This is a genomic window from Paenarthrobacter sp. 4246, from assembly GCF_040546855.1.
Taxonomy (GTDB): Bacteria; Actinomycetota; Actinomycetes; order Actinomycetales; family Micrococcaceae; genus Arthrobacter.
In genome coordinates this window covers 344,071-561,721 of sequence record NZ_JBEPOP010000002.1, presented here as the reverse complement: position 1 = coordinate 561,721, position 217,651 = coordinate 344,071, and the positions used below count along the sequence as shown (strand labels likewise).

Here is a 217,651-nt window from a genome sequence, read left to right as displayed (position 1 = left end):
CACAACACACTGCACGCGTCCACTATGTGGTTCCCGAACAACAACACCGTTCCAGGAACCAACACAACAAAATAACAACACCACAGTTGTAACCAAAAGATTTCCCACCCACCCCCACCAAAACAGGGGGCCGGGACGGGTAACAAAGTTACGGCGGTCATAGCGTGGGGGAAACGCCCGGTCCCATTCCGAACCCGGAAGCTAAGACCCACAGCGCCGATGGTACTGCACCCGGGAGGGTGTGGGAGAGTAGGACACCGCCGGACAACCATTAGGCAAGAGCCCCGACCACAGGTCGGGGCTCTTCCCCTTTAACCACCCCTATAAAACCCCGACCCACCGGTAGAGTTAATGGTCATGGAAAACCTCTTCAGCCACCCAGCCTCTGAACCCGAACCGTCCCAGCAGGCAGGCGATGCACTGCAGCCGCTCATCTTCACTGTTGTGGTGCCCACGAATGTTTCGCACGCTTTCCAGGGATTCACTGATCATCCGCACCTGTGGTGGCCGCTGGAGCAGGAAAGCGTGTTTGGTGCGGGGTCCCATGTTGAGTTCGAAGAGAACCTGATTCTTGAAACGGCCGAGGACGGCCGTACTTCGGTGTGGGGCACTATTGATGATTGGCAGCCCCCGCTGTCCTTCCACGCCAGCTGGTACCCCGCTGGAACGCCGTTGTGGTCCACCGAGATCCGGGTTGTTTTTGGCACCGTGGATGAGGGTACGGAGGTGCGCCTTATCCACGACGGGTGGGAAGGCGCCGAGGATCCCGCAGCGTCCAGGGCATCGTACGCCGAGGGCTGGCCTCGTGTGCTGGCATGCTACGTAAGGTTCATGGGTGGAGCCATTGCCTAGGGTCCGCCGGCTTCAACCCAGTGATTGGCGTTTGCTGCGTGAGGTCCGTCTGGAGATGCTCAAAGACACACCTATGGCTTACGTGGAGAGCCTGGAGGCAGCCCGCCGGCAAACCGAAACCCAGTGGCAGGAACGTGCGGCTTCCATGTCCGGGGACAGCAGCTTGACGTTGGTTGCCGATGCGGGCCAGGACGGCAGCTCATTCTGCGGATTGATGCGTGTGGTGGTCAAGGAACCCCAGAGCACAGAGAAGCCGCTGCAGGCCATGCTGCTCAGCGTCTACGTGGCACCCGGGCATCGGGGGCTGGGACTTGCCGACGAACTTCTCAACGAGGCGTGCAAAGCCGCCTCGGAAGAACTCGCTGCCGGGAGCATCCAGCTCGGGGTGCACCAGGACAACTCAAGGGCCCTGGCGTTCTACCGGCGTCACGGTTTCGAGACCACAGGTGCCAGTAGGCCTTATCCGCAGGACACCTCCAAGCTTGAGCTCACCATGGAACGTCGGCTGTCTTAACACGCAACTTGGGGAGCGCAGCAAGGGTCTGCTAGAACGTACCTGCTCTGGGCACTGCGGTACTGGAACGCACCACCAGTTGGGTGGGGTGTTCGGTATCGCCGGGTTCCAGGACGAGGCCCTTGGTGATGGCACCCAATAGTGTGCGGACGGCCAGCGCTCCTTGGCCTTTGGCGTCCTGGTCGATGGTGGTCAGGCCCAGGACATTGCCCAAGTCATGGCCGTCGATCCCCATGACGGAAAGGTCATCCGGAATGCGGAGCCCGAAATCCCGGGCCGCGAGGATGGTGCCGATGGCCATTTCATCGGAGGCGGCGAAGACGGCGGTTGGCCTGTCCGGTGCACTGGCCAGCAGCTGCCGTGCCGCAGCGTAAGCGCCTTCGATGGTGAAGTCCGCGGAAACGATCCATTCGGGCCTGACGGGACAGCCGGCGTCGTTCATTGCTTCTTCGAATCCGCTCCGTCGCGTTCCTGGAAGATGGAAGTCCTGGTCGTAGGCCTCATTGCCGGTGATGTGCGCGATCTTGGTATGCCCCAGGCCGAGCAAGTGGTTGGTGGCCTTTCGCGCGATCGCGGAGTCGTCGATCCTGATGGTTGATGCTCCGGGTAAAGGCCCGCCAATTCCGACGATCGGGCGGTGCATGGCGTGGAGCTGCTGGATTTCGGCTTCGCTCAGTTCCAGCGATACCGCGATCACCGCGTCCACCCGCTTGCGCAACAGGAAGTCGTTGAAGACGCTGCGCCGGTGCTCGGGGTTTTCCCCGATGTTGTACAGGGTGAGGTCGTACCCGGCTTCAAGCAGCGCGGCCGATGCGCCCTCGATCACCGCTGAGAAGAACCAGCGGTGGACCGAAGGCACCACCAGGCCAACGTTGTGCGTGCGCCCGGAGGCCAAACTGGAGGCGTGATAGGACAGCACGAAGCCCAGCTCTGACGCAGCGGCGCGGGCACGCTCCCGACTGGTAGGCGATACATTGCCCTTGCCGCTGAGCGCCCGTGACACGGTGGCAACGGACAGCCCTGCTCGCTCGGCCACGTCCTTGATGCCCGTCATGCCGCTCCTAGGTTAAAAATCAGCTGACTGTCAGCCAGATTGTCTCCCCTGAGCCTAGTTGATCAGTGCCGGGTTGATCTGCGCCCGATGCAGGGGCGCTGCGGAGGATGGTGCCTCCGGCCGGAATTGGCATGGGATCGGAGCCTACGTTCATGATGACCAGGGTGTTGCCATTCAGGTACGCCAGCGAGGACCCGGTGCAGTAGTCCTCGACCCAGGACAGGGAACCTTGCCCGAGCCGGAGCATGGCGCGTTCGGCGAGCATGGCCCGGTACAGGTTAAGGTGCGACGCCGGATCGGCCTCCTGCAGGTCCCTCGCCAGCGTGGGCCAAGAGTCGGGCTGCGGCAACCAGGGGTCCATGCCGCTACCGAACCCGGAGTGGGGTTCGGACGAACGCCAAGGGAGCGGCACGCGGCAACCGTCGCGGCCGATCCGGGCTCCGCCTGTGCGGGCGAAGGTGGGATCCTGGCGCATGCTGCCGGGAATGCTGGAGGAATCGGGCAGCCCCAGTTCTTCGCCTTGGTAGAGGTATGCGCCACCCGGGAGGCCGAGCATGAACATGGTAGCCGCGGCAGCCCGGCGTCGTCCGAGTTCTTCGTTGGGCTGCGCGTCGTCGGGGCCGATGCCGTCTCCGTCGCGGGGACCAGGCCCGTCGTACCCGAAGCGTGAAACGTGCCGGACAACATCATGGTTGGACAGTACCCACGTGCTGGGGGCGCCCACGGCGTCCAGGGACACCAACGAGTCGGTGATGATGTGGCGCAGGCGGTGTACGTCCAGGCCGGCGTGCAGGTACGGGAAGTTGAAGGCCTGGTGCATTTCATCGGGGCGGACCCATTGCGCCAGCCGGGGGAGCGGATCCACATTGGCTTCTGCGCAGAGGATGCGGTCCGGGCCGTACTCTTCCAGGATGCTACGCCAGCGGCGGTAGATGTCGTGGAGGGCAGGCTGGCCGAACATCGGAGCGTCCTGGCCGGGGAAACCATCGGAGCTGTTGCCATCGGCGCGGCCGCCCCAGTTGGGCAGGCCGGCTGCCTTGACCAGCGCGTGGGCTACGTCCACCCGGAAGCCGGAAATGCCGCGGTCCAGCCAGAATCGGAGGACGCGTTCGAATTCAGCGTGGACGGCCGGGTTGTCCCAGTTGAAGTCCGGCTGCGAGGAATCGAAGAGGTGCAGGAACCATTGACCGGGCTGACCGTTCGGCTCGGTGATACGCGTCCACGCAGGACCGCCGAAATGCGACTGCCAGTTGTTGGGCGGCTCGCTGCCGTCGTGTCCTTGGCCGTCGCGGAAGATGAACATGTCCCGCTCCACGCTGCCGGCACCGGCAGTAAGTGCTGCTTGGAAGGCGACGTGCTGGTCGGAGCAGTGGTTGGGGACGAGGTCCGCGATGACGCGCAGGTTGAGCCTGTTGGCTTCGGCGATGAGGGCGTCGAAATCTGCCAAGGTGCCGAACAGGGGATCGACGTTGCAGTAGTCGCTGACGTCATAACCCGCGTCCCGCTGGGGTGAGCGGTAGAACGGAGACAACCACACGGCGTCGACGCCCAACGACGCCAACTGCGGGAGCTCAGCGGAGATGCCCGCCAAGTCTCCTACGCCGTCGCCGTTGAGGTCCCGGAACGAGCGCGGATAGATCTGGTAAATCACAGCGGAACGCCACCAACCGTGGGCTGTGGAGGCATCGTGGATCGGGGTCAGCTGCGTAAAAGCTGCAGTGGGCTCATGGGTCGCAACCGAGAGCAATGAATCAACGGACATGAACACATCGTAGAAGAGAAATCTCAAAAGTGTAAACGTTTCCAGTCCTAAGGATGCTGTCTTTGCAACACCGAGGGGGGTTGGGCTTTTCAAATACGCATACAGCCCTGTAGTGTGTGGAAGCGCTTGCAGTTGTGAGCCATATCACCGGCGTTGTAGTGGGTTCACAGCCCTCGCCGTCGACGAAAAAAAGAACGAAAGGGACACCAATGAAGGTGCACAATACCCTCGCGGCTCAAACCACCCGGCGTGTTTTCGCCACCGGGGCGCTCTCCGTGGCCGCAGCTCTGGCACTGAGTGCCTGCGGTGGAAGCGCCTCCACAGCGCCGAGCGCAGAAGCTTCAAAACAGGATCTCAAGGCTGCGGGTGCGGGCGTCATCACCATGTGGGTGGATGCTGAGCGCTCCCCGGCACTGAAGGACATCACTGAGAAGTTCAAGTCCGATACCGGCGTGGAAGTGAAGCTGGTGGTCAAGGATTTCGCAGCCGTACGTGACGACTTCATCACCCAGGTACCCACCGGCCAGGGCCCGGACTTGATTGTTGGACCTCACGACTGGATTGGGAAGTTTGTCCAAAACGGTGTGATCGCACCCGTGGAGTTGGGTGACAAGGCCGGCCAGTTCCAGGACTCTTCCATCAAAGCGATGACGTACAACGGGGCCGTCTACGGCGTTCCGTACGCCATCGAGAACATCGCACTGCTGCGCAACACCAGCATCGTGGACAGCAAGGCGTCCACGCTGGACGAGGTAGTGGCCAACGGCAAGAAGGCCGTGGCAGAAGGCAAAGCCACTTTCCCGTTCCTGGCGGGCATGGACCCGAAACAGGGCGATCCATACCACCTGTACCCTCTGCAGTCCTCCATGGGCTCACAGGTCTTTGGCAAGAACGCCGACGGAGATTACGACGCCAAGCAGCTCCTCATTGGCGACGCTGCCGGCGTCGAATTCGCCAAGAAGCTGGCCGCCTGGGGCGATGCCGGTGAGAAGATCATCAACTCCAACATCACGGCAGACATTGCCAAGGAGAAGTTCCTGGCCGGTGAATCCCCTTACTTCCTGACAGGACCGTGGAACGTTCCGGATGTCCAGAAGAAGGGCATCAAGTTCGCCGTCGATGAGCTGCCCACCGCGGGCGGCGAGCCTGCCCAGCCGTTCATCGGCGTCAACGGCTTCTTCATCAGCGCCAAGAGCGCCAACGCGCTGGCCACCAATGAGTTCGTCACCAACTACCTCACGTCCGAGTCGGCCCAGGACTCCATGTACGCGGCAGGCGGACGTCCCCCGGCCCTCAAGGCGTCGTTCGACAAGGCCGCCAGCGATCCCGTTGTTGAGGCCTTCGGCAAGATCGGCTCCACCGGCATTCCCATGCCCGCCATTCCGGAAATGAGTGCGGTCTGGGCTGACTGGGGAGCTACTGAGCTCGCCATCATCAAGGGCCAAGGCGATCCCGCCGAGGCGTGGACCAAGATGGCCGCCAGCATCAAGTCCAAGATCGGCGGCTAACACCGCGACCGGCTGACTCCACCGGTCTGCCCCGGACCGGGCGGCACCCCACCGCCCGGTCCTGCCTGCCGCCTACCGCTTCACCCAAGGACCCACAATGCCAAAACCAGATGTCCGCGACCTGCCCGCTACCCAAGGCAAGCCGACCCCGGCTGGGTCTTCCAGCAACGGCACCCTCCCGAGCGGCACCCGTCCAGCCAATCCGGCGCGCCCAACAAAGCCCCTACGCCACCCGGACTCCGTCAAGGGCACCCTCCTGAAGGTGGTCCTGCTGGGACTTGTTGACGCCTTCGCGGTGTACGTCCTGATGATGCTTTTCCTCAGCCAGTCGTGGGCGGCGCTGGCAGTATCGGGGCTGGTGGTCCTGGCCATCAACTGGATCTATCTCCGCAAAGGAGGGCTCCCGGCCAAGTATCTGGCTCCCGGGGTGCTGTTCCTGCTGGTCTTCCAGGTTCTGGTGGTGGTGTTCAGCGGTTATATCGCCTTCACCAACTACGGCGACGGACACAACAGCACCAAAGAGGATGCCATTTCGGCCATCCAACTGACGGCCCAGCAGCGGGTCCCGGATTCCCCGGCGTACAAGGCGGCGGTCCTCACCAAGGACGACGGGTTCTCCTTGTTGTTCACCGATCCGGACGGGAAGGCCCAGGTGGGCAGCACCGGGCAGCCCCTCACCGAGGTTCCGGACGCCGGCAAAGACTCCACCGGCAAGGCCACCTCCCTGCCGGGCTACCAGACGCTGACGTTCCAGGAGATCGTGGCCAACCAGCAGGAGATTCTCAAGATCACTGTTCCAGTGTCCGATAACCCCGCAGATGGAACGCTCCGCACTGCGGACGGTAGTACGGCCTACCAATTCAAGCCGGCGCTCAACTATGACGCCTCCAAGGACACGTTCACGGACACGGAGACCGGCAAGGAATACCGCGACAACGGCAAGGGCGCCTTCGCCGACGCCAACGGCGAGACCCTGGCAACCGGCTGGAAGATCGATGTCGGCATGGACAACTTCGTCCGCGCCTTCACAGACCCCAGCCTCCGTGGACCGCTCCTGGGAGTGATTCTCTGGACCTTCACCTTCTCCATCGCCTCCGTCGCGTTGACGTTCGTGATGGGACTCTTCCTGGCCATAACCTTCAACCGGGAGGACCTTCGCGGCAAGAAGGCCTACCGGATCCTCATGATCCTGCCCTATGCGTTCCCGGCCTTCCTGTCCGGCCTGGTGTGGTCCGGCATCCTCAACCCCGAGTTCGGCTGGCTGAACCAAACACTGTTGGGCGGCGCCAACATCGGCTGGTTGACGGACCCCGTCCTGGCCAAGATCAGCGTGCTGGTGGTGAACGTATGGCTGGGATTCCCGTACATGTTCCTGGTCTGCACAGGTGCCCTGCAGTCATTGCCCTCTGAAATCGACGAGGCCGCACGCATGGATGGTGCCTCTGCCTGGCGGGTGTTCCGGTCCATCAAACTGCCGTTGCTACTGGTGTCCGTAGCGCCCCTGCTGATCTCGTCCTTCGCGTTCAACTTCAACAACTTCAACGTCATCTACATGCTGACAGGCGGTGGACCGCGATTCGCGGACACGGACCGGGACATCGGATCCACCGACATCCTGATCACCCTGGTCTACAAAGTGGCGTTCGGCCAAGGAACCGGACGGGACTACGGCCTTGCCAGCGCGCTCGCGATCATCATCTTCATCATCGTGGCCACCATCTCGGCCATCAGCTTCAAACAGACCAAAGCACTCGAGGACGTGAACTGATGAGCGTACGCACACTCGCCGCCAGCAAGGAAACAGCGTTCGACGGCGGCACCTCGCCGTTGACTCCCACACGCCGTCCGTTCGGGGTCTGGTTCAAAGACAAAGGCTGGCGGCATCTGGTGGGCGTCGTCACCACCGTCTTCGCCGTGTTCCCGCTCCTCTATGTGCTGTCCGCGGCCCTGGATTCCAACGGCACCCTGGTAGGTTCCAACGGGCTGTTCACCAGATTCGATACCGGTAACTTCGTGGCTCTCTTCAGCGACCCCACCAGGCCCTTCGGACGGTGGTTCGTGAACACCCTGGTTGTAGGAACCGTCACCTCCGCCGCTACCGTTTTCCTCGGTGCCATGGCCGCCTACGCGTTCTCCCGTATGCGTTTCAAGGGCCGCCGGATAGGGCTGTTGACCCTTCTCCTGCTGCAGATGTTCCCGCAACTGCTGGCCGTCGTCGCGATCTTCCTCCTCCTGAGCGGCATCTCCCAGGTGATCCCCGCGCTGGGGCTGGGCAGTCAGCTGGGCCTGATCATGGTGTACCTCGGCGGTGCGCTGGGTGTGAACACCTACCTGATGTATGGGTTCTTCAACACGGTCCCGCAGTCATTGGACGAAGCTGCCAAGATCGATGGCGCCAGCCATGTGCAAATCTTCTTCGGCATCATCCTGCGCCTGGTGACTCCCATCCTCGCGGTGGTGGGGCTGCTGGCGTTTATCGGGATCTCCAGCGAATTCGTGATCGCCAGCGTAGTGCTGACCGATCCCGACAGCCAAACACTCGCCGTCGGACTTTACTCCTACGTGGCGCAGCAGCGTTCCGAGAACTGGGGCGTCTTCGCCGCCGGCGCCGTGATCGCCGCGATCCCGGTCATGGCACTGTTCCTTTTCCTGCAGAAGTACATCGTCAGCGGCCTCACCGCCGGCTCAGTGAAAGGCTGACCATGCCGATCGCCCTTCCGCACCACGACAGCTCGGGTCTCTTCGTCACCAACACCGCACCTATGCCCGTTTCCCTTGGCGATACCGTCCGGCTCCGCGTCCGCGTCCCTCAGGGGTGGGGTCCGGCGTCGAAAGTGTGGGTCCGTTCCGTCCAGGACGGCGAGCCCCGCTACGACGCCGCCATCCGGTTGGGCTCAGCCGATGGTTGGGAGTGGTGGGAAGCGGCGATGCTGGCAGCCAACCCCGTGGCCAAGTACCGCTTCCTGCTGGAGGTCACTGAAACGCGCGACGAAGCCGCCGGCCCGGCTGCGGCCAGCAGCAGCACCGTGGGCCGTCGCTACTGGCACCTCAACGCCCAAGGCCTGTTCGGCCGGGATGTTTCCGACGCTGCCGACTTCAGGCTGACCACTTTTGCCCCCGCGCCGGAGTGGCTGCACAAGGGCACTATGTACCAAGTATTCCCGGACCGCTTTGCCCGCTCCGCCCAAGCGGACAACCACCCCACTCCAGACTGGGCCGTCGCCTGTGCCTGGGACGTGCCGGTGAAGGGAACGGGGGAGGAAGCGTCCACACAGTTATATGGGGGAGACCTGCCGGGGATCACATGCAAACTCGACCATCTCCAGGCATTGGGCGTTGACGTCCTTTACCTGACGCCGTTCTTCCCTGCACGGTCCAACCACCGCTACGACGCGTCCACCTTTGACTGCGTGGATCCGCTCCTGGGCGGAGACCAATCGTTGGTTGACCTGGTGGAGGCGGCGCATGCGCGTGGCATCCGCGTTATGGGGGACCTCACCGCAAACCACTCGGGCGACGCCCACGAGTGGTTCGTCAAGGCGCTCGCTGACCCCGGCTCGGAGGAGGCCGGGTACTACTACTTCAGCGACGACCACCTGAGCTACGAGTCCTGGTGGGGTGTGCCATCCCTGCCCAAATTCAACTGGGCCTCGGAAGAACTCCGCCGCCGCTTCGTGGCGGATGAGGATTCGGTGGTGGCCCGCTGGCTGAAGCCGCCGTTCAACCTGGACGGATGGAGGATCGACGTCGGAAACATGACGGGCCGCCTGGGATCTGTAGATCTCAACCATGAGGTTGCCCGGCTCATCGCGGAGCGGGTGCGGGAGGTCAACCCCGACGCTGCCCTGTTGGCCGAGTCCACGTCCGATGCCGCCCCGGATGTCACCGGGGAACACTGGCAGGGCGCCATGTCCTACTCCAACCTCACCCGTCCGCTATGGTCCTGGCTCGCGAAAGACGCTCCTAACGTGAACTTCTTCGGATCGCCACAGTCCGGCCCCCACAGGATCTCGGCCGAGGACTTCCTCGCGACGCATCAAGACCTCGCCTCGGGATTTAGCTGGGGTGTGCGACAAAACAATATGAACGCCCTCAACACACACGACACTGCCAGGGCAGCCACTGTCATGATCGACGGCGGCCCTGAAGTGGGCGCTGTGCTCACCTTTTGCCTGCCGGGAGTTCCGGTGATGTTTGCCGGCGACGAATTCGGCTTCGAAGGATACAACGGCGAGGACTCCCGGACGCCGATGCCATGGGATCAGAGTGACCGTGCGGGTAATCATCGCGTGGTCAAGGACCTGCGATCCGTTTACTCACGCCTGTCCCGGCTCCGCAAGGAACTGCCGGCATTGACGGAGGGTGGAGTGCGCTGGCTGCATGCCGAGGGTGACGCGATGGTGTTGGTTCGGGAAACGTCAGAGTCTTCAGTGCTGGTGTTCACCGCACGCGCCGCTGCGCAGGTGCACCTGGACCCTTCCGTTCTCAGCGGCGCCCAACTGAACGCGTTGCTTGCCGCGCCACTGCACCAATCCGGAACGGTGACATCGACACCTGCGGGGCAAACCGGCGTCGATGGTGTTAGCCTGCACGCCGAAGGTATCAGCGCTGGGATCTGGGCGATGCCGGGAACTGCGGTTCCCATCCTGTGAGCCGGATTCCAGCGGGCACCGGTTGACGCCGTTGCCTGCTGCCGTCACGGCGCCATGCCCCTCTGGCTAGACTATGAGCACTGAAAACGCTGCGAAGACTGCCGGTTTGGCGTGTCCGCGGCGCTCATGTGGAGGTATTGCTTTGTCGGACGAAACGGCTGTGACCGGTACATCAGCGGAACGCATCAAGGACCGCACGGTGGGGCAGGTGGAAGAAACCCGGCAGACAGACAGGCAACGGGCGTTCCTGCAGGAGTTGTCGGCCGGGCTCCAACCCAAGCAAATGGCCGGCGATGAAGAAACCCTCACCGTCTACTCCATTGACCAAGGGCCGATGCTGGAGAGGCACCTGCCGCTGGCCGTCGTTTGGGCCGGGTCCGTTGAAGACGTGCAACACATCGTCCGCACTTGCGCAGCGCATCACGTGCCGATCGTCGCCCGGGGTGCGGGCACCGGCGTTTCCGGCGGAGCCCATGCCACGGAAGGCTGCATCGTCCTGAGTCTTGAACGGATGACCCGCATCCTGGACCTCAACCCGGACGATGAGACCGCCGTCGTCGAGCCCGGCGTCATCAACGCCGATCTGAACGCCGCCGCCGCAGAGCACGGCCTCATGTATGCGCCTGACCCCGCAAGCTACAAGATGTCCACCATCGGCGGCAACGTGGCCACCAATGCCGGGGGACTGCGATGCGCTAAATACGGGGTGACACGGGATTCCGTGCTGGCCCTGGACGTTGTGATGGCTGATGGCTCGTTGATGCACACAGGACACCAGACCTTTAAAGGAGTTGCCGGCTACGACCTCACCGCGCTGCTGGTGGGCTCCGAAGGGACGCTGGGGATCGTGGTGGGCGTGACCGTCCGCCTGAAGTACCTGCCCCCGGAGGTCCACACCATTGCTGCGTTCTACCAGGACTTCCGCAGCGCGGCCGCCGGAGTCCTCGCCGTGGGCAAGTCCCGGGTCCAGCCGGCCATCATGGAACTGCTGGATAACGGAACCCTGGTGCAGTTGGATGAAATGCATGGAGGTGACCTCCAGACCCGTGGCAAGTCGCTGCTTCTGATCCAGACCGATGGTTTCGGCGCAGCTGCGGAAGCGGACGTGGTGCGGCAGGTGCTGGCCGCAGGCGGCGCAACGGTGACAACCGAAGCCAACGAGGAAGCCGAGATGCTGGTGGAACTGCGCCGCAACAGCCGGGGCGCGGAAGTGGATGACGAATTCAGGGTTGGCGAGGACATCGCCGTGCCACGATCGCGGTTGGTGGACTTCGTGGCCGAGCTCGAGGCCATGGCGGCCCGCTTCAGCGTGATGCTCAAGGTGGTGGCGCACGCAGGAGACGGCAATCTGCACCCGACGTTCTGGATGGAACGTGTGGACCCTGTTACTGATGCGGCTGCTTTGGAGCGGCTCAACGCAGCGTTGGATGAATCCATCCGGATAGGCCTTGAGATGGGTGGCACCATCACGGGCGAGCACGGCGTAGGCCAATACAAGTTGCGTTGGCTGGGCCTGGAGCAGCCCGAGCCGGTGCGTGAATTGCAGCGCAGGATCAAGATGCTGTTCGATCCCCAAGGAATCCTGAATCCGGGTAAGGCAATCTAACCTCTCTGGTATTCCAAAACTTTCACCCGACATGCCTGTCACAACTTATCTGCGAAATTTCCTGCATTTACTTCCCACCATTCTCCCCCTAGGCTTACTTGGTATACCAAAGTTGCTATGAGGAGAAGACGTGCGCGAGAAGCGGCAGGCCCGGGTTGGAGCAAGTCCGAGGTTGATGACGGGTTTGGTGCTGCTTGCGCTGGTCGTGGTGTCCATCAATCTCCGGCCCGCCATCACCACCATCGCCGGTGTGATGGACCAGATTCCGGGTGTCTTCGCCCTTGACCCCGCACTCCTGCCGCTCTTGGGCACCTTGCCGGTCCTGGCGTTCGGAATCTCCGGGCCGATGGGACCCTGGCTGGCTCGGCGATTGGGAACCGGTCCAGCGGTGGCCGTTGCGCTCACGGCCTTGGCCGCCGCGCTGATCCTCCGGGCCACAGTCCCGGCGCTCTTGCTGCCGGGCACTTTCGTTGCCGGCATGGCGATCATGACAGCCAGCGTGCTGGTTCCGCAGATCGTCAAGGCCAACCGGGGCACCGGCTGGTGGACAGGGCTCTGCACCATGGGCTTTGGACTGGGGGCAGCGCTGGGGGCGGGGCTGGTTCAACCTCTCCAGCAGTCCTTTGGGGGAAGCCTGGCAGGGGCGCTGGCTGTGTGGGCGGTCCCAGCACTTTTCGGAGCTGTCCTCATCCAGCGCACCGGAAGACGCCCGACGGCGGCACTGGCTGCCGCGGGCAAAGTCACCTCAGCGGTGGGGGACGCTTCGACGCCGCGGTGGGATCCGGCGTCGTCCGCTAGTGTCCCCACCGCGCCCGCAATGCCCCTGCGGAAGCAGCGCACAGCCTGGGCGGTGACGGCATTCTTCGGGCTCCAGGCCATGCTTTATTTCGCCATCACATCCTGGCTGGCCGTGTACCTGGTGTCCCGGGGGCTTGCGTCCGTGGACGCTGCGGCACTTTTGGCCTGGTTCAGTCTCGCGGGGCTCCCTGCCAGTCTGCTGGCCCCGGTCCTTGCCAGCCGGCCGGCCATTCTGCGGTGGATGGCTCCGGGACTTGGCGTGCTGGTGGCCGTAGCACTGCTTGGTGTTCTGGTGGCACCAGCGGAGCTTCAGTTCCTTGCTGTCGGAGTGCTGGGAATCGTCCAGAGCGCGGGATTCGGGTTGGCCATGGCCCTGGTGGTGATTCGTTCGGCCGGGCCGCAGTCCGCGGGACGATTGTCCGCCATGAGCCAGGGATTTGGGTTCGCTGCGGCGTCGCTCGGTCCACTCGGAGCCGGGCTTCTGCACTCCATGACAGGCGGGTGGGAAGCAACGTTCTGGGCGCTTGCGGCCGAGGCTGTGGTGCTGGCAGGCGCTGGCTTCTTTGCCATCCGGGGGCCGTTGGTGCGGGTGGATGAGGTTGGGCTGGTTGCGGAGCGTGACATGTCCACAACAGGCGTGGCAGGAACGAACCCCGCCGCGGGATAAACACTAGCAGCGCGTTCGGGGCTGGTGGCGCTGAACGATGGCTGGGAACAGAAGGGTCCCGCACTGGACCGGCGCTACCCCCGCACTCCTCCGGTAAGCCGTGGCCTGTTGAATGTCAGGTGCCCGGCGTATCGTCTGCGGTATGACGACTTCACCAGCCGGGACCAATCAACCAGGCACGCCCGCCTCGGAAATTCTAGACACCAACCAGTGCTGGGAACTCCTCCGCGGAGTCTCAGTAGGACGGCTTGCCGTCTGGGTGGACGACCACCCGGATATCTTCCCCGTGAATTACAAAGTGGACCACGGCACCATGGTGTTCCGTACCGGCGAAGGGACCAAGCTCCACGCGGCGCTCAGTGACGTTCCTGTGGCCATCGAGGCTGATGGCGTCAACGCGGACACCGGCGTGGCGTGGAGCGTAGTAGTCAAGGGCCAAGCCTCAGCCGTGGAGCTCACCCAGGACGTGCTGGACACCATCGGGCTGCTGCTGTTCCCCTGGGAAGCCGGACAGAAGGACCAATTCATCCGCATTACGCCGTCCGAAGTGTCCGGGCGCCGCTTCACTGTGACGCCCGCCGTGACGTGGTGGACACCGCTGGATAACGCTCCCACGGCCCGCGCCGAATAGCCCTCAGCGCCTCGGCCCAAACATCGAAGCCCGCCCGAGCACACCACCCCCGCCGCAGTGCGTGAGGAGTGTGGACACGAGCGGGCTTCGTGGGTGTTTTAGACCAGATTCAGCTGATCCGCCACTACTTTACCGGCGTGGATCACCGTACGGTCCTTGCCCCGGTCCATGACGGTGGAGGCTACCGTTTCACCGTCCGCCAAGAGCAACTCGGCAGGATCACCGACGTCGACGCCGGGGCGGTGGGCTATGTCCTTCAGCCGGGTCGCGTTGGGGTCAAGGATGCTGGCGCCGCCGATAGTGGCGATGGCCAGGCAGTGTTCGATCAGCTCGTCCTTGCGGAAACCGTGGGTGAAGGCCAGCTGCCAGGTGCGGTCCAGCATGTCGGTGTTGCCGTAGGGGGACCAGTAGTCGCGCTGGCCGTCCTCGCCCAAGCCCAAGCGGACACCGGCCTCGGTCAAAAGGGGGATGGGCAACTGCCCGGCCGCGGACGGAGCAACTGACGCCAGGGAGACATCCAGTTCCGCAAAGGCGTCAATCAAACGGCGGGTAGTGGCCTCGTTCACGCTGCCCAGTTGGTAGGCGTGGGACATAGTGACCTTGCCCTGCATACTCAGCGCGCGCGTGCGCTCAAGCACCAGGTCCGTGCTGAACACACCCAGTTCGCCCGGTTCGTGGAGGTGGATATCGATGGGAACCTGGTACTTCTCCGCCAAGCCGAAGACGATGTCCAGGTGCTTTGCCGGATCCCGGTCCAACGAGCAGGGATCGATGCCACCCATCACGTTGGCACCGGCCTTCAACGCCTCCTCCATCAGATCAACCGTGCCCTCCTCAAGCAGCAAGCCGGCCTGGGGGAAGGCGATGATGTCCACGGAGGCCTGACCTGCAAACTTCTCCCTGGCGGCGGCCACGGCGTCGAAACGCTCCAGTCGGCAGTCCACATCCACTTGCGCGTAAGAGCGGACGCGGGTGGTGCCCCTGGCGATCATCCGGCCCAGAGTGTCGTTCACCCGCTCCTGCAGCGGAACCTCGGCATTGCGCCAGTTCTGCCGGTCGTTCATCATCATGGTCCACACCCCCGGACCGCCGGTGTGCTCGCGGAAGGGCAAACCGATGCGGGTGGAATCGAGGTGGACGTGGACGTCTGAGAACGACGGGAGCAGCAAGCGCCCGCGCCCTTCTACTACGGTGACGCCGTCTGGAACGACACGGGCCGGATCGTGGGGTTCGACGGCGGTGATCTTGCCGTCAGTGATGCTCACGTCACTGAGAGCTTGCCCCCAAGGGCGGACGGCGTGGATCAGGGTGTTCAATGGTTTGCTCCTTTGGTAGTGAATCTATTTCACGCCTGCCAGGACCGTCGTGGCCACTCCGGTATGGTGGCAGGCCGGGGCGGCTGGGGTGGCTGGTGTGGGTATTTGGTCGATGCAGCGTTGGCGCTGCTCCTCGGGAAGGGTGCCGATGAGTGGGCAGCGTGTGCGGAAGACGCAGCCGCTGGGCGGATTGGCGGGAGAAGGCAGATCGCCGCGAAGCCGGATTTTCACTTGTTCCCTCGCGGCGCGGGGATCCGGCAGCGGCACAGCTGAGAGAAGCGCCTTGGTGTAAGGGTGCAGGGGATCGCGGAACAAGGCGTCGCGCGGTCCCTGTTCAACGATCTTGCCCAAGTACATCACCGCAACCTCGTGGGAAATGTGCCGGACCACGGAGAGATCGTGGGCAATGAAAATGTAGGAAACGCCGGTGTCACGCTGGATCTGCTGCAGCAAGTTCACCACCTGTGCCTGCACGGAGACGTCCAAGGCGGACACTGGCTCGTCGCACACGATCACTGACGGGTTCAGGGAGATGGCCCGGGCAATGCCCACGCGCTGCCGTTGGCCGCCGGAGAACTCATGCGGGAACCGGTTGTAGTGCTCCGGTTTGAGCCCCACCTGGTCCAGGAGTTCCTTGACCCGTTTCTTGAGCCCACCCGGCGGGTTGATCTTCTGCGCCACCATGGGAGCGGCAATGGCCGTGCCCACTGTTTGCCGGGGGTTCAAGGAGGCGAAGGGATCCTGGAAGATCATCTGCACCTTGCGCCGGAAGTTGTACAGGTCCTTGCCACGCAACTGGCTGATGTCCACGCCGTCGACCATAATCCGGCCGCCCGTTGGATCCATGAGGCGCGCCACCATGCGGCCGGTGGTCGACTTACCGCACCCGGATTCACCTACGAGCCCCAACGTCTGGCCGCGGGCAAGACTGAACGATACGCCGTCGACCGCTTTGACCGAACGCTTGGCGGCGCCCGGAAAAAGGCCGCCCTTCAGTGGGAAGTGCTTCTGCAGGTTCTCCACCTGGAGGATGGGTTGATGTTCCATGGCGGTCCTAACGCGAATTCCGGATGGTGATGATCTGCGGGCCGCTCAAGTGGCACCGCTTGCCGTGCCCGTCCTCGACCCGAAGCTCAGGCCGCTGGTTGGCGCAGATACCGTCGCCGGCGAGTTCGGAGTACTGGCACCGTGCGCTGAAGATGCAGCCCTTGGGCAGGTCAAGAAGCGACGGCGGCTGGCCAGGTATGGGGTTCAGCCGGCTTGAGGAGCTGTTGAGGGTGGGCATCGAGTTGAGCAGTCCCAAGGTGTAGGGGTGCTGGGTGTCGTAGAAAATTTCGTCCACGGGACCCGACTCGACACACTGGCCGCCGTACATGACCAGGACGTTGTCGCAGACCTCGGCTACCACTCCGAGATCGTGCGTGATAAGGATCAATGCTGAGTTGCTCTCCTCCTGGAGCTCGGACATCAGATCCAGGATCTGCGCTTGGACCGTCACGTCCAGCGCGGTGGTGGGCTCATCGGCGATCAGCAACTCCGGCTCGCAGATCAACGCCATGGCGATCATGGCACGCTGGCGCATGCCACCGGAGAAATGGTGGGGGTACTCGTCGTAGCGCTGCTCCGGGCTGGGGATACCCACCCTTCCCAGCATGTCGACGGCGGCCGCCCTCGCCTGCTTCTTGTTCGCCTTGTTGTGGACCAGGTACGCCTCGGCGATCTGGTGGCCCACGGTGTAGAACGGGTGCAACGCTGAAAGCGGGTCCTGGAAGATCATGCCGATGTTGCGGCCACGGAGCTGTCGCATGGCGGACTCGGGCAAGGTGACCAGGTCCTTGTCCTGGAACATCGCCTGACCGGTGACTTGCGCAGAGGTGCCTTTGAGCAAACCCATGAGAGCTTGGCTGGTGACGGATTTGCCGGAGCCGGATTCGCCCACGATTCCGAGGGTCTCGCCGCGTTCCAAGGCAAAGTCCATGCCGTTCACTGCGGAGACAACGCCGTCATCCGTAGGGAATTTTACGGTCAGGCCGGTGACCTCGAGGAAAGGGGCGGTGGCTGTCCCTCCGGTATTCGCGCTCGCGGTGGTGGTAGGCAGCTGGGTCATTGGAGCCTCACTCGGGGATCGATGGCGGCATAGGCGAGGTCAACCACAACATTGGCGACGATGACGAAGAACGCGGCCAGCATGGTGATGGCCATGGTGACAGGGAGGTCGCCGGAAATGGCGGCGTGCACTGCCGTGAAGCCCAGGCCGGGGACGGAGAAGATCTGTTCGGTGAGGACTGCGCCGCCCAGCAGGAGGCCGATATCCATCCCGAGCATGGTGACCACAGGGGAAATTCCTGCCCGAACACCGTGCTTGAACGTGACCGTCCGGGGTGCCAGGCCCTTGGCGCGGGCGGTACGGATGAAGTCCTCGCCGAACGTCTCAATCATGTTGGTTCGGGTGACGCGGATATAGGAGGCACTGAACAGGACGGCAAGGGCGATCCACGGCAACAGATAGTTGGCCACCCACGCTCCGGGTCCTTGCGGACCGAAGGGACTGTTGATCTCGTTGGTGGTGAAGGGCAGCAGGTGCAACTGGTTCACGAACAGGAGCAGCAGGAACAGGCCGGTCACCGGGATCGGCAACGAGACGCCCACGGAAGCGGCGCCAACAATGAACTTGTCCACGGGCGAACCCTTGCGCAGGGCGGCAAGGAGTCCCAGGCCGACGCCGGTGATGGTCCACAGCACCAGTGCGCCGATGGCCATGGAGAAGGTGTAGGGGAGCGAGCGGCCGATGATGTCCGCAACGTTCTCGTTGGTTTGGAAGGACTTGCCCAGGCACGGCCATTCACACAGTGTCTGGGCGCCGGGGGCTCCAATCATCCGCGAGGAGAAAAGCCCGCGGATGTAGTCGAAGTACTGGACAAGGAAAGGCTGGTCCATGCCCAGGGCAACGCGGGCCTCGGCGACGCGTTCGGGCGTGCATTCCTGCCCGCACGCAGCAGCCGCGGGATCGGAGGGACCCAACTGGAAGAGCGTGAAGGTGATGAAACTGACCGCGGCGAGAAGCAGGACCAGCGATCCGGCCCGGCGAAGAATGAAAGTCATCATGGTGGTGGTTGCGGGCCGCCGGCTGGTGCAGGCGGCCCGCTTCTCCTTCTGGAAGAATTCCGGTTAGTGCTCGACGCCGACGATCGAGAGGTCTATGCCGCCGAAGAAGTAGCCCACCTGGGCATTACGGACATTGGAACCCACCACGCTGTTGGTGTGGCTGCGGATGAGCGGAACGATCGGGTAGGTCTTCAACGCCGATCCGAAGGCCTCGGACCACTTCTTTCCCAGTTCCTCGGAGGTGCCGTCCGTGTTGCGAAGATCGAACATGGCCTTGGAAACAACGGGATCGAAGTAGCGGGACGTGTTGGAGAATCCGTAGCTGGTGCCCTCGTTGTTCGGGCCCAGCAAGGGATCAGCGGACGTGCGGATGGACGCCGGGTCAGCACCGCCACACCATCCGGAGCGGCCCATGTCCGGGAGTTGCTCGCTGGCGAGGACGGAGTAGTAGTTCGGTGCAGGAATCGCCACCAACTCAACGTCGATGCCCAGGGCCTTCAGGTTCTGCTGGACCACGGTGCCCGTGTTCTTGAAGGCGTCCCGGTTGTTGGCATAGCCGTATGTCAGTGTCTTGGGGTAGTCCTTGCCTTCCAGCAGCTTCCTGGCCTCTTCCAGCTTGGGTTTGCCGGTGGGGTCCAGTTCCAGTTCTGTTTCCACGTAGCCACGCATCTTGGGGTTCAGCGGGCTCTGGGTGATTTCTCCAAAACGTCGTCCGCCGTACTGGACCAGGATGGACTGGCGGTCCAGGGCAAGCGCGATGGCCTTGCGGACCTCTGGATCCTTGATCTTCTGCGTGTTCAGGCTCAGGACGTCGTTGCAGCCCAGGAGACCGGACGCGACGCGGTCTTTGACCTTGGCATCGGCCAGCTTCGCGGAGTCCGAGGTCTGCAGCGCACCGTTGGAATCCAAGGTGATGGCATTCGGATCGGAGTCGGCCAGGAGCTGCTGGCTGATGGTGGCCTGGGATGTGGAGAGCGAGAAGCTGAAGGTATCCGGCAGTGCCGAGCGGTTGGGGTCAGTGGCGGGGTCCCAATGCGGGTTCCGGACCAACTTGAGCGACTTGCCGCGATTGTACGACTCCACCATGTAGGGACCCGAGGACACGGGGTGGTTGGTGTAGTCGAGCTTGGTGTCCTTGGCTTTCGGGACAGGCGCCGTATTGGAGCGGGACGCCAGGGCCGGGAACTCAGCGAACGGCTTCTTGAGGTGGAAGACCACGGTGCGTTCATCAGGTGTTTCAACCGCCTTGAGCACAGCGGAAGGATCCTTGTACGGCCCCTTGTACCCACCGGCGTCGAGAGCTGCATTCAACTCCTGCGGTGCCTGGGTAAAGACATCCTGCGCAAAGGTGCGCTCCACGCCGTACTTGATGTCGGCCGAGGTGATAGGCGTGCCGTCCTCAAACTTCACGCCTTCCTTGAGGGTGAAGGTCCAGCTAAGGCCGTCATCGGACACCTTGCCGGTATCGGTCGCGAGGTCCGGGACAACGGTGGGCGGCTGCCCGGCTGTTTCTTTGGCCATGGTCAATGTGCGGTAGTACAACTGGCCGACGTTGGCCGTCTGTACGTAGTTGCTGTTGCCCGGATCCAGGGTCTGGAAGTCGGAAGACATGAGGACGTTGATGTTTCCGCCCTTGCCGTTGAAGCCGGATTTGACCACTTGTGGGGCCAACTCGGTGACCGACCCGGCGGGCTGGGAACTGCTGGGCTGGTTCTGGCCAGCGGCACAGCCGGTGGCGGCCATGGCAATCAGGACGGAAAGAGCCAGGGCTCTTGCAGGGGTTTTCATGATGCTCCTTGAGAGGGGTGGAGGGCGATGCGGGGGATTAGTGCGAAATTTGCTAGCGGGAAGACTTGGGGTCCAGGGCATCGCGGACAGCGTCGCCCAGGAGGTTGAAGGCCAGGACGGTGATGATGAGCATGACGCCGGGAACGGCGAGGAACCACGGATCACTGAGGTACCAGTTTCCGGACTGGGCGGCATTGAGCATTTGGCCCCACGACGGTGTGGGGTCCTTGACGCCGACGCCAAGGAAGGACAACGCAGCTTCTGCGGAGATATTGGTAGGGATCAGCATGGTGGCGTACACCAGGACGACCCCCATGACGTTGGGGATGATCTGCCGGAACAGGACGCTCATGTGGGAGGCGCCGAAGGACCGGGCCGCTTCCACGAATTCGCGCTCGCGGAGGCTCAGCACCTGGCCGCGGACGATTCTTGCGAGGTAGGCCCAGCCGAAGAAGCCCAGAATGATCACCAGCGAGGCCATGGGCAGGAAGCTTCCTTCACCCAGCGGTGTGTCCCTGAGCCGCGACTGCAGGATCGGTGTCAGCGACAGCACCAGGAGGAGGTGCGGGAAGGCGAGGAACAGGTCCATGATGCGGCTGATGATGGCATCTGTTTTGCCGCCGAAGTAGCCAGCCGCTGCGCCGAGTACGGTTCCCAGGACCACGGAAACAACGGTGGACAGGAGGGCGATGGTCAGTGAGACCTGTCCGCCGTAGGCAAGCCTGGCGAAAAGGTCGCGGCCCAGGCCGGGTTCCACGCCCAACCAGTGCTGGGCGGATGGATACATGTAGCCGGGGAGGGGAAGGCCCGGTGTCTGGAAATCATCCAGCACCTCCGGGCTGGTGTTGGAGGTGAAGGGATCGTTGCCGGACATGGCGCTCAGCAGGGGAGCCAGGATGGCGAACACCATGATCGCCACCACCACCCACAGGCTAAGGAGCGCGATCTTGCTGCGCCGGATCCTCATCCATGCAGTGGCGAGCAGTGAGCGTGCTTCGGCAGGGACTGCGACTTTGTTCTCCGGCGTCGTTGCTGGAGGAAGCGGTGGGCTGCCTGTAGTGGGTTCGACGGGCTGTATCTGGGTCAACGGTTCTGCTCGATTCATGATCCAAGGAGCTGGCTCCGGAGTTCTTGTATACCAAAATAGAGTAGAGCAGGAATCATGCGATGTAAATCACAAATAATGTACTGTTTGGAATACCAGAGAGTTTGCTTTTGGATCTGCATCCACCAGGAAGAGGAGTTTTCATGCCCACGAAGGTCACCGCCCGCTATGTGCTGGGCCACCATAACGGGCGCCATGTGCTGCTGGAGGATGCCTGCGTGGTCTACAGCGGAGCCACCATTGACTACGTTGGCCATGACTACTCCGAACCTGTGGACGAGGAGCGTCATCTTGGAGATGCCCTGCTGATGCCGGGCCTGATCGACCTCGATGCCCTCACCGACATCGACCACCTCATCCTGGACAGCTGGGCGGGTCCGGAACAGGCCAAAGGCCACCAGTGGTCCGAGGACTACTTCCGGAACCGGCGGGCCAACGTCTTCACGGCCGAAGAACGCCAGCAGGTCCGGGAGTACGCACTGATCCAACTGGTCCTGCACGGCATTACGACGTACATGCCCATCGCCTCTGAGGTGCATTCGGATTGGGCCGAGCCCTTCGAGGAACTTGTGGGGATGGCCGACACCAGCAGGCGCTTGGGCCTGCGCGCGTACCTTGGCCCCGCCTACCGCTCGGGCGTAAACGTTGTGTTGGAGAACGGGGACCGTTCCGTCATGTTCGACGCCGGCCGTGGCCGTGAGGGACTGGCGGACGCCTTGCGCTTCCTGGACCATGCGACGGAACTGGATGATCCGTTGGTGAACGGAGTCCTGCTCCCGTGCCGCATCGAAACCCTGGACATCGAGCTGCTCAAAGAGACGGCGGCGGCATCCAGCGAGCGGGACGTGCTGGTCCGCCTCCACTCGCTGCAGGGGCTGGTTGAACGGGAGCTCGTCCTTGACTGGCACGGTGTGACGCCCTTGGAGCTTCTGGACCAGGTGGGTTTGCTCAACGAACGGTTGTTGATCCCGCATGCGACGTATACGGACCGCAACCCTGCGGTATTCGGCGAGGACCGCGGCGACCTTGCCCGGTTGGCGGCCAGCGGTGCCAGCATCATCCATTGCCCCCTGACGTCCATGCGCTACGGCAGTGTCCTGGACTCGTTTGATGCCTACAAGAGTGCAGGCATCAACATTTCCCTGGGCACGGACTCGTTCCCGCCGGACCTCATCCGGGGCATCGACGCCGGCGTGCAACTGGCCAAGATCCTGGCGGGCAGTAACGACGCAGGGGACGTTGCCGGTTACTTCGACACCGCCACATTGGGCGGGGCGCAGGCCTTGCGCCGCCCGGACCTGGGTCGGCTGGAACCTGGCGCCACCGCCGATATGGTGGCCTTCTCCCTGGGGGATATCCGCGACGGCGTCCACGAAGATCCGCTGCGGACACTCCTTCTCAACGGCACAGCCCGCCAGGCTGTGCTCTCCGTGGTGGCCGGGCGCACCATCATGGCCGATGGTTTGATCGCCGGGGTGGACCTGGACTTCTGGCGCATGAGGGGCCAGGAACTGTTCGGGAAGATGCGTGCCGCATACCAGGTTCGTGACATGGGGCAGCGCCCCTCCGATCAGCTCTTTCCGCCCGTGTATGCTCGGTTGGAACGCTGACCGGCGCCGCCCGGCGATGGGAGCGGGCGCTGGCATGAAGGGAAGTTTGACAGTGGCTGAGGCGATGCCGGAAACCGGAGCTGTCCGCGATGACGAGGCTCGGGCAGAGAACGTCTACCAACTGGTGTTGGAAGGGATCGTCACGGGTACCTACGCGCAGGGCATGCGCTTGCGCGAACGCGAACTCTCCGAGCTCTACAACGTGTCTCGCATACCGGTCCGGGAAGCTATCCAGCGCCTGGAGCAGGACGGTTTTGTGGCGACGTTTCCGCGCCGTGGTGCCGTGGTACGTCAACTGACGCTAACGGATGTCAACGAGCTCTTCGATATCCGCCTGTGCCTGGAAACCTTCGCCGCACGGATGGCCGCCACCAGGGTTGCCGAGGGCAGCGACGGCGGACGTCTCCAGGAACTCATGGAAGCGTCCAAGACTGCCATCGACGAGGACCGGAGTGACGACGTTGCCGTCATCAGCGCCGAGTTGCACGCCGAAATCGTGCGCCTGTCCGGCAACCGGCTCCTGATCGAATCCGTGAAGCCCCTCTTTGGCCGGATGCGCTGGATCTTCGGGCTGGCCCACAACCGCAGCAACGAACTCCAGCGGGACGAGCACACGGAGCTGTGCAATGCGATCCTGAAGGGCCGGCCGGACCTGGCCTACTCGCTGGCGTACTCACACATCGAGTTGGGCCGGGAACCCGTTCTGGCCGGCCTCGCCGAAACCCTGGAACCGTGAGTTTTTGTACAGCTAACGCCCTTTAGAAGCCCTCTTAGGGGCATTAGCTGTACAAAAACTCGTTAGTCGTCGGCGTCCGGGTATTCGTCCTCGTCTTCGTCGTCGTACCGGCCGGATTCCTCCACCTCGACCTCAAGGATCTTCAGCAGCTCCGTATCCGGGTTCAGCATGATGGCGGCTTCGTCGCGACGGTGCTGCAGAACAGTGTCCAGGTAGGACTGAACCGTCTCCGCCAAGGGGACGTACCTGTCCTGCTTCTGGCTCATGTACCAGCGGTGCTCCAGGACCTCGTGCACCACTTCCGCGGGCTCCAGCTTCCCGGCCAGGTGCCGCGGAATGGAACGGACAATGGGTTCGAAAATCTGGCTGACCCAGATGTGGGCGCTGATCTCCTCGTCAAGGTCAGGATTGTTGTCCGCACGGAACTGGTCCATGTCGTTCAAGAGCCGGCGGGCCTGGTTCTCCTGGGCGTCCAACCCGGTCAGGCGCAGCAACCGACGCTGGTGGTGGCCGGCGTCGACCACTTTGGGCTGGAGCTGGATGGTGGAGCCGTCAGCCGTGGTCTTGATGGCGTACTCCTCCACGTCGAAGCCCAGCTCGTTGAGGCGCCGGATGCGGGCAGCCACGCGCCACCGTTCGCCGAGTTCGAAGGACTCCTTCTCCGTCAGCTCGGTCCAAAGACGCCGGTAGCTGTCCATGATCAGCTCACTGGTGGCTACGGGATCCACCTTTTCCTCGATCAGCCCGCCGTCCAGCAGGTCCATCAGCTCACCCGCGATGTTGACGCGGGCGATTTCGAGGTCGTATTCACGTTGGCCCATGGAGAGGTCCGGATAGAGTTCGCCCGTTTCGGCGTCCACCAAATAAGCGGCAAAGGCCCCGGCATCACGGCGGAACAACGTGTTGGACAGAGAAACGTCACCCCAGTAGAAGCCCACAAGGTGCAGGCGGACCAGCAGCAGGGCCTGCGCGTCAATAAGCCGGGTCAGGGTGTCCTTGCGGAGCATCTGCGAGAACAACGCCCGGTAAGGCATGGAGAACTTGAGGTGCCGGGTCACCAGCACAGGGTTCAGCGGCCGGCCATCCGCGGTGGTGCGTCCGGTGATCACAGCAACCGGCTCCACGCAGGGAACATCCAAGCGGGCCAGCTTCCGCAGCATGTGGTACTCGTGGCGGGCCACGTGCTCAGAGGTTTCCTTGATGGCGATGACCGAACCACCCAGGTGCGCGAAACGCACAATGTGCCGCGAAATGCCGCGGGGGAGCGCCGCAAGGTTCTCGGCCGGCCAATCCTCCAAGGCGATGTGCCACGGAAGGTCCAACAGCTCAGGGTCGGCGGAAGCCGCCGTGATGTTCAGGGAACCGATGACGCCCGCAGGCGGTGCCGTGTCCTGCGCACTCGCGGCTTCAGTGCGGGGGAGCTTGCCGATCTGCCCGTAGTCGGTAGGTTCGTCGTGCCACTGGGCTCCGTTTTGCTCGCTCATGCCTCAATTGTTCCGTACTCAGGAGTGGAGGACGTTCCGGCTTCCGGGAACGGCCACTTCGAGGTGGCTGACCACTCGACGTCGGGCGCGGCCTGGAAGGCGACGCCCTGGTGGGCGAGCCGCTCGCCCAAGGCGCCAAGCCGACGTCGGAAGTCACCTGCGTTGCGGACTTCCTGGCCGGACCACGCAACTTCCGCCAAGGAAACAGCCCGGGGGTAGAGGAGCCACTGCGCCTGCTCGTTGTTCCGTACAGTTTCTGTCCACAGGGGCCCTTCGACGCCGAGGATCTGGTGATCCTTGAGGCCACCCTGGGCAGGATCCCAGTTGTAGTACTCGGACCAGGTGAAGGGTCCGCCTTCCACCCATTCGAGCCCGATGGGGCTGTCAGAGGCGTATTTTTGGTCCAGGTATGTGTTGGCGGCGGGAGACATGATCACCTTTGCACCGCTTTCTTCGGCCTGCCGGATCACCGGGGCGAAGTCGCCGTGCCAGTACTGGATGACGGCACCTTCCGGGAGTTCGACGGCGGCGAACTCGTTCCAGCCCACCACCGTCTTGCCGGTTTCGGCACCGATCCTGACGAACTGCTGCACCATCTCGACGTATTCGTCGTGGCCCGTAACATGGGCTTCGTCGCCGCCGATGTGCAGATAGGGGCCGTCCGTGATGGCAGCGAGCTGACCGAGGACCTCGCGGACAAACTCGTACGTTGCGGGCAGCCCGGCTGAGAATGTTGACCAACCCACTTCGGCGGTGGTGCTCATGGGCTTGGCCAGGCCGTCAGGGTTGAGCTGTGGAATGGCGGCGAGGGCTGCATTGACGTGGCCCGGGAAATCGATCTCCGGGATCACCAGCACGTTCTTGGTGGCGGCGTAGGCCTGGATGTCCTGGAAATCCTGATGCGTGTAGAAACCCTCGCGCCCACGGGCAGGAACCGCGGTAGGGACCTCCACGGCGCCTTGTCCGCCCAAGGCAGTCAACTGGGCGTAAGGCAATCCTGACGGATTTTGTTCCGGTTCGTGGATCTCGATCCTCCACGACTGATCGTCCGTGAGGTGCAGGTGCAGGGCGTTCAGTTTGAACTGGGCCATGACGTCGATCTGCGCCTTGACCTCCTCCACCGTGAAAAAGCTGCGGGCAACGTCCAGCATCAGGCCGCGGTACGCGAACCGCGGCGCGTCGGCGATGTCGACGGCGGGAATCACCCATTCGGCGTTGCTTGCGTCCGCCTTCTCAATGGACGCAGGGAAAAGCTGCCGGAGCGTCTGGACTCCATTGAAAAGTCCGGCCTGAGTGGAGGCCGTGAGCCTGACGCCACCCTCGGTGACGCTGAGCGCGTACGCTTCCGGGCCGCCGTCGAACGCTTCGGCGAACTCAAGGGAGATGTCACCGGGGCGGGTGTTCTCAACAATGGGCAGTTCGAAGCCGGTGCCGGCGCGCAGCAGCGAGGCCAACTGTTCGGCGAGCTGCGTGGCTGCGGCTGTGGCGCTGATCCGCGCTGTGGGGGCAAGCGTGAAGGCGGGGCTGTCCTGGAGTGCGACGTGGGAGGGGCGGGGGATCAAGGTGTCCGTCGTGTTCATGCCATTCTTTCCGGGAGAAAGGTTAACGCGAGAGCGGCCCGACCTGGTGGGGTCGGGCCGCTTTCATGCGGAGTTATATGACTGCCGGTGGGACTAGTCGCCCAGGCGGAGGCCGGTCTTGGTGTCGAACAGGTGCACGTGGCCGGACTGCGGACGAACGAAGATGGATTCGCCCTTCATCGGGGGGCGACGACCGTCGACGCGTGCAACGATGTCGTGGCTCTTGCCATCGAGGATGGTGTGGCCGTAAACGTAAGCGTCTGCGCCGAGTTCTTCGACGACGTCAACCTCAACCTGGAGGCCTTCGCCGTTGCCGACGGTCTCGAGGTCTTCCGGACGCGAACCAACGGTGACGGTCTGGCCGTGAGCCTCTTCGAGGATGTTGCGCGGCACGGGGTAAACCGTTCCACCGAACTGGACACCGCCGTCGACTACCGGCAGTTCCAGCAGGTTCATGGCAGGGGAGCCGATGAAGCCTGCAACGAAGACGTTCTGCGGGCGGTCGTACAGGTTGCGCGGGGTGTCAACCTGCTGGAGCAGGCCGTCCTTCAGCACTGCGACGCGGTCACCCATGGTCATTGCCTCGACCTGGTCGTGCGTCACGTAAACGGTGGTGACACCAAGGCGGCGGGTCAGGGATGCAATCTGCGTACGTGTCTGGACGCGGAGCTTGGCATCAAGGTTGGACAGCGGCTCATCCATGAGGAAGACCTGCGGGTTACGGACGATTGCACGGCCCATGGCAACACGCTGGCGCTGACCACCGGAGAGTGCCTTCGGCTTGCGGTCCAGGTAAGCCTCAAGGTCAAGAAGCTTGGCGGCTTCGCGAACACGCTCGGCGCGCTCTTCCTTGGAGACGCCGGCGATCTTCAGCGCGAAGCCCATGTTGTCTGCAACCGTCATGTGCGGGTACAGGGCGTAGTTCTGGAAGACCATTGCGATGTCGCGGTCCTTCGGCGGAACATCCGTGACGTCGCGGTCACCGATCAGGATGCGGCCGGCGTTCACGTCCTCGAGACCTGCGAGCATGCGCAGGGAGGTGGACTTTCCGCAACCGGAGGGTCCAACGAGGACCAGGAATTCGCCATCGGCGATGTCGATGTTGAGTTTATCGACGGCGGGCTTATCTGTGCCCGGGTACAGACGCGTAGCGTTATCAAAAGTAACTGTAGCCACAGTTATCAATCCCTTCACCGGCAGGTACGTGCCGGACGATCCGTTGTGAATGGTTCATTTTCTTCAGTTGAACTCCCCGGCCAATGGCCGGGGAGGATCGTGTGACGTCGCACGGTACTGTGCGTCACATCACATCCAAGAGTATGTCAGACTTTTGGACTTACTACCTAAATGTTACGAAGGTCACATGTTGCCCTGGTCGCCCGCTAAGCCTGGGCGGTAACCCTCCGGCGTTCCCTCAGCAGGGCTTCCAGCAACTCCGCCACGTGCACCGGCGCCTCCACCCTGTATTGGGCCTGAGTGAAGTCCAAGCCCACCTTGATGCCCACATCATCGCCCAGGAGCCGACCCAACGCGTCCTCATCGGTGACGTCGTCACCTGCGAACAGGATGGCAGTTGCGCCGGTTGCCTGACGCAGGAATTCAACGGCCTCACCCTTCGAGGCGTGGACCACGGACGTCTCCAGCACGCGTTTGCCCGTTTTGAGGTAGACACCCGGGTGCTCTCGGAGCACCCGCATGGCAGCCTCGACGGCGTCTTCCGCGACGTCGTCGTCGGCCATCCTCGTGTGAAGGACGACGCCGGCGGGCTTGTCTTCGAGCAACGTCCCCGGAGCGATGTTCACGATTTCCGAGAGGACCTCACGGACCGCGGCCAGTTTGCTGCGCTGCTCATCGTCCAGTTCCAGGCCCAAGGATCCTTCACCGAGCCACACTTCGGCCCCATGGCTGCCGATCAGCAGCGTGTCTGCCGGAGGTGACGCGACCAGCCGCAGGCTGTCCAGGGCCCTGCCCGAGATGAGTGCCGTCGTCGTGCGTGGAAGTTCGGCGAGGCTTGCCAGGGCGGCAGCCGAGCGGGGCAGGGGGCGGGCATCCTCCGCCCGGTCCACGATGGGGGAGAGGGTGCCATCGAAATCGAGGGCCACCAGCAGATGTTCCGTGCCGGAAATGCGCCGGACTGCTTCAAGCAGTTCCGGCGACAGGGAAAGGCTCTCAGCTGTCATCGCGCACCACCTTCTCTTCCAGGGCGGCCAGGAACTCCGCCGACCAGTGGTCGACGTCGTGATCCAGAATTTGCTTGCGCATCAGCTTCATACGGCGGCGCGCTTCCTTGGCGGGCATGTTGATGGCCCGCAGGACGGTGGACTTGAGTCCGTCGATGTCGTGCGGGTTGATCAGCAGCGCCTGCTTGAGTTGGTCGGCAGCGCCGGCGAATTCACTCAGGACCAACGCGCCGTCATCCTCGGAACGGGCCGTGACGTACTCCTTGGCCACCAAATTCATGCCGTCGCGCAGCGCGGTGACCAGCATGACGTCCGCAGCGAGGTACAGCGCCACCATTTCTTCCACCGGGTAGCTGTGGTGCAGGTAGCGGACCGCAGTGTTCTGGATGGTGTCGTAGGTGCCGTTGATGTGGCCCACGGTGCCTTCGATCTCCTCGCGGAGCAGCCTGTACTGTTCAACCCGTTCCCGGCTGGGGCTGGCCACCTGGATCAGGGTGGCGTCCTCCACCTTGATGTGGCCGTCCGCCAGGAGTTCCTCGAAGGCCTTGAGCCGGTGCCGGATGCCCTTGGTGTAGTCCAGCCGGTCCACTCCAAGGAGGATGGTCTTCGGATTGCCGAGGTCCTTGCGGATCTGCTGCGCGCGCTCGATGATCTCAGGGTTGGACGCGAGCTCGCGGATCTGGGCAACGTCGATGGAGATCGGGAATGCCTGCGCCCTGGCGATGTGGGTGACCTCGCCGTCGGGGCCCTTGACGTGCACCTGCTGCTGCTTGACGCTGGCGCCCAGGAAGCGGCGGGCCGAACGCATGAAGTTGCCGGCGTCGCTGGGCCGCTGGAAGCCCAGGAGGTCCGCGCCCAGCAGGCCGTCAATGATCTCACGGCGCCACGGCAGTTGCGCGAAGATCTCCGGCGGCGGGAACGGGATGTGGTTGAAGAAACCAATCTTGAGGTCCGGCCGGGTTTCGCGCAGCAGGCGGGGAACCAACTGGAGCTGGTAATCCTGCACCCAGACGGTGGCACCGTCGGCGGCATGGCGGGTCACGGCGTCGGCGAACTTCCTGTTGACCTTGCGGTAGGAATCCCACCACGTACGGTGGAACTCCGGCGGCGCAATAACGTCGTGATACAGCGGCCAAATGGTCGCGTTGGAGAAGCCTTCGTAGAACAGCTCAACATCATCGCTGCTCAACTGGACCGGTATGAGGTCCATGCCTTCATGGCTGAACGGGCGCACCGTCTCGTCCGGGGCGCCATGCCAACCCACCCACGCGCCGTCGGACTTCGTCATCATTGGCGCGAGCGCCGTTACGAGACCGCCGGGCGAACGCCGCCAACCGTCGCTGCCGTGTCCGTTGTCATCGCTGATGCGGTCAACGGGCAGCCTGTTGGAGACCACCATGAAGTCGAACTTCGTTGCCGTGGGCTTCTTGACGGGAGAAGCCCGAACGCCTTCTTCGGTCTTGAGTTTCTCGCTTGCCAAATCCTGCATTAATGCTCCCTGGGGTTGCTGTGACTCAACTCCCAGCCTACTAGCGGAATCTTCCATGGCACTTGATCGTTCAACAACCGGGCAAGGGGTCTGCGCCGGATCTTCAAGTTTGCTCCCGTAAACTGACCCCGTTGCCCTAGCTATGCCCTTTGACGTCGAATACCCCGAGGAACTGATGAGCCCCGCAAACGAACAACGCCTGTCCAAGGCTGAACGCACCGCCCAGGCACGGGAAAAGGCGCGCGCAATCCGCGAAGAGCAGTTGAAGAAGGACAAGCGCAACAAGCTTCTGGTCGGCTGGGGCATTGTGGTTGCCGTTGTGGTCATCATCGCCTTGGTGGCGTTCGTGGTCATCGGCCAAGCGCAGAACAACGCACCTATCGCCGATCAGGGCCCGACGCCGGCCAACGGCAACGTCCACGGCGGCGTGACGCTGCTGGCCAACAGTGAAGTTGTTAAGTCGGAGCCGGCCAGCGTCAACGTTGCCGACGTCCCCAGCCCTGCAGCCACCCCGCCTGCCACCGTGACGGTTCCGGGCGGCGAAGCCGAAGCCGGCAAGCCCGTCAAGGTCATTGCCTACATCGACTTCATCTGCCCCGTGTGCAAGCGGTTCGAGACCACGTACGGAGAGTCGCTGACCAATCTCCGCAATGAGGGCAAGATCTCTCTCGAATACCGTCCCCTCGGATTCCTGGACCGCCAGTCCACCACCAACTACTCCTCCCGCGCGGCCAACGCTGCTGCGTGCGTAGTGAACTCATCCCCGGAAAAGTACGCGGACTTCTTCAACTTGCTCTTCGAGCGCCAGCCGGCCGAAGGCGGAGCGGGCATCTCCGACAACGACCTGAAGAAAATGGCCACCGAGGTTGGTGCAGCCAACATCGACACCTGCGTCGACAGCAAGCAGTTCCGTCCGTGGGTGAAGGTTGCCACGCAGGAGGCTGCTGCAGTCGGCATCACCGGCACGCCCACCGTGTTCATCGACGGCAAGCAGTGGGACGGCAGCACCGACCTGAACGCTGAAATCCAGACGGCAGTTGACGCCAAGGGCTAACAACCCTCGCGGAATGCACGACGGCGGCCGGTCACCCTTGTTCCTGGGTAGCCGGCCGCTGTTGTACCGCTTGGTTCCGGTTTGGTTCCGGTTTGGTCCTGGCGAATTTCGTTGACGGGGATGGTCTGGGCTAACCTTATCTAGCGCTCTTTCGCGCTGTGCTTCGGGTAACCGGAGCGTGCCTCCTTAGCTCAGTTGGCCAGAGCACCGCTCTTGTAAAGCGGGGGTCGTCGGTTCGAATCCGACAGGGGGCTCCACGAACCCCTCCATTCCGGCGATTTTGCCCGGAATGGAGGGGTTTTTCGTGTCTGGAATGCAGGATGCGACGCGTTGAAACTGGGCGCTGGTAGACAACCGGGAAGAGGCTGACTGCTGATCTCGATCCCGTCGACCCTGACGCAAACGCGCCCTGCCATTCTTGAACTCATTCCGCAGGTGTCATGACCTCTTCGAGCCACTCCCGCAGCCCGGGTCCCGTATCCTCACGTTCCAAGGCGACCGTCATGACGGCTTTGAGGTAGCTGAGTTTGTCGCCGGTGTCGAAGCGGCGGCCTCTGAAGACCACGCCGTACACGCCGGAGCCCTCACCGTCGGAGACTGCGAGGGTCTGCAGGGCATCCGTCAGTTGAATTTCCCCTCCACGCCCAGGCGGAGTTTGCTCGAGGACATCAAAGATGCGGGGGTGCAGGACATAGCGGCCGATGATGGCAAGATTCGAGGGGGCATGGATGGGTTGGGGTTTTTCAACGAGGCCACGGATCCTGAGAGACCCGTCAACTTCGCTGGAGGCAACATCGGCGCAACCATAGGCACTGATCTGCTCCGGATCGACCTCCATCAACGCCACCACTGAGCCTCCGGTCAGTTCCTGGACACGGGCCATTTCGTCAAGGACGCTGTCTTGTTCGTCGATGAGGTCATCCCCGAGGAGCACGGCGAAAGGCTCATTGCCGACGTGTGCCCGGGCCCGCAGAACCGCATGGCCCAGTCCTTTTGGATCGCCTTGGCGAAGGTAGTGGAGGTCGGCCAACGAGGATGACTCCTGGACTGCTGCAAGCTTGGTGTGGTCTCCCTTGGCTGCAAGCGTTTGCTCGAGGAACGGTTCACGATCGAAGTGGTCTTCCAAAGCCCGTTTGTTCCGACCGGTGATCATGACGACGTCGGTCAGGCCCGCCCGTACGGCTTCTTCGACGACGTATTGGATGGCGGGTTTGTCCACCACAGGGAGCATTTCCTTCGGCATCGCCTTGGTAGCGGGCAGGAATCGTGTACCGAGTCCTGCAGCGGGTATGACAGCTTTACGCATGAGGGTCCTTCGAATCGTGGTGATGGTTGTAGTCATTCCCGGCGACAAAGTCCGCGGGGCAGTTGTCGTTCATGGCCTCGACGCCGGCGGAGGTGTCCCATTGGTGGAAGATGGCGCAGGGGAAAGCGTCTGCGAGGACGGTGCGGGAGGGGTTATCCAAGGGCTCCGTGACAATGACGTCCCTGAACTGGGCGAACACGGCACCGGAGGAATCCCCGAGTCGCTGCGGCAAGGCAGAGGGGATGATCAGGAGGTCGGCTTCGGTTTCGCGAAGGTGCTGAAATAGACATGCAGGGGTTAGCGTTTCGTGATCGTTGAGAAGATCGACTGTTCCGCCTGCGGCAAGAACCGCCCATAGATCGATCATTGAACCAGGCTGCCCGATGTTCGTGAGTCCGAGCACTGTACGCGATGAGAGGCTGAACCTCTTTTCAGCCCCTTCCAGTACATCGCTGAAGCGATGTTCCTTTACGACGATCGCCCGGGCGCCACTGCCTTGGTGCAGCCACAGGGAAGCTGGGAGGGGTGGTTCGTTCCCGGCAGCGGCAGCTTTGATGTAGTCCCCTTCAGGGTGTATGAAGCCGGTGGCGCCCTCGAGGATCGCTTGCCCGGGCAGGGGTCCTTCAGCGGCTGTCTGGATTGGAAATCCAGCCGCTCCGAGAGCCCAGAGCGCGGCCATGGAGACAATCGTTTCCGGGCCCGGCGTGGCTTCGAAGGCTACGAGCTCACCGGCCCGGACGCCTTTGAGTTGCATGGCCAAGGCCCGGGTGTTGATCTGCCTGTCCACAGCCGCGTAAGGAAAGTCATTACATTTCCACCGAAGGGCGACCTTGCCCGGGTCGCGCTTGGCAACCTCATGAATGGCTGAAACGAGGGGATGCATTTCTTGCCCCTTCCTCTTCGAGGAGCGCGCTCCCGGCTGGTGTCGATGACCGGGCGATGGCGCGGGCGAGGAGCCGATTGGAGTTGATTCGGTCCTCCAGCCGGGGCACAGGCGTGCTGATCATCAGTTCTTCTACGCCGAGGTCCCCGGCCAGGGCGTCGAGCTGGTTGGCTACGTCGTCCGCAGCCCCGACGATCAGACGGGTTTCGTTGTTTTCGCTACGGCGGATTTCCTCAGAGGACCAGCTCGCAGGGTCGGTGCTGACCGGGAAAGGTTGGTCCAGCCCCAGGTCTTTCCGGGCCCTCCAGAGCCGCACCGGGTTGGCGAGTTCTTGTGCTTCCGCGTCGGTGCTGGCTGCGATGACGCGAATCGCGAGAATGGATTCGGGTTTGCGTCGCACCGGGCCGGGCTGAAAGTTTTCCCGGTAGTGGGCAAGTGCGGTGCTGCCGCTTGCGGTGTTGAGGAAATGGGCGTGGGCGTATCCGGCGCCGGTGGCGGCGGCCAGAGGCGCTGAGCCGGTGCCGGCCCCCAGCAGCCAAATGTCCAGGTCGTCCCGCCCTTCCGTTCCGTGAATCAGGCCGAGTCGGGCGTGTAGTTCAATGATCTTCTCGTTGAAGGTACCTGTGCCGCCGCTGCCGGCCCTTCCGACGCCGAGGTTGACCCGGCGTGGATGGAGGGCGGCAAGGATTTCGAAGCATTCAGCGACTTGCCAGGGTTCGTGCAGGCCCAGCAGGACGCCGCCGGAACCGACGCTGATCCCCTTGGTTGCCTCCAAAACGGCCATAGCCATCAAGGAAGGCGTGGTGCCGGCAAATCCGGGGGAGTCGTGGTGTTCGGCGAGCCAGAAGCGGTGGTAGCCGTCTTCTTCGGCCGCGCGTGCCAAGGAGATGGTTTCGCGAAGTGCCTCAGCTTTGCTTTTGCCCTCGGCGATGGGGGACTGGTCCAGGACTGAGAGTCTCATCGTGTCGAGGTGGTGGTGCCGGGCTTGGATGAGGGAACGATGGTGAAGTCGGCCAGGAAGACGAGGTTGTGGATCTCTGCCGAGGCAATGGCTCGAAGGATGGGCAACTCCTGCGCCGCCTGTTCGGGGGTAAAAACGTTCAACGGCCATTCCTTGACCGTTCCGCCCCTCAGGTGAGGGTGGTGGAAACCACGGCCGTAGTAGGCATGAATGGTGATCGGGGGGATGCCCGCAGCGCGCTGTTCGGCCCACCCGAGCGTCCAGGAGCAGATCAGGCCGGTGTCGGGTGAGCGGCCAACCCCGGAGGATTCCACTGTGCCCTGACCCAGCATCAGTACGTCGTTGACTTCGCCAAGGGCCTGGCGTGCGTAGGGGTCCAAGAGGTCAACTGCGGAACGGAACAGGGCTTCTTTATCCTGCCGGCTCACGGCTTCTCCGTGAGTTCCGTCGCGGAGGTCAGCAAAGTGCCGCAGCAACGCCTTGGTGTAGGCGGCGTCCGGGCTGGTTGTGGTGTTCATCTTGTTTCTCCATCAGTCGTAGTGGGTTGGCTGTTTGGAAGGCTTAGCCGGGTCTGGATCCAGCGGTGGACCGGATTCGCCGGCGAGCTGTCCAGAAATTGTCCATGACCGACAACAGGGCTCACCGCAAGGTCGACGGGCACCGATGCTTCTTTCAGCCGTACGGCGAACTGCTCGACGTCGTCCCTCACCGGGTCGGTGGTGCCGACGATGAGCGAAACCGGACAGAGCCCGGTGAGTTTGGCGGCGTGCAGCGGTGAAAGGTACAGCCGTTCCCGGAGGTCTTTGCCTGAGCCGGCATACTCTCCCCAAGCCTCGAGCAGCAGTAAACGGGGTGGGAAGGACCGCGATTCCCGGTAGGAGTCTGCGGTGCATTCGGGATCCAACGGCGGGTAGGCGAGGATTTGCCCGTCCAGAGGCAGTCCGCTGTCCCGGAACCAGAGGGCGACCCCAGCGGCCAAGGTTCCACCGGCGCTATCGCCGCCGATCAGGACAGGGTGAGAGTAGGTCTTCTGGGCCCAAAGGGTTGCTGCAGCAATATCCATGACAGCAGTCGGGTGCAGCCATTGCGGGGCGAGCCGGTAGCCGACACTGACAATCCTTGCCGTGCCAAGGCTGGCCAAAGCCGCGCATGCTTCATGCCAGCCGTCGATCGAACCGCGGGTCCAACTGCCGCCATGCGCCCACACCAATGTTACGGCGGGGCGGGCTACCGGTTCATATATCCGTAGCCGGATGTCTGCTCCGTCCGCCCCCTGCACGAACGTGTCCGTCCACGGTACATCGGGCCGTTTTTCCCGGAGGTACGCGGCCCCGGGGCGAGCAGAAGTATCTGAAGTCATACGTTCATCCTTCACGCCACAGCCGATCCGCGCCTGTCCCTGCTCTGCCTATCACTGACAGGGGGTGGATAACTGTGCCTGGCACTGCCAATACTTGCTCCAGTGGGACAGTGCCGTGGCCTCGAATTGGTTTCGCACCGTTCCACTTCTTTGTGCCGATCCGTAAGCGCGCTGAGATTGAATGATGAACCTGGGGGTAATTGTGGGAACTGTCCTAATGGAAGAACTGTCCTTCAGCAGCGAACTGGCTCACGCCGTCGTGCTGCGGGACGTGCAGCAGCATGAGGTTGCAGGACCGGTCGTCGTAGTGAACCTGGCTGGTAGCGACGCGTCCGTCGGTCACGGACAGTCATCGGCATTGCCCGGCTTCAGCTCCACGATCCTTCACGGCGGTTCCGTAACCGGGAGCTTGCTGGCGGTACTGTCCGTCGAGACGGTACAGGACACAGAAGAAATCGCCAGAGGACTGGGATGGGAGGACTTTTATGGTTCAGGACCTGGAATGCCGGTCCTTCTGCGTTCGGCGCAGCACACCATCGGCACCGTAGAACTGGATCCAGCCGTGGTACTCCGCCAGCCCGGCCTGGAACCGGGAGGAAAGACCTTTACGGTGAAGGCAAACCTGTGGTTCAGCCCTGCCGGTACCAATTGCGGGATACACAACCGGCATGACTTCATCGAGGTTCATACCCAGATTTCCGGGCTCGGACGCATGCAGAAGTTCATCACTCAGGAACATCCGTCCCTCTACGAGGACCAGCTGCTAAGCCCCGGCAATACCAACCCTGTGCCGTTCTGTCTGGAACGAGAGGGTACTTTCATCTACCCGTGGCACCAGTACCGGGCCGACACAGACTGTATCTGGCTCGCTCTGGAGTACCACCCCAGCTAGTGACACCGTTCCATGCGTGCCGGCGACAACCGGCAGATCCTCTACGCCCATTTTCAGGAGAGCAGCCATGAAAACCATTGGAATTATCTTCGGTACACGACCCGAAGCTGTGAAGTTCGCCCCCATCATCCACGCCCTGGCCCAAGACCCCCGTTTCCGTCCAGTCCTGATCTCTACCGGCCAGCACCGGGAAATGCTGGACAGCACGCTGGAAGAGTTCGGCATCACCCCTGATGTTGAGCTGCGCATCATGAAAGAACAGCAAACCCTCTCCCAAGTCACCCACCGGATTCTGGAAGGGCTCTGCTCGGGAGACCATATGGAGGGCCTGGATGCCGTCATGGTCCACGGCGACACCGCCACCACACTTGCCGGCGCCCTGGCAGCGCTGCACCGTTCCGTGCCCATCATCCACGTCGAAGCCGGGTTGCGTAGCGGGAACAACTATTCTCCGTTCCCGGAAGAGGTGAACCGGAAGCTCGTTGCGCAGATCGCTGCGCTGCACCTGGCACCAACGCCGGGTAACAGCGCCAATCTCATTCGTGAAGGCGTTCGGGAACACTCAATCGTGGTCACCGGTAACACGATCGTTGATGCCCTGCAGTGGGGAATGAACAACCTTCGTGGCTACGGAGAACCGTCATTGTCCGATCTCGATCACGATCCCCGGAAGGTGATCCTGTCCACCACGCACCGGCGTGAAAGCCACGGCCGCCCCATGAGAGAGATCGCCACGGCACTGGCAGACATCGCGCGGCGCCGTGAAGACGTCCGCATCGTTGTTCCACTGCACCTGAACCCAAAGGTACGCGAAGTCATGGTTCCGGTCCTGAACGGCATCCCCAACGTGGACATGGTTGACCCGCTTCCATACCTGAGTTTCTGCAGGCTCTTGCAGCGCAGTGACCTGATCCTCTCGGACAGCTCCGGTGCTGAAGAAGAAGGCCCGGCTTTGGGCAAGCCGACCTTGGTCCTGCGTGAAATCACCGAGCGCAGCGAATCGATCCTGACCGGAAGTTCGCGCCTGGTCAGTCGAAACCGGGGACAGATAGTCCACGAAGTCGAACGACTGCTGGATGATCCGAATGCCTACATGGAGATGGCAACAGCCATCAACCCCTACGGTGACGGCAAAGCCACCGAGCGAACCATTGCCGCCGTCGCCCATTACTTCCGGCTGGGCCCGGCCGCCATGCCGTTCGTTCCAGGCGCGGACTTCGTACCGACACCGACGCGAACAGCGGCATGACCAGGATGCCCTTGGGCCTGATCGCGCTCGCTGTAGGTGGGTTCGGGATCGGCCTCACAGAGTTTGTCATCCTGGGACTGTTGCCGGAAGTAGCGGCAGACTTCGCCGTCAGTATCCCGGTCGCCGGGCACCTGGTTTCCGGCTACGCCCTCAGCGTCGCCGTCGGAGGGGTGTTGGTGACTGCGGCGACAGCAGCCCTCCGCCCCAAGAGCGTTCTGTGTGCCTTGATGGTTCTCTTCATTCTGGGAAACCTGATGTCAGCGGTGGCCGGAGATTACGCCACCATGTTTGCAGGCCGGGTTGTTGCGGCGCTGTGTCACGGAGCCTTCTTCGGGATCGGCGCCGTGCTTGCTTCACAGCTGGTCACCCCTGATCGCAAGGCGCGGGCCATCTCCATCATGTTCGCCGGGCTGACCATCGCAAATGTCCTGGGCGTTCCGATGGGTACGTTCCTGGGCCAGCAGCTGGGATGGAGGTCCACTTTCTGGTCGATCACCATTGTGGGGGTTATCGCCCTGGCAGGGCTGATCGCCTACGTACCGGCGCAGGATGCCGTGGAACGGGGACCAGGGCAATTGCGTCGCGAGCTGGGGGCATTCACATCCGGACAAGTTTGGCTGTCCGTCCTGGTTACCGTTTTTGGATTTGGGGCCATGTTTGGCGCCTTTACTTACATCGCGCCGATGCTCACAGACTTGGCCGGGATGCCGGCAGGTGCGGTGCCATGGATGCTGGTCATTTTTGGCGCCGGGCTGTTCACCGGCAACATCATTGGGGGCAGGGCCGCTGACGGGAACCTGGATAAGTCATTGCTGGTTCTCTTGTCGACCCTGACCGTTGTTCTGCTGGTCTTCACCATCACCGTTCACAACCCCTGGGCAGCAGCGGTGACCTTGTTCCTCCTCGGGGCTGTCGGATTCGCCGCCGTCCCCGGCATGCAGACCCGCGTGCTGTCCTTCGCCCACGAGGCACCAACATTGGCCTCCGGGGTGAACATCTCCGCGTTCAACCTCGGAAACGCCATTGGCGCCTACCTTGGCGGGACAACTATTGCCGCCGGGCTTGGACTGTCATCGCCCATATGGGTCGGTGCAGGACTAGCCCTCATCGCGGTGGCACTCATGGCGGCAGCTTCCCTGATGCTGAGCCGAACGGACACCTCCCTTTCCGGCACTCCGGAGACCACATCATCACTCGAACCCACACGAAAGGTACTCTCATGACCTCACCCGCGGTCCCTAAGACCATTCCCAGCCTGGACGTCACCGAACCGGCCTTCGGGACTGAGACAGTGACGGACTTCCTGCGTGACGGCTACTGGCTGGAAGCTGCAGACATCGACGGCGACGGCAAACCCGACCTCGTCGGCTACGGCCTCAAAGTAGGTGAAATCTACTGGTACAAGAACCCCACCTGGGAAAAGAAGCTGGTGCTGGACAAGATCAAAGAACCTGTCGGGATGGACTTCGGTGACATCACCGGCGATGGCACTACCGACCTGGTTGTCTGCTACCAGCTTTACGGCCCCGGCGGGACGATCCATCACGCCGACCCTGAAGGCGGAAAGATCGATTGGCTGGAAAACCCCGGCAATCCGTCCGAAGCGACTGAAAACTGGAAACGGCACTACGTCGGGCGTGCCATCGGCATGCACCGCCTGCGCGTCGGCCACTTCACCCGTACCGACAAAATCCAAATCATCGGATTCCCCATCGTTGCCGTTGAAGACGTCCACGCCGTCCTGCCCGTGGTTCTGTTCACCCCCGGTGATGATCCGCGAGCCGAATGGAACAAGGAAATCATCAGCGACTCCGACTTCAGGATGATCCACGGCGTCGCCAGAAAGACGGGACTGATTCCGGGGTCACCGCTGGATTCAATCCTCATGGCCTCCGATGAGGGGGTCACCTGGCTCTACTACGACCAGGACAACAGCACGTGGGCCTGGGATCACATCGGCGATGGCGAGGAAAGCCAATTCGAGAAGACCACGTTTAAAGGCAGCGGAGACGTCGACGGCGGACGCATCGGCGATGACCCCCTTGCTTACGTAGCAGCCATCGAACCTTTCCACGGGAATACCGTCGCCGTGTACGTCCGCAGCGGGGGAGACGCCGAAGCCGCCGGCTGGACCCGGCACCTGCTGGACATTTATGGGGACCCGAACGAGAACGGTGAAGGCCCCGGCCACACCGTCATGTGCCGTGACTTCGACGGGGATGGCGACGACGAATTCTTGATCGGCCTGCGCGGTCCCGAACCTTGGCAGGGCGCTTATTACTACAAGGCCGTGGATCTGGCCAAAGGCTTGTTCCTGAAATGGAAGGTCTCCGGGGAATCCATTGCCCGGATCGTTGCGGGGGATTTCACCGGACGCGGCGTGGAAGATTTCGCCACCATCTCCTACTCGGTCCAGCACTACTTTGTTGCCCCCAAAGCCGAAATCACCCTGCACCCGAACAACACCGCCCAACGTGGAGGATCCATCTGATGACGACCACCGAAAAGCCCGGTATTGGGCGCCGGTTCTTCATGGCCGGTTCCGCCGGCACCATCGCCGCAGCCTCTCTGGCCGCCTTGGGGACAGCCAACGCCCCCCAAGCCCAGGCCCTCAACCACACCGCTACAGTGCCTGATGGTTCCGTCATCAAATCCGGGGACTCCCGCTACGCGGACCTCATGACGGGCAACAACCAGCGGTTCGTTTCACATCCCGACTATGTCCGGCTGATCACGAGCACCAAAGATGCCGAGGACGCCGTCCGCGAAGCGGTACGTACCGGCAAGAAGGTCTCGGTTCGAAGCGGCGGGCACTGCTTCGCTGATTTTGTCTGCAACCCCTCCATCCAGGTCATCCTCGACGTGTCCCCGATGAACGCGGTTTACTACGACAAAAAAATGGGCGCCTTCGCAGTGGAGCCCGGCGCACGGCTGATGAACGTCTACGAAACGCTGTACAAGAACTGGGGCGTCACCGTTCCCGGGGGCATCTGCTACAGCGTCGGTGCTGGCGGCCATATCGCCGGCGGCGGCTACGGCCTCCTCTCACGCTCCCACGGCCTGGTCGTGGACCACCTCTACGCTGTCGAGGTCGTTACCGTGGACGCCAACCGTAAAGTCCGCACCGTCACCGCAACCCGTGACGACAAAGGCGAACTCGGTGACCTGTGGTGGGCACACACCGGCGGCGGAGGCGGGAACTGGGGCATCGTCACCAAGTACTGGTTCCGGTCTCCGGGCACCCAGGGAAAGAACCCTTCCGGTCAACTCGTTAAGGCCCCTTCCACCGTGCTGGTGAGCGCCATCTCCCTGCCTTGGGACCAACTGGACGAAACAAAGTTCCGGCGCCTCATCACCAACTTCGGCACATGGCACGAAAAGTACCGCCAACCCGGCACCCCGGAGTCGCACTTGAGCAGCCTGTTCAACGTCAGCTCCAAGGCCCACGGCAGCTTGGGGATGTTCACTCAGATCGATGCCGCGGCCCCGGACGCCAAGGGCGTCATGGAGCGGTATGTGGCGGCAATCCTTGACGGGGTCGCCATCACCGCCGAACCCGTGGAGAAGCCGAACGGGGAAATCCCGGCCATGCCGGAGTTCTTCAAGACCCGGGAAATCCCATGGCTGCAAGCTACCCGGCTTGTCGGGACGGACAACCCGGTGATCACCAACCCCACCAGCCGCGGCGCCCATAAATCCGCCTATCTGAACCGCAAGTTCACCGATGACCAGATCGCTGTGCTCTACCGGCAGATGAGCCGGCCGGACTTTACCAATCCGAACACGATGCTGGTCCTGTTCTCGTTCGGCGGGCAAGTCAACGCCGTCGCCCCCGAGGCCACGGCAAACGTCCAGCGCCAATCAGCGTTCAAGTTCTGCCTGCAAACGTTCTGGCCGGATGCCGCCGATGACGACTTCTACCTTGGCTGGGAGCGGGAAACGTACGAAGGCATGTTCAAGACCACCGGTGGTGTACCCGTTCCCGGCGACCAGCTCGACGGCTGCTACATCAACTATCCCGATGTTGATGTAGCCAGCACGGACCACAACAGGTCGGGCGTTGGCTGGCAGACCCTTTACTTCAAGGGCAACTACCCCCGACTCCAGCGGGCCAAGGCCAGTTGGGACCCCACCAATTACTTCACCCACAGCCTCGGCATCGAACTCCCGGCAGGAAGTGCCTCATGACCGCCGCGGTCCCCGAAGCGACTACCGCGCGACCTCGGCTCAGTAAGTTGCCCTCCCTGACCGGGCTTCGGTTCTTCGCCGCGCTGCTGGTGTTTTTCTTCCACATCACCTTGTCCAACTCACCGATCCCGCCGAACGACCCCATTAATCCGTTCGCCGATACGGAGCTCGGGTCCACCTTGGAATGGCTGGTCAGCAAAGCAGGATATGTGGGCGTGTCGTTCTTCTTCGTCCTGAGCGGATTCCTGCTTGCTTGGGCATCCAAACCGGGCGAGCAGAAGCGACAATTCTGGCGCCGGCGGCTACTGAAGATCTTCCCCAACCACTTGGTCATGTGGGTGCTGTCGATGATCCTGTTCGCCGCCGCCATCAACCCGCCGCTGGGCTGGATCAGCAACCTCTTCCTGGTGAACTCGTTCATCCCTGACGCCTCCGTCTACGTTGCGGTGAACCCACCCTCATGGACGCTCAACAGCGAACTGCTTTTCTACATGCTGTTCCCGCTGCTGATGGTTCCGATCAGAAAGATCCCCGGCAATCGCCTCTGGGTTTGGGCATGGGTGACGGTGGCTGCGATGATCGCAGTTCAGCTCGTCACCACTTACCTGATCCCCGCGACCCCAGTCTCGGCCCTGACACCGATTTCCGAGGCACAGTTCTGGTTCGGCTACATCTTCCCGCCAGCCCGGCTGTTCGAATTCATTCTGGGTTCTATCCTGGCTCGGATCGTGCTTTCGGGGCGCTGGGTTCCCTTGAAGATGTGGCACACTCTCATCCTCTGCGTGGCAGGCTACGCAGCGGCCATGATTGTCCCGTTTGTGTACTCCTTTAACGTGGCCACCATCGTTCCGGTCGCAGCGATCATTTGCACCGTCGCAACCCGCGACATCGCTGGCCAGACAGGCTTCCTCGGTTCCAAACCCATGGTCTGGCTGGGAAACATCTCCTTCGGCTTCTACCTGTGCCAGGGAGTCGTGATCTTCTACGGCCGCATCCTGCTAGGCAACGAGGTGTACCCGACACCCGTCGCCTGGCTGGTGGTCGCCGGCTTCTTCGTGGCCACCTTGTTGGGTGGGTGGGCCTTGTACGCCCTCGTGGAAAAGCCCGTCATGGACCGCTGGGCCCGCCCCAGGCCAAAACCGGTTCAGCCGGAACCGGCTCAGGCCACCGTTACCGTGGGGTAGACAAGAAGTGAAGAAGGTCCGATCCTGATGGATCGGGCCTTCTTTACGCTGTCAGCGCTCGCTGCTTGATGGCTCCGTCAACGTGGAGCTCGTCGATCGAGGCGAAGATGTGGGACAGCGCGGCTGCCGCGCTATAGGCCTCATCCGGGGTTTCGCTGCCCCTCTCAAGCATCCGGTTACGAGCCGTCCTGACATATAGGGGACCACACAGACTGCCCGCCGTCCTATCCCATAGGACGGCGGGCAGTTTGGACCCGAACCCTGCATATGCGGGTTGTTTGAGTGCTGCCGCTACTTGGCGTGGACGTGTTGAGGTTCGCCGACCACTACCGTGTCACTGGACGTCAGCAACTGCAGTGCTTCGGCCGCTGGGGTCCCAGGGTCAGCGGTGTACATGAGGATCCGGTGGCCGGACTCATCGGGCGGAGTCAGGACTTCGAAGTTCAGCTCAAGATCGCCCACCTCCGGGTGGTGCATGTACTTCAGTCCAGACATGCAGTTTTCCACCGGATGCCGCGCCCACAAATTGGCGAACTCTTCGCTGTTCATGGTCAGCTCACCGACCAGCGAAGCGAGTTCCGGGTCATCAGTGGCGCGACCCGCGACCAACCTTAACGACGACACCGCACGTGTGGCCTCCTCAAGCCACCGCGTGTACAGCTCACGGGTGTGACGGTCCAAGAACAACAGCTTCGTCATGTTAGGCCGCACCGAAGGCGTTTCCGGTGAAGCGAAGTCAAGGTGACCGGCTACAAGTCGGTGCCCAATGCGGTTCCAGGCCAGTACTTCGCTGCGGCGCCCCAACACGACTGCCGGTGTGTTGGACATTGACTGGATCAATCGCAGGGTACCCGGCCTGACCTTGTCGGGCTTAGTCAGCGTGCGCCGTTTGGTCGTGCCGGGCCGGGCAAGGTTGAACAGGTGCGCGCGCTCGTCCGTGTTGAGGTTCAGGGCCCGGGCGATGGCATCGATGACCGCCTCTGAGGCATTGTTGCTGAGGCCCTGCTCCAGACGGGTGTAATAGGTGTTGCTAACGCCGGCGAGCATGGCGAGCTCTTCCCTGCGGAGGCCCGGTACACGGCGGATGCCGTAGTTGAGAAGGCCGACGTCCTCTGGCTGTAAGGCAGCTCTTCGGACGCGAAGGAACTCCCCAAGTTCACTTAGATTACTCATGCGCCCCATTCTGCCGGTCTTCTCCGGCGCTGTCCTGTCCCTGCCAGTGACAGCCTAAACGTCAGGACGCATTGGTACATGTGACAAGACAGCCGCATCGGAGCAGGGTATGGGTGCTTTCCCGCCTGTCACTGTCAGTGGTAGGCAAGAGGGGGTGTGGTTGATCCCCGGACATTCCGTGACTGTGGAGTTGTGAAGATGCCGCCATCGGGCGGCCACCCCTCCAGAGAAGGATCACCGTCATGACCACCCAACCGGATGTCACCACGGGACCCGGCGTCCCGCCCTCGATCGAATCGCAACCGGCAACTGCTCCCGCGGGACGCATGACAGGCCGGCAGCGGCTGGCACTCATCGTCCTGCTCGCAGCGAGTTTTACCCTCGCTGTTGACTTCTCCATCCTCAACGTAGCCCTCCCGGCCATCGGCACCGATGTTGGCTTCAGCTTGGAGAACCTTCAGTGGATTGCAACGTCATTCGCACTGTGCGCAGCGGGCCTGACGCTGCTGTTCGGACGTGTGGCCGATATAGCCGGGCGCCGCAAGATGTTTATCATCGGCATGGCCCTGCTCGGTGCTGCGTCGCTTGCCGGCGGATTGGCTGCCGACCCGGCCTTGTTGCTTATTGCTCGCGTGGGACAAGGAGTCGCGACGGCAATTGTCGTTCCCGCTGCCCTGTCCCTGCTGCTGGCATCTTTCCCGGAAGGCCCGTTGCGCGATAAGGCACTGGGCCTCAATGGTTCACTGATGGCCGCAGGCTTTACGACCGGCGCCATCCTCGGCGGACTCCTGACAGACCTGCTGAGCTGGCGGTGGGCGTTCTTCATCAACGTGCCTGTTGCCATCGCAGTACTGGTTATCGCTCCCATCGTCCTTGCCGAGAGCAAGCCCACCACGAAGTTGAAGCTGGACGTTCCGGGTGCCATCACCGTCACCCTCGGCCTTCTGGCACTTGTCTTCGGTTTGACGAACGCCGCCGAGCACTCCTGGACCAATCCGCTGACTCTGGGCTCCCTCGCGGCAGCCGTTGTGCTCTTTGTTGCCTTTGTGGCGGTCGAACGCCGGGCAAGCTCGCCGCTGGTGCCGCTGGAGATTTTGAAGCGCTCCACCGTCGCCTGGGGCAACATCGCCGGCATTCTGGCCTTCGTCACCGAAACGTCCCTGGTGTTCTTGCTGACGCTTTACCTGCAGCAAGTTCTCGGCTATACCCCGCTCGGTGCTGGCCTGGCCTTCGCAGTCCTTGGCCTTGGCACGGTACTCGGTGGCGTGCTCGGACCCAAGGTGATCGGAAAGATCGGCAACAAGAAAGCAATCGTCTATGGATTCATGGTTCAAGCCATTGCGACCGGCGCCCTCGTCCTGCTCAGCGCAGATCCCGCATCCATCGGCCTGCTGCTGGTCGCCACCTTCATTGGTGGCGTAGCCAACCTTGTCGTCATCGTCGGATTCATGGTCACCGCTACCTCCGGGCTGCCCGATGAAGAACAAGGCCTGGCCACAGGGCTGGCAACCATGAGCCAGCAGATCGGCATCACCATGGGCATCCCCATCATGAGTGCCATCTTCACAGCCCAAATCCTCAGCATCGGGAACAACGAGGTCCCGGCTGTCCTCAGCGGTGTCACAACCGCCATCTGGGTCAACGCGGGCCTTTGCCTGCTCACTGCACTGGTTGTGGGCCTGTTCCTGCGCAAGCCGGTGATGTCCGCCAACTAAGCCCCACAGGCAAGAGCCCTACACGAAGACTGCGGGGGAGGGTTCTTCTAAGGACCCTCCCCCAGTCGTGGAGCAGGAGCCATGAAACTCGGAACAGAACAACGAACAGTTCACCGATACTAAACGCTGTGACCGGAACCTGCTTTTGGTGAGTCCCATGGATGTCCTTGGAGAGCCTCGCCTCCGTTCCCGAAACAACAGCCACCGCAGGCGTCGAATTTCTCGATCTAACTGGCCTGACTGCAACGGATGACCACTGGATGTCGGCGATGCGCGAAGTACCAGGCGTAGTTGAAGCATCTGTGCTGCTGGATGAACCACAGCGGGGGAGCATCGTGTCCGCAAAGCAGCCGGCACAGTCTCGTCGTGTTCCACAGCGATCCGGAAAATCACGACGAAATTCGCAACACCATTCGAGCCACCAATCTGGAACTTACGTAAGGAACATCATGTAGATCCTGGTTCTAACCATCCAGACCATTGAGTACAAGTTCGTCAACAACTTCCTCATACCGGAATCTCCGCACCGTCAAGGCCATGAGGTCGTCCTCGGAGATGTGGACACCTTGAGCTACCTCGAAGGTGAAATCCATTGCAGGCAGGCGACATTCAATGGCGGCGCTGTCGGCGAACGTCACGTCCTCCTTGATCAGATGCGCTCCTGCGAAGAATTCGATCTCGTCTGGGTGCTCGACTACAGCCACCCCGACCGAGAAAAGGAATTCTTCCAGCTTCTGTGGCTGCTCGAGAAATTCGCTGTTCGGTTACTGCCGGACGCTGACCACCGGTGCGGTCTTCTGACGAAGTTGCATCAGGCCAGCGACAGTCAGGCCGGCAGTAAGCACCAGGGCAGCCACCCAGAGCGTGAGCCCTGCGAGGTCGTGGATGGCCATCTGGGGGAGCCGTCGATCCGGCACGGCGATGACGCCGATGAAGGCTCCGACGAGTCCGAAGTAGCTGCCGGTCATAAAGCGCTGATGCGCGCGGATGTTACCGCGGCGGACGGTCACAAGGCCCAAAGTCAGGGTGCAGAACGTCAGCACGGACAGGGCGTGGAGCCAGTTGAATCCGCCGTCGATGGTCCGGATACCGAAGGAGGTGAGGACCACGATGTACATGGCCACTGCCCAGATTCGGCCCAGGATCTTGTGCGCTGCGCTGCCTTTATTGCGGCGGAGCAGGTTCACGGCGCCGAAGATCAGGGCGTAGCCCGCTGCGATGGCATGCAGAGCGATGAGTAGGGTCCACGTAGAAGGCATACGGCCAGCCTAGCGAGTCGGACGGGGACGATGAGGCAAGTCACCGACCTACGGCCCCCGCGCCCATGGACATCTGACTCACGGGCAGTTCAGCGTCCCTGTCAAGGGTGCGCCCGCCCACGCGTTTGTGGAGTTGGGCACCTTGTAGTAACCGCGGATCTGGTAGGTCCAGGTGCCTGCGAGGTTGCCCGTGTTCTGGACTCCTGAGCTGTAGCTCTTTCCTGATGCCTTGCTGAGGTCGCCCGTGAACTGTACAACGCCGTCGGGGTCTATGACTTTGAGCTCGTGGTAGTTCGCGTAGGCGACGGCGGTGAAACTGCTGACGCTGATTTTGGCTTGGCCAAACCAGAGGAATGAATCGCAGGACTTCGTCACGGTTACCGTGTTGGCTGCCGGCGCCGGGATCTTTGCCGCGCTGACAGCCATCGCACCTGATGCGGTGTCGTTGAACTTGGCGTGCGCCGGTGAAACGTAGACGCCCATCAGCAGGAGCATGGCGGCCAGGATGGTGGCCGGTACTTGCCAGATGATGCCTTTGCCATGCATGTGCGTGATGCCGTTCCGGTAGTGCGAATGATGTGTTTCCAGTGTGGCGAACGGCCCTCAGGAAACGCCTCGGTGAACGCTCAAGGTCCGCTCAAGACCCGAAAAATCCCCGGTGCCGGGTCAGCGATGTATGCGCGGCCCGGATGAGGTCGGACCGTGAAGCAAGGCAGCGGTCTGCTGTCTGCCGCAGCGCGGGCAGCGCATCGGCTGCGTCGTCGAAGTGCTTTTCCCGGATCATTGTCTCGATGGCACGGCATTGATGCTCCGTCTCCATCGCTCCCACCATCGAAGAGCTGATCTTCAGGCTGAGAACAGCGGTGGTGGTCTCCGTGGCGTCATGCTCGTCCACCGCGTGGACGATTCGTTCGACGCGCTGCGGAAGCATCGCGAGGTATTTGGCAAGGAAACGCAGTGCCGGTTCCGGGCTTCCCAGTTCCTCGGCGAGTGATTGGAGCCTGCCCAAGTCCAGTTCACCGCCTGGATTACCCGATGGCTTCATCGCGGCCTCCGGCCGTTTCCTCGAGCGTGGTCTTGGCGGGGTCCTTGGTCCAGATGGAGGCAAGCATTCCGATGACCAGGATGGTGGGTGCGCCGTACATCAGGATGTTCATGACGATGGGTTGGCGCAGTGCACGGATGGCGTTGCCGACTCCCGGGATGGTGGCGACGTGCTTGTCCACGGTTTTGCCCTGCAGGGTGGCGATCCAGGGGTCGATGCCATTGTTGGCGTCGCCCTTGGTCTGGACTGCTACGCCGCCGTCGGCGGTGGTGCTGATCCCGGTGATCCGGTGGGTTTCGACCCGCTGGTCTTCGACCGGGATGTGGTAGGTGATGATGTCGCCGACCTTGACGTCGGTAATGGGGGTGGGGACAGTGACGACGACGTCGCCCGGGTTGATCAGCGGGGCCATGGATCCGGTGAGCATGGTGGAGGTCTGGTAGCCCAGGACGCGCGGGCCGATCGCCAGGAACAGGAACACCAACGCTGCGAGGACCAGCATGCCCATGCCGATAACCCTCACCACTTTGCCGGCAATCCGGCGGAAGGCGGCGGTTGTGCTCGCAATGGGGGTGGCCGCTGCGGGCTGCTTCACAGCGGCGGTCTCAAGGACGGAAGGAACGACGGCGGCGGGTTGGGTCCCGTTCCCTGCTGCGGCCGAACGCCGGCCGCGAACTGCTGGGGTGGTGATGGTGCTCAGTGCGCTCATGCCTGGCGTTCCTTTCGTGGTGTTCGACGTGCTTTCAGTCTGTCCTTCCCCGCTCAAGAGAGCGTGCGGGTAGGCCTCAAGACTTGATCAGGAAATGGTCAGGAACCGGCCGGAAGGGCATACCGGCCGGCCCCTGGGGTCTATCGGCTGGCCGTTCGGGGTCAGCGGGGGTGGGTGCTACTTGGTGGTTTCGGTGCGCTGGGTGCCGGTGAAGGAGAAGGCGATGGTGGAGGTGGCGCCTTGGAAGTCGTTGTTGGCGGTGGTGGGGAACGCGGTGGTGACTTTGAGGTTGTCGGTCTTGGCCGAGGTCAGGGAGGTGAGGTTGGTGAGGGCCTTGTTGGCGGTGATGACCGGGGCGGAGGCCAGGACGGTGCTCTTGGTTCCGGTGCAGCTGTAGGGGGCGGCGGTGCCGGTCCAGGCCACGGAGCAGTTTTCGATGGTCAGTTGCAGGCCGTTGGTAGCGTCCGTGGTGAGCAAGGACCCGGTGGCCCCGGCGGAGGTGGTGAGGGTGACGTTGTTCAGGTCCGAGTTGCCGGTGTTGGCCAGGGTGACGAGTTTTTCGACCTTGTCTCCGGGGAGCAGTCCTGCGATGGGGACGTTGAGGGTGTTGGCCGGGCCGGGGGCGCCCAGGGCGATGGTGACCGTGCCTGCGGTGACGGCCTGCGACGCGGAGGTCGAAGAGGTGAACGCGCCGTAGGTTCCCATGCCGGCGACGGCGGCTGCGGTGCCGACCAGTGCGACGGAGGCGAGGATTTTGCCGGAGGTGGTCTTGAGGCTGATGGCCATCTGAGTATGGTCCTTTCGGGAGGCCACCGCGGGTACGGCCGGCCGTTTCTTCCAGCCTCTCTGGCTGACAAGAACTACTGTGCCGGGCCCGGATCAAGAACCAACCCTGCAAAACCACAACACTGACTCAGGAAAACCTCAAGACTCCCGCACCGGCAAAATCCGAATGATGCAGGTTGGACGGGACCGACATTTGCGCGCCGCAGACGATTCAGGAGTGCTCGGTAGCTTTGGACCGTGCGGCCGTTATAGCGTCCTTGACTTTCGATAGGACGGCGTCGAGGTCGTAGCCAGGGTGCACTTGAATGAGGGCGCAACCGTATTCTTCGCAGAGCGAGGCCTTGATAAGGTCCCTGTCCTGCTGGCGTTCGAAAGCGTCCGCCCCGCCGAAGAACTCAACCGGCCTCGTGTGTTGGGCACCCTGATACTCGATCCCGATGTTGTAGGCGGAGAAGTAGATGTCCAGGCTTTGGGGCACTAACCAGCCAGGCCGGGCTTGATGCACGATACGTTCTCCCGGAAACGCTGCTTGGATCTCTCTCAGCAGCTTCATCTCAGAAACCAACCCTTCGCCGATCCTCGGGATCTTGACCTGGTCGCGGACGTCATTCTCCGCAGCCATGACGAGGGCCCTAAGCCGCCAGAAGACGAGGGCATTGTGATCCAAATGGCGGACCCACGGTCCTGGCCACACGATGGGTTCCTCATAACCAGACCAACCCTCGAAGGCTCCAGGTGTTTCAACTGGGCGATCTGCGTCGCGGGATTCGGCCAAGAGATAGCGCACGGTGTCTCCAGATAGGCGCTGAACGACCTCGTCCTCAATGTCGGCTGCCACTTCTTCGACCGTCTTATCCGCCGTGAGCCGGTACCAGAAGTCTTCCAGTAGGCTCATGCCGTGCTGGGCATGAAAATCGTCCAGACGTGTTTGAAGGGCCTCCATGATGGCACCGTAATGTCTGATGCCCTTCGTGGTGATGCTCGTGTCCAGGGGCAGATCCGCCCGAGGGTATTCACGGACCACTGATTCAAGGGTGAGTCTGGTATCGACGTGGTTACTCCGGCGCTCTTCAAGGAGTTCGTACAGGAAAACCTCAATGTAGCCGCGCTGTCCGTTGACATCTACGGGTTCACCGGCCAGCAGAGACGGTCGGCTGCTGATGGACATCATCGAAGACCAGAAACTCGCCGGCGCGCGCCGGTTCACCGGGTCGAAGCCCTTGGTTGGTTCGTCCAGGATGAGCAGCTCAGGGTTGTTCATGATGGTCACGCCCAGCTGGACTTTCTGTTTCTGGCCGCCGGAGAGCTTCTCCAAGTTCAGGTTGGCTTTATCCGCCAGTTGCACCCGTTCCAGGTATTCCATGGACCAGGATTTGGCGGCAGCCTTGCTCAGACCTTTGAGCCGGCCGAAGTAAACCATGACGTCCAAAGGCGGACAAAAGGCCAGTCCAGATCGACCTCCAATGGCCGCCGCCGCGGATGCGGACGAGAGCCTAAGCTCAACTTCGTCGTTGCTGGCCGCGACGGGGTCAGGGGACTTTGCGTCGGGCCTGGCGGAGGTGGCGAAGGGTGCGAATACCGGTTCCTCCCTTTCAGGGATGCTGGGCGCCGCAGGATCTGTCCAACCTGAACTTTCGACTTCGAACTCCAAGCATTCTGACTCCAGTAACCGCCGCCGAACGCGACCCGCCAAGCAAGGTGCTGAACCTGATAAAAGCGACGGGTAAAAGCGGTGTGCGCTGGAAAGCTCCAGCACGCCCGAGAAAAGCTGAGTAAAACTAAGACTTGCCGGGGGTGTCCCGCCGTCGCCCGGCCTTCGCCTCGCCATGAGCTTCCCTCGCGGCTCGTGACGCGCGGCGTTTTGCCGGGGGAGCGATCGTGGGTCATATCGTATGACCTTGAGGGGGGCTGGGCCATGCGCATCTTTGATCGACAACGGACACACCCCGGGCCTGAGACGTCGCGGAAGCGATTTCGGTGCCGAGGGGCGGTGCTTGGGCAGCCACAGCCACAGGGCGCCAAGTTGTGCGTCCCACCCATCTGGGGCGGGACGCACAACTGTTATTGCTGGAACCAGATTTCACCAACAATGAGTCCGGGCGGACTCGCGTGCTGAACAGCGTCGAATTCTGGGCTGGCGGCGAAGAGTGTCACTCTAAGAGGGGTTTCGCCTCGCGCGTTGAGGCCCTGCCCTGTCGAGAGCACCAGGCCTTCGGGAAGCCCCGCCAGAGCATTTCTCGCCTCCAGAAGGTCCGTCGCTGTCCAGGAGGCCCTGACCAGATATAGATAGCCCGGCTCGAAGTAGGAGCCCAGGAGTTCCTCCACTTCAGCAGGAACTTGGGTAGCGATGACCGTGACTTTCGAGCCAGGGGGCACGGTGAGCACGGAACGCGAAACGATTCGCCCGTCATTGAAGAGACCTTGGATGGTGGCCTCACAGGCTTCCTGCTCTGCGGTGTTCAGGGTCCGTGACGGCCCTCGATGGAGAGTTCCCAGATGCGTGGCGAGCCGTGCAGCATCGCCAACAATGGAGTCCGTGGCGGGAGGCCCTTCCGTCCATGACATGACTGCCAGGGCGCCTTGTTCCCAACGCGCATGCAATTCACCGTGCGTGATGGACTCATCCTGCGCGAATTGGAAGCTACCGAGAACTTCAACCCCTGTTGTTGCCCCTCCCGTTGACTGCGGCACCCGATGAGTGAACCAGGTGCGCCCGTCGGTATGGGTCAGCCAGCCTCGTGCCCGGATCACCGAGTTCGCGGGAATCAGGGCATCTACTAACCGCATAGCGGTGCCGGCTCACGTGTCGAATCAGCGTCGACCTGTGTTTCCGTGCGCTGCTCACTGGATTTCACCAAAGTGGTCGGAGCGAAGCATCCAAAGCCGTCATCGACAAAGGCATCCATCGACCATTTGGCGTCACCGGGTCCGCGGTAACACTGGAACCCTATCCAGTCGGGCTGCGACTGGAGCATTCTATTGCCTTGGCTCATGCATGTGGCTTCGCTGTAGAACCAGTTGTTGTAGTAACGCTCTTTGACCTCCAGGGCCTGCGCCGGAGCGGCGGTAGCGGCAAAAAATCCGCCAATGATGGCCGCAGCGGCCAGAACCTACGCAAGACGACGCCTGATGGTGCTTTTCACTTGAAGGTGTTCCCGGCGGTGTGCGCCTGTCTCGATCAGTACTCACAGAGATGGGACGATGGGGCCCCCGATGCAGATCAGCCGGCCAGCCACTCCGGCAGCGGGATGTTGAGCCGCACAAGAAGCCGGACAACGGTGTCCTCCACGAATGTGTCTTCGGGCTCTTCAACAGCTTCGACGGAACCAGTCAGGCAGCAGAGCGTGAACTCGCTGAAGAGACAGGCCTTGACCTGGGAAGGCTGCCGGTTCATATAGAGCAGCTGGCTACTTACACCAGTCCGGATAGGGATCCCCGAATGCGGGTTGTTTCCGTGGCCCATCTGGCGCTCCTGGCTTCCAACGGGACCTCACTGCCAAAGATTGCCGCCGGGTCCGATGCTGCCTCTGCTGGTTGGTATGCCGTCCATGACGTTCTCCGCAGCAAAGAGCTGGCCTTTGATCACGCCGCTATCCTGGGTGACGGGTTGGCGCGGCTGGCAGGGAAAATGGAATACACCACCGTCGCTGCCCGGCTTCTGCCGGAGGAGTTCACGTTGACCCAGCTTCGCACCGTCTATGACGCCGTGTGGGAAACAACTCTGGCAGCTGGTAACTTCACCCGCAAGATGATGCCTCAGTTGAATGACACCGGCCGGAAGACCCACGGAACAACCGGCGGTGCCCCGGCTGCGCTGTTCACCGCCACGGACCGGCACATCCATCCGCCGCTCAAACGCTTCCCCACGGTTCCCGTCCAACCGCGCCGAACGTGAGGTGTTTTCCGCGCCAAGCGCGGTCGGAGCATTAACTGGGAACGCCTACTTGGCGCTTTCCTTGCCCCGTCTTACCCTGCGGACAACGAGCCACGCAATGAAGGCGGCAAGCCCTGCGTATACGGCGTAGTTGAGAAATCGTGAGTACTGGTCAACCAAGTGGTACTGCTTGCCGAGCAACGCGCCCAAGCCGATGAGCAGCGCGTTCCATACTCCGGTGCCGGCGATGGTGAAGATGCTGAAGGTCATCAGGTTCATGCGTTCGGCGCCCGCCGGGAGGGAGATGAGGCTGCGCACCCCGGGCAAAAGCCTGCCGAAGAAGATCGCGGACTTACCGTGGCGTTCGAACCAATCGGCGGCTTTCTCGAAATCTTCCCGATCAACCAGTGGAAGTTTCGACAGCAGGTTGATGGACCGCTTAAGCCCTACTTTGTACCCCAGCCAGTACAACAGCAGCGCGCCCACATAGGCACCCAGGGTACTGGTAAGGAACACCAGCAGCAGATTGATGCTGCCTTGCTGGGTGAGGAAACCTGCCAGGGGCAGGATGACTTCGCTGGGAATCGGCGGGAATACCGTCTCAAGAAGCGTCAGCAGGCCCACACCCCATTCGCCGAGGGCCTCGATTACTTGAGCCGCGACACCGACGATCCCGGTCAGCTCGTCGGTGGAACCACCCGTTTCCAGAGAGCCGATCAAAGCGATGTCCTTCCCAAGAGCTGACAGGTTCACAAGGGAAGCCCAGTGATGGGGGACCACTGGGCTTCCACCCTCAACGCTATTCCCATGAGCGCCTGCGGGCAATGAGCAGTTGTTCGTGCAGGAATGCTAAGCAGATGAATGCACTGCTACGGAGGCTCGCTCAACCGGCGGGCAAGCGATCTTCACAGCTGACTCAAGGGGCGCAGCATCCAGGCCCAGGAGCATGCGTACGCCGGCTGCGCCCAGTTCGTAATGAGGCAGTGACACGGTGGAGAGCGGCGGGCGCAGGTGGGCGGCGATGACTTCCTGGTTGTCGAAACCCACCACGGCCATGTCCTCTGGGATGGACAGCCCGTTTTCCCTTAGGCCATCGTAAAGTCCCATGGCCATGCGGTCGTTGTAGCAGTACACGGCACTCACTCCAAGCGCGAGCAGGCTTTCCGTGGCGCCGTAGCCGCCTTCCTGATCAGGGTAGGCCTCCAGCACCAATGCCGGATCAAAGGGAATTCCGGCGGCATCGAGTGCGTCCTTATACCCTTGGAGCCGGCCATCCCTGGCGGGCGCAGGGGTGGTGGCGTTGATGAAGGCGATGCGACGGTGGCCGCCGCGGAGCAGGATCTCGGTTGCCGATTGTCCGCCCTGGGTCTCATCGGGGACCACGGCGCGGGCTGCTCCGGCTTTTGGTGAAAAACAGTTCACCAGGACGAAGTCCGATTCCCGCAGGGTTTCGGGGATGTCCGTAGGACGGTGGAACCAGGTGGAGTACAAGATGCCGCGTACTTTGTATTCGAGCATCATGGCGATCGCGTCTTTTTCGAGCTCTTGGTTGCCTTCGGTATTCGCGATCAGCAGGGCATAACCATGTTTCCAGGCTTCGTCTTGGGCGCCGTGGATGATTTGGCCGGCGAACGGCGTGGTGGCTACGCCGTCGGCAACCAGGCCAATGAATTTGGACGTTCCGCTCACCAACGTTTTGGCCATGGCGTTGGGACGGTAACCGAGTTGGGAGATCGCTTCGGTGACGCGTTGGCGGGTTTCGTCGGCGATCCGTGCGTTCTTCTTCTTGTTGATCACCAGGGAGACCGTGGCAGTGGATACTCCGGCCAGTTCAGCCACCTCGCGGAGGGTCACCGGATGGGCACGGCCTGTTCTGACAGGAACGGCGGGGGTGGCCGCGTTGCCTGACTCTCTCTCCTGCGAAATCATCTGTCCTCCTTCAGGAGTATAACCGGCGGCCATAGCGCTCATCCCTTGTTCGCTCCGCTCTCAAGGCCTTGGATCATGGCCTTGTTGAGGGCAAGGAATACCAGCAGCAGCGGGGTGATGGTCACGCAGACAGCGGCGAACGTGGCCGTCCAGTCGACCTTGCCCATGGCGCCGATATAGTTCTGCAAGCCCAGGGGGATGGTCTTGAGGTCCTCGGAGAGAACAAAGGTGTTGGCGAAGATGAAGTCGTTCCAGATGAAGATGCTGTTGACCAGCACCACGGTGACCACGGTGTTGAGGGAGAGCGGCAGCGTTATCAGCCCGAAGATCCGGTAGGGTCCGGCCCCATCCAGAGATGCTGCCTCGTAGGTTTCGCGCGGTATGTACTCGAAGAAGGACGAGAAAAGGTAGATGGACATCGGGAGTGCGAAGCCGGCCAGGGGGATGATCATCGACTGGTAGGTGTCCAGGAGGTTCACCGCGGAGTAGTCGATGAACAGGGGGACCAGCGCGATTTGGACGGGAACAATGATGCCGATCAGGAACAAGCCCCGGACGAACTTGCTGAGGCGGAAGCCAAGGACCTGAATGGCGTAGGCGGCCATCATGCCGAAAAGGACAATCAGAATGTTGGCGCCCATGGTGACGATGAAACTGTTCAGGATGTTCCGTCCCAGGTCGCCGGTTTCAAAGGCCCGGGCATAGTTTTCCCACGTCAACGAGCTGGGAAGTCCGAACGGATCACCGGTGGCAAAGTCGTGTTCGGTCCGCAGGCTGGTCACGAAGAGCCAGGCGAGCGGGTACACCTGGACGATCACGATGAGCATGATCAGGACCCTCGAGAATGTCCGGTACAAGCTGGGCTTCCGACGCCGGCGCTCGCGGACGGGAGAAGGAACCCTGGCGCGGGTCGGCTGAGCCGGGGCTGTCTGGGTGATCATGAATCTGCCTTCCGCTTGAGCATGAACAAGATAAGGCCGACGGCGACGAGGCACTCGATCACGATGAAGACGGCGATGGTACTTGCGTAGCCGAAATCCGTGCTGGTGAAGGCTGTCTTGTACATATAGGTGGTGAGGAGCTCGGAGGATTGTCCGGGGCCGCCGTTGGTCATGAGGTACGGGATATCAAAACCGCGCAGGCCGTAGGTGGTGGCCATGATGGTGGTGGTGATCCACACGGGCCGGATGTAGGGGAAACGGATCTTGGTGAAGAGCGTCCACTTCGATGCGCCGTCCAGGACCGCTGCTTCTTCGAGTTCCTTGGGTACGGCGATCAGGGCCGCGTAAATGATGAGCATGTACAGCCCGGTGAACCGCCACCCTTCAGGGGCGGAGACCGCGGCCAGTACTGTGTTGACGTCGGACAACCAGGCACGCTCCAAGGAACCCAGTCCAATCCAGTGCAGCAGCTGGTTCAGCAAGCCGACAGGATCAATGGAGTAGATGCGGACAAAAAGGAACGCAATGGCGACCGTGGAAATCACGGCGGGCAGCAAATAAAGGGTCTTGATCAATTCACGTCCCCTGCGCAGGGACGTGAGCAGGCTGGCGACAACCAGGGCGCCGCCCAGTTGCAGGACCAGGCAGATGGCCAGGTAGACCAGGGCATTGAAGAAGGAACGCCAGAAGATGTCATCAGCCGTGAGCATTCGGACGTAGTTGGCCAGCCCGACGAACTCCATGTCACTGATGCCGTTCCAGGAGAAGAAGCTCAGGAACAGGGACTGAAGTATGGGGAAGAGGACTGCTGCGCAGTAGAGCAGCAGGGGTGGGAGCAGGAAAACCAGGACTGAGGTCCTTGACCTGTTGGGAAGCATGGTGGGCCTTTCGGGCGGGGGCCTTACCGGCCCCCGCCGTTTCGGTTTACTTGAAGAATTTGGGCGCGTTCTGCTTGATGGCGTCGTCCATGGTCCTGGTGAATTGTTCGGGCGTGATGTTGCCCTGGACCAGGAGGACCAGCTCTTGCTGCAGGCGGCCGTTGGTGGTGGGGTCCAGCTGGGTGTCCCACGGCATGGCCTGCTTTTCCCCGAGGGTGTTGGCCGTTTCGAGGGCCTTTTTGTACAGCGGCGTGGCGTTCGCGGGGACGGTGGTTTCCACGGTGGTGGTGGGGGAAAGCGCCCCGGTGGCGGCGTACTCAGCCGGGTACTTCTGCAAGGCGAACTTCAGGAAGTCGCTGACCAGGGGATCGTACGTCTTCGAGTTCACGGCCATGCCGATGCCGGAGGGCGAAACGAATTCGTTGGCCGCCGTTACGGAACCCGTTGTTGTGGGAAGGGTGAAGAAGTCGATGTCGTCCCGGACGTCAGGGTTGAGTTTGTCGGTGGCGAGGCTGGGCAGTTCCCACGTGCCGATGTTGTACATCGCGGCTTGGCCGGAGGTGAACTGGTTCTGCGCGTCCGAGTAGCCCTGAGCGGAGAAGCCCTTCTGGAAGCATTCGGCCTTGCCAAGTGCGGCCATCCACTGGACGGTCTTCTGACCCGCGGGATCGCTGAACGCAGCTTCACCCTTCTTCAGTTTCTGCACGAAGTCGGGTCCGGCAGCCCGGAAGGGCTGGTAGGCGACATAGCGTTCCAGCGGCCACTGGTCCTGCCCGTCGATGGCGATCGGCGTGATTCCCGCGTTGCGCAGGGCAGTGCACATTGCCGGGATGTCGTCCAAGGACTGAGGGACAGCCACGCCCGCTTTTTGGAGCAGGGCCTTGTTGTACCAGATGAATTCCAGCTCGAACTGGAACGGGATCATGTAGAGGGATCCGTCATCGAAGCGCTGGTAGTCCAAGGCTCCGGGCCGGTAGTCGTCGTAGAGGTCCAGCGACTTCAGCAGCTTGTCGGCCTCCACCATTTTGCCCTGCTTGGCCAGCTGCTGAGCGAACGGGGTGGCGTCCGTGTCAAACAGCTCGGGAAGCTTGTTGGCCGCAGCCAGGGTTTCGAGCTTCTGGATGTAGGAGGGCCGGTCCGGGGTGGTGATGAGGTTCAATGCAAACCCCGGGTGGTCCTTGGCGTAGTCGTCGGCGAGCTTCTTCATGATGTTGATGACGGCGCCATCGGCAGGCCTGGAGAGGAGCCACGAGATTTCGCGGGGCTTGATCTCCCCGGTGGGGCTGACGTTGGAGGGGTCTGTAGCACCTCCTCCGCCGCCACAGGCTGTCAAGGCCAAAGCGGCGACGGCTGCGACGGCGGCAGCACGGAGTAGTTTCTTCATTGCGGCAATCTCCCTTGATTGGATCAGAGGTTGGGGTGGGGTATTCAGTTGTCGGTGCGTTGTCGTATCTCAAGTTCGGTGACCGTGACGGTTCCTTCGCCGGCAAAGACGCCTATCCTGCCGGTACTGAGGTCGTACATCCTGGCGCTGAGCGCCACTTGACGGTCGACGACGGCGACGCAAATGTCGCCGTCGACGATGACCTCAAGCGTGTGCACGCCGGGGGAGAGGTCACAGGGTCGCTCAAGTTCGACGTCGAACGGGACGTCACCTGAGACGTGCCACTGCGCATCGCCGGTGATGGCGCGCGGCCAGCGGTCGAAGACGAGCCGGCCACGCTTGGGTTCCAGACGGAGGACGTAGGAATGGTCGCCGTCGTTGCTTGAGCGGAGCAGCAACCCGCACTCGGTGGTGTTCGGAGCTATGTCCAGCACCACCTTGGCGTAAAACTGCTGCGGCAACTCCTCCTCGGACACCAAGGCCGTGTACCCGTCCGGCACATCGAGGCGGGTAGGCAACGCACTGGTCAGGGACAGCGGGACGTCATCCCAGAAGCTCTCTACCAGCTCGTCCGCGAAGGAGAATGCCAAGGTTCCGTCCGGGTTTTGGCGGGCTTCCAGCACGGACATAGTGCCGGCCCACTGCCATGGCCCATGATCGATGTTGCCTTCCTTGGTGGCGATCCAGCCAAAGAAGAACCGGCGACCGTCGCGTTCGGCGGACTTTGAGGCGTAGAAGGCGCGGCCATCGATGCTGTCCAGGTGCGGCACAGTCCACGGGCCGTCGGGGCTCTTGGCCATGCGGTAGCGGGTGGTGAAGGATTCCGAGAACTCGGAGTACACCATGTACCACCAGTCACCCCAGGCGAACACATCCGGGCATTCGTGAGTGATGTACCGGCGCGGGTCCCAGAACGGATCGGTGTGCTGCCAGGACATCAGGTCAGTGGACACGCACTGGGCTATCACGCCGCGGCGGCGTTGCGGGCCGGTGGAGTGCCGGGCTGCCAACAGCATCCTCCACTGCGACCTGCTGTCATCCCACAACACGAAGGGATCCCGCCAGTCACCGGACTCGTAACCGTCCGGAGCGCCAAAAGTCAGTTCCGGATGCTTTTTCCAGGTTCGCATGCCATCGGTGCTGGTGGCGTGCATGACCAACTGGAGGGGCGCGCCGTCGGCCCCGGCGTTCCGGGGGTTTTGGCCGGTGTAGAAGAGGTGGTGGACGCCGGACCCGTCCGCGACGATACTGCCGGTGTAGGCGTTGAAGTCGAGGTCGGCCTCGCTGCCATGGTGCAGGGAGACGCCATGGTTCTCAAATTGCGTGAGGTCCTTGGTGGTGACCAGGTTCCATGAAGTTCCGGGTTTTGGGTCTGAGCGGTCTTCGTGAAGGTAGAAGAGCCAGAACTCCCCGTCCTTCTCGTAGGGGATAAGGTCCCCAACCCATCCGTCGGCGGGTTGGAAGAAAACTGGGCGTTTCATCTGCGCTGATGTCCATTCTGCTAAAGCGTTTGATCACTTGTAAGCTAGCGTGAAACGTCACGCCGATCAAGCGTTTTAGCAATTTTAATTTTTCGCCATTATTGGGGTGCTAAAACGCTTGACCGCCGAGGCAGCCGCCGCTAATGTCCTGCGTAGCCGATGACTCACCGGGCCGCTCGATGCTGAGCCGTCCGAACCCGGCCATGAGTACCGATCCAGCTCTCCACCTGACGTGCAGTACCAGGCTCCCCGGGACCTTTCCGGACGACCCCGCACGTTCATCACCATGACGTTTGGCAGGTGGTCGCGCCCGCTAAACACTGAGAGGAAACACATCAATGACGTATGACATCTCTCGCCGCACTGCCCTGCAAGGTGCAGGAGTTGGTGCCTTGGCACTGTTCATGAGCAGCGCAATCCCCGTTGCCGCCCACGCCCAGACATCCCTCCGGGCGATCTACCACATGACTCCGCCGTCGGGCTGGCTGTGTGATCCGCAGCGTCCCGTTCATACCAACGGCGCCTACCAGCTCTACTACCTCCACTCAGGCCAGAACAACGGACCGGGCGGATGGGACCATGCGACCACCTCCGACGGGGTGTCGTACACCCACCATGGAGTGGTGATGCCACTGCAGCCGGACTTCCCCGTGTGGTCGGGATCGGCAGTAGTGGACACCGACAACACCGCCGGCTTCGGTGCCGGCGCAGTCATCGCGCTCGCCACCCAACCCACGGACGGCATCCGCAAATTCCAGGAACAGTATCTTTACTGGTCCACGGATGGCGGCTACACCTTTACCGCATTGCCCGACGCGGTCATTGTGAACACTGACGGACGGACGGCCACCACCCCCGCCGAGGTGGAGAACGCAGAATGGTTCCGCGACCCCAAGATTCACTGGGACGCGACGCGCAACGAGTGGGTCTGTGTCATCGGCAGGGCCCGCTACGCTGCCTTTTACACCTCTCCAAACCTGCGCGATTGGCAATGGAAGTCCAATTTCGACTTCCCCAACCACGCCCTCGGCGGCATAGAATGCCCGGATCTGTTCGAGATGACCGCCGGAGACGGCACCCGGCATTGGGTTTTCGGCGCGAGCATGGACGCCTACAGCATCGGCTTGCCCATGACCTTTGCCTACTGGACAGGTTCATGGAACGGCACAGCTTTCATCGCGGACAACCTCACACCGCAGTGGCTTGACTGGGGATGGGATTGGTACGCCGCCGTGACCTGGCCGGCCGTGGACGCACCCGAGACGAAGCGCCTTGCCACGGCGTGGATGAACAACTGGAAATACGCCGCCCGCGACGTTCCCACGGACGTGTCCGATGGTTACAACGGGCAGAATTCCATCACGCGCGAGCTCAGGCTCGAGCGCCAACCGGGCGGTTGGTACACCTTGCTCAGCACGCCCGTTCCGGCGCTTGCAAACTATGTCACTTCCAGCACCACCCTTCCGGACCGCACGGTCGACGGCAGTTTTGTGTTGCCGTGGAACGGGCGGGCGTATGAGCTGGAGCTCGATATCTCTTGGGACACTGCCGCGAACGTTGGAGTGTCGGTGGGCCGCTCGTCGGATGGCAGCCGCCATACGAACATCGGCAAATACGGCGCCGAGCTGTACGTCGATCGCGCACCCTCGGACCAAAGCGGCTATGCGCTGGCACCTTACACCCGCGCCGCCGCGCCCATCGACGCCAACGCCAGATCCGTCCACCTGCGCATTTTTGTCGACACCCAAAGTGTTGAGGTCTTTGTGAATTCCGGGCACTCGGTTGTCTCGCAGCAGGTGCATTTTGCGGTCGGGGACACGGGAATCTCCCTCTATGCTGACGGCGGTCCGGCAAACTTCACCGGAATCACCATCCGCGAGTTCGGGACACCTATCTAAGGCTGCACCCTAAGGCTGGAAAGAACGACGGCGACACTACAGCGGGCGGAAGCGTCGCCGTCGTTCTTCCGGTCCCCTTGGCGGTTCGCATCTTGACAACCCTCGCGCACCCACGACACTGAAGTCATGCATAGGAATTGCCGGGTCTCGGCCCAATTTTCGATGTCCCTGGACGGCTTCATAGCCCGCGACGATGACACCGTGGGCCCCTTGTTCGACTGGTACGAGGCCGGGGACGTCGAAACCTGGATGCCGGGTCATCCCGTTCCGTTCCACCTCAGTGAAGCCGATGCCGTCTACTGGAACTCGCTTCCACGTGAGGGGGCGTTCATCTCAGGCCGCAGGCTATTCGACATCACCAAGGGGTGGGGAGGACATCCGCCCAATGAATCGCCCACCGTGGTGTTGACGCACCGCGAACCCCCTCCGGATTGGCCGCCCACCAGAAGGGACGGCCAGCCCGTGCCTTTCGAGTTTGCCGGGGACCTGGAAACGGCACTGGAGCGCGCTGCCGTTCTCGCCGCCGGTGGAGAAATTGGAGTTGCCGGGGCAGACGTCGTGCAGCAGTGCCTCAGGCGCGGGGTGGTGGATGAGCTCCGCGTGGACCTGGTGCCGGTGCTGCTCGGAAGCGGTATCCCATGGTTTGGAGCACGTGATGGCGACCTCCTGTTTGATGATCCCGTGATTGTTCCGGGCACCCGGGTGACCCACCTTATCTACCGGGTAGGCCGCTAGGGAGCGGGCAGCAGGGCGTTTTCCACAGCGGGTGAAGCAGCGCACGACGTCGGGCCCCCGCCTCCGCTAGGCTGGTCATCTCGGCTGATGCAAGTGGCCGCAGGAACCTCTATGCGGAGCCACCCTACAAAATGTCTGTTGACCTTGCCCTGAGCGCCCTCGCGGCGTCCTCTTTTTCCCTTCCTGAACTGCGTGATGGCCAACTCGCAGGTATGAGCGCCCTTGCTGAGGGCCGTGATGTCCTGGCCGTCATGCCCACCGGGTACGGAAAATCCGCCACCTATCAAGTGGCGGCACAGTACCTTTACCAGCAGACGGGACGCCCCGCCGTCGTGGTGTCTCCTCTTATTGCCCTGCAGGAAGACCAGCTTGACGGGCTCACGGAGGATCTGGGCCACCTCGCCGCCGTCGCCATCAATTCCTCCCGCAGCGATTCCGAGGTGGAGGCCGCCTGGCAGGCAGCCGAATCAGGCAAGGCCACCTTCTTGTTTCTCGCTCCGGAGCAACTGGCCAAGCAGGCGACAGTGGAACGGATCGCCGCGCTGGACATCACCATGTTCGTGGTGGACGAGGCCCATTGTGTGTCCTCCTGGGGTCATGACTTCCGCCCCGATTACCTCGATTTGGGCACCGTCCGCGAACAGTTGGGCAACCCACCCGTGGTGGCGCTGACCGCCACCGCCTCCCCGCCGGTACGCGACGAAATCGTGGAGCGGCTGGGCATGAAAGACCCGCTCGTCCTGATCCGCGGCTTCGACCGGCCAAACATCAGCCTCACAGTGGTCCGGCACCAGGAAGACAAAGCCAAGCGAAAAGCCGTGCTGGACCACGTTGCCTCCCTGGCCGCGGCGAAAGGGATGGGGTTGCTGTACGTTGCCACCCGCAAGGACAGCGAAAAGTACGCAGCCAAACTGGCAGATGCCGGGCTCCGCGCGGAGGCGTATCACGCCGGCAGGTCGGACACTGACCGGGAGACCATCCACGAGTCGTTCATGGATGACCAAGTGGACGTAGTAGTGGCCACTACGGCGTTCGGCATGGGCATTGACAAGCCCAACGTGCGGTTTGTGGTGCATGCCGACATTCCGGCGTCACTGGACTCGTACTACCAGGAGATTGGCCGGGCCGGCCGCGACGGCGGTTCCGCCGAGGCGATCCTGCATTACCGGGCGGAGGACCTGGGGCTGCGTAAGTTCTTCAGCACCCATTCCCCGGACCCTGATGCGCTCACGGCGGTGCTGAAAGTCATCAAGAATGCCGGCGCTCCTGCCCCTAAGACCGCATTGGCGGAACTCACAGGGTTCCCCGCCCGGCGGATCACCGCACTGGTGAACCAGCTGGAGGAAGCAGGTGCCGTCAGCACGGGCAAGCGCGGAACGCGCCTTGAATCGAAGGCCAGGGTGTCCACCCTGGTGGGGCATGCCGTGGAACGAGCGGAGGCCCGGCAGCGCGTTGAACAGTCGCGGCTTACCATGATGCGCGCCTACGCGGAGACTGACAGCTGCCGACGCCAGTTCCTGCTCGGCTACTTCGGTGAGGACATGCCGGAGCCCTGCGGCAACTGCGACTCGTGCGCTGACAGGCTCGACGACGGCACGCTGGACCGGACGCCCGCCTCCGACGCGGGGGAGACATTTCCCTTGCAGTCCACGGTGGTGCATAAGGAATGGGGGCAGGGCCTGGTGATGCGCCACGAGGATGATGTCATCACTGTCCTGTTCGAACAGGAGGGCTACAAAACCCTGTCCCGTTCCGCCGTCGTCGAGCATGGGCTACTGAAGCCTGCCTAAGCGGCTGCGGCAGCCGCCGGCCGGCTGCTTCAGCGCTGGAGCTCAGGTGTTGAGCTCCAGCATGAGGGCCGGCAATTCGTCGGCCAGCTCCCGTGCCAGGAATCCCAACGGGCCGAGCTTGCTGGCCAGACGGTCCGCCGCCGCTGCGTGAAGGTGGGTTCCCCAACAGGCGGCCTGCGCATCGCTGGTTCCCCGCGCCCGCAACCCGGCTACGGCGCCGGCGAGAACGTCACCGCTGCCTGACGTCCCCAGTCCGCCATAGCCGGTGGTGATCTTCCATAACTTCCCATCTGCACCCGACGGCCCGGCAATAATGCCCTGGCAGCTCACCACTGCATCAAACCGATCGGCCACTGCGGCAACATCGTGTTCGAGGTCTTTCACGTCCCGGCCCAGTAAAATCCCGGTCTCCGTCGGGTTGGGCGTCAGGATCAGCCTTCCCCGCCACGGTTCGAGTTCCTCCTCGATCCTGCCCACCACTCCCAGGGCAAAAGCATCAAGCACGACGGCGGGACCTCCCTCGGTGCCGTCGTCGGCGGACTGTTCCTGCTCCAGCAACGCCCGCAGAAGTGCCTCAGCGAGGTCGAGGTCGTCCAGGCCGGGCCCAATGAGGAGGGCGTCCGCCTTCTCCAGGTCGCCGGCGATTCGGTCCAGGCCCTCGCCGGTCACTGAGCCGTTGGTGTTTTCGGGCATGCCAACAGATCCGCATTCAGGCAAGGCCACGCCAATCTGCACCGCAGCAGATTCGGCGACGGCCAGAGTGATCTTCCCGGCCCCGGCACGGAGCGCCGCAGTGCCGGCCAGCAGCGCTGCGCCGGGCGTAGTCCGGGCCCCTCCGATCACCAGCACTGCTCCCCGCGAGTACTTGTCCTCGCCCGGTGCCGGCAACGGCCAATCACGCAGCAGCGAGGGCGTCACCAGGATGGCGGCACTGGATTCACTGCGGGTGGACACTGGCGTCTCCTGCGTGTTCTGTCACTGCCACTCCCTGCTCGGCCAGATGGTCAGCCACATTGAAGCTCTCCAGTTCCCACGGGCCTGAGCCGGTAGGACGTACGTAACGGGTGATCGACGCATTCAGCACCGACGTGGTCGCGGCAAGGTCCAGGATTTCGTCCTCGGACATCCCTTCCAGGACGTAACGGATCAGCAGGATGACGGCATCGTGGCAGACCAGCATCACCCGGTGCCCTGTTCCCAGGGTGTTGAGCTCATCCAGGATGGAACGCAGGCGGAGTGCGACGTCAGCCCATGACTCCCCGCCGGGCGGGCGGTAGTACAGCTTGCCCAGCCAAAGCCGCCGCTCGGCTTCGTCCGGGTACCGCGTCTCGACGCCCAAGCGGGTCAGCCGATCCAAAATCCCAAGTTCCCGGTCCCTGAGGCGTTCATCGGTGAGTACCGTGACAGGCCAGCCGGCGGTCTCCACAGCGATTTCCGCTGTCTGTCTGGCACGGGCGTAGGGGGAGGACACCACAGCATCCGGCCGGAACTCCTCGGCCATCCGGGCGAGCGCCGTTCCCAGTGCTTTCGCCTGCTCCCGGCCCGTGCCGGATAAGTTCACGTCGGGATCCCTGGCAGGAACCTGGATAACCTCCGCTCCAGCCAAGCGTGCCTCCGTCGCGGCCACGTTTCCTTCGCTTTCACCGTGCCGGATCAGCAGCAACTCCACGGCACCGGCCTCCTGGACTGCGTCCGTCAGTCCGTCCTCGTTCACAAAGATCACTCCTCCGCGTGTGTTGCCGAATGCAGAACACTACCCAGTGCGTACCCACGGGTCCAGAGAATAAACGCACGACGGCGTCCGGGAACCTCTGTCGCCCGGACCTTCAGTGAAGTAAGTTGCTCGCATGGAGGACTCATATCAAGTCATCGTTGTGGGTGCCGGATTCGCGGGCGTAGCGGCAGCCAAGGAACTCGGGCGCAAGGGCGTCAAGGTCTTGCTGATCGACTCGAACAACTACCACCAGTTCCAGCCACTCCTTTATCAGGTAGCTACATCCCAGATCGGGGTCTCGGCAATTGCGCGGCCACTCCGGTCCGTGTTCCGACGCTTCAAGTCGGTTAAGGTCCTCACCGCGAAGGTCGAGTCCGTGGATGCAGCACAGCGGTCCGTCACCACGGAAGACGGACAGACCCTGCACGCGAAGATCCTCGTTATTGCAGTCGGCGCCGTTCCGAACTTTTTTAATACCCCCGGCGCAGAGGAGTTGGCGTTCCCGCTGTATTCCGTCACGGACGCCACCAGGCTTGGCACTGGCCTTACCCGGCTGCTGGACCAAGCCGACAGAAACCCTGACGGTTCCGTCGACGTAGTGGTGGTGGGAGGCGGGCCCACTGGCGTGGAGACCGCCGGAGCGATGGCGGAAAACGTCAAATATGTGGTGAGCAAGTATTTCTCGCCGGAGCTCGCAGCACGATGCCGGGTGCATTTGGTGGACATGGTTCCCAGTGTCCTGAACATGTTCTCCAAGAAATCCCAGAGCTATGCCACTGATCATTTGAAGAAGGTGGGCGTTCACCTTCATATGGGAGTGGGCGTCACCGAGGTCCGGCCGGACGGAGTGATCCTGGCAGACGGCAGCTCCGTGCCGGGACAGATCGTGGTGTGGGCCGGAGGCCTGAAAGCGGGCGATCTCATTGCCGGGTCCGGGCTGACGCAGGGGAGAGGGGGGCGCATTGACGTCAACACTGACCTGACGGCTCCGGATGTGGAGGGCGTCTACGTCATTGGGGACTGCGCCAACATCACCGACTCCACCGGTGCGAAGCTTCCGCAACTGGGGTCCGTGGCTCAACAGGCAGGAAAGTGGGCCGCGTCAAATATTCTTGCGGATCTCAATGGCGGGACCCGTACCCCATTCCGGTACGTCGACAAGGGCTACATGGCGATGGTCGGGCGGGGTGCTGCTGTGGCGGAACTTGGCCGTAAACGCATCCAGCTGCAGGGGATTTTCGCCTTCTTATCCTGGCTCCTCGTCCACCTCGCATTGCTGTCCGGGCTCCAGCAAAAGATCCGCGCCTTGTTCTCCTGGCTCAACGGCTACCTCCTTCACAGCCCTGCGCAGGTAGTAGTCAGCGGGCCGATTGAGAAGGAACCAACGGAACAGGATCCACCGGGCCCGGAGGTTTCCCAGGGGTCCTGACGAGGAACCGGCAGCTGTTTTGCGGGGTCCCTGGTTGAACAGCCGCGCTTTCTCTTCAGGCGGCAAGCAAGTTCTTGGCTGCAGCAATCAGCTCAGCATTGCCTTCAGCGCGCTCTCCATGGGGGAGTAAGAGCGTATCTTCGAGACCGATTCTGGTGTCCAATCCCCACCGGGCTGCCAGCTTCAGCGCAGCCCAGGTGGACCGTTCCTCGCCGTGGAGCAGGGTCGGCACCTGGACCGCTGGTTCCCGCAACAGTTCCAAGAGACATTTGGCCTCGCCTTCCACAGCCTCGGCCGGGATGTCCTGTAGCTCGATCAACACCCTCAGGCATTCAGCCCGGAATGGCGAGCAGGCCCATCGGCGGGCAGCGTCCGCATGCCAGATTCCCGCCTCGATGCCAATACCGCGGGCGTGAAGGGCGCCGGCCACTTCTTCGGCACCGTCCTCGTGCCAATTTACGGATGCGAAATCCGGTGCCTCACGCCATGACTCCACCATCTTCACGCGCGACGATGCGTCGGGGGAAGTCCAGGCACCCGTTGTCACGCCCACAGGCACGTCAGGACAGGCATGACGCACTGCGCGCAGCCATTGGGTGACGTAGTGCGGTTCCATGGTGTCCGCGCCATGAGGATTCTTAGGATGGACATGCAGGCTGTGGGCGCCTGCAGCCACGGCCGCCGCAGCTTCCTGGGCAATCATGGCGGGATCTGCCGCCAGCCGTTGGTGGAGCGAGACGTTCCGAGCCCCGTTGAGGCAAGCCTGTAGCATCACACTGCCCATGGTACGAGGTTGTCTCCGTGGGGCGGGATCTTATTGAGCGGCCAAACTGGGAAGATAGCAGAAGGAATCCCGAATCAAGGAGCAACATCATGACCCTCAAAGAACGCTTGAAAGCCGACGTGGTTGACCACATGAAGGCGGGCAACAAGGTTGCGCTGACCACAGTGCGCAACGTGCTGGGTGAGATTACTACCCGTGAGAAGTCCGGGAAGACGCCGGTCGAGTTGGACGACGCCCAGGTGACATCACTGCTCCAAAAGGAAGCCGCCAAGCGCCGGGACACTGCCCGCATCTACACGGAGGCCGGCGAATCCGAGCGCGCAGCCGCCGAAGTGGCGGAGGCTGAAATTATCGAGGCTTACCTGCCAAAGGCCCTGACCAGGGAAGAAGTGGAAGCAATCGTCGACGACGCCGTCCAGGCACTGAAGGCTGATGGCCAAGAGCTTTCCATGCGTTCCATCGGAGCCGTGATGAAGCCCGTGACCGCCAAGGTTGCAGGACGTTTTGACGGCAAGACTGTCAGCGAGATCGTGCGCGGACGCTTGGCGTAGCGAGGTCAGTTGACCCCCAGCAGCCACTGCAGAGTGTCCGCATTTCGCACGGCGTTACCACCGCCGTCGTTGTTGAAGTAGACGTAAACATCCTTGCCGGAGGCGGCCCATTCCCGAATGCGGTCCGCCCACCAGCGCAGATCCTCATCGGAGTACGAACCACCGTAGAGGTGCTCGTGGTCCGGGCCGTGAAGTCGAACGTAAACAAACGGCGCGGTGGCGCGCAGGATGCAGGGCAGGTTGGCGCCACTCATGATGCAGTATGCGGCCCCGTGGCGCTCCAGCAGTGAATAGATGTCGGGGTGGTCCCAGCTGTCGTGGCGGAACTCGACGGCAACTCGGATCCAGTGGGGCAGGGCGGCCAGGAAGTAGTCCAGCCGGGCGTCGTCGCGGGCAAAACCGGGTGGGAGCTGGACCAACAGGACGGCCCGTTTGTCGCCGAGCTCGTGCCAGCAGCGAATGATCCGTTCCACCCACACCTCCGGGCTGTACAGCTTCTTGGCGTGCGTGAGTCCCCGTGGCGCTTTGACGGACATGGCAAAGCCCGGAGGCAGGCGGTTTCGCCAACTGGCGAACGATGTGTCCCGGGGCCAACGGTAGAAGCTCGCGTTCAACTCCACGGTACTGAACTTGGCCGCGTAGAGGGCCAGGCGCTTGGACGCAGGCAGCCCCGGTGGATAGAGGACGTGCTCCCAATGGTCGTAGCTCCAACCTGACGTGCCAATGTGGATGCCCATGGTGTGAATGTACCCGCGCCGGGCCGTCCTTAACCCGGGTGTTACAGCTTGCCGCTCCGGGCCATCAACGCCTGGAGATCCTCGGCAACTTTGGCTACCTCGCGCTGGCGTGCGCCCCGGTTCGGAACGGACCCGTGCGTTGCCGGGCGGACCGGACGGCTGGTAGGGCGGGCTTGGCGACTGACTTGGGGATCGCGGACAGGTGCGTCAACGGTGACGGTGCCCTGCAGGGGATCGTGGAAGAGTGGGAGGTTCATGATCCCTGATCCTGACATACCTGGTTCGGCTCCGATATGGACAGATGCCTACCACCTCAGCGGACGGCTGTGCAGTTGTCCATGGGAGTGCAGCTTGAACCGCAGCCTAACCCCACAGAGCTTTCTTGAGCAGCGCCCTCAGTTGCACGTTCTCTTCCTCACTGAGCGCAGCGAGTTGGGTCTGCTCGCACACTTCCAGAGCTGCCCGTGCCTTGGTGTGGATCCGCCGGCCTTCAGTGGTGGAGACGATGATCTTGGCTCGTCGATCCTGCTTGCCTTGGGCGCGTTTGACCAGGCCGCGGTGTTCGAGGTCGTCCACGAGGCTGACCACTTGGCTGGGGTCCAGGCTGAGGAAATCGGCCAACTCGCGTTGCGTGGGCTCCAGTCCGCTGCAGGCGAGTGTCAGCACGGAAAAGGACCGTTCCCGGAGGCCGTAGTCGGCCAGTGCTTTGTTATTCAGGAGTGAACCTGTGGCATGCAGTTTGGCCAGCAACAGGCCCACATCGCTGCCGATTTTTGCTGCGGCCAGGCGCGGGGTTTCCACTTCGGTGCTTTGCGGGCCCATGACAACTCCAATAGTAATGAAAAACAATCGTTGACTTTTTCAATGATCCGTATTCTCATTGATCATGACAAGGATCTCACGATGCAGTGGGATCGGCCCCACCGGCTTCGGCCGGTTACTGCATGCGAAGGAGCACGCCATGAGCTTGAACGGCAAAGTTGCAATCGTCACCGGGAGCGGACAGGGTCTTGGACTGGCTTACGCGAGGGAACTGGCTCGCCACGGTGCCGCCGTCGTGATCAATGACGTGAACGCTGAGACCGCTGCAGAGGCCGTCGCGCTGATTGAGGCCGACGGCGGCCAGGCCGCCGCCGTGGTGGTTCCGGTGGGGGGTACTGATGCTGCGAAAGCCTTGGTGGCGGGTGCCGTGGAGGCGTTCGGCCGACTGGACATCTTGGTGACAAACGCGGGGATCCTGCGGGACAAGAGCCTGTTGAAGATGACTGATGAGGATTTTGACCTGGTCATCAACGTCCATCTGAAAGGCACGTTCACCTGCGTTCGTGAAGCGTTCGCGTACTTCAAGGAGAACAACGTCGCCGGCCGGATCATCACTATCGGTTCGCCGACCGGCCAGCGCGGCAACTTCGGGCAGACCAACTACGCCGCTGCCAAGGCCGGGATCGTGGGCATGGTCCGGACCTGGGCCCTGGAAATGAAAAAGGCCGGGGTGACGGTCAACTCCGTGATTCCCGTGGCCGCGACTGCCATGACCAAGACTGTTCCGTACTTCCAGAAGGCCGTTGAAGCTGAGGAACGCGGCGAGGCCATGCCGCCGTTCTTCCGTCATGACCTCGGTTTTGGAACGGCCGGCGACGTCGCTGGACTGATCGCGTTCCTCGCCTCCGATGCGGCTGCCGAAATTACCGGCCAAGCGATCGGCGCCGGCGGTGACCGGTTGCAGCTATGGACACACCCGACGGCGGCCACCACCGAGTACCGTGACGGCGGCTGGAGTTACGAGGCTTTGCAGGAAAATGCCGGCTCGTTGTTCGGTCCAGAGGCACTGCAAAGCTACGGTGAGGAATTCCTGCCGTTGCCCGCGGAGCTCCAGCCGGAACCCGTACAGGCGCGCTGATCATGGCCGACCGTTACGAACTGGGCCTCGACGCCTCGGCCCTTGATGCGATCGACATGCACGTCCACCTCGAAGTGGACAGTTGCGGGCACGCGTCCCTCCCGGACGCATTGACGGAAGCCTCGGCGAAGTACTTCAAGGCCGAGGACCGGACGCCGTCGCTGGACAGGATCGCCGAGGTGTACCGCGAACTGAACATGGCCGCCGTCGTCTTTACTGTCGACGCCCGTACGCAACTCAAGCATGAGCCCAACAGCATTCCTGAGCTGATTGCGGGGGCTGCACGGAACAACGATGTGCTGATCCCGTTCGGCAGCGTGGACCCGCGGACGGGGGAGGATGCGATCACCGGGGCGAAGCATCAGGCCATTGAGCTCGGTGCCCGCGGCTTCAAGTTCCATCCCTCGTTGCAGGGCTTCGATCCGTCCAACGAGACGTTCTACCCGCTCTGGGAAACCCTGCAGGAGTTGGGTCTGCCATGTATTTTCCACACGGGCCAGAACGGCATGGGAGCGGGTCTACCTGGCGGGTACGGAATCAAGCTGGCGTACTCAAACCCACTTTTGCTGGACGCGGTGGCTGCTGATTTCCCGGGCTTGCAGATCATTATGGCCCACCCTTCGGTGCCATGGCAGGACGAGGCAAACTCGATCGCGACGCACAAGTCCAACGTGTTCATCGATCTCTCCGGCTGGTCGCCGAAGTACTTCCCGGAGTCATTGGTTAAGGCCTCTAACTCAGTGCTGCAGGACAAGGTTCTGTTTGGCACGGACTTCCCGCTGATTACCCCGCAAAAGTGGTTGGGCGCGTTCGCGGACCTGCCGCTGAAGGACGAGGTCCGGCCGAAGATCCTCAAGGACAACGCCGTGCGGCTGCTTGGTTTGGGTGGTTGAGGTGACGGCGACTGCTACCACCAACACCAGTCAGGATCAGCGGCTGTATTCCGTGGCGGACTGGTACGACGCCGAGGCGCTGCTCACCACCGAGGAGCGTAAGGTTCTGGGCCGGCTGCGGAATTTTCTGGACGTTGAGGCAAAGCCCTTGCTGGCGGAGTACTGGGAGCGTGGCGATTTCCCGGAGCAGTTGGCGCAACCGTTGATCGATCTGGACATCATGGAACCGGCGAAGCTGACCGTCGAGACACCGGCGCGGGGGATTTACCACGGCTTCCGGATCTTCGAACTGGCCCGCACGGACGCGTCCTTGGCCACCTGGTACACAGCTCAAGCAGGTCTGTTCCGGACCGCCATTCGGGTGGGTGCCTCCGAAGAACAGCAGAAGGAGTGGATGCCCAACGTCATCGACTTTTCGCTCAAAGGTGTCTTCTCCTTAACTGAGCCCGAGCACGGCTCGGACATCGCAGGCGGTTTGTCCACCACCGCCCGCTATGAGGAAGATTCCGACGGCGGCACAGGCTCCGGTGCCTGGGTTCTGGACGGTGCCAAACGGTGGATCGGGGGTGCTTCCACAGCCGACGTGCTGTGCGTGTTCGCCCGCGACGTCGCCGATGGACAGGTCAAAGCGTTCCTCGTGGACCGCACTGCTCCCGGGGTGTCCTTGGAGAAGATCCAGGGCAAAGCCTCATTGCGGATGATGCAGAACGCCCACATCACGTTGAACAACGTCCGGGTTCCCGAAGCCATGCGCTTGCATAATGTGAACTCCTTCAAAGACGTCGCCGCCATGCTCCGGGCGATGCGCTCGGACGTAGCCTGGATCGCCACCGGCATTCAAGCAGGCGCGTTCGAAGCAGCACTGGATTACGTCAAGGAACGCCGGCAATTCGGGCGGTCGCTGGGCTCCTTCCAGCTGGTCCAGGAAAAGCTGGCCCGCATGCTCGGCAACGTCACAGCGTCGCTTTCACTGGTGGTTCGGCTCACTGAGCAGCAGGGTTGGGGCATCTACCGGGACCAAGACTCTGCCCTGGCCAAGATGCAGGCTTCCCTGATGATGCGCGAAACCGTTGCCCTCGCCCGCGAAATGGTGGGCGGTAACGGCATCACTCTTGCCGCCGACGTCGCGCGTTTCCATGCCGACGCCGAAGCCGTCTACTCCTACGAAGGCACCCACGAGATCAACGCCTTGATCGTAGGCCGCGCCCTCACCGGCGCCAGTGCTTTCACCAATTAGATCTCTTCAAACAACAAAACAGGAGGCAAAGATGCCCAATCTCGTCGTCGATTTCGACACCCTGCTCACCATGTCCGGCAAGGACCTCGGCACCACCGACTACCGCGAAATTACGCAGCAACAGATCAACCTGTTCGCCGATGCCACTGACGACCAACAGTGGATCCACGTGGATCCCGAACGCGCCAAAGACGGCCCCTTCGGTGCGCCGATCGCGCACGGCTTCCTCACGCTGTCCCTGATCATCCCGTTCTGGGGCGAACTGTTCGACGTCGAGGGTGTGACCACCAAAGTCAACTACGGCTTGGACAAGGTGCGCTTCACCTCCCCAGTCAAGGTCGGCTCCAAGGTCCGCATGAAGGGCTCCATCGCCGAGGTCACTGAGGTCAAAGGCGGCGCCCAGATCAAGGTCAACGCCACGATTGAAATCGAAGGCCAGGAACGCCCCGCCGTCGTGGCCGAATTCCTCGCCCGCTTCTACAAATAAAACCTCCAACAATTTCCCTCCTCTCCCAAGGAACAGCCATGTCAGGACACACTGCGCTCGCACAGTCGAGCACGGCCGCCAAGCGCAAAGAAGCGCGCACGGTCATCATGTCCAGCTATCTGGGCAGCACCATCGAGTTCTACGACTTCCTGCTGTACGCAACGGCCGCAGCGGTTGCCTTCCCCAAAGTGTTCTTCGCCGGTACTGACGAGTGGGTGGGCGTCGTAGCTGCGTACGCCACATTCGCCGCCGGATATGTTGCCCGTCCCTTGGGCGGCATCATTTTCGGCCACTTCGGCGACCGCATAGGCCGCAAGGGCATGCTCATCGTGTCCATGGCGATGATGGGTATTGCCTCCACGTTGATCGGCCTGATTCCGGGAGCCAACGTCATTGGCCCGTGGGGAGCCGTGATCCTGGTGGTCCTGCGTGTCTGCCAGGGAATCGCCGTCGGCGGTGAATGGGGCGGAGCGGCGCTCATGGCCTTGGAGCATTCGGATCCCAAGCGGCGCGGCTTTGCGGCGTCGTTCGTGAACGCGGGCGCACCTACCGGGGCTGTCTTGGGCACTGTGGTCATGGGCATCTTCTCAGCCCTCCCGCAGGACGCGTTCCTGGCATGGGGGTGGCGTGTGCCGTTCCTGTTGTCCTTCGTGCTGCTGATCGTGGGCATGTTCGTGAGGTTGCGGGTTTCCGAGAGCCCCATCTTCGCCGAGGCAGTGGCCAAGGAAAGCGCCCAAGGGACCAAGCGCAAGATCCCGCTCCTGGAAGTTCTGAAACGCCCCAAAGCGCTCATCATGATCATGTTTGCCGGTGCTGCGGGATTCGGTCTGCAGGTAGTGCTGCCCACGTTCTCCGTGACCTACGCCGTATCCAAGGGCGCACCACAGCAGGGCGTTCTCTATGCCTTCGCAGGAGCCTCTGCCATCTCCATCCTGTTCGTCCTGCTGGGTGGCAGGCTCTCCGACCGCTTCGGCCGCCGCCCCGTGATGGTCACCGGCCTGGCCCTGTTCATCCTTTACCTCTTCCCGATGTTCGGGATGCTCAGTTCCGGCAACATCGCCTTGGTTTTCCTGGCCTTCACGGTGGCGCTGGTTCTGCATTCGTCCCTCTACGGACCGCTTGCGGCGTTCGTTTCCGAGCAGTTCGGCACCACTAACCGCTATACCGGCGCTGCCGTTGGCTATCAGCTGGCAACCTTGATCGGCGCAGGCTTCACACCGGGAATCGTTGCCGGACTTTACAAGGACGCCGGCCAGAGCATCGTCCCCGTGGTGGTGTTCCTGTCAGCCATGTCGCTGGTATCGATTGTCTTCATCCTGCTGACGCGGGAGTCTAAGAACAACGACCTCTCTACGGTCAGTTAGGAGTAGCGCACCATGGACAACAACGGAGTTGGATCCTGGCTGCACCGGCGCCGGATCAAGTCCGGTACCAAAACGGCCGTCATTTCCGGTGAGCAAGCGCTGAGCTATGCAGACCTCGCAGACCGGGCCGACCGCTTGGCCAACGCCTTCAAGGACAGGGGGGTCTCCAAGGGGGACAGAGTGGCCTACCTCGGCGAGAATCACCCGTCTTTCGTGGAGACGTTCTTCGCTTGCGGACTGCTGGGCGCCATCTTCGTCCCGTTGAACACCCGCTTGGCGGCTCCGGAGCTGCAGTTTCAATTGCAGGACTCCGGCGCGCGGCTCCTGGTCAACGCCGATGCCCTGGACGTCGTGGCCTCCGCGTCCGTGACCGACACAGTGGTAACCCACCGTCTTGTAGTGGCGCCCGACGACGGCACTGACGGTTCCGCTCTCACGCTGCCATCCGGCGTCGAGCGCTATGGCGAGGTGCTTGAGGCTGCTACCGCGGTGCCGCTCGATGAGACCGTGACGCTGGACGACGCCGCCATGATCCTCTATACGTCCGGCACCACCGGCAAGCCCAAAGGCGCGCTGCTGACGCACGGCAACATCACCTGGAACTGCATCAACACGGTGGTGGATATGGACCTGAACCGCAACGATGTAGCGCTCATGATCTCGCCGCTGTTCCACGTCGCGTCCCTTGATATGGGTCTGCTTCCCATGCTCCTCAAAGGTGCAACGGTGGTGCTTGAAGCGAAGTTCGACGCCGGTCGGGTCCTGGAACTGGTGGGCAAGCACAAAGTCACCACACTCAACGGCGTGCCCACCACCTTCCAAATGCTCTGCGACCATCCCGGATGGTCGACGGCGGACCTCACGTCCCTGGACAAGCTCACCTGCGGCGGGTCGGCGGTACCGGGCAGGGTCCTGGAAGCATATGAGGCCCGCGGTATTGGATTCACCAGTTGTTATGGCATGACCGAGACCGCGCCTGGCGCAACGATGCTGCCGGTATCGCGGTCCAAGGAGAAGGCCGGATCTGCCGGGCTGCCGCACTTTTTCACGGACGTGCGGATCGCCGGTCCGATGGGCGGCGTTGCTCCCGCGGGCGAGGTAGGGGAAATCCAGATCTCCGGGCCCAACGTGATCAAGGAGTACTGGAACCGCCCGGAAGCCACCGCAGACAGCTACGCGGATTCCTCGTGGTTCCGCTCCGGCGACATGGGCCATCAGGACGGGGAGGGATTCCTGTTCGTGTCCGACCGGATCAAAGACATGATCATCTCCGGCGGCGAGAACATCTACCCGGCCGAAGTGGAGGCTGCCATTGCGGAGTTGCCCGCTGTAGGGAGTGTGGCGGTGATTGGCGTTGCCGACGACACTTGGGGTGAAGTGCCCCGCGCCATCGTCACCCTGCGGGCCGGAAGTTCCCTGACCGAGGAGCAACTGCGCTCGCATCTTGACGGCCGGCTGGCGCGGTACAAGATCCCCAAGTCAGTGGTGTTCGTCGCGGAAATGCCCCGCACTGCCAGCGGCAAGATCCGCAAGACGGACCTGCGGAAGCACTACGCCCTGTGACGACGTTCCCCGGGTTCGGTGGAAATCGACGTCTTTACCGTCGGGTAAGAAGGGATCTGGGGGCGTCTGCCTGCCGACATATTCCGTTATCAGGCTAAATTCGGGTTAATTTCATCCATCGAACTGCCTAATTGGCCTCAGGGGCATTACGATAGGCACGACTCATCACCTGAGTACGAACGCATCGTAACGACTCACACCTAACCCCGGGGGATATACCAATGAGCACTTACCCGCAACAACCGCAGCAGACCCAGCCCTACGCAGCACAGACCGGCGAACCGCCGCTGTGGGCACCGTACTACGGCGCTCCGATCGGTGCCGCCGTCAAGCGTTTCTTCAAGAAGTACACCGCGTTCAGCGGCCGCGCCAGCCGCAGTGAATACTGGTGGGTGGCACTGGTTCTGGGTGTCGTGGGCTTCGTCCTGCAGATCCTCACGCTGGTTCTCGGCAGCGCCGGAGCCACCGTTTCTGCAAGCGGAACCACCACTCCTGGCCCGGGCTCTGTTGTCGGCCTTATTCTGGCCTTCATTTTCTACCTGGCAATCCTCATCCCGTCCATCGCCCTGCTGGTTCGCCGTCTCCATGACGGCAACTTCAGTGGTTGGATTGCGCTGATTGGCCTGATTCCCGGCTTGGGCGGACTTGCTCTCTTCATCTTCGCACTGCTGCCGTCCAACCCGGCCGGCCAGCGTTTTGACCAGCCGACTGCATAGTCAGCCGCGCAGCAAGTAATTCGTTTCAAGGAAAAGGGCGGCACCTCGTGTGCCGCCCATTTTCGTGCCCTCTCTGTCCTCTTCACCGTTCCGCCACGGCGGTCATGACATGCTGTGACTGATGCGGACCGAGCCCCAATGACGAGGAGTGCCATGCCCTACCCTCCACGCAGGCAAACCATCAGGCGATGCGCCGTGGTGGGCGGTGGGATCATCGGTGTTGCGGTGGCCAGGGAGCTCGCCACCACACTCGACGGCGTCCAGGTCACCATTTACGAGAAGGAAAACCGGCTCGCGGCACACCAGACAGGCCACAACTCCGGCGTGGTCCATGCAGGCCTCTACTACGAGCCCGGCGGACTGAAGGCAAGGCTGTGCCGCAGGGGCGTGGAGTTGCTGCAGGAATTCTGTGCCACGAAGAACCTTCCCTATGAGGCCTGCGGCAAGTTGGTCATCGCCCAGACACCGGAGGAATCCACGCGTTTGGACACCATCTTCGCCCGGGCCACAGCCAACGGGGTCCCCGGAGTGCGGATGTTGGGCGGTGAGCAGATACACGAGGTGGAGCCGAACGCCGTCGGACTTTCTGCCTTGCACTCGCCGGAAACAGCGATCGTCGACTACACGGCCATCACCGAAGCGCTCGCTGGCGACGTTCGGGCCACGGGCGGGACCATCCGGCTGGGGCAGGAAGTTGTGGCGCTGGAGCAGCAGGCCAGTGGGGTAGTGGTGACCACCAAGGATGGCGGGGAACACTATGACCTGGTGGTGGTGTGCGCAGGGCTCCAGTCGGACCGACTGGCTGAGGCGACCGGCGAGTCTGCGACCCCAAAAATCGTCCCGTTCTTCGGCCAGTACTTCCTGGTGGGCCCCGAAGCCCGCCACCAAGTGAAGGGCTTGATCTATCCCGTGCCGGACCCCAAACACCCGTTCCTCGGCGTGCATCTGACTAAGCGGATTGACGGCGAGATGATGCTTGGTCCCAATGCGTTCATCTCGTTGGGGCGGGAGTCCTATGCCTGGAACAAAGTGACGTTGCGCGATGTCGCCAGCTACGCGCTCTTTCCGGGCTTCTGGAATTTTGCCCGGCAGAATGTGCCGTCGGCGGTCCGCGAATTCCAGACCGTGGTGAGCCGGAAGAAATTCATCCGGGAGGCGATGCGCTTTGTTCCGTCGTTGGAAGGCGCCAGCATACTGCCCGGCACCCGTGGCGTGCGCGCACAGGCCATGAACAGTGATGGCTCGCTGGTGGACGACTTTGTGATTGCACGACGCCGGGACACCGTTTTGGTGCGTAACGCACCATCGCCGGGGGCGACGTCGTCGATGGCCATCGCGGAGTACATCGTGGAGCAGGCGCTGCAGGACTGACAGTTAACACGCCCGTGACGCAGCAGAAACCGCCTCCACATCAGGGCTGGATACGGTTGCCGCATGATCGCTTCACTGGCCTCGCTGGCAACCCGCATTGGCACCACCCTGGGGGCCTGGATCGAGGCTGCGTACGTCCTGGATTGCTCTGAAGTGGAGTCCGGGGACGAGCACCGTCTGGCGTGGCTGCCCGCGCTGAGCGGCGTGACGGTGGCCAGCGCCCAGGCCATCCAATCGCACACTGTAAGGGTGCATCCAGAGCCGTAGAGAACGCGCGAAAGCTGCTGAATGTTGCGTTGGGCACACTATTCGTTGATCGCGGGTACTATGCCCTAAACTGCTTCACTGAGGTGCCGGAATAGGCACTATGCAGCAACGAAAGCGAACCCTCAATGGCTACTGATTACGACGCCCCGCGCAAGACCGAAGAAGACTCTCCGGCTGAATCTCTTGAGGCTCTTCAGGCATCCCGTGGCAACGCTGCACAGACTGCAGTGATTGACGTCGAAGAAAACGATACTGCCGAAGGAATCGACCTTCCCGGTGCTGATCTTTCCGGTGAAGAACTGACCGTCATTGTTGTCCCGGAGCAGTCGGACGAATTCACCTGTGGTTCCTGTTTCCTGGTCCGTCACCGGTCCCAGATTGCCCTCGAAAAGAACGGTCTCAAGTTCTGCAAGGACTGCGAAGGCTAGATAACGCCCGGGTCTCGTTATCTTCGATCACGAACATGGGTACGAAGGCTCTGGAAACTGCCCGCGTCGGCCGTAAAAGCGTTCTTTGACCGCCCTCCCGTGACCACCTTGTTGTCCCTTTAACGGTTATGCGCCGAAGCGGCAACAACCGGTCCCAGGTGGCTTTTGCCCTCCTACTGTTGAAGTATCAACTTCGCCTGAAGGGGGCACAAAAAATGAGGAAAATTGGAGCGGGCCTGGCAGCCGTCCTGGCCGTTGCCGGACTCGGTCTGGCTGCGCCGGGGCCAGCCTCGGCAGCATCTTACTGCGGAATTTCCTGGGGTTCGTTGGCCAAGGCCGACCCCGACATGAGTTCCGCCAACGTCACCAACGTCCGCACGGGCCAGCAGCCGTGTTTCGACCGCTTGGTGATCGATATGACGGGCAAAGTGGCCGGTTACTCCGTGCGATATGTCCCGGTAGTCACCCAGGACGCCACCGGCTACCCCATCCCCGTGCTGGGTGACGCAGACCTGCAAGTGGTGGTCACTGCGCCGTCTTATAACCAGTACAGCGAGCCTACCTACCTGCCCGCAGCCAAAGCGGAGCTCTCCAACGTCTCCGGCTACCAGACCTTCCGCCAGGTGGTTTATGCCGGCAGCTTCGAGGGCACCACGAGCATTGGGCTGGGTGTCCGTGCCCGGCTTCCGTTCAGGGTCTTTACCTTGGACGGGCCCGACGGCGGGTCCCGCCTGGTAGTGGACGTCGCCCACCGCTGGTAATTGAAGCCGCGGGATCGCCGGGAATGTACGAAAGCGGCCAGTTCGCCGGAACTTTCCGGGTGAACTGGCCGCTTTTCAGCGTTTTCGACGCTCGTTATTCAGGCACCACCAAAGCAGGGGTGTCCTTCCGGATGGTCTCGCCGCGGAAGAACCCGGGACGGACGCGGGACATGATCAGCATGACCACCGCACCCAAAGCCAGGATTCCGATGCCGAGGACGAATACCAGTCCCACGCCGAAGATCTCGGACCCACTGCCAAACTCCGGAGCCCAGCTGTCCACGGCGGTCTGCAGGAACACCACGAACAGGCCTACGCCACCGAACAGCGGGCATACGAGCCGCAGGAAGAAGTTCCGGGCACTGGCGAACACGCTGTTACGGAAGTACCACACACAGGCGATGGCCGTGAGCCCGTAGTAGAAGCAGATCATCAGGCCCAAAGCCAGGATGGTGTCGTTCAGGACGTTCTCGCTGATCACGTGCATCACCGCGTAGAAGCCCGCGGACAGGACGCCGGCCGCAACGGTGGCGAAGCCCGGCGTCGAGAACTTCTTGCTCATGTGGCTGAAGCGCTCCGGCAGGGCCCCGTAGTGCGCCATGGCCAGCAGGCTGCGAGACGGTGACGTGAAGGTGGACTGCAGGGACGCCGCGGAGCTGGAGAGCACGGCGAGGGACATGAGGATTGCGAACGGGCCCATCACCGGTGACGCGAGTGCGGTGAAGACGTTTGCGTGGTTTTCCTCGTTGTTCAGGCCGATTCCTGTGTCACCCACACCGGCAAACATCATGGTGGCGATGGTGACCAGCAGGTAGATGCCCAGGACTATGACGGCCGTGAGCGTGCCTGCGAGTCCGGCGGTCTTCTTGCCGTTGGCGGTCTCCTCGTTCACGGTCAGGCAGACATCCCAGCCCCAGTAGACGAAGATCGACAAAGAGATGCCGGCTGCGATCTGGCCGAAGGTTTCGATTTTGGTGACGTCGAACCAGTCCCAGCTGAAGGGAACAGCCGTCTCGGATGTGGACCAGTTGGCAAATGCCATGCCCACGAAAAGTCCCAGGACCAGCAGTTGGAAGCCCACCAAGCCGTACTGCACAATCTTGGTGGTGTGCAGGCCTCGGTAGCTGATCCAGACCGCCAAAGCTACGAATACGAAGCACGTGGCGACGTTCAGGAGCTTGTTGGAGGCGAGATCGGCGAGTTCTGGTGAGCCGGTGGCCTGCGCCAGGAACAGATAGAAGAAGTCCACGGCGACGCCCGCCAGGTTGGACAGGACAATGATGTTGGCCGCGAGCAGGCCCCAGCCACCCATCCAGCCCACCCACGGGCCGAACGCCTTGGTGACCCAAGTGAACGTGGTGCCGCTATCAGGGGAGTCTGCGTTGAGTTCCCTGTAGGCGAGCGAAACCAGGATCATCGGGATGAAGCCGATCAGGAAGATCACGGGCAGTTGCAGCCCCACTTCGTTGACAGTGGGGCCCAGGGCGCCCGTCAGCGTGTACGCCGGGGCGATGGTTGAAATGCCAAGAACGACGACGGCGAGGAGCCCCAGCTGCCCCGTCTTCAGTCCCTTGCCGCTGATGTCGTGCGACGTTGCAGCGTCGCTGCCGCTGCGGCGGATTGTCTGGCTCATAAGAGGCCCTTTCTAGATGGCCGAAGGCTGTTGCTGCGTGTTGCGGTGGATGCCGCCGCCCCGGGCGAAAAGTTCGCGCGTGTCAACACCGATCACGCGGCGTCCGGGGTAGGCGTCGGGAATGCGGAGTGCTTTCCCGTCCACGGGGTCGTTGAAACTGCAGGGAACTTGGAGGATGGCGGGGTACGTGTCCCGGGCTCGACGCGGGCCCGGGTATGGGGGCTTCGAGGCAGGTAGGTTTCAATCATGGCGGCATGTACTCCGGTGAGACGACAGTCACTAAATGAATAGCGTTCATTTAGTATGGCGTGAGTCACTCCCAAAGTGCAAGGCGCCGACCGGATGGCTTCCCTTCATGACTGGCATCCGGTACCGGGGGGCGCTTGCCGGGTTGGCCGAAGCCTCCAATAATGTCGGTGCCTCCTGGGAGAGTTGGGGCATGGAGCAGATCCGGGAAGGGCAGGCGAAGACGGCGGGGGTGTCTGCTGTGCCGCTTCTTGCTGTTTCCCGGGGCGTGGGCCGGTCTGGGAGTTCAGTTCAGTCCGGAAGTTCGGTTCGGCCTGGTTCAGTTCAGTCCGGCACTGTCAGCGGCGATTTGATTAGTCAGTTGCGGGTGTTGGAGGAGATGAAGTCGGCTATCTCCGGTTTGCAGGCGCAGATTGCTGTGGCGTTTGATTTGGCGCAGCGTGCCGAGCAGGCCGGGGCCGGGGTGCCCGCGGCGGAGCGTGGCAAGGGCGTGGGGGCGCAGGTGGCGTTGGCACGGCGGGAATCCCCCAATCGGGGAGCGAGGTTGTTGGGCTTGGCGAAGGCCTTGGTGATGGAGATGCCGCGCACCCTGGCGGCGCTGAGCAAGGGCCAGTTGAATGAGTGGCGGGCGACGCTGCTGGTGAAGGAAGCAGCGTGTTTGTCGGTGGAGGGCCGGGCTGCGGTGGATGCCGAACTGGCCCCTGATACCGGGACTTTCGAGGGTTTCGGTGACCGGGCCCTGGTCGCTGCGGTGAAAGCGGCCGCGTACCGTCGTGATCCACGGTCGGTGGCGCAACGGGCCAGCCACGCCGCCACGGAACGGTCGGTGAGTCTGCGCCCGGCGCCGGACACCATGACTTATCTGACCGCGCTCCTGCCGGTCGCCCAAGGGGTGGCCGCCTATGCGGCGTTGACCCGGGCCGCTGATGCGGCCCGTTCCAATGGGGATCCCCGGGGCCGCGGGCAGGTCATGGCCGACACCCTGGCCGAACGCCTCACCGGCACACCCGGCGGGGCCGCCGGGGTTGAACTCCAGCTCGTCATGACCGACCGGACCCTGTTCCAAGGCGACTCCGAACCGGCTAGGCTCCACGGCTACGGCATCGTCCCCGCGGAATGGGCCAGAACCCTGATCGGCGCAGAAGAACCCCACACCGGGGCCGGGACCAAAGCACGGGCCGACGAAGAGCAGGACTTCGCGGTCTGGGTCCGGCGGCTCTACACCGCACCCGGGAGCGGGGAACTGCTGGCCATGGACTCCAAAGCACGGCTCTTCCCGCACCGACACCGGCGATTCATCCAAGCCCGGGACCACACCTGTAGGACGCCGTACTGCGACGCGCCCATCCGGCACATCGACCACATCGTGCCCTGGCACTCCGGCGGAACCACCACCCTGGACAACGGCGCAGGGCTGTGCGAAGCGTGCAACCACACCAAAGAAAACCCCGGCTGGACCGCCACAGCCCTGCCCGCATCCACCCACACCCTGCACATCACCACACCCACCGGACACACCTACCACTCCAAAGCCCCACCACTCCCCGGACACCGACCCACCAGAACATGATGCAGGGAAGTTGGAATAGCTGCCCGGAGGGGACCCGATGGGCCTTTTCGCCCCCGTTGCCGGGCCGCTTTGCGCCTAGGGAGTCAGCGTCGGCAGAGTGAGGATTTCGGCTTCACCGTCGGTGATGGCGATGGTGTGCTCGCTGTGCGCTGTACGGCAGCCTGTCACGCTTCGGAGCGTCCAGCCGTCGGCGTCTGTAACCAATTGTGCGGTGTCTGCCATCACCCAGGGCTCCAAGGCGAGAAGCAAGCCCGGGCGGAGTTTGTATCCACGGCCGGGTCGTCCCATATTGGGAACGTGGGGATCCTGATGCATGGTTGACCCGATGCCGTGGCCGCCGAACTCGGTGTTGACGGGGTAGCCGGCGTCACTGAGGACCGACCCGATGGCATAAGAGATGTCTCCGATGCGGGCGCCTGGCCGGGCAGCCGCAATCCCGGCTCGCAGGGCGCGTTCGGTGGCGTCAATCATCGCAACGCTCTCGGATGGCTTGGATGTACCCACAATGAAGCTGATCGCCGAGTCGGCTGCGATTCCATCTTTCAAAACAGCCAGATCGAGGGTTAGCAGGTCACCTTCGGCCAGTGCGTAATTCCGGGGCAGGCCGTGCAGGACGGCATCGTTGACGCCTGTGCAGATGTAGTGGCCGAATGGTCCGCGGCCGAAGGAAGGAGCGTAGTCGACATAACAGGAGACGGCCCCGGCTTCGAGGATCATGGACTTGGCCCAACGGTTTATATCCAGGAGATTCGTGCCCACAGTTGCCCGGCTCTTCAGCGTCTGCAGGATGTTGGCAACCAGCGCGCCCGCCTCTCTTGCCCGGTCCAGTTCGGCGTGGCTCAGGATCTCAATCATTCGGCACCTTTCTCGTGTGTGACCAATAACTATCCCGGCCATATTATCCCGGTATTACAATTGGAGCCATGGTCAGGTTGCCGCTAACACCCGCAGAGGCCGAGCGTGGACAGCGTCTCGGTGCCCTGCTGCGCCGCGCCCGGGGTGACCGCTCGATGCTCGAAACCGCTCTCGACGCCCGGGTATCACCGGAAACGCTGCGGAAGATCGAGTCGGGCAGGGTGGCTACTCCGGCATTTCCAACGGTGGCCGCGATTGCTGACGTCCTTGGATTGTCCCTTGATGAGGTGTGGGCAGAGATTAACCGCCCTGCGCCCGATGCTGAGCCGGCGGCTTCGCGCCGGAACGCTCGGGAATGGCTTGCCTCCTAGTCCCACCGGGTGCCCTTCCTATCGCTTGGGTCGTGCCCGCACGTGAAGGCGTTCGCCTTGCTGGCCGAACAGGGTAAGGAGCTCGACGGGCTCTGACGTGGCACTGGCAAACCAGTGCGGGGTTCTGGTGTCGAATTCCGCCACCTCGCCCGGCTTGAGGACAAAGTCGTTCCCGCCCAACACCAGCCTGAGCTTGCCGTTGAGGACATACACCCAGTCGTAGCCCTCATGTGACTGCGGCGTCGGGGTCTCTTTACCCGTGCCACTCTTCAGGACCATCTTGAACGCCTGGATTCCGCCGGGGCGTCGAGTCAAAGGAACTGCGGTTCCCCACTCGTGAATGTGCGGCTTGAGGTGAATGCGGGGATCACCTGTTTGCGGGGCGTCAATCAATTCTTCGAGGGGGACTTGATGCAGCCTGGCTATGGGGAGAAGAAGTTCAAGTGTTGGCTTGCGTTGGCCCGATTCCAACCTGGACAGCGTGCTGACGGAAATGCCTGTCCCTTCCGAGGCTTCTGCGAGGGTCACGTTGCGCTGGGTCCGCAAGGCGCGCAGGCGAGGGCCGACGGCATCGAGCATGGTGCTGAAATCGGTAGTCATGCCCTCAGTTTGCCATATTGGCAAATTTCCTTGCTGATTTATTCGGCCGTGGCCAACCATGGAAGGAGCGGCGAAGGGCCGCTGGATACGCCTGGAGGCACAGTGAGCGAAGAAGTAACAGACCGTCAGATGGCCGGGGAGTATGACGTCGTTGTGGTGGGAGGTGGCGCAGCTGGGTTAAGTGCCGCCGTGACGCTGGGCAGGGCCTTGCGGTCCGTCCTCGTCATCGACGCCGGAGAGCCCCGGAACGCACCCGCCGCCGGGGTTCACGGATTCCTTTCCCGGGACGGAATCGACCCGCGGGAACTGCTGGAACTGGGGCGGACCGAAGCCCGGCACTACGGGGCGGACGTCGTGGAGGGCGTAGCCGTTGCTGCACGTTCGACGGCGGACCTCACCGCCGGGGCGGAACCAGCCTTCGAGGTGGAGTTGGCAGATGGCCGGACCATGGGTGCCCGCCGCTTGCTGGTCACCACGGGTTTGACGGACGTCCTCCCGGACATCGAGGGCATCCAGGAACGGTGGGGCCGCGATGTCCTGCATTGTCCCTACTGCCATGGCTGGGAGGTCCGGAACAAGGCGATTGGAATTCTGGGTTCAGGGCCGATGGCTTTGCATCAGACACTGCTGTTCCGTCAATGGAGCCCCAACGTCACGCTGTTCCTCAATGACGTTGTGGAGCCGACGGAAGAAGAATGGGAACAACTTGCTGCCCGTTCCATCACTGTGGTGGACGGCAAAGTCCAAGCACTGGAAGCCACTGACGACGCGTTGAGCGGTGTTGTCCTGGCTACGGGCAAAGTGATCCCCATGGAAGCTGTGGTGACAGGACCGCGTTTGGAGGCCCGGTCCACTGTGCTCGAGTCCTTGGGAGTTTCGTCGGTGGAACACCCCATGGGCATAGGAAGCCACGTGGAAGTGAGCCCCATAGGCGGCGCCACAACGGTGCCAGGTGTTTGGGCTGCGGGAAACGTCGCAGATCTCATGGGGCAGGTCATGGCTTCTGCAGCGTCAGGTGTCATGGCAGGCGCTGCCATCAATGCCGATCTCATCATGGAGGAGACCAAGTTGGCTGTGCGGGTAGTGCGCCAGGCGGCTCTATCCCACTAGGTCGGGTGCAGCCGCGCCGCACAGCGATCCAGTCGATTACAAAGCACAAAAGCATCGACGTGCATGCTCTGTCAGAGGACGATTGAAGGACAGCCGTTAAAGGAGGTTGGGTATGTGCTACGCGTACTACGACGACTTCGAGCGGCGCACGAAGTCGGACTCCGCGCGCAAGCCCGAGACGCACACGTCTGACGCAAAGAAGGAAGATGCTCCGGCGGAGAGCCGTCAACGGACGGAAGGAACGTTGTGGGCTTTCCTGGCCCGCCGTCGCAGGGAATCCGAGGCTTCCGAACCGACGATGAACCGCGTCCGCGAGAAAGTCTAGGCATTCACTGACGCAGTCAAGAAAGCCGGACCTGATCGGACAAAAAGGTGAAGGCGCTGCGATGGCAGCGCCTTCACCTTTGCCGGCGGACTGGTTGGCTGGCGAAAACCCTAGGACGCAGCGCCGAGGAACTCCCGGGCCGCCGTCACCAGGGCTTCGGTTCCTCGCGCCAGCGTTGGCTGGATAACTGGCGCAAAGTATGGCGAGTGATTCGACGGTATGTCCTCGGGAAGGCGACCTGTTGAGGCGAACTCCTTGAACAAGGCAGGCTCGGCGCCACCCAGGAACCAGAACACCAGCGGGGCACCGGCAGCCGTGGCCAAGACTCCCACGTCCTCGCTTCCGGACACAGGTCCGGGGTCGATAATCTGTGTTTCACCAAACTTTGCCTTGAATACTGCCGACACCCTCTTGGTGGCAGCTTCGTCGTTGACTGTCAGCGGGAACCGTTCTTCGAAGTGGATTTCCGGTTCCTTGGGAGCCCCTGAAGCTGTGGCTTCCCCCTTGGCAATGCGTTCAATTGAACCGAGGATCTTATCCCTGGTGGCATCACTGAAGGTACGGACGCTGAGGCCCAGGGTTGCCGTTTCCGGGATGATGTTGTTCTTGGTCCCTGAGTGAATCTGCCCAACGGTCACCACCGCGGAGTCACTGGCTGCGAGTTCACGCGAGACGATGCCCTGCAACCTGACAGTAGTTGCAGCGGCCATCAATGCCGGGTCAACAGTGGTCTCCGGACGCGATCCGTGGCCCCCTCGTCCGTGCAGAGTGATGTTCAGGGAATCGGCGGACGCCATGGTGACGCCGGGACGCATGCCGAACCAGCCGGCGGGGAATGGGGCCACATGTTGGCCCAGGACGACGTCGGGTTTCGGCACTACGTCATACAACCCATCGGCAACCATGGTTTCTGCCCCGCCGCCCCATTCTTCTGCCGGCTGGAAGAGGGCTATCAGGGTGCCTTGCCAGTCATCACGCTGCGCGGCCAGGACCTCCACCGCGCCAACCAGGCAGCTCACGTGCACGTCGTGGCCGCAAGCATGCATGACGGGCATGTCCTTGCCCTCATGATCAACACCTACGGCCGTGCTGGCGTAGTCCAAACCCGTTGCTTCCTTGACCGGCAACGCATCCATGTCTGCCCTGAGCATCACCACCGGTCCGGGCCCATTGTCCAGAACACCAACCACTCCGGTCTTTCCGATATTGCGGTGAACCGTGAAGCCGAGGTCTTCAAGATGGCCCGCGGCGATCCCCGCTGTACGGGTCTCCTGGAAGGATAATTCGGGATGGGCATGCAGGTCTTTGTAGAGCTCTTCGAGGTCAACGGTCATGAGTCTGCTCTTTTCGTTCGACGCCTAGGTCTGGCCAGTGTATCCAGCCCAAAGCTGCAAAGGCTGGGAAGCCCCGGCACACTGGATGGCATGAAAGATTCTGAATCAGTCACCACTCAGCAATCCACGGTGGAGGAGTGGACCAAGGCCTTGGCCGAGTCCACCGGTTCGCCGGGCGGAGGTGCCGGCACCGGGGTCATGCTCTCCATTGCGGCCTCGTTGACGTCCATGGTCGCCGGATACACCGAGGCGGAAGAGGCCCAGCGTGAACAGCTCGGTGACATCCACGCCCGGGCCCATGCACTCCGCCAAACCGCGCTTCAACTAGCCGACGACGACGCGTCAGCCTCCAACGCTTTCGGCGCCGCCTTCCGCCTGGACCCCGGACCCGAACGAGAGGATGCCATCCACCAGGCATCCGTCGATGCCGCGAAAGCATCCGCGGTCCTTGGCGAGAGGGCCATTGACGCTATTGAAGATCTCGGCTGGCTCGCTTCCCACGGCAACCCCGCGCTGATCGCCGACGTCGTAGTGGGCTTCGGAGCCCTCCGGGCAGCAATCGCCGGAGCCCGAACCAATGTGAGCTTCGACCTCGCATCCTTGACCTCCGCGGGCGCCACGATGGAGGAAGTCCGGGAACAACATCCGGAACTATGGAACACCGTCAGCCGGCTCAGCGACGCCCTCGAAAGAATCGACCAACTGACCGCCGGCGTCGACAAGAAAGCGGCGCCAACGGAAGACTTGTGAGGCCCGGTTTGCGTGGCAAATCCCCACGGGACCACGCAAAGCGGGCCTCACAACGGTAATACCGGGCCTATTACTGCGCCTTCGGCACACGCCGGAGCACGACGGCGGCGAGCACTGCCGCGCCGGCCATCAGGACCAGCCCGATCGCCGCAGTGATGTGGACGCCGGACTCGAAGGCTGACCGGGCGGCGACTGTCAACGCTTCCGACAACGGCGCCGGGAGTGCGGCTGCCGCATCAACAGCACCGGCGAGGGTTTCCCCTGACTTCCCGGCGGCCTGCGAGGAGACGCCGTCCGGAATGATGAGGTTGTGCTGGTAGGAAGCCGTAAGGATCGAGCCGAGCACAGCCGTTCCCAGAAGTGAACCCAGTTCATATCCGGTCTCGGAAATGGCCGAGGCCGCGCCGGACTTGTCTGCAGGTACCGAGGCCAGGATGAGGTCGTTGGAGATAGTCTCCGCGGCACCGACGCCCACGGCGAGAACGGTCAGTGCCGACAGCAGGAATACGGGTCCGCTGCCGTGATCGCCCACCACCACAATCAAGTAACCGACGGCGCTGAGCGTCAGGCCCGCGGCGACAACGAACCCGGGCCGGACACGCTTGACCAGCGGGACCACCAGCAGGCCTGCGATGACCGTTGCCAGGAGGGCGGGAATCATGGCGATACCAGCCTCCATGGGGGACTGGCCCTCAACGAGTTGCAGGTGCTGGGCGAAGAAGTAGATAAAGCCCGTCATGGAGAACAGGGACAAGACGTTCGCGATGATTGCCGTGCTGAACACCTTGTTCTTGAACAAGGAAACGTCCAGCATGGGGTTCGCAATCCGCTGCTGGCGGCGAACGAACAGGATGCCCATCACCAGGCCGAAGACCATGAAAGCTGCAGCCGATGCTCCGAAGCCGTGAACTGCGAATTCCTTGATGCCGTAGACAAACGGGGCCATGGTGACGACGGACAAGAGGATGCTGGGCACATCCACGCGCCCAGGATTTGAGTCCTTGGACTCGGGAATCAGGACCCGGCCGAAAGCCAGCAGCGGCAGGAGCAGGAAAGCGGCGACCAGGAAAACAGCACCCCACCAGAAGTGCTCCACCAGCCACCCACCAAAGATGGGGCCAAGGGCGGCGCCACCCGAGAAGCCTGCAGCCCAGACGGCGATGGCGAGCCGGCGCCGGTTGGGATCGGTGAAGATGTTCCGGATCAGGGACAGGGTTGAAGGCATCAGCATGGCACCGAAGACACCAAGGCCGGCGCGGCCGGCGATCAACCACTCGGCGGAGGGTGCGAAGGCTGTAGCAGCCGAAACCGCAGCGAAGCCCGTGCTGCCGATCAGCAGCAGCCGCCGTCGTCCGATCCTGTCGCCCAAGTTACCCATGGAGACGAGCAACGCGGCGAGGACCAGAGGATAGGCGTCAACAATCCAGAGCAGTTGGACGCCGCCCACGTCCAGGGACCGGGCGATCTCAGGCAGGGCGAAGGTGAGCGCGGTGTTGTCGACGGCCACCAGCAGCACCGGAAACATCAGGAGTGCCAGCGCCGTCCAGTCGCGCCACGGTGCTGCCAGGCCCATATCGGGACGAGCGGAACGGGGTGTTTGGGTTGAGGACGGCGAGAACATGTCCCTTACTATACCGTCCAGACGGTACAGTTACAAATAGAACCCACTAAGCCTTTAGGGAATGATGGACACATGCCACGAAAACCAGTTGCCCGGGACGCTGTCCTGGACGCCTTTGAAGCCCTCCTGATTGAAGTGGGGGAGCGGGCTGCCACCCTCGACGCTGTCGCCAAGAGGGCAGGGGTGTCCAAAGGTGGGCTGCTCTACCACTTCCCCAACAAAGAAGCGCTGATCACGGCACTCTTGGAGCGACTGGACCTGCTCGCAGATGAAGACACCGAGCTGATGAAGGCTGCCCCTGATGGCTCCGCCGCCTACTTCATCCGGTCCTCACTCTGGGCGGATACCCCCATGGACCGGGCGTTCGTCGCCGCCACCAGGCTGGCTGAGGTTGCCCACGAAGAAACCCGCCGCAGATTTGCTGCCATCCAACAGCGGTGGCTGGATGTGCTGGCAGAAGACGTTGGGCCGGAGGTTGCCAAGGCCGTCAGTTACATGGGAGACGGCCTCTACTTCAACGCAATCTTCGAAGGCGGCCAGGAAGGCGGCAACGCTGGGCGGGAGGCCGACGTCGAAATCCTCCTGGGAGTCCTGGAGCGGCTGCGGAAGTAGAGGTTCATCCATTTGCTGCAAAGCCCGGCGCATAGGACAATTAAGTCTTGTGACGTGCCCAACGTGGTGCGCACCTACAACTGAACATGCCTTTGATCTGCGGCGGGAGAGTCCTGCACGTAAGTGATGCAGGCGCCGTAGGAGCAAACCCTCCCCAGGAATCTCTCAGGCCCACGCACCGCCGCGGCGAGGCAACTCTGGAAAGCAGCAGGCACTCAGCCCACCTCGGGGTGAATGAGCGCTGTGCTCACCGACGGTGCAAGCGATGTTGTTCACGCAATGGCGCGGAAACTCTCAGGTCCAATACAGAGCGGGGAGGAACCCAGCCACTGCGGCGTACCCAAACGCCGCCCAAGCAATGGAGTTCCTTCGTGACGGTTAGTTCTGCCTCCACCACCTTCGTCGATCGGCATATCGGCGCCCGCCGCCAGGCCGACATTGAGACCATGCTCAAGTCCGTCGGCTACGACACCGTTGATTCGCTGGTGGACACCGCCGTCCCGAACGACATCCGCCAGGACGTTGCCCTCACCCTGCAGAACGCTTTGAGCGAAGTTGAGGTTCTGGCCGAGCTCCGCAAGCTCGCGTCCAAGAACAAGACCGCCGTCCAGATGATCGGCCAAGGTTACTACGACACCGTGACGCCGCCGGTGATCCGCCGTAACATCCTTGAGTCTCCGGCCTGGTACACCGCCTACACCCCGTACCAGCCGGAAATCTCCCAGGGCCGTCTCGAGGCTCTCCTGAACTTCCAGACCATGGTCCAGGACCTGGTTGGCCTGCCGATCGCCAACGCCTCCCTATTGGACGAAGCCACGGCCGTGGCGGAAGCCGTGCTCATGATGCGCCGCGCCAACAAGAACAAGGCTGTCCAGGACGGCAAGACGGTCCTCGACGCCGACTGCCTCCCTCAGACCATCGCCATTGTGAAGGGCCGCGCTGAGGCTCTCGGCTTTGAGGTCGAGGTTGCTGACCTCTCGCTCGGTCTCCCGGAAGGTGCCATCAACGGCGTCGTGCTCCAGCAGCCCGGTGTTTCCGGCCGCGTGTTCGACCACTCAATTGTGATCGCCGAGGCCAAGGAGCGTGGCGCACTTGTCACTGTTGCTGCCGACCTCCTGTCCCTCACTCTTATCACCCCTCCGGGGGAGCAGGGTGCGGACATCGCTGTTGGTTCCGCGCAGCGCCTGGGCGTTCCGCTGTTCTTCGGCGGCCCGCACGCCGCGTACATGGCCGTCCAGAAGGGCCTGGAGCGTTCCATGCCCGGCCGTCTGGTAGGCGTTTCCAAGGACGACGCCGGTGTCCCCGCCTACCGCTTGGCGCTACAGACCCGCGAGCAGCACATCCGCCGCGAGAAGGCCACGTCCAACATCTGTACCGCGCAGGCGCTGCTCGCCATCGTCGCTTCGATGTACGCCGTTTACCACGGCCCCGAGGGCCTGAAGGCGATCGCCGAGACCGCCCACAGCCACGCACGGACGCTCGCAGCGTCACTGAAGGCCGCCGGCGTCGAGGTCCTGCACGGTTCCTTCTTTGACACCATTACTGTGCGCGTCCCGGGCAAGGCCGCGGAGATCGTCGCCGCCGCCGAGGCCAAGGGCATCAACCTGCGCGGCGTCGACGCCGACACGGTTGGTATCTCGGTTGATGAGACCACGACGTCCGGGATTGTCGGCGACGTCGTAGCGGTCTTTGGTGCTTCGGTGGCCGAAGCTGCTGAAGGCTTGGCTCTTGAAGCTTCCGTGGAGCGCACCAGCGACTTCATGCAGCACCCGGTGTTCAACACCCACCGCTCCGAAACCCAGCTTCTCCGCTACATCCGCAAGCTCTCAGACCGCGACCTCGCGCTGGACCGCACCATGATCCCGCTTGGTTCCTGCACCATGAAGCTGAACGCCACGGCTGAGATGGAAGCCATCTCCTGGCCGGAGTTCGCCTCCATCCACCCGTTCGCTCCGGATTCGCAGACCGAGGGCTGGCGTGAACTCATCACCGACCTCGAGTCGCAGCTGACCGAGATCACCGGCTACGACCAAGTCTCCATCCAGCCGAACGCCGGTTCCCAGGGTGAACTGGCAGGCCTGCTGGCCATCCGCGGCTACCACCTGTCCCGCGGCGACGAGCAGCGCAACGTCTGCCTCATCCCCGCCTCGGCCCACGGCACCAACGCTGCCTCGGCAGTGCTGGCCGGCATGAAGGTAGTGGTTGTGGCCACGGCGCCTGACGGCACCATCGACCACGTTGACCTCAAGAACAAGATTGAGGCCCACCGGGACGCCCTATCGGCCATCATGATCACCTACCCCTCCACGCACGGCGTGTACGACGCTGACGTCCGCGAGGTCTGCGACGCCATCCACGAAGCCGGCGGCCAGGTGTACATCGACGGGGCCAACCTCAACGCACTCGTCGGGCTCGCGCAGCCGGGCAAGTTCGGCGGCGATGTGTCACACCTGAACCTGCACAAGACCTTCTGCATCCCGCACGGCGGTGGTGGTCCCGGTGTTGGCCCGGTTGCTGCCAAGGCACACCTCGCACCGTTCATGCCGGGCGATGCAGCCTCTTGGACCGAAGGCAACGACGTCCCGATCTCCGCATCCCGGTTCGGTTCCGCCGGTGTCCTGCCGATTTCCTGGGCCTACGTGAAGCTCATGGGCGGCCAGGGACTCACCGAAGCCACCAAGTCCGCGCTGCTCGCTGCGAACTACATCGCATCCCGCCTCAACGACCACTTCCCGGTGCTTTACACCGGCGAAGGCGGACTCGTGGCCCATGAGTGCATCCTGGACCTCCGCGAACTGACCGCCAAGACCGGAGTCACCGCTGAAGATGTGGCCAAGCGCCTCATCGACTTCGGCTTCCACGCTCCCACCCTGGCCTTCCCTGTTGCCGGAACCCTGATGGTGGAACCCACCGAATCCGAAGACCTCGTGGAGATCGACCGCTTCATCGAAGCCATGATCACCATCCGCAAGGAAATCGACCAGGTGGCCCATGGCGACTTCGCGGTGGAGAACTCGCCGCTGCGCAAGGCACCCCACACAGCTGCCGCCGTCGTAAGTTCTGATTGGGACCGCGCGTACCCGCGCGAGCAGGCCGCGTTCCCGGTCCATCACCTGAAGCAGGACAAGTACTTCCCGCCCGTTGGCCGCATCGACGGCGCAGCCGGTGACCGCAACCTTGTGTGCTCCTGCCCTCCGATCGAAGACTTCGAAAACTAAGGACCCGGATATGTCTGAGAACTACACCGCGCTCTACGAAGAGCACAAGAAGCTCGGCGCGTCCTTTACCGACTTCGGTGGCTGGCAAATGCCCCTCAAATACTCGTCCGAATTGGCTGAGCACCACGCCGTCCGCAAGACCGCCGGCCTGTTCGACCTCTCCCACATGGGCGAAGTTTGGGTCACCGGTCCCGAGGCAGCCGCGTTCCTCGATTACGCCCTGGTAGGCAAGATCTCCGCCATGGCCATCGGTAAGGCCAAGTACTCGCTGATCTGCCAGGAGGACGGCGGCATCATCGATGACCTCATCACCTACCGTCGTGGCGAGGATAACTTCCTGGTGGTCCCGAACGCGGGCAACGCCAAGGTTGTGGCTGACGCGCTGTTGGAGCGCGCCGCCGGTTTCAATGTGGTTGTTGAAGACGCTTCTGCCGAGACCTCGCTGATCGCCGTTCAGGGTCCGCTTGCTGAAGCGATCCTCCTCCGCCTGGTGCCAGCTGAACAGCACGCACTGGTCACTGAACTCAAGTACTACGCGGCGGTTGACGTCCCGTTCACGTTCGACGGCGGCACTCAAGACCTGCTGCTCGCCCGCACCGGGTACACCGGCGAAGACGGCTTCGAGATCTTCGTGGCCAACGAATCCGCAGCAGCCCTGTGGCAGGCTATTGCTGCCTCCGCGAATGAAGGTGAGCTGATTCCGGCCGGGCTGGCATCGCGAGATTCCCTGCGGCTCGAAGCCGGTATGCCCCTCTACGGCAACGAACTCTCCCGCGAAGGCAACCCCTTCGCTGCAGGGCTGGGACCCGTAGTGGCGCTCTCCAAAGAAGGCGACTTCGTGGGCAAGGACGCACTCGCTGCCCTGAAGGCCGACGGCGCCGGCTCCACCAGCGGACGCAAACTCGTTGGCCTCAAGGGCCTCGGCCGCCGTGCCGGACGCGGCCACTACCCGGTCCTCAAAGACGGCGCAGTGGTTGGCGAAGTCACGTCCGGTCAGCCCAGCCCCACGCTCGGCTACCCGGTAGCGTTGGCTTATGTCGCCGTCGAGCATTCAGAGCTTGGCACCGCGCTGGACATTGACCTGCGGGGCAAGAGCGAGCCGTTCGAAGTCGTCGCACTGCCGTTCTACAAGCGCCAAAAGTAAGACTTTTTTGTACAGCACCTGCCCTTAAAGCACCCGCTAAAGGGCATGTGCTGTACAAAAACTCCAACGATTTTCATTCCCTCGACGTAAAGGAAACAGAATGCCCAAAGTAGCGCCCGAACTTCAGTACTCCGACGAGCACGAGTGGGTTTCCCGCGGCGAGGGGAACTCGGTGTCCGTTGGTATCTCCGAGGTTGCCACCGACGCACTGGGTGACATTGTGTACGTTGACCTGCCCGAGGTTGGTTCCTCTGTGACTGCCGGCGAGACCTGTGGCGAAGTTGAGTCCACCAAGTCCGTCTCGGACCTGTACTCGCCCGTTACCGGTGAGGTCACCGAGATCAACGACGCTGTTGTCGGCGACCCCGCCCTGATCAACAACGACCCCTACGGCGCCGGCTGGCTCTTCAAGGTTGCTGCTGAGTCCGAGGGCCCGCTGCTCACGGCCGAGGAATACGCCTCCAAGAATGGCGGAGACCTGTCCTAGGGATCCCGCCACGCAAGCCCGGTGGGCGTAGCGTGGTTTGTAGTAACTGAATAATTTGCGACGCCGGGTTGCCGCCTTTGGGGGCCATCCGGCGTCGTGCTTCGGTCGCCTTCCGCCACAAGCGGGATCGGCCATCCGGCAGGACCATCTGCCGGGACATCTCAAGTTTTATGAAGGAATCACGGCTATGGCTGTTGGTGTTTTCGATCTGTTCACTGTTGGTATTGGCCCGTCGAGTTCCCATACCGTGGGGCCGATGCGGGCCGGGGCGGTGTTTGCCGGCGAGTTGCGGGACGCTGGTGTCCTGGATTCAGTGGCGTCGTTGCGGGTTGACCTGTATGGGTCGTTGGCTGCGACGGGTCGTGGGCATGGGACCATGACGGCGACGTTGCTCGGACTTGAGGGCTATGATCCCGCGGAAATCCTGCCTGATCAGGTGGAGGAGCGTTTGGCCTCGATTGCTGAGACGGGTGTGCTGAACCTGGCTGGTGCCTTCGGTGAGGGTGTGGAGGTGCCGTACGCGGTGGAGGACATGATTCTGCATCCGTTGACGGTGTTGCCGCGGCATACGAATGGGATGAAGTTCGCTGTTTCCGATGCTGGGGGGAATGTTCTGCGAGAGGCGACGTTCTTCTCGGTCGGCGGTGGGTTCATTGTCCGGGAGGGTGAGGAGAACGCGGCTCAGCAGGAGTTGGAGGAGTCGAAGAAGGAGTTGCCGTTGCCTTTTAGGACGGCGGCGGAGTTGATGGGGCGGTGTTCGTCGAAGGGTTTGGGGATCAGCGACATCATGTTCATCAATGAACGGGCGTCCCGGTCGGAGGAGGAGATCCGGGAGGGTTTGCTGCATATCTGGTCCGTGATGGAGGCCTGCGTTGAAACCAGTTTGAAGCGTGAGGGTGTGTTGCCGGGTGGGTTGCGGGTCCGTCGTCGTGCTCCTGATTGGTTGGAGCGGTTGTTGAAGGAGGACAAGGACCGGAACGATCCGAAGTATTGGCAGGAGTGGGTGAACCTGATCGCGCTGGCGGTCAATGAGGAGAACGCGTCCGGTGGGCGTGTGGTGACGGCGCCGACGAATGGTGCGGCGGGGATCATTCCGGCGGTGTTGTATTACGCGTTGAATTACGCCCCGGGCATGGACAAGGCTTCCCAGGCTGATAAGGACGATGTGGTGGTGAAGTTCTTGCTCGCTGCCGGTGCTGTGGGTGTGTTGTATAAGGAGCAGGCGTCCATTTCGGGTGCTGAGGTGGGGTGTCAGGGCGAGGTGGGGTCGGCGTCGTCGATGGCTGCTGCCGGGTTGGCTGAGGTGATGGGTGGTACTCCGGGTCAGGTGGAGAATGCTGCGGAGATCGCGATGGAGCATAACCTGGGGCTGACGTGTGATCCGATCGGTGGGTTGGTGCAGATTCCGTGTATTGAGCGGAACGCGATTGCTGCGGCGAAGGCGATCAACGCGGCGAAGATGGCGCTCTGGGGCGACGGAACACACCGGGTCTCGTTGGATGAGGTGATCGTGACCATGCGGGAAACGGGCAAGGACATGTCCCATAAGTACAAAGAAACAGCGATGGGCGGCCTCGCCGTCAACGTCGTCGAATGCTGAGTCTGTTTACTGTCAGTGCCTAGTGCCATGCTGTATCCATGAGCGGGGGATACGACAGGGATTTTTTGCGGGCACGCCTTGAGCTGCCCAGTCCGTCGGCAACGACGACTCTTTTGGACTACATCCACTTCTCCGTGCGCTTCCGGGCTGCCCGGAAGCTCGCGGCGATCGTGGGGGTTAACATCAGCGGCGCGGAGCTGAATCCCTTGGCCCGCGAGGGGACGTGGCATTTCGACGACAGGATCCCCAGGGAACAGCAGGCGGGCCCGGACGTCTACAAGAACAACGCGTTCGACCGCGGCCACCTGGTGAGACGTCTGGATCCCGTCTGGGGTGACGCGGCCACGGCCAAGAAAGCCAACCAGGACACGTTTGCCTTCACCAACGCTGCGCCGCAGGTGGATGACTTCAACCAAGGCAAAGAGCTGTGGGTAGGGCTCGAGGACCACGTGCTGAGCCACGCCGATGCCCACGACGCCAAGCTCAGCGTGTTCACGGGGCCCGTCTTCCTTGACGATGACCAGCCCTACCGCGGCGTCCAGATCCCGCGGAAGTTCTGGAAGATCGCCGCCTGGACCAACGATGCCAAGCTGGCCGCCGTCGGGTTCGTCCTTGACCAGTCGCCGCTGCTGGGCAAGGTCGAGCTGAGGAGGGCCATCGACCAGCGGCTCCTGGAAGGCGAACCACCTCCGCTGGGGCCGTTCCGGACCTTCCAGGTTCCTATTGGGCACATCGCCGACCTAACAGGACTCAGCCTCAGCCGGCTCACCAACGCGGACAGGCTCGTCAGCGGCCAGCGGGAACTGGGCAGGCAGCCGAAGGCGATCCAGCTGGAGAGCACGGACCAGATCCGTTTGTAGACACCTGCCAGGGCGCCTTTCTCCTGGTAGATGAGTCGATTTTTCTCAGCCCGATAGACTTGAGGCTGCATGTCCGCATGCGCACTACGCTTTTGAACACTGCACCAAAACCCTGAGATTGGACACGGCCACCTTGCGAGAATTTACCGCCCGCTTTGCCACCGCCGAGGAAATCGATAACTGGGACAAGCACGTCACGGCGAACCCCAACGGCGGCAACATGCTGCAGTCGGACGCCTACGCGGCAGTCAAGGACGGTAACGGCTGGTTGGTCCGCCGTCTGGTGGTGGAGACCTCCGATTACACCAGCTACAACCTCCTCCTGGAAAAGAAGTTCCCGGTCATGGGCCGGCTCTGGTACCTGATCAAGGGCCCGGACGCTGCCGCCGTGGAAGACATCAGCCCCATGCTCAATGCCATCTCCACCCTGGCCAAGGAGCAGAAGATGAACGTCTTCACCATCAAGATCGAGCCGGACGTCGTTGAATCGCCAGAGGCTGCAGCACAACTCAAGGCCGCCGGGTTGGTCAAGGCTCCCAACATCCAGTCCAACGACTCCACAGCGCTGCTGGACATCTCCGCACCGGCCAATGAGGTGCTCCGCAGCATCTCCTCACGCGCCCGGAACGCGGTCCGCAGGGCCGAACGCGAAGGGTGCGAGGTTGTGCAGGGAGAGCCCGGCGAGGACAGCTATCGCAAGCTTTACGCCCTCATGCGGAACACCATGGACGCTAAAGGTGCCATGCCGCTGCGGAGCTACGAGTACTACGCAAAGTTCTGGGAAGAGTTCTGCAGCCGGGGCCAGGGTCACTTCTTTTTCGTTCACGAGGACGGAACACCGAGCGTGGGCGCTTTCGTCATCAACTACGGCTCCAAGGCCACCTACAAGGACGGCGGATCCACCCAGAACCGCAAGCAGTACGGCGACTCACACCTGGTCCAGTGGGCAGCGATCCAGCGCATGCAGGAGCTCGGCTGCGTTGAGTACGACTTCTGCGGTACGCCGCCTGCCGCAAGGATCAAGGACAAGAGCCACCCGCTCTACGGCCTGGGATCGTTCAAGACAAGCTTCACCAAAACCGTCACGGACTTCGTGGGCTGCTACGACCTCGTCCTGGGACCTGTCCGCTACAAGTTGTGGCTCAAGGGTGCGGAACGCATCTTCCGCCGACTCGAGACCATGCGCACCGGCGGCCAGTTCTACTGACGGTCACCGCAGCCACCAAGCCAAGCAACTTCAGGCCCGCCCCGGCCGCCAACGGGTGCAAATCTACATCTAGGTGAGGAAATTTCTTTGACTCCGATTGAGGCTGGAACCGCCATGGAATTCGTGAATCTCAGTGACGCTGATTTCGAGACCTTTGCCAAGGGACACCCACAGGGAAGCTTCATCCAGTCCATGGACCTCACGCGATTCCAGCGTGCCCGTGGCCAGGAAGTGGAACTCTTCGGGGTCATGCAGGGCGGCAGCCTGATCGCTGCGGGAAAACTCGTCTACTCGTCCAACCGCCTGGGCTACAAGATCGCAGACTGCGCCAAGGGACCCCTGATGGACTACAGCGACCCCGCCGTGGTGCGCTTCGTCGTCGAACAGTTGAAAAAGCACGCAGCCTCGAAGAAGGCCGCTGAACTGCGGATCTCACCCAACATCCGGTACATAGCACGCGATGAAGAGGGCGCAGAGCACCCCGAGGTGGAGGACAACCGTCCCCTGTTGAAGGAATTCGAGGGGCTGGGCTTCAAGCACCAAGGCTTCGACATGAACTTCGCCAACATCAACTGGATGTTCATCAAACAGCTCGACGGCATTGCTGATTCCGAAGAGCTCATCATGGGCATGAACTACCGCACCCGCAAGGCCATCCGTAAAGCCGAGAAGAACGGCGTGTACCTGGAACAGGCCACGCTGGAAACGTTGGATGAGTTCTACAACGCGCTGAGTACCGCCGGAGATGAGAAGGGCTTCACGTACCGCGAACGCGAGTACTACGAGCAATTGCTCCGCAACACCTCGGACGAGTTCACCAAGCTCATGATGGCCAAGATCAACATTCCTGAGTACCGGGCGAACATCACGGAACGGCTGGAGGCTGAATCAAAGACCCTCGCAGACCTCAAACGTGAAGTCGAAGAGACTGGCAGCAAGAAGAAGGCCAACCGCGTCAAGGTAGTCCAGGACCTCGTGGAAAGCTATGAGCGCAGCCTCAAGGACATTGAACGTTTCCCGGACTCCGTAGGCGTGGCCACTGTGGCCGCCATCCACTTCGCATGCTCGGGCGACGAACTGGTGTGCGTCATTGGCGGCACCGTGCAGGACTATATCTACTTCAACGGCGCTACGTCCCTGTACTGGGGCATGATGCTGCACGCGCTCAACAACGGATACTCGCGCTACAACTTCTACGGCACCTTCGGCATTCAAGGCCAGGATGAGACCGGCCATGGCGGCTACGAATTCAAGAAGGGATTCGGGGGCGAGGTGGTCCAGTTGGTAGGGGACTTCGTTGCACCAGTGAACCCGCTGATCTTCCACGGCTACCACGCGGTAAGGAAGCTTGCAGGGGCCGCCCAGACAGTACTGGGACGATTGCCACTGGAGAAATTGCCGGTAGTAGGAAAATTTCGGAGGAACCTCTAATCACACAAGCCAAGGGAGGATCACCGCGTGACTGAACGCCCCGACGGGTCCGCCAGCAGGCCCCATACTGACGGGTTGCCCAAAACCCAGCCGCTCAGGCCATCCCAGGTCCGGCAAAACGTCAACGCCAAGCGTATGCTTATGCGTCTTGTCCAAGGTGACAGCCCGCCCACGGCGCCCATGAACATCGTGGACCGTTTGGCGGGAAGCCCCTATGCCAACCCCACCATCCAAGTAGTGGGAGTGGATGCTTCGGCCCGCAAGACCATCGACTTCGCCCTGCATCTGGCGGAGGTCATGTTCCGCTATGGAGCGGGCGCCCTTGAAGTTGAGACGAGCATGATCGCTGTGACGGCCGCCCTGGGCCTGAAGAACGTTGAAGTGGACATCACCAACCAGTCGGTGGCCATCAACTACGCTCCCAAGGACCAGACGCCCATCACGCTGCTGCGCGTTGTTCGATCCTGGACCAACAACTACGCCGGCTTGGCGCAGGTGCACCAGCTGGTGACTGACATAGTTGCCGGGGGAGTGGGCCGCGATGAAGCCGTGCGCCGCTTGAACGAAATCATCCGCAGTGCCAAGCCTTTCCCGCGCTGGATGGTCACCATTGCCTTCGGTATTTTCTCGGCGGTCTTCGTAGGCGTCCTGGGAGGTGGCCTGGGCGCATCCGCGGTGGCCTTCTGCTCCAATATCCTAATCAGCCTGCTCTCACGCCAGCTTGCACGGTGGCGGACAGCGGACTTCTTTAACACCATGGCGTGCGCGTTCCTGGTCACCTTTATCGCGCTGATGCTGCGGTGGGCGGGTGTGGACATTGCTCCGTCCATTGTGGTTGCCGGCGGAATCCTGCTGTTGCTGCCAACGGGTCGACTTGTCTCGTCTGTCCAAGATGCGATCAACGGCTTCCCGGTGACTGCAGCCGGCCGGTTCCTATCCACGGCGCTGACGTTCGGTGCCATCGTGGCAGGTATCGGCGTCGCCGTGGTGGTCGGAACACTGCTTGGCAGCGAGGTCCTGGACGTCACGGATACATTCCCCGATGCGTATCCCTTGTGGGGTCAGGCGATCCTGATCGCAATCGCGGTGGTGGCCATCGGTGTCACCGAACAAACGCAAATGCGTCTGTTGTTCCCGACGGCGGCAGTTGGCATAGTGGGCTTCTTCGTTCTGTGGGGAGCCGGGGCAGCCGGGCTCGGCGATCGCCTGTCACCCGCCGTCGCGGCGGTGGTCATTGGCCTGCTGGGACGTGTGGTGGCGCTCAAACTCGGAGCACCGCAGCTGGTGGTTGCAGTTCCGGCGGCGTTGATCCTGCTTCCCGGCCTCACTATATTCCGGTCAATGTATGTATTGACCGTTGAAGAGGGGGACATTCTGCTGGGTGCGGGCGGCATGCTGAACGCAGGCGCGATTGTCCTCGGCGTGGCTGCGGGCATCGTTCTGGGCGACAACCTCGCCCGGCCATTGACCAAGGGCCTGTCCAGCAACGAGCGGCGCAGGGTCCGCAGGCGATAAGTAAGAGACCACGAACGGCGCTGCCATGAGGCGGCGCCGTTCGTATTTTAAGAGCTGAAGATGTATCCGTGCCGAATCTAGATCTGTCCGACCGGAAGCTTCTTCTCGGCTTGGAACACTTCTTCCACACGGCCCTGTGCCCAGTAGCCGGACAATGACACCTGGGAACGTTCCAATCCACGCTGGACGAAGAAGATCTCACGGAGGCCCTTCATGTAACCCCGCTCGCCGTGGGCAAAAACGTCCACCCGACCGGGCAGCCATTCAGTGGTGCGCAGGGCTTCGAGCAGCAAGTCGCTGGAGCCCGCGGGTACTCCGTTGCGCTGCAACCAGTGCAGCCTCACGCCAGCGGGGGCGGAAATCGGCAGGATGTCGGCCTCATTGTCTACTTCCAGGAAGACCGTTCCGCGGGCATCGGGGGCAAGAGCCTCCACGCATGCTGCGATCGCCGGGATCGCGGCGTCGTCCCCGGCGAACAAGTACCAGTCGGCATCGGGGGCCGGGTTGTAGGCACCGCCGGGTCCTGTGAAGACCAACGAGTCGCCGGGTTCGGCTGCGGCCGCCCATGGGCCTGCCAGCCCTTCGTCGCCGTGCACCACAAAGTCGATGGCCAGCTCCTGGGCTTCAAGGTCCACCCAGCGGATGGTGTAGGTCCGGGTGTGCGGCCACAGCTCCCGCGGCATGGTCTCGCGGATGGCCCACAGGTCCAGTGGAAGCTCGTACTCGACCCCGGGCTGGGGGAAGACGATCTTGACGTAGCGGTCCACGTACTGGTTGTTCGCGTAGTCGCTGAACCCCGGTCCGCCAGCCACGATCCGCACCATGTGCGGCGAAAGGCGTTCATTCCGCAGGACCGTCAGGTTGACCTGCGGGCGGGTTGTGCGGGTGGCGGACGAAGTCACAGGGAGAGCAGACATGTAGGTAAGCCTAAGCTAATTTCCTGCACGTCCGCTGGGGATGAGTCAAAGGTTACAAGACAGGCAGTTCCCAGTTGATGGGTTCGGCGCCCTGTTCCGCAAGCAGCTCGTTACTGCGGCTGAAGGGCTTGGAGCCGAAGAATCCCCGGGAAGCCGAGAGGGGACTGGGATGGACCGACACAATTGACGGTGCTCCTTCCAGCAGCGGCAGAACGCCCTCGGCGTCCTTGCCCCAGAGGATGGCAACCAACGGGCTGCGCCGGCCCGCACCGTCCGTACGGCGTGCGACGGCGGTGACTGCCGCCGTCGTGATGGCCTCCCAACCTTTGCCGCGGTGCGAGCCGGCTTCTCCGGCAGTGACGCTGAGGACACGGTTCAGCAGGAGGACGCCTTGGCCCGTCCAGGCGCTGAGGTCGCCATGGACCCGGGGAGGTAGTCCGAGGTCGTCGTGCAGTTCCCGGTAGATATTGGTGAGGCTGCGCGGGATGGGTCGCGTCTGTGGCGAGACCGCAAAGGAAAGCCCGACGGCATGTCCCGGAGTGGGGTAAGGGTCTTGGCCCAGGATCAGTACTTTGACGTCTGCCAGCGGCTGCTGGAAGGCGCGCAGAAGGTGGCCGGCCGACGGAAGGACGTGGCTCCCGTTCTTGGCTTGGGTCGCGACGAAGCCCAGGGCGCTTCGCAGTTCCCCTTCCACGGGCCGCAGGGCATCGGCCCAGTCGGGGGCCATCAGTTCTTCCAGTGGGCGGTCAGGGAGCTCGGCAAAACCGGTCTGGTCCAGGTCGGCCGGCTCAAGGTCAAAGAGTGCATCCTCGCCATTCACCACGCCATTGTCTCCCGCGCAATCCCGGACCGGCGAATGACAGCGTTGTTATTCGCCCGTAACATAGGGGTAGGACATTTTCCCCCAACACGCGTCGAAGGAGTGTGCCGTGGCAGAACCAGCACCAGAACCGATGGCGCCGCAGTCAACAGGGTTTGCCCTTGCAGACCTTGCGGCAGGGATCCGCAGTGACTCTCCGCTCAGCGAACGGGACCAGCAGATGTTGGCACTGGAACGGCAGTGGTGGAAGTACTCAGGGGCCAAGGAACAAGCCATCCGTGAGCTGTTCGATCTCTCGGCAACACATTACTACCAGATCCTCAACGCGCTGATAGATACCGAAGACGCGTTGGCCCACGATCCCATGCTCGTCAAGAGATTGCGTAGACTACGTACGTCCCGCCAGCGTGCGCGGACGGCACGTCGCTTGGGGTCCGACGCGTAAATCGCCAGGCTGATCTGTCAGCAGCAACCAGCAAGGACAACGCTTCACCATGACCAAATATGCCAAGGACGAATTCGACCAGGTCCCGCAGAACACCTCCCGGCAGGGAGTTCACCGGGATGCCCAGGAAACCACGCGCCCCACGTTGTGGCCGGTCCTGACAGTTGGGGCTGTGGCCCTGGTTCTGGGGTTGGTGGCCTTCCTGGTCCTTCCGAACCTCGGCGTGGTGGCTCCCAATGCAGCGCCCAGCGTCTCGACGCCGGCGCCGCAGCAGACTGGTTCGTCGCCATCGGCGGCACCGAGCGAATCCAGCAGTGCACCGTCCGCATCCAGCGAGCCGACACCGTCAGAGAGCCCGTCTGCAACTCCGTCCTCCGCGCCAGTGGACAAGTCCATCCCGGTTGCCGTGTACAACGGTGCCGGCACCGCTGGGCTGGCTGGCCGCGTCGCCGGCCTGGTGGAAGCCGACGGCTGGACACTGAGCACCGTGGGCAACTGGGGCGGCCTGCCGCAGCAGACATCCGTGATCTTCTACAACGCGCCTGAGCAGAAGGTCAACGCCGAGGCATTGGGCACCTTGTTGGGCATCCAGACCATCCTTGAATCGCCCGAGGTGCAGCAGCAGTTGGTGGTTGTGGCAGGACCGGGCTACCAGTAAAGCTCCGGCCTTCCCGGTGGCCTTGAAGCCCCAACTCGGTTAAGCCTCAATAACAAAAGTGATGCCCCGGGCCTCCATGGGAGCGCCGGCATAGTGACTGTGGTTACAGTGGATTGATTCCGGTACGGAGATCCCGGCAACCGGTCTTGGCTACTGCGAAAGTGTGGGCATCATGGCATTGGGAACCGTGAAATGGTTCAACGCCGAAAAAGGCTACGGATTCATCACTGTGGATGAGTCGGGTGACGACGTCTTCGTACACTGGTCCGCCATCCAAATGGACGGCTTCCGCGCCCTTGAAGAGGGCCAGCGGGTTGAGTTCGAACTGGGTGAGGGGCAAAAGGGTCCGCAAGCCGAAGGTGTGCGCGTCGCATAGCTCCTTGTGGGGTTTCGCTTCATCTCCGTCAGCCCTCGGCTGAAAGCCCTTTGTTTATAGAGCAAAGTGGCATCTCTGCTTGCACTCTCCCCGGTCGAGTGCTAATTATTGATTTAGCACTCCTATGGTTCGACTGCTAAGTTCAGGCCGGGTTACCCCGGCGCTGTGCGGTGTTCGTTCCAGCGGAGGATCAAGAAACACCTTGGTGGGGTGAGGTCCGGAGCGCGGGGCATACAGAGGCCGCGAGCGAAGGACCGTCCGTCGCGGGCACCCCATCTGACAGGTACCTTCTTAACGACTGTCCCGAAAGGACTACCGCCGTTATGGCCAAGATCATTGCATTTGATGAAGAGGCACGCCGCGGCCTCGAGCGGGGCCTGAACATCCTCGCAGACGCCGTCAAGGTCACCCTCGGCCCGCGTGGACGCAACGTCGTCCTCGAAAAGAAGTGGGGCGCCCCCACGATCACCAACGATGGCGTTTCCATCGCCAAGGAGATCGAACTGGACGACCCCTACGAGAAGATCGGTGCAGAACTGGTCAAGGAAGTTGCCAAGAAGACGGATGACGTCGCTGGCGACGGTACTACCACTGCAACCGTCCTCGCCCAGGCACTGGTGAAGGAAGGCCTGCGCAACGTTGCCGCCGGCGCCGACCCGCTGTCCCTCAAGCGCGGCATCGAGAAGGCTGTTGAGGCAGTCATCAGCGAACTGCTGGCCTCCGCCAAGGAGATCGAAACCAAGGAAGAGATCGCAGCCACGGCTTCCATCTCCGCCGGTGACCCGGAAATCGGCAGCCTCATCGCCGAAGCCCTGGACAAGGTGGGCAAGGAAGGCGTCATCACGGTCGAGGAATCCAACACCTTCGGCCTGGAGCTCGAGCTCACCGAGGGCATGCGCTTCGACAAGGGCTACATCTCCGCTTACTTCGTCACCGACGCAGAGCGCCAGGAAACGGTCCTCGAAGACCCGTACATCCTGATCGTCAACTCCAAGATCTCCAACGTGAAGGAACTTGTCACGGTTCTGGAGAAGGTCATGCAGTCCAACAAGCCGCTGCTGATCATCGCCGAAGACATCGAGGGCGAGGCCCTGGCCACCCTGATCGTCAACAAGATCCGTGGCACCTTCAAGTCCGTCGCCGTCAAGGCTCCGGGCTTCGGTGACCGCCGCAAGGCGCAGCTGGCCGACATTGCCATCCTCACCGGTGGCCAGGTCATCTCCGAAGAAGTTGGCCTCAAGCTCGAAAACGCTGGTCTGGAACTCCTCGGCACCGCCCGCAAGGTCGTTGTCACCAAGGACGAGACCACCATCGTTGAAGGTGCCGGCGACGCCGAGCAGATCGCAGGCCGTGTGGCCCAGATCCGCGCCGAGATCGAGAACTCCGACTCCGACTACGACCGCGAGAAGCTGCAGGAACGCCTGGCCAAGCTGGCCGGCGGCGTTGCAGTTATCAAGGCCGGTGCCGCAACCGAAGTTGAGCTCAAGGAACGCAAGCACCGCATTGAGGACGCAGTCCGCAACGCCAAGGCTGCTGTTGAAGAAGGCATCGTTGCCGGTGGTGGCGTAGCCCTCATCCAGGCCGGCGCCAAGGCATTCGCCAACCTCACCCTCCAGGGTGACGAGGCAACGGGTGCCAACATCGTCAAGGTTGCCATCGACGCTCCGCTCAAGCAGATCGCCTTCAACGCCGGCCTCGAGCCCGGCGTTGTAGTGGACAAGGTTCGTGGCCTGCCTTCCGGCCACGGCCTGAACGCTGCCACGGGCGTCTACGAAGACCTTCTGGCTGCCGGTGTGAACGACCCCGTAAAGGTCACCCGCTCGGCTCTCCAGAACGCTGCTTCCATCGCTGGTCTGTTCCTGACCACCGAGGCTGTAGTTGCCGACAAGCCTGAGAAGAACGCTCCGGCTGCCGGCGGCGACGACATGGGCGGCATGGGCGGCTTCTAAGCCCCCACGCTGTAGCAATACAGCGCCCAAGCGTCACGCTTTAGAGCAAACGACGGCGGTCCCCACCTGGTGGGGACCGCCGTTTTGCTTTTTGGTCGGGGCCTATCACGGATTCAGTGTCGGTGGGGTCTGGCAGGATTAAGGTCATGACGATTATTGCTGCCGCCGATGGGTCCGCCCTCGGCAATCCTGGGCCGGCCGGTTGGGCCTGGTACGTTGATGACTCCTGTTGGCGCGCAGGAGGTTGGCCGCACGGCACCAACAACCAAGGTGAACTCATGGCCGTCCTGGACCTGTTCCGCTCCACGGCACATGTGCCGGAGGAAGAACTGCTGATCCTTTGCGACAGCCAGTACGTCATCAACTGCATCAGCAAGTGGATGCCGGGATGGAAGCGCAAAGGCTGGCGCAAAGCCGACGGCAAGCCTGTGCTGAACGTGGACCTTCTCAAGGACATTGACCAAGCGATTGTTGGCCGAAAGTACAAGTTCGAATGGGTCAAAGGGCACGCCGGACACGACCTCAACGAGGCTGCCGATGAGCGTGCACGCGCCGCAGCGACGGCCTACCAGCAGGGTGTCGCCCACCGCAGCGGCCCAGGGTTTCCTGGCGCGCGGGACCAGGCACAGCCGGATGCCAGGGCAAGCGAGCAAGGATCCGCTCAGGCGCAGCTGCAGACAGAGCCGCTGGAACAAACGCATCGCCGGGCTGCAGAGCCCGTTGGTGCAGGGGCACCGGCCGCAGGCGCAGCTGCTGCCTCCATGGGGTCGGCGAACGTTTCCAGAACATCAGTTGGTTCCGTCCCCGCGAAGGCCGAGCGCGCCTCCCGACCCCATTTTGAGCCGACGCTCTTTGGAGAGTCCGGGATCTTTGGCCAGCCTGATCTCTTCAGCGAACTCGAGGATCCTTCCGCCCAGGAGCTCTCCGCCGAGGAGACGGTGCTGGCCTTGGAACGGGAACTGCTTCGGCCGGATGTTCGTGCTGACATTGGCAGGATCGGAGTGCTGCTCCACCCCGACTTCGCCGAGATCGGCAGCTCGGGACGGTTCTGGACCCGGGACGCCATGATGATGGCCTTGGAAGAGGATCCCGGCGAACCCACTGACCTGGAGCTGCTCAGCGCCGACCGTCTCAGCGAGAACACCATCCTGCTGAACTATCGCAGCCTCGCCCACACGGGTTCAGCGCTGCGCAGCTCCGTTTGGGTGTTGGACCGTGGCCAATGGCGGCTCCGGTTCCACCAAGGGACCCTGGAAAGCTAAGGACGCTGGAGAGCCAGGGACTCTGGAAAGCTAAGGACGCTGGAGAGCCAGGGACTCTGGAAAGCTAGGGACGCTGGAGAGCCGTGGAAGCTTGAGGCAGGGGACTCCGGAGGGCCGGGGATTCTCATCCTCAGACTCATGACCTGCAGGGCCGGCATGCACAGGGGGAAGACAGCCGGCCCCGCAGGAGCTCATGGGTGGGAAGGTTAGTAGGCGAAGCGCTGGGTGTTTCCCTGCTCCACCTCGGAGTAACTCGCTGCGGCCGAGGACAACGCCAGGTTGATGGACGCGAGCGAGGCCTCCACTTTGCCCTGGGTAATGGACCATTCAAGGACCAAGGACTGGAAGTTGGTGGCGGCAGATCCGCGCCACGTGGCCTCGAGTTCGTCCAGGCCCCGTTTCATGGTCAGCACATCAGAACTGATGCGATCCACGGTTCCTTTGACATTGGCCGATTTGAGCTGAAGCAACTCGGTATCGACGGAGATGACGCTCATGGGTGGTGCCTTTCGACGAAGATGTTCCGCGGGTTGCGGTGGGATGCGTGGGCCACACCATCGACCCTAGGCACCCGCCTGCAGCCCCGAAACACAGCTTCGCCGTTATGTGGACAACTGCCGGACGACACAGTTATGTGGACAACCTTGCGCGACAGAGGACCGACCACGCAGAACAGCAGCGCTAGCTGGATACCAGCTCGGCCGGCTCCTCACGGAACGGAAGGCTGACCACCATAGTGGCTCCGCCGCCGTCGGTCTCCGTGACCCGGACGGTACCGCCATGGGAGCCCACGATAGCGGCGACAATCGCGAGACCCAGTCCACTGCCGCCCGTCTCCCGGGTGCGCGACGTATCCGCGCGGTAGAACCGTTCGAAGATCTTGTTGGTTTCCTCATCCGGAATACCGGGACCATGATCGCGGATCTCTATCACCGAGAACGATCCCTCAGGTGTAGTCCGAACGCCGACGGCAAGTTCGATGGGGCTTCCGTCTGGTGTGTACCTCAACGCGTTGCCCACCAGGTTCCCAATGACTTGGCGCAGTTTGGCTTCGTCGCCTTGGACAGGAGCAGCAGTGGGGGAGGCTCCGTCGAGTCCTGTGAGAGTGATGCTGCGGTCCCCGAAGGAGGCCTTGGTGTCCACCATGGCGTCGTGGGCGAGGAGTTGCAGGTCCACGGGCTTGAGTTGAAGCGGCCGCTGCTCGTCCAAGCGGGCCAGCATCAACAGGTCTTCCACCATGGAGCCCATGCGCTTGGCTTCGCTTTCGATTCTGCCCATGGCCATCGCGATGTCTTCCTGCGACGTCAGGGCGCCGTGGCGGTAGAGCTCCGAGAAGCCACGGATGGTCACCAAGGGCGTGCGCAGTTCATGGGAAGCATCCGCCGCGAAGCGGCGCATCCGCCCTTCGGAAGCCGCACGGGCCGCGAAGGAGGCCTCAATGTGCGCGAGCATGGCGTTCAGGGAACCGCCGAGCCTGCCGACTTCGGTGTGGGGATTGTCGATGTCCACACGCCGGGAGAGATCTCCCGCAGCGATGGCAGCAGCCGTCTTTTCCACCTTGGCCAAGGGGCGGAAGGACCGGGCCACAGTCCAGGTGGCGATGAAGAAGGCCAGTACAAGCGTCAGCAGACCTACGCCTACCACTACCAGGACGGCGTGCTCCATCACTTTGTCTACCGGGGTGAGTGGCAGTCCGATGATGACCACGCCGTTTTGCCCATTGGCCACCACGCCAACGGCAACTACACGCCAGTTGGTGCCTGCTGTGCCTCTGACCTGGAAGGGGGTATTGCCACGCTGTTTGGCCTCGGTCGAGGTGATGTTGGAGATTGCGGGACGGTCAGTCTGGCTTCCGCCGAACGGGTAGGGATCAAGCCCGGGTACGTACAGCGTCAGAGAGTAGTCCGTGGGCACGGCGGAGTCGTTGGGCGCGGTGGGGTTGGGCTGGGACAACTTGTCAAAAGACTGTTGGTCCTGCGCCAGCGCGACGGCGGCCTTGAGTTTGTCGTCCACCTGACCCTGGAGGTAGCTCTTGACGAGCGTCAACGTGCCCGCGCCCGTCGCCGCCAGGGCCAACAGGAGCAGGCCCATGATGATGGCGACGAGCTGCGACCTCAGGGACGCCGACTTCCAGCGTTGCAGCAAGGTCAGCGCTTCTCTGCCGTTCGCAGCACGTAGCCCACGCCGCGCTTGGTCTGGATGAGGGCGGCAGCATCGGGATCGATGTCCACTTTGCGGCGCAGGTAGGAAATGTAGGACTCAACGATCGAGGCGTCACCGTTGAAGTCGTATTCCCAGACGTGGTCCAGGATCTGGGCCTTGGAAAGTACCCGGTTGGGGTTCAGCATGAGGTAGCGCAGGAGCTTGAACTCGGTGGGGGACAGCTCGATGACGGTGCCGCCGCGGCGGACCTCGTGGGCGTCGTCGTCGAGTTCAAGATCGTCGACGCGGATCACGGCGTCGTCGTCTTCCAGCGGCTGCGTGCGGCGGAGGACGGCGCGGATGCGTGCCACCACTTCGTCGAGGCTGAACGGCTTGGTGACGTAGTCGTCCCCGCCCACGGTCAGGCCGGTGACCTTGTCCTCGGTGTCATCCTTCGCGGTCAGGAACAGGACGGGGAAGTGCTTGCCGGCGGCGCGGAGGCGACGCGTCACCGTAAACCCATCCATGTCCGGGAGCATGACGTCCAGGACAGCGAGGTCCGGAGAATGGAGATCGGCTGCCGCGAGGGCTTCGCGGCCATTGGACGCGGCAACGACCTCGAAACCTGCAAAGCGCAGGGACGTGGAGAGCAGCTCGCGGATGTTGGGTTCGTCATCGACGACAAGGAGCTTGGCTTCGGGGCCGTTCTTTTTCATGACATCCATGATGCTCCCAGAAACTGGGAGTTCTCTGGATGCTGCATGTGAGCGGACTGCGTGGCTGGTTACGCACCCAACGCCAAGCCCGCGCCCAGCGTCACCATGGTTACGGCGATACCGCCGTCCAGGAACCGCCACGACAGGGGGCGCGCAAAGAAGCCGCGGAGAAAGCGGGCACCGAAGCCCAGCGAGCAGAACCAGAGGATGCTGCCCAGCATGGCGCCGGCGCCGAACCACCACTGCTGGGGCGTGCCCTGCGCGCTTGCGATGGAACCCAAAAGGGCAATGTCCAGGTAGACGTGCGGGTTGAGCCAGGTCAGCGCCAGGACGGTGGTGACGGCTGCCGCGAGGCCGCGTTTCGCGCCGCCGTCGTGGGCTGGTCCGTCGCTGGCAGTCAGCGACTGCGGACGCAACGCCCGCTTGGCGGCCATCAGGCCGTACGTCACCAGGAATGCGGCCCCCACATAGCGGAGAACGACGACGGCGGCCGGAGCTGCCGTAATGAGGGCGCCGGTGCCAAGGACACCGGCAGCGATCAGTACGGCGTCGGACAACGCGCAGACAGCAACTATGGGGACGATGTGCTCGCCGCGGATTCCTTGCCGCAGCACGAAAGCGTTCTGGGCGCCGATGGCGACGATAAGGGCAAGGCCGGTGGCCAGGCCGAGGCCTGCGGAATGGAAGAAGTCGATAAAGGTCACTCTTCGAAACTACGGTTCAGCCCATGTTTAGACCAGCTAATGATTCTGTTGCCACGTAAGATTCTCTTATGCCCCAGTTTCCTTCCGAGCAGCTGCTCACCTTCGCCACCGTCCTCTCTGAAGGCACGCTTGATGCCGCAGCCCGCCTCCTGCACATCACTCCCTCAGCGGTGTCCCAGCGGTTGAAGGCCTTGGAACAATCAGCGGGCCGGGTGCTGCTGCACCGGAGCAATCCTGCCCAAGCCACTGAAGCGGGAGAGGTGGTTCTCCGATTGGCCCGCCAAGTGGCCCAGTTGGAGGCGGACGCAGGCAGGGAACTCGGCCTGGGCTCCGACGGTGCTCAACTTGCCGTGCCGATCGTGGTCAACGCGGACTCGCTGGCGGTATGGTTCCTGCCGGCGCTTGCCCGGATCCCCCGGGAACTCAACATCACCTTCGATCTTCACCGGGACGATGAACAGCACTCCACCTCGCTCCTTCGCTCCGGGACGGTGATGGCGGCTGTGACGGCAACCCCGGAGCCCGTGCAAGGGTGCCGTGTGGAAAGCCTGGGAGTCATGAGGTACCGCGCTGTGGCTGCCCCGGACTTTGTGGGAAGGTGGTTCCCCGATTTTCCCGAAGGGCTGGACAGGGCCGCCCTCAATGCAGCCCCCACGGTGGATTTCGACCGCAAGGACACCTACCAGTGGGCCTTCGTGCAGTCCTGGCCCGGGGAAACCGCTGAGCCGGGCGCAGAACGACGGGGGCCGCGCCACTATGTTCCGGCATCCCACGATTTTGGTGATGCGATCCGGCTTGGCCTGGGCTGGGGACTGATCCCGGAAGTCCAGTGCGGACCGGACATTGCCGACGGCCGCCTGATCGAACTCGCCCCGGAGAGGCCTTTTGACGTGCCGCTCTACTGGCAGCGATGGAAGACCGCATCCAGGGTTTTGGACATTCTGAGCGAGACGGTCCGCGAGGTGTCCGGTCAATACCTGGCCAGATCCTGAGAACTGCTAAATCCGAACACGCCCAAGGATGCTTCCAAAAATGTCAGTGCCCCGTTCCACACTTAAAACATGGCAAACACAGCAGCTCCAGTCAGCATTCACCAGCAGCAGGACACGGCGGACACAGAGTTCCACGTGACGTACATGGACAGCGATACGGGTCGCGTCCGGCGGGAGGACTTCCACGAACTCGCGGCGGCCGAGCGCTTCGCCAGTGCCCAGCTCCGCGACGAGGACTGCTGGGCGGTGGTGGACCACGTCGCCATCAAGCACACCACCCGGATGGTTGCTTAGGCATTACACCGCCTGCATTATTCAGGCCGGTTGTGGGAATGGCCGCCCTGGATAAACGGCGATGACACACCCTGGTACTTCAGCAGCATCATCATTCCCTCGGCGGCATGATCCAGGTTGTGGCAGTGATCCATCCAGATCCCGGGATTGTCGGCGTGGAGCAGCAGCTCCCACACTTCGCCCGGCAGAACGTCCACGGTGTCCAGGACGAGCGGAGACCCGGTGGGCGCAACTCCGTCCCTGCTGAGGACCTGGACGTGGTGTCCGTGGGGATGCATGGGGTGGGGATCGGCGGTACGGTTCACGACCGTCACTTTCACGGTGTCCCCGAGGGCTACGTCAATGGAGGGCACCAACGGGTAGGCGGCCCCATTCACAGTGAACGCATAGCGCGGGATGCCATCGACAAAACGGAACTGCCGGTCCAGGACAATCACTTCTTCCCGGGTGATGGCAACCTCTGCATCAGCCTTTGTCCCGACCAATGGTTTGCCATAGTCCAGCAGGTCGAGCACAGGCGTGGTGTTGAAGACACCCGGCGGCCCTTTCTCAGGGACGTCCATCTCAGCGGTACCCGGGTCCGAGCCATCCGATGGAGCAACCACCACCACGGCGCTGGACGCGGCGTCGGAGCGCAGGGTCACGGGGCTGTCCGGCATGGTGAAGGCGATGTCCACCCTGCCACCGGCCCCGAGGCGAACCAGCTTGCCGGATACGTCCCCGGGCTGGTTCACGTCGGTTCCGTCCACGGCAGCAGCCTTGAAGGACGTGCCTTCCACAAGGTAGCGCTGCGGCAGGGAATCGGTGTTGATGAGCCGAATCCTGACGCTCGATCCCAGTGTGGCCGAGTACATGCTCTTGCGGTCTGAGGAGCCCAGCAACCCCAGACCGCTGAGGTCGTGTCCGGCCACCACGATGTCCGTTTCTGAGCGGGACACTGTGGGATCGTGCACGACGAAGGCGCCGTAGAGGCCCTTGCGGACCCCCTCGGCTGAATCCTGGTGGGTGTGATACCAGTAAGTGCCGGCTTGGGCGGCAGTAAAGCGATAGGTCATGGACTGCCCGGGCATCACAGCATCCTGGGTTGCTCCGGCTACTCCGTCCATGGCATTGGGAACGTCGTACCCGTGCCAGTGCAGGGTGACACCGGCAGCCACATCACGATTCTTGAGCTCCACCTCCATCACCTCGCCCAACGTGGCTTCCAACGCAGGGCCCGGAAGGCTGCCGAACGTCCAGGCTTCCGTGCGCTGACCGGACGGCAGCGTCATCTGCTCCACCCGGGCCGTGAGTTCGTAGCGCCGAACCACGGGATTGGCAGGGGTCTCGCCCAGAAGGCTGGTTACGGGCGTCGGATCCGCAACGGACGCGGCGTTGCCGTCCTCGTGATGCCTGACGGCGGCCGCGATCACCGCACCGTCCGCTGACCGGCTCCCCAGCCAAGCAAAGACTCCGGAGCCCAAAGCGGTACAGGCCATGAGTCCGGCTACTGCGGCAGCCGCCGTCGGACGCCTGCCCCATCGGGGAGCGCCGCTGGTGCGATCCTTAGGTCTCGCCGCAACGTCGCCCTCAACTCCGTTTCCTGTCCGGTTGAGGCGGCGGGGCGTGAACAGCGCGAGCTTGGCCAGCAGCACCGTCAGCGCCGTCAGCGCCAGTAGCACCGCGAGGCTCCACGGTGCCGGGAACGGTCCCAGGATGAACGTCAGGGCGAGCGAAGCCACAGCCGACGCCGCTGCGGCCACCATGGCCAGGACTGCCCACTCCCGGGACCGGACCGAATGTTCCCGGCGCGGGCGTGCCGGTATTGTCCCATCAAGGGTGGAGCCGGTGTTCCGCCTCCTCAGCAAGTACGGAACACCGGCCAGCGCGGCCCAAGCCGCGGGGATGGCGGTCAGAGGCAGGTTGATGGTTGTGCGTTCGCTGGCGAACCACCAACTGCCTGCCACCAAAGCAGGAAGTAAGGCATAACGCGCCACCGTCAATGCGACGGCGACACCCACCACCAGCACGCCCAGGCCGGCTGCCCGTGACGCGGCCACATTGCGGTTGGTGGTGGACCGGGAGGGGGAAACAGTCAACCAAACAGCGGTGATCCAGGCGCCGGCCGAGAGGACGGACAACACCAGGTCGACCGCCAGCAGCTGCGAGGTGGTCACAGCTGCCGTTGGTCAGGCTGTGGAGGGCGACGTTGAAGCATCCGAGGATGCAGCTTTGGGAGGCAGCGGTTGTGGGTTGAGGGCTGCCACCCGGGCGCGGTTGAACAGCCAGTACGACATGAAGATCATCATCACGCCGACGATGGGGTGGATTGAGACAACCCACGAGCCCGCCGGGGTGATGAATTCCGGCGAAGAACCGGTCAGCATGCCGCCGATGATGAAAATGAACAGCTGGAGCCACGTCAGCAGGAAAATGCCTGCAGCCAACCAGATCGTCCGGGATCCCATCCGGGCAATGGCAGCGACGATGGCGGCCAGCAGTGCTGAATAGCGGAGTACGTACTGTCCGTTCACCGCGTGGTAGACGCCCGCTTCACGCTGGGCTTCGATGGTGTTCTGGAAATGGAAGTATCCGGCGAAGAACAGCTGTGCGAGTGCTGACAGCAGGACGATCGCGGAGAGGACCAAGAGGGCTTTGCGCATGGGGAATCCTCTGGTGGAATTTCTCAGATTCTTCTAGGCCTTCGAACCGCCGGCTCCCTGGCTGCGGGCTTCCCCCACCGCCGACGGCTGGCCGCCTGGATGCCTGGACCGGGGGCAACCATTAAGGGCGGAGAGCTTCACTTGGAATCGTAAAGTTGCTGGAGATGAATAGCAAGGGTTTGACGCTTCACACCAGCGCTTTTACTGTTCCTGCCCCACGTCCTTGCCCACATCCTTGGCATCCATGATCCGGTAGGCGTAGCCCTGTTCGGCCAGGAAACGCTGCCGTTTGGCAGCGAAATCCTGGTCCAGGGTGTCACGGGCCACCAACGAATAGAAGCGGGCAGCGCGGCCGTCCTGCTTGGGCCGCAGGAGCCGGCCCAGCCGCTGTGCCTCTTCCTGGCGTGAGCCGAACGAGCCCGACACCTGGATGGCCACTGACGCTTCCGGAAGGTCGATGGAGAAGTTGGCCACCTTGGACACCACCAACGTGTGGATCTCACCCTTGCGGAAGGCGTCAAAAAGTTTCTGCCGTGCTTTGACGGTGGTTTCGCCCTTGATCAGGGGAGCGTCCAAGCGCTCGGCGATCTCATCCAACTGGTCGATGTACTGGCCGATCACCAGCAGCTGTTCGCCTTTGTGGACCGCTACGAGGTCTTCCACCAACTTGGTCTTGGTTTCCGAGGTTGCGCAGAGCCTGTACTTGTCCGCGTCATCGGCCATGGCGTAAGCCACCCGTTCGTCGCGGGGCAGATCCACGCGGACTTCCACGCAGTCTGCGGGTGCGATGTAGCCCTGCGCTTCAATGTCCTTCCACGGTGCGTCGTAACGCTTGGGCCCAATGAGGCTGAAGACCTCACCCTCCCGGCCGTCTTCCCGTACCAAGGTGGCTGTGAGGCCCAGGCGGCGCCGGGCCTGGAGGTCGGCGGTCATGCGGAAGATCGGGGCGGGCAGGAGGTGGACCTCGTCGTAAATGATGAGTCCCCAGTCGTGCCCGTCCACGAGTTCCAAGTGCGGGTAAAGCCCGCCGCGCTTGGTGGTGAGGACCTGGTACGTAGCGATCGTGACAGGCCGGACTTCCTTGACGGCTCCGGAATATTCGCCGATCTCGTCTTCGGTCAGGGAGGTCCGCTTGAGCAGCTCGTCCTTCCACTGCCGGGCAGAGACGGTGTTGGTGACCAGGATTAGTGTGGTGGTGGAGGACGTCGCCATTGCGGCCGCGCCCACCAGTGTCTTACCGGCACCACAGGGGAGTACGACGACGCCGCTGCCGCCGGCCCAGAAGTTCTCCGTGGCCAGCTTCTGGTACGGGCGCAGCTGCCAGCCGCTCTCGTCCAGCATGATGAGGTGGGGCTGCCCGTCCACGTACCCGGCCAGGTCTTCGGCAGGCCAGCCGAGTTTGAGCAGCAGCTGCTTCAATTGGCCCCGCTGCGAGGAGTGCACCACCACTGTTTCGCCATCGATTCTGGGCCCCAGCAGGGGAGCGATCTTCTTGGCACGGATGACTTCTTCAAGCACAGGGTAGTCGTCGGTGCGCATCACCAGGCCGTGCTGGGCATCTTTCTCCAGGCGCAGCCGCCCGTAGCGGGACATGGTCTCTGCGATGTCGATCAGCAGGGCGTGTGGCACGGGGAAGCGGGAGTACTTCAGCAAGGTGTCCAGCACCTGCTCGGCGTCCAGCCCCGCGGCCCGCGCGTTCCAGAGGCCCAATGGTGTCAGCCGGTAGCTGTGCATGTGCTCGGGGGCGCGTTCCAACTCTGCAAAGGCCGCGATCGCGTGCCGGGCCTCGGTAGCGAGCTCGTGGTCCACTTCCAGCAGGATGGTCTTGTCACTTTGTACGATCAGCGGACCGTCGGTCACTGTTGAATCCTTTTCACGAGCGCAGTTCGCCTGCGGGTTCCACATCGATGATCCGGTGGATGGACAATACCCGTTCGGTGTCCTTCGCGGGGTCGAACACCCTGACACGTCCACCGGAGACGGATACAGGAACAACGGTTTCAGTGTTGGCATTCCCCAGGCTGTCCACCACATTCATGGTGACGGCCTGTTTGAGCCGGATGGCCGTTTGCAGGGTCTCCAGGCCAAGCTGCGTGGACGCTTCGCCCGCCGCTTCGGACCGCACTCCGCGGTGCTGCCGAAGGACCGACAACTGTGCATCAACGTCGTCGTCCGGGGGAGCCGTCCGCGGCGCGGTGTAGACAGGGCGGGCACTGCCCGGCACCGCTGTTGTCCGTTTGAAACGCATGACGGCGGGCTCGGCCTCTTGTACGGCAGGGGAAAGTCCCAGCTCGCGCAGTACGCGTGCAGTTTCGCGGGGGCTGGCTGAGGATGTCAGGACAGTCGGGGCGATACGCACCAGGCTCAGTGCCGACGTACGGGCCTCACGCAGCAAATCGGTGATGGCAGTTTCGTCATCGCTTTGGATGAAGCTGGCACTGGTGCCGATCCGCAAGCGGCCATGCCGGGACGCCGTGTCCTGGACAAGGTACGCCAAGGGCTGCGGCACGTCCGTGGCCGAGTGCTCCCGAAGGAATGCCAACAGCGATTCCGCATCCTGTCCGGCGTCGAGCGCCCTGCGGATGGTGGCAGCAGAGAAACGGTAGATGGACGCTGGACCCTGGCCCTCGGCGTCTGCCATCAACAGCAGTGTCTCACTCAGTTCCGGAGCCAGGTAGCCGGGGGCCACGGCGGTGAGGTCGGCCTGCAGGAGGATGTGGTTCACCGCGGCGGGCAAATGCTCGCCGAGGATGGTCATGGCCTGTTCGGGTTGGCCGTCGGCAATGGCCGCACCCAACTGTGTCAACGCACCAGAGCCCATCAGGCCCAGGAGCGTGGCTTCCTCAAGAATGCCGCGGACCAGTGAACTGAACCGCCGGGACATCCGCGGCTGCGACCATTCAGCCCGCTGAAGGACAGCCCTGGCATCCAGGACGGGCGCTTTGCCATCCGGCGCGGCGGCTTCCGCAGTGAGTTCATGCAGGATCTCGAGGACGCGTCGTCGGACCACCGGGGCATCAGGCCGCTGCGCTTCCGCGGACAACGCGTTGATGGTGGTACCGGCGGCGCCCTGATGGGAGGCCGACGACGCGGGACCGGTGAGCGGCTGGCCCACCAGAGAAGGTGCACGCTCGCTGGCCAGCCAGGCATTGACCAACCAAAGCCACTGTTCCTGCCGGGGGAGGTTGAGCCACTCCAGCGACGGCGGCTGCACCCACGTGGAGCTGTCCACGTCCAGGCGGAGCAGCCCGGCCATGGCGCATAACTCCAAGAGGACGGCGGTTTCATGGACACCCATACGGATGGACTCGGCAAGGCGCCGCAGTTCGCGCACCCCCACACCACCGCTCCGGAGGGTGGCCAGGGGTTGCTCCCGCACTGCAAACAGCAGTTCACCGGTCAGCCGCAGGAGCTCCGCGATGGCACCCATGGCAGCGTTGCGGCGCAGGGCAGCGCTGGTGTGGCCCAACTCAGGAACCGGTGGTGAGAGCGTGAAGTCATCCACAATGGCGCCGCCGCGAAGCGCAAGGCCCACACTGTGGGGCAGTTCCACGTGGCCGGCGTCCAAGGGGACCAGCAAGCCGCGCGCCAACAGCCAGTCAATAGGCCCGACGTCGTGACTTTCGTGGGTGACGGAGGCCCGCCGCTGGGCCTGGGGTACTGCGCCCATGGCCCAGCTGCCGAATTTATCCAAGAGGCCAACAGTCCGCTCCGGTGCCGTTGCCAGGATGGAGCGCAGGTTCTCCGGTGTGGAGGTCCAGCGCTGGAGCGCAAGGGCAGCATCCATGGGGGTGCTGGCAGGGTGGATGCCGGCACCGCTTTGGTGGAGTTCGGCGACCAACTGAACTACCCGCTGGGCAAAGGCCGGCTGCAGCCGCACCAGTTCCGTGTAGCTCCTGCCCAAGCCAGCCGGGTAAATGCCGATGACATCCTTGAGGCTGCCCACCGGAAGGTAGAAACGCTGGCGCGAGGAGGTGGTCGGTGAACCAGCGGGCGGATCCGCGCGATGGACGAGCGCCAGTTCCTGCAATTTGGCAAGGATCGGGTCCAGCGCAGAAAGAGTGGACCCGGCAATGACCTTCTTCAGGCCGGCTGCGGAGATGCTGTGGCCGGTATCGGCGTTGGTGCAGAGATGAAGTGTTTCAAGGACCTGCATCTCGGGCTTGTTCAGCCGTTCCAAGGCCCGCTGCACACTGACCCGGGCGCTCGCCCGGGCAGCCAGGGCAGCGAAGTCGGGGGCCATGGGGGAGATCAGGTCCGGTCGCGCAGCAAACAAGGCCCGCAGCGAATCGTCGCTGCGCGCTTCCAGTTCCTTGCTGAGCGCGCGAATGAGGGACATCAATCCAACGTTACCGCCCTCGGGGCGTTGCTGCCTGTCAGAAGGCGGGCCGTTTGCAGGTGGGAGGCGTTATTGCCGGCGGCGCTGGCGGACAGCGTCCAACACCAGGACCACTGCCAGCATGAACGCTACGGGCAAGCCGTAGAGGGCAGTCGACGTAATCCATACCGGGGCCGTTCCGCTGTTGTAAGCGATCACCATGACTGCGCCGACGGCGGCCAAGGAGGCCACCGCAATCATTGCGGCGATGATCATAAGGGGGCGGCGGTAACCCGGGGAAGTCATGTCCCCAACGCTAGCAGCAGCGCCGGAACGGGAGGTATTGCTGCGTCACTGCTGGCCTTTGGGGGCAGCTCCTGCCGTCTGTGATCGCGGCAAGATCGCGGCAAGGCGGGAATAGCGGGCCAGGCAGGATAACCTTGAAGGAACAGACCAACACGGACCGGGCTGTCACCCTCGATCCCGCAGAAACCTGCGGATGCGGTGTTTGGCCCGGCGTGTCTCCCACAGCAAGAAACGAAGAAGGTTGATTACGTGCCTACCGGCAAGGTCAAGTGGTATGACAAGGAAAAAGGCTTCGGATTCCTCGCGGCTGAGGACGGCCAGGAAGTTTTCCTGCCCAAGACGTCCCTGCCCGCGGGCGTAACGGAGCTCAAAGCTGGAACCCGAGTGGAGTTCGGCGTTGCCGACGGCCGCCGCGGAGCACAGGCGCTGGGGTTGCGCGTCCTGGAAAAGACGCCTTCCCTTGCCAAGGCCAAGCGGATGAACGCCAAGGACCTCGCCCCCATGGTGCAGGACCTTGTGACGGTTCTGGACAACCTTTCCGGTTCGTTGTCCTCCGGCAAATACCCGGACGGTAACAAGGCCAAGGCCATCAGCCTGGCGCTGCGCAAGGTTGCCGACGAGCTGGAAGCCTAGGACCGGCCATGACATCGGAATCCGCACAGGAAACAAAGGCCGGAGGGGACGCCCAGGCAAACCCTGCAGCCGGCCCTGACGCTGCCCGGGCTCCTGGCATCGGGGAAGCCCCCGCGCGGAAGCCGGTTGCGGACAAGCCGCGCGCCGGTTTGCCCGTGTGGCGCACCGGCAAGCCGGATGCCTTCCTCGCTGCAGCCGTCGATGTTGCCCGCGAGGCAGTGGAGGGCATTGCCAACCCTGGCGAAGTCGGGGCACACCTCGGTGCCAAGTCGGAGGGTGACCGTGTGGTGACCCACCTGTTTGAATCCAGGCTTGCGGGCTACGGCGGGTGGCAGTGGTACGCCGTGGTGACCCGCAACTCGCGGTCCAAGATCGTCACAGTGAGCGAACTTGGCCTGCTGCCCTCCGAGGACTCCATCCTGGCGCCCGAGTGGGTTCCGTGGGCCAAGCGTGTCCGTCCTGAGGACGAGACTCCGTTGGTGGAAGAAACCGTGGAGGACGTGACGGAAGAGTCCGTGCAGGCGGACGAAGACGAGGCTACTGAGCCCGCTGAGGATGCCGACGACGCGGACGAGTCTGACGATGACCACGACCCTGACGATGACCACGACGAAGCCGGGGCTGAATAAGCATTGCGGAAACCCGGGGTGACCAGAGTAGAGGCGGACGCTGATGTCCACCTTTAGGTCACTCGGAATCCTCAATTACCGCATCTGGTTCTTCGGTGCCCTCATCTCCAACATCGGCACATGGATGCAACGTACCGCGCAGGACTGGTTGGTCTTTGACCACCTGACCGCGCACGACGCCGGAGCCATGGGTATTACCTTGGCCCTCCAACTGGGTCCCCAACTGTTCCTTGCCCCCTGGGCGGGGCTGTTGGCCGACCGCTACAGCCGGCGGAAACTGCTCCTCATCACCCTGGTAGCCATGGCGCTCCTGAGCACGGGCCTGGGCATCCTGGTGTTGCTGGGGGTGGCTGAACTTTGGCACGTCTATGTCTTCGCGTTACTGCTGGGCATCGTGACGGCCCTGGACGCTCCTGTCCGACAGACTTTCGTCTCCGAGCTGGTTACCGACGAATACCTGCCCAACGCCGTGGCCCTCAACAGTGCATCCTTCAATGTGGCACGGATGATCGGACCTGCCGTATCGGGCGTGCTGACGGTGGTGGTGGGTCCCGGCTGGGTGTTCCTTATCAACACTGTGTCCTTTGTTGCCATGCTCTGGGCGCTGAAGCTCATTCCGGCGTCCTCGCTTCGAGTCCAGCCTCGGGCAGCCGCGGGTAAAGGGCGGATCCGCGAGGGCCTCCGCTACGTCCGGAACAGACCCGATATCCAGGTGGTCCTGGCAGCCGTCTTCATTGTGGGCACTTTTGGGCTCAACTTCCCCCTCTTCATTGCCGCAATGGTGGGCACCCAGTTCGGGATGGACGCTGGCGCCTTTGGACTGCTGAATTCGGTCATGGCGATCGGATCCGTGACGGGTGCCCTGCTGGCTGCCCGACGCGGTCGGCCCCGCCTGAGGCTGATCTTCATTGCCGCCGGTGGATTCGGGGTCGCCAGCGCGTTGGCGGCGCTGGCCCCCAACGCCATGCTGTTCGGGCTGGCCCTGGTTCCCTGCGGCCTGTTCGCGCTGACTCTGATCACCAGCGCCAACGGCTACGTGCAGTCCACCACCGAAGCTGTCATGCGCGGGCGGGTCATGTCCTTGTATATGGCCATCTTCATGGGTGGCACCCCCATAGGAGCGCCGCTTGTGGGGTGGGTGGCCAACGTTGGCGGGCCGCGGTGGGCCGTGGGCGTTGCAGCGTTGGCCGGCGTCAGCGCCGCCGTCGTGGGCTTGGCCTGGATCATTCGGGCAAAGCAGCTGCGGCTGCGTTTCGACCGCCGTGCCCGTGGCTTGCGCCATTTCCGGGTGGAGTCGTTGCTGGCCCGTCGGGTCACCGATGAGGACGACGACGGCGGCCCGGGGCCGTTTCGTTAAGCGGACACTTGAGGGCTGCGGCATTAAACGGCAGCGGCGCCGTCCGGGATATCCCAAACGACGCCGACTGACAGCCTGCGGTGCTACTTCTTCAGTTCGCCAACCACGTAGTCGATGCTGGCAAGGAGGGCGGAAACGTCGTCCGGTTCAATGGCGACAAACGTCGCGATGCGCAGCTGGTTGCGGCCGAGCTTGCGGTACGGCTCGGTGTCCACTACACCGTTGGCGCGCAGGACCTTGGCGATTGCTGCGGCATCAATGGTGTCATCGAAGTCGATGGTGGCGATGACGTTGGAGCGGTCTTCGGCGTTGGTGACGAACGGCGTCGCGTACTCCGAGGCCTCGGCCCAGGAGTAGATGCGGTTGGCGGAGTCCGCCGTGCGCTTGCTTGCGAAGTCCAGGCCACCGTTGCTGTTGAGCCACTGCACTTGGGCGTCCAGGGTGACCAACGTGGACAGGGACGGCGTGTTGTAGGTCTGGTTCAGCTTGGAGTTGTCGATGGCCGTCTGCAGGTCCAGGAAGTCCGGGATCCAGCGGCCGCTGGCCTTGATGCGTGCCGCACGCTCCAGTGCGGCGGGGGAGAAGAGGCCCAGCCAGAGACCACCGTCGGAGGCAAAGTTCTTCTGCGGGGCGAAGTAGTAGACGTCGGACTCGGCGACGTCGACATCCAGCCCGCCGGCAGCAGATGTGGCGTCCACCAGGATCAAGGAGCCTTCGTCGGCCCCCTGGACCCGCTTGACCGGAGCGGCTACACCCGTGGAGGTCTCATTCTGGGGCCAGGCGTAAACGTCAACGCCGGCTTCGGCCTCCGACACCGGGCGGGTGCCAGGCTCGGCCTTGATGATCGAGGAAGCATCAAGGAAAGGCGCCTTGTTGGTGGCAGCAGCGAACTTCGAACCGAACTCACCGAACGAGAGGTGCTGTGCTTTCTTCTCCACCAGTCCGAATGCAGCGACATCCCAGAAGGCCGTGGAACCGCCGACGCCGAGGACAACTTCATATCCTTCGGGCGCACGGAAGAACTGGCCGAGGCCTTCCCGGACCGAACCCACAAGGTTCTTGACCGGAGCTTGGCGGTGGGACGTGCCAAGGATGGTGGACGACGCGGCAGACAGGGCCTCGATCTGTTCCGGGCGGACCTTGGACGGTCCTGCGCCGAAGCGTCCGTCCTTGGGCAGCAGATCGGCGGGAATGGTGATGCTGTTGTCGCTCACGTGGCGCTCCAATGGGTGTCGGCTAGAGATGGGAGGTGGCATGGGGCAGCAACTGCCCCTTCGACACCCCCAATTCTGCCTGACACGGCCCAAGCGCAGGAACCTGTGGCCGTCATAGTCCGCCACGTGGAACGCCGGTGAACCATATGCGACCGGAATTATCCAGAGTAATTCCAAATAAGCTAGGCTGGTGGTTGGCGTTCATGGGGCGGCGGTGCACACCGTCCACCCGGCAAGGGACGCGGTACGGTGGAGATTACGCAAGGAACTGCGTTCGAGGAGAGCTGAGCTGGATGACGGATCTGATCGATACCACTGAGATGTATCTTCGGACCATTTTGGAGCTTGAAGAAGAAAACATTGTGGCTCTCAGGGCCCGCATCGCCGAGCGGCTGCGGCACTCCGGACCCACTGTTTCCCAGACCATCGGACGCATGGAGCGCGATGGTCTGGTGATTGTTTCCAACGACCGTCACCTGGAACTGACCGAAGTGGGGCGGAAGCGCGCCACCGAGGTGATGCGAAAGCACCGCCTCGCCGAGCGTCTCCTGGCTGATGTCATTGGCTTGGACTGGGCCTACGTCCACGACGAAGCCTGTCGCTGGGAACACGTGATGAGCGAGCGTGTGGAGCGCCGGCTGTACGAACTCCTGGAGCACCCCACCGAATCCCCGTATGGCAACCCCATCCCGGGCCTCGAAGCCCTCGGTGGCCTTGCCAGCCAGCCGTTCCCCCGCCTCGATGTCAACCTCCTGCAGGCCATGGACGGCTACGCGCCGAATTCCCGCGTAGCGGTCACCCGCCTTGCGGAGCCCATCCAGGTTGAGCCTGAACTCCTTACCCAGTTGGACGAGGGCGGTATCCGCCCGGGCGCGGCCGTCTCATTGGAGCGTGTAGGTGAGTACATCTCCGTCCGGGTCCCCGGCATTGAGGGTGCATTGGAACTTCCGCCCGAGGTGGCTGCGCACGTCTTCGTCTCCGTCGGCTGACGCCCCTTCGCTTCACGCGGTGTCATATCTCACTTTTGGGATTCCGGCGCGCGCGTGACCTGCGGTTTTTCAGGATTAGTGATAAGGGGCGCCCGCGCCACGCCTGTTCCTGTTGATAACGAATTTATTACTGCGGGCCTTAATCGCCTATAGTTATCTACTAGCGCTGATACCAAAGTGTTACCTGTTCCGGAGCCGAGCTCTGCCAGCGGAACAGGTGTGCCATCCACCACTGGCAGAGGCGGGGGAACCACAAGCGGCTGTCTAAAGAAGCAGCCTTGGGGTGAAGTCCGCAGCAGAAGTGCCCATTGACGCAAGTCCCTCCTGGGATACCTGTGTGCCGTGAGCGCTTCGTGCGGACCGGGTCTTTGAACTCTCTGACCCGAATCCGACAGCTAACTTCGCAGGCTTTTTAGAGAGGAATAGAGTTTGACAACGCAGAACGTCAGGGGCCGCCGCCGCGCGTCCGGCCCCGCTGCTGAGCTGCGGCCAGCCCGCGTCGTATCGGAGATCCGGCCACGCGACACCGAACGCCAGGTGCGTCGCCGTAAGAGCCCGTTGCGCCAGGTTGCCGACTTCGCCGCAGCCAGTGGCGTAGGGCAAAAGGCCGGAGTTGCGCTTGCCGCCACCGGACTTGCCCTGACTGTCGGTCTGCCGGCCACCAGCCCGGTAATGGCCACTTCGGAATCCGGCCAGACCGAGTCGGCCCTGGCCGTCACCGGTGGCAGCCAGCCCGAGGTTTCCGCCGCTGCATCAGCCAAGATCGACTTCAGCCGTGCCGCGGTAGCCACCGCCGCAGACCCCGACGGCAAGCTGAAGCAGTTGCTCAGTGCGCAGTCCGCCGACAGCATCCAGCGCGCCTCGTCCACGGGCACCATGGCCAGCCCCTTGGACACCCTGACTACGGCTTCCCCGTTCGGCTACCGCATCAGCCCCCTCACGGGTGGTTCCGGTGACTTCCACCGCGGCCAGGACTTTGTGGCCCAGTGCGGCACCGCCGTCCATGCCGCGGCCAGTGGCAAAGTCACCTTTGCCGGATGGCACGAGTACGGCGGAGGCAACCGCGTGGTGGTAGACCACGGCAACGGCCTTGAGACCACGTACAACCACCTGTCGTCCTTCACCGTCAAAGTAGGCCAGACGGTCAGCCGCGGCGACACTGTAGCGCTGAGCGGCACCACGGGCGCCTCCACCGGCTGCCACCTCCACTTTGAAGTACAGGTCAACGGTGAAGTCGTTGACCCCATGGGCTGGCTCTAAGTCCAGTTGATGGTTGTCTCTCGCATTCGTGACACGCCCCGTGACCTGAATGTGACATTCGCGTTCAACTGTTGTACCGTACAAAGCGCATCGGCTTTTTAGGGGGCCGGTGCACTTGAGTGGATTGCCTAGCTCTGCCACCACTCGAGGTCCGTTCGCATAAATCGTCTGGCAGGGGCGGGGGAACCACTTCTGGTCTTCGCAAGAAGGCCTTGGGGTTAAGTCGCAAAGCTTCCTTGAAGCAGCGTGGCCGGATGACTCCCATCCGAATCCGACAGCTCACCTCGCAGGCATTGGGAGAGGCTACCTACGTGTCATCACGCACTACCCCTGCGCGCCACCGCGCCGAATCGGTTCGTACGAACCCTTTGAACACGCTTTCCAAGGCTGTTTCATCCAACGCCGGTACAGTTGGCCGCCAGGCCGTCGTCCTGGCAGCAGCCTCAGGCCTCGTCCTCAGTGTCGGTCTTCCGGCCCAGGCAGCGGACACCGACGTTTCCAAGTCGGAAGCCTCCAGCACCCAGCAGATGGTCACCACTGCGGTAGTCACCGCAGAGCCCACCGCCACCGTTTCCTTCGAAAGCCCTGTAGTGGCCACCAAGGAAGCTCCCAAGGTTGTCCAGCGCGCTTCGCAGACCACCCAGCGCACCGCGGCCAATGGCAACCAGACCACCGCAGGCGCTGTGACGGCGAAGTCGTCCGAAGCCAAGGACACTGCTTCCAGCGCCGCCGCTTCCGGCCTCGCCGCGATCGCCTACACCGGAATCGGACACCCCTACGTTTGGGGCGGCACCACGCCCAACGGATGGGACTGCTCCGGCTTCACCCAGTGGGTCTACGCCCAAGCCGGCATCAGCATCCCGCGCGTCAACGCCTGGACGGCCATGAAGCCCACCAGCACTCCTGCCCCCGGTGACCTGGTCATGCAGAACGGCGGAGCCCACGTAGGCATCTACGTTGGCAACGGCATGATGATCAGCGCCTTGAACCCGGGACAGGGCACGCTCCTGCACTCGGCTGCCTCCACGGGCACCTCCTCCTTCTTTACCCTCCGCTAGAAACAATCCGGTTCGGGGTTCGCCAGCATGCCCCCAAGTGCTGGCGCGCCAATGAGCCGCGTGTACCCCAACTACACGCGGATACGAAAAGAGAAAACCATGACCAGTGCATCCAAGGTTGCACGGCATCGCGCTGAGGCCCCCAAGACCAGCTCGCTTGCCGTGATCGCCAAGGCCGTCAGTGAAAACGCCGGCGGCGTAGGCCGCCAGGCGGCTGTTATTGCCGCAGCTTCAGGCCTGGTCCTGACCGGCAGTGTTGCTGCCAACGCCGCCGACACCACGGTGGACCGTGAGTCCACCTCGACGTCCACCCTTGACATCCAGTCGGTAGTCCAGGCCACCATTGCTGCGGACTCTACCGTTGCCATCTCCTACGAGCGTCCCGTGGTCACCACGGTGCAGGCTCCGGCTCCTGTAGAAAAGAAGGCTCCTGCGAAGGCAGAAACCAAGAAGGCAACGGAAAGCACGGCAACTGCCGGCAACTCAACGCTGGCCGTCAACACGGCGGCTCCTGCGGCAAAGGCTCCGGCCGCCGCAAGTGGCCTTGGTGCTGCAATCGCCGCTGCCGCCTACGCGCAACTCGGCGTCACCCAGGACTGCACCATGCTGGTGACCAACTCCCTGGCAGCAGTTGGCATCAACTTCCACGACTGGCCGGCCGGCTACCTCTCCCTCGGCCGTACGGTCAGCGCAGCGGAAGCGAAGCCCGGCGACCTCGCCTATTACGCCAACGGCGGTCTGGCCGGACAGGCCCACATCGCTGTATACGTCGGCAACGGCCAGGCAGTCCACGGTGGATGGAACGGATCCACCACGGCACTGTTCAGCGTCAACGTGGGCTCCGGCCCCGTTTTCATTCGCGTCAACGGCTGATCCAGCCTCTGGTTTTCACAGCAACACCCCGCAGGCTCCGGCCGGCGGGGTGTTCTGCTTTATGAGAAAGGATTTCGCTCCAGCCCCCTTAACCTCGAATGAACTCTTGACGACACTGCACGGGAAACGACGGAAAAATTCGTTGATACGGCATATGAGTGCTTACCCTTATCTTGTCGATCCACAGCCCGTACAAGCAGAGGGCAGCCGGCCCTCGTGCCCCTGACGGGTGCGGCCGTGAAGAGGTACGTGCATGCGCACACTCGTTCTGAATGCTGGATATGAACCGCTGGCGGTAATAACATTCCGCCGGGCGCTGGTCCTTGTGTTGACCGGGAAAGCTAGCGTAGTGGCCGAAGGCGACGAGCCTGTCGTCGGGCCACAGGAAGTACTCGGACGTCCATCCGTGATTCTTCTCAACCGCTACATCCGTCCCCGGTACAACAGGATTACCGCCGTGAGCCGACGCGGGGTACTTCGCCGCGACGGTCACCGCTGCGCCTACTGCGGGAAAACAGCCCACACCATAGACCATGTCCACCCCAAGTCCAGGGGCGGCGCGGATTCCTGGGAAAACCTGGTTGCGGCGTGTTTGAAATGCAACAACGCCAAGAGCGACCATACGTTGGCTGAAATGGGTTGGAAGCTCCGTTTCAAACCTGGCGTGCCCCAGGGAACCATGTGGCAGATCAAGGAACTCGAGAAACCTGCGCCGGACTGGGACCCGTTCCTGTTGCCGGAATCCGCTGCCTGATCGATTTCTGCTGAACTCCTGCTGCCCCGGTAATCTGGGCGGATGGAGTTCAATGCCGTGATTCTGGCGGGTGGCAGGGCCACCCGCCTCGGTGGCGTGCCCAAGCCATCGCTGACGTACGACGGCGAGACGCTCCTTTCGCGTGCCCTGCAGGCGGCCCGGGGTGCCTCTGCTGTGGTGGTGGTAGGTCCTGATGCTTCAGGAACGGGCGGTGAGCCGTTGCCGGTCGAGGTGCTGCGGGCACGGGAGGAACCGGCATTTGCTGGTCCGGCCGCGGCCATTGCTGCTGGGTTGGTTGCGCTGGAGGGCCGCGGTGCGGGCGTTCCGTGGACGTTGATTCTCGCCTGCGATATGCCCCATGCTGCCCGTGGAGTTTCCCATCTGTGGGAAGCGCTGGCAGCCCACCCCGAAGCGGAGGGGGCCATGGCAGTGTCCGGCGACGGACGGAAGCAACCGCTCCTGGGGGTCTACAACACCGGGGCCCTGGACCGCGAAGTGGCCGTAGCTTGCCAAGGTTCCGGGTTAACGGACTCTTCAGTGTTCCGCCTGCTTGCTAGGCTGAACCTGCTGGACGTTGCTGTCCCCGCAGGATCCACGGATGACGTGGATACATGGGAGGACGCTGCGGCCCTGGGCATTGACTACAAGTTGGAGGCGGACGTGAAGAGCCAGGAAGAGACGCTCGAGGAATGGTGCCGCACACTGCTGCAGGCCTTCGAGCTTGAAGGCGTTGAAGTGGACGTCAATGAAGTGCTCGCCGTTGCTGGAGTGGCCGCGCATTCAGTGGTGCGCCCGGCAGCTCCCTTGACCACCTTCATTGCCGGGTACGCGGCAGGCATGGCCCGTGGCATCGGCCAGGCAAGCGATGACGCGTCCATGAACGCCGCCTTGGAACTGGCCCGAAAGGTTGCCAAGGAGTACTCGGAGTCCGAGGCTGACGCCGAATGACGGAGGCCCCCGCCGAGGGCCATCACGCGGCACATACCTGGCAGGAGGCCCGGCAGCGAGCATTCGATAGTGCCGTTCCCATCCCTCCGGCTCCCGTGCCGCTCAAGTCAGCCCTCGGCCGCACCCTGGCTGCCGATGTCCGGGCAGCGCAGGACATGCCGCACTATGCTTCCTCAGCCATGGATGGGTGGGCCGTCAACGGAAGTGGTCCATGGATCCTCAGCGAACCGGGCCAGAGGCTTGCCCCCCACCAGGCAAGTCCCATTGTGACGGGTGGGCTGGTTCCGCCGGGCGCCAAGGCAGTACTTCGCAGCGAGAGCGGTGTCATGACCACCGACGACGACGGCCTTCCTGTCCTTGCGCTGGGCGGAACCGCCAAACCCGGCGAACCCCGCAACGGCCAGCACATCCGCAAAGCCGCAGAAGAGGCAGCGGCGGGGGAGGTGTTGCTTACTGCCGGGACTGTGCTCAATCCGGCCCACATCGCTTTGGCTGCGCTGGCTGGCCTGGACCAGTTGGAGGTCCTCGGCAAGCCGCTGGTCAGGTTTCTGCTGACGGGCTCGGAGGTTGTGGCACAAGGGGTTCCGCTGCCCGGACAAGTGCGTGATACTTTCGGCCCGCAATTGGGCGCTGTGGTGGAGCTCCTGGGTGGCATCGCAGGGGAGCAGCTCAGGGTGGGCGACACCTATGAAGAGTGGATTTCCGCGCTCCAGGACACCGAGCCGGCCCTGGACGAACTCGCGGCAGATGACCCTCACCAAGAATCTGAACCCCCGGCAGACGTCGTCATCACTACCGGCGGGACCGGTCGCTCCGGGACTGACCACTTCAGGCGGGCCGTTGCTGAACTTGGTGGCCGGCTGTTGATCGACGGCATCGCCATGCGCCCCGGTCATCCTGCCGTGCTGGCTGAACTGCCCGATGGCCGGTTTGTGCTGGGCCTGCCGGGAAATCCACTTGCCGCGATGATGGCGTTGTTGACGGTGGGTGCACCATTGCTGGCGGCTTTGGGTCATCGGCAGCTGGACGGGGTAGGTGAAGTTCCTTGCGGCGCTATGATCGACGCGGATCCCGGCCGGACCCGCCTGATGCCGTTCAAGCTGGTGTACGGCCTGGCATCGCCGGCGCAGCACACGGGCCCCGGGATGATGCGGGGCCTGGCCGGCGCGGACGGGATCATGGTGGTTCCACCCCACGGAGTTCAACTGGGCGAGCTGGTCCCCGCGTTTGCCTTGCCGTGGGGCAAACCGTTGCCCGCGCCCAAGTCCGCGGATGACAAGCCTCGCAAGGCCCCGGCGCGGCAGGCAAAGAAGGCTCCCTCCGGCCCAGTGGACTGGAGCGCGCTGGACGCCTGAACGCTGGACTCCGGAGCACCGCAGCCAACCAGGTAAGGGTGCTCACAAAGTGCAATGATGGACTCATGAACAGGCATGCTCCCGAACAGGACATCAATGAAGATGACCTGCAAATCCACCCGCCCAAACAAGCCGCTGCAGGCCTCAAAGCTGTCACGGTGGCACTTGAACGCGGTTACGCCCAGGCCGGAGTGGCCCGGACGGTCCGTTCCATGCTCAGGGTCAACCAGCACGACGGCTTCGATTGCCCGGGATGTGCTTGGCCCGAATCCATCACCGGCCGGCGCAGCCCCGCCGAGTTCTGCGAGAACGGCGCCAAGGCGATTGCCGAGGAAAGTACCACCCGCACTGTGGGCGCGGAATTCTGGGCGAAACACTCCCTGGCTGACCTTGAAGACAAGACTGAATACTGGCTGGGGAGCCAGGGAAGGTTGTCCGAGCCCGTGGTCATCAAGCCCGGGGACACCCACTATTCACCCATCAGCTGGACCGAGGCCTTCGCCCTGATCGGCGAGCATATCAACGCCACCACGCCGGACAGATGCGTTTTCTACACGTCCGGCCGGACGGCCAACGAGACCGCCTTCATGTATCAGTTGTTCGCTCGGAGCCTGGGCACAAATAACCTGCCCGACTGCTCCAACATGTGCCATGAATCCTCCGGCAGCGCCCTGAACCCCACCATCGGAATCGGCAAGGGCACGGTCTCGCTGGAGGATATCCACCACGCCGAACTGGTCCTGGTGGTGGGACAGAATCCGGGAACCAACCATCCCCGGATGCTGTCCGCACTGCGGGATTGCAAGAACAACGGTGGGAAGATCGTGGCCGTCAACCCGCTCCCCGAGGCAGGCCTTCTGAACTTCAAGGACCCGCAGTCCCTCAACGGCGTCATTGGCGGTGGCACCACCATCGCGGACGAATTCCTGCAGATCAAGGTCGGTGGCGACCTCGCGCTGTTCCAGGCGCTGGGCCACCTGCTCTTGGAGGAAGAGCAGCGCAACCCGGGCACCGTCGTCGACCATTCCTTTATTGCGGCGCAGACCGAAGGGTTTGCCGCGTACAAGGAAGCACGTTCAGTCCTGGACTGGGAAGAGACCGAGCGGGCCACCGGCCTGACGCGTGCAGAGATCACCAAGGCCGCGGAAATGATGGCCGCATCCAAGGCCACCATCATTTGTTGGGCCCTGGGACTGACCCAGCAGCCACACTCGGTGGATACCTTGCGCGAGATCATCAACCTGCTGCTGCTTCAAGGGAACTTCGGCAAGCGTGGTGCCGGAGCCTGCCCCGTCCGCGGACACTCCAATGTGCAGGGCGACCGCACCATGGGGATTTGGGAGAAACCCAAGGAGTCGTTCCTGGCTGCGTTGGACAAGGAATTCGGCTTCCACATGCCGCGCGACCACGGCTATGACTCCGTGGAGACCCAACACGCCCTGGAAAAGGGCGAAGTGGATGTTTTCGTCTCCATGGGTGGGAACTTCGCTGCGGCCGGCTCGGACACGGCAGCCTTGGAAGAAGGGTTGAAGAGGGCAGGGCTGACGGTCCACATCTCCACCAAACCCAACCGTGCCCATGTGGTCCACGGCAAGACCTCCCTGATCCTGCCCACCCTGGGCCGGACCGACACCGACGACAAACACCCCAAGGGCAAGCAGTTCCTGTCCGTGGAAGACTCCATGTCCGTCATTCACAAGACGCAGGGGAGGTTGGAGCCGGTCTCTGAGCACCTCCTGAGTGAGCCAGTGATCGTAGCCCGGATGGCGCAGGCCACCCTGGGCGATGACCACAGCGTGGACTGGCGGTCAATGGCCGAGGACTACGACGTGATCCGGGACCACATCTCCAGGGTTATTCCGGGTTTTGAAGACTTCAACGCCCGGGTTCGGACCAAGAACGGCTTCGTGCTGCCCAACCCGCCCCGGGACACGCGAACCTTCGCCACGGACATCGGCAAGGGGCGTTTCTCCGTGCGGCCGCTTGAGTACCTCGAAGCTCCGCCGGGCCACCTGATCCTACAGACTGTCCGTAGCCATGATCAGTACAACACCACGTTCTACGGTTTGGATGACCGGTATCGCGGTGTCTCGGAGGGGCGGCGAGTCATCCTGGTCCACCCGGATGACCTGACGGAACTGGGCTTCGAGGACCGGGACCTGGTGGATGTCATCTCCACCTTCGCGGGAACGGAACGGCGAGCCGACAGGTTCCGCCTCATCGGGTACCCCACGGCCAAGGGCTGCGCCGCGGCGTACTTCCCGGAGGCCAACGCCCTGGTCCACCGTGAACTGGTGGCCAGGGAATCCAACACCCCCGGCTATAAAGCCATGACGGTTCACTTCGTCAAGCATGTGGAGAACGGAGCCTGATATGGGACGCGTGACCCAGCGCCGCAAGGTGCATAAGTTTGTCCTGGACGGCTCACCGCAAGCGCTGGAGCATCCTGTCCGATATAAGGAAGACGTCTTGGCAGTGGAGGAGCCCCTGGAGATCCGCTTGGGGGAGATGTCCTTCTCAGTGACCATGAGGACCCCCGGAGACGACTTCGACCTCGTGGCGGGATTCCTCGTCTCGGAAGGGATCATCTGGGAGCCTGCACAACTGATCTCTGAGCGATTCTGCGCGGGGGAGAACGAAGACGGTGTGCAGACCTTCAACGTGGTGGACGCCCAACTCAGGCCGGACGTGGTGCGGCCCGATACCGGCCGGAACGTCTACACCTCCAGTTCTTGTGGAATCTGCGGCACGGACTCCATCGAGGCGGTCCGCAAGTCCTCCCATCACAGTCCGCGCCAGGACAACGTCAAGGTTCCGGTCCGCGCCTTGGCTGCCCTGCCGGACCGTCTCCGGGAGGCGCAGGCGGTCTTTGACAAGACGGGCGGTGTGCACGCTGCCGGACTCTTCCGGATTCACGACGACGGAACCACCGAGCTGCTCTGCCTGCGGGAAGATGTTGGCAGGCACAACGCGGTGGACAAGGTAGTGGGCTGGGCATTGCGGGCGGGGATGCTGCCGCTCAGTGGGACAGTCCTCCAGGTGTCAGGCAGGGCGTCCTTTGAACTGGTCCAGAAGGCCGCCATGGCGGGCATTCCCGTGCTGTCCGCGGTCAGCGCACCTTCAAGCCTCGCAGCCGAACTGGCAGAAGAAACGGGGATCACGCTGGCAGGGTTCAGCCGTGGGCATAGCCTCAATGTCTACGCCGGGCGGGACAGAATCCTCGCAGAACCGGCCCCGGCAGGAGCGCTGTCCGTAGGGGATAGCCGTCAATCACTTGGCTATTAGGCTGGAACAAAGTAGATTTTATCCATCGATTGGAAGCGCGGCGAACCCAGAATCGCCGTCCGAACCTGCACCCCTGGTGCGTGTACCAAGCGTGAAACCCAGCTAAAGCCCAAAGGGGAATTAATTGCACGACGACCGCCGGATCACTGAACAGCGCCTCGATCGATTCGTTCGGGAACGCATTCTTCCGGCCATTTACGGCAGAGCCATACCGCTGCAGCTCAGCAGCTGGGATGTTCCCGGCGAGCCCGTACCGGCGGCAGAGGCCGTGCGCCAGCTCTTCACCCCGCAGGAGCACGGCGCCCTGTGGGGAAAGGCCTGGAGCACCAAGTGGCTCCACCTGCAGGGTGAAGTCCCGCAGGACTGGGGTATGGCCGAATCCATGTCAGTGGAAATCATTGTGGACCTCGGTTTCAACAGCGATGTCCCCGGGTTCCAGTGCGAAGGCACTGCCTGGCGCGCCGATGGCAGCATCATCAAGGCGATCTCGCCCCGGAACTATCACGTCCCCGTCAAGTTGCTCGGCGGCGGACACTCCGTGGACTTCTATGTTGAAGCTGCAGCGAACCCGGACGTTGCCCAAGGGTGGTCCTTTGCTCCCACTCCGCTGGGAGACAAAGCTACGTCTGGCGACGAGCCCCGGTACCGACTGGGCCGCATCGCCATGGCAGAGTTGAACGAGACGGTGTGGGAACTCAACCAGGACATCTGGACGCTGAGCGGACTCATGCATGAACTTCCCATGGAACTTCCCCGCCGCCATGAAATCCTGCGGGCGCTGGAACGGATGCTGGACATCATGGACCCGGACGACGTCGCCGGAACTGCTGCCGCCGGTCGCGAAGCGCTGAAGGAAGTGCTGGGCCGGCCCGCCTATGCTTCCGCCCACCAGCTCCTGGCTACGGGCCATGCCCACATCGACTCCGCATGGTTGTGGCCCGTTCGCGAGACCATCCGTAAATGTGCCCGGACGTTCTCCAACGTGGTGGCACTCATGGACGAGGATCCTGACTTTGTCTTCTCCTGCTCCTCGGCCCAGCAGATGGCGTGGATCAAGGAGTACTTCCCTGAGCTCTTTGTCCGGATCCGGGAGAAGGTCAAGGCCGGCCAGTTCATCCCCGTGGGTGGCATGTGGGTGGAATCGGACACCAACATGCCCGGTGGCGAGGCCATGGCCCGCCAGTTTGTTGAGGGCAAAAGCTTCTTCCTGAAGGAATTCGACGTCGAATGCCAGGAGGCCTGGCTGCCGGACTCCTTCGGCTACTCCGGTGCCATCCCGCAGATCGTGAAAGAGGCCGGTTCCCGTTGGTTCCTGACGCAGAAGATTTCCTGGAACAAGGTCAACCGGATGCCGCACCATACCTTCACTTGGGAGGGCATTGACGGAACCCGGCTGTTCACGCATTTCCCGCCGGTGGATACGTACAACGCTGAACTGCACGGCCGCGAACTGGCTCACGCAGAACGCAACTACCGCGACCACGGCCGGGGAACCATGTCCCTGGTGCCTTTCGGTTATGGCGACGGCGGTGGCGGACCTACGCGTGAGATGGTGGCCGCGGCGCACCGCACTGCAGACCTTGAAGGGTCGCCAAAGGTCCGGATGGGCACAGCCAAAGACTTCTTCACCAAGGCCGAGGCGGAGTACACCAAGCTGCCGGTCTGGGTGGGTGAGATGTACCTGGAAATGCACCGCGGAACTTACACCAGCCAAGCCAAGACCAAGCGTGGCAATCGCCGCAGCGAACATCTGCTGCGCGAGGCCGAACTGTGGTGCTCCACCGCCGCCGTCCGTCTGGGCGCGGACTACACATATCCCCAGGCCGAGCTGAAGCGGCTCTGGCAACTGGTGCTCCTGCAGCAGTTCCACGACATCCTGCCGGGCAGCTCCATCGCCTGGGTCCACCAGGACGCCGAGCGCAACTATGAGGCCATTTCCCGTGACCTTGAGGCCATCATCAGCCATGCCGCCCAGGCTCTTGTGGGGACTGGCAGCACGAGCTACCTGCTCAACGCAGCCCCGCATTCGCGCAGCGGCGTGCAGGCTCTGGCAATAGCCGAAGCCAAGGGGCCCGGCGACGATGTCAAGGTGGAGGAATCCGGCGACGGCTTCGTGCTGGACAACGGCATCATTCGTGCAGTTCTGGACGAAAACGGCCTGCTGACCTCCTTGGTGGACCATGCCGGCGGCCGCGACGCCATAGCCCCCGGGCAGCCCGGCAACCTGCTGGAGTTGTTCCGGGATACCCCCAACGAATGGGACGCGTGGGACATCGAGGAGTTCTATCGCCGGAACGTCACCCAGCTGACCCAAGCGGACACCCTCGACCTCGAGCGCACGCCGCTTGGCGCCGTCGTGGTGGTCCAGCGGAAGGTGGGCGCCTCCACCATCACCCAGCGCATCACGCTCGACGCCGGTGCAAAGTCCCTGGGGATCGCCACCACGGTGGACTGGCAGGAACGCGAAAAGATGCTGAAGATCGCCTTCCCACTGGACGTGAGGGCGGATCGTTCGGCGTCCGAGACGCAGTTCGGCCACGTGTTCCGGCCGACCCACACCAACACGTCCTGGGAAGCCGCAAAGTTCGAAATTTGCGCGCACCGCTGGATCCATGTCGCAGAGCCAGGCTATGGAGTTGCCGTCAGCAACTCCTCCAGCTACGGACACGACGTCACCAGGGCGGTCCGCACCGATGGCGGAACCACGACGACGGTCCGCACCTCGCTGCTGCGCTCGGCCCGGTTCCCGGACCCTGAAGCAGACAGGGGAGAGCACACCCTGGAGGTTTCCATCAGGCCCGGTGCTGGAATCGCCGACGCCGTGGAAGAGGGCTACCGCACCAACCTGAAGCCACGGTTCGTGACCGGTGGGCACTCCGTGGAGCCACTGGTTTCGGTGTCGAACCCGGCCATTGTGGTGGAAGCCGTGAAACTGGCGGAGGACGGATCGGGCGACGTGATCGTCCGGCTCTACGAATCGCTGGGGGAGCGTTCAGCTGCCACGGTAAGGCCCGGATTCGTGGCAATTGGCGCAACTGCCACCGACCTGCTGGAACGCATGGCAGAGGCGCCTGGAGTGACTGTGGGGGAACGCTCGGAGGTAGAGCTGGTGTTAAGGCCGTTCCAACTGGTGACCCTGCGCTTCACGCGCTGACCCGGTGCACAGCAGAACGCCGGCGGCCTTGCACAGGAAATCCTGCAAGGCCGCCGGCGTTTTGTGTTGCCGGTGTGGTTATTCGACCAATTCGACGTCCACCGCGTCTTTCATAATCTGAACCCGCAGGGGGATCACGGAGTCGTAGCTCTTGATTTCAGCCGCGATTTTCTTCGTGAAGACTTCCTCCACCAAGAGGGGCATGTCTTTGACGCCCGACAGGTAGCGCTTGGCTGCAAAGTCGAACTCCGACCTGTTGTTCCTGATCCGGGTGTTGAGGACCTTGAGCTCGTCGGCAATCTTGAGGAATTCCTCTTCGGAAGCATTGCGCGCGGTGGCTTCGTCGACCTTTTGGGCCATCTGATCCTTGATCTTCACGAATTCGTTGTAGTTTTCTTCGGACTTTGCGGTGATCTCGGCGTTTGATTCAAGCTGGGCGATCCGGTTGTCCAACGTGCGGGCAAACTCGACGTAGGCCACGTTCTTGGATTGCTTGAGCTGGCCCACCGCTTCCCGGCAGGGACCCGCAGCTTGCCCGAGCAGTGTTTGGCGTTCCCGGAGGGTGGCAGCCTTGGAGCCAACAAACAAGCCGTTGCAGCCGGCTCCGTCCTCCCTGAAGAGACCTTCGAACTGAGGGTATGACTCCACCAGGCCCTCCATGTGGTCAACGAAGCCCTGGTAGGACTCTTCGAGTTGCTCCACGGCGATTCCGATCCCGTCGTCACCGGATTTGTGGGCCGCCTTTACCTTTTCCAGCGCCGCCCGGGCGTCCTTGGCTGCCTGGTGGAACTCATCGCGCTCTTTGGCGGAGTTCTTCTCTGCCTCTTCCTGGGAGGCAGGGGCGTTCCGGGCTTTCTTATACGCGGCCAGGTAGGCATTTGCCGCGGGTTGAAGCTTGCCCCGTGCGTCCACCAACGCTGTGAGGTTGCCGTCCTTCAGGGTCTGCAGGTCCTCCTTGCGTTGCTGCCCGGAGAAGTGCGCCACAGCCACCACAGCTGACACGGCAATGATGACCAGGACAACAGCACTGGAAATGAGTACGAGTGCAAGCCTGCGTTTCCTGGGGGTGGGCTGCTGGCTGGGAGTGGGTTCCGGCATGGGTGCGGGCGGCTGATGGGGGCCGGGTTGAATCGTCATGGCCTATTTTCCGTCCTTGCCGGCAGCATCAAACTGGTCAGTGCGTTTCTTGAGAACACTTTCAAACGCTTTGTTGGAGTCATTGGCGTTGGTGACCAGCTGGTTGTACTTCTCCTTCGCGGAGCTCTCATACGTGGTTTCGGCCTTGGCCAAAGCATCATTGATGTCCAGCATGGCCACGCCGGCCAGGGTCCGCTTGGCGAGCCGCTCAAGATCGTCCTTGGCGTCCAGGACTTCCTGCTGCTTGTCCCGCTGCCCGCGGATAACGCCTTCAACAGCGGTCAGAAGTTCGGTAGTTTCGGCATCCGTGCCGTCCTTGGCCGTGGCAATTGCTGCCAGGCAGGCGTCGGCACCCTTAACGTAATCCTCGGAATACGACTCCGCGCCGACGTTCAAGGTTGAATGCAGCGGCGCGCAGGGACCGCCAATGGACTCATTGATGTTTGAGGTGTTGATCACCAACTGGTCGTTGAAGGAGATCACGGCACTGTACTGCTCCTTGAAGCGGTTGTAGGCCTCGCCGATTTCCTGTTCCTGTACGGCCGGCGATGATCCCATCCGATCCAGCCGGTCCAGGTTGGTCCGGGTTTCGCGTTTAAGTCGTTCGCCATCCCGGTTGAGGACCTGGTCCTTTTCCTGCTGCCCGGCCTTCTCGGTCATCACATTCGAGTAGCGGAGTGAAAACTGGTTGAACAATGGATCGTAGAGATTCATCGAGTTGTCCAGTATTGCCCGTTCCTTGTCCAGGCGGACAACATCTGCACGCTGAACGCCTGCCGGGCGGGAGAGAGCAAACCACGTGCCAAGCCCTCCAGCCACAACAGCGACGGCAACAACTGCGGCGATGATGACGGCACGCCGGGACTTCCTGCGGCCCGGATCGGCTGCTGTATCCAAAGTGTTTTCCCCCATTTTCCTTGAGTCTCCTAGACGTCGTGCTGGAGCCGTTTCACAAAAAGCTTGGTCCGTTCCTGCGTGGGCGCACGCAGGACCTCGGCGGCAGGGCCCCGTTCAACCACCACGCCGCCGTCCATGAAGATGACCTCGTCCGCTACGTGCTGGGCGAAGGCGAGCTCGTGGGTCACGATCACCATCGTCCAGCCTTCCTCGGCGAGCTCCTTGATGACACCCAGGACCTCACCCACCAGTTCCGGGTCCAACGCAGAGGTGGGTTCGTCGAACAGCAGCAGTTGGGGCTTGAGCGCCAGCGCCCTGACGATGCCTACGCGTTGCTGCTGGCCGCCGGAGAGTTCAAAGGGGTAGGCGTCCCGTTTATCTGCCAGGCCCACGCGTTCCAAGAGCCGTTCCGCCTCCGCGATGGCCTCCGCCCGTGGCCTCTTCTGGACCTGGATGGGGCCCTCGGTGATGTTCTTCAGGACCGTCATGTGCGGGAACAGGTTGTAGTGCTGGAAGACCATGGCGCTCCGGTCACGCAAGGCGGCAAGGTCCTTCTTGCCGACCTTCGCGCCGAAGTCGATGGCGAGTTCCCCGCCGCCGTCGCTGTCCCCGAAGGTGACTGTGCCGCCGTCGGGAATTTCAAGGCCGTTAAGCGACCGCAGGACGGTGGTCTTCCCGGATCCCGATGGCCCGATCAGGGCCACCACCTGGCCGCGGCGGATATCGACGTCGATGTCCCGCAACACCACGTTGCTGCCGAATGCCTTGGCAAGGTTCCGGGCCTTCAGGACCGACGTGGAGTGTGACTCGTTAGTGGGCGACATAGCGGTCCAATCTCCTTTCCACGGCGGACTGCGCCGTGGAAAGGACCAGGCAAATAACCCAGTACACCAGGGCGGCCTGCAGGTACAGGGCCATGAACTCCTGGCTGAAAGCAGCGATCTGCTGGGCATTGCGGAACAGTTCGGTCACCAGGATCAAAGACGCCAGAGAGGTGTCCTTCACCAGCGATATGAAGGTATTGGACAACGGGGGAACGGATACCCGGGCTGCCTGGGGGAGGATGATGCGCACCAGGGTCTGCGGCCTGGACATGCCGATGGTGTGGCCGGCTTCCCATTGGCCCTTGGGCACCGACAGGATGGCTGCCCTGATGATCTCGGCTGCGTAACCGCCCACGTTCAACGAGAACGCGATGATGGCACTCGGCCAGGGATCAAGCCGGATGCCAATGCTGGGGAGGCCGAAGAAAATGACAAACAGCTGTACCAGCAGGGGGGTGCCACGGATGACGGAGACATAGAACCGGCCGATTCCGGACAGCAGCCAGTTGGGGCTCAGCCGCATCAGGGCCACCACCAGGGCGAGCACAAGGCCGAAGGCGAAGGAGGCGAGCGTCAGCGGTATGGTCCCCGTGACGGCGCCGGTGATGAGCGGGCCGAAGGAACTCCAGATGAGGTCCCAGTTCATCTATTTGGTGACGTCCGCGCCGAAGTACTTTTCGGAAATCTTTGCCATGGTTCCATCTGCCTGGAGGTCGGCCAGGGCCTTGTCCACGGCCGCCGTGAGCTCCGTTGAACCCTTGCGGAAGACGAACGCGCTTTCGGTCTTGTCCGGTGCCTCCGCAGCAACCTTCAGGCCCGAGTCCGGGGTGTTCTTGGCGTAGTCCAGGTAGGTCAATTTGTCATTCACCGTCGCGTCCACGCGGCCCTGCTGGACCAGCGTGGCGGACTGTGCCCACCCTTCCACTGCCTGCACATTGGCGCCGGCTTCCACGGCCATTTTGTAGAAGTTGCTGGTCAGCGACTGGGCGGTGGTCTTGCCCTTGAGGTCTGCGAAGCTGTTGATGCCGGTGTTGTCCGACTTGGTCACTACAACGCCTGTGGAGATGGTGTAGGGGGTGGAGAACTCGTACTTGGCCTTGCGTTCGTCATTGATGGAAATCTGGTTGGCAATGGTGTCGAAACGCTTGGAGTCCAGGCCGGCGAAGATGCCATCGAACTGCGTTTCCTGGAACGTTGCCTTCACGCCGAGCTTTCCGGCCACAGCCTGGGCGATCTCGACATCGAAACCTGTGAGATCCCCGGCGCCTTCCGCATGGAAGCTGAAGGGGCGGTACGTGCCCTCGGTGGCGATGACCAACTCACCCTTGGACTTGACGTCCGAAAGAGAGGTGTCTCCGCCTGACTGAGCGGGAGTTGAACCCCCACCGCACGCTGTGAGCACAAGGGCGGCCGAGGCCAGAGTGGCGGCAATGACTGAGCGGCGGGTGCGAAGGCTGTTCATGGAGCCATCTTAGCCACCGTAAGGAGCCTTGCTGGGTGTGGGGCTGCTGATGCCCGCAACAGGGGCGTTAAAAAGGCTGAGTGGGGGCGGTCCCCAACAGCCCGCCACCACTCATCCCCCCAATTGTGATCGCATGGGCGCCACATCCACCGGAAACCCGTTCTCTGATTCCGGTGTCAGGCTGCAGCCGTGTTCACACATTCATGATTGTGCCACGATCTAATGCTTTTGTGAAAGTCTTACGCTGCGAGACGTTGTTTTCTTCGCGAATAGGCCTTGGAGAACCAGATTCCGGCCAGGCCAATGCACGTGGACATGGCTGCCGAGTAGTTGATGAGGACCCTCAGCCAGGCCTCCGAAAAGGGGATCAACGGGAAAAGCTGGGACAGCAGGAGCAAGCTCAAACCCAGGAGCAGCAACGCCGAAGCAACCCGGAGCAGCACAGGAGCCGCGCTCACCACGGTCCGCCAGATCGCGGGCACCAGGCAGGCCGCAACGAAGCCTGGGTAGAAGCGCCCCATGAACGCATAGGCCTCAAGCGACGGTCCCCACGTCAGTCCGCTCATGCCCGCTGAGGACCCTCGCGTGTCCGTGATGACGAAGAAGTAGACGGTAAGGATTGCCACGATGGCCCCGACAGAAAGACCAACGGGACCACGGATGGCACGGACGGCGGATGGCGAACCGAACGCGGTGGCGATCTTGATGCCCATGAGGAAGAACGTGGCATACAGGAGGAAGCGCAGGACCAGGTTGCCGATGTTGATTCCGCCAAGCCAGCCGTCAAGGACCAGGTAAGGCGCTTCGATGCTGATGAAAATGCTCAACGAGATCAGGGAGAAGATGTAGAACACCACACGGTTCTCGCCCCGCAATGCGCTGGGGATCCGTGCAACCGTGACAGCCAGGCATACAACCAGCGTCACCCAAGGCAGGACAGCCGTCATCCTAGGTTCTCCCAAATTCTTTCGGTACGTTCGTGATCTTGTTCCTGGCGCTTCAAGGTCTTGCCCAGGGCCAGGAGTCGTTCGCCGGCCAGGGTCACCAGCGAGCTTTGGGTCATTCGGTCCAGGGCTTCCCGGCGGGCATGCGGTGGCCACCCCGCCTCGGCTTCGGTGATCAGACCACCAGCGACCAGTCCTCCGGCAGGTCCGACGCCGGCAGCACGGGAAGTGGCGATGGCCAGTTCCGGCGGCAGCCTGTTGGCCGTCAGATGGGCCGAGAAGTTCTGCGGCGCAATCCCGGTGGCTTCGCTGACCCGGTGCCGCAACTCGCCGTCGTCGATCGCGTCTACCCAGTTCCGCACCGACGTAGGGTGCGGAGGTTCAGAAAGCAGGGCCGCAGGGGCAGTGCTTGGCTCGCTGCGTTCCACCACTGCCCGCAGCAGATCGATCGTGGCGACCTGGCTGACCAGTTCGCAGGGCGTCGGCGGCACCGGGCCGCCCCTGAGATCGGCGTAAAGGTCAAACGTGGACAGGGCCTGCACCGGATCCACCTGGAATCCGCGGCTGATGCTTACCAGCGTGGACTCGGCAACCTTGCCACGGACCAGTTGCTGGGCCAGGGTTGTCCGTTTGATGCCGGCGATCCTGCAGACATCAGCCGTGCTGGCATCGGGCGCGACGCCGTGAAGCCAGCGCTGGAACGCCTTGGACGGTAAGGGCATGGGGAACTTTCCGGGACGGGTCGCGGGTGAGGACATGAGAACGCCGTAAGTGGGAGTACGAAACGATTTTACGCCGACGCCACATTGAATTATGCTTGATGCTTGAACCCGTTGGTCCGTACACCCCCCAAGTCCGGACCAACGGGTTTTTCCATGCCTGCGGGAATCGCGGCCTGAGTTCCTGCGTTTCCCTGCTGGAGGATAGACACATGACAGCAACCTTGGTGGCCAAGGATCTTGCCGGTGGCCACGGCCATCGCACCCTTTTTTCCGACCTTTCCCTGACCGTTGCGCCCGGCGACGTTGTGGGCGTCGTGGGCGCGAACGGCGCCGGGAAGTCCACGCTGCTTCGCATCCTTGCCGGCGTGGACCAGTCGCAAGCGGGCAGCGTCAGCCTGGCGCCGTCGGACGCGTTTGTGGGCTGGCTGCCCCAGGAGCACGAGCGCACTGCGGGGGAGACCATCGCGGCGTACATTGCGCGCCGGACGGGTTGCGCCCAGGCCACTGTGGAGATGGAAACAACCGCCGAGGCCCTCGGCTCCGGGGCTCCCGGAGCCGATGACGCCTACTCCCTGGCCTTCGACCGCTGGATGGCCTCCGGGGCGGCGGACCTTGAGGACCGCATTCCGGCTGTGCTGTCCGATCTCGGTCTGGAACTGGGCGCCGACGCCCTCATGACAGGGCTCTCCGGTGGGCAGGCAGCACGCGTGGCTTTGGCCGCACTGCTGCTCAGCCGCTTCGACGTAGTCCTCCTTGACGAACCCACCAACGATCTTGACCTTGACGGCTTGGCCCGCCTCGAAGCTTTCGTCCAGGGCCTTCGAGGCGGTGTTGTCCTGGTATCCCACGACCGCGAATTCCTGGCCCGTTGCGTCACCACCGTGGTGGAACTGGACCTGGCCCAGAACTCCGTGGCCGTGTATGACGGCGGCTACGAGGCGTTCCTCGAAGAGCGCGCCGTGGCCAAGCGCCACGCCCGTGAACGCTACGACGAGTTCGCCAACACCAAAGCAGACCTCGTTTCCCGCGCACGCACCCAGCGGGAGTGGAGCTCACAGGGCGTCCGCAACGCCATGAAGAAAAACCCGGACAACGACAAAATCCGTCGCGCCGCGAGCAGCGAGTCGTCGGAGAAGCAAGCCCAGAAAGTCCGCCAGATGGAGTCGCGTATTGCCCGGCTGACCGAGGTGGAGGAACCGCGTAAGGAGTGGCAGCTGCAGTTCAGCATCGGCCAGGCACCCCGCTCAAGTGCCGTCGTCGCCACCTTGCGTGACGTCGTCGCGCGCCAAGGCGACTTCACGCTGGGACCGGTGAACCTCCAACTCAACGGCGGCGAACGCATCGGCATCACAGGACCCAACGGCGCCGGTAAATCGACACTGCTGCGCCTGTTGCTTGGAACGCAGGAACCGGACGACGGCGATGCCTCCATGGGTGCCTCCGTCGCCGTCGGCGAAATCGACCAAGCACGTGGACTGCTGGACGGCGGGCAGCCACTTGGCGTCGCCGTCGAAGCCGTGCTGGTGGACTGGAACAGCGCCGATGTCCGCACGCTCCTGGCCAAGTTCGGACTGAAGGCGGACCACACCTCGCGCACGGTGGATTCGTTGTCCCCAGGGGAACGGACACGTGCGGCCCTTGCGCTGCTGCAGGCCCGTGGCGTGAACCTGCTGGTGCTGGACGAGCCCACCAACCACTTGGACCTCCCGGCGATCGAACAACTCGAAGAGGCGCTGGAAGACTACGAAGGCGCACTCCTGCTGGTCACCCATGATCGCCGGCTGCTGGAAAACGTGCGACTCGATTCACGCTGGCACCTCGACAACGGACAGGTCCAGGAACTGCACCACACCCCCAGCCAGGAGAAGCAACCATGAGCATGGACCGCGTGGCCTGGAGCTCGCTGTACAACATCACCACTGCCAAGAGCGGATCCAAGCCGTTCTCCAAGGAAACCCTGAAGCGGGTCATGGCCTTTGCCGCCCCGCACAAGGGCAAGCTCATTGCCTTCGTGATCGCTTCCATCGCAGGTGCTTTCCTCGCTGTCGCCACACCCGTGCTGGCCGGCCAGGTGGTTGATGCCATCATCGCCAACGCCGGGGTGGGGACGGTCATTTGGCTGGCGGTCCTGATCGCCATCGTCGCCGTGGGCGAGGCCGGTGTGGGGCTGGTGACCCGTTGGTTGTCCTCCATCATTGGCGAGGGCGTCATTGTGGACCTCCGCACCCGCGTGTTCGACCACGTGCAGCGTATGCCCATCGCGTTCTTCACCCGGACGCGGACCGGTGCCTTGGTCAGCCGCCTGAACAACGATGTCATCGGGGCGCAGTCCGCCTTCGCCGGCACGCTGTCCGGCGTAGTCAGCAACGTGGTGGCTTTGGCCCTGACCCTGGTGGTCATGTTGAACACCTCCTGGCTGGTCACCGTGCTGGCCATGGTGTTGTTGCCGATCTTCCTGATCCCGGCCCGGCGTATGGGCTCCAGACTGGCCGACCTCCGCCGTGAAGCTGCCGCGCACAACGCCGCCATGGGCACACAAATGACCGAAAGGTTCTCTGCCCCGGGCGCCACGCTGGTGAAACTCTTTGGCCGACCCGATGAGGAGTCCCGTGAATTCGCTGAGCGGGCAGGCCGGGTGCGGGATATCGGAATCCGGACCGCCATGCTGCAGTTCACGTTCGTCACGGCCCTGACGCTGGTGTCGGCGCTCGCCTTGGCCTTGGTCTATGGCCTGGGCGGTTGGCTGGCGCTTGGCGGGCAGCTTGCCCCGGGCGATGTTGTGGTCCTGGCTCTCCTTCTCACCCGGCTTTACGCCCCGCTGACAGCTCTGTCCAATGCCCGGGTGGAAATCATGAGCGCCTTGGTCAGCTTCGAGCGAGTCTTTGAAATCCTTGACCTGAAGCCGCTGATCACGCAGAAGCCTGACGCCGTTTCCGTGCCCGCGGGCCCCGTGGCCGTGGAATTCGACGATGTCCGGTTCTCCTACCCCTCCGCCGAAAAGGTGTCGCTGGCTTCCCTGGAGGACGTTGCCACCTTGGATACCCGGGGCGGGGAGGAAGTCCTGCACGGGGTCAGCTTCCGGGTTGAACCTGGACAGACCGTAGCCCTGGTGGGTTCCTCCGGCGCGGGCAAGTCCACCGTGGCCCAACTGCTCTCACGCTTGTACGACGTCGACTCCGGCGCGGTGCGCCTTGGCGGACAACAGCCAGGAGCTGGTGTGGACGTTCGCGATCTCAGTTTCGATTCCCTCCGGGACACCATGGGCATGGTGACCCAGGACGGACACCTCTTCCACGAAACCATCGCCTCCAACCTGCGCCTCGCCCGGCCGGATGCCACCGAAGAGGACATGTGGGATGTGCTCCGGCGGGCACGCCTGGAACCGATGATCCGGTCCCTGCCAGATGGCCTCGAAACCGTGGTGGGGGAGCGCGGCTACCGTCTTTCCGGCGGCGAACGCCAACGGCTCACCATCGCCCGCCTGCTCATCAAGCAGCCCCGCGTGGTGATTCTCGATGAAGCCACAGCAGCGCTGGACTCCACCAACGAAGCCGCAGTCCAGGCGGCCCTGGGTGAGGCACTTGAGGGGCGTACCGCCGTCGTGATTGCACACCGGCTGTCCACCATCCGTGCGGCCGACGCCATTTTGGTGGTGGAGGACGGCAGGATCGTGGAGCGTGGTACGCACACCGAACTGCTGGCCGCGGACGGACGCTACGCCGAGCTGTACCAAACGCAGTTCGCCGAGGCCGCGGCGGTGGCACAGGAAGCTGTCCCGGAGCTGTAACGCTTTTTAGGTGAGCAGCGGGATGACGTGATCCGTCAGCAGGGGCGCCAGATCGTTGGGCAAGGGCCCGTTAAGGTCCAGCCAGCGGATCTCGGCGATCTCCGCTGAGGGGTGCGCTTCCCAGGTGCCAGGTGCTGTGAAAACGGTGGCCTCGATGTTGGTCGCCGCTTCGTTGGCGGCGACCGCGAGCCAGACGCCCAGCGGCTCGAGCAAGTCCGGCGCTACCTCGATGCCCACTTCTTCATACAGTTCCCGCGAAGCTGCTTCAGCCGCCGTTTCACCGGGCTCCGGCTTACCACCAGGATGCATGAACTTGTTCGTGCCACGCTTCCGGACGGTCAACAACTGGCCATCTCGGTTGTAGACGCAGACGGCGCTCACGACGATCAGGTCACTGGCGGTCACCCTTGCCTCCCGGCATCGATACGGACCAGGTGCGATTCCAGCAGGAGATCCTTCGCCGGTCCGCGGACATCCCATGTGAAGCTGAAGGAATCCGGGCCCCGGTAGATGTAGTTGACGCGGTAGTCGTCGGGATCGCACCAGTGTTTGTCCTGATTGCCCTGCTCCGAGAAGCTCATCACGTGGAATGGCCTGCCATCGGGAAAGAACACGTCCATCGAATCTGCTGTGGCGCCTGGTTTGAGGGCATATTCGCGGAAAGCCGGGCCGGAGTGGGAAGGCCAGTGCATGGTTCCGTCTTCGCGGTAGTCCAGACCGCCGTCGGGATTCAAGGAATAACGCACGACGCCGGTAAAAGTACCGTTGGTGCCTGAGGCGCGGTCCAGGAGTGTCCGCTCCACACTCCAGCTGCCGGCCAGGTAGGCCTGCAATTCCTGGGTGGGTTGCTGGTGATTCAAGTGCCCTCGATTGGAATCGAACCAACGACACCGGCTTTAGGAGAGCCGTGCTCTATCCACTGAGCTACGAGGGCCTGTATGTCCATGGCTCTGAATCCCACTGCTGGAGCTCATGGGCCCGGACACGACTACAAGCATACAAGCTGCCGGGGCGCTGCCCGAACACCGCTAGGCTGGCGAGCATGACAGGGCCTTCCACTGCACCGGCGCAGGCCGGATCGTTCTTTCCCGACCTCCGTAACATCCGGGCCAACATCGGCGGGTGGGCGCAGTTGAGCGTCGTCCAGTACTTCGTGGCCGAGGCCGCCGTGATTCAGGCGTGGGCGGGTCCCGAGCCCTACAGCCGGGCCACCGGATACATCAGCGACCTCGGAGCGGTGTCCTGTGGTGTGTACGAAGACCGGGCCGTGTGCTCGCCATTGCACGTGCTGATGAATGCCTCGTTCGTGGTGCAGGGGCTGGCCCTGGTGCTGGGTGCGTTGTTCCTGACCGCGGGACTTCTGTGCGTCGCGGCAAAGCCTGGTGTGGCTGCCCGCCGCTTCCGGTCCGCTGGGGCTGGGGTTGGTGGTGCTGGGTCAGTTCCGGCACGCGTGCTGACCGTGCCGTGGATCCTGGCGGTGGCCATCCGTGTCCTCACCGGAGTGGCTGGCATCGGAACCGTCATTGTTGGCCTGGTGCCCGAAGACATCGGCTCGCCCTGGCATTTTGCGGGTGCACTGATGTTCTTCATCGGTGGCGGATTCGCACTGCTGTTGTTGGGCATCCTGTGGTTCCGTCAGACACCGATGAGTTGGTTCCTTGGCGTGTGCGGCCTGACCTGTATCGGTGCGCTCATTATCGGCGGGCTCACTGGGATGGAGGTGCCCTTGCCCGGGCTCTTGGAGCGGTTCATGGGGTATCCGGTGACCATTGGGCTGGCTGCCGCCGGTTTGGTCATCGCGCAACGGGTGCACACGGAACGGAAAGCGGCACGGTTGCGAGTGGGTTCGCACTGAGAGTGGTGTGATGCCAGCGAACAGGCCGACCAGGTGTCAGGAGGGTTTTGCGCTCTTCCGTCCCAGGAAAACAGCCAGCACGCCGCACCCGAGGCTGATCAGGAACAGTACCCATGACGCGATGGTGAGGCCGGAAGCCAAAGCCACCGATCCGGCGTCGGGCGAGTCCGAAGTTAGCATCGAATCGATGGCGACGTTGGACCACAGATGAGCCACGGCGAACAGCATCGGAGCCGCCCACATAGCCCAGCGCCATGACTTCCGGGCCACGTTGGTGCCGATGAGCAGGAGCCAGCTGAAGCCGAAAATCAGGGGAAACAACGTGCCTGCGGTCTTATGCACGTAGTTCAGCTGGCCGCGCGCGGATTCGTCCATGGCCTCGCGGAGCTGGCCGACGTATTCCTGCGAGAATCCGCCGATCAATGAATCCGGCATAGCCAAGCCACCTGAGAGCTGGGTCATCTGGTTCAACGTCAGCAGGTGCAGGTACCAGAACAGGAACAAGCTGGCCACCACGCCCGCGATCACAATGAGCTTGGAGTTGCTCTGCGCCTTCTGCGGGGTGCGCTGGGTGGTGGTGTTGATCACGGGAGGCAGTGTGTGATCAGGAACCACTGCCTTTGCTCCGTGCTTCTTGATGCGCTGGGCTGGTGTCTTGGCCATGTCTTTCATTATCCCGCCACATAAGCTGGAACCATGACCACGGGCAGGCACACAGCAACTGAACTCGATCCAACACTGAATGACTACCAACTGGCCAGCGCGCTGGTCCGTGAGGCAGGCCAGTTGGCACTGCTCATGCGGATGGGCGGCCTGCAGGGCGAACGCAAGACCTCGGTGTCCGACGTCGTCACTGCAGCCGATCACGCAGCCGAGGCTTACGTCCTGGAACAGTTGCGGCGCTGCCGGCCGGAGGATGGCATCCTTGGCGAAGAAGGTGCGTCCGTGGCGGGAACGAGCGGCCGAACCTGGGTGATCGACCCCGTGGATGGCACCTATAACTTCCTGCACGGATCCACCTATTGGTGCTCGGCGATCGCCCTCAAGCGGGACGGCTCCGACCACGGAACCAACCCCGTTGCCGATCCGGACGTGCTGCTCGGCGCCATTTACCAGCCAGAACTGGACAAGCTGTGGCTCGGCGGGGAAGAACACCCTGCGACGTTGAACGGCGAACCGATCTCCGGCTCGGGTGACCGCGCCGTGGGTGAAATCAGCGCGGCCACGTACATTCACCCCACGTGGCTGGCGGATCCCCGCGCGGCGATGCCCTGGCACGCCGCTGCGGTCACCGCAGCCTCCCTGCGCATGTTCGGCTCAGGTTCGTGCGACCTCGGACGCGTAGCCGACGGCGAACTCGGCTGCTGGTTCCAGCACAGCTGCCCGGAATGGGACTGGCTGCCCGGAAAAGCGATCGTCCGCGCAGCAGGTGGGGACACCGCCGTCGTGAAGGTCAACGGACTGAACTGGTTCGTTGCTGGAGGCCCGACGGCGGTGCGCGAGTTGAGCGCCGCACTGGCCTCGGTTCCCCAGTTTGCTTAGTCGCTGAGGCGTTTGAAGCGTCGATGGACCGGGGCCGAATACCCGGCGCCTTATTGTGTCTGAGCCACCGCCTAGACTGGTAGGCACCATGGATATGTTGTTTGACCCCTACGCAGACGGACCCTTCAAAGCAGGCACCAAAGCCGCAGTCAAGGCTGCCCCGGAGCTTTCCCACTCAGGGGGAGGTGCTGCCGGCGCCCGCCTCCAAGGCAGTGGATCGTCGGATACTGCTGACGGGCCGGCATCGGGAGGATGGGGCAACACTGGAGGGTCGGGACTTCCGTCTGCCGATGCACTCCTTCAAGGGCTGAATCCGCAGCAGGAAGAAGCCGTCAAGCATGCTGGCAGCCCCTTGCTGATTGTGGCCGGTGCGGGATCCGGCAAAACCCGTGTCCTCAGTAACAGGATCGCCTACCTGATCGCCACAAAGCGCGCCCACCACGGGGAAATCCTGGCCATCACCTTCACCAACAAAGCAGCAGCGGAAATGCGGGAACGCATCGAAGCGCTGGTTGGCGGCCGGGCCAAGGCCATGTGGATCTCCACATTCCACTCCTCCTGTGTCCGCATCCTGCGCCGGGAAGCCACCACGGTGGGCCTGAACTCAAACTTCTCCATCTACGATTCCGCGGACTCCCTGCGGCTGATCACCCTGGTAGCCAAGAACCTGGACCTCGATCCGAAGAAGTTTGCGCCCAAAGCCATCCAGCACAAGATTTCCGCCCTCAAGAACGAGCTCATCGACGCCGATTCCTACGCGTCGTCGGCGAACTACAACGACCCTTTCGACACCGCCGTGGCCGAAGTCTTCAAGGGGTACACGCAGCGCCTCCGCCAAGCCAACGCCATGGACTTCGACGACCTCATTGCCGAGACCGTCTACATGTTCCGTGCCTTCCCTGCGCTCGCAGAGTCCTACCGGCGCCGCTTCCGGCATGTCCTGGTGGACGAGTACCAGGACACCAACCACGCCCAGTACGCCTTGGTCCGGGAAATCGTGGGAGTGGGCACGGACACCAACGTCCAACCCAGCGAACTGACTGTGGTGGGCGACTCCGATCAGTCCATCTACGCGTTCCGTGGTGCGGATATCCGCAACATAGTGGAGTTCGAGGCCGATTACCCCAACGCCCGCACCATCAAGCTTGAGCAAAACTACCGCTCCACCCAGAACATCCTTAGCGCCGCCAACTCGGTGATCTCCCGCAACCCCAACCGCCAGGAAAAGCGATTGTGGACCGCCGAGGGCGATGGCGAGAAAATCGTTGGCTATGTGGGTGAGAACGAGCACGACGAAGCCCAGTTCATCGCCAAGGAAATTGACCGCCTGCAGGACGAGGAAGGCCTGCGTCCGGGCGATGTCGCCATCTTCTACCGCACCAACGCCCAGTCCCGTTCCATCGAAGACGTGTTGGTCCGCGTCGGCTTGCCGTACAAAGTTGTGGGCGGCACCCGGTTCTATGAGCGTAAGGAAATCAAGGATGCCTTGGCATACCTTCGCGTCCTGGTGAACCCGGATGACGACGTCAACCTGCGCCGTATCCTCAATGAACCCAAACGGGGAATCGGTGATCGGGCCGAAGGCGCCGTAGCTGCGTTGGCAGAACGCGAGCGGTCCTCCTTCATGGCTGCCGCCCGGCGTGCGGACCAAGCGCCCGGAATGGCCAGCCGTTCGGTCAACTTGGTCCTCGGCTTCGTGAAGCTGATGGATGACCTCGCCGAGGTTGCGTCAGGTTCCGGTGCCGCTGCCGCATTGGAAGCTGTCCTGGAGCAGACCGGGTACCTTGCCGGGCTGCGGGCCAGCACTGATCCGCAGGATGAATCCCGTGTGGAGAACCTCGCCGAACTCGTGGCCGTGGTCCGTGAGTACGAACGCGACAACCCGGAAGGTTCTTTGGGCGAGTTCCTGGAACAGGTCTCCCTCGTAGCGGACGCCGACCAGATTCCGGATGCACCCGGCGCTGACATCGACGCCGCCGTGGCTGAGGCAAAGCGCATGGGCGTGGTCACGCTCATGACCCTGCACACCGCCAAGGGCCTGGAGTTCCCGGTGGTCTTCCTGACCGGCATGGAGCACGGGATCTTCCCGCACCAGCGCTCAGCCACGGACCCCAAGGAACTCGCGGAAGAACGCAGGCTCGCCTACGTGGGCCTCACCCGCGCCCGCAAGCGCCTTTACGTCACGCGATCCGAAGTCCGCAGCATGTGGGGGCAAAGCCAGTACAACCCTGCCAGCCAATTCCTCGAAGAAATACCCTCCGAACTGGTGGAGTGGAAGCGCGAAGGCATGAGCCGCCAAGCGGGCGGTTGGGGCAGCGCCCCCATCGGTTCCAATCGCTATGGCGGGTCGTTCTGGGGAGCGGGCACCTCACGCGGTGCTGCCGCAAGCCCCACTGCAGGGTTCGACGCCGACGTCCCTGCCGCCGTCGCACGCAACAGGGTGCAGCCGCAGAAGGAAGTTATTTCCGTGGTGGTGGGGGACAAGGTCAACCACACGAGCTTCGGCAACGGCGTGGTGTTGGGGGTCGAAGGAGCCGGGGATAAGACAGTGGCCAAGGTGAAGTTCGACGTCGGCGAGAAGCGCCTGCTGTTGCGTTACGCGCCGCTGACCAAACTGGATGCCTGATCTTCGCCGGCATCCTTGCCTCCGCAGCTATTGTCCTGATCACCTTCCCGGCCTAGACTGACCGGGCGTTGCACCGCACTCGTGGCCCTGAACAGCCTCTGGCGCCGCCGAAGCAGCCCGTTGTGAGGTAACCGGCATAATTGGGGGCATGCGACGGACTGTTCTGGGGATTCTTGCTGCCGCGCTCTTGGTTTTGACCACAGGGTGCTCCTTCGCCACGGAGGATCCGGACTATGTTCCTCCGGCCCCGTTGGCGCCCCTGGAACAATTGCAGCAGGTTCCCGTCACCGAGCAGACCACCCTGTCCGCGGGCGAGGATGTCACCGCCTTCGTCACCAAGGACCGCACCATCGTGTGCGCCCTGACATCCGCAAGGGGCGGTCACCTGAACCTGCCCTATGAGGCCAATTCCTACTCGGACGCCGCCAACAACAAGTTCGCCGTAGTCCCGGTGGCTCATTGCGAACTGGCCAAGTATGCCAAGCCGGACCTGGCCGATATCGCCGACGACTGCGCCGGAACGGGCCTGGGCTACCTCGGCGGCACGGTCCTCCTCTCGCCGGACAAAGCCGTCTACGGCTCATGTCGTTCCGGCGTAACACAGATGGAGTCGGAGTTTGGGCCCAAGGGCAGCCGCAACGGGCCCATCTCCAAACTGCGGGAGTTGGCCGATGGGCAGAACATCGAGCGCAACGGGCTGCGCTGCTCTGCCTACAACGGCGGCGTTGCCTGCGGAAACGTCTCCGGTGGCGTGGCCTTCTTCGTGACTCCCGAGGGGTATCAATTGATTTCCGACGCCGGCAAAACAGTCACGGGGAACCTGAAACAGGCGGACTAAGGCCGGCCGGACGGCCCAAAAACCGCGTCATTCCGCGGTTTTTCTACAGGCGATAGAAGTGTAAGGTTACTCACTTAACAGGTAGTGTGTAGCTGGCGGGACTCCTCATAGGGCTAAAGTTCCGAGAGGACCTTACGCAATGTGACCGGCTTCAATCCTGGTTGTTACCGCGTACTTTCCGCAGCTGGCTATCGCGGTCATCGCGGTTCCCGGCTGAACAGAAAACTACTTCGACGTAGAAGGACACTAAACCGTGGACCTGTTTGAATATCAGGCGCGCGATATGTTCGAAGCGCACGGTGTACCCGTGCTCGCCGGCATCGTGGCGCACACTCCTGAAGAAGCAAAGGCAGCTGCCGAGAAGATCGGCGGCGTAACTGTCGTCAAGGCACAGGTTAAGGTTGGTGGCCGCGGCAAGGCTGGCGGCGTCAAGGTTGCCAAGACTGCCGAAGAGGCGCTTGAGCACTCCACCAACATCCTGGGCATGGACATCAAGGGCCACACCGTCAACAAGGTGATGATCGCCCAGGGCGCCGACATCGCCGAAGAGTTCTACTTCTCGGTCCTCCTGGACCGCGCCAACCGCAACTACCTGGCCATGTGCTCCGTAGAAGGCGGCATGGAGATCGAGCAGCTTGCTGTCGAGCGTCCCGAGGCCCTGGCCAAGATCGCCATCGACCCCGCTGTAGGCATCGACCAGGCAAAGGCTGACGAGATCGTCGCCGCTGCAGGTTTCGCTGAAGAACTGCGCGGCAAAGTGGCCGACGTCATTCTGAAGCTGTGGGACGTCTTCAAGAAGGAAGACGCAACCCTGGTTGAGGTCAACCCGCTGGTCCGCACCGGCGCAGGCGAGATCGTTGCCCTCGACGGCAAGGTCTCCCTGGACGAGAACGCTGGCTTCCGCCACGTGCACCACGCCACGCTGGAAGACAAGGACGCAGCTGACCCGCTCGAGGCCAAGGCCAAGGCGCAGGACCTCAACTACGTCAAGCTGGACGGCGAAGTAGGCATCATCGGCAACGGCGCCGGTCTTGTGATGTCCACCCTCGACGTCGTCGCTTATGCAGGCGAGAACCACGGCAACGTCAAGCCCGCCAACTTCCTGGACATCGGCGGTGGAGCTTCCGCCGAGGTCATGGCCAACGGTCTGGACGTCATCCTTGGCGATTCCCAGGTCAAGAGCGTGTTCGTGAACGTCTTCGGTGGCATCACTGCGTGTGACGCCGTGGCAAAGGGCATCGTGGGTGCACTTGCTGAGCTTGGTTCCTCCGCGAACAAGCCGCTGGTAGTCCGCCTCGACGGCAACAACGTTGAGGAAGGCCGCCGCATCCTGACCGAGGCCAACCACCCGCTGGTTACCCTGGCCGCCACCATGGACGAGGGCGCCGACAAGGCTGCCGAGCTCGCCAACGCAGCTAAGTAAAGGGACGCGACAATGTCTATCTACCTCAACAAAGACTCCAAGGTCATCGTTCAGGGCATCACCGGCGGCGAGGGCACCAAGCACACCGCCCTGATGCTCAAGGCCGGCACCAACATTGTTGGTGGCGTCAACGCCCGCAAGGCCGGCACCACGGTCCTGCACGGCGACAAGGAAATCAACGTCTTCGGCACCGTCAAGGAAGCTATCGCTGAAACCGGCGCGGACGTCTCCATCGTCTTCGTTCCCCCGGCATTCACCAAGGACGCCGTTGTTGAAGCCATCGAAGCCGGCATCGGCCTCGTTGTGGTCATCACCGAAGGCGTTCCGGTTCAGGACTCCGCCGAATTCTGGGCACTGGCCCAGTCCAAGGTTGACGCCGAAGGCAAGCAGATCACCCGCATCATCGGGCCGAACTGCCCCGGCATCATCACCCCGGGCGAAGCCCTGGTAGGCATCACCCCGGCGAACATCACGGGCAAGGGCCCCATCGGCCTCGTGTCCAAGTCCGGTACCTTGACCTACCAGATGATGTACGAACTCCGCGACCTCGGCTTCTCCACCGCGATTGGTATCGGTGGCGACCCCATCATCGGCACCACGCACATCGACGCCCTGGCTGCGTTCGAAGCTGACCCCGAGACCAAGGCAATCGTCATGATCGGCGAAATCGGTGGCGACGCTGAAGAGCGTGCTGCCGACTTCATCAAGGCCAACGTCACCAAGCCGGTAGTCGGCTACGTTGCCGGCTTCACGGCTCCCGAGGGCAAGACCATGGGCCACGCAGGCGCCATCGTCTCCGGCTCCGCGGGCACCGCACAGGCCAAGAAGGAAGCTCTCGAAGCTGCCGGCGTGAAGGTCGGCAAGACGCCGTCCGAGACCGCCAAGCTGCTGCGCGAAGTTTTCGCAACGCTCTAGTCTCTACAGCTGACTTACGACGACGGCCCGGTGCCTTCCCCACGGAAGGTACCGGGCCGTCGTCGTACTTTAAGAGATGGTCTTTCCACGTACTGGACATGGCTGACGCGAGCCGAAGAGTCTGGGGGAAAACTCCGACCCGCGCCAGGTTCATGGGGCCGGCTAGGCGATGACCTTCATAGCCTGCCAGCCGGTGCCGAGGCTGATCGGCGGTACGTTGCTGAACGTTCCGCCTCCCGATCCGGGATACAGCCACAAGGTGTCTCCGATGCGGCCCACGACGTCGTTCCGGCCGTCGCCGTCAAGGTCACGCGGCCCGGCCACCGCAGTTCGGGTTCCCCAACCTGTCCCGATCTGCGTCCATTGCAGCCAGCCCCCGGTGCCATTGCCCGGATATAGCCATAATGCGCCTGTGTCGGTGCGCCGCGCCAGTACATCTCCCTTGCCGTCGCCGTTGAAATCGCCGGTGCTGAAGATGGCGTTCATGACGTCCCAGCCCCAGCCCACGGTGTAGGGAGTCCGCTGTCCTCCGGTCCCGTTTCCTTCGTACAACCGGAGCTCGCCGTTGCTTCGACGGCCGATGAAATCGGAGATGCCATCGCCGCTGAAGTCGCCGGGGGAGAAGAGTTGCGTCATGGTGCTCCACCCCGTGCTGACCTGGGTTCGTGCCCCGAAGCTGCCTGCACCGTCGCCGGGGTAGAACCAGAGAATGTCACCCGCCCGTGCCAGAAGGTCGGGCTTGCCGTCCTTGTTGAAGTCGCCAGGGGTAATGGTGTCCGTGATGGTGGACCAGGCAGGTGCAGCCAGGGCAATCTGCCTGGGATCGAGTCCGCCCGAGCCGTTGCCGGGGTAGAGATACAGGTTGCCGGCGGTATCGGCGGCCAGCACGTCAGCGCGGCCGTCACCGTTGTAGTCATGGGCCGACGGCGGTCCCGCTGCAGGCACGGTGTAGGTCTGCGTCCCGACAGCCGAGGTGTTGCCGGCGGTGTCAACGCCGATGTACTTAAGCACCAGGGTGGAGTTGCCCATGACGATCGGATTGGCAGCGTTGTACTTGATGTTGGTGGCTGACTCCGTGGCCGTGGGCGTACTGCCGTTGGTGGTGTAGTAGATGGCGGTGGGCTCGTTGGCGGACAACGCTATGGTGGCTCCACTGGCCAAGGCGCGGCTGGTGGGGTTGGCCGTCACAGTGGGGGCCACAGTGTCTGGTGGCACGGTGTAAGTCTGGGTGGCCACCTCAGAGACGTTGCCCGCGGTATCCCTGGCGAAGTACTTCAATGTCATGGGACCGGGACCGTTGAAGGGGATCGCCGTGGTGTAGGGGAGCCCGGCCGTCAGCGGATCGGTCCCGTCTGTGGTGTACCGGATATCGGCGGGCTCGTTCGCGGACAGTGTGATGGTGGTGCCCGGAGCATACCCGCCACCCGCCGGGTTGGCGGTCACCACGGGCTTGATGACATCCGGGCCGGTGGAGTAGGTCTGCGTGACCACAGCGGAGGAGTTGTTCGCGTTATCCACGGCGAAGTACTTCAGGGTCAGTGGGCCGCTCAGCGTCAGCGGAGTGGTGTACTTGCTGCTGGCCGTCGTGGGGGTGCTTCCATTGGTGGTGTAGTAAATGGTGGATGTTTCATTGGCGGCCAGGGTGATGGACTGGCCCACCGCGTAAGTTCCACCCGGGGGTGTCGCGGTGACGACGGGGGCTACGTTGTCGGCGCCCAGGTAAGCTTCAAACTCAGCCAGCCCGGCGTTGGTGGTGCCGGCGCTGACTGAGGTGATGTTGAGCCGTACAGAGCTCACTGTCTTGGCAGGGAACTTGATGGTGAGGCCCGATCCGTTATTGGGCAAGGACGGGACCGCCACAGTGCTTCCATCCGAGAACTGCAGGTTGCCGCCGGTGATCTGATCCGTCAGGAGGGGGCGGTCGGACAGGGTGACCGCATTGATGGTCCGGGTGGGGGTGAAGTTGTATTGGACCCAGCTGCCGGCCTTTTCCCCGGCGGAGACCCATTCACGCGTGGCATCCATCGGAGTCCCCCAGTGGTACCCGTCGCGGACCTTTTCCGGGCTCTGCGCTGCAGCTTTTTGCGACGATGCAGTGACGGTGGTGCCTGCGGATTTAGCGGCGTTGCCCACCCACTCGATGGCCGTAATGTACTGCCGTTTCAGCCACTCGTCGTAAGGGGAATCCGGACAGCCCTCACCGGGACTGCTGCAGACGTACATGTCGAAATCAGCGAATCGCACAAACGTGTCCACCTTGGCGGTGAGCTCAGCTCCAGTCACGTTCTGGGCGTATTCATCAATGACATAGGCATCGTAGGCCATGGACGTGTGCGGTCCGGTGTAGCTGCGGGTGGCAAGCTGGGCGAACTTTGCAGTAGCCCAATGGTCGCTGTGGTCGTAGGGGGTGGTGAAGTTCCCGGTCCAGTCCTGGGTGCGGAAGGTGGTGGGCTGGAAGTTTGCCACAAGGCGGTTCAATGCTGACTGGAACTGGGATTTGGTGAAGGTTGCAGCGTTGTCCACCGGGCGGATGGAGGAAAGCCGGCCGTCCCAGAGTTTGAGGATGCTCTGGCTGTTGTACGCGGCACTGCCCAAGCCGTTGGGGAAGCCGTCCGGCAGTCGCATATACACCACAGAGACATTGGGGGCACCGTTGAGGGTCCGGAGGGTCAGCGGGCGTCCTGGGACGCCGGCGTCGGAGGTGGTCCAACTGTTGGAGACTCCAGCCATCTTGGCGTAGCTGGCCTGGATCCCTGATTCGAGGCTGCGCCAGTAGGTGGCTCCTTCGCCGGCCTCGCCGGCGGTGGCGAACACTGTTTGAACGCAACGCTTTGCCTGAATATCGCGCATGAAGTCCGGGCTGAGGAAGAGCAGGTCATCATCCGTGTGGGCCACGATCTGCATGGCGCCGCCCGTGCCCGCGCACGGCGGTTCAGCAGCGGCGGCGGGAGCTGCGGTGGTGAGGGCGAACCCGCACATGACCAACGCGGGCCCCAGGAGAAGGCCCAGAAGGCGTTTGGTTAAAGAAGTGCGGCTAATCGGACGGAGAGGACGACTGGCGTATTTTGGACGGTCCACAACCATGCTCCTTTGAGCAGATGTTGGGCCCCCCAGCCGGCAAACTTACGACGTCCCCTGGACGTCATGACGAATGAAGTTGGTACTGGCTGAACTTCCGACGAAACTGAAAGCGATGCAGTGAAAGTTACTGTAGCCCAACTGCGGGAGCATGAATAGAGTGCCGGCAAACGTCCACGAACTTCTTGAAGGGCAGCAACCGCTCCGCATCGGGAATGAGGGATGCCTCAGGATGCCACTGCACGGAGGTTACCCACCGGGTCGGATCCTCCAAAGCCTCCACCGTGCCGTCGTCGGCGATGGCCGTGACCACCAGGCCTTCGCCCACCCTGTCCACCGCCTGGTGGTGCCCGGAGGCGATCTTGATGGTGGTCCCCCCGGGGGCTCCATAGAGTGCCGCCGCCTTGGATCCGGCCGTGAGGCGAACGTCATGCCAAGCCCACTCGCTGGCCGCGGGATCGTGAGGATTCAGGCCACTGTGGGTTACCGAGGTAGGGGCCATGTCCTGAATCAGTGTTCCGCCGTACAACACGTTCAACAACTGGTGGCCGCGGCATACACCCAGCAGCGGCAGGCCTGCGTCGATGGTTGCCCGGGCAACGTCCACGTCCAAATGGTCCTGCTCCTGGTTCACGTCGTACAGCGAATCTTCGGGATCCTGGCCGTACAAGCGGGGATCGATGTCGCCGCCTCCCGGCAGCAGTACGCCGTCGAGCATCTGCATTTCGGCAGCCAAGCGGCCGGCGCTGTCTGCCGATACCGGCGTCAGCAGCACCGGCTGCGCACCAGCCTCGCGCAACAGGTCCACGATGAAGGTGAAAAGTTGGTTGGCTTCGCCCACCCGGGCATCGGGGGCGTCCGAACTGCTGAGACGGATCGGAACACCGATACGCGGACGGGCAACTTCTGAACTCTTCATGTTTCATCATGCACCGGACAGCCGCCCGGTGCGCAAACGCCCGCGTCACAGCCCGGCGATACTACGCTGAAACCATGAATCGCACCGGAGCCCTGAACCCGAGCCCGCGGACGCTCGACATTGAGAGCGCGGTCCAGTTCCACCATCTGGTGGCCGCGGGAGCCGGGTCCATGAATGGTTGGCACGCGCAGTCGCTGGACCTGCGTGGCCACGCACGGGAGCTTAAATCCCTGGATGCCCAGGGCGCGATCTTCCTGGGATGCATCTTCGACGACGGTGTGGAAGAGAGCCTGCGACGCCGTGGAGCGCTGATCTTTCCCAAGCTCCAGGGTGTCCCGTTCGACCCCTACCGGAACAGCCTCTACACGGCAGAGGAGCTCTACCATGACATCTCCTCCACTGAGTACGAGTCAACCCTCGACGCCCGGGTCTACCAGTGGAGCATCCTCCCCGGGCAGCGGGGAAGCCTGGACGCCACTCTGGCCGCGGCCCTGCACGACCACGCAATCGGCGATGCCCTGGACGAACTCCTGGACCACGGAGCACTTTCCGGGACCCAGGTAGTGGGTGTCATGGGTGGACACGCCGCCCAGCGCGGCACCAGCGGCTTCGCCGATGCCGCACGGCTGGGCCGGCTGCTCGCCCAATCAGGATTTGCTGTCGCTACTGGCGGGGGACCCGGTGCCATGGAGGCAGCCAACCTGGGTGCCTACTTGAGCGGAACGTCCGACGCCGATGCTGCGGCCGCGCTGGAAACCCTCGCCGGAGTGCCGGGGTTCAGACCGTCGGTGACGGCTTGGGCGCGGCAAGCAGCCGCCGTCGTCGAACGTCATCCGGAAGGCGCGCCGACCCTGGGGATTCCCACTTGGTTCTACGGCCACGAGCCACCCAACCTGTTCGCCACACACGTTGCCAAATACTTCGCCAACGCCGTCAGGGAGGCCATCCTGCTGGAGCTGTGTACCGGCGGGATCGTCTTCCTTCCGGGTGCCGCAGGAACGGTGCAGGAGATCTTCCAGGACGCCTGCGAGAACTACTACGGAGCACCCGAAACCATCAGTCCCATGGTGCTGGTGGGACGTGAACACTGGGAACGGACACTCCCGGCCTGGCCCATGCTGCAGAGCCTGGCTGCGGGAAAACCCATGGAGGAGAAGATCTTCCTGGTGGACACCGTGGAAGAGGCGCTTGCAGTGGTGGCCGGCCAGGCGTGAGGCGCAGCTAGAAGTCCTTGCTGCAGGGACCCGAGCCGAGTTGGGCCAGGCCGGTCCTGTCGCCGGCAGCGTACTGGCGGACCCAGGAAGCCTGGTCAAACATCAGTTGCCGGGGATCGTCCACGTGGTCAAGGCCCAGCAGGTGTCCCAGCTCATGCATGATCACCGCTACGCCGATCTCCTTGCCCTCGGGGGTGTCCACGATGCCGGCGAACTGCGGTGCGTCCAAGGACACCGTACCGGTGACATAGGCCTTGTAGCCGTCGCTCAGGCCAATTGAGGAGCTCCCTCCCAAACCCACGGTTTGGCCGGTCAAGCGCGGTACCTGCTCCGGAGTGCTCCACGCGATCAGGACTGGCGCCCATCGGTCACCGTACCTGGCGGGCTGGTATCCCTGCCTGTTGGTGGATGGGACCTCGGAACTGGGGCCGTCGAAGACGAACTTCAATCCGGTGGCTACGCTGGCTTGGCGAATGGCCTCGTCCACCAGTGGCTGCCAGGACGGATCCCCGAGATCCGCGTTGACCACGTAGTGGATGGGCCTGCACGGGGAGTAGGCCAGGGGAGTGCCGTCCTCCTTCACGGCGAGAAACTTGTATGAGGTACTGGTCCGGTTCACTGGTGCCGGAGTTCCCAGTGGTGCATCGGCTTCTTCCAAGCCGGGCACGGGTTCTTGGCGCTGCCCGAACGGAACCAACCCGGGCCGGGGTGCCTGGCTTTGCGTGGCGGAGGAGCCGTACAGGAACCGCTGAAGGTCGCCGCTGAAATACGCCCCCGCGCAGACCAAGCCGAGGATGCCCAGGAAGAACAGGATGGCGGCGATGCTGCTGTGCTTGATCGGCCGTGCTGGTGCCGGTGGCAGCGTGGGCCCGGGCCGGTAGGGGCCATGCGGAGGATCATGGGGGCGAAGGGGATCGGGGTCCTGCCACTGGGGCGACCCGTTAGGTTCCATGGAACCCCCTGACGTGGAGGCCGCGACGGGAGGTGGGGCGCCGCCGTCGACCGTAGTCGCCAGCATAAGTCCGGACACGCCGGGAGTCCATGGCCCCCTGAACCGGCTGTTAGATGTCCTCGCGGCAGGGGGCCGAGGCAAGGAGGTGCAGTCCGGTCAGGTCGCCGGCCGCAAGGCCGTCAGGGGCGCCAATTTCCGGGTACATGAGTTGGACCGGATCATCAACGTGGTCCAAACCCATGACGTGCCCCAGCTCGTGCTGCATGACCGCCAGGACGTAGTCGGCGCCTTCAGGATCAGCGAGGAGTTCGGCGACCTGCGGGGTGTCCAGCTCCAGGCTGCCCGTGATGTAGCTTTTGGGTCCGTTGTTGAGTGAGTACATGGTGCTGCCGCCCGTACCAATGACTTTGTCCGCCAACGCCGGTGCGGCCTCCGGCGTGGTCCACGAAATCAGCAGGGGAGCCCAGCGGTCGCCGTACTTGGCCGGCTGGTATGGCTCCCGTCGGTCTACCGGCAACTCGTCGGTGGTGCCGTCGTTGACGAACTGAATTCCGGAAGCGGCGGAGACATTCGCGATCGCTGTCTCCAGCAGTGCATCGGAACCCTCCGGCGCGGACGCTTCGTTCACCACGTAGTGCAGCGGGCGGCACGGCGAGTACCCCACCGGAGTGCCGTCGTCGTTGGTAGCCAGGAACTTATACGAATTGTTGGTAGTTTCCGGCGCCTTCGGCGAAGCCAGCGGGGCGTCCGCCTCCTCAAATCCGGGTGGCGGGGCGTCTGCCGCACGTGCAGGTGCCGTTTGCTTCTGCCCTGGTCGCCCGTCGTGCGCGGCACCAGGGACGCTCACACCGGGAAAAAGGGCGGTGATCCGCGGGTCTCCATGCAGGAATCCGCTGACCAACACTGCCACCACAGCGGCAATTCCGGCCATGAGCACGCCACGGAGGATGCGCCAGGCCGTGCTGGCACGCCGGTGCTTTGGCGCACGCGTTTCCCGCTCCGAGTCCACGGTTCTCCATTCCTCACGCCCTGGTCACGCGGGGCAGCGCGGAGGACGAACCAACATTACGGGCTGCGGGGGGAGCCGTCCAAACTAGACGATGGTTGCCCCGAACACCAGGCCCAACCCGTAAGTGGCGGCAGCCGCTGCCAGGCCGATCGCGAGCTGGCGCAGCCCGCGGCTCAGCGGCGACGTCCCGGACAGCAAGCCCACGACGGAGCCGGTCGCCAGAAGCGCGATGCCCACCAGTACACCGGCCACCATCAAGGCGGCAATGCCCGTCATTCCGAAGATGAAGGGCAGGATGGGAACGATGGCACCGGAAGCGAAGAAGCAGAAGCTGGACATCGCTGCACCCCATGCCGAACCGACGGATTCGTGCTCGTCACCGGCGGGCTTCTCAGGCTGCAGGGAGAGGCTGGGATCGCAGTCACAGCTGAACAGGCCCATGCGCTCTGCGGCGCGATGCTCAGCGGCCTCACGCGTCATGCCGCGGGCAAGATACACCAGCACCAATTCGTTGTGCTCGATGTCCAACGACGGTGCAGCCGTGAGAGTGGCTTGGGTGGGCAGGGTCGCGTTGAGTAGTTCCCGCTGGGAGCGCACCGAGACGTACTCACCGGCGCCCATGGACAGTGCGCCCGCCAAAAGACCTGCCACACCGCTCATCAGCACCACCGGACTGGGTACGCCGGTGGCGGCCATGCCCATGACCAGCGAAAGGTTGCTCACCAAACCGTCGTTGGCGCCGAAGACCGCGGCGCGGAAGGTACCGGAGAGCCGGTTCCGACCACGGGTGGCCAGTCCCCTGACCACCTCTTCGTGGATCTGTTCGTCAGCCACCATGGCGGGTGTTGCGGCGGGTTCGGAGCCGTACGGGGAGCGGCCTTCTGCGCGTTGGGCCAGGGCCAGCACAAAGACCGACCCGAAGTTGCGGGCCAGGAAGCCCAGCAACTGGCTGCGCGTTGATGCGGCCTTGGGCATTCCGGCGTGCTCACCCAGGAGCTTGAGCCAGTGGGCCTCGTGCCGGCCTTCGGCTTCGGCCAGGGCCAGCAGAATTTGGCGTTCTTCGCCCTCGCGCCTCTGGGCGAGTTCGCGGTAGACGGCTGCCTCGGCGCGCTCATCGGCGAGGTACTGGCGCCATCTGCGGATGTCGGCGTGCGAGGGTGGCACGGGTTGCGTTCCGACGTTCTCGGGGACTGCCGATTCGGGGGTGGGGTCCGGAGCTGGGCTCGACGAACCGGGGGATTCCTGGTGCTGTTGCACTTTCTCTCCTGTGCTGGGTGGGGTAGTTGCGGCCCCATTGCACGCCCCACTGTACCGCTTATCTGCGCGGTTTTTTGGCTGGTATTCCTCACTTGGAATGTTCGGTGCACCGTAATTTCCGGCCGTCCTTGACCCTCGCCTGACCCGGTGCTCAGATGGAAGGACAGGGGCGGGGGCCCACCCCGCGCACGTTCAACAGGGCTTGAGCGGCCCACGAGACGGAGGTTGCACCATGGACACCACCGAATCACACGCCAACTACCCGGAACGGACCACTATTGAGTCAGATCCGGCCTACGACTATGCCGAGAACCAGGAAGTGGACGAGGCCTGGGTGGAAGAGGTGGACGCCTCCGAGGATGACGAACGTGTGGTCCCCATCGACGAAACCGAGGAATTCCGCGAAGAAGACGAGGAAATCTAGGCGGGCTCCTCGCGGCTGAGTGTGTAATGAAGCTGCAGACCCGCGCGTTTGCCGGCCGCCGCGACAGTCACCGTTAGGGTTCTTGACGCACCACACCAGAGGGTCGGCCGCACCGCTTGGGCCAATGCTTGGGCGATCAAGCGTGGTTGAGGATGTCCGAAACGCCGGGTTCCGGCCTTGGCAGTGATGGTCACCGTGCCCAGGAAGAGGTCGACGGCGGGAATCACCGCGACCTTGTGCGTGTCTGTTTGTACCGGGGTACTTGTAGCCGGGGTGGTATCGCCTTGGTACGGCAAGGGACTGCTCCTTTGGGGGAGTGCTCTTGCCCGCTCGGTTGTCTCTGGTCCGGGACGGGCCGCTTCCTCATCCGAACCACCCGTGAACATGGGGTTGGTGTGTGGCCAGTCGGAGCTTGGCACCACATCTCTTGAAGCTGGGACCACCTTACCGCAGGGCTACCCCAGCAAGTTGGGGCGCCCTGTTCCTGGGGACAAAACAAAGGCGGCGCCGCCCCGAAAAGGGGAGGCGCCGCCGTCGAACTTTGCTCTGTTACGTGCAGGGTTACTTGTGGCTGCTGACCGGGTGGGCCTCAGGCGGGAGTTCCTCGGAGACGGCACCAGCAACGCGCTTGTCCCAGGCCTCGCGGACCGCGGGATCAGTGGGCGGGGTGAGCAGTGAAATCACTACGTAGGCGATGAACGAAGCGGCGAGACCGTAGTAGATCGGTTCGTTGGCGTAGACGCCGTCCGCGCTCGGAATGACGCCCAAGGCGAAGAGGATCAGCAGGGTCAGCGTCAGCACCGATCCCACTGCCATGGACCATGCAGCGGCAATACCCGTGCCGCGCTTCCACACCAAACCGCCCAGAATTGCGACCAGGAGGCCACCCACCAGGATGTCGTAGGCGATGGTGAGGGCAATCACCACGTCCTGTGCCGCCATGGAAATCAGTACTGCCACGATGCCGAGTCCAAGAACCCAGTAGCGGTTTGCTTTGACGTCGTGCTCGGGGTTTTCGCTGTCATCGGTGTTGATGGTCTTGCCGAACCAGCTGGCCACGAACGGGACAACGTCCGCACGTGCCACCGTGGCTGCGGCAATCAGGGCGCCGGAAGCGGTGGACATCATGGCTGCAACAGCCGCGGCCATGACCAGGCCGCCGATGCCGACGGGCAGGATGTGGGTTGCCACCTCTGCGTACACTACGTCCTTGCCGAGGTTGGTGACATCGATGTCCGGCAATGCCACCCGGGCAGCCAAGCCGATCAGGGCGCCGGCGATGCCGTAGAGAATGCAGTAGATACCGGCCGTGGCTCCGCCCCAACGGGCAACAGCGGGGGTCTTGGCAGTGAAGACGCGCTGCCAGATGTCCTGACCGATCAGGAGGCCCAGTGTGTAGACCACGAAGTACGTGATGATGGTCTGGGCACCGATGCCATCGATCTGGAAGAAGGTGTCGTCAAGGCGCTCACGGATGCCGTCCATGCCGCCGGCAGCGTTCAGGACGAACGGGAGCATCAGGAAGAAGATGCCTACGGTCTTGATGATGAACTGAACCTGGTCGGCCAACGTGATGGACCACATGCCGCCAATGGTGGAGTAAACCAGGACGATCGCGCCGCCAACGGCGATGGCAAGCCAGCGCTCCCAGTCGAAGAGCACCACGAAGATGGTGGCGTAGGCGCCGGTGGACGTAGCGCAGAGCATGAGCGTGTACGCCAGCATGACGATGCCGGAGGTCTGCGTGGCCCTGCTGCCGTAGCGAAGGCTCAGCATCTGGGAGACCGTGTAGATCTTCAGGCGCTGGATGGTGCCGGCGAACAGGAGGCTGAGCAGCAGCACGCCTGCGCCGATGGCCACCACCAGCCACATGCCGGAGATGCCGAACTTGTAACCGAGGCCGACGCCGCCCACGGTGGAAGCGCCACCGAGGACCACAGCGGCCATGGTGCCGGTGTAAAGGAACGGTCCCAGGCGGCGGCCGGCCACCAGGAAGTCGCTGTTGTTCTTGGTGCGGGACTTGCCCCACCAGCCGAATGCCAGCATGGCGAGCAGGTACACCACCACGATTGCGATGTTAATAGCCGAAGATTCCATGAACGGTCCTTGGAGCTGATGCACGGAGGTTGGGGTTTTCGACGATACTCCTGCGAAGCGTCGAAGTCTCTGTGCTGATGGTTGGAGATTGGGTGAGTGTTGTGTGCCTCACAGACAACACTTGTTGCCTATGAGGATATGTTGTGATCGGAGTAACAGTCAAGATGCTTTGGTCATGGTTCCGCCGATTCTGGTCCTGTTCGCCCGTCTCCCGGCTACTATTGCTCCAATGACAGGGCCATATGACAGGCCTGAAAGGTTCGTGAATGAAGGCTCTCCCCGTTGAACCGAGCAATGTTCCTGTTGCCATCGGTTCCAGAATCCGCGCAGCCCGGCAGGCGCAGCGCCTCACCATTGAGCAAGTGGCTGATGCTACCGGGCTGACCAAGGGCTTCCTCAGCCGCGTGGAGCGTGACCTGACATCGCCCTCGGTCGCTTCTCTGGTCACCCTGTGCCAGGTGTTGTCGGTCTCTGTGGGTGATTTATTCGCCGCCCCGGAGACGCACCTGACCAGGCGCGACGACGGCCCCCGCATCTCCCTGGGGGGTCAGGGCATCGTGGAGCGGTTGCTGACGGCCCGCTCTGAGCGCCGGCTCCAGATTTTGCAGGCCACCATTGAGCCACGGGGCCGTGGGGAAAACGAACTCTACGCCGTTGACTGCGACGTCGATGTCCTGCACGTGGTCAAGGGCAGGATCAAGCTCATCCTGACCAACGAAGCGTACGACCTCGAAGAAGGGGACACTCTTTCCTTCCCCGGCCGCGAGCCACACACCTGGATCAATCCCACGGATGAGACCGTCGAGGTGCTCTGGGTGCTGGTGCCGGCGGCGAGCCGCTAGGGCGGTCAGCCCACGTGCACCCACGGCCGGCGGGTGATGTCCGGCTCGGCCTCCCTCAGCACTTCACGGGTCACCGGCGCGATCTCTCCTTCTCCGAAGAACAGGAACTTGCTGAGGTTGGAGATCGGGTTGCCCTCGGTCCAACGGAAGTAGATGTGGGGCATGAATCCAGTGACGTCGCGGATGTGGAGCAGCACGGCCGCCACCGTGTTGGGGACGTTGTTGCTGTGTACTTCAAGGATCTTGAAACCGTGCCGGGTCTTGCCCACAACCTGGAGTTCCTGTTCGAAGTCCGAGCTGTCATCCACGATGACCTCGATGAAGACGGCGTCGCAGTCGACGGGCAGGTGGCTGGCCTGCTGCGCGTGCTGGAGCTTCTCGCGGTATCTGCTGGCGCTGAGGTGTTTGGGTTCATGCGCGATGATCCGGACAGGTCCCTCGGAAGCGTTGGCGGTGAATTCCAGGGCTTTCTCGTCCATTTTGATGTGGGTGGCCCGGAGTTCGAAGGCGCGCCGCATGCGGGATATGAAGCTGACCACCATGATGCCCAGGATGAAGAGTGCCGCGATCTTCAGGCCGTCAGGCCGCTCGATCGAGTTGACCACTGTGGTGTAGATGAAGACGAGGGAGATGATTCCGAAGCCGATGAACTGGCCGCGTTGCTTCTTTCGCTTTGCGGACAGGGTGACTGCGATGGAAGCAGAGGTGATCAGGACCAGAACGCCGGTTGCATACGCGCCACCCTGTGCGTTGACGTCGGCCTGGAAGATGATGGTGACGATGAAAGCGATCACAGTGAACACCAGGACCAACGGGCGCAGTGCCCGGGCCCAGGCCGGAGCCATGCCGTAGCGGGGCAGGTACCGAGGAACGAGGTTGAGCAGACCGGCCATGGCGGACGCTCCGGCGAACCAGAGGATGGCGATGGTGCTGACGTCGTAGACGGTTCCGAAGCCGTCGCCGAGGAACTTGTGGGCAAGGTAGGCGAGCGCACGGCCTTCTGCCTTGCCGCCGTCCTGGAACTCGGCGGCTGGAATCAGCATGACGGTGGTGAAGCTGGAGGTGATGAGGAATGAGCTCATGATGATGGCGGCGGTGGTGAGGAGCTTGTGGGCGCCCTTGATCCGGCCGGCTGGGTTGGCTTCGGTGTCCGTGGCGTGTCCCTTGATCTGGGGCATGACGGCCACGCCGGTTTCAAATCCGGAAAGACCCAGTGCCAGGCGTGGGAAGACCAGAAGGGCCAGGGCGATCATCATGATGGCGTCGCCGTGGGAGGTGGTGAGGGCGGTCCACCAGTCGGTAATGACTCCGGCTTCGGTGAAGAGATGGGTCATGGATACGACGATGACCACAAGGTTCAGTGCCAGGAACGCTGCCACCAGTACTACTGCCACGTTGATGGCTTCCTTGAATCCGCGAAGGAAGACCACGCCCAGGCCGGCGATCAAGGCCAGGGTGATGACAACTTGCTGGCCTTCGAGGAAGTGCGGCGCGAAGGGGTTCTCGATCAAGTGGGCTGTGGCGTCGGCAGCTGAGAGCGTGATGGTGATCATGAAGTCCGTGGCGGCGAACCCCAGGAGGGCCAGGACGAAGAGCTTGCCGCCCCAGCGGGGGAGGAGCCGTTCCAGCATGGCGATGGAGCCTTCGCCGCGAGGACTCTCGCGGGCCACGCGTCGGTAGACCGGCAGTGCGCCGGCCAAGGTTGCCACCACCAGGAGCAGGGTGGCCAAGGGGGACAGCAGGCCCGCTGCCAGTGCGGCGATGGCGGGCTGGTAGCCAAGCGTGGAGAAGTAGTCCAAGCCGGTGAGGCACATGACCTTCCACCAGGCTTGCGGCTTGTGAGCGTCCGACGGGCGGCCGTGGGGGCCTTGCCTCTTGCCCGAGGTGTCCGGCATTCCCTCCAGCAGCCAGGGCTTGAGCTTGAAGGAATTCTTTGGCCGGTTGGCCGGATCGGCCGGAGGCCTCGACAAGGTGGTCACTGTGTCCTTTCGTGCAGCACGGTGCTGCTTCCGCAAGGAGCGTATGGCCGCGTTCGACGCCGGGACCCCGGTTTTTATGGAATCTTTACGCCCACTGTGACCGGCATCTCATGACGCACGCCGTCAAATCCGACTTGTAAACAGGTGATGCATATTAGGAAACTTTGAGTGTATGATGGGTGTCACAGTCATCCCAGCTATCCACTAAGGAGTGGCGCATTTTGGAAGAGCTCCGTATTGAGGCCAATGGCAACCTTGGTCCCATCGATTCGTCCCGCATCCCGCGCTATGCCGGTGCCGCCACCTACGCCCGCCTGCCCCGCCTCGATCAAGTGGCCAAGGCCGATGTCACCGTTGTAGGCGTCCCCTTCGACTCCGGCGTTTCCTATCGTCCCGGCGCGCGATTCGGCGCCAATCACGTACGTGAGGCCAGCCGTCTGTTGCGCCCGTACAACCCCGCCTGGGACGTCAGCCCGTTCGAGAACATCCAGGTTGCCGACGCCGGCGACATGGCCGTGAACCCGTTCAACATCAACGAGGCCATCGAAACCATCCAGCAGAACGCCCTGGACCTCACGGCAAACGGCAGCAAGCTGGTCACCCTGGGCGGCGACCACACCATTGCCCTGCCCCTGCTCCGTGCAGCCGCGGAGCGCGCCGGTGAGCCAATCGCCATGCTTCACTTCGACGCACACCTGGACACCTGGGACACCTACTTCGGCGCCGAGTACACGCACGGCACGCCCTTCCGCCGCGCCGTAGAGGAAGGCATCCTGGACACCGAAGCCATCAGCCACGTGGGTACCCGCGGTCCGCTGTACGGCAAGAAGGACCTCGACGACGACCACCGCTTCGGCTTTGGAATTGTCACCTCCGCAGATGTCTACTACCAGGGCGTGCTGGAAACGGTGGCCAAGATCCGCGACCGCATCGGCAACCGTCCGCTGTACATCTCCGTGGACATTGACGTCCTGGACCCGGCCCACGCCCCGGGCACCGGCACCCCTGAAGCCGGCGGCATCACCAGCCGCGAACTCCTCGAAATCATCCGTGGCTTCCGCGGCATGAACCTCGTTGGCGCGGACATCGTTGAAGTTGCTCCGGCGTATGACCACGCAGAAATCACCGGTGTTGCAGGCAGCCACGTCGCATACGAGCTCGTGACCCTCATGGCGGACAACGCCGTCGAAGGCGACCGCCAAGGTGCCCCCAACGGTTACGCACAGCAGGCACTGGGCGCCCGCATCGCAGAGCTCGCCAAGGCAACGGGAGACCAGCGATGATTGATTTCGATCCCGGCACTGCAGCTCCCACCAAGGGGACCAACCAGCGCAACGGCGGGGACCTCGTTGTCGAGACCCTTGAGGCCTTGGGTGCCAAGACCGTTTTCGGTATCCCGGGCCAGCACGCGCTGGGTTTGTTTGATGCCATGGGCCGCGGAAACCTGCACTTCGTTTCTTCCCGGGTGGAGAACAACTCGGCCTTCGCAGCCGACGGCTACTCCCGCGCAACCGGTGAGGTGGGCGTGCTGTTCCTGTCCACGGGTCCCGGCGCGCTGACGTCCCTGGCAGGTCTCCAGGAGGCTTACGCCACCGGCGTTCCCATGGTGGTTGTTGCCAGCCAGATCCCGCTGGACGGCCTGGGCGCTCGCCGCAAGGGCATGCTGCACCAGCTTGATGACCAGAAGGCATCGGCGGCCAACGTCACCAAGAGCCAGCGACTGATCCAGCACGCCTCGGGCATCCCGTCCGCCATCCAGGACGCCTGGACCGAGGCGATCTCCTCCCCGCAGGGCCCGGTCTGGATCGAAATCCCGCAGAACGTCCTGCTGGATCCCATCATGGTCCCGCCGGTAGAGGACGCGCTCGCCGAGGCATTCGATAACCCGCCGCGCGTCGAGTTGATCCGCGAGGCCGTGAAGTGGCTTGCGACGGCGGAACGTCCGGCGATCATCGCAGGCGGCGGTACCCGTCGTGGCCGGGCCGAGAAGTCGCTGCTCTCCATTGCCGAGCAGCTGCGCGCGCCGGTGATCTGCACTCCAGGCGGCAACGGTGCGTTCCCGTGGACCCATGAGCTGTCATTGCAGTCGTGGATCGAGGACCGGTACATGACCGATGTCCTGGAAGACGCTGACGTATTGATCGTCATTGGCTCATCCTTGGGTGAAGTGACCTCGAACTACTTCACGTTCGAACCCCGCGGCAGGATCATCCAGATCGACGCCGAACCGCGGGTCCTGGAATCCAACAGGCCTGGCCTGGGCATCCGTGCCGACGCCGGCCAGGCCCTCGCAGCCCTGGATGAAGCCCTGGCAGCTGCAGGTGCGGCTGAAGCCACCCAGCGTTCCTGGCACGGCGCCCGTCCGGAAGACGTGGTCAAGGAATCCCTGGCCAAGGTCAAAGCACGCCTGGAATCGCAGGATCTGGCCAAGGAACTGAAGTTCATGGCCGACATCCGCGAGGCTGTCCCGGCCGATATGCAGACGTTCTGGGACATGACCATCTCCGCGTACTGGGGCTGGAGCTGCTGGGACGCCCGCCAGGGCCAGTTCCACTCCGCCCAAGGCGCAGGTGGACTTGGCTACGGCTTCCCCGCGGCAATCGGTGGTGCCGTCGGGTTGGAAACCACCGGCAAGCCAAGCCGTGTGCTGGCTGTCTCCGGTGACGGTTCGTCCATGTACTCCATTTCCGAGCTTGCCACGGCTAAGCAGCACAACGTCCCGGTCACCTGGTTGATCGTGGACGATGGCGGCTACGGCATCCTGCGCGAGTACATGGTGGGTGCCTTCGGCCAGGCCACGGCCACCGAGCTAGCCCGTCCGGACTTCGTCAAGCTCGCCGAGTCCTTCGGTGTCCCGGCCCGCCGGGTAGCCCCGGAAGAAGTGGGGGACGCACTTAAGGCGTCCTTCGCAGCGGACGGCCCCAACGTCGTCGTGGTTGAAACACTGCTGAAGATGTTCGGCCCCACGCATTTGGACTAAAGAGCCGTGACTAAGTAACGCCATTGCAGCCCCTGCACGGAATACCGTGCGGGGGCTGCTTGCGTTGAGGGGCCCGCGCTGCGCCCCCAATCCGGGAATTAGGGCGTGAAGCGGGCCCCACAACACGAGCCCCAGCATCTTTAGTTTCCCAAAGCAATCAATCTGAGTTATAGTTGCTTTAGGCAAACAAAAAAGAGGGGTGCTTTCCCATGTCCGTCGGTTCTGCCACGGCAACTGATCTTGTGCATCAAATTTTCGATCTCCAGCGCACGCTGCGCTGCGTGGTGACCGCCCACATGGCCCGCGTTCCCGACGTCGGAATGGCGCTCCAGGGAGTCATGCGGTTCATTGGCGAGGGGGAGGCACGGGCTACCCAACTGGCCACGCGCCTGGGCGTCAGCGCCCCTGTCCTGAGCAGGCATGTCACCGAGCTGGAGGACCTTGGCTTTGTGGTGCGGCGACCGGATCCAGCAGACGGCCGGGCCCAGCTCCTCGCACTGACAGAGAGCGGCGCGGCCAAGCTGCGCGAATTCGAAGAACAACGCAGCGTGAGACTGCGGGATTACCTGGCGGATTGGAGCGAGGCAGACGCCCTCGAGGCCTCCCAGGTCATCAACAAACTCACTGTGTCCCTCAAGGACTCAATCCGGGCAACGGCGGCCGGCTCCATCACAACACACCAGACAGCTTAGGAGCCACCATGGCCACACCAGCAGTTCAGAACACCAAGGCGGTGGACGCCTCAGTGAGCCCCGCGGCCAGCAAGACCGCCGCGCCCATGACCCACCGGCAGATCATGGAAGCCCTCACCGGCCTCCTGGCGGCCTTCTTCACGGCGATCCTCAGCAGCACCATTGTTGCCAACGCCCTGCCCACCATCATGTCCGAGCTCAAGGGCACCCAAACCGACTTCGCCTGGGTCATCACGGCTGCGCTGCTCGCCAACGCAGCCACCACGCCCATTTGGGGCAAGCTCGCGGACCTCTTCGACAAGAAGCTCCTGGTCCAGCTGAGCATCATCATCTTCGTGGCCGGCTCGGTGATGGCAGGCCTGTCCGAAACCATCCCGCTGCTGCTGACCGCCCGTGTCATCCAAGGTGTAGCGATGGGTGGCCTTACCGCCTTGGCGCAGGCCATCATCGGTTCCATGATCCCGCCGCGCGATCGTGGCAAATACTCCGGCTACATGGGTGCCGTCATGGCAGTGGGCACGGCCGGTGGCCCACTGTTGGGTGGATTCATCGTTGACAGCCCGCTCGGCTGGCGCTGGACGTTCTTCGTCTGTGTGCCACTGGCCGTCGTCGCGCTCATCCTGCTCCAGGTGACACTGAAGATCCAGCACATCAAGCGCCCCGCCAAGATCGACTGGCTCGGTTCCATCCTGCTGACCTCCGGCGTGAGCCTGCTCCTGATCTGGGTTTCCTTCGCCGGCAACCCGGACTACTACGACTGGTTCTCATGGCAGTCAGCCCTCATGGTGGGTGGCGGCGTAGCGTTGCTGGCCGTGCTGGTGTTCGTGGAAACCAAAGTTGAGCAGCCGATTATCCCGCTGAAGATCATCTCCGAACGCACCACGGCCTTGGCAATCATTGCCTCGATTGCCGTCGGCATCGCCATGTTCGGTTCCTCCACCTTCCTGGGGCAGTACTTCCAGGTTGCCCGCGGTGCCTCGCCTACTGAGGCGGGCCTGCTGACGCTGCCGATGATCGCCGGCAACCTGATTGGGTCCGTCGCATCCGGCATCCTGATCAGCCGTTTCGGTAAGTGGAAGAGGTTCCTGATCGCCGGCTCCGTCCTGCTGATTGGTGGCCTGGCCTTTGCTGGAACCATGGACCACACCACGGAACTGTGGCTCGTAGCGATCTACACGGGCGTCTTCGGCCTGGGCCTGGGCATGCTGATGCAAAACCTGGTGCTGGCCGTGCAGAACACGGTCCAGGCAAAGGACATCGGAACGGCCAGCGCCTCGGTGGCGTTCTTCCGCTCGGTCGGTGGCGCGATCGGCGTGTCCGTCCTGGGTGCCATCATGTCCAACCATGTGAAGGACCTGGCCGTCGAGGGCATGGCAGCTGCCGGCATTCCGGTTCAGGGCGGCGCCTCAGGTGCCAGCATGGACCTGGCCCATATGCCTGCTCCTGTTGCCGACATCATGAGGGCTGCTTACGGCGATGCCACTGCCCAGATCTTCCTCATCTCGGCGATCATCAGCGTTGTGGCCCTCCTGGCAGTGCTCTTCATCAAGGAACGTCCGCTGCGCCGGACCGTGGATGCTGCTCCGGAGAAGGAACTCATTGGCACGGCATCCTCGGACGCCGGGATGTCCCTGGACACTGCGTCGATGGACGCACTGAAGGTGGAGGACCTGAAGGCTGACGGCCTGAAAGCGGACGACGACGGCGCCGGAACCTTGGGTGCCGCGCGTCAGGTTCCGGTGGGCGAACGTCAGGTTCCGTACACGGGACGCCCGACCACCAAGGACTCAGGCTCCGACCTGGATCTTGAGTTCGCCAGGATCCTCACGCAGGAACGCCCGCAAGCGGCAAGTGACGTAAGGGAAGTGCAGGAGCAACTGTCCCGCACCCAGTACGTCCTGGCCGAACAGCAGTTGCAGCTGAGTCGTGCCAACGTGGAACTGCAGGCGAGGTTGCGGGAACAACAGGCCATCGCAGAGCAGCAGGCCAACACCGCCGAGGAACTCGCAGCGATCCGTAAGGACCTGAAACGGGAACGCCGGCAGCAGGAACGGATGGCGTTGCTGCTCCTCCAAGGCGTGGAGGCCCGTCCGGACCACGGCAAGCACGCAGGCTGACACCGCCGGTCTGAAGAGGGGCGGCACGGAAGCGCCGGCTGGAATTCCAGCCGGCGCTTTTGCCGTCCCGGGGGCTCTGGTGCCCGCTGCTGTCCCAGGGCGCCTGCGACACGGCAAATACTCCGCTGGGATGATCTTTTCCTTAAGTTGTTTCGCCGGGGCAACGGATTTCGTAGAGTAGGGAGGCTAATACTGTCAGCCCTTGCTGCAACACTTCTCTTATCTCATTCACGCACTTTTTCTAAGGACCCGTGGGCATGCTTGTCACCCTTATACGGCGCTACTCCAAGCCGTATTTGCCGCAGATTGTGGCCGTGCTGATCTTTCAGTTGGCGTCCACCATCGCCACGCTCTATCTCCCCAGCCTCAACGCCAAAATCATTGATGAGGGAGTGTCCCGAGGCGACACCGATTTCATCTGGCAGACAGGTGCGCTCATGCTCGCTGTCGCCCTCGGGCAGGTGCTCACTGCCATCGTCGCCGTGTACTTCGGTTCCCGGGTTGCCATGGCGATCGGTCGGGACCTCCGCCGCAGCGTCTTCCGGCAGGTCAGCAGTTTCTCCGCGCAGGACGTCAACAAGTTTGGTGCCCCCACACTGATCACCCGTGGAACCAACGATGTCCAGCAAGTTCAGATGCTGGTGCTCATGGGCCTGAACTTCATGGTGTCCACGCCCATCATGTGCGTTGGCGGCATCATCATGGCGCTCCGCGAAGACCTCAACCTCTCCTGGCTCGTGTGGGTTTCCGTTCCTGTCCTGGTGGCTGTTGTGGGCTACCTCGTGGTCCGGCTCATGCCGCTGTTCCGCTCCATGCAGACCAAGATCGACGCCATCAACGGCGTGCTGCGCGAGCAGATCATCGGTATTCGCGTGGTCCGGGCGTTTGTGCGTGAACCCCACGAGGCCAAGCGCTTCGGCGATGCCAATGAGGACCTCACGGCTGTGTCCGTGAAAATCGGCAACCTGTTTGTCCTGATGTTCCCGGCCATCGGCATGATCCTCCACCTCTCCACTGCTGCCGTTCTCTGGTTCGGCGGCCAGCGCGTGGACTCCGGGGAGATGCAGGTGGGTGCACTGACGGCATTCCTCCAGTACCTGCTGCAGATCCTGATGGCTGTCATGATGGGCACGTTCATGGCCATGATGATTCCCCGCGCTTCGGTTTGTGCAGACCGTATTGCCGAGGTGCTCGACGTCGAGCCTTCCATCCACAACCCCAGCTCGCCGGTGGTTCCCGCCGAGAAGAAGGGACGCGTCGAATTCCGGGACGTGACCTTCAAGTACCCCGGTGCCGAGGCTCCGGTGCTGAGTAACGTTTCCTTCACTGCCGAGCCTGGCAAGACCCTGGCCATCATTGGCTCCACGGGTGCCGGCAAGACCACCCTGGTTTCGCTGCTGCCGCGACTTTACGATGTCGCCTCCGGTGATGTACTGCTCGACGGCGTCCCCGTCACCGACATGGATGCCTCGGAGATCACCAGCCGGGTATCGGCGGTTCCGCAGAAGCCGTATCTGTTCTCCGGAACCATCGAGCACAACCTGCGCTTCGGCAAGCCGGACGCCACTGACGAGGAACTGTGGGATGCGCTGGAAACCGCACAGGCCAAGGGCTTCGTGGAGGAAAAGTCATCGGGTCTGAACCGGCGCATCGCCCAGGGCGGAACCAACGTCTCCGGTGGACAACGCCAGAGGCTTTCCATTGCCCGTGCGCTGGTGACAAAACCCAACGTCTACCTGTTTGATGACTCATTCTCTGCCTTGGACGTCGCCACGGACGCCCGGCTCCGTAAGGCCCTGAAGGCCAAAACCCGGGACGCGACCGTCATCATTGTGGCCCAACGTGTCTCCACCATTGCGGATGCGGACGAGATCCTCGTTCTGGATAACGGCAGGATCGTTGACCGCGGAACGCACGACGAACTGCTGGAGACGTCACCCACGTACCAGGAAATCGTTGAATCCCAGCTGAGCGTGGAGGAATTGGCATGAGCGAGCAGAACCAGCAGAAGAAGCGTGGCTGGGCTGCCAAGGCTCAAGCCGCAAAGGAAGCCAAGGCGACAACCGAGGCTGAGGTAGCAACCGAAGTCCTTGACGACGACGACTTCGTGGAAGAGGAATACGTCCCTTCAGAAGCCGATGGCGGCATGTTCGGCGACGTCCCGGCAAAGAAGGCCAAGGAGTTCTGGCCGTCCGCCAAGCGGCTCATGGGCCTGCTGAAGCCAGAGGCCATAGGCGTGTACATCGTGATCGGGCTGGTCATCGTTTCGGTGGTCCTCAACGTGATCGCCCCCAAGGTCCTGGGTAATGCCATGGACGTGATTTTCGGCGGCGTCGTGGGCCGGCAGATTCCTGAGGGAGTCTCCAAAGAGCAGTTCGTTGAGCTCATGCGTCAGCAGGGCCAAGGCAATTTTGCGGACATGGTCTCCAAGATGGAGCTCAGCAACGGAATCGACTTCCCCAAGCTGACGTTCCTGATTTCGATCGTGCTCCTCATGTACTTTGTGGCCAACATCTTCCTGTGGGCCCAGGGGTGGTTGCTCAACAGGATCGTCATGCGGGTCATCAAGAAGCTCCGCAACGACGTCCAGGCCAAGCTCAACCGGCTTCCGTTGAACTACTTCGATACCCGCCAGCGTGGCGACATCCTGTCCCGAGTGACCAACGACGTCGACAACGTCCAGCAAGGCCTCCAGCAGGCGTTCTCCCAGTTGGTCAGCTCAGTGCTCACGGTCCTTGGCATCACGGTCATGATGTTCATCGTGTCCTGGGAATTGGCGCTGATTGCGTTGATCGCCCTGCCGTTGTCCGGCATCGTGGCGGGTGTTATTGGTGCCCGCAGCCAGAAGCTCTTCGCAGCACAGTGGAAGAACACCGGCGCATTGAACGGCCAGATCGAAGAATCGTTCTCCGGTCACGACCTCGTGAAGGTCTTCGGGCGCGATGCCGACATGCTGGAGCGCTTCGACGAGAAGAACGAGGAACTCTACAAAGCCTCCTTCGGTGCACAGTTCGTGTCCGGCGTCATCTTCCCGGCCATGAACTTTGTGTCCTACCTGTCTTACGTCGGCATTGCCGTGGTGGGTGGCCTCCGTGTTGCGTCAGGCTCCATGAGCCTGGGTGACGCCACGGCATTCATCCAGTACTCGCGTGAGTTCACCCAGCCTCTGGGCCAGATCGCCGGTATGGCGAACATGCTCCAGTCCGGCGTGGCCTCTGCCGAGCGCGTCTTCGAGTTCCTTGATGCTGATGAAGAAGTTGAAGAGAACGGCACACGTCACCTGCCTTCCAAGACCGACGGCCACGTTGAGTTCGAGCACGTATCGTTCAGCTATGTGGAGGACAAGCCGCTCATCGAGGACCTGTCCTTTGCGGCTGAACCTGGCCACACAGTTGCGATTGTGGGACCCACGGGTGCCGGCAAGACCACCTTGGTGAACCTCGTGATGCGTTTCTACGAGCTCAACGCCGGCCGAATCACCTTGGACGGCGTGGACATCAAGGACCTCAGCCGCGCTGAACTGCGGTCCAAAGTGGGCATGGTGTTGCAGGATGCCTGGCTCTTTGGCGGGACCATCTACGACAACATCAAGTACGGCAACCTGGACGCCACCGAGGAGCAGATCATGGAGGCGGCCAAGGCCACCTACGTGGACCGCTTCGTGCGGGCGCTCCCGGACGGTTACCAGACCATCATCGACGAAGAAGGCAACAACGTCAGTGCCGGTGAAAAGCAGCTCATCACCATCGCCCGTGCGTTCGTGTCAGATCCGTCGCTGCTGATCCTGGACGAAGCCACGAGCTCCGTGGATACCCGTACCGAGCTGTTGCTGCAGAAGGCCATGGCTGCGCTCCGTACGGACCGGACGAGCTTCGTTATCGCCCACCGCCTGTCCACCATTCGCGACGCCGACACCATTTTGGTGATGGAGAACGGCAAGATCGTGGAACAGGGCAACCACAACCACCTGCTCACCCTGCAGGGTGCGTACTACCGGTTGTACATGTCCCAGTTTGCTGGTGAGGAAGAGACCGCAGTGGACGACTCGACGGCGGTGCACAGCTGAGCACGGATTCACTGAGCACTGGAGTGAACACCCGGGATTCCATGTCACCCCGGCGCATTGAGGTCCTCGTGCCCATGCGCTGGGGTGACATGGACGCCTACGGACACATCAACAACGTGCAGATTGTCCGCATGCTTGAGGAAGCCCGCATCGCAGCCTTCGGGCCACCGCGCGGTGCGGGCCTTCCCGGCGTGGAACCACCGGCTGCCCTGTTCAACGACGTTGAGGAGGGCACCATGACCCTCGTAGTGGAGCATAAGGTCCGGTACGTCCGGACACTTGAATACCGCAACATCCCGGCCGTCGTGGAGATTTGGGTCGGGGCCATCAAGGGCGCCAGCTTCGATCTCCACTACGTCATCAAGGACCCTGTTACGCGGGAGGATTGCGTCAAAGCCACCACGCATTTGGCTTTCGTCGCCGAGGAGACCGGCCGGGTCCTCAGGCTTACCCCGGAACAAAAGGAAAAGCTCGGGCGCTACCAAGCCTGACGAGTTTTTGTACAGGTGATGCCCTTAGGGAGCCTTCTTAGGGGCATTACCTGTACAAAAACTCCGCGTAGAGTTTCAGCATGAAACTTGAAATTGCCGTGGTCAGTGCGGCCGGTGCAGGTACCGCTGCCGCTGAGGGAGCTCACCGCATTGAACTGTGCAGCAGCCTGGAATTGGGTGGCATCACGCCCAGCCAGGGACTCATGGAAGCCAGCATGGAGCACGTTGACGGCCGTCTGGAGATCCATCCGTTGATTCGCTCCAGGCCCGGCGACTTCCGGTACTCAGCCTCGGACGTGGACACGATGGTCCACGAGATCCGCCATCTACTGGCGCAGGGCGCCCACGGGGTTGTGGTGGGGGCGCTGACTCCTTCCGGAGACTTGGACGTTCACGCGATCCAGCGTCTGGTGGAGGCCGCCAGGACGGCCAACCCCGGAGCCCAGCTGACTTTTCACCGGGCCATCGATCAGTCCAAGGAACCATTGGCCGCGCTGGAGCAGCTCCTTGAGCTGGGCTTCACCAGGGTCCTGACCTCCGGACACGAAGCCACCGCTGGTGCAGGTCTGAAGACCTTGGCTGCAATGGCAGAACGGTCCGGGGATGCTTTGGAAATCATGGCCGGTGGAGGACTGACCCTTGAAGACATCCCAGCCATGCACGCTGCGGGCCTGTCTGCCGTTCACTTGTCCGCCAAGAAGACGGTATCCACCCTCGGGGATGGCGCAATCTCCCTGGGTGCTCAGGACGGTGCAGACCCCACCGCGTACACCGTCACCGACCGCGAAGTGGTCCGGGCAGCAAAGGCGATGGTGAACGCGCTGAACCTGGCCGCCGCTAAATAACCCGGGCGTCCACTGGTTTGGGGCAGAAATCCCAGTAAGTACGCATCGCAATAACGCTTTACGACCCCGATGAAGGCCGGGATGATGTAAGGATTCACCAACGTGGTGACAAGCCCCGGAAGCTACCTTCAGGAGTCCCAGCGATGCCGCTGCCTACGCCGGTTTCACCGGCCGTCATGTCCCCGTCCACCATCACCCCAAACATCACGACAACAGGCCACCCGGAAGTGGAGTGTGGCGTCGGAAACTGGGACAAGCTGCTCTACGGCAATCACCGATTCGTCGTGGAAGCCGTGGAGGCCGTGGAAGTCGCGAAAATAGTGGAAGTCCTGGACGTGGGGCAGGGCGGAAGCGGCGCCGGATCAGCCACGGCTCACGGCGCAGGTCACGCCTACAGGGTGGTCCTCCCGTGGCGTCGGCAAGACCAGGACCCGGCGTCGGTGGATGTCATCGTCGTGTCGGAAAAGACCGGTTCCAGGGTCCGGAACGTGATCCTGGAAGCGGCCACCCGGGAGTCCGGAAGCATCCTTTTCGAAGCAACCGACGGCCCCGGGATCTACTTCGTCTATTACTTGCCCTACGCCATGCTGGGGAAACCCCACTATCCCCAAGCAGAGTACCTCCCGCGACGTCCGGCCGCGGACCCGGCGTGGTCCGCCGCCGTCGAGCATTCCAGCTGGAGGCCAGGAGCGGAAGCTGTTCTGCCACAAGCGATGGTGCTTCGCTACGAGGCCGCCAGTGAGCGCGACTCGTTCGCTCCCATGAACTTCACGGCCAGCGCCGTTGAGCTGGAGCGGCTCCACGCCAAGCACGGGAACCAGGCTTTCCTGCTTTTCCCCGAGGACCGTCGCAACCCTGTTTCCATGCGCGGGGATCTGCCGGCCCACTGGGTGATCAACGGCCCATCCAGCACCTTCCAAGGGGAGGCACAGCCGGGGGAGGACTACGTTGTCCAGCTGGGGCTCTATGCACAGGCGGACCTTGACGGGGTCACCGTTGACGTAGATGCGCCCGCGGGCGGGCACTGCATCAACACCGACGGCGTGAATCGCTGCGGCAAGCCGTGGCGGAAGAGCCTCATGGTGCCGCGCGGAAGTGTACAGGCGCTGTTCGTGATCCTGCCCGTTCCTCTGAACGCAGCCGGGGAAACGCTGCCGGCGACCGTTACGGTCAGCTCCACCGGTCATCCGTCCCAGCAAGTGGACGTTGTGCTGGAGGTAGCAGCAGAGCACCAGGCAGATCCTGCAATCGTGGCTGGCGGCATTGGGGATCCGCGCCTTCTGCGCCGGCTCGCATGGCTGGATTCGCCGGTGGCCCAGGACGCTGGGCTGGTAGCTCCCTTCACGGCTGTGACCCTGGACGAATCCAGCAGGACGCTCGGGATTCTGGGCCGACGGCTCCAGCTGGCGGCGTCGGGGCTTCCGGCGCAGGTGACATCCACGTTCACCGCAGCTGTGACCACAACCGATGGTCCCGCCGTCGAACTTCTCGCCGCCCCGATGCAACTGGATGTGGGCGGCGTCGACTGGGGCTTCTCGCCCATCAACTTCACCGTGGACGGTCCGGGCCGTATCTCGTGGCGCAGCCATTGGACCGGCCGGAAGGATGGCAAGGCTGCGGTGTCGCTGGAACTGAACGGCGTTCTCGACGCCGATGGGGCAGTTTCGTACACGCTGCGACTCAGCCCGGAGCGGACTCTGGACGTGCCCGACGTCGGCCTGCAGCTTGGCTTTATTGAAGCTGCGGCGCCGCTCGCCATGGGTTTGGGCGTCCCGGGTGGGCGTCGTCCGGAAAGCCTGGATTGGACATGGGACGTGGCGGACAAGAACCAGGATGCGCTCTGGTTGGGAGGCGTCAACGCCGGGGTTCAACTGGCCCTGCGGGATGACGGTTATGAGCGGCCACTCAACACCAACTTTTACCGGGAGAAGCCGCTGGCTGAACCAACCTCGTGGGCCAACCGGCAGCCCGATGACGGGAAGGGCGAGGTGGTGCGAGGTGGGGTTAGGCTGCGGACTGCGGGGAGCGCAGTGACGGTGCACGCCTTCAGCGGCGCCCGGACCCTCAATGCGGGTGAGCCATTGCACTTCGATTTCCGGCTGCTGCTGACGCCCTTCAAGCCCATCCAACCCGGCAAGCACCTGGGCAAACGGTACTTCCACCAGCCTGCCGACCCAGCGGACATCAAGGCGGCCGGCGCCACCGTGGTCAACGTCCACCACGCCACTGCCCCTGCGCCCTATATCAATGACCCCCTTCTGACCCAGGACGCGCTGCGAGAGTACGTGGCCGAATGTCACCGGAACGGGCTCAAAGCCAAGGTGTACAACACGGTGCGCGAGCTGACATTCCACAGCCCGGAGTTGCTGCCGTTGTTGCAGTTGGACAACGAGATTTTCAGCGATGGGCCAGGAAAGGGCCACATCTGGCTCCAGGAGCATGCCGGGCACGGCTACGTTTCCGCCTGGTTCGCGCCCAACGTGGAGGACATTGCCGTGGTGACCACGGGGGAGTCCCGGTGGGAGAACTTCTACGTTCGCAGCTTGCAGGAGCTGGCCAGCGGCGAAGATGGGATCGACGGCATCTATCTTGACGACATTGCCTACGACCGGCACGCGATGTTGCGCGTCCGCAAGGTCCTCCAGGAGGCTTGCGAGGCGCGTGGCGTGGACGGCCCTGAGATCGACCTCCACTCGGCCAACCAGTTCACAGCCCACGACGGATACGCGTCATCGGCCAACCTGTACATGGAGCAATTGCCCTATGTGGACAGGCTCTGGCTGGGGGAGTACTTCGACTACGACACTACCGATCCAGACTATTGGCTGGTGGAACTGTCCGGCATTCCGTTCGGGCTCATGGGCGAAATGCTGGAAGGTGGTGGCAACCCGTGGCGCGGCATGGTGTTCGGCATGACAGGCCGGGCACCTGCCGTGGACAATCGCCCCCTCTGGGAGTTCTGGGCAGTCCATGGATTGGAACACGCCACCATGCGGGGGTTCTGGGACCCCCAGGGACCAGTCAAGACAAGCCACCCCGGAATCCTGGCCACCACGTGGCTCACGGACCAAGGAGTGGTGGTGGCGCTGGCCTCCTGGGCCGAGCACACTGAGCACGTGAGGTTGATATTCGACGACGTCGCTGCCGCCACCAAAGACACCGTAGTAAGAGCCCCGGCGATCCGCGGCTTCCAGTCCGCTGCCAGCTACTCACCGGACGATGCCATCACCATTGAGCCGCAGCGCGGCCTCCTTCTCACGATCGGATACTGACGTGGCAGACACAGCAACCTCCACCCTCACCGTCACCACCATTTCCCTGACCATGGCCGAACTCGGTCCGCTCAACCCTTTGCCCGTGGTGGCTGCCGAGCTTGACCAGCCCTACACGGTGGGCGAGGGCGTCCCTGAAGATCTGCAGGCCTCGGCCCGCTACGGTGTGGTGCCCAACGTGTACCCGTATCTCATGCAGGACGGTTACAGCCGGGAGGCGGCACCCAAGGAAGTGCCCGCCGTCGTGCTGGAAAACAGCAAGATCAAGGTGACGGTCATTCCGTCGCTGGGCGGCCGTATCTGGGAACTCTTCGACAAAGCGACAGGCAAGCAGCTCCTCCACACCCACGACGCCCCGCAGCTGGCCAACATCGCGCTGCGCAAGGCATGGTTCGCGGGCGGACTGGAATGGAACATCGGGACCCGCGGCCATTCGCCCACCAGTTGCGATCCGCTGCACACGGCGATCGTGCACACCCCGGAAGGGAAGCACATCCTGCGCATGTGGGAGTTCGAACGCCTGCGGGAAGTGGTGTTCCAGGTGGACATTTGGTTGCCGAAAGACTCAGCCGTTCTGTTCGCCGCCGTCCGGCTGCGGAACCCCAATGACCACGACGTTCCTATGTATTGGTGGAGCAACGCCGCCATTCCGGAGACCGACCGCACCCGCGTCATCGCCCCGGCGGATGAGGCCTACAGCAGTGACTACACCACGGATATCACCCGCGTCCGGCCCACCAGCCACGAAGGCTATGACGGCACGTGGCCGGTCAACAGCCCGCACGCGGCGGACTTCTTCTTCGACATCGACCCCTCCGAGCGGCGTTGGGTTGTGGCAGCGGACGACGACGGCGATGGGCTGGCGATGCTGTCCACGGACCTCCTGCGGGGCAAGAAGTTGTTCGTATGGGGCCAGGGACAGGGCGGCAAACGGTGGCAGGAGTGGCTGAGCCCCGGAGCCGGCCCCTATGCCGAGATCCAGGCAGGGTTGGCCCAGACGCAGTTTGAACACCTGGTGATGCCAGCCGGCGCGGCATGGGCGTGGGTGGAGGCCTACGGTAACGGGCATCTGAATTCGGAGACCTCGCACGGTGATGATTGGGCCGCCGCGGTGGCACATGCCGGCGAACGCCTGGAACAGCTCCTGCCGCACGAAGAACTCGAGGCGATGCTTCCTGCAGCCATCGCCGACGCCGACGTCCCGCCGTCGACATTGTTGCTCAACGGCAGCGGGTGGGGAGTGGTGGAGCGGGCCCGGCGGCAGAAGAGCGGCTGGGCCTGGGTGGACGAAAGCGGAACGCCGTTTGCGGACGGGAGCATCACGGGGGAGCAGGAACCGTGGCTTGCGCTGCTGCAGGGAAAGAGGTTCGACGGCGCGCCAGGTTTCGTCGCGGGGAAGGACTGGGAGGAGTTGCTGGCAGGGCAGGAGAGCCCCGAAGCACAATTCCATTTGGCCACCATGAAGCATGCCCGGCAGGATCTGGAGGGCGCCAAGAAGGGATATCGCGAGGTGCTGGCCATGGACGCCAGGCCGGGGACTACGGCGACGACACATCGTGGGCTGGGATTGGCGCTGCTCGCCGGCGGCCAAGACGCGGAAGGGCTCGCCGAGCTCAGGAAAGGCGTGGGCAGCGACCCTTCAAACGCAGCCTTGCTCACAGAAGCCGTCACCCTCAGCATCCGTCATGGTGACCCCGCCTCGGCGCTGGAACTGGCCGAATCGGCACCCAAGGAGGGGATCGGCGTCGGACGTTTGCGGTTCCTGAGGGCCTTGGCGCTTGCACGAACCGGAAACCCCGGTGCGGCAGCCGCGATCCTGCGAGAGGGCGTGGAGATTCCGGACCTTCGTGAAGGTGAAGACGCCATCGCGGCCCTCTGGGAAGAAGTCTGCCCGAACGAACCCGTTCCAGCTCCTTATCAATTCGGAATGCACTGACCCCTGCCTCGGTGTGGCCTCCCGCACATCCGGGTCAAGGTCTGAAAGCGTGTTCTGGACGAATCAGCGACGACGAACGGAGCACGGATTGATCCCCGAAATACCAGGACTGCCGCCTATGGAGTGGACCTCCTCCACCGGTCATGCCAGCTACGACGAGGCGGAGGGGACGCTGACGCTCACGGCAGCTCCCGGCGTCGATTGGACCAACGATTCCCTGGGCGGGGAGCCGCAGCATGCGGCCACGGCTCTGGGCTTCAGGGCGCCGGCAGCCTTTTCGCTCTCGGCCCGGGTTCTGGTGGCCTCGCCAAGGACAACGTTCGACGCCGGCGTGTTGACGTTGTGGGCGGACAGCGATCACTGGGCCAAACTCTGCTTCGAGTACTCTCCGCAAGGGGAGGCCATAGTGGTCAGCGTGGTCACCAACGGATATTCCGACGATTCGAATGGTCCCGTGGTGACGGCGCCATGGATCTATTTGCGGGTCAGCAGAGTTGGTCCAGCCTGGGCGTTCCACTCATCGGCCGATGGCAGGCAGTGGTCCTTTGTCCGCCTGTTCAGGTTGGATTCGGAGAAACCGGTGCACGTCGGTTTCATGTCGCAGGCGCCCATGGGAGAGAGTTGTGAAGCGCGTTTTGACGCCATCGAATTGACGGAAGAACCTCCAGCGGACTTGCGCGACGGAAGTTAGCGCCGGTCAAACGGGTAGAGCGGCTGCCTGTGGATATCCGGATGCCCAGGTAAGCCAAACAAGGTAAGTTGGCATGGTGATTCCCTCCGTAAAACCTGCCACTGACCGCGCCCCCGGAGTCTCCAAGGAGATCGAGGACGCGGCCTGGTATGTGCTCGGTCCAGCGCTGCAGGGGAGACCTTCGGCGCTGGACGGCCGGACCCTGACGTGGACCGCGGATGCCGCCGGTGAGCTGCTGGAACGGCTTGAGCGCGGAGTGGAAGATTCCAAAGCTCCCATGATGACCAACCTTCGGCAGAACCTGGAAGGCGCGTCGCGTGAGGCCAAGTTGCTGGCCGTGGAATTGCTGTTCCTGCAGTCCCTGCCGCTCGCGCACGAGGTCAAGTCCCTCAGGGTGAAGCGCGCCCGTGTTGCCGAGGCAGCCTCCTGGGTTGAGCCGGCCGTTGAGTTGCCTGAAGAGCTCTACGAGGGCATGACGGACCATGGCGTCATCCGTGACCGCACGGCGGAGTTCAACTGGACCATCTGGGACCACCTGAAGTGGCTTTGCCGCTTTGCCGCCCACGTGGACAGCCTGAGCACCGCCACCATCAATGAGGCACTTGAAGACCCGCTGAAGTTCCACGAACTCGCGGCCGCAACACCCGAAGACCAACCTGCCCTGCGCCGCAGCATCGAGTACCTGGTGTGGCCCAGCTATTTTGAGCCCGTCGTGGCCGATGTGGAGCGCCAGGAGATCCGGGACGCCTTTGCTTCGCTCGTGGGCGGCGCCAAGGGTGACTCGGACGAGGACATCACCGCGGATATCCACCGCATCCGCCTGCACCTGGACGAGCAAGCCGGGCAGCGCATCGACTGGTACGCCCGCCAACTGGTAAGTCAATGGCGCAAGGTGGGAGATCCAGGTCGTCGCTCCTGGCTCCTGCGAACCCATCACGACAATGCGGACCTCTTGGCTGCCTGGGTAGCCGAAGAGAAGGCCACCTTGGACGTGGAACATCTGCGTTCCCTGACTGCGGGTGTCACTGCGGGCGTGGTACAGCACGCCGTGGACGAGGACTACAAACACCTTGGCTATGTGGAACGCGAGGATACCAAGACCGCCGTTTTTGCCTTCCTGACCGTGATGAAACCGGGCGATCTCACGCTCTACCAGCACGCAGGCCGGGTCCGTGTTGGCGTAGTCTTGGGCGAGCCCGAACACCACGAGGACAATCGCCGCATCCGCCGCAAGGTCCGCTGGTTCGATGACAGTTACGCCATCCCGGAACTTCCCCGGCATGCCCAGCGTCAACTGTCCACTCCCGGGATCCTTGTGGATGTCACCAGGGTTATCCAGGCCCTTCAGGAACTGCTCCCGGTAGAAGCCGAAACCGACGGCGAGGACGAGGCCCCGCCCACCGCCGTCGTCGAGGTTGTCCAACAAGGTTTCCGGCCGCTGACCGAAGAGTTTGCAGCGTCCCTGCACATGGACCTCGAACCCCTAGAGGAGATCGCGGAGCTGCTAGAGGAGAACCGGCAGTTGGTTCTCTATGGTCCTCCGGGAACCGGCAAGACGTATCTCGCCAAGCACCTCGCCGCCGAGCTCGCGGGCGATCACACCGATGAGCGGGTGAAACTGGTCCAGTTCCACCCGTCGTACGCCTACGAGGACTTCTTTGAGGGCTACCGCCCGGACAAGACCGACGACGGCCAGGTCTCCTTCAAGCTCGTAGCGGGACCCCTGCGCCGGCTCGCGGAAGAAGCCGCCAAGCCGGAAAACGCGCACAAGCCGTACTTCCTCATCATCGACGAAATGAACCGCGCCAACCTGGCCAAGGTTTTCGGTGAGCTGTACTTCCTGCTGGAGTACCGGGACGACCGCATTTACCTGCAATACAGCCCCAACGAGCCGTTCAGCTTGCCTGACAACCTCTACATCATCGGCACCATGAACACGGCTGACCGTTCCATCGCCATGATGGATGCAGCCATCCGTCGCCGTTTCGCGTTCATCGAGCTCCACCCCAAGGAGGAACCGATCCGCGGCACGTTGCGCCGGTTCCTTGAAGCGCGGGGGCTGGACACGCTCAACGCGGACCTGCTGGACGCGCTCAACGACGCGATTGACGACTGGGACCGGGACCTGATGATTGGGCCGTCATACTTCATGAAGAACGCCGCCCAGAATCCCAAGGGCCTGCGCCGGATCTGGAAATACGAGCTCATGCCACTGCTGGAAGAGCACTACCACGGGCAACTGAACCGGGCTCAGCTGGAGGAGCGCTTCGGCCTGGACCAGCTGCTGGGACGTCTTGCAGCCCGCTAGGGCCATCCCGCCGCGGCCGGGCCGGGCACCTGCCAGCGCCGGCCGGGCACCTGCCAGCGCCGGCCGGGCTACCGTGGGTCCCCGGCATATCGTCATGGACGAGCTCTCCGGCGGCGTGGTGGACAAGCTCGACCCCCAGTCGGCTGCGTTCATCAATACCAGCGGTTTGGCGAAGGCCTCGCCTATGGGCATGGGCCTGTACCGGATTGAGCCCGTGGGCAAGGTGGGCTCGGTCCGCACTGCCGCCGTGCAGTTGGAAGTCCGGCCCAAGGATCGCCTTGGCCTTAGCCGGTTGCTGTTCCTGCTCAGCTACGCCGGTGAACAGGGCTTCCGGGACCATTCAGTGGAGGCCGTGGAGCACCCGGATTTGTGGAGTGCCCTGGCGGAATCGCTGGCGCAGTTGGCGGACAAGGCCCTCAGTCGCGGCGTCCTGCAGGGCTACCTGACCGTGGAAGAGTCACTGCGGACCGTGAAAGGCCGGATCCGGATCTCTGACCAGATCTCCCGCCGGCCCGGAATGATGGTGCCGCTGGAAGTCTCCTACGACGAATTCACCGAGGACATCGCTGAGAACCGCATCCTCCGGGCCGCTTTGGAAAGGATGGGTAAGGTTCCCGGTGTCCGGCCCGACGTCCTGAGCCGCTTGCGGCAGCTCAAGGGAAAGCTCGACGCCGTGACGCGGCTTCAGTCCGGGGCGCCGCTGCCGCAGTGGCGTGCCAGCCGGATGAATCTCCGGTACCACCCCGTGTTGAGACTCTCGGAAGTGATCCTGCGCAATGCCTCCGCTGAGGCCGGCGAGGGCAAACAGCAAACAGCGTCTTTTGTGGTGGACATGGCGCAGGTGTTCGAGGAGTTCGTGGGGACCGCCTTGCGCGCTGCCATGGGCACCCATCCGGGGGAGATGCGCCTCCAGTACGGTGCGTTGCTTAACGAGGCCGTGAATGACTCGGACCGTCTGACGGTCCGCCCCGACGCCGTCCACTTCCTGGGCGGCCGACCCGTGGTGGTCTATGACTCCAAGTACAAAGCAGCGTCCGACGCCGGGGCCTCGCTCAGCGCCGACCATTACCAATTGCTGGCCTACTGCACGGCCCTCAGGGTACCCACCGCATGGCTTATCTACGCCGGCCGCGGGGACGTGAAATTGCGGCGCATCCTGAACACGGATATCGACATCGTGGAGTACCCGCTGGACCTGTCGCTGCCGCCCTCGGAAATTCTGGCAGCGGTGGCTGACCTCGCTGAACAGTCCTGGGGTGAAGTAGTACGCCAGGCTGTGGCGGGCCGATCGGCGTCGGACTAGCCTGAGAGGTAAACCGTTCGGCGATTAGGAGAAATCATGGCCGGCAAGAAATCCTGGCGTGAGATGAGCAAGGGCCAACGCATCTCGGTTCTGGCCAGCGGAGCCCTGAACCTGGCTTTGTTGGTGGCCGCGCAGCGCAGCATCGCCAAGACCCCGGATTCAGAGATCAGAGGCAAGAAGGGTGTTTGGCGCGCGGTGTCGTTCATCAACTTCTTCGGCCCGGTCAGCTACTTCCTGTTCGGCCGCCGTCGTGATGCAGCGGGTTTGAAGAACTAAAAAGGCTCAGGCGGGCACTTTCACCGTAAACGTGGTGCCGCGGCCTGGTTCGCTCTCCAGCGTGATGGTGCCGCCGTGGGCTTCGACGATTGCCTTGCTGATGGGCAGGCCCAGCCCGACACCGGGAATGGCGCTCTTGCGAACCCCGCCGGCGCGGAAGAACTTGGTGAAGGCTTCCGCCTGTTCCTCTTCGTTCATGCCCATGCCCGTGTCAGTGACGCGGCAGAACACGAAGTCATTGTCCTCCCACGCGGCCACTTCCACGTCGCCGCCGTCGGGTGAGTACTTGATCGCATTGGAAACCAGGTTGTCCAGTACTTGGGCAATGCGTGAGGAATCGACGTGGGCTTCCAGGGCTTCGGGAAGGTCCACCGAGAGGCGGATGCCTGCTTTGGCTGCCCGGGGTTCCGCGGAGCTCACGCTGCCTCGGACCAGCTCCGCCACGTCAACGGCGTGTGGCTGGATGACGATTTGGCCTGAGCGTACGGCCAAGAGGTCGGAAACAAGAGTGAGGAGCCGCTCGGCGTTGCGCCTGACGATGTCGAGTTGTTTACGGGACCGCGCGTCGAGGGCATCGGGATCGTCCAAGATCAACTCAACGTAGCCCAGGATGGACGTCAACGGGGTCCTGAACTCGTGGGAGACGTTGGAAACAAAGTCGTCCTTGGCCGCCAAGGCGTTCATCAGGTCTGTGACGTCGCTGAACACCACCACCGATCCTGTGAACTTTCCAGCGTCGTCCACCATAGGCCGGGCACTGGCGGTGAAGGCGCGTTGACCCTCTCCAGCACCGAGCCAGACCAACTGATCGGTGAACCGCTCGCCCAGAACGGCCCGTCTCACGGGACGGCGGTCCGCGTCCAGCGGTGTGGTCCTGTCGATGTCGAAGACCAGCAACTGGGACTCGTTGGGATCGTCGATATCGGGAGGAGTGGCCAATACGTGGGTTTGGCGTTGGCGGCGGTTCATGAGGATGTCATGCCCCTCGCCGTCAACCGCTACTACTCCCAGGGGCAGTGCTTCCATCACGGTATTCAGGAGCCGTTCCTGCTTGGTGCTGACCTCCAAGGCTTCTTTGAGGGCCTCGTCCTTTTCCTCCAAGGCGCGCTGCTGGCGCACCATGCTCAAGGTCAGGACGCTGACGGACACACCGATTCCCAGGATCAGGATGGGGAAGAGCAAGGGCTTGGTGAGGGCCTGTTCGGTGATGTCACCCCTGACGAACACGGGAACCCACACGATAGCCAAGGGCCCGAGGAATGACAGGACTATGGCAAGTTTTGGATAGAGGCCCGACGCGCAGAGCCAAATGACAGGCAGAACTACCAGAACGCTGAGGCCAGTGAGTGCTTCTTGTCCACCTTCACGTCCAAAGGATATGGAGACCATGTCCAGGACAGGGATGGCCAGGAAGCTGGGGAAGGGTAACCGGTGCCACGGCACAATGACGCATAGGGCCAGGAGGAATGCCTGGCTCAGCAGGAATATCAGGAAGTATGGATTCTCCAGTGTTGCCGGGAAAAACAGCCAGACCAGAATGGCCGAAAGACAGACACATACCGACAACGGCAGTTGGCTGAGGACAACCCGCATCCGCAGGGTATGTTCGTGGAACGAGCGCTGAAAAACCAGGAGTTTCTTCTTTTCACCAACATCCCACGTCGAAGGGTGGGTCATGGCACATCCACCGCGGATGCAGAAGAAAGTCGGTTCATGAGATCAGCCTAACCATAATGGATATACTTCTGAGGTTATCGAAGGGGCTGAGGGGCAGCGATGAGTGAAGTACGTGTGGGGCTGGTCATTGAAGATGACCAGGATATTCGCGAGCTGGTAAGGGTAGTCCTATCCCAGGCGGGGTTCGATGTTCACACTGCATCCACCGGTTCTGCTGGTGTGACGTCGGCGCGTGAACTGAATCCTGATGTCATTACGCTGGATCTGGGCCTCCCGGATATTGACGGCTTTGAGGTTGCCCGCCAGATCCGTAAATCCTCCGATGCCTACATCATTATGTTGACGGCACGCGCCGAAGAGCTCGATACCCTCATGGGCTTGGAAGCCGGTGGCGACGACTACCTGACCAAGCCGTTCCGACCCCGCGAGCTGCGCGCCCGTGTTGAAGCCATGATGCGGAGGCCCCGCGCGTCGTCAGACTCCAGGAGCGTTCCGGAAGAAGTGGACCCTGAGGTGAGCCACAACGGCCTGGCCGTCTCGGCAGGTTCCCGCACCGCCGTCCTGAACGGTGCGGAGCTGAAGCTCACCCGCACCGAATTCGACCTCCTGCTCGCACTGCTGGAAACCGGACGGATCGTCCGGACCAAGGCAGACCTGGCGCGTCGCCTCCGCAACGAACCATACGACGTCGGAAGTTATGTCAGCGACGCCGACGAACGGGCCGTTGAGGTACACATGGGCAACCTGCGCAAGAAACTCGGCGACAGCATCCAGGCGCCCCGCTGGCTTGAGACGGTCCGCGGCGTCGGTTACCGCCTGGCGCCCGCCTCAAGCAACAACTAGGACCTGCACAACAATCAGGCCACGAGCCGCGGCTCCGCCGCGATCACCGGGTGGTCGCGGGTGGGGTCTTCGAAGAACTCCGCGTTCGCCCGGACATAGTCAGCCCACTCGTCCGGGACGTCGTCCGCGAAGTAGATTGCTTCCACGGGGCACACAGGATCGCAGGCGCCGCAGTCCACGCATTCGGAGGGGTGGATGTAGAGCGAGCGATCGCCCTCGTAGATGCAATCCACGGGACATTCGTCGATGCACGCCTTGTCTTTGACATCCACGCAGGGCTGGGCGATCACGTAGCTCATGGCGCGCTACACACCCGTGTAGACGGTTTTGCCCCACGTATAGAAGTCCAGCGCGGACCTTCCTTGTTCGCGGAACGTATTCGTTGAAGAGTCCTTCACGCCACCGAAAGGCACGTTGAGGTCCAGTCCGGCGGTGGGGCGGTTCACCTTGACGACGCCGGCCTGGGCCCTTGCAGCGAAGTCCGTGGCGAGGGCCAGTGAGTCGGTGCAGATGCCGGCAGTGAGGCCGTAGCGGGAATCGTTGATGGCAGCGAGCCCGGCCTCATAATCCGGCACCTCAAGTACGGCAACCACGGGTCCGAAGATCTCTTCGGTGACCGCTGCGTCGTCCAAACGCAGGTCGGTGAGCACCGCGGCCGGGAAGAACAGCGGACCGTTCGGGTCGCCGTCGTAGCTTCCGTGGAGGAGCGTTGCACCGCGTTCGACGGCGGCACGCACCGCTGCCTGGTCCTGCCCGAATTGCTGTGAACTCACCACGGCACCCATCCGGGTGGTGCCCTCAAGCCCATCACCGGTGCTGTACGCAGCTGCTTCCTCGACCAAAGCTTCCACGAACGCAGCGCGGATGCCCGGCGTCACGTAGACACGCGATGTCGCGGTGCAAGCCTGTCCCGTCAGGCCGAAAGCACCAGCGGCCACTACCTGCGCGGCTTTGCGGGCATCGGCGTCGTCCAAGACCAGGACACCGTTCTTGCCGCCCATTTCCAGCTGGACGCGGGCGCGGCGGGCGTTGAGGATCTCCTGCAGTCCGAGGCCCACATTGGTGGAGCCTGTGAACGACATGCCAGCGATGCGCGGATCCCTGGCCAGCGCGTCTCCCACTACACGGCCCTTGCCATGCACCACGTTGAACACGCCTGCGGGCAGTCCCGCGTCCTGCAGGGCACGGGCCAGATGGGTTGCGGACAATGGTGTGAGCTCCGCCGGTTTGATGACCACGGTGTTGCCGCTGACCAGCGCCGGGGCTGTCTTCCATGCCGGGATGGCGATGGGGAAGTTCCATGGAGTGATGAGCCCAATGACGCCCAGCGGTTCGCGGCGCGTGGTGATGGTGGTGTCCGGCAAGCCGCTGGGAAGGACCTCTCCGGTGGCCGCCCAGCCGAGCGAGCCGAAGAACCGGAAGACGTCCGAGGCGCGTTTGACCTCGCCCTTGGCCTCGGCCAGGGTCTTGCCTTCTTCGCGGACCAGGTCCTCGGCGATGGCGGCCTGGCGTTCGATCAGGAGGTTGCCGGCGGCGATGAGGATGGCACCGCGCGACGGTGCGGGCATGGCAGCCCAGCCCGGTTGCGCGGCTGCGGCGGCTGAAATGGCGGCGTCGACGTCTTCTGCCGTGCCGCTGGGGGAGAGGGCGGCGAGTTCGCCGGGCCTGGCCGGGTTCATCCGCTGGGTGTCGGCTTCGCCCAGCCACTGGCCGTTGATGAGGTGTTGTGCGGTGCTTGTTTCGGCGTCGATGGTGGTGGCGGTTTCCAGGCTGGTGGACGTCATGACGTTTCCTTTGAAAGTAGTGTGGTTTAGAGGCTGCGGATCAGGCCGCCGTCGCACCTGAGCGCGACGCCAGTGATGTACGACGCCGGCGCGCTGCACAGGAAAGCGGCGGCCGCACCGAACTCGGCGGGTTCTCCATAGCGGCGGGCGGGGATGGTCTTGCGGGACTCGAGCTGGATGTCTTCCAGCGTGGTGCCGCGCCGTTTGGCGGCGGCTTGGTCGAGCTGGGTGACGCGGTCGGTGGCGATCCTGCCGGGCAGCAGCAGGTTCACGGTGACCTCGTCCAGGGCAACTTCTGCCGCCAGCGTTTTGAGGTAGCCGGCAAGTGCGGCGCGTCCGGTGTTGGACACTGCGAGATTGGGCAAGGGCGCCGACACACCGCTGGATCCAATGGCCAGGATGCGGCCCCAACGCCGTTTCCGCATCCCCGGGAGGACGTGCGATACCAGGGCGTGGTGGGGTTTGACCAGGAGGTCGAAGGCCGCGGCGATGTCGTCGGATCTTAGAGTGGCGGCGGCGCCGGGCTTGGGACCGGGACCGTTGAGGACCAGGATGTCGATGGGGCCCAGATCCGCCACGGTTTGCTCCACCGCTGAATCGATCCCCTCAGGGGTTGTCAGATCAGCCTCGATGGCCACGGCGTCAAAGCCGTTGGCACCCAGTGAACCGCTTCCGTAAGCAGCCTGCAGTTCTTCGACAATCTCCTTGGCCCGGTCCCTGCGGCGGCCAATGATCGCCACACGCACTCCTTCCGCGGCGAGGGCACGGGCAACGGCCAATCCCAGTCCACCCGTGGAGGCAGCGACGAGGGCAGTTTTTCCAGCGATTCCCAGGTCCATCAGAAGCTCCCCGCGGTGCTCTTGGCGGCGTCGAGGGCCACAGCTGCTTCGCGCAGATGTGTCCCCATGCTGTTCCGCAGGGTTTCGGGGAAACCCGCGGCCGGTGCACGGACACCGGAGTCCTTGATAAGCCCCCGCTCGCGCAGGCACTCCTTGCGGATGGCCAATGCGACCTTTGCCTGCTGCTCAAAGTTGATCAAAGGCAAGTACGGCAGCAGCTCGCGCTGGGCAGCCTCGTAGCCGTCCTTTTGCCAGGCCCGAACACAGGCGATGAGGGCTTCGGGGTACGAGAAACCCGTCATGGCGCCGGCAGCGCCGGCCATCAACTCGTCCAGCAGGCCCTGCCCACCGAGACCACCAAAGATGGAAACCCCGACGGCGGCACTCAGCTCCGCGATCGCGACGCTGGTGGGCGGTGCCTCTGCCTTGACGGCGATGACATAGTCACAGGCCGTGACAACGGAGATCAGTGCCGATGTGGCGATGCCGACTCCGCTGGCCAGTGGATAGTCCTGCAGGACGACGTTGGCGCCGGTGGCCCGGTTGATTGCCTCCAGGTGCGCAATAACCGTCCCAGCCTTGGCTGAGTTGGCCTGCACCATGACAGCCGCGAGCCGGGAACCGGCGATGTCCTGGGCGGCGCGGACTTCCTCGATGGCCGGGCGGGTTGCCAAGGCGGTCACGCCAACGACCAACGGGAGCGAGGTGCTTTCGACCACCGTTTCCAGGACATGGCGGCGTTCATCGGCCGTGAGTGCGGCGGCTTCGCCGAAGACGCCCAGGACGGTGAGCCCGGTGGTGCCAATGGACTCGTAGTGCTCCACGAGCTCGGCCAGGCTGTCCAGGTCCACGTCCAGGGTGCTGCCTTGGAACGGTGTGGCTACAACGCCCCACACGCCGGCTGGCAGGGGTTCCCGGTTTTTGGGCGCAGAAGTTTGCGTCATGGTTGGTTCCTTTCACTGCGAACCGCAAAGAGCGGAAAACGGACTATTTAGCGGCCCGGCCAGACGGGCGGGCGCTTCTCCTGGAAGGCGCGGACACCTTCGGCTGAGTCTTCGCTGTCCAGGGCGGACATGAGGGCTGGCAGCCGGAGGCCGCGGGCTTCCTTCGCCGTGAGATGGGTGGTCTGTGTGACCATCTGCTTCACGGCCCGGACAGACGTGGGCGCGCAGGCAAGGATCTGGTCCACCCAGCGCTGCACAGCGGCGTCGAGCTCTTCAGCGGTAACTACCTCGTTGACGAGTCCCATGGACTGCATTTCTGCGGCGTCGGCTTTTCGGCCGGTCAGAAGCATGCCCATGGCCTGTGTGTGCGGTATCCGCCGCACCAACTGGTGGATGCCGCCGTCGAGCGCCAAGCGCCCAACCCGGGGCTCGGTCAAGCCGAACTTCGCAGTATCGGCCGCCACCACGATGTCTGCGCCCAGCACCATCTCCATCCCGCCGCCCAGGGCGTAGCCGTTGACCCGGGCGATCACTGGGACATCGAGGGTGGTGCGCAGGCTCAATCCACCGAAGCCGTTGGGATCCAGGCTGGCCCAGTACTCCAGGCCGGTCTTGTCCACGGCTGAGGCGGACATGTCTGCGCCAACGGAGAACGCCCGCGAGCCTGCACCCGTGATCACCACAACACGCACTGATGGATCGTTCTCCAGCTGGGACCAGATCTCGTTGAGCCGGGCCTGGGCGGCGGCATCGACGGCGTTGAGCACGTGCTGGCGATCGATGACCACTGTTGCCACATGGTTCTCGAGGGTGAGGGTGACGGCATCAACGCGGGATTCCACAACAGCCGTCATCGGAGGACCCCCAGCTGCTGCAGGCGTTCTATGGTTTCCGGGTCAAAGCCATTCTCCAGCAGCACTTCCACGTTGTGCTCACCAAGGCGCGGAGCAGCACGACGGATAGTGGGAGGGGTGGCGGAGAGCCGAATGGGTGCGTTCAGCATGCGCACTGTGCCCACAGAGGGGTGTTCGGCTTCCACGATCATGCCGTTGGCCTCGGTCTGTGCATCAGCCAACGCCTGCTCCAAGGTGTGCACCGGAGCGTTGAGCAGCCCTTGCGCCTCAAGCTGGTGCGTCCAATACTCGGTGGAGTTGGTGGCAATGCGCTCGCGGAAGATCTCCTGCAAGGCCGGCTTGTTCTTGAACTGCTGCTCAAGACTGGAGAACTCCGGCCGCTGCGTGAGGTCTTCGTCCAGGCCCAGGGCCTCGGAGATCCGTGCCAGCGGGTCCGGGGTGAAACCGCCCACCATGCACACGGCACCGTCGGTGGTTTCGAAGACGCCACTCAGGGGCATGGCACCCCAATTGACCTCGTAGCCGCGGTTGAGCTGCATGCACGCCTCCTGCATCTGCAGGTGCAGCATTGAGTCGTACATGGTCACCTCCACGCGCTGGCCCACCCCGGACGTTTCACGGGTGCGCAACGCCAGCAGGATGCCCTGCATGAGGTGCATGCCGGTGATGTAGTCGCAGAGCGTGGTGGGGTAGATGGCCGGCTTGGTGTCCTCGGACTCCCGCCGCCACATCACACCGGAGTAGGCCTGCGCGATCGCGTCCTGTCCGCCCTTGTGCGAGTAGGGGCCGGCGGGTCCGAAGCCGGTTCCGGAGGCCCAGATGATTCCCGGGTTCGTAGCCTTGAGTTCTTCGTAGCCGAAGCCCATGCGTTCCATGACGCCGGAGCGGAAGTTGCTGACCACCACGTCTGTATCGGCCAATAAGCGATGCAGCACCTCGCGGCCTTCTTCGGTGCGGGTGTCGACGGAGACGCTGCGCTTGTTCCGGTTGATGGACAGGAAGATCGGATTGTCTTGCCCGTCCTGGTCCGGGAACGAGTTTCGCGAGATGTCACCGGCCCCGGGGCGTTCCACCTTGATGATGTCTGCGCCGTAGTCGCCCAGCAGTTGCGTGCAGGACGGGCCCATGAACACCTGGGTGAAATCCACGATCTTGATGCCGTCCAGCGGGAGCGGCGCCGGTGCGGGGGCAGCAGCGGCGAGTGCCGCCGTCGTGCTTTCCTGCTGTTCCGGTTCTACAGTCACGGTGCTCATGCCGGCACCGCTGCGGTTGCGTCCACTGTAGCGTTCGACGACGGGACGTCGCCCGGGTCTGCGCCGTGGCGGCGCATGCCCTGCTGGATGTCCAGTGCTGAGACGTCGCGGACCAGGAGGTTGTTTTCCACCGCGAGGGCTGCTGCGACGCCGACGGCCTGGCCCATGGCCATGCAGGGCGGTATCTCGCGGGACATCTTCTGGGCCTCCGGTGTCGCGGAGTAGTGGCGGCCGGCCACCAGGAGCTGGTCCACTTCCTTGGGCAGCAGCGAACGGTACGGGTAGTAGTAGTCGCGGCCGCGGGCCACAGTGTCCCCGAAGTGGCGGCGCTGCGTGACGTCGTCCTTGGTCATGACGTACTCGCCCTGCAGGAGCCTGGTCTGGCGGACGCCCATCTGGGAGGCGACGTCCAGCATGTAGCAGTTTTCGAAGCCGGGGAGGTTGGCACGAACGTAGTCAACGGCTTCGGAGATGCGGTCGCGGGCGGCGAATTCTGCGGCGGTCATGTCAGCGGGGTCTACGCCGTCGAAGCCTGACATGTGCGGAGCGTTGCACCAGACCACGCCGTCAATGGGCGTCTTGAGCCACCAGAGTTCCCAGGCGCCGCCGAGGAGGCGCTTAATCTTGCGGTTGATGGCGCGGGCCTCCTTGGGGTTGGCCTGTTCGAAGGCTTCGGCGGCGTTGGTGTCTACGTTGCCCAGGCGGAAGACGAGGGTGGTGAGGTAGTTGTCCTTCGCGTAGCTGGCACCGGCACGCGAAGCGACGTCGATGTCGCCGGTGGTGTCGATCACGACGTCGGCCATGAAGGCCTGCGGGCCGAGCTTGGTTTCGCAGATGACGCCCTTGATCACGCCGTTGTCCACAATGGGGCGGGAGAACCAGGAGTGCAGGCGCAGGTCTACGCCGGCTTCGCGGACGAGGTCGTTGGAGACGCGCTTCCAACCGTCGGGATCGAAGGCTGCGGCGTAGCAGATGGGCTTCGGGTTGGTGTGGGAGTGGAAGTCGAAGGTGCCGTAGCGGCCCCACTTGTTCCACAGTTCCTCGGAGGTCTTGCGGTCATCAGCCGGCGGGACGATGGCCAAGCCCAGTTTCTGGAGGCGTTCCACGTATTCGGAGACGATGCCGGTGACGGTGATTTCCTGGCCGTTGATCATGTCATCGAGCACCAGGACCATGCCACCGGAGGCCAGTCCGCCCAAGGACGAGTAACGTTCCAGCAGCGTGACCTTGGCACCGGAGCGGGCCGCGGTCACCGCAGCGGCCACACCTGCGGGACCACCGCCGACTACCAGGACGTCAGAACGTGAGATGACCGGGGCGGTGAGGTCCGCCGTCGTGGTGCTGAGTTCGAGCGAGTTCATGATGAGTCCTTACTTTCCGACGAAGATGCCGTTGGTACGGCGTGCGGCGAGGTAGAAAACGATGCTGAGGATGGAGAGGACGGCTACGTAGACCGGGAAGACCCAGCTGATGTTCAGGGATTGGAACCAGACCAGCAGGTAGGAGGCTGTGCCGCCGAAGAGGGCGACGCCGATGCCATAGCCCAGGGCCACGCCTGTGCCGCGGATGTTCTTGGGCATCAGGGACGAACTGACCACGTTGTAGAGGGTCATGTTCAGGACCAGGACAATCGAGCCGCCCAGAAGGACTGCTGCGAAGCCGCCGATGCCCGGCTGGACGTACATCAGCATGAGGAACACGGAGGGAATGGCGAGGATGCGGGTGACGAGGAACCACTTGGACATCGCCTTGCCGTCGGCCAGCTTGCCGATGATCCAGCTGCCAACCACCAGGATGACGCCAAGGATGGTGGTCAGGGCAAAGACGGCGGTGGGATCTTCCTTGAACCCGCTGCGTGCGGCGCTGGGGAGTCCAACGTTCCAGGCGTAGTTGTAAGCCTGGGCTGCGCCCACCACGAAGATGATTGCAAGGACGGACAACCAGTGTTTACGGACTCCGGACCAGACGGCGCGGGGAGTATTGGTGGCCATTTCCTCGGCCTTGAGGGTTTCCGGCAGTGAGCGGCGCAGGTAGAGCACCACGAAGCCGAACAATGCGCCGATGATAAACGGAACGCGCCAGCCCCACTCGGCCATGGCTGCGCCGCCAAGGACCAGGCTGCACAGGAAGCTGATCAGCGAAGCGAGCAGGATGCCGATGTTGACGTAGAAGGACATGATGCCCGCGACGTAGCCTTCCCGGCCCTCCGGAGCGAGCTCCACGGCGTGGGACGTGGAAAGCGGGGCTTCGATGCCGGTGGAGATGCCTTGCAGGACGCGGCAAACCAGCAGGATGATGCCCGCAGCAGGGCCGATGGTTTCATAGTTCGGAGTGACGGCGATGATCAGCGTGGTGCCGGCCATCAACATGATGGACAACAGCATCACGCGGCGCCGGCCGATGCGGTCGGCGAGGGTTCCGAGGAGGATGCCGCCCAAGGGGCGGAAGGCGAATCCGACGGCGAACACGGCCAAGGCGTTCAGCGTTGCGGAGAGCGGATCAGTGTTGGGAAAGAAGTTGGGGCCGATGAAGGCGGACAGGAGTCCGAAGACCATCCAGTCGTACCATTCCAGTGCGTTGCCCAGGCCCAGGCCAAGCAGGCCCTTGCGGACTTCCGGGGTGAATTTCGCGTTCTTGCCGGTGTTGCCAGGGGCGGAGGGGCTGGTATGTGGTGACGGGACTACGTTGTCCGTTGTTGTGGTGTGGAGCATGGAAGTGTCCTTACGCTGACGCCCCGGAGGGCGTGGGAGGGTATGACGCAGGAACGCCTGGTGGAGGAGGCGTTTGATGCGAAAGTGGCAAGGATTGTCAGCGGCCACGGTGTCGTGTCCGGACAGTTAAGGGAAAACGCTGGCGCCGCGGGGCGGCAGGCTTACCACGCGTGTGGTGCGTTGACCCAGATGGCTACGCATACCTCTTCGTAGCTGTTCTTGTACCAGTGGGGGATTTCTGAGGAGTAGGTGATGGAGTCGCCCTCTTCAAGGCTGTAGCAGACGCCGTCGAGATAGACGTCCTTACGGCCGGAGATGATGTAGCAGAACTCTTCACCGCTGTGGGTAAAAGGTGTGTCGCTGGTGTCGTGCCCTGGGGGCGTACTGATCCACTGCGCTTCGATGCTTCCGTCGCGGTTCGGGGTGAGCAGCTCGTGCACCGCTTCGCCCACGGATTCGCGGGTGACGTTCTTAAGGTTGCGTCGTTCGGATCTGCGGACCACGGGGGACTTGGATTCGTCCTGGCCAATGAAGAATCTGCCGACCGGGATGTCCAGGCCATGGGCCAGTTGAGCGAGTGTGGTGAAGGAAGGGTTGGCCATGCCGCGTTCGATCTGGCTGACGATCGCCTGGCTGAGCCCGGTGATGTCCGAGAGTTGGGCCAAGGTCATGCCCTTTGCCTTGCGCATGGTGCGCACCTTGTTCCCAACAGTCGCCAACAGTTCGCTGGTGGCTGGGGGAGCAGGAGTCTCGGTTGTCATTGCCGCATCCTTCGCTGGTGAGCTAACTCACACAACTATAGTGAAGATATTTAGCGAGTCAATGGTTTCTCTTCAATAAGTTGAAGAAATTTAGAGGATCGGTGTTTCCAGTTCTGAGATGGTGCCGAAGACAAACTGCTCGATCTCCACTACCTGGGGCCTGAGCTCGTCAAGATGGTCCGCGTTGGGCAATAGCCTGAGGCTGATCTCCAACTCCGTAGCCAAGCGGTCCATGCAGATAGCGCCCACCATCTGGCTGGATGTCTTCAGGCTCAACACTGCGTCCATGGCGTCTTCCATGTCCAGGTTTTCCAGAGCCCTGTGAAGCCTGGAAACGCGCCATGGCAGCAGGGCTACGTAGTTGCGGACGAACGCGGTGATGATGGCCTGGTCTCCGCCAAGCTCGGCCTGGAGTTCGGTGAGGACGGTGCGATCCACCAGGGAGTCTATGCACTCGTCATACTCGGACACCAGACTCCTCCCGCCTCCAAACAATAGATTCACGATTCAACAGTAGGACCCGTGGAACTGTGGACACGCCAAAAAACGAAAGCTTGATCCAATCTTGAGCGGACTCAGAGGGAGTCTTGATTGGCCGCCGCGAAGGTAGGGAGAAGCAGATGAAAGATCGCGGATCTGGGGGATTCCAGGCTTGAATCAAGGAACGGTAAACAGCATGAACAGTAGTGCTCGTCCAGCACCAGGCCTCATGGTTATCATCGTCTTCTGCATGACGGTTCTGCTGGGAATCGGTGGGACGGCTGCTTTTGCGCTGTGGGAACAGAGCTCCCACGGTGCCGGCGCGGGTCAGACCGCAGAGTCCGCTCCGTCCTCCACATCCACGCCGTAGGCTGCGCCGGAGTCAAGGAACGCCGTAAGCCTCTCCTCGAGAACCGACCGGTCTTTCAATTCGCACTCCCAGACTGTCAACACGCCCCAACCGGCAGTTTCCAGCTGTTTCCGCTGCAGGGCGTCGCGCTCGCGGGTCCGTGTTCGCTTGGCTTCCCAGAACTCCGCGTTCGCTGCTGGGGCGTGCTGGCCAACCTTGCAATCATGGAAGTGCCAGAAACAGCCGTTGACGAAAACCACCTTGCGCCGGCCCGCAAACACCAGGTCCGGGCGCCCCGGCAGCTTCGCGGGCCCGGCCTGACCGTGCAGCCGATACCGGTATCCTTTGGCGTGCAGGAGTTTGCGGACCAACAGCTCCGGTTTGGTGTTCTTTCCCCGGATCCTGGACATGTTGCGGCTGCGCTGCTCCTGCGTCAGAAGGTCCCGGCTCTGGCCCATACGTCCAGCCTACCCAGGGAGTTTTTGTACAGATAATTCCCTTATGGAGCGCTCTTAGGGGCATTATCTGTACAAAAACTCGTGCGGGGGTGGCGCGAGCACTCCGCGGTCCACCCCAGCGGCGTCACCTGGACCTTCATGCGGCGGCGGCACTGCGGGCAAAAGCGCGGAGGCTCCATCGCCAGCCGCTGTTGGCAGCCCTGGTGAGGGTCCGACGTCGGGCCCTCACCTCCGCAGAGTCCGCAGTACGGCTGCGTTAGCTGGCTGGTCACAGCGACTTCTGGAATTCCTTGATGGGCATGTTGAGCTCCACCAAGAGGTTGAGGTCGGCGTTGGCGGGGCGTCCAAGCGTTGTCAGGTAGTTACCCACGATGACGGCGTTGATGCCGCCGAGAAGGCCCTCCCGTGTGCCGAGGTCGCCGAGGGTCAGCTCGCGGCCACCGGCGTAACGGAGGACAGTTCGTGGCATGGCGAGCCGGAACGCGGCGATGGCCCGGAGGGCATCTTTGCCGTCCATGATTCCCTGGTTTTCCAGGGGTGTTCCGGGGCGTGGGTTGAGGAAGTTCAGCGGGACCTCATGTGGTTCAAGGGCTGCGAGTTGGGCGGCGAGTTCTGCGCGCTGCGCCAATGACTCACCCATGCCGATCAAGGCACCGCAGCACAGTTCCATGCCGGCGGCCTTGACCATGGCGCAGGTTTCCAGGCGTTCTTCGTAACTGTGGGTGGTGACCACCTCGGGGAAGTAGCTGCGCGCCGTTTCCAGGTTGTGGTTGTACCTGTGCACGCCCCATTCGGCCAGCTGGTCCACTTGGCGTTGCGTGAGCATGCCGAGCGAACAGGCGATGTTGATGTCCACTTCTTCATTGATGCGGTCGATCGCGAACTTGATCTGGTTCATGAGCTTAATGTCGGGGCCGCGCACGGCTGCGACGATGCAGAACTCCGTGGCTCCGGTGGCGGCGGTTTCCTTGGCCGCCTTGACGAGTTCGGGGATGTCCAGCCAGACGCCGCGAACGGGGGAGTCGAACAGGCCGGACTGGCTGCAGAAATGGCAGTCTTCGGGGCAGCCACCGGTCTTGATGGAGATGATCCCCTCCACCTCCACGTCCTCTCCGCAGTGCTCAAGGCGGACTTCATGGGCTAGTTGCAGTGCTGCGGGGATGGCGTCGTCGGGGAGTTCGAGGATCTCGATGAGCTGGGCCTCGTTCAGGCCCTCTCCGCGTTCGAGGACCTGCTCCCGGGCGGTGTCCAGGATGGCGTAACTGGTGGTTTCTTGGGTTTCCCGTGCTTCTTGGGGTGCTTGCGTGGTCATGTCCTTGACGGTATCCGCGCTGGTGAAGGGTGATTTTGTGGGGTGCGTACAAACGGACGTGGTTGATTTTGGAGTTGGCTGCGCGGGGCGGCTGGTGCAGAAGTTACAGCTGTGAAACATGCACGTGACTGAATTGACGCGCTGCGTGACTAGCGTCGGGGATGAGGCACCCTCCCCGGACGAAAGCGACCACGCATGAGTGACGACAAGACGAGTACCGCAACACTGGAGCCGACGACGGCGGCTGGCAACGCCGTCGGAATCACCACTCCGGGTGGTGAAACTGCGGGCGCAACGGCGCCCACCAACACCGATGCCATGAGCGCAGCCAAGGAGAGCCTGGAGGATTACACGCTCCGGTTTGCCCCGCGCTCCTATCGGAAGTGGAGCGCCGGAGTGGTGGCCACGAGTGCGCTGGGCGGCATTGCCTACCTGGCGGACTTCTCGATCGGGGCCAACATTGGCATTGCCTATGGAACCGTGAATGCAATTTTCGGCATCATGGTGGCCGCAGTGATCATCTTCGCTACCGGTTTCCCCTTGGCCTACTATGCCGCGCGCTACAACATCGATCTGGACCTGATTACCCGCGGCTCAGGATTCGGCTATTACGGCTCGGTAGTCACCAACATCATATTTGCCACTTTCACGTTCATCTTCTTTGCCCTCGAGGGATCCATCATGGCCCAGGGCCTGCAATTGGGCCTGGGCATTCCTCAGTGGATCGGCTACGCCGTGTCCACCATCATCATCATTCCGCTGGTGATCTACGGGATGAAGACGCTCGCCACGTTGCAGGTGTGGACAACGCCGCTCTGGCTGCTGCTGATGGTGGTCCCCGTGGGCTACCTGCTGCTGTCCCACCCCGAGAGCATCGACGCGTTCTTCGCTTTCACTGGAGCATCCGGCGAGGGTGGTCCCAACCTGGCTTCGGTAATGCTGGCCGCGGGCGTCTGCCTGTCCCTCATGGCGCAGATCGCCGAGCAAATCGACTACCTTCGCTTCATGCCGCCCAAGACCGCGGAGAACAAGGGCGCGTGGTGGCGCGCAGTGATCCTGGCCGGACCGGGCTGGGTGATCTTCGGCGCCATCAAGCAGATCATTGGGCTGTTCATCGCGATCTACCTGATCGCCAAGCTCGACCCCGCCGCGGCGTCTTCCGCGAATGAGCCGGTCCACCAGTTCCTGGGCGTCTACGAAGAAATGATGCCGGCGTGGCTCGCGATGACCCTGGCCGTGGTGCTCGTGGTCATTTCCCAGATCAAAATCAACGTCACCAACGCTTACTCCGGATCACTGGCTTGGACAAACTCCTTCACACGCATCACCAAGACCTACCCGGGCCGCATGGTGTTTGTGGTGGTGAACCTGGTCATCGCGCTGATCCTGATGGAGTCGAACATGTTCGAGTTCCTCAACACCATCCTGGGCTTCTACGCCAACTGTGCCATGGCCTGGGTTGTTACGGTGGCCTCTGACATCGCGATCAACAAGTACCTGCTGAAGATTTCACCCAAGGTTCCGGAGTTCCGCCGCGGGATGCTGTACGCCGTGAACCCCGTGGGCTTCGTGTCCATGCTGGTCTCTGCCGGGGTTTCCATCGCGGTGTTCTTCGGGGCCTTTGGTTCCGGTGTCCAGCCGTTCTCGCCGATCTTCGCGGTGGGCCTGGCGCTGATCCTGCCGCCCGTGCTGGCTCTGGTGACAAAGGGCCGCTATTACCTGCGGCGTGATGACGACGGCATCGACCTCCCCATGTTCGACGCCGACGGCAACCCCAGCGACGAAAAACTCCTCTGCCACGTCACAGGGCTTGAGTTCGAACGCCCGGACATGCTCCGATCGGCTCAGGACGGCCCCGACGGCGAACCCCAGTACATTTCGTCCCTCGCCTTGTCCACGGATAAGTCGGGCGAGCTGGTACTCCCGGCGCAAAAGTAGCCCCTCCGTACCCAACTGAGTAACAGCACCTGCTCTATTGAGTGCTCATTGGAGCTGTGCTGCTACCTAATAGGGCCCACGCGAAACGCCCCGGCTTCCATCAAGGGAGCCGGGGCGTTGCGCTGTGTGTTTTCGTGCGGTGTAATGCTGTGCGGCTTACTTGTCGAAGGCGTCCTTCGTGGCGTCCTTGACGTTCTCGCCAGCCTGCTTGGTCTTGGCGGCCGCTTGGTCAGCGACACCTTCTGCCTGCAGTTTCTCGTTGTTGGTGGCGTCTCCCAAGGCTTCCTTCGCCTTGCCGGAAACTTCCTGTGCCTTGTTGCTGATCTTGTCTCCGAGTCCCATGGGCCCTCCTTCGATGTAATCCAACGTTGACGATTGCTAGGCTAGCGAGCAATTCTGGGTACTTCCTGAACGCTTCCAAGATCATCAGGATGCTTACACTGAGATCATGGCTGAGGAGATCCAGAACGAAGAGACGGAGCAAACAGACCTGGACGAGGACATCGCCATGGCGCTGGTTAACAATGTGGTCTCCGAATCCTACGATCCGGAGGACGAAGCATCGGATCCCCGGACCAAATACCCGTCCGAAGGGTTCGAGCCACAAACACAGGATTATCCGGGCTGGACCGAGGCCATGACTCCTCGCCCCGATCACGGCGAGCAAAGCTATGTGGGGCACGGCCGGATGCTGGGGCGCCGGACCCTGATTACGGGCGGCGACAGCGGGATCGGTAAAGCCGTAGCGATTGCTTTTGCCCGTGAAGGTGCGGACGTCGCTTTCACCTACCTGCCTGAAGAGGAGCAGGACGCCGAGCATACTGTCCAGCTGATCGAAGACGCCGGCAGCAGGGCGCTCGCGCTACCTGGTGACTTGCGGGACGAAGAGTTCTGCCAAGAAGTCATTGCCCAAACCGTCGCCGAATTCGGTGGGATCAATGTGCTGGTGAACAACGCCGGGTTCCAGATGACCACGAGCCGGGGGATCGAAGACCTCAGCACCGAACAGTTCGATCAAACCTTCAAAACCAACGTTTATGCGCTGTTCTGGCTCACCAAGGCAGCACTGCCGCATTTGAAGCCCGGCGCCGCGATCATCAACACCTCGTCCGTCCAGGGCTACCATCCAAGCCCATCACTCATCGACTACGCAGCGACGAAAGCAGCCATCAACAGCATGACCTTCTCTTTGGCCGAGTCACTGGGTCCTCAAGGGATCCGCGTCAATGCAGTAGCGCCGGGTCCCGTGTGGACGCCACTGCAGCCGCCCACCCAGCCTGCGGAAAAGATCCAAAAGTTCGGCCAGGACACCCCGCTGGGCCGCGCAGGGCAGCCTGCCGAACTTGCCGGGACCTATGTCCTGCTGGCCAGCGAGGATTCCAGTTACATCTCCGGATCGGTCATCGGCGTCACCGGCGGCAAGCACCTCGCCTAGCTGTTTTCTTGAGCGTCATCATGGCTTGAGTACCACCTTGATGCATCCGTCCTGCTTCTTCTGGAACTTCTCGTAGAGTGCCGGTGCTTCATCCAGCCCTCCCGTGTGGGTGACCAGATGCATGACGCCCAACGGATCGGCATCGTCCTCCACCAAGGGAAGCAGATCTTCAGTCCAGCGGCGCACATTGCATTGACCCATGCGGAGTTGGATCTGCTTGTCGAACATAGTCATGAGGGGCATCGGGTCCGCCTGCCCGCCGTAGACCCCGCTCAGCGAGATCGTCCCGCCACGACGCACCAGATCCACGGCTGTATGCAGTGCAGCGAGCCGATCGACGCTCATGGTCTCCATGGCGACCTGCGCGGGCTTGTCCGGCAGCAGGGAAACGGCCTTGTGCAGGAAGGACGCCACAGGGGAGCCGTGCGCTTCCATGCCCACGGCATCCACCACGGAATCGGGGCCGCGACCCAGTGTTTGTTCACGGATCCGGCCGGCGACGTCTGAACTGTAGTCCATGGTTTCAACGCCGTGGGCCTCCGCCATCGCGCGGCGTTCGGGAACCGGATCAACCCCGATCACCCGGAAGCCCTTGTAGGCACCGATCCTTGCGGCAAACTGGCCCACGGGACCCAGCCCGAGCACCGCGAGGGTGCCACCTTCCGGAACGTTCGCGTAGTCCACTGCCTGCCAGGCCGTGGGAAGGATGTCCGAGAGGAAGAGGTAGCGTTCATCCGGGGCGCCCGACTCCACTTTGATGGGGCCGTAGTCGGCATAGGGAACGCGGAGGAACTGGGCCTGGCCGCCGGGAACGGAACCGTAGAGCTCCGAGTAGCCAAAGAGGGCCGCCCCGGATCCCTTCTCCTTGACCTGGGTGGTCTCGCACTGCGACTGCAAGCCTTGGTTGCACATGTAACAGCGGCCGCAGGAGATGTTGAAGGGCACCACAACACGGTCGCCCTTCTTGAGCCGGTGGACACCCGAGCCCACTTCTTCGACGATTCCCATCGGCTCGTGGCCAATGACATCGCCCTTGTGCATGTAGGGTCCCAGGACTTCATACAAGTGAAGGTCCGAGCCGCAAATCGCGGTGGAGGTAATCCGGACAATCGCGTCCGTAGGCTCCTGGATGCTGGGATCGGGGACGTCTTCGACGCTGAGTGAGCGCCGGCCTTGCCATGTCACTGCTTTCACAACTGCTCTCCCTGCTTTCGGCTGGAGGTGTCCCGCGCTGCAGGAGACCATCCCAGCGAATCAGAGATGGCATCGGCGCACAAGGCCGGCCGCCCTCGACACTGTTCGCGGCCGAGCCTAGATTGAGGCTATGAGCGAAGAACCGAACGAAGCTGACGTTGCGCCCTCTGAAGCCTCCAAATCCGCGGTGCCTGCCGCCGTCGAACATGACAAAGGCACCGGTGACTTCACCACCGAACTGGACCCCACCTTCATCCCTGATGAAAGCGGCGAATCCCCGGTAGAGAAGCGTGCCAGGGAGCACCCCGAAGCGACCGGCAGCTAAAATTAGTAAGTAATCTGACCAGTGGTGTTAACATGGTGGGCAAGGGAGAGTTTCGGGCAGAGTTGACCGAGGAGTGTCTGCGTTGTCATCGATGAAAAACCCTCTGGTTCCAGGTGCCGCAACCCGTCCCCATAGCTGCGGCCATCGTTTGGAGGTGTCCTGAACTGGGTACGTCCCAAGCAGCAACCACAGTGTGGGCCGCGAGCGGCGCCCATGGAAGCCGCTCACCAGGGAGGTAATCCGCATGGATACAGGACAGCTGGTTCTCATCATCGTGTTGGCTGTAGTCGTCATCGCCGCTGTGATCGCCGCGGTTGTGATCGGGCGTCGGAAGAAGGCGGAGGTCAACCGCCACCGAGCAGCGGAACTGCGCGAGAAGGCCGCCGAAGAAGCCATCGGAGCCCACCAAGCCAAGGCCGAGTCGGCCCAGGCGGAGGCCAATGCGCTGCAGGCCGAGGTCGAAGCCAACCGGCTCCGTCAGGAGGCGGAACGCCATGCGGAGAAAGCCAACGAGGCCCATGGGCGGGTAGAGGAACACCTGAGGCATGCAGACAAGCTGGACCCCAACGCCGGGCAGGATCGCTCCACTGACGCCGATCGCTCGAATGCTTCAGATCGCTCTCATGACTCGGATCGGCGGGACGACGCCGGCCGCGCGGCCGCAGTTGAAGGCGAACGCCTGACTCGGGACCGGAGTGGCCGCGACGGCTCCACGCGCGAAGGCACCCCACGCGAAGGTGACCGGAACTTGTAGTTTCACAGGAGAAACGGGAGGCAGGAAGTGAGCATCGTGGTGAGGCGAACAGGTGAGGCTGTGCGGTCGGCTGAGTCGAAGGCGACGCGGCATGCGGTCGATGTGGTTCTGGGGCACTTGGGCGAGATCGGACCGGCCGTTGCGGCCCTACGCCGCGAATCGTCCAGGCTGGCCGAATGGGGGGAACAACTTGCGCTTGTCAGGCTTCGCGGTGGAACGGTCTTCGCCGCAGGCAGCGACGGGTCCTCGCACGAGGCGCAGAGGTTCACCTCGGAACTGGCGGCCCACGACCCCGGAGACGGCTCCGGCTTCAAAGCGATCTTCATCCCCAAGGGTGCCAGCGGCGCCAATGGGACTACGCCAAGTATCAGCGCCCAACTCTCGGAGCAGGTGCGGCGTGGAGACATCGTGGTGCTTCTCGCTGCCAAGGGAATCACCGACGAGCTCCGCGACGCTGCTGCCGCCGCAAAAGCGGGTGGTGCGCTCGTGTGGGCCCTGACGGGTAAGGAGTCCAAGGAGCTCGCACAGTCGGTCAATGAAGCAATATGCATCAATACGGATCCGCCACACGCCGAGGAAGCGCACCTGGTGGCGGTGTTGGCTCTCTGCGAATGCTTTGACGACGCCCTGAAGCACGTCAAGCCGGAGTGATCCCCAACTGACAGCACAACCAACACTGCCACTTAGTTGCGCCTCCCTCACTGGGGACCTGTGATCTGCACCTCGTTCGGAATAGTTGCAGACGCCTTGCAGTTGGGCAGAGTGAACCTGTTTCATTCTGAAAGGAACTGCGCATGCTGTTTTCCCCCCTGGCCCTCGGCGAGCTTGAACTTTCCAACCGACTGGTGATGGCGCCCTTGACGCGTCTCCGTGCGGGCCAGAACGGCGTGCCGGGTCCGTTGATCGCCGAGCACTACCGCCAGCGGGCTTCGCTGGGACTGATCGTCAGCGAGGGAACCTACCCTGTTCCCGCCGGTCGGTCCTACCCGGGACAGCCAGGACTCGTCACCGAGGCGCAGATAGCCGGCTGGAAGACGGTCACCGACGCCGTTCACGCTGAAGGTGGCCGCATCTTCGCCCAGATCATGCATGGAGGCCGCGTCTCCCATGCTGACATCACCGGTGGCCACGAGATCGTCGGCCCCAGCGCCGTTGCCATCGAAGGTGATGTCCGCACCCCCAACGGCAAGCAGCCGTACCCCGTACCGCGTGAACTCCGTACCGACGAACTCCCGGGCGTCATCCAGGAAATCGTCACCGCCTCGAAGAATGCCATCGAGGCAGGGTTCGACGGCGTTGAGCTCCACTCCGCCAACGGTTACCTGCTGCACGAATTCCTGGCCCCCAACTCCAACGTCCGCACCGACAGCTACGGTGGCTCCCCGGAGAACCGGGCGCGTTTCGTCATCGAGACGGTCAACGCCGTGGTGGAGGCCCTCGGTGCCAACCGAGTGGGCATCCGCATTTCCCCGGAGCACAACGTGCAGGGCATCGCAGAAACCGATGCAGCCGACGTCCGGGCAACCTACGAGGTGCTGGTGGACACCATCGCCCCGCTCAACCTGGCCTACCTGAGCATCCTGCACCACGATCCCAAGAGCTCCCTGGTCCAGGACCTTCGCGAGCGCTTTAACGGAACGTTCCTGGTGAACACGGGCTTCAGCGAAATCACGACGCGCGACGAAGCTTTCGCCATCATCGAAAACGGCCTTGCGGACGCGGTGGTGGTCGGGCGCCCCGCCATCGCCAACCCGGACCTCGCCCGTCGCTGGCGCGAAAGCCTGCCGCTCAACGAGCCGGACGCTTCCACCTTCTACGCCGACGGCGCCGAGGGTTACACGGACTACCCGTTCTACGCGAACTAAAGCGCAGCACCCACAGCAAAACCACGACGTCGGCACCTGAGTGCCGACGTCGTGGTTTAACCTGTGGCCACCCAACTGACTGGCGGCTTAGTCGGGGAATGTGACAGGACGACGTGCCCGGTCCCGCGTGCTCCTTCCTATAGGATTTGTGGCATGTCTGATCCTTCCCCGGCCGGTGCCCGCGCTGGCTTTCCCGTCAGCCGCCAAGTGCTGGCCGACCACGTCTATGAAGCCCTCCTCGAGTGGCTCATGGACGGCCGTTTGGAACCGGGGGCGGCAGTGAGCATCGACGGGATGGCGCGTGAACTGGACGTCTCGCCGACTCCCGTGAGAGAAGCCCTGGCCCGGTTGGAGCACACCGGCATGGTCCGGCGGGTGGCGCTCAAGGGCTACAGGGTTGCCCCCGTATTTACCCGCGAAGACTTCGCGGAACTGATGGAAGCCAGGCTCTCCATTGAACCCGTCAATGCAAAACTGGCGTGTTCGCGCATGACGCCGGAGGGGTTGGATGCCCTGAAGCAGGCCGTGGAGGATCTGAAGACTGCACCCCGGGGCGGAACTTTTGCCGAGTACCGCAGCTACCTCGAGGCCGACGAACGTTTTCACCAACTCATCGCTGCGCAGGCAAACAACCAGTTCCTGCTCGCGGCATACAACACCTTGGGCGGCCAGATCCAGCGGTTCCGGCTGTTCGGGGGAGTGGGCATCACCGACGCCGAGCAGGCCATCGCCGAACACCAGGCCGTACTCGACGCCATGACCAGCGGCGATCCCGACAAGGCTGCGGAAATGATGACCGACCACGTCGAAAAGGTCCGTGGCCGGGCCATGGCGGACGCGCCGGAAGACTAGCTCATAACCAACGAGGGCTCGCTGGTTATTGTGATCGGGCTCCTTCTACTGTCATCCGTGACCCCCTTCACACCTAAATGTAAGACATATAGGATCTAGGAAGTTTCCAATAAGGGTTGACAGCATTGCTTGATTCGTAAATCCTATAGGAAACAGGATTTTACGAAGGAGTGATCACCATGGCGTACACCGCCGAGAATTGGCCCATTACCGCGGCCCTCCTGCAGTTCCCCGGCACTGACGCCAAGGGGCAACAGGTCAACGACGCCGATGCTTCCGTGTGGGCTTCCGTCCTCCAGGAAGTGAAAGACGCCGGTTTTGCGAACGCTGACCTCACCGACAGCTGGGTTCGCCCAGGCGACCTCAGCAAGGAACGCCTCGCCGAGTTCAAGCAGACCGCTGACGAGGTGGGCATTGGAGTTCCGGTCATCTCCGCTATCCGCCGCAGCGTCATCCACGCAACGGACTGGGCAGATAATCTCGCCTACAGCCACCGCACCATCGACGCCGCTGCCGAGCTTGGCTGTGAAGTGGTGTCCTTCGGGCTTCACCAGGCGATCACGCCGGAACAGCAGAAACAACTGTGGTTCTGGACCGTGGAGGGCTACAAGGACCCGGCTGGGGATAAGCAAGCATGGGGCAACGCTGTCTCCCGCATCCGTGAACTTGGCAAGCACGCAGCAGAAGCTGGGGTACTGATCTCCTTGGAAATGTACGAGGACACTTACCTGGGAACTGCTGACTCCTCGGTGCAGTTGGTCCAGGACATCGGCTTGGACAACGTGGGCCTCAACCCGGATCTCGGTAACCTGATCCGTCTGCACCGGCCCATCGAGGACTGGCGCGAAATGGTGGCCAAGACCCTGCCGTACTCCAACTACTGGCACATGAAGAACTACATCCGGGACGAAGATGTGGCGCGCGACAGCTATATCACCATGCCGGCGCCGATGGAGAGCGGCCTCATCAACTACCGCGAGGCCTTCAAGTTCGCGCTGTCCGTCGGATTCCAGGGCATCCTCTGCACTGAGCACTACGGTGGCGACGGTCTCAGCGTCACTGCCAGCAACCAGGATTACCTCCGCCGGCACGTCCTGCCGAAGACCGCAGGTTATGAACTCGGCAAGAGCCAGGTGGCCCAAGGGCGCCAGGTACCGGCAACGCAGCTCGCAGGAGTCTAGGAAGATGACCCGGATTTTTGATAACCCGGCAGATTTTGCCGATGAAGCGCTGGACGGCTTCGTTGCGGCCAATCGCGGCTACGTCGCCCGCGTTGACGGCGGCGTCGTCCGCTCCACCGAAGTCCCTCACGGCCAGGTCGCCCTGGTGGTCGGCGGCGGTTCCGGGCACTACCCGGCCTTCGCTGGACTCGTCGGGCCCGGACTTGCCACTGGTTCGGCGTGCGGCAACATGTTCGCGTCGCCGGCGGCAGGCCAGGTGTATCGGGTGGC

195 protein-coding genes, 2 tRNA genes, 1 rRNA gene, 2 pseudogenes and 4 riboswitches (1 of these 204 cut by a window edge) are annotated in these 217,651 nt (G+C 62.9%); of the genes and pseudogenes, 107 read left to right on the top strand and 93 right to left on the bottom strand.

All coding sequences use genetic code 11. The features are described 5' to 3' along the window. Nucleotides 1-149 precede the first annotated feature (149 nt). From rrf to ABIE35_RS05315, 3 genes are all read left to right on the top strand, one after another. A 5S ribosomal RNA gene (gene rrf, locus ABIE35_RS05325) occupies nucleotides 150-266 on the top strand. A gap of 91 nt (nucleotides 267-357) precedes the next feature. Continuing rightward, entirely contained in the window at nucleotides 358-852 is a 495-nt protein-coding gene (locus ABIE35_RS05320) for an SRPBCC domain-containing protein (protein ID WP_354513002.1), read from the top strand. Next, nucleotides 836-1,366 carry a GNAT family N-acetyltransferase gene (locus ABIE35_RS05315; RefSeq protein WP_354513000.1) on the top strand — a complete coding sequence of 177 codons (531 nt, stop codon included), beginning with the start codon at nucleotides 836-838 and terminating at the stop codon, nucleotides 1,364-1,366. Before ABIE35_RS05320 ends, ABIE35_RS05315 begins: the two co-directional genes overlap by 17 nt. A 31-nt stretch (nucleotides 1,367-1,397) precedes the next feature. Here ABIE35_RS05315 and ABIE35_RS05310 read toward each other — a convergent pair whose 3' ends face one another. After that, nucleotides 1,398-2,420: a LacI family DNA-binding transcriptional regulator gene (locus tag ABIE35_RS05310; RefSeq protein ID WP_354512998.1), complete on the bottom strand. Its 1,023-nt coding sequence runs from the start codon at nucleotides 2,418-2,420 to the stop codon at nucleotides 1,398-1,400. A 19-nt stretch (nucleotides 2,421-2,439) separates the two neighbouring features. Then, entirely contained in the window at nucleotides 2,440-4,182 is a 1,743-nt protein-coding gene (locus tag ABIE35_RS05305) for a glycoside hydrolase family 13 protein (protein WP_354512996.1), read from the bottom strand. A 209-nt stretch (nucleotides 4,183-4,391) separates the two neighbouring features. Here ABIE35_RS05305 and ABIE35_RS05300 point away from each other — a divergent pair, with 209 nt between their 5' ends. From ABIE35_RS05300 to ABIE35_RS05270, 7 genes are all read left to right on the top strand, one after another. After that, nucleotides 4,392-5,690, top strand: coding sequence for a sugar ABC transporter substrate-binding protein (locus tag ABIE35_RS05300; protein ID WP_354512994.1), 1,299 nt, complete (start codon nucleotides 4,392-4,394; stop codon nucleotides 5,688-5,690). A 97-nt stretch (nucleotides 5,691-5,787) separates the two neighbouring features. After that, entirely contained in the window at nucleotides 5,788-7,458 is a 1,671-nt protein-coding gene (locus tag ABIE35_RS05295; protein ID WP_354512992.1) for an ABC transporter permease subunit, read from the top strand. Further along, nucleotides 7,458-8,390 (top strand): sugar ABC transporter permease, encoded by a 933-nt coding sequence (locus ABIE35_RS05290; RefSeq protein WP_354512990.1) that lies wholly within the window; start codon nucleotides 7,458-7,460, stop codon nucleotides 8,388-8,390. The genes ABIE35_RS05295 and ABIE35_RS05290 overlap by 1 nt, the downstream gene beginning before the upstream one ends. Nucleotides 8,391-8,392: 2 nt before the next feature. Next, entirely contained in the window at nucleotides 8,393-10,342 is a 1,950-nt protein-coding gene (locus ABIE35_RS05285; RefSeq protein ID WP_354512988.1) for a glycoside hydrolase family 13 protein, read from the top strand. Nucleotides 10,343-10,625: 283 nt separating this feature from the next. Further along, nucleotides 10,626-11,948, top strand: a complete 1,323-nt coding sequence (locus ABIE35_RS05280; protein WP_354513045.1) for an FAD-binding oxidoreductase — start codon at nucleotides 10,626-10,628, stop codon at nucleotides 11,946-11,948. 130 nt (nucleotides 11,949-12,078) lie between these two features. After that, nucleotides 12,079-13,413, top strand: coding sequence for an MFS transporter (locus ABIE35_RS05275; protein ID WP_354512986.1), 1,335 nt, complete (start codon nucleotides 12,079-12,081; stop codon nucleotides 13,411-13,413). Between the two features lie 142 nt (nucleotides 13,414-13,555). Next, nucleotides 13,556-14,044, top strand: coding sequence for a pyridoxamine 5'-phosphate oxidase family protein (locus ABIE35_RS05270; RefSeq protein WP_354512984.1), 489 nt, complete (start codon nucleotides 13,556-13,558; stop codon nucleotides 14,042-14,044). 98 nt (nucleotides 14,045-14,142) lie between these two features. On the opposite strand, the gene ABIE35_RS05265 is transcribed toward ABIE35_RS05270, so the two are convergent. The 6 genes from ABIE35_RS05265 to ABIE35_RS05240 form a co-directional block, all read right to left on the bottom strand. Further along, nucleotides 14,143-15,360 carry an amidohydrolase family protein gene (locus tag ABIE35_RS05265; protein ID WP_354512982.1) on the bottom strand — a complete coding sequence of 406 codons (1,218 nt, stop codon included), beginning with the start codon at nucleotides 15,358-15,360 and terminating at the stop codon, nucleotides 14,143-14,145. A 24-nt stretch (nucleotides 15,361-15,384) separates the two neighbouring features. Further along, a complete protein-coding gene (locus ABIE35_RS05260) occupies nucleotides 15,385-16,407 on the bottom strand; it encodes an ABC transporter ATP-binding protein (RefSeq protein ID WP_354512980.1) in 1,023 nt (340 codons plus the stop codon). Between the two features lie 7 nt (nucleotides 16,408-16,414). After that, nucleotides 16,415-17,467 carry an ABC transporter ATP-binding protein gene (locus ABIE35_RS05255; protein WP_354512978.1) on the bottom strand — a complete coding sequence of 351 codons (1,053 nt, stop codon included), beginning with the start codon at nucleotides 17,465-17,467 and terminating at the stop codon, nucleotides 16,415-16,417. Then, the gene (locus ABIE35_RS05250) at nucleotides 17,464-18,465 is read right to left on the bottom strand and encodes an ABC transporter permease (RefSeq protein WP_354512976.1); all 1,002 of its coding nucleotides are present in this window, start codon (nucleotides 18,463-18,465) and stop codon (nucleotides 17,464-17,466) included. Before ABIE35_RS05250 ends, ABIE35_RS05255 begins: the two co-directional genes overlap by 4 nt. Nucleotides 18,466-18,528: 63 nt before the next feature. Beyond that, a complete protein-coding gene (locus ABIE35_RS05245; RefSeq protein ID WP_354512974.1) occupies nucleotides 18,529-20,253 on the bottom strand; it encodes an ABC transporter substrate-binding protein in 1,725 nt (574 codons plus the stop codon). Between the two features lie 52 nt (nucleotides 20,254-20,305). After that, on the bottom strand, nucleotides 20,306-21,358 hold the full coding sequence (locus ABIE35_RS05240; RefSeq protein WP_354512972.1) for an ABC transporter permease: 1,053 nt from the start codon (nucleotides 21,356-21,358) through the stop codon (nucleotides 20,306-20,308). Nucleotides 21,359-21,501: 143 nt separating this feature from the next. Between ABIE35_RS05240 and ABIE35_RS05235 the strand changes: the two genes are divergently transcribed. Further along, nucleotides 21,502-22,968, top strand: coding sequence for a chlorohydrolase family protein (locus ABIE35_RS05235; protein ID WP_354512970.1), 1,467 nt, complete (start codon nucleotides 21,502-21,504; stop codon nucleotides 22,966-22,968). Between the two features lie 34 nt (nucleotides 22,969-23,002). Then, a complete protein-coding gene (locus ABIE35_RS05230) occupies nucleotides 23,003-23,704 on the top strand; it encodes a GntR family transcriptional regulator (RefSeq protein WP_354512968.1) in 702 nt (233 codons plus the stop codon). A 62-nt stretch (nucleotides 23,705-23,766) separates the two neighbouring features. Here ABIE35_RS05230 and ABIE35_RS05225 read toward each other — a convergent pair whose 3' ends face one another. The 5 genes from ABIE35_RS05225 to ABIE35_RS05205 form a co-directional block, all read right to left on the bottom strand. Beyond that, nucleotides 23,767-25,188, bottom strand: coding sequence for a DUF4032 domain-containing protein (locus tag ABIE35_RS05225; protein ID WP_354512966.1), 1,422 nt, complete (start codon nucleotides 25,186-25,188; stop codon nucleotides 23,767-23,769). Next, a complete protein-coding gene (locus ABIE35_RS05220; protein WP_354512964.1) occupies nucleotides 25,185-26,768 on the bottom strand; it encodes a beta-N-acetylhexosaminidase in 1,584 nt (527 codons plus the stop codon). The genes ABIE35_RS05225 and ABIE35_RS05220 overlap by 4 nt, the downstream gene beginning before the upstream one ends. A gap of 93 nt (nucleotides 26,769-26,861) precedes the next feature. Then, complete coding sequence (locus tag ABIE35_RS05215) at nucleotides 26,862-27,944, bottom strand: ABC transporter ATP-binding protein (protein ID WP_089593814.1); 1,083 nt, start codon at nucleotides 27,942-27,944, stop codon at nucleotides 26,862-26,864. 206 nt (nucleotides 27,945-28,150) lie between these two features. After that, nucleotides 28,151-28,948, bottom strand: a complete 798-nt coding sequence (gene otsB, locus ABIE35_RS05210; protein WP_354512962.1) for a trehalose-phosphatase — start codon at nucleotides 28,946-28,948, stop codon at nucleotides 28,151-28,153. Beyond that, the gene (locus ABIE35_RS05205; RefSeq protein WP_089593816.1) at nucleotides 28,938-30,437 is read right to left on the bottom strand and encodes an alpha,alpha-trehalose-phosphate synthase (UDP-forming); all 1,500 of its coding nucleotides are present in this window, start codon (nucleotides 30,435-30,437) and stop codon (nucleotides 28,938-28,940) included. The genes otsB and ABIE35_RS05205 overlap by 11 nt, the downstream gene beginning before the upstream one ends. A 175-nt stretch (nucleotides 30,438-30,612) precedes the next feature. On the opposite strand from ABIE35_RS05205, the gene ABIE35_RS05200 reads away from it, so the two are divergent. Continuing rightward, nucleotides 30,613-31,491 (top strand): DsbA family protein, encoded by an 879-nt coding sequence (locus ABIE35_RS05200; RefSeq protein WP_354512960.1) that lies wholly within the window; start codon nucleotides 30,613-30,615, stop codon nucleotides 31,489-31,491. Between the two features lie 180 nt (nucleotides 31,492-31,671). Next, nucleotides 31,672-31,748 (top strand) — tRNA-Thr (locus ABIE35_RS05195). Between the two features lie 167 nt (nucleotides 31,749-31,915). Here ABIE35_RS05195 and galU read toward each other — a convergent pair. Genes galU through ABIE35_RS05170 form a run of 5 tightly spaced genes read right to left on the bottom strand, consistent with a single transcriptional unit; the run spans nucleotide 31,916 to nucleotide 36,001 of the window. Beyond that, nucleotides 31,916-32,797 carry a UTP--glucose-1-phosphate uridylyltransferase GalU gene (gene galU / locus ABIE35_RS05190; protein WP_354512959.1) on the bottom strand — a complete coding sequence of 294 codons (882 nt, stop codon included), beginning with the start codon at nucleotides 32,795-32,797 and terminating at the stop codon, nucleotides 31,916-31,918. Beyond that, nucleotides 32,790-33,680, bottom strand: coding sequence for an AMP-binding protein (locus ABIE35_RS05185; RefSeq protein ID WP_354512957.1), 891 nt, complete (start codon nucleotides 33,678-33,680; stop codon nucleotides 32,790-32,792). Before ABIE35_RS05185 ends, galU begins: the two co-directional genes overlap by 8 nt. Next, complete coding sequence (locus tag ABIE35_RS05180) at nucleotides 33,652-34,641, bottom strand: MsnO8 family LLM class oxidoreductase (RefSeq protein WP_354512956.1); 990 nt, start codon at nucleotides 34,639-34,641, stop codon at nucleotides 33,652-33,654. The genes ABIE35_RS05185 and ABIE35_RS05180 overlap by 29 nt, the downstream gene beginning before the upstream one ends. Beyond that, entirely contained in the window at nucleotides 34,638-35,159 is a 522-nt protein-coding gene (locus ABIE35_RS05175) for a hypothetical protein (protein WP_354512954.1), read from the bottom strand. The genes ABIE35_RS05180 and ABIE35_RS05175 overlap by 4 nt, the downstream gene beginning before the upstream one ends. Beyond that, nucleotides 35,156-36,001, bottom strand: a complete 846-nt coding sequence (locus ABIE35_RS05170) for an alpha/beta hydrolase (RefSeq protein WP_354512952.1) — start codon at nucleotides 35,999-36,001, stop codon at nucleotides 35,156-35,158. The genes ABIE35_RS05175 and ABIE35_RS05170 overlap by 4 nt, the downstream gene beginning before the upstream one ends. A 217-nt stretch (nucleotides 36,002-36,218) precedes the next feature. Here ABIE35_RS05170 and ABIE35_RS05165 point away from each other — a divergent pair, with 217 nt between their 5' ends. The 6 genes from ABIE35_RS05165 (at nucleotide 36,219) to ABIE35_RS05140 (ending at nucleotide 43,514) form a co-directional block, all read left to right on the top strand. Next, nucleotides 36,219-36,893: a hypothetical protein gene (locus ABIE35_RS05165; protein WP_354512950.1), complete on the top strand. Its 675-nt coding sequence runs from the start codon at nucleotides 36,219-36,221 to the stop codon at nucleotides 36,891-36,893. Nucleotides 36,894-36,960: 67 nt separating this feature from the next. Further along, the gene (gene wecB / locus ABIE35_RS05160; protein ID WP_089593824.1) at nucleotides 36,961-38,142 is read left to right on the top strand and encodes a non-hydrolyzing UDP-N-acetylglucosamine 2-epimerase; all 1,182 of its coding nucleotides are present in this window, start codon (nucleotides 36,961-36,963) and stop codon (nucleotides 38,140-38,142) included. A 5-nt stretch (nucleotides 38,143-38,147) separates the two neighbouring features. Continuing rightward, a complete protein-coding gene (locus ABIE35_RS05155; RefSeq protein WP_354513043.1) occupies nucleotides 38,148-39,365 on the top strand; it encodes an MFS transporter in 1,218 nt (405 codons plus the stop codon). Then, on the top strand, nucleotides 39,362-40,633 hold the full coding sequence (locus tag ABIE35_RS05150) for an FG-GAP repeat domain-containing protein (protein ID WP_354512948.1): 1,272 nt from the start codon (nucleotides 39,362-39,364) through the stop codon (nucleotides 40,631-40,633). The genes ABIE35_RS05155 and ABIE35_RS05150 overlap by 4 nt, the downstream gene beginning before the upstream one ends. Beyond that, a complete protein-coding gene (locus ABIE35_RS05145) occupies nucleotides 40,633-42,330 on the top strand; it encodes an FAD-binding oxidoreductase (protein WP_354512946.1) in 1,698 nt (565 codons plus the stop codon). Before ABIE35_RS05150 ends, ABIE35_RS05145 begins: the two co-directional genes overlap by 1 nt. Then, nucleotides 42,327-43,514 (top strand): acyltransferase family protein, encoded by a 1,188-nt coding sequence (locus tag ABIE35_RS05140; protein ID WP_354512944.1) that lies wholly within the window; start codon nucleotides 42,327-42,329, stop codon nucleotides 43,512-43,514. Before ABIE35_RS05145 ends, ABIE35_RS05140 begins: the two co-directional genes overlap by 4 nt. Nucleotides 43,515-43,557: 43 nt before the next feature. Here the strand turns inward: ABIE35_RS05140 and ABIE35_RS05135 are convergent, their stop codons facing one another. Next, on the bottom strand, nucleotides 43,558-43,686 hold the full coding sequence (locus ABIE35_RS05135; protein ID WP_354512942.1) for a hypothetical protein: 129 nt from the start codon (nucleotides 43,684-43,686) through the stop codon (nucleotides 43,558-43,560). Between the two features lie 119 nt (nucleotides 43,687-43,805). Further along, on the bottom strand, nucleotides 43,806-44,687 hold the full coding sequence (locus tag ABIE35_RS05130; RefSeq protein ID WP_354512940.1) for a helix-turn-helix transcriptional regulator: 882 nt from the start codon (nucleotides 44,685-44,687) through the stop codon (nucleotides 43,806-43,808). A 326-nt stretch (nucleotides 44,688-45,013) separates the two neighbouring features. On the opposite strand from ABIE35_RS05130, the gene ABIE35_RS05125 reads away from it, so the two are divergent. Continuing rightward, nucleotides 45,014-46,402: an MFS transporter gene (locus ABIE35_RS05125; RefSeq protein ID WP_354513041.1), complete on the top strand. Its 1,389-nt coding sequence runs from the start codon at nucleotides 45,014-45,016 to the stop codon at nucleotides 46,400-46,402. A gap of 464 nt (nucleotides 46,403-46,866) precedes the next feature. Here the strand turns inward: ABIE35_RS05125 and ABIE35_RS05120 are convergent, their stop codons facing one another. The 8 genes and pseudogenes from ABIE35_RS05120 to ABIE35_RS05085 form a co-directional block, all read right to left on the bottom strand. After that, on the bottom strand, nucleotides 46,867-47,106 hold the full coding sequence (locus ABIE35_RS05120; RefSeq protein WP_354512938.1) for a hypothetical protein: 240 nt from the start codon (nucleotides 47,104-47,106) through the stop codon (nucleotides 46,867-46,869). Nucleotides 47,107-47,166: 60 nt separating this feature from the next. Next, on the bottom strand, nucleotides 47,167-47,661 hold the full coding sequence (locus ABIE35_RS05115; protein WP_354512936.1) for a DUF2306 domain-containing protein: 495 nt from the start codon (nucleotides 47,659-47,661) through the stop codon (nucleotides 47,167-47,169). A gap of 78 nt (nucleotides 47,662-47,739) precedes the next feature. Then, complete coding sequence (locus ABIE35_RS05110) at nucleotides 47,740-48,207, bottom strand: hypothetical protein (protein ID WP_354512935.1); 468 nt, start codon at nucleotides 48,205-48,207, stop codon at nucleotides 47,740-47,742. Nucleotides 48,208-48,298: 91 nt separating this feature from the next. Continuing rightward, nucleotides 48,299-48,706: an Hpt domain-containing protein gene (locus ABIE35_RS05105; protein ID WP_354512933.1), complete on the bottom strand. Its 408-nt coding sequence runs from the start codon at nucleotides 48,704-48,706 to the stop codon at nucleotides 48,299-48,301. Beyond that, nucleotides 48,690-49,415 carry a signal peptidase I gene (locus tag ABIE35_RS05100; RefSeq protein WP_354512931.1) on the bottom strand — a complete coding sequence of 242 codons (726 nt, stop codon included), beginning with the start codon at nucleotides 49,413-49,415 and terminating at the stop codon, nucleotides 48,690-48,692. Before ABIE35_RS05100 ends, ABIE35_RS05105 begins: the two co-directional genes overlap by 17 nt. A gap of 177 nt (nucleotides 49,416-49,592) precedes the next feature. Then, nucleotides 49,593-50,201 (bottom strand): TasA family protein, encoded by a 609-nt coding sequence (locus ABIE35_RS05095; RefSeq protein WP_354512929.1) that lies wholly within the window; start codon nucleotides 50,199-50,201, stop codon nucleotides 49,593-49,595. 1,195 nt (nucleotides 50,202-51,396) lie between these two features. Then, nucleotides 51,397-51,630, bottom strand: a pseudogene (locus ABIE35_RS05090) (ATP-binding cassette domain-containing protein); the annotation flags it as partial. Nucleotides 51,631-52,262: 632 nt separating this feature from the next. Next, nucleotides 52,263-52,766 carry a hypothetical protein gene (locus tag ABIE35_RS05085; RefSeq protein ID WP_354512927.1) on the bottom strand — a complete coding sequence of 168 codons (504 nt, stop codon included), beginning with the start codon at nucleotides 52,764-52,766 and terminating at the stop codon, nucleotides 52,263-52,265. 628 nt (nucleotides 52,767-53,394) lie between these two features. Here ABIE35_RS05085 and ABIE35_RS05080 point away from each other — a divergent pair. After that, nucleotides 53,395-54,096, top strand: coding sequence for an NUDIX hydrolase (locus tag ABIE35_RS05080; RefSeq protein WP_354512925.1), 702 nt, complete (start codon nucleotides 53,395-53,397; stop codon nucleotides 54,094-54,096). 45 nt (nucleotides 54,097-54,141) lie between these two features. Here the strand turns inward: ABIE35_RS05080 and ABIE35_RS05075 are convergent, their stop codons facing one another. The 6 genes from ABIE35_RS05075 to ABIE35_RS05050 all read right to left on the bottom strand — a co-directional run bounded on the left by ABIE35_RS05075 (nucleotide 54,142) and on the right by ABIE35_RS05050 (nucleotide 60,688). Then, complete coding sequence (locus ABIE35_RS05075; RefSeq protein WP_354513039.1) at nucleotides 54,142-54,822, bottom strand: DedA family protein; 681 nt, start codon at nucleotides 54,820-54,822, stop codon at nucleotides 54,142-54,144. 102 nt (nucleotides 54,823-54,924) lie between these two features. Continuing rightward, complete coding sequence (locus ABIE35_RS05070) at nucleotides 54,925-56,004, bottom strand: LacI family DNA-binding transcriptional regulator (RefSeq protein WP_354512923.1); 1,080 nt, start codon at nucleotides 56,002-56,004, stop codon at nucleotides 54,925-54,927. A 38-nt stretch (nucleotides 56,005-56,042) separates the two neighbouring features. Next, nucleotides 56,043-56,945 (bottom strand): carbohydrate ABC transporter permease, encoded by a 903-nt coding sequence (locus ABIE35_RS05065; RefSeq protein WP_354512921.1) that lies wholly within the window; start codon nucleotides 56,943-56,945, stop codon nucleotides 56,043-56,045. Then, nucleotides 56,942-57,823 carry a carbohydrate ABC transporter permease gene (locus tag ABIE35_RS05060; RefSeq protein ID WP_089593847.1) on the bottom strand — a complete coding sequence of 294 codons (882 nt, stop codon included), beginning with the start codon at nucleotides 57,821-57,823 and terminating at the stop codon, nucleotides 56,942-56,944. Before ABIE35_RS05060 ends, ABIE35_RS05065 begins: the two co-directional genes overlap by 4 nt. A 46-nt stretch (nucleotides 57,824-57,869) precedes the next feature. Continuing rightward, on the bottom strand, nucleotides 57,870-59,207 hold the full coding sequence (locus ABIE35_RS05055) for an ABC transporter substrate-binding protein (protein WP_354512919.1): 1,338 nt from the start codon (nucleotides 59,205-59,207) through the stop codon (nucleotides 57,870-57,872). A gap of 44 nt (nucleotides 59,208-59,251) precedes the next feature. Beyond that, nucleotides 59,252-60,688 carry a glycoside hydrolase family protein gene (locus ABIE35_RS05050; protein ID WP_354512917.1) on the bottom strand — a complete coding sequence of 479 codons (1,437 nt, stop codon included), beginning with the start codon at nucleotides 60,686-60,688 and terminating at the stop codon, nucleotides 59,252-59,254. A gap of 338 nt (nucleotides 60,689-61,026) precedes the next feature. Here ABIE35_RS05050 and ABIE35_RS05045 point away from each other — a divergent pair, with 338 nt between their 5' ends. The 3 genes from ABIE35_RS05045 to ABIE35_RS05035 all read left to right on the top strand — a co-directional run bounded on the left by ABIE35_RS05045 (nucleotide 61,027) and on the right by ABIE35_RS05035 (nucleotide 65,111). Then, complete coding sequence (locus ABIE35_RS05045; RefSeq protein ID WP_354512915.1) at nucleotides 61,027-62,586, top strand: glycoside hydrolase family 32 protein; 1,560 nt, start codon at nucleotides 61,027-61,029, stop codon at nucleotides 62,584-62,586. A 126-nt stretch (nucleotides 62,587-62,712) separates the two neighbouring features. Continuing rightward, a complete protein-coding gene (locus tag ABIE35_RS05040; RefSeq protein WP_354512913.1) occupies nucleotides 62,713-63,321 on the top strand; it encodes a dihydrofolate reductase family protein in 609 nt (202 codons plus the stop codon). Between the two features lie 131 nt (nucleotides 63,322-63,452). Further along, nucleotides 63,453-65,111: a RecQ family ATP-dependent DNA helicase gene (locus tag ABIE35_RS05035; RefSeq protein WP_354512911.1), complete on the top strand. Its 1,659-nt coding sequence runs from the start codon at nucleotides 63,453-63,455 to the stop codon at nucleotides 65,109-65,111. 42 nt (nucleotides 65,112-65,153) lie between these two features. On the opposite strand, the gene ABIE35_RS05030 is transcribed toward ABIE35_RS05035, so the two are convergent. Both ABIE35_RS05030 and ABIE35_RS05025 read right to left on the bottom strand, forming a co-directional pair. Further along, complete coding sequence (locus tag ABIE35_RS05030; protein WP_354512909.1) at nucleotides 65,154-66,065, bottom strand: NAD(P)H-hydrate dehydratase; 912 nt, start codon at nucleotides 66,063-66,065, stop codon at nucleotides 65,154-65,156. Next, a complete protein-coding gene (locus ABIE35_RS05025) occupies nucleotides 66,049-66,834 on the bottom strand; it encodes a histidine phosphatase family protein (protein ID WP_354512907.1) in 786 nt (261 codons plus the stop codon). The genes ABIE35_RS05030 and ABIE35_RS05025 overlap by 17 nt, the downstream gene beginning before the upstream one ends. Before the next feature lie 124 nt (nucleotides 66,835-66,958). Here ABIE35_RS05025 and ABIE35_RS05020 point away from each other — a divergent pair, with 124 nt between their 5' ends. Next, a complete protein-coding gene (locus tag ABIE35_RS05020) occupies nucleotides 66,959-68,254 on the top strand; it encodes an NAD(P)/FAD-dependent oxidoreductase (RefSeq protein WP_354512905.1) in 1,296 nt (431 codons plus the stop codon). Between the two features lie 55 nt (nucleotides 68,255-68,309). Here ABIE35_RS05020 and ABIE35_RS05015 read toward each other — a convergent pair whose 3' ends face one another. Next, nucleotides 68,310-69,038 carry a 3-keto-5-aminohexanoate cleavage protein gene (locus ABIE35_RS05015; protein WP_354512903.1) on the bottom strand — a complete coding sequence of 243 codons (729 nt, stop codon included), beginning with the start codon at nucleotides 69,036-69,038 and terminating at the stop codon, nucleotides 68,310-68,312. An 89-nt stretch (nucleotides 69,039-69,127) separates the two neighbouring features. Here ABIE35_RS05015 and ABIE35_RS05010 point away from each other — a divergent pair, with 89 nt between their 5' ends. Continuing rightward, nucleotides 69,128-69,589, top strand: a complete 462-nt coding sequence (locus ABIE35_RS05010) for a GatB/YqeY domain-containing protein (RefSeq protein ID WP_207596464.1) — start codon at nucleotides 69,128-69,130, stop codon at nucleotides 69,587-69,589. Between the two features lie 5 nt (nucleotides 69,590-69,594). On the opposite strand, the gene ABIE35_RS05005 is transcribed toward ABIE35_RS05010, so the two are convergent. From ABIE35_RS05005 to ABIE35_RS04995, 3 genes are all read right to left on the bottom strand, one after another. Then, on the bottom strand, nucleotides 69,595-70,326 hold the full coding sequence (locus ABIE35_RS05005) for a DUF72 domain-containing protein (protein WP_354512901.1): 732 nt from the start codon (nucleotides 70,324-70,326) through the stop codon (nucleotides 69,595-69,597). 41 nt (nucleotides 70,327-70,367) lie between these two features. Then, a complete protein-coding gene (locus ABIE35_RS05000) occupies nucleotides 70,368-70,583 on the bottom strand; it encodes a hypothetical protein (protein WP_354512899.1) in 216 nt (71 codons plus the stop codon). A 106-nt stretch (nucleotides 70,584-70,689) separates the two neighbouring features. Further along, nucleotides 70,690-71,148, bottom strand: a complete 459-nt coding sequence (locus tag ABIE35_RS04995; protein ID WP_354512897.1) for a MarR family winged helix-turn-helix transcriptional regulator — start codon at nucleotides 71,146-71,148, stop codon at nucleotides 70,690-70,692. Nucleotides 71,149-71,287: 139 nt separating this feature from the next. Here ABIE35_RS04995 and ABIE35_RS04990 point away from each other — a divergent pair, with 139 nt between their 5' ends. The 11 genes from ABIE35_RS04990 to ABIE35_RS04940 all read left to right on the top strand — a co-directional run bounded on the left by ABIE35_RS04990 (nucleotide 71,288) and on the right by ABIE35_RS04940 (nucleotide 81,313). Continuing rightward, on the top strand, nucleotides 71,288-72,226 hold the full coding sequence (locus tag ABIE35_RS04990; RefSeq protein ID WP_354512895.1) for an SDR family NAD(P)-dependent oxidoreductase: 939 nt from the start codon (nucleotides 71,288-71,290) through the stop codon (nucleotides 72,224-72,226). A 2-nt stretch (nucleotides 72,227-72,228) separates the two neighbouring features. Beyond that, nucleotides 72,229-73,119 carry an amidohydrolase family protein gene (locus ABIE35_RS04985; RefSeq protein ID WP_354512893.1) on the top strand — a complete coding sequence of 297 codons (891 nt, stop codon included), beginning with the start codon at nucleotides 72,229-72,231 and terminating at the stop codon, nucleotides 73,117-73,119. A 1-nt stretch (nucleotide 73,120) separates the two neighbouring features. Beyond that, nucleotides 73,121-74,356 (top strand): acyl-CoA dehydrogenase family protein, encoded by a 1,236-nt coding sequence (locus ABIE35_RS04980; RefSeq protein ID WP_354512891.1) that lies wholly within the window; start codon nucleotides 73,121-73,123, stop codon nucleotides 74,354-74,356. Nucleotides 74,357-74,387: 31 nt separating this feature from the next. After that, nucleotides 74,388-74,843, top strand: a complete 456-nt coding sequence (locus ABIE35_RS04975; protein WP_354512889.1) for a MaoC family dehydratase — start codon at nucleotides 74,388-74,390, stop codon at nucleotides 74,841-74,843. A 38-nt stretch (nucleotides 74,844-74,881) separates the two neighbouring features. Further along, the gene (locus ABIE35_RS04970; protein WP_354512887.1) at nucleotides 74,882-76,207 is read left to right on the top strand and encodes an MFS transporter; all 1,326 of its coding nucleotides are present in this window, start codon (nucleotides 74,882-74,884) and stop codon (nucleotides 76,205-76,207) included. Nucleotides 76,208-76,219: 12 nt separating this feature from the next. Beyond that, entirely contained in the window at nucleotides 76,220-77,770 is a 1,551-nt protein-coding gene (menE, locus tag ABIE35_RS04965; protein ID WP_354512885.1) for an o-succinylbenzoate--CoA ligase, read from the top strand. 221 nt (nucleotides 77,771-77,991) lie between these two features. Beyond that, nucleotides 77,992-78,486: a DUF805 domain-containing protein gene (locus tag ABIE35_RS04960; protein WP_354512883.1), complete on the top strand. Its 495-nt coding sequence runs from the start codon at nucleotides 77,992-77,994 to the stop codon at nucleotides 78,484-78,486. Nucleotides 78,487-78,639: 153 nt separating this feature from the next. After that, nucleotides 78,640-79,857: an L-2-hydroxyglutarate dehydrogenase gene (gene lhgD / locus ABIE35_RS04955; RefSeq protein WP_354512881.1), complete on the top strand. Its 1,218-nt coding sequence runs from the start codon at nucleotides 78,640-78,642 to the stop codon at nucleotides 79,855-79,857. A 63-nt stretch (nucleotides 79,858-79,920) separates the two neighbouring features. Beyond that, complete coding sequence (locus ABIE35_RS04950) at nucleotides 79,921-80,124, top strand: hypothetical protein (RefSeq protein ID WP_354512879.1); 204 nt, start codon at nucleotides 79,921-79,923, stop codon at nucleotides 80,122-80,124. A 125-nt stretch (nucleotides 80,125-80,249) separates the two neighbouring features. Beyond that, complete coding sequence (locus ABIE35_RS04945; protein ID WP_207596486.1) at nucleotides 80,250-80,552, top strand: DUF4193 domain-containing protein; 303 nt, start codon at nucleotides 80,250-80,252, stop codon at nucleotides 80,550-80,552. Nucleotides 80,553-80,767: 215 nt separating this feature from the next. Then, entirely contained in the window at nucleotides 80,768-81,313 is a 546-nt protein-coding gene (locus ABIE35_RS04940; RefSeq protein ID WP_354512877.1) for an AMIN-like domain-containing (lipo)protein, read from the top strand. Between the two features lie 94 nt (nucleotides 81,314-81,407). Here the strand turns inward: ABIE35_RS04940 and ABIE35_RS04935 are convergent, their stop codons facing one another. Together ABIE35_RS04935 and ABIE35_RS04930 are read right to left on the bottom strand one after the other, a co-directional pair. Beyond that, nucleotides 81,408-82,946 (bottom strand): APC family permease, encoded by a 1,539-nt coding sequence (locus ABIE35_RS04935; protein WP_354512876.1) that lies wholly within the window; start codon nucleotides 82,944-82,946, stop codon nucleotides 81,408-81,410. Nucleotides 82,947-82,958: 12 nt separating this feature from the next. Next, nucleotides 82,959-83,114: pseudogene (locus tag ABIE35_RS04930) on the bottom strand (agmatine deiminase family protein); the annotation flags it as partial. Between the two features lie 271 nt (nucleotides 83,115-83,385). Here ABIE35_RS04930 and ABIE35_RS04925 point away from each other — a divergent pair. After that, nucleotides 83,386-84,762: an HNH endonuclease gene (locus ABIE35_RS04925; protein ID WP_354513037.1), complete on the top strand. Its 1,377-nt coding sequence runs from the start codon at nucleotides 83,386-83,388 to the stop codon at nucleotides 84,760-84,762. Between the two features lie 75 nt (nucleotides 84,763-84,837). On the opposite strand, the gene map is transcribed toward ABIE35_RS04925, so the two are convergent. Continuing rightward, nucleotides 84,838-85,617, bottom strand: coding sequence for a type I methionyl aminopeptidase (map, locus tag ABIE35_RS04920; protein WP_354512874.1), 780 nt, complete (start codon nucleotides 85,615-85,617; stop codon nucleotides 84,838-84,840). A gap of 68 nt (nucleotides 85,618-85,685) precedes the next feature. Between map and ABIE35_RS04915 the strand changes: the two genes are divergently transcribed. Beyond that, nucleotides 85,686-85,988: a helix-turn-helix domain-containing protein gene (locus ABIE35_RS04915; protein WP_354512872.1), complete on the top strand. Its 303-nt coding sequence runs from the start codon at nucleotides 85,686-85,688 to the stop codon at nucleotides 85,986-85,988. Between the two features lie 18 nt (nucleotides 85,989-86,006). Here ABIE35_RS04915 and ABIE35_RS04910 read toward each other — a convergent pair whose 3' ends face one another. Further along, nucleotides 86,007-86,588: a helix-turn-helix domain-containing protein gene (locus ABIE35_RS04910; protein ID WP_354512870.1), complete on the bottom strand. Its 582-nt coding sequence runs from the start codon at nucleotides 86,586-86,588 to the stop codon at nucleotides 86,007-86,009. Between the two features lie 129 nt (nucleotides 86,589-86,717). Here ABIE35_RS04910 and ABIE35_RS04905 point away from each other — a divergent pair, with 129 nt between their 5' ends. Both ABIE35_RS04905 and ABIE35_RS04900 read left to right on the top strand, forming a co-directional pair. Further along, nucleotides 86,718-87,698 carry an NAD(P)/FAD-dependent oxidoreductase gene (locus tag ABIE35_RS04905; protein ID WP_354513035.1) on the top strand — a complete coding sequence of 327 codons (981 nt, stop codon included), beginning with the start codon at nucleotides 86,718-86,720 and terminating at the stop codon, nucleotides 87,696-87,698. A 112-nt stretch (nucleotides 87,699-87,810) separates the two neighbouring features. Beyond that, nucleotides 87,811-88,023, top strand: a complete 213-nt coding sequence (locus ABIE35_RS04900) for a hypothetical protein (protein ID WP_354512868.1) — start codon at nucleotides 87,811-87,813, stop codon at nucleotides 88,021-88,023. Between the two features lie 110 nt (nucleotides 88,024-88,133). Here ABIE35_RS04900 and ABIE35_RS04895 read toward each other — a convergent pair whose 3' ends face one another. Next, the gene (locus ABIE35_RS04895) at nucleotides 88,134-89,357 is read right to left on the bottom strand and encodes an amidohydrolase (protein ID WP_354512866.1); all 1,224 of its coding nucleotides are present in this window, start codon (nucleotides 89,355-89,357) and stop codon (nucleotides 88,134-88,136) included. 90 nt (nucleotides 89,358-89,447) lie between these two features. Between ABIE35_RS04895 and ABIE35_RS04890 the strand changes: the two genes are divergently transcribed. Further along, nucleotides 89,448-90,107 (top strand): cyclodeaminase/cyclohydrolase family protein, encoded by a 660-nt coding sequence (locus ABIE35_RS04890; RefSeq protein WP_354512864.1) that lies wholly within the window; start codon nucleotides 89,448-89,450, stop codon nucleotides 90,105-90,107. A 70-nt stretch (nucleotides 90,108-90,177) separates the two neighbouring features. On the opposite strand, the gene ABIE35_RS04885 is transcribed toward ABIE35_RS04890, so the two are convergent. Further along, nucleotides 90,178-91,728, bottom strand: coding sequence for an MFS transporter (locus ABIE35_RS04885; RefSeq protein WP_354512862.1), 1,551 nt, complete (start codon nucleotides 91,726-91,728; stop codon nucleotides 90,178-90,180). A gap of 72 nt (nucleotides 91,729-91,800) precedes the next feature. On the opposite strand from ABIE35_RS04885, the gene ABIE35_RS04880 reads away from it, so the two are divergent. The 9 genes from ABIE35_RS04880 to ABIE35_RS04840 all read left to right on the top strand — a co-directional run bounded on the left by ABIE35_RS04880 (nucleotide 91,801) and on the right by ABIE35_RS04840 (nucleotide 103,802). Further along, a complete protein-coding gene (locus ABIE35_RS04880) occupies nucleotides 91,801-92,340 on the top strand; it encodes a TetR/AcrR family transcriptional regulator (protein WP_026542543.1) in 540 nt (179 codons plus the stop codon). A 93-nt stretch (nucleotides 92,341-92,433) separates the two neighbouring features. After that, a riboswitch (glycine riboswitch) is annotated at nucleotides 92,434-92,531 on the top strand. A 180-nt stretch (nucleotides 92,532-92,711) separates the two neighbouring features. Then, on the top strand, nucleotides 92,712-95,558 hold the full coding sequence (gene gcvP / locus ABIE35_RS04875) for an aminomethyl-transferring glycine dehydrogenase (protein WP_354512860.1): 2,847 nt from the start codon (nucleotides 92,712-92,714) through the stop codon (nucleotides 95,556-95,558). 10 nt (nucleotides 95,559-95,568) lie between these two features. Further along, nucleotides 95,569-96,702 (top strand): glycine cleavage system aminomethyltransferase GcvT, encoded by a 1,134-nt coding sequence (gene gcvT, locus ABIE35_RS04870; RefSeq protein ID WP_354512858.1) that lies wholly within the window; start codon nucleotides 95,569-95,571, stop codon nucleotides 96,700-96,702. A 100-nt stretch (nucleotides 96,703-96,802) separates the two neighbouring features. Next, the gene (gene gcvH, locus ABIE35_RS04865; RefSeq protein ID WP_354512856.1) at nucleotides 96,803-97,189 is read left to right on the top strand and encodes a glycine cleavage system protein GcvH; all 387 of its coding nucleotides are present in this window, start codon (nucleotides 96,803-96,805) and stop codon (nucleotides 97,187-97,189) included. Nucleotides 97,190-97,376: 187 nt separating this feature from the next. Continuing rightward, nucleotides 97,377-98,789 (top strand): L-serine ammonia-lyase, encoded by a 1,413-nt coding sequence (locus ABIE35_RS04860; RefSeq protein ID WP_354512854.1) that lies wholly within the window; start codon nucleotides 97,377-97,379, stop codon nucleotides 98,787-98,789. A gap of 38 nt (nucleotides 98,790-98,827) precedes the next feature. Next, entirely contained in the window at nucleotides 98,828-99,649 is an 822-nt protein-coding gene (locus ABIE35_RS04855) for a DNA/RNA non-specific endonuclease (RefSeq protein ID WP_354512852.1), read from the top strand. A 118-nt stretch (nucleotides 99,650-99,767) separates the two neighbouring features. Beyond that, the gene (locus ABIE35_RS04850; RefSeq protein WP_354512851.1) at nucleotides 99,768-100,856 is read left to right on the top strand and encodes a lipid II:glycine glycyltransferase FemX; all 1,089 of its coding nucleotides are present in this window, start codon (nucleotides 99,768-99,770) and stop codon (nucleotides 100,854-100,856) included. A gap of 114 nt (nucleotides 100,857-100,970) precedes the next feature. After that, entirely contained in the window at nucleotides 100,971-102,287 is a 1,317-nt protein-coding gene (locus ABIE35_RS04845; protein WP_354513033.1) for a peptidoglycan bridge formation glycyltransferase FemA/FemB family protein, read from the top strand. Nucleotides 102,288-102,314: 27 nt separating this feature from the next. Continuing rightward, a complete protein-coding gene (locus tag ABIE35_RS04840) occupies nucleotides 102,315-103,802 on the top strand; it encodes a threonine/serine exporter family protein (protein WP_354512849.1) in 1,488 nt (495 codons plus the stop codon). A 77-nt stretch (nucleotides 103,803-103,879) separates the two neighbouring features. Here ABIE35_RS04840 and ABIE35_RS04835 read toward each other — a convergent pair whose 3' ends face one another. Together ABIE35_RS04835 and ABIE35_RS04830 are read right to left on the bottom strand one after the other, a co-directional pair. Then, nucleotides 103,880-104,719 carry a siderophore-interacting protein gene (locus tag ABIE35_RS04835; RefSeq protein WP_354512847.1) on the bottom strand — a complete coding sequence of 280 codons (840 nt, stop codon included), beginning with the start codon at nucleotides 104,717-104,719 and terminating at the stop codon, nucleotides 103,880-103,882. Nucleotides 104,720-104,771: 52 nt separating this feature from the next. Beyond that, on the bottom strand, nucleotides 104,772-105,542 hold the full coding sequence (locus ABIE35_RS04830; RefSeq protein WP_354512844.1) for a uracil-DNA glycosylase: 771 nt from the start codon (nucleotides 105,540-105,542) through the stop codon (nucleotides 104,772-104,774). A gap of 106 nt (nucleotides 105,543-105,648) precedes the next feature. On the opposite strand from ABIE35_RS04830, the gene ABIE35_RS04825 reads away from it, so the two are divergent. From ABIE35_RS04825 to ABIE35_RS04805, 5 genes are all read left to right on the top strand, one after another. Beyond that, a complete protein-coding gene (locus tag ABIE35_RS04825) occupies nucleotides 105,649-105,984 on the top strand; it encodes a DUF3263 domain-containing protein (protein WP_089593893.1) in 336 nt (111 codons plus the stop codon). A 49-nt stretch (nucleotides 105,985-106,033) separates the two neighbouring features. Beyond that, nucleotides 106,034-106,642 (top strand): LytR C-terminal domain-containing protein, encoded by a 609-nt coding sequence (locus ABIE35_RS04820; RefSeq protein ID WP_354512843.1) that lies wholly within the window; start codon nucleotides 106,034-106,036, stop codon nucleotides 106,640-106,642. 172 nt (nucleotides 106,643-106,814) lie between these two features. Then, nucleotides 106,815-107,018 (top strand): cold-shock protein, encoded by a 204-nt coding sequence (locus ABIE35_RS04815; protein ID WP_011773737.1) that lies wholly within the window; start codon nucleotides 106,815-106,817, stop codon nucleotides 107,016-107,018. A 323-nt stretch (nucleotides 107,019-107,341) separates the two neighbouring features. Continuing rightward, on the top strand, nucleotides 107,342-108,967 hold the full coding sequence (gene groL, locus ABIE35_RS04810) for a chaperonin GroEL (RefSeq protein ID WP_089593895.1): 1,626 nt from the start codon (nucleotides 107,342-107,344) through the stop codon (nucleotides 108,965-108,967). A gap of 146 nt (nucleotides 108,968-109,113) precedes the next feature. Then, the gene (locus ABIE35_RS04805; RefSeq protein ID WP_354512840.1) at nucleotides 109,114-110,229 is read left to right on the top strand and encodes an RNase H family protein; all 1,116 of its coding nucleotides are present in this window, start codon (nucleotides 109,114-109,116) and stop codon (nucleotides 110,227-110,229) included. 206 nt (nucleotides 110,230-110,435) lie between these two features. On the opposite strand, the gene ABIE35_RS04800 is transcribed toward ABIE35_RS04805, so the two are convergent. The 4 genes from ABIE35_RS04800 to ABIE35_RS04785 all read right to left on the bottom strand — a co-directional run bounded on the left by ABIE35_RS04800 (nucleotide 110,436) and on the right by ABIE35_RS04785 (nucleotide 113,791). Next, nucleotides 110,436-110,726: a WXG100 family type VII secretion target gene (locus tag ABIE35_RS04800; RefSeq protein ID WP_089593897.1), complete on the bottom strand. Its 291-nt coding sequence runs from the start codon at nucleotides 110,724-110,726 to the stop codon at nucleotides 110,436-110,438. 184 nt (nucleotides 110,727-110,910) lie between these two features. Then, nucleotides 110,911-112,374, bottom strand: coding sequence for a sensor histidine kinase (locus tag ABIE35_RS04795; RefSeq protein ID WP_354512837.1), 1,464 nt, complete (start codon nucleotides 112,372-112,374; stop codon nucleotides 110,911-110,913). A 2-nt stretch (nucleotides 112,375-112,376) separates the two neighbouring features. Continuing rightward, the gene (locus ABIE35_RS04790; protein ID WP_089597209.1) at nucleotides 112,377-113,087 is read right to left on the bottom strand and encodes a response regulator transcription factor; all 711 of its coding nucleotides are present in this window, start codon (nucleotides 113,085-113,087) and stop codon (nucleotides 112,377-112,379) included. 68 nt (nucleotides 113,088-113,155) lie between these two features. Continuing rightward, complete coding sequence (locus ABIE35_RS04785) at nucleotides 113,156-113,791, bottom strand: LysE/ArgO family amino acid transporter (RefSeq protein WP_354512835.1); 636 nt, start codon at nucleotides 113,789-113,791, stop codon at nucleotides 113,156-113,158. A 68-nt stretch (nucleotides 113,792-113,859) separates the two neighbouring features. On the opposite strand from ABIE35_RS04785, the gene ABIE35_RS04780 reads away from it, so the two are divergent. Together ABIE35_RS04780 and ABIE35_RS04775 are read left to right on the top strand one after the other, a co-directional pair. Further along, a complete protein-coding gene (locus ABIE35_RS04780; protein ID WP_354512833.1) occupies nucleotides 113,860-114,783 on the top strand; it encodes a LysR family transcriptional regulator ArgP in 924 nt (307 codons plus the stop codon). A gap of 69 nt (nucleotides 114,784-114,852) precedes the next feature. Continuing rightward, nucleotides 114,853-115,077, top strand: coding sequence for a hypothetical protein (locus tag ABIE35_RS04775; RefSeq protein ID WP_354512832.1), 225 nt, complete (start codon nucleotides 114,853-114,855; stop codon nucleotides 115,075-115,077). A gap of 17 nt (nucleotides 115,078-115,094) precedes the next feature. On the opposite strand, the gene ABIE35_RS04770 is transcribed toward ABIE35_RS04775, so the two are convergent. The 5 genes from ABIE35_RS04770 to ABIE35_RS04750 form a co-directional block, all read right to left on the bottom strand. Further along, on the bottom strand, nucleotides 115,095-117,233 hold the full coding sequence (locus tag ABIE35_RS04770) for a multicopper oxidase family protein (RefSeq protein ID WP_354512829.1): 2,139 nt from the start codon (nucleotides 117,231-117,233) through the stop codon (nucleotides 115,095-115,097). A 12-nt stretch (nucleotides 117,234-117,245) separates the two neighbouring features. After that, nucleotides 117,246-117,719, bottom strand: coding sequence for a hypothetical protein (locus ABIE35_RS04765; RefSeq protein WP_354512827.1), 474 nt, complete (start codon nucleotides 117,717-117,719; stop codon nucleotides 117,246-117,248). 201 nt (nucleotides 117,720-117,920) lie between these two features. After that, entirely contained in the window at nucleotides 117,921-119,579 is a 1,659-nt protein-coding gene (locus ABIE35_RS04760; RefSeq protein WP_337340901.1) for a DNA repair helicase XPB, read from the bottom strand. 13 nt (nucleotides 119,580-119,592) lie between these two features. Next, on the bottom strand, nucleotides 119,593-122,058 hold the full coding sequence (locus ABIE35_RS04755) for a helicase-associated domain-containing protein (protein WP_354512825.1): 2,466 nt from the start codon (nucleotides 122,056-122,058) through the stop codon (nucleotides 119,593-119,595). A gap of 69 nt (nucleotides 122,059-122,127) precedes the next feature. Further along, entirely contained in the window at nucleotides 122,128-122,343 is a 216-nt protein-coding gene (locus tag ABIE35_RS04750; RefSeq protein ID WP_354512823.1) for a hypothetical protein, read from the bottom strand. Between the two features lie 249 nt (nucleotides 122,344-122,592). On the opposite strand from ABIE35_RS04750, the gene ABIE35_RS04745 reads away from it, so the two are divergent. The 3 genes from ABIE35_RS04745 to ABIE35_RS04735 are packed head-to-tail and all read left to right on the top strand — an operon-like array spanning nucleotide 122,593 to nucleotide 124,962. Then, entirely contained in the window at nucleotides 122,593-122,976 is a 384-nt protein-coding gene (locus ABIE35_RS04745) for a cold-shock protein (RefSeq protein WP_089593906.1), read from the top strand. 8 nt (nucleotides 122,977-122,984) lie between these two features. Continuing rightward, the gene (locus ABIE35_RS04740) at nucleotides 122,985-123,605 is read left to right on the top strand and encodes a DUF3027 domain-containing protein (protein ID WP_354512820.1); all 621 of its coding nucleotides are present in this window, start codon (nucleotides 122,985-122,987) and stop codon (nucleotides 123,603-123,605) included. A 43-nt stretch (nucleotides 123,606-123,648) separates the two neighbouring features. Next, on the top strand, nucleotides 123,649-124,962 hold the full coding sequence (locus ABIE35_RS04735; protein WP_354512818.1) for an MFS transporter: 1,314 nt from the start codon (nucleotides 123,649-123,651) through the stop codon (nucleotides 124,960-124,962). A gap of 83 nt (nucleotides 124,963-125,045) precedes the next feature. Here the strand turns inward: ABIE35_RS04735 and serC are convergent, their stop codons facing one another. Further along, nucleotides 125,046-126,176 carry a phosphoserine transaminase gene (gene serC, locus ABIE35_RS04730; protein ID WP_354512816.1) on the bottom strand — a complete coding sequence of 377 codons (1,131 nt, stop codon included), beginning with the start codon at nucleotides 126,174-126,176 and terminating at the stop codon, nucleotides 125,046-125,048. Nucleotides 126,177-126,469: 293 nt separating this feature from the next. Here serC and ABIE35_RS04725 point away from each other — a divergent pair, with 293 nt between their 5' ends. The 10 genes from ABIE35_RS04725 (at nucleotide 126,470) to ABIE35_RS04680 (ending at nucleotide 139,852) form a co-directional block, all read left to right on the top strand. Beyond that, nucleotides 126,470-127,165, top strand: a complete 696-nt coding sequence (locus tag ABIE35_RS04725) for an iron-dependent transcriptional repressor DtxR (protein ID WP_089593910.1) — start codon at nucleotides 126,470-126,472, stop codon at nucleotides 127,163-127,165. A 210-nt stretch (nucleotides 127,166-127,375) separates the two neighbouring features. Then, nucleotides 127,376-127,590, top strand: a riboswitch (cyclic di-AMP (ydaO/yuaA leader). A gap of 4 nt (nucleotides 127,591-127,594) precedes the next feature. Next, nucleotides 127,595-128,425 (top strand): M23 family metallopeptidase, encoded by an 831-nt coding sequence (locus ABIE35_RS04720; protein ID WP_089593911.1) that lies wholly within the window; start codon nucleotides 127,595-127,597, stop codon nucleotides 128,423-128,425. Nucleotides 128,426-128,571: 146 nt separating this feature from the next. Beyond that, nucleotides 128,572-128,732: riboswitch (cyclic di-AMP (ydaO/yuaA leader) on the top strand. Nucleotides 128,733-128,736: 4 nt separating this feature from the next. After that, nucleotides 128,737-129,483 carry a C40 family peptidase gene (locus ABIE35_RS04715; RefSeq protein ID WP_354512813.1) on the top strand — a complete coding sequence of 249 codons (747 nt, stop codon included), beginning with the start codon at nucleotides 128,737-128,739 and terminating at the stop codon, nucleotides 129,481-129,483. Nucleotides 129,484-129,582: 99 nt separating this feature from the next. After that, a complete protein-coding gene (locus ABIE35_RS04710) occupies nucleotides 129,583-130,356 on the top strand; it encodes an NlpC/P60 family protein (protein WP_354512811.1) in 774 nt (257 codons plus the stop codon). 253 nt (nucleotides 130,357-130,609) lie between these two features. Beyond that, nucleotides 130,610-131,110 (top strand): HNH endonuclease, encoded by a 501-nt coding sequence (locus ABIE35_RS04705; protein ID WP_011773756.1) that lies wholly within the window; start codon nucleotides 130,610-130,612, stop codon nucleotides 131,108-131,110. A 42-nt stretch (nucleotides 131,111-131,152) separates the two neighbouring features. After that, a complete protein-coding gene (locus ABIE35_RS04700) occupies nucleotides 131,153-132,058 on the top strand; it encodes an NTP transferase domain-containing protein (RefSeq protein ID WP_354512809.1) in 906 nt (301 codons plus the stop codon). Then, on the top strand, nucleotides 132,055-133,413 hold the full coding sequence (locus ABIE35_RS04695) for a molybdopterin molybdotransferase MoeA (RefSeq protein ID WP_354512807.1): 1,359 nt from the start codon (nucleotides 132,055-132,057) through the stop codon (nucleotides 133,411-133,413). The genes ABIE35_RS04700 and ABIE35_RS04695 overlap by 4 nt, the downstream gene beginning before the upstream one ends. Nucleotides 133,414-133,478: 65 nt before the next feature. Continuing rightward, nucleotides 133,479-135,785, top strand: coding sequence for an FdhF/YdeP family oxidoreductase (locus ABIE35_RS04690; protein ID WP_354512805.1), 2,307 nt, complete (start codon nucleotides 133,479-133,481; stop codon nucleotides 135,783-135,785). A 1-nt stretch (nucleotide 135,786) separates the two neighbouring features. Next, nucleotides 135,787-136,698 (top strand): formate dehydrogenase accessory sulfurtransferase FdhD, encoded by a 912-nt coding sequence (gene fdhD, locus ABIE35_RS04685; RefSeq protein ID WP_354512804.1) that lies wholly within the window; start codon nucleotides 135,787-135,789, stop codon nucleotides 136,696-136,698. 124 nt (nucleotides 136,699-136,822) lie between these two features. Further along, nucleotides 136,823-139,852 carry an alpha-mannosidase gene (locus ABIE35_RS04680; RefSeq protein WP_354512802.1) on the top strand — a complete coding sequence of 1,010 codons (3,030 nt, stop codon included), beginning with the start codon at nucleotides 136,823-136,825 and terminating at the stop codon, nucleotides 139,850-139,852. 78 nt (nucleotides 139,853-139,930) lie between these two features. On the opposite strand, the gene ABIE35_RS04675 is transcribed toward ABIE35_RS04680, so the two are convergent. The 7 genes from ABIE35_RS04675 to ABIE35_RS04645 all read right to left on the bottom strand — a co-directional run bounded on the left by ABIE35_RS04675 (nucleotide 139,931) and on the right by ABIE35_RS04645 (nucleotide 145,838). Next, entirely contained in the window at nucleotides 139,931-140,989 is a 1,059-nt protein-coding gene (locus ABIE35_RS04675; protein WP_354512800.1) for a hypothetical protein, read from the bottom strand. Between the two features lie 3 nt (nucleotides 140,990-140,992). Continuing rightward, entirely contained in the window at nucleotides 140,993-141,901 is a 909-nt protein-coding gene (locus ABIE35_RS04670) for a hypothetical protein (protein ID WP_354512798.1), read from the bottom strand. Nucleotides 141,902-141,915: 14 nt separating this feature from the next. Continuing rightward, nucleotides 141,916-142,710, bottom strand: coding sequence for an amino acid ABC transporter ATP-binding protein (locus tag ABIE35_RS04665; protein ID WP_354512796.1), 795 nt, complete (start codon nucleotides 142,708-142,710; stop codon nucleotides 141,916-141,918). Then, the gene (locus tag ABIE35_RS04660; protein ID WP_311215077.1) at nucleotides 142,697-143,356 is read right to left on the bottom strand and encodes an amino acid ABC transporter permease; all 660 of its coding nucleotides are present in this window, start codon (nucleotides 143,354-143,356) and stop codon (nucleotides 142,697-142,699) included. Before ABIE35_RS04660 ends, ABIE35_RS04665 begins: the two co-directional genes overlap by 14 nt. Continuing rightward, nucleotides 143,357-144,172, bottom strand: coding sequence for an amino acid ABC transporter substrate-binding protein (locus ABIE35_RS04655; protein ID WP_089593921.1), 816 nt, complete (start codon nucleotides 144,170-144,172; stop codon nucleotides 143,357-143,359). It abuts the gene before it with no gap. A gap of 239 nt (nucleotides 144,173-144,411) precedes the next feature. After that, the gene (locus tag ABIE35_RS04650) at nucleotides 144,412-145,119 is read right to left on the bottom strand and encodes a hypothetical protein (protein WP_354512794.1); all 708 of its coding nucleotides are present in this window, start codon (nucleotides 145,117-145,119) and stop codon (nucleotides 144,412-144,414) included. Beyond that, nucleotides 145,116-145,838, bottom strand: coding sequence for a hypothetical protein (locus ABIE35_RS04645; protein WP_354513030.1), 723 nt, complete (start codon nucleotides 145,836-145,838; stop codon nucleotides 145,116-145,118). The genes ABIE35_RS04650 and ABIE35_RS04645 overlap by 4 nt, the downstream gene beginning before the upstream one ends. A gap of 209 nt (nucleotides 145,839-146,047) precedes the next feature. Here ABIE35_RS04645 and ABIE35_RS04640 point away from each other — a divergent pair, with 209 nt between their 5' ends. Next, nucleotides 146,048-147,715, top strand: a complete 1,668-nt coding sequence (locus ABIE35_RS04640; protein ID WP_354512792.1) for an ABC-F family ATP-binding cassette domain-containing protein — start codon at nucleotides 146,048-146,050, stop codon at nucleotides 147,713-147,715. Further along, on the top strand, nucleotides 147,712-149,625 hold the full coding sequence (locus ABIE35_RS04635) for an ABC transporter ATP-binding protein (RefSeq protein WP_354512790.1): 1,914 nt from the start codon (nucleotides 147,712-147,714) through the stop codon (nucleotides 149,623-149,625). Before ABIE35_RS04640 ends, ABIE35_RS04635 begins: the two co-directional genes overlap by 4 nt. 6 nt (nucleotides 149,626-149,631) lie before the next feature. Here ABIE35_RS04635 and ABIE35_RS04630 read toward each other — a convergent pair whose 3' ends face one another. The 3 genes from ABIE35_RS04630 to ABIE35_RS04620 all read right to left on the bottom strand — a co-directional run bounded on the left by ABIE35_RS04630 (nucleotide 149,632) and on the right by ABIE35_RS04620 (nucleotide 150,559). Then, nucleotides 149,632-150,030 carry an NUDIX hydrolase gene (locus ABIE35_RS04630; RefSeq protein WP_354512788.1) on the bottom strand — a complete coding sequence of 133 codons (399 nt, stop codon included), beginning with the start codon at nucleotides 150,028-150,030 and terminating at the stop codon, nucleotides 149,632-149,634. Beyond that, complete coding sequence (locus ABIE35_RS04625; RefSeq protein WP_354512786.1) at nucleotides 150,027-150,485, bottom strand: DUF6314 family protein; 459 nt, start codon at nucleotides 150,483-150,485, stop codon at nucleotides 150,027-150,029. Before ABIE35_RS04625 ends, ABIE35_RS04630 begins: the two co-directional genes overlap by 4 nt. A gap of 1 nt (nucleotide 150,486) precedes the next feature. Continuing rightward, nucleotides 150,487-150,559 (bottom strand) — tRNA-Arg (locus tag ABIE35_RS04620). Nucleotides 150,560-150,667: 108 nt separating this feature from the next. On the opposite strand from ABIE35_RS04620, the gene ABIE35_RS04615 reads away from it, so the two are divergent. Further along, nucleotides 150,668-151,480 carry a DUF998 domain-containing protein gene (locus ABIE35_RS04615; RefSeq protein WP_354512784.1) on the top strand — a complete coding sequence of 271 codons (813 nt, stop codon included), beginning with the start codon at nucleotides 150,668-150,670 and terminating at the stop codon, nucleotides 151,478-151,480. Nucleotides 151,481-151,516: 36 nt separating this feature from the next. Here the strand turns inward: ABIE35_RS04615 and ABIE35_RS04610 are convergent, their stop codons facing one another. Continuing rightward, nucleotides 151,517-152,143, bottom strand: a complete 627-nt coding sequence (locus tag ABIE35_RS04610) for a hypothetical protein (RefSeq protein WP_354512782.1) — start codon at nucleotides 152,141-152,143, stop codon at nucleotides 151,517-151,519. 33 nt (nucleotides 152,144-152,176) lie between these two features. Between ABIE35_RS04610 and ABIE35_RS04605 the strand changes: the two genes are divergently transcribed. The 5 genes from ABIE35_RS04605 to sucD all read left to right on the top strand — a co-directional run bounded on the left by ABIE35_RS04605 (nucleotide 152,177) and on the right by sucD (nucleotide 158,824). Then, nucleotides 152,177-153,022, top strand: a complete 846-nt coding sequence (locus tag ABIE35_RS04605) for an inositol monophosphatase family protein (RefSeq protein ID WP_354230938.1) — start codon at nucleotides 152,177-152,179, stop codon at nucleotides 153,020-153,022. Between the two features lie 88 nt (nucleotides 153,023-153,110). After that, on the top strand, nucleotides 153,111-155,648 hold the full coding sequence (pcrA, locus tag ABIE35_RS04600) for a DNA helicase PcrA (protein ID WP_354512780.1): 2,538 nt from the start codon (nucleotides 153,111-153,113) through the stop codon (nucleotides 155,646-155,648). A gap of 148 nt (nucleotides 155,649-155,796) precedes the next feature. Further along, nucleotides 155,797-156,486: a hypothetical protein gene (locus tag ABIE35_RS04595; RefSeq protein ID WP_354512778.1), complete on the top strand. Its 690-nt coding sequence runs from the start codon at nucleotides 155,797-155,799 to the stop codon at nucleotides 156,484-156,486. A gap of 253 nt (nucleotides 156,487-156,739) precedes the next feature. Further along, a complete protein-coding gene (gene sucC / locus ABIE35_RS04590) occupies nucleotides 156,740-157,909 on the top strand; it encodes an ADP-forming succinate--CoA ligase subunit beta (protein WP_354512776.1) in 1,170 nt (389 codons plus the stop codon). A gap of 12 nt (nucleotides 157,910-157,921) precedes the next feature. Continuing rightward, nucleotides 157,922-158,824 (top strand): succinate--CoA ligase subunit alpha, encoded by a 903-nt coding sequence (gene sucD / locus ABIE35_RS04585; protein WP_354512774.1) that lies wholly within the window; start codon nucleotides 157,922-157,924, stop codon nucleotides 158,822-158,824. A gap of 162 nt (nucleotides 158,825-158,986) precedes the next feature. Here sucD and ABIE35_RS04580 read toward each other — a convergent pair whose 3' ends face one another. After that, nucleotides 158,987-161,908: a chitobiase/beta-hexosaminidase C-terminal domain-containing protein gene (locus ABIE35_RS04580; protein WP_354512772.1), complete on the bottom strand. Its 2,922-nt coding sequence runs from the start codon at nucleotides 161,906-161,908 to the stop codon at nucleotides 158,987-158,989. Nucleotides 161,909-162,029: 121 nt separating this feature from the next. Next, on the bottom strand, nucleotides 162,030-162,821 hold the full coding sequence (locus ABIE35_RS04575; protein ID WP_354512770.1) for a gamma-glutamyl-gamma-aminobutyrate hydrolase family protein: 792 nt from the start codon (nucleotides 162,819-162,821) through the stop codon (nucleotides 162,030-162,032). A 74-nt stretch (nucleotides 162,822-162,895) separates the two neighbouring features. Between ABIE35_RS04575 and ABIE35_RS04570 the strand changes: the two genes are divergently transcribed. Beyond that, on the top strand, nucleotides 162,896-164,035 hold the full coding sequence (locus ABIE35_RS04570; protein ID WP_354512768.1) for an LOG family protein: 1,140 nt from the start codon (nucleotides 162,896-162,898) through the stop codon (nucleotides 164,033-164,035). Nucleotides 164,036-164,042: 7 nt separating this feature from the next. Here the strand turns inward: ABIE35_RS04570 and ABIE35_RS04565 are convergent, their stop codons facing one another. The 3 genes from ABIE35_RS04565 to ABIE35_RS04555 all read right to left on the bottom strand — a co-directional run bounded on the left by ABIE35_RS04565 (nucleotide 164,043) and on the right by ABIE35_RS04555 (nucleotide 167,253). Further along, nucleotides 164,043-165,065 (bottom strand): matrixin family metalloprotease, encoded by a 1,023-nt coding sequence (locus tag ABIE35_RS04565; protein WP_354512767.1) that lies wholly within the window; start codon nucleotides 165,063-165,065, stop codon nucleotides 164,043-164,045. Between the two features lie 31 nt (nucleotides 165,066-165,096). Further along, entirely contained in the window at nucleotides 165,097-165,996 is a 900-nt protein-coding gene (locus ABIE35_RS04560) for a matrixin family metalloprotease (RefSeq protein WP_354512765.1), read from the bottom strand. Nucleotides 165,997-166,080: 84 nt separating this feature from the next. Then, nucleotides 166,081-167,253 (bottom strand): VIT1/CCC1 transporter family protein, encoded by a 1,173-nt coding sequence (locus tag ABIE35_RS04555; RefSeq protein WP_354512763.1) that lies wholly within the window; start codon nucleotides 167,251-167,253, stop codon nucleotides 166,081-166,083. Between the two features lie 232 nt (nucleotides 167,254-167,485). Here ABIE35_RS04555 and ABIE35_RS04550 point away from each other — a divergent pair, with 232 nt between their 5' ends. Then, nucleotides 167,486-167,677 (top strand): hypothetical protein, encoded by a 192-nt coding sequence (locus tag ABIE35_RS04550; protein WP_354512762.1) that lies wholly within the window; start codon nucleotides 167,486-167,488, stop codon nucleotides 167,675-167,677. Here ABIE35_RS04550 and ABIE35_RS04545 read toward each other — a convergent pair. Beyond that, nucleotides 167,674-167,973: a hypothetical protein gene (locus ABIE35_RS04545; RefSeq protein WP_354512760.1), complete on the bottom strand. Its 300-nt coding sequence runs from the start codon at nucleotides 167,971-167,973 to the stop codon at nucleotides 167,674-167,676. The two genes, ABIE35_RS04550 and ABIE35_RS04545, sit on opposite strands and share 4 nt — an antisense overlap. Before the next feature lie 17 nt (nucleotides 167,974-167,990). Then, nucleotides 167,991-168,110: riboswitch (SAM riboswitch) on the bottom strand. A gap of 128 nt (nucleotides 168,111-168,238) precedes the next feature. Further along, the gene (locus tag ABIE35_RS04540; protein ID WP_354512758.1) at nucleotides 168,239-169,774 is read right to left on the bottom strand and encodes a sodium:solute symporter family protein; all 1,536 of its coding nucleotides are present in this window, start codon (nucleotides 169,772-169,774) and stop codon (nucleotides 168,239-168,241) included. Nucleotides 169,775-170,040: 266 nt separating this feature from the next. Here ABIE35_RS04540 and ABIE35_RS04535 point away from each other — a divergent pair, with 266 nt between their 5' ends. Beyond that, the gene (locus ABIE35_RS04535; RefSeq protein WP_354512756.1) at nucleotides 170,041-170,616 is read left to right on the top strand and encodes a helix-turn-helix domain-containing protein; all 576 of its coding nucleotides are present in this window, start codon (nucleotides 170,041-170,043) and stop codon (nucleotides 170,614-170,616) included. A 5-nt stretch (nucleotides 170,617-170,621) separates the two neighbouring features. On the opposite strand, the gene ABIE35_RS04530 is transcribed toward ABIE35_RS04535, so the two are convergent. Further along, nucleotides 170,622-172,595, bottom strand: coding sequence for an APC family permease (locus tag ABIE35_RS04530; RefSeq protein WP_354512754.1), 1,974 nt, complete (start codon nucleotides 172,593-172,595; stop codon nucleotides 170,622-170,624). A gap of 221 nt (nucleotides 172,596-172,816) precedes the next feature. Between ABIE35_RS04530 and speB the strand changes: the two genes are divergently transcribed. The 14 genes from speB (at nucleotide 172,817) to ABIE35_RS04460 (ending at nucleotide 193,572) form a co-directional block, all read left to right on the top strand. After that, nucleotides 172,817-173,878, top strand: coding sequence for an agmatinase (speB, locus tag ABIE35_RS04525; RefSeq protein WP_354512752.1), 1,062 nt, complete (start codon nucleotides 172,817-172,819; stop codon nucleotides 173,876-173,878). Further along, nucleotides 173,875-175,575 carry a thiamine pyrophosphate-binding protein gene (locus tag ABIE35_RS04520; RefSeq protein WP_354512750.1) on the top strand — a complete coding sequence of 567 codons (1,701 nt, stop codon included), beginning with the start codon at nucleotides 173,875-173,877 and terminating at the stop codon, nucleotides 175,573-175,575. Before speB ends, ABIE35_RS04520 begins: the two co-directional genes overlap by 4 nt. A 209-nt stretch (nucleotides 175,576-175,784) precedes the next feature. After that, entirely contained in the window at nucleotides 175,785-176,267 is a 483-nt protein-coding gene (locus ABIE35_RS04515; RefSeq protein ID WP_207596617.1) for a MarR family winged helix-turn-helix transcriptional regulator, read from the top strand. An 8-nt stretch (nucleotides 176,268-176,275) separates the two neighbouring features. Further along, nucleotides 176,276-178,384 (top strand): MFS transporter, encoded by a 2,109-nt coding sequence (locus ABIE35_RS04510; RefSeq protein WP_354512748.1) that lies wholly within the window; start codon nucleotides 176,276-176,278, stop codon nucleotides 178,382-178,384. 257 nt (nucleotides 178,385-178,641) lie between these two features. Next, the gene (locus ABIE35_RS04505; RefSeq protein ID WP_354512746.1) at nucleotides 178,642-180,375 is read left to right on the top strand and encodes an ABC transporter ATP-binding protein; all 1,734 of its coding nucleotides are present in this window, start codon (nucleotides 178,642-178,644) and stop codon (nucleotides 180,373-180,375) included. Then, the gene (locus ABIE35_RS04500) at nucleotides 180,372-182,450 is read left to right on the top strand and encodes an ABC transporter ATP-binding protein (protein WP_354512744.1); all 2,079 of its coding nucleotides are present in this window, start codon (nucleotides 180,372-180,374) and stop codon (nucleotides 182,448-182,450) included. Before ABIE35_RS04505 ends, ABIE35_RS04500 begins: the two co-directional genes overlap by 4 nt. Before the next feature lie 74 nt (nucleotides 182,451-182,524). Then, a complete protein-coding gene (locus ABIE35_RS04495) occupies nucleotides 182,525-182,941 on the top strand; it encodes an acyl-CoA thioesterase (RefSeq protein WP_354513028.1) in 417 nt (138 codons plus the stop codon). Nucleotides 182,942-183,021: 80 nt separating this feature from the next. After that, on the top strand, nucleotides 183,022-183,786 hold the full coding sequence (locus ABIE35_RS04490) for a copper homeostasis protein CutC (RefSeq protein WP_354512742.1): 765 nt from the start codon (nucleotides 183,022-183,024) through the stop codon (nucleotides 183,784-183,786). A gap of 143 nt (nucleotides 183,787-183,929) precedes the next feature. Continuing rightward, nucleotides 183,930-187,058 carry a glycoside hydrolase domain-containing protein gene (locus ABIE35_RS04485; RefSeq protein WP_354512740.1) on the top strand — a complete coding sequence of 1,043 codons (3,129 nt, stop codon included), beginning with the start codon at nucleotides 183,930-183,932 and terminating at the stop codon, nucleotides 187,056-187,058. A gap of 1 nt (nucleotide 187,059) precedes the next feature. Further along, on the top strand, nucleotides 187,060-188,994 hold the full coding sequence (locus ABIE35_RS04480; protein WP_354512738.1) for a DUF5107 domain-containing protein: 1,935 nt from the start codon (nucleotides 187,060-187,062) through the stop codon (nucleotides 188,992-188,994). Nucleotides 188,995-189,112: 118 nt separating this feature from the next. Next, on the top strand, nucleotides 189,113-189,685 hold the full coding sequence (locus ABIE35_RS04475) for a DUF1349 domain-containing protein (RefSeq protein ID WP_502921359.1): 573 nt from the start codon (nucleotides 189,113-189,115) through the stop codon (nucleotides 189,683-189,685). 73 nt (nucleotides 189,686-189,758) lie between these two features. Beyond that, nucleotides 189,759-191,993, top strand: a complete 2,235-nt coding sequence (locus ABIE35_RS04470; RefSeq protein ID WP_354512734.1) for an McrB family protein — start codon at nucleotides 189,759-189,761, stop codon at nucleotides 191,991-191,993. Between the two features lie 94 nt (nucleotides 191,994-192,087). Further along, nucleotides 192,088-193,296 carry a 5-methylcytosine restriction system specificity protein McrC gene (locus ABIE35_RS04465; protein ID WP_354513026.1) on the top strand — a complete coding sequence of 403 codons (1,209 nt, stop codon included), beginning with the start codon at nucleotides 192,088-192,090 and terminating at the stop codon, nucleotides 193,294-193,296. A gap of 36 nt (nucleotides 193,297-193,332) precedes the next feature. Further along, entirely contained in the window at nucleotides 193,333-193,572 is a 240-nt protein-coding gene (locus tag ABIE35_RS04460; RefSeq protein WP_354512733.1) for a PLDc N-terminal domain-containing protein, read from the top strand. A 6-nt stretch (nucleotides 193,573-193,578) separates the two neighbouring features. Here the strand turns inward: ABIE35_RS04460 and ABIE35_RS04455 are convergent, their stop codons facing one another. Further along, nucleotides 193,579-195,249 (bottom strand): sensor histidine kinase, encoded by a 1,671-nt coding sequence (locus ABIE35_RS04455; RefSeq protein ID WP_354512732.1) that lies wholly within the window; start codon nucleotides 195,247-195,249, stop codon nucleotides 193,579-193,581. A 99-nt stretch (nucleotides 195,250-195,348) separates the two neighbouring features. Here ABIE35_RS04455 and ABIE35_RS04450 point away from each other — a divergent pair, with 99 nt between their 5' ends. Then, on the top strand, nucleotides 195,349-196,092 hold the full coding sequence (locus ABIE35_RS04450; RefSeq protein ID WP_354512730.1) for a response regulator transcription factor: 744 nt from the start codon (nucleotides 195,349-195,351) through the stop codon (nucleotides 196,090-196,092). A 14-nt stretch (nucleotides 196,093-196,106) separates the two neighbouring features. Here ABIE35_RS04450 and fdxA read toward each other — a convergent pair whose 3' ends face one another. The 13 genes from fdxA to bioB all read right to left on the bottom strand — a co-directional run bounded on the left by fdxA (nucleotide 196,107) and on the right by bioB (nucleotide 207,837). Further along, nucleotides 196,107-196,391, bottom strand: coding sequence for a ferredoxin (gene fdxA, locus ABIE35_RS04445; protein ID WP_354512729.1), 285 nt, complete (start codon nucleotides 196,389-196,391; stop codon nucleotides 196,107-196,109). A gap of 6 nt (nucleotides 196,392-196,397) precedes the next feature. Continuing rightward, entirely contained in the window at nucleotides 196,398-197,876 is a 1,479-nt protein-coding gene (locus ABIE35_RS04440) for an aldehyde dehydrogenase family protein (protein WP_354512727.1), read from the bottom strand. Between the two features lie 26 nt (nucleotides 197,877-197,902). Continuing rightward, a complete protein-coding gene (locus ABIE35_RS04435; protein ID WP_354512725.1) occupies nucleotides 197,903-198,715 on the bottom strand; it encodes an SDR family oxidoreductase in 813 nt (270 codons plus the stop codon). Then, the gene (locus ABIE35_RS04430; protein ID WP_354512724.1) at nucleotides 198,715-199,659 is read right to left on the bottom strand and encodes a dihydrodipicolinate synthase family protein; all 945 of its coding nucleotides are present in this window, start codon (nucleotides 199,657-199,659) and stop codon (nucleotides 198,715-198,717) included. Before ABIE35_RS04430 ends, ABIE35_RS04435 begins: the two co-directional genes overlap by 1 nt. Before the next feature lie 47 nt (nucleotides 199,660-199,706). Continuing rightward, entirely contained in the window at nucleotides 199,707-200,513 is an 807-nt protein-coding gene (locus ABIE35_RS04425; protein ID WP_354512722.1) for an enoyl-CoA hydratase-related protein, read from the bottom strand. Next, nucleotides 200,510-201,766, bottom strand: a complete 1,257-nt coding sequence (locus ABIE35_RS04420) for a CaiB/BaiF CoA transferase family protein (RefSeq protein ID WP_354512720.1) — start codon at nucleotides 201,764-201,766, stop codon at nucleotides 200,510-200,512. Before ABIE35_RS04420 ends, ABIE35_RS04425 begins: the two co-directional genes overlap by 4 nt. Further along, nucleotides 201,763-203,127, bottom strand: a complete 1,365-nt coding sequence (locus tag ABIE35_RS04415) for an FAD-dependent oxidoreductase (RefSeq protein ID WP_354512718.1) — start codon at nucleotides 203,125-203,127, stop codon at nucleotides 201,763-201,765. Before ABIE35_RS04415 ends, ABIE35_RS04420 begins: the two co-directional genes overlap by 4 nt. A gap of 9 nt (nucleotides 203,128-203,136) precedes the next feature. Then, nucleotides 203,137-204,477 carry an MFS transporter gene (locus tag ABIE35_RS04410; protein WP_354512716.1) on the bottom strand — a complete coding sequence of 447 codons (1,341 nt, stop codon included), beginning with the start codon at nucleotides 204,475-204,477 and terminating at the stop codon, nucleotides 203,137-203,139. Between the two features lie 161 nt (nucleotides 204,478-204,638). Then, nucleotides 204,639-205,238 (bottom strand): helix-turn-helix domain-containing protein, encoded by a 600-nt coding sequence (locus tag ABIE35_RS04405; protein WP_354512714.1) that lies wholly within the window; start codon nucleotides 205,236-205,238, stop codon nucleotides 204,639-204,641. A 90-nt stretch (nucleotides 205,239-205,328) separates the two neighbouring features. Beyond that, nucleotides 205,329-205,676: an Hpt domain-containing protein gene (locus ABIE35_RS04400; protein ID WP_354512712.1), complete on the bottom strand. Its 348-nt coding sequence runs from the start codon at nucleotides 205,674-205,676 to the stop codon at nucleotides 205,329-205,331. 369 nt (nucleotides 205,677-206,045) lie between these two features. Further along, a complete protein-coding gene (locus ABIE35_RS04395) occupies nucleotides 206,046-206,525 on the bottom strand; it encodes a very short patch repair endonuclease (protein ID WP_354512710.1) in 480 nt (159 codons plus the stop codon). A gap of 41 nt (nucleotides 206,526-206,566) precedes the next feature. After that, on the bottom strand, nucleotides 206,567-206,797 hold the full coding sequence (bsaP, locus tag ABIE35_RS21185; RefSeq protein WP_502921358.1) for a biotin synthase auxiliary protein BsaP: 231 nt from the start codon (nucleotides 206,795-206,797) through the stop codon (nucleotides 206,567-206,569). Beyond that, nucleotides 206,794-207,837, bottom strand: coding sequence for a biotin synthase BioB (gene bioB / locus ABIE35_RS04390; protein WP_354512708.1), 1,044 nt, complete (start codon nucleotides 207,835-207,837; stop codon nucleotides 206,794-206,796). The genes bsaP and bioB overlap by 4 nt, the downstream gene beginning before the upstream one ends. A gap of 195 nt (nucleotides 207,838-208,032) precedes the next feature. Between bioB and ABIE35_RS04385 the strand changes: the two genes are divergently transcribed. Continuing rightward, on the top strand, nucleotides 208,033-209,775 hold the full coding sequence (locus ABIE35_RS04385) for a purine-cytosine permease family protein (protein WP_354512706.1): 1,743 nt from the start codon (nucleotides 208,033-208,035) through the stop codon (nucleotides 209,773-209,775). A gap of 156 nt (nucleotides 209,776-209,931) precedes the next feature. Here the strand turns inward: ABIE35_RS04385 and ABIE35_RS04380 are convergent, their stop codons facing one another. Further along, a complete protein-coding gene (locus ABIE35_RS04380; RefSeq protein WP_354512704.1) occupies nucleotides 209,932-210,117 on the bottom strand; it encodes a CsbD family protein in 186 nt (61 codons plus the stop codon). 106 nt (nucleotides 210,118-210,223) lie between these two features. Between ABIE35_RS04380 and ABIE35_RS04375 the strand changes: the two genes are divergently transcribed. Beyond that, nucleotides 210,224-211,210 (top strand): SDR family oxidoreductase, encoded by a 987-nt coding sequence (locus ABIE35_RS04375; protein WP_354512702.1) that lies wholly within the window; start codon nucleotides 210,224-210,226, stop codon nucleotides 211,208-211,210. A gap of 18 nt (nucleotides 211,211-211,228) precedes the next feature. Here the strand turns inward: ABIE35_RS04375 and ABIE35_RS04370 are convergent, their stop codons facing one another. Then, the gene (locus ABIE35_RS04370) at nucleotides 211,229-212,404 is read right to left on the bottom strand and encodes a zinc-dependent alcohol dehydrogenase (protein WP_354512701.1); all 1,176 of its coding nucleotides are present in this window, start codon (nucleotides 212,402-212,404) and stop codon (nucleotides 211,229-211,231) included. 130 nt (nucleotides 212,405-212,534) lie between these two features. On the opposite strand from ABIE35_RS04370, the gene ABIE35_RS04365 reads away from it, so the two are divergent. The 7 genes from ABIE35_RS04365 to dhaL form a co-directional block, all read left to right on the top strand. After that, entirely contained in the window at nucleotides 212,535-212,729 is a 195-nt protein-coding gene (locus tag ABIE35_RS04365) for a hypothetical protein (RefSeq protein WP_354512699.1), read from the top strand. Nucleotides 212,730-212,973: 244 nt separating this feature from the next. Beyond that, entirely contained in the window at nucleotides 212,974-213,483 is a 510-nt protein-coding gene (locus ABIE35_RS04360) for a hypothetical protein (RefSeq protein WP_354512698.1), read from the top strand. Nucleotides 213,484-213,510: 27 nt separating this feature from the next. Next, nucleotides 213,511-214,134, top strand: coding sequence for an SIS domain-containing protein (locus ABIE35_RS04355; RefSeq protein ID WP_354512696.1), 624 nt, complete (start codon nucleotides 213,511-213,513; stop codon nucleotides 214,132-214,134). Between the two features lie 143 nt (nucleotides 214,135-214,277). Further along, the gene (locus ABIE35_RS04350) at nucleotides 214,278-215,348 is read left to right on the top strand and encodes an alkene reductase (RefSeq protein ID WP_354512694.1); all 1,071 of its coding nucleotides are present in this window, start codon (nucleotides 214,278-214,280) and stop codon (nucleotides 215,346-215,348) included. Between the two features lie 153 nt (nucleotides 215,349-215,501). Continuing rightward, the gene (locus ABIE35_RS04345; protein WP_354512692.1) at nucleotides 215,502-216,200 is read left to right on the top strand and encodes a GntR family transcriptional regulator; all 699 of its coding nucleotides are present in this window, start codon (nucleotides 215,502-215,504) and stop codon (nucleotides 216,198-216,200) included. Between the two features lie 179 nt (nucleotides 216,201-216,379). Then, the gene (locus ABIE35_RS04340) at nucleotides 216,380-217,381 is read left to right on the top strand and encodes a sugar phosphate isomerase/epimerase family protein (RefSeq protein WP_354512690.1); all 1,002 of its coding nucleotides are present in this window, start codon (nucleotides 216,380-216,382) and stop codon (nucleotides 217,379-217,381) included. Between the two features lie 4 nt (nucleotides 217,382-217,385). Beyond that, nucleotides 217,386-217,651, top strand: partial view of a dihydroxyacetone kinase subunit DhaL gene (dhaL, locus tag ABIE35_RS04335; protein ID WP_354512688.1) — the 5' portion only. Its footprint extends 1,495 nt past the window's final position; only the first 266 of its 1,761 coding nucleotides appear in the window; the start codon lies at nucleotides 217,386-217,388; its stop codon lies off the right edge, out of view.

Bases quoted from the DNA above. Each gene is read 5' to 3' on its own strand.
- ABIE35_RS04440 (WP_354512727.1), bottom strand. From the start codon at position 197,876: ATGACGTCCACCAGCCTGGAAACCGCCACCACCATCGACGCCGAAACA.
- ABIE35_RS05065 (WP_354512921.1), bottom strand. From the start codon at position 56,945: ATGATCACCCAGACAGCCCCGGCTCAGCCGACCCGCGCCAGGGTTCCT.
- ABIE35_RS04405 (WP_354512714.1), bottom strand. From the start codon at position 205,238: ATGACAACCGAGACTCCTGCTCCCCCAGCCACCAGCGAACTGTTGGCG.
- fdhD (WP_354512804.1), top strand. From the start codon at position 135,787: ATGGGACGCGTGACCCAGCGCCGCAAGGTGCATAAGTTTGTCCTGGAC.
- ABIE35_RS04650 (WP_354512794.1), bottom strand. From the start codon at position 145,119: ATGACGGCTGTCCTGCCTTGGGTGACGCTGGTTGTATGCCTGGCTGTC.
- ABIE35_RS05225 (WP_354512966.1), bottom strand. From the start codon at position 25,188: ATGAGCGAGCAAAACGGAGCCCAGTGGCACGACGAACCTACCGACTAC.
- ABIE35_RS04340 (WP_354512690.1), top strand. From the start codon at position 216,380: ATGGCGTACACCGCCGAGAATTGGCCCATTACCGCGGCCCTCCTGCAG.
- ABIE35_RS04540 (WP_354512758.1), bottom strand. From the start codon at position 169,774: ATGGAATCTTCGGCTATTAACATCGCAATCGTGGTGGTGTACCTGCTC.
- ABIE35_RS05015 (WP_354512903.1), bottom strand. From the start codon at position 69,038: ATGGGCAGTGTGATGCTACAGGCTTGCCTCAACGGGGCTCGGAACGTC.
- ABIE35_RS04790 (WP_089597209.1), bottom strand. From the start codon at position 113,087: ATGAAAAAGAACGGCCCCGAAGCCAAGCTCCTTGTCGTCGATGACGAA.
- ABIE35_RS04640 (WP_354512792.1), top strand. From the start codon at position 146,048: ATGACAGCAACCTTGGTGGCCAAGGATCTTGCCGGTGGCCACGGCCAT.
- ABIE35_RS04985 (WP_354512893.1), top strand. From the start codon at position 72,229: ATGGCCGACCGTTACGAACTGGGCCTCGACGCCTCGGCCCTTGATGCG.
- ABIE35_RS04465 (WP_354513026.1), top strand. From the start codon at position 192,088: ATGGACGAGCTCTCCGGCGGCGTGGTGGACAAGCTCGACCCCCAGTCG.
- ABIE35_RS04905 (WP_354513035.1), top strand. From the start codon at position 86,718: ATGGCCGGGGAGTATGACGTCGTTGTGGTGGGAGGTGGCGCAGCTGGG.
- ABIE35_RS04450 (WP_354512730.1), top strand. From the start codon at position 195,349: ATGAGTGAAGTACGTGTGGGGCTGGTCATTGAAGATGACCAGGATATT.
- ABIE35_RS04350 (WP_354512694.1), top strand. From the start codon at position 214,278: ATGCTGTTTTCCCCCCTGGCCCTCGGCGAGCTTGAACTTTCCAACCGA.
- ABIE35_RS04435 (WP_354512725.1), bottom strand. From the start codon at position 198,715: ATGGACCTGGGAATCGCTGGAAAAACTGCCCTCGTCGCTGCCTCCACG.
- ABIE35_RS05165 (WP_354512950.1), top strand. From the start codon at position 36,219: ATGGAAGAACTGTCCTTCAGCAGCGAACTGGCTCACGCCGTCGTGCTG.
- otsB (WP_354512962.1), bottom strand. From the start codon at position 28,948: ATGACAGCTGAGAGCCTTTCCCTGTCGCCGGAACTGCTTGAAGCAGTC.
- ABIE35_RS04695 (WP_354512807.1), top strand. From the start codon at position 132,055: ATGACGGAGGCCCCCGCCGAGGGCCATCACGCGGCACATACCTGGCAG.
- ABIE35_RS04855 (WP_354512852.1), top strand. From the start codon at position 98,828: ATGAGCGGGGGATACGACAGGGATTTTTTGCGGGCACGCCTTGAGCTG.
- ABIE35_RS04805 (WP_354512840.1), top strand. From the start codon at position 109,114: ATGACGATTATTGCTGCCGCCGATGGGTCCGCCCTCGGCAATCCTGGG.
- ABIE35_RS04660 (WP_311215077.1), bottom strand. From the start codon at position 143,356: ATGAACTGGGACCTCATCTGGAGTTCCTTCGGCCCGCTCATCACCGGC.
- ABIE35_RS04510 (WP_354512748.1), top strand. From the start codon at position 176,276: ATGGCCACACCAGCAGTTCAGAACACCAAGGCGGTGGACGCCTCAGTG.
- ABIE35_RS04940 (WP_354512877.1), top strand. From the start codon at position 80,768: ATGAGGAAAATTGGAGCGGGCCTGGCAGCCGTCCTGGCCGTTGCCGGA.
- ABIE35_RS04430 (WP_354512724.1), bottom strand. From the start codon at position 199,659: ATGACGCAAACTTCTGCGCCCAAAAACCGGGAACCCCTGCCAGCCGGC.
- ABIE35_RS05135 (WP_354512942.1), bottom strand. From the start codon at position 43,686: ATGCTTGAGAGGGGCAGCGAAACCCCGGATGAGGCCTATAGCGCGGCA.
- ABIE35_RS04900 (WP_354512868.1), top strand. From the start codon at position 87,811: ATGTGCTACGCGTACTACGACGACTTCGAGCGGCGCACGAAGTCGGAC.
- ABIE35_RS05320 (WP_354513002.1), top strand. From the start codon at position 358: ATGGAAAACCTCTTCAGCCACCCAGCCTCTGAACCCGAACCGTCCCAG.
- ABIE35_RS04700 (WP_354512809.1), top strand. From the start codon at position 131,153: ATGGAGTTCAATGCCGTGATTCTGGCGGGTGGCAGGGCCACCCGCCTC.
- groL (WP_089593895.1), top strand. From the start codon at position 107,342: ATGGCCAAGATCATTGCATTTGATGAAGAGGCACGCCGCGGCCTCGAG.
- ABIE35_RS04800 (WP_089593897.1), bottom strand. From the start codon at position 110,726: ATGAGCGTCATCTCCGTCGATACCGAGTTGCTTCAGCTCAAATCGGCC.
- ABIE35_RS04635 (WP_354512790.1), top strand. From the start codon at position 147,712: ATGAGCATGGACCGCGTGGCCTGGAGCTCGCTGTACAACATCACCACT.
- ABIE35_RS04755 (WP_354512825.1), bottom strand. From the start codon at position 122,058: ATGTCCCTCATTCGCGCGCTCAGCAAGGAACTGGAAGCGCGCAGCGAC.
- ABIE35_RS05080 (WP_354512925.1), top strand. From the start codon at position 53,395: ATGGGACGATGGGGCCCCCGATGCAGATCAGCCGGCCAGCCACTCCGG.
- ABIE35_RS04475 (WP_502921359.1), top strand. From the start codon at position 189,113: ATGGAGTGGACCTCCTCCACCGGTCATGCCAGCTACGACGAGGCGGAG.
- ABIE35_RS05250 (WP_354512976.1), bottom strand. From the start codon at position 18,465: ATGATGACTTTCATTCTTCGCCGGGCCGGATCGCTGGTCCTGCTTCTC.
- gcvH (WP_354512856.1), top strand. From the start codon at position 96,803: ATGCCCAAAGTAGCGCCCGAACTTCAGTACTCCGACGAGCACGAGTGG.
- ABIE35_RS05035 (WP_354512911.1), top strand. From the start codon at position 63,453: ATGTCTGTTGACCTTGCCCTGAGCGCCCTCGCGGCGTCCTCTTTTTCC.
- ABIE35_RS04655 (WP_089593921.1), bottom strand. From the start codon at position 144,172: ATGAACAGCCTTCGCACCCGCCGCTCAGTCATTGCCGCCACTCTGGCC.
- ABIE35_RS04710 (WP_354512811.1), top strand. From the start codon at position 129,583: ATGACCAGTGCATCCAAGGTTGCACGGCATCGCGCTGAGGCCCCCAAG.
- ABIE35_RS04735 (WP_354512818.1), top strand. From the start codon at position 123,649: ATGTCCACCTTTAGGTCACTCGGAATCCTCAATTACCGCATCTGGTTC.
- ABIE35_RS04580 (WP_354512772.1), bottom strand. From the start codon at position 161,908: ATGGTTGTGGACCGTCCAAAATACGCCAGTCGTCCTCTCCGTCCGATT.
- ABIE35_RS05110 (WP_354512935.1), bottom strand. From the start codon at position 48,207: ATGCATGGCAAAGGCATCATCTGGCAAGTACCGGCCACCATCCTGGCC.
- ABIE35_RS05295 (WP_354512992.1), top strand. From the start codon at position 5,788: ATGCCAAAACCAGATGTCCGCGACCTGCCCGCTACCCAAGGCAAGCCG.
- ABIE35_RS04750 (WP_354512823.1), bottom strand. From the start codon at position 122,343: ATGACTTCCCCGGGTTACCGCCGCCCCCTTATGATCATCGCCGCAATG.
- ABIE35_RS04380 (WP_354512704.1), bottom strand. From the start codon at position 210,117: ATGGGACTCGGAGACAAGATCAGCAACAAGGCACAGGAAGTTTCCGGC.
- ABIE35_RS04460 (WP_354512733.1), top strand. From the start codon at position 193,333: ATGGCCGGCAAGAAATCCTGGCGTGAGATGAGCAAGGGCCAACGCATC.
- ABIE35_RS05185 (WP_354512957.1), bottom strand. From the start codon at position 33,680: ATGCATCCCCTCGTTTCAGCCATTCATGAGGTTGCCAAGCGCGACCCG.
- ABIE35_RS05175 (WP_354512954.1), bottom strand. From the start codon at position 35,159: ATGAACACCACAACCAGCCCGGACGCCGCCTACACCAAGGCGTTGCTG.
- ABIE35_RS05145 (WP_354512946.1), top strand. From the start codon at position 40,633: ATGACGACCACCGAAAAGCCCGGTATTGGGCGCCGGTTCTTCATGGCC.
- ABIE35_RS05125 (WP_354513041.1), top strand. From the start codon at position 45,014: ATGACAGGCCGGCAGCGGCTGGCACTCATCGTCCTGCTCGCAGCGAGT.
- ABIE35_RS04410 (WP_354512716.1), bottom strand. From the start codon at position 204,477: ATGCTCCACACCACAACAACGGACAACGTAGTCCCGTCACCACATACC.
- ABIE35_RS05290 (WP_354512990.1), top strand. From the start codon at position 7,458: ATGAGCGTACGCACACTCGCCGCCAGCAAGGAAACAGCGTTCGACGGC.
- fdxA (WP_354512729.1), bottom strand. From the start codon at position 196,391: ATGAGCTACGTGATCGCCCAGCCCTGCGTGGATGTCAAAGACAAGGCG.
- ABIE35_RS04575 (WP_354512770.1), bottom strand. From the start codon at position 162,821: ATGAAGAGTTCAGAAGTTGCCCGTCCGCGTATCGGTGTTCCGATCCGT.
- ABIE35_RS05260 (WP_354512980.1), bottom strand. From the start codon at position 16,407: ATGGAACATCAACCCATCCTCCAGGTGGAGAACCTGCAGAAGCACTTC.
- bioB (WP_354512708.1), bottom strand. From the start codon at position 207,837: ATGACCACGCAAGCACCCCAAGAAGCACGGGAAACCCAAGAAACCACC.
- ABIE35_RS05150 (WP_354512948.1), top strand. From the start codon at position 39,362: ATGACCTCACCCGCGGTCCCTAAGACCATTCCCAGCCTGGACGTCACC.
- ABIE35_RS04915 (WP_354512872.1), top strand. From the start codon at position 85,686: ATGGTCAGGTTGCCGCTAACACCCGCAGAGGCCGAGCGTGGACAGCGT.
- ABIE35_RS05255 (WP_354512978.1), bottom strand. From the start codon at position 17,467: ATGACCCAGCTGCCTACCACCACCGCGAGCGCGAATACCGGAGGGACA.
- ABIE35_RS04945 (WP_207596486.1), top strand. From the start codon at position 80,250: ATGGCTACTGATTACGACGCCCCGCGCAAGACCGAAGAAGACTCTCCG.
- ABIE35_RS05220 (WP_354512964.1), bottom strand. From the start codon at position 26,768: ATGAACACGACGGACACCTTGATCCCCCGCCCCTCCCACGTCGCACTC.
- ABIE35_RS04470 (WP_354512734.1), top strand. From the start codon at position 189,759: ATGGTGATTCCCTCCGTAAAACCTGCCACTGACCGCGCCCCCGGAGTC.
- pcrA (WP_354512780.1), top strand. From the start codon at position 153,111: ATGGATATGTTGTTTGACCCCTACGCAGACGGACCCTTCAAAGCAGGC.
- ABIE35_RS04895 (WP_354512866.1), bottom strand. From the start codon at position 89,357: ATGACCGTTGACCTCGAAGAGCTCTACAAAGACCTGCATGCCCATCCC.
- ABIE35_RS04910 (WP_354512870.1), bottom strand. From the start codon at position 86,588: ATGACTACCGATTTCAGCACCATGCTCGATGCCGTCGGCCCTCGCCTG.
- ABIE35_RS04345 (WP_354512692.1), top strand. From the start codon at position 215,502: ATGTCTGATCCTTCCCCGGCCGGTGCCCGCGCTGGCTTTCCCGTCAGC.
- ABIE35_RS05310 (WP_354512998.1), bottom strand. From the start codon at position 2,420: ATGACGGGCATCAAGGACGTGGCCGAGCGAGCAGGGCTGTCCGTTGCC.
- ABIE35_RS05070 (WP_354512923.1), bottom strand. From the start codon at position 56,004: ATGATTTCGCAGGAGAGAGAGTCAGGCAACGCGGCCACCCCCGCCGTT.
- ABIE35_RS04690 (WP_354512805.1), top strand. From the start codon at position 133,479: ATGAACAGGCATGCTCCCGAACAGGACATCAATGAAGATGACCTGCAA.
- ABIE35_RS04860 (WP_354512854.1), top strand. From the start codon at position 97,377: ATGGCTGTTGGTGTTTTCGATCTGTTCACTGTTGGTATTGGCCCGTCG.
- ABIE35_RS04705 (WP_011773756.1), top strand. From the start codon at position 130,610: ATGCGCACACTCGTTCTGAATGCTGGATATGAACCGCTGGCGGTAATA.
- ABIE35_RS04520 (WP_354512750.1), top strand. From the start codon at position 173,875: ATGATTGATTTCGATCCCGGCACTGCAGCTCCCACCAAGGGGACCAAC.
- ABIE35_RS04970 (WP_354512887.1), top strand. From the start codon at position 74,882: ATGTCAGGACACACTGCGCTCGCACAGTCGAGCACGGCCGCCAAGCGC.
- ABIE35_RS04885 (WP_354512862.1), bottom strand. From the start codon at position 91,728: ATGTTCTCGCCGTCCTCAACCCAAACACCCCGTTCCGCTCGTCCCGAT.
- ABIE35_RS05180 (WP_354512956.1), bottom strand. From the start codon at position 34,641: ATGAGACTCTCAGTCCTGGACCAGTCCCCCATCGCCGAGGGCAAAAGC.
- ABIE35_RS04395 (WP_354512710.1), bottom strand. From the start codon at position 206,525: ATGGGCCAGAGCCGGGACCTTCTGACGCAGGAGCAGCGCAGCCGCAAC.
- ABIE35_RS04775 (WP_354512832.1), top strand. From the start codon at position 114,853: ATGGCAAACACAGCAGCTCCAGTCAGCATTCACCAGCAGCAGGACACG.
- ABIE35_RS04645 (WP_354513030.1), bottom strand. From the start codon at position 145,838: ATGCCCTTACCGTCCAAGGCGTTCCAGCGCTGGCTTCACGGCGTCGCG.
- ABIE35_RS05055 (WP_354512919.1), bottom strand. From the start codon at position 59,207: ATGAAGAAACTACTCCGTGCTGCCGCCGTCGCAGCCGTCGCCGCTTTG.
- ABIE35_RS05005 (WP_354512901.1), bottom strand. From the start codon at position 70,326: ATGGGCATCCACATTGGCACGTCAGGTTGGAGCTACGACCATTGGGAG.
- ABIE35_RS04505 (WP_354512746.1), top strand. From the start codon at position 178,642: ATGCTTGTCACCCTTATACGGCGCTACTCCAAGCCGTATTTGCCGCAG.
- ABIE35_RS04845 (WP_354513033.1), top strand. From the start codon at position 100,971: ATGGAATTCGTGAATCTCAGTGACGCTGATTTCGAGACCTTTGCCAAG.
- ABIE35_RS04960 (WP_354512883.1), top strand. From the start codon at position 77,992: ATGAGCACTTACCCGCAACAACCGCAGCAGACCCAGCCCTACGCAGCA.
- ABIE35_RS04455 (WP_354512732.1), bottom strand. From the start codon at position 195,249: ATGACCCACCCTTCGACGTGGGATGTTGGTGAAAAGAAGAAACTCCTG.
- ABIE35_RS04495 (WP_354513028.1), top strand. From the start codon at position 182,525: ATGCGCTGGGGTGACATGGACGCCTACGGACACATCAACAACGTGCAG.
- ABIE35_RS04890 (WP_354512864.1), top strand. From the start codon at position 89,448: ATGAAAGATTCTGAATCAGTCACCACTCAGCAATCCACGGTGGAGGAG.
- ABIE35_RS04570 (WP_354512768.1), top strand. From the start codon at position 162,896: ATGAATCGCACCGGAGCCCTGAACCCGAGCCCGCGGACGCTCGACATT.
- ABIE35_RS04535 (WP_354512756.1), top strand. From the start codon at position 170,041: ATGAAGGCTCTCCCCGTTGAACCGAGCAATGTTCCTGTTGCCATCGGT.
- ABIE35_RS05285 (WP_354512988.1), top strand. From the start codon at position 8,393: ATGCCGATCGCCCTTCCGCACCACGACAGCTCGGGTCTCTTCGTCACC.
- ABIE35_RS05235 (WP_354512970.1), top strand. From the start codon at position 21,502: ATGCCCACGAAGGTCACCGCCCGCTATGTGCTGGGCCACCATAACGGG.
- ABIE35_RS05205 (WP_089593816.1), bottom strand. From the start codon at position 30,437: ATGCAGGATTTGGCAAGCGAGAAACTCAAGACCGAAGAAGGCGTTCGG.
- ABIE35_RS05140 (WP_354512944.1), top strand. From the start codon at position 42,327: ATGACCGCCGCGGTCCCCGAAGCGACTACCGCGCGACCTCGGCTCAGT.
- ABIE35_RS04780 (WP_354512833.1), top strand. From the start codon at position 113,860: ATGCCCCAGTTTCCTTCCGAGCAGCTGCTCACCTTCGCCACCGTCCTC.
- ABIE35_RS04925 (WP_354513037.1), top strand. From the start codon at position 83,386: ATGGAGCAGATCCGGGAAGGGCAGGCGAAGACGGCGGGGGTGTCTGCT.
- ABIE35_RS04415 (WP_354512718.1), bottom strand. From the start codon at position 203,127: ATGAACTCGCTCGAACTCAGCACCACGACGGCGGACCTCACCGCCCCG.
- menE (WP_354512885.1), top strand. From the start codon at position 76,220: ATGGACAACAACGGAGTTGGATCCTGGCTGCACCGGCGCCGGATCAAG.
- ABIE35_RS04765 (WP_354512827.1), bottom strand. From the start codon at position 117,719: ATGCGCAAAGCCCTCTTGGTCCTCTCCGCGATCGTCCTGCTGTCAGCA.
- ABIE35_RS05095 (WP_354512929.1), bottom strand. From the start codon at position 50,201: ATGGCCATCAGCCTCAAGACCACCTCCGGCAAAATCCTCGCCTCCGTC.
- ABIE35_RS04610 (WP_354512782.1), bottom strand. From the start codon at position 152,143: ATGGCCAAGACACCAGCCCAGCGCATCAAGAAGCACGGAGCAAAGGCA.
- ABIE35_RS04500 (WP_354512744.1), top strand. From the start codon at position 180,372: ATGAGCGAGCAGAACCAGCAGAAGAAGCGTGGCTGGGCTGCCAAGGCT.
- ABIE35_RS04385 (WP_354512706.1), top strand. From the start codon at position 208,033: ATGAGTGACGACAAGACGAGTACCGCAACACTGGAGCCGACGACGGCG.
- ABIE35_RS04375 (WP_354512702.1), top strand. From the start codon at position 210,224: ATGGCTGAGGAGATCCAGAACGAAGAGACGGAGCAAACAGACCTGGAC.
- ABIE35_RS04550 (WP_354512762.1), top strand. From the start codon at position 167,486: ATGGACACCACCGAATCACACGCCAACTACCCGGAACGGACCACTATT.
- ABIE35_RS05300 (WP_354512994.1), top strand. From the start codon at position 4,392: ATGAAGGTGCACAATACCCTCGCGGCTCAAACCACCCGGCGTGTTTTC.
- ABIE35_RS04975 (WP_354512889.1), top strand. From the start codon at position 74,388: ATGCCCAATCTCGTCGTCGATTTCGACACCCTGCTCACCATGTCCGGC.
- ABIE35_RS05050 (WP_354512917.1), bottom strand. From the start codon at position 60,688: ATGAAACGCCCAGTTTTCTTCCAACCCGCCGACGGATGGGTTGGGGAC.
- sucD (WP_354512774.1), top strand. From the start codon at position 157,922: ATGTCTATCTACCTCAACAAAGACTCCAAGGTCATCGTTCAGGGCATC.
- ABIE35_RS04615 (WP_354512784.1), top strand. From the start codon at position 150,668: ATGACAGGGCCTTCCACTGCACCGGCGCAGGCCGGATCGTTCTTTCCC.
- ABIE35_RS05130 (WP_354512940.1), bottom strand. From the start codon at position 44,687: ATGAGTAATCTAAGTGAACTTGGGGAGTTCCTTCGCGTCCGAAGAGCT.
- ABIE35_RS04815 (WP_011773737.1), top strand. From the start codon at position 106,815: ATGGCATTGGGAACCGTGAAATGGTTCAACGCCGAAAAAGGCTACGGA.
- ABIE35_RS04935 (WP_354512876.1), bottom strand. From the start codon at position 82,946: ATGAGCCAGACAATCCGCCGCAGCGGCAGCGACGCTGCAACGTCGCAC.
- ABIE35_RS04605 (WP_354230938.1), top strand. From the start codon at position 152,177: ATGACCACGGGCAGGCACACAGCAACTGAACTCGATCCAACACTGAAT.
- ABIE35_RS05045 (WP_354512915.1), top strand. From the start codon at position 61,027: ATGACGTATGACATCTCTCGCCGCACTGCCCTGCAAGGTGCAGGAGTT.
- ABIE35_RS05230 (WP_354512968.1), top strand. From the start codon at position 23,003: ATGAAGGGAAGTTTGACAGTGGCTGAGGCGATGCCGGAAACCGGAGCT.
- ABIE35_RS05020 (WP_354512905.1), top strand. From the start codon at position 66,959: ATGGAGGACTCATATCAAGTCATCGTTGTGGGTGCCGGATTCGCGGGC.
- ABIE35_RS05060 (WP_089593847.1), bottom strand. From the start codon at position 57,823: ATGCTTCCCAACAGGTCAAGGACCTCAGTCCTGGTTTTCCTGCTCCCA.
- ABIE35_RS05105 (WP_354512933.1), bottom strand. From the start codon at position 48,706: ATGAAGCCATCGGGTAATCCAGGCGGTGAACTGGACTTGGGCAGGCTC.
- ABIE35_RS04490 (WP_354512742.1), top strand. From the start codon at position 183,022: ATGAAACTTGAAATTGCCGTGGTCAGTGCGGCCGGTGCAGGTACCGCT.
- lhgD (WP_354512881.1), top strand. From the start codon at position 78,640: ATGCCCTACCCTCCACGCAGGCAAACCATCAGGCGATGCGCCGTGGTG.
- ABIE35_RS04595 (WP_354512778.1), top strand. From the start codon at position 155,797: ATGCGACGGACTGTTCTGGGGATTCTTGCTGCCGCGCTCTTGGTTTTG.
- ABIE35_RS04835 (WP_354512847.1), bottom strand. From the start codon at position 104,719: ATGTCTGCTCTCCCTGTGACTTCGTCCGCCACCCGCACAACCCGCCCG.
- ABIE35_RS04420 (WP_354512720.1), bottom strand. From the start codon at position 201,766: ATGAGCACCGTGACTGTAGAACCGGAACAGCAGGAAAGCACGACGGCG.
- ABIE35_RS04515 (WP_207596617.1), top strand. From the start codon at position 175,785: ATGTCCGTCGGTTCTGCCACGGCAACTGATCTTGTGCATCAAATTTTC.
- galU (WP_354512959.1), bottom strand. From the start codon at position 32,797: ATGCGTAAAGCTGTCATACCCGCTGCAGGACTCGGTACACGATTCCTG.
- ABIE35_RS05040 (WP_354512913.1), top strand. From the start codon at position 62,713: ATGCATAGGAATTGCCGGGTCTCGGCCCAATTTTCGATGTCCCTGGAC.
- ABIE35_RS04880 (WP_026542543.1), top strand. From the start codon at position 91,801: ATGCCACGAAAACCAGTTGCCCGGGACGCTGTCCTGGACGCCTTTGAA.
- ABIE35_RS05305 (WP_354512996.1), bottom strand. From the start codon at position 4,182: ATGTCCGTTGATTCATTGCTCTCGGTTGCGACCCATGAGCCCACTGCA.
- ABIE35_RS04485 (WP_354512740.1), top strand. From the start codon at position 183,930: ATGCCGCTGCCTACGCCGGTTTCACCGGCCGTCATGTCCCCGTCCACC.
- ABIE35_RS05000 (WP_354512899.1), bottom strand. From the start codon at position 70,583: ATGAACCTCCCACTCTTCCACGATCCCCTGCAGGGCACCGTCACCGTT.
- ABIE35_RS04950 (WP_354512879.1), top strand. From the start codon at position 79,921: ATGATCGCTTCACTGGCCTCGCTGGCAACCCGCATTGGCACCACCCTG.
- ABIE35_RS04665 (WP_354512796.1), bottom strand. From the start codon at position 142,710: ATGTCGCCCACTAACGAGTCACACTCCACGTCGGTCCTGAAGGCCCGG.
- ABIE35_RS05085 (WP_354512927.1), bottom strand. From the start codon at position 52,766: ATGTCATGGACGGAAGGGCCTCCCGCCACGGACTCCATTGTTGGCGAT.
- ABIE35_RS05100 (WP_354512931.1), bottom strand. From the start codon at position 49,415: ATGAGCGCACTGAGCACCATCACCACCCCAGCAGTTCGCGGCCGGCGT.
- wecB (WP_089593824.1), top strand. From the start codon at position 36,961: ATGAAAACCATTGGAATTATCTTCGGTACACGACCCGAAGCTGTGAAG.
- ABIE35_RS04425 (WP_354512722.1), bottom strand. From the start codon at position 200,513: ATGACGGCTGTTGTGGAATCCCGCGTTGATGCCGTCACCCTCACCCTC.
- ABIE35_RS05115 (WP_354512936.1), bottom strand. From the start codon at position 47,661: ATGCCTTCTACGTGGACCCTACTCATCGCTCTGCATGCCATCGCAGCG.
- ABIE35_RS04675 (WP_354512800.1), bottom strand. From the start codon at position 140,989: ATGACGATTCAACCCGGCCCCCATCAGCCGCCCGCACCCATGCCGGAA.
- ABIE35_RS04725 (WP_089593910.1), top strand. From the start codon at position 126,470: ATGACGGATCTGATCGATACCACTGAGATGTATCTTCGGACCATTTTG.
- ABIE35_RS04995 (WP_354512897.1), bottom strand. From the start codon at position 71,148: ATGGGCCCGCAAAGCACCGAAGTGGAAACCCCGCGCCTGGCCGCAGCA.
- ABIE35_RS04740 (WP_354512820.1), top strand. From the start codon at position 122,985: ATGACATCGGAATCCGCACAGGAAACAAAGGCCGGAGGGGACGCCCAG.
- ABIE35_RS05245 (WP_354512974.1), bottom strand. From the start codon at position 20,253: ATGAAAACCCCTGCAAGAGCCCTGGCTCTTTCCGTCCTGATTGCCATG.
- ABIE35_RS05170 (WP_354512952.1), bottom strand. From the start codon at position 36,001: ATGACTTCAGATACTTCTGCTCGCCCCGGGGCCGCGTACCTCCGGGAA.
- ABIE35_RS04820 (WP_354512843.1), top strand. From the start codon at position 106,034: ATGACCAAATATGCCAAGGACGAATTCGACCAGGTCCCGCAGAACACC.
- ABIE35_RS05200 (WP_354512960.1), top strand. From the start codon at position 30,613: ATGAGCCCCGCAAACGAACAACGCCTGTCCAAGGCTGAACGCACCGCC.
- ABIE35_RS05270 (WP_354512984.1), top strand. From the start codon at position 13,556: ATGACGACTTCACCAGCCGGGACCAATCAACCAGGCACGCCCGCCTCG.
- ABIE35_RS04365 (WP_354512699.1), top strand. From the start codon at position 212,535: ATGAGCGAAGAACCGAACGAAGCTGACGTTGCGCCCTCTGAAGCCTCC.
- map (WP_354512874.1), bottom strand. From the start codon at position 85,617: ATGATTGAGATCCTGAGCCACGCCGAACTGGACCGGGCAAGAGAGGCG.
- ABIE35_RS05155 (WP_354513043.1), top strand. From the start codon at position 38,148: ATGCCCTTGGGCCTGATCGCGCTCGCTGTAGGTGGGTTCGGGATCGGC.
- ABIE35_RS05010 (WP_207596464.1), top strand. From the start codon at position 69,128: ATGACCCTCAAAGAACGCTTGAAAGCCGACGTGGTTGACCACATGAAG.
- ABIE35_RS04670 (WP_354512798.1), bottom strand. From the start codon at position 141,901: ATGGGGGAAAACACTTTGGATACAGCAGCCGATCCGGGCCGCAGGAAG.
- gcvT (WP_354512858.1), top strand. From the start codon at position 95,569: ATGTCTGAGAACTACACCGCGCTCTACGAAGAGCACAAGAAGCTCGGC.
- ABIE35_RS05240 (WP_354512972.1), bottom strand. From the start codon at position 21,358: ATGAATCGAGCAGAACCGTTGACCCAGATACAGCCCGTCGAACCCACT.
- ABIE35_RS04360 (WP_354512698.1), top strand. From the start codon at position 212,974: ATGGATACAGGACAGCTGGTTCTCATCATCGTGTTGGCTGTAGTCGTC.
- ABIE35_RS04990 (WP_354512895.1), top strand. From the start codon at position 71,288: ATGAGCTTGAACGGCAAAGTTGCAATCGTCACCGGGAGCGGACAGGGT.
- ABIE35_RS05280 (WP_354513045.1), top strand. From the start codon at position 10,626: ATGGCCGGCGATGAAGAAACCCTCACCGTCTACTCCATTGACCAAGGG.